The sequence below is a fragment of the Pseudoalteromonas sp. McH1-42 genome, assembly GCF_022347845.1.
GTDB classification, from domain to species: domain Bacteria; phylum Pseudomonadota; class Gammaproteobacteria; order Enterobacterales; family Alteromonadaceae; genus Pseudoalteromonas; species Pseudoalteromonas rubra_D.
This window is the reverse complement of the sequence record NZ_JAKRFU010000002.1, coordinates 57,672-288,357: the sequence shown is the minus strand read 5'-3', so window position 1 is coordinate 288,357 and position 230,686 is coordinate 57,672. Positions and strand designations below refer to the sequence as shown.

Here is a 230,686-nt window from a genome sequence, read left to right as displayed (position 1 = left end):
ATATCAATCAGATATTATTGTACATAATCCAAAAATAACGCTTGGACTGAGAGGCAGAGGTAGCGCGAACGCCCAGTGCACGAAGCACCTTAGTTTTCAGTGTTTTCATAATCAATTCCTTCTAAGTTGTGGTTAGTCAGGCAATATCAATCAGATATTGTTGTACATAATCCATAGGTAACGCTTGGACTGAGAAGGGGATGTTGCGCGAACGCCCAGTGCCCGAAGCACCTTAGTTTTCAGTGTTTTCATAGTCAATTCCTTCTATTTCATTGATTAGATGTTGTTGTAGTGATGCCAGAAATACTTCGCTGAGGTGGATGGTTTTGCACTGCGAACGCCGAGTGCACGTAGTAGCTTAGCTTTAATCGTTTTCATAATTAATTCCTTCTATTGTTTGTTGTTGCGAATAATAAGTCGCATTTCCACAGTATTAACGAATTGTGAATATGTCAAGAATGTTTTTTGAACAAAGGATGGGTTTTGAGTTGAATGACTGGTAACTTGGGATGAGTTTGCAACTTTCACTTTTAATCGATCATACGAATTGGCTTAGTTATCGATACGATCATCCTAGTCTAATAAGTGAGGAGATATTTCTCCCCACTGCGCTGTGTTTTGACGTGTTGGCTGTTAACTTAGCATCGCGGATTGAAAACGACACACACGTTGTAATTGCCATTAATCGTATTGCACTGGTTTTTAAGGGGAGCGTTTTTTAAGGTCTAGATGTCTTTGACCACTTGGAGTAGGTTGACTGCGCCCCTAAAGCGCTGGTTTAAAAGCATGTAGAAACCGGCCCTTAAACTAAGGTTAAAGATATGTAGAGTAAGGTACAAATTTGATATTGAGACTGATTTAACAAGTTGTAGCAATTTGCTTAATTAAATGTTCTATTTTGAAGTCAGAAAATAGGGGTGATAACATCACGCTCGTGTCCTGCTATCGCTGAGCCGTCTACATTCATGTAGGCGAGACGGAAACTTTGCTATTTAGTTGTTCTAAATGAGAAATTTATAACGCCGTTAGCGTCATATTTGCTCCTTTAAATTGAACAGGTATTAAGTGAAATTGGTATTAGCTATTAATTATGGAACTTTGAGCTGTAAAAAGCAGAAAAGCCGCAAAAGTGCGGCTTTTCTTTGGCAAGGGTAACGACAAATTTGGCGTTATTTTACCTCTTTACCCGCAGCTTGCTGATCAGCATGGTAGCTGGAGCGTACGAACGGGCCGCAGGCAGCGTGGCTGAAGCCAATTTCGTCGGCGTATTCTTTCAGCGCATCGAACTCAGCTGGTGGCACATAGCGTTTTACCGGCAGATGGTGCTTAGACGGTGCCAGGTATTGACCAACGGTCAGCATGTCGACGTTGTGCTCACGCAGGTCGCGCAGTACTTCTTCGATTTCTGGCATTTCTTCGCCCAGTCCAACCATCAGGCCTGACTTGGTTTTTACTTCAGGGTGCGCTTCTTTAAAGCGACGTAATAACTCCAGTGACCATTTGTAGTCGGCACCCGGGCGCGCCATTTTGTACAGGCGTGGTGCAGTTTCCAGGTTATGGTTAAACACATCCGGTGGTGTTTCAGTTAGGATTTCCAGTGCGCGGTCCATTCTGCCGCGGAAGTCCGGTACCAGGATCTCAATGGTAATACCCGGATTGTGTTTGCGAATTTCGCGAATACAGTCCGCAAAGTGTTGTGCACCGCCATCACGCAAATCATCCCGGTCAACCGAGGTGATCACCACGTATTTAAGCTTCATGTCTTTGATAGTTAAAGCCAGTTTTTCCGGCTCTGCTGCATCCGGCTTCAGTGGGCGACCATGTGCGACGTCACAGAACGGGCAACGACGGGTACAGATGGCACCCAAGATCATAAAGGTGGCAGTACCGTGGTTAAAACACTCAGACAGGTTAGGGCACGAGGCTTCTTCACAGACGGAGTGCAGGCCATGTTTACGCATTGCCTGTTTAATGCCATCGATACGCTCGCTGGATTTAGGCAGACGGATCTTCAGCCAGTCCGGTTTACGGAGCATTTCATCACGCTCGGTCGGCATTACTTTAACCGGGATCAACGCCATTTTTTCTGCGTCGCGGAGCTTTACCCCTGGCTCAATTTTCACTGGTTTACTCATTCGTTTTCAAACCCCTGGGTGTGTATAACCTGCTCGGCCGCGAGGCGCTTGAGCATATGTTCTACCAGGCCATTGCCCGCTTCGATAAGCGTAGCAGGGCCATTAAGTTGACTGGTTTGCACCATTTCCATGCCGGCATAGCCGCACGGGTTGATGCGTAAAAATGGACTCATATCCATGTTGACGTTTAGCGCCAGACCATGAAACGAGCAACCCCGACGGACCCGCAGTCCCAAAGACGCAATTTTAGCATCATTGACATAGACACCTGGTGCATCTGGCTTGGCATAGGCCTCAATGCCGTGTTCCTGAAGCATGTCTATGATGGTTTCTTCAAGCCAGGTCACCAGCTCGCGTACACCAATTTTTAGCCTGCGCAGATTAAACAGCACATACATCATCTGCTGGCCCGGTCCATGGTAGGTTACCTGACCACCCCGATCGACCTTGACGACAGGAATGTCACCGGGTGCTAACAGGTGCTCGGCTTTGCCAGCCTGGCCCTGAGTAAATACCGACTCGTGCTCAACCAGCCAGATCTCATCCGGGCTGTCATCATCACGGGTGTCGGTAAACGACTGCATTTTTTGCCAGATTGGCTCATAAGCCTGACGGCCCAGTTGACGAACTATGATACTGCGGTTGCTCATATCTCGCTTGCGCCTTATAGCACGTATCTGACGTCTGGCAGCGAGCCTATCTCGGTATAGATTTGCTCAATGTGCTCTTTTGACGTGACAGTGGCAACTAAAGTGACGGATTCGTAGTTGCCTTTGCTGCTAGGTTTGGTCTTTGGCGCATAGTCTCCGGGTGCCAAAGTTTGCATCTTTGCCACAACCTGATCGGTCAGGTTGACGTTCGCCAGACCCATGATCTTGAAGGTAAACGGGCAAGGGAACTCTAAGTACTCGTCAAACTTAGTATTTTTTACAGGTGTTACCACAACGGTATCCTCACTACTTGGCTGGGTCTGAACAGACCCTGGCACACTACATATCTTGGCGGGCATTCTAGCATTTTTGCGGCAAAAAAAAACGCCTCCGGTGGGAGGCGTCCTGGATTATAAACCCACTAAAACCGGGGTTATTGCATGATCTGTAAACGTAAGTAGTCGTAAATCTTGCTGAAGAAGCTGCCTTCTTCCACTTCTTCAAGTGTAACCAGTGGGTACTGAGCGATGTCTTCGCCTTCCAGTTGCAAGAATAAAGTACCGACCTTGCTGCCTTTCGCCAGCGGTGCTTCGAGGGTTTTGTCTAGCTCAAAGTGGGCTTTGAGGTTTTTGCGCTGACCACGTGGAATGGTGATCGGTGTATCTTGAGCTATACCCAGAGAAACCGTTTCTTTGTTACCCATCCAGATACGCTGGTCGGCAAAGCTGTCGCCTGCTTTATAAGGTGTGATGGTTTCGAAGAAGCGGAAACCGTAGTTTAGGAGTTTCTTACTCTCTACTTTACGTGCACGCTCGCTGGCTGTGCCCATGACGACGGCGATGAGACGCATGTCGCCTTTGGTCGCAGAAGTCACCAGGCTGTACCCAGCTTCAGAGGTGTGACCGGTTTTAATCCCGTCGACGTCCAGGCTGGCATCCCACAGTAGCGAGTTACGGTTGTATTGCTTGATACCATTATAGGTGAACGACTTCTCTTTGTAGATGGCGTACTCTTCCGGTACGTCACGGATCAGTGCGGCACCCAGTGTGGCCATATCTCGAGGTGTGGTAAATTGCTCAGTGCTGTCCAAACCATGACTGTTGGCAAAGTGTGAATTGCTCATCCCCAGTTTTTCAGCATGGGCGTTCATCAGATCCGTGAAGGCGCTTTCGCTGCCTGCGATATGTTCGGCCATGGCCACACAGGCATCGTTACCTGATTGGATGATCACGCCATAGTTAAGATCTTTAACGCTGACTTGTTTACCCACTTCGATGAACATCTTAGAAGATTCCGGGAAGTTTTTTGCCCAGGCTTTTTCACTCACAGTGACCATGTCGTCATTGGAGATGTTACCGGCCAATAGCTCAGTACCAATTACATAGCTGGTCATCATTTTGGTCAGACTGGCCGGTGCCAGTTTGGTGTCTGGGTTACCCTCGGCAATGACCTTACCTGTGGTAAAGTCGACCAGGAAATAGCCCTTAGCACTGACCTGAGGTGGCGAAGGCAAGATCTGCGCGCTGGCCGAAAACAGGGTGAACGAACACACGGCACCCACTAAGTGTTTAATAAATTTAGGTTTGAAAACTGTCATTATGCTCGCTTTTTGGTTGTTGATCGGCATGTTTAAAGTCATTACAGAACATTTTAAAGTTCATGTTCTGTGTAAAGCAAGAAGGCGCGATTAAATTCCCCCTGGCGCAATGTCTCTAAGAGTTGTTGCGCCGTGTTATCGTCGGTGATCGGGCCTAATCTTAGCTTGTATAAGTTGTCCTCAAAGGCAATGGGCGTGTCGAGCTGAAATTGCTGCGACAAAGTGCTGGCCAGTGCCTGCACATTTTCGATGTTGCTGGCTGCGGCCACCTGCACATAGGTTAGCCTGGGCGTATCGCGCGCTATGGTAATGGCCTCAATCTTAACCTGTGCTGTACCCTGATGATGAAAGCCCAGCTTGTAGGCTGCTGCATAGGATAAGTCAATCAGGCGGTCCTCGTGAAAAGGTCCACGGTCATTGACGCGTACTACTGCGCTTTTACCATTTTCAACATTGGTGACCCGGACAAAGCTCGGTAACGGCAGCGTTTTGTGTGCAGCCGTCATATCGAACATGTTAAATACTTCACCATTTGAGGTGTAGTAGCCATGAAATTTCCGTCCGTACCAGGATGCGGTGCCTTCAGCCTGATAGCCTTTTTCATCCGACATCGGCGTGTAGCGCTTGCCCAAAACCTCGTAGGGGCGACCTGCGCTGACACTTTTGGCTTCGCTGGTCACTAGCGCATCCTGCATTTCCAGCTCGGTAGGCGCGCGCACGGGGGCTTTGTCCTGTTTCACATGATAGCGACTGCTACAGGCGCTTAATACAACAACAAAACCCAGTAGTGCGGCCTGTTTAAACGTCCTCTTGATCACTTCAATAACATCCTCTTATCTGTGGCTATCGACATGATAATGCCAAACCCGGCCATCAAGGTCACCATGGAGGTGCCACCATAACTGATCAGTGGCAGGGGCACCCCGACGACGGGGAGCAGGCCCGAAACCATGCCGATATTAACAAAAATATATACGAAAAAGGTCAGTGTCAGTGCGCCGGCCAATAATTTACTGAAGGCATCTTGCGCATTCACGGCAACGTACAGTCCGCGGCCAATAATAAACAGGTACAGGCTGAGTAAAATCACCACACCTGTCAGTCCGAATTCTTCACTTAACACGGAAAAAATGAAGTCAGTATGACGCTCCGGCAGAAATTCCAGCTGTGACTGCGTACCTTGCAGCCAGCCCTTGCCCTCAATGCCGCCTGAGCCGATGGCGATTTTTGATTGTATGATGTGATAGCCTGACCCCAGCGGGTCACTTTCAGGGTCTAAAAAGGTCAGTACTCGCTGCTTTTGATAGGCGTGCATACCAAAATGCCACAGGGCAAACCCGCCCGGAATGGCCAGCAGAGCACCGGAGCCGATCAGCTTCCAGCTGAGCCCGCCAAGAAACAGCACAAAAATCCCCGAGCTGGCGATCAGGATAGACGTACCCAGGTCGGGCTGCTCTTTGATCAGCAAAGTCGGCACCAGCACCATGGCAAAGCCAACAATAATATGGATAAAGCGTGGCGGCATATGGTGGCGACCGATATACCAGGCAACCATCATAGGCACAGCGACTTTCATGATTTCGGACGGTTGAAAGCGGGTAATACCCAGATCCAGCCAGCGTTGCGCACCTTTACTACTGACCCCGACAAACAATACCGCTACCAGCATCAACAGGCCTATGGTATACATGGGAAACACCAGCCTTTTTAAAGTGTTGGGAGATAGTTGTGCGACAATGAGCATAGCAGCAAAGGCAGCAAACATACGCTTGCTGTGGCGCACCACCATGTCCATGTCCTGGCCGCTGGCACTGTAGACTATGGTGATACTGCCGAGCATCATCGCCAGCATGGCGAGCAGCAGCGGCAGGTCAATATGCAGCCGTTGCCAGATAGTGCGTTGTTGATTCAACGGGCTCATTGTCCCTCCGTGTCACTTGGGTAGGTGGCAAAATAATAGTCCATCAGGCGCCGGGCTATCGGAGCTGCGATGGCAGAACCACCGCCCTGGTTTTCGACCACAATGGCAACCACAATACGTGGGTCGTTGTAAGGGGCAAAGCCGGTATAAATGGCATTGTCGCGGTGCCTTTCCTGTAGCTTCTCCGCATCGTATTCTTCACCCTGAGCGATACTGACGATTTGCGCCGTGCCTGTTTTACCGGCAGGATCGTAAGTTGCACCTTTAAACGCTTTGTGCGCTGTGCCTGTGGTTTTGTAGACCGTGTTGTGCATCGCCTCCAGGGCAATACGCCAGTGATCAGGGTTCTCTAATACCACGGGGGGTTTCTCATCGATGTACATTTGGGTAACTTCATTATCATGACGGGCAACCTGTGCCAGATGCGGCGGTCTGTGTGCTCCTTTGTTAACCAAAATAGACACTGCGTTGGCGATTTGGATCGGGGTTGCGGTCCAGTAGCCCTGACCGATACCAACCGAAATGGTGTCGCCTGGCCACCAGTTTTCTCTGAAACGCTGACGCTTCCAGTCAGTGGTGGGCATAATGGCAGAGGTCTCTTCATGGATATCTATGCCCGATAAATCACCAAAGCCAAACTGGCTCATAAAGTTACTGATCTTGGTGATCCCCAGCTGGTATGCGGTATGGTAAAAATAGGTGTCACACGATTCTTCAATGGCTTTGTAGACGTCAACGTGGCCATGTCCCCAGCGTTTCCAGTCACGCCAGCGGTGGTCAACATTGGGGATCTGAAAAAAGCCCGGATCCCAGAGTTTAGTTTGTTCTGTGACCAGCCCTTCTTCCAATGCCAGGATGGCCAAATGCGGTTTAACTGTGGATGCGGGTGCATAGCGACCCTGCGTGACTCGGTTGATCAGGGGCCTGTCGGGGTTGAGCAATTCACGATATTTTTTACTGCTGATCCCGTGGACAAATAAGTTAGGGTCGTAGCTGGGGTTAGAGTACATGGCCAGTACGCCGCCATCTTTAGGATCGAGCACAACAATGGCGCCACGTACACCTTCGAGTTCTTTTTGGGCTATTTGCTGCAAACCAATATCCATGGTGAGGACCAGGTCGTCACCGGGTTGTGGCGGTTCCACGCCCAGGGTGCGAATGATACGGCCGCGATTGTTGACTTCGACGCGTTGTGAGCCGACCACGCCATGCAGGCGAGATTCATAGAACTTCTCAATGCCCAGTTTGCCGATATCCCGGGTTGCGCGATAGTTGCTGGCATTACCTTCTGATTCCAGCTCGGCGAGTTCTTTTTTATTCAGTTTGGCGACATACCCCAGCGCGTGCGTGAGAGTATCGCCATAAGGGTAATAGCGTGCCAGCCGGGCCTCAATACTGAAACCGGGAAACTTGTGCTGATTAACGGAAAACGTGGCCACTTCTTGCTCATTCAGACGGCCTTTCAGGATCTGGCTTTTAAAGCGACGATTGTGGCGAATGTCTTTACGAAACTCTTCGACCTGCTGATCGCTGATGTCGATAAGCTTACGTACCTGGGTGAGCGCAGTTTCGAGATCGTCCACGTCTTCGGGAATGACTTCCAGGTTATAAACCGGGCGGTTTTCGGCCAAAATGATGCCGTTGCGGTCGTAGATCAGACCTCGGTTTGGTGCGACCGGGATGACTTTGATGCGGTTATCATTGGAGCGGGTCTGGTAGGTTTCGTGCTCCGTCACCTGCAATTTGTACACGTTGTGTAGCAGGATACCTATCAGAGTAACCACGAAGACAAAGCCAATAAAGGCGCGACGCGCAAACAGGTTTGCTTCTGCGCTGTGATCGCGGATCGTCGGCCTATGATTGAGCATAATGGCGATTATTCCCTGTGGTAAGGATGGTTGTTATTTAAACTCCAGCCTCGATAGAGGCTTTCAGCTACCACAATGCGCACCAGTGGGTGAGGCAGTGTCAGATTGGACAGTGACCATTTTTGCTCCGAGGCGGCGATACATTCCGGCGCTAAGCCTTCTGGTCCGCCAATTAACAAACTGACATCGCGGCCATCAAGCTGCCACTTTTCCATATTGCTGGCAAGCTGGTGCGTGTCCCAGGGCTTACCTGTTACTTCCAGCGTCACGATGCGGTTGCCCTTGGGAATGGCTGCCAGGGTTTTTTCGCCTTCCTGTTGCAAAATGCGCTTGATGTCGGCGTTTTTGCCGCGTTTACCCGCCGAAATCTCGATAAGCTCTAGCGGCATATCCTTGGGGAAGCGCCGCTGGTATTCTTTGAAGCCAGTTTCTACCCAACCAGGCATTTTTGTACCGACTGCGATTAGCTGGATCTTCACATTAACCCCAGAGCTTCTCTAGGTCATAGAAGTCACGTGTCTGGTCTTGCATGACGTGAACAATTACATCGCCCAAATCAACCAGTACCCATTCACCTGTATCCTGACCCTCATGGCCTAGCGGGGTTTCACCGGCATGACGGGCTTCTTTGGCCACATGGTCGGCAATCGACTGCACATGGCGCTTGGAGTTACCAGAGCAAATAACCATGTAATCGGTGACGGAAGAGGTATTTCTTACATCGAGGTGAACGATATCGCGGGCTTTCATGTCGTCGACTTTGTCTAATGCAAAATCTAGTAATTGTTTTGAATCCAAATCTCTGTCTCTTTGCTACAAATAAGCGGCAATTGTAACACGGTTAGCAGGGGGAAACTCAAGTCTGTGACTGAGGTTGTCTATCCATTGCTGTCCGGGTTAGGTGTCGTCGCTACTGCTTAGGTACAATTGATGTGCCTGAATATACTTTAGGACTGCATTATTCAGCCAAGGTTCAACAGCTTGGCGCTGTTTTATCGCATTTCTGATGGTACTGGACGCAGCCTCAAACGGTTGGCCTGGCAAAAAATAACACAGGCCAGCAGGCAGCGTGCTAAGTTGCTCAGGTTCGCTACAGCGCGCTTGTTCAAGGTAAGTCTGCAACGCCGCTGACGGCGCAAAGGCATCGCCCGGGCGCTGATACACCACAAGGTGACATAACGACACGATATCCTGCCAGCGATACCATTTGTCCAGGCTGTTAAACGAGTCCATGCCCATTAAAAACACCATGGCCTGATCTGGATACTCAGCTTTGAGCTCTTCCAGCGTGAGCAAAGAATACGAAGGTGTATCGCGCTCGAGTTCCCTTCGGTCAATGGTGAATCTGGAGTCGTGCGCAGTGGCCAGCTGTAACATGGCCAACCTGTCTTCGGTACTGATAGAAGGACCTTTTTTGTGTACAGGTACGGCGTTGGGGATAAAGCGCAGTTCGGAAAGTGTGAGTACAGCCATGCACTGTGTGGCCATATTGATGTGACCCAGATGCACGGGATCAAAGGTACCGCCGAACACTGCTATCATGCCAGCTCCTCGTAGGGCAGAGAAAAAGGCAGAGACTGGCAAAAGCTCAGGGCAATGTGTGCCAACGCCTGGTAAGGCGCAACCAGAATATTGCGCTTATAAGCGGAATCGAATTCGGCCAGCAGCACGAGCAATTGTTCCAGTTGCGCAGTGTTCAGTCGATCAAGGGCTTGCTGGGTGCTCTGCTGCTGATTTTTCCACACATTGTGTTTTTTGAATGCATCCGGTGTCGGTGTGCCTGCTTGTATTAAGTGTTTAAGGTTGAGCAACAGCTGAGCCTGGTTGTGCAGTGTCCAGGCAATGCTGGCAGGCTCAACATTATCGTGAGCTAATTTATTCAATACTTTGATTAAAGTACGAGGGTTGCCACGTAATAGCCCATCGTTTAGGTCAAAGATGTCAAACTTAGCCTGATTGAGCAGACCGCTGAGCAGTTTTTCCTGATCGATGGGGGCATTTTTATACAACAGAGATAGCTTTTCCAGCTCCTGATGGGTTGCCAGCAGGTTGCCTTCAGTCGCCTGCAGCAGACTGCGTTTGGCATCATTATTGAGGTTCAGCTTGAGCCGCTTGCACTCATCGTCGAGCCAGCGTTGCAGATGGTAGCCGGTGAGGGCATAGCAGGGCACAAACAAACCATGTTTATCCAGTGCTTTAAACCAAGCGCTACGCTGAATATCCTGCGAGGCCTTGGCTCCTTTGAGGATTAAAATCACATCCGAGTTTGGGTTTGCCGCCAGCGCTTTTAAGATGGCTACGGCCTGGGTGGGTGGCTTCTGCTGATTAAGATCGAATTCAATCAGTGTCTGGGCGCTGAACAGTGACATACTGTTGTACTGATTGACCAGCTCCTGCCAGTCAAAACCGGGCAGCAGGCTGAATTTTATCACTTCATCAAAGCCCTGTCGTTTAGCCACCTGGCGTACCGAGGTAACGCACTGGGCTTCCTGGAAAGGCTCTTCACCAAAAATCAGATAAAACGGATGCAGGCCTTGTTTAAGCTGGCCTGCTAATTGATTGGCATAACAACGCATCAGAGTTGAGATAATTCGCGAATAATACGGCGACTGGCAAGCTCTCGTAACTCGCTAAGGATGATTTCACGTTCCTGCGCTTTACCCAGGGCATTGTCCGGATCATCCTGATAGTTGCGGTACAGTTCAAATTCCTGTTCGACAGGTTCAAACCCAGGGCGCGTGAGGCGGTAGCGAACACTATAGGCCAGCTCATATTGTGCGACCTGACCATTTTTGAATAGGCTTAGTGTCTGGCGTTCAAGGGAATCACGATACAGGTGCAACTCTACGGCCTTCTGACCATTACCCAGTTTGGGAGAGGGCAACAGCTCAACCTGGGCGCGTCTCAGAGCCTGTTTCAGGCTTGAGTAAAGCGCTGACTTACTGTCGGTGCCACTCAGATACAGGACCCTGAGGTCATCAGGCAGGTACGAGGCTTTCTTAAGCGCAAAGCCACACCCCGACAGCGCCACACAGGCAAACAACGCCAGCATGAAACCATGCCAGCGCCTTGTCATACTGAATAAAGGGGTATTCAGCAGGGCAGCCATTAGTTGGCTACCACATTGAACAGTTTACCTGGTACGTAGATTTTCTTACGTATGGTTTTACCCTCGGTAAACTTCAGCACGTTTTCATCGGCAAATGCCAGTGCTTCAATTTGCTCCTGGGTTGCGTCTGCCGCCACAGTCAGCTTAGTACGCAGTTTACCATTGACCTGTACTACGATCAGCTTCTCGTCTTCTACGAGGGCTGCGGCGTCAACCTGAGGCCAGCGTGCATCCAGAATATCGCCTTGCTTGCCAAGTTGTTCCCACAGCTCGTGAGACAGGTGAGGTGTGATAGGCGCCAGCATAATGATCATGGCTTCCAGTGCTTCGTTGGCCAGTGCAATGTCCTGGGCGTCTTTTAGAGGCGCTTTGGCCAGCTTATTTGACAGCTCCATGATTGCAGCAATAGCGGTGTTGAAAGTCTGACGGCGCTCAACGTCATCCGTTACTTTAGCAATCGCTTTGTGGATCTCACGACGTAACGTCTTTTGTGCACTGTTCAAGGCGTTCAGATCCAGCTCAGCGGTACCAGCAGCTTTAACGTCTACGGCAAATTTCCAAACCCGGCGCAAGAAGCGATGTGCACCTTCTACACCTGAGTCAGACCATTCCAGCGTCTGCTCTGGTGGTGCCGTGAACATCATAAACAAGCGTACGGTATCGGCACCGTACTGTTTGATAACGATTTGTGGGTCGATACCGTTGTTCTTTGACTTCGACATCTTGCTCATGCCCGCAGAGAATACCGGTTCACCATCGTCTTTGTGCCAGGCTTTCGTGATGCGGCCCTTGTCGTCGGTTTCGGTTTCTACGTCGGTTGGTGAAATCCAGATGTCACCGCCTTTTTCATCTTTGCGGTAGTAAGTTTCAGCCAATACCATGCCCTGACACAGCAGGCGCTCGAATGGCTCACTTGAATTCACCAGACCAAAATCGCGCAATAGTTTGTGGAAGAAGCGCGCATACAAGAGGTGCAGGATAGCGTGCTCAATACCGCCAATGTATTGGTTTACCGGCAGCCAGTAGTTAGCTGCGCCTGGCTCCAGCATGCCTTCGTCGTAACGTGGGCTACAGTAGCGCGCGTAGTACCAGGATGACTCCATAAAGGTGTCAAAGGTATCCGTTTCGTGGAATACCTGCTCACCATTAACGGTGGCTTTGGCCCACTCAGGATCTGATTTAATTGGTGAAGTAACACCGTCCATTACGACGTCTTCCGGCAGTCGCACTGGCAGCATGTCTGCGCTGGCAGCCAGCTCACTGCCATCCGCTTTATTTAGCATTGGAATTGGTGAACCCCAGTAGCGCTGACGGCTTACACCCCAGTCACGCAGACGGAAGTTCACTTTACGCTTACCCGCATTCATACCTTCCAGCTTTTCAGCGATGGCATTGAAGGCTTCTTCAAAATTCAGGCCATCGAACTCACCAGAGTTGATTAACACGCCTTTTTCGGTAAACGCCGCTTCATTTAAATCAGCTTGTAGTTCGCTGTCAGCTGCCGGGGCAATCACTTGTTTGATTTCCAGGCCGTAGGCGCTGGCAAATTCATAATCGCGCTGATCGTGACCTGGTACGGCCATCACGGCACCTGAGCCGTAATCCATCAGAACAAAGTTCGCAACCCAGATAGGCACTTGCTTACCGGTAAGCGGGTGGATAGCGTAGAAACCGGTCGCGATGCCTTTTTTGTCCATGGTGGCCATGTCGGCTTCAGCAACTTTGGTATTTTTGCATTCTTCAACAAACGCAGCGATGTCTGCGTTGTTTTGCGCTGCTTCCTGAGCAATCGGGTGTCCGGCTGCTACAGCAACGTAAGTCACACCCATAAAGGTATCCGGGCGTGTAGTGTAAACAGTGAACTGCTCATCGTTGTCGGCGCGTTTAAAGTCGATTTCCAGACCTTCTGAGCGACCGATCCAGTTGCGCTGCATCGTTTTTACTTGCTCAGGCCAGTGTTCAAGCTGGTCCAAATCGTCCAGTAGTTCTTGCGCGTAGTCGGTGATTTTAATAAACCATTGTGGAATTTCTTTTTGCTCAACGATGGCACCTGAACGCCAGCCGCGACCATCGATAACCTGCTCGTTAGCCAATACGGTTTGGTCAACCGGATCCCAGTTTACGGTTGACATTTTTTTGTAAACCAGGCCCTTTTCGTACAGTTTAGTGAAGAACCATTGCTCCCACTTGTAGTAATCCGGGTGGCAGGTTGCGATTTCACGATCCCAGTCATAACCAAAGCCAAGCAGCTTTAACTGGTTACGCATGTAATCAATGTTTTCGTAGGTCCATTTTGCTGGCGCCGTGTTGTTCTTGATTGCAGCATTTTCCGCAGGCAGGCCGAATGCGTCCCAACCCATAGGTTGCATCACATTTTTGCCCTGGAGTCGTTGGAAACGCGAGACCACATCACCGATGGTGTAGTTACGAACGTGACCCATGTGGAGACGACCACTTGGGTAAGGGAACATGGACAGACAGTAGTATTTTTCTTTTGATTCGTCTTCAACAACTTTGAAGCTGTTATTTTGTTCCCAATGGGACTGAACTTTAGGTTCGATTTCTTGCGGGTTGTATTGCTCTTGCATTGACGTTTCCAGACTTCTTGCAAACTAATTAGAAAATTGCCGATAGCATACCCGAAAAAACGCGCTGATCACAGCGCTTCAAAGCGGATTTATGAGCGCAAATTGGTGCAGTGATGATGATTTGTTTCAGGACTGTGACGTTAGCTGAACTATACTGACTAGTAGACACTGAAAATAGGCTGCGAAATAGCGTGAGTCGGGAGGCAAACATGGCGGATTACAAGCGCTGGCTGGATGACTTTTCATTATGGCTGAAAGACGTTAAAGAGCACGAGCTAAAAAAATTGCTCAGGGAGTTTATGGATGCCCAGGAGGCGGTTAAGCAGCTGTCAAAAGACAAGCTGGCGGATTATCGTTATTTTCTAAAGCGTGACCTGGCGCACCTCAGTGAACACAAAGACCATTACGATGATGTGGCCTGGGAAGAGCTTAAAGCCAGCGTAATGTATGAATTGGCCCAATTGGAAGATCGCACTCAGCTCGAATGGCAAGCATTAGTGCACGACTTTCAACACGATGGCATTTACAAACAAGGGGAATGGATAGCATTGGGGCAATTAGTGTGTAAAAATTGCGGCCATAAAACGAATGTCTATTATGCGTTGGAAATTCCCTCGTGCAGCGAATGTGGGCACGGTGAGTTTGCTCGTAAGGCACTTACCCCTTAATCACAGCCCTGCATGCGAGTGTCGTGCGGCCGGCCAAGAGAAAGAAGTTAGGAATGACGAAAACCATTAAGCCTTTGAGCAGCGAACAGCTGGCTCCCAGTGTGTCTTTGCCACACATCTCCACATGCATGCAAAATCCTTATCCGGATCCCTTACCTTTTATCGGTCAGAATCGGGCGCAAAGTGCGCTGGATTTTGCCTTGGGTATGGAGCTGCCCGGCTACAATGTGTTTGTTATGGGTGAAGCGGCGACGGGTCGATTCACCATGGTGAAAGATAAACTCGAAGCACATTGTAAAACCCGCCCGACTCCCAAAGAGTGGTTGTACGTAAATAACTACGACGACCACAGAGAACCCATTGCCTTGTTTATGCAGGCGGGCGAGAGCAAAGTCCTGGCTGACGACATTGATTCTTTCCTTGACGAAGTTGTGGATACGTTTCCGGCTGCATTTGATAACCCAGGTTATCAGCGTAAGAAAAAGTCGCTCGACAGGGACTTTGATAACAAATACAACGCCGCCCTGAGTGCGGTGGAAGAACTGGCCGCAAAGAAAAGCGTCGCTATGATGGAAGAAAAAGGGGTGGTGAGTTTTGCCCCTGTGGTGGATGGCAAAGCGCTTGATGATGCTGAGTTCATGGCACTGGAGGAGGCGGTTCAGGAACACTTCTTCGATGCCATTGAAAAGCTCGAAGATTGCCTGATTGAGGCTTTGATTGAGTTACCGCGCTGGAAGCGGGAGTCGTCAGAAAAGCTCCGTGAGCTCAAGAAAACTACCATTGAGCTGGCGACTAAGCCTCTGCTGAAGGCACTGGAGCATAAGTATGCCAGCCACATTGGTGTGATCCGCTACCTCAAAGATTTACGCGTAGAAATTGTCGATGCTGTGCTCGACTGGCTCGATGACGATAGTTCGTCAGAAGAGAGCAAAGACGATTTTGATGCCAAAGGCATGCTGAGCGACTTCTTTGCGCCTAATATTCTGGTGGAGTTTAAAGAAGGGCAGGCCGCGCCAGTGGTGTACGAGCCTAACCCGACCTTTGGCAATATCTTTGGCAAAATAGAGTATGCCAACGCCCATGGAACCCTGATCACCAGTTACCGCTCTATTCAGCCGGGTGCGTTACACCGTGCCAACGGTGGTTATCTGATCATGGACGCTGACAAAGTGCTGGCCAACGCACAGGTCTGGGATGGACTCAAACTGTCTTTGAAAACGCACCAGATTAAAAACGACTTGCCCTATCAGGACAGCTCAGTGGGCAGCAGCTTTACCCTTAAACCTCAGCTGATCCCGCTGGATGTGAAGATCATCTTGCTGGGCTCGCGTGATTTGTATTACACCATTGGTGAGTACGACGAAGAGTTCGGAGAATTGTTCCGGGTGCTGGCCGATTTTGACTACTATCTGCCGGACAGTGACCGACTACAATACCAGTTTGTCACTAAGGTGCAGGAGTACTGTGAGCAGACTTTGAAGTGCACACTGACCGGCGAGGCGCTGGCGCGTTTACTGAAGTTTAGTTATCGTCAGGCTGAGCATCAGAATAAGCTGTCAGCGCGGTTTGCGGACGTACTGGAACTGGTGGCAGAGGCAAGCTATTACGCTAAACAGGATGGGCTGAGCGAGATTGATGCGCCACATATCGATGAAGCCATTGTCGGCAAACAGTATCGAACCGGCCAGCTGAGTGAGAATATGCTCAGCGACATTGAAGAGGGGCACACGCTTATCGCTACTGACGGTGAAGCCGTCGGTAAAGTCAACGGTCTGACAGTGCTGCACATTGGCGATACGGCTTTTGGTACCCCAGCGCGTATTACCGCAACTGTATATGCTGGCGCTGATGGCGTGATAGACGTTGAACGTGAAGCAGAGCTGGGCAAGTCTATCCACTCTAAAGGGGTGATGCTATTAACCGGTTATCTGGGTAACAAGTATGCGCAAAGCTTTAGCCTGACGCTCAGTGCCAATATTGCCATTGAACAAAGTTATGGTTTTATTGACGGCGACAGCGCGTCTCTGGCCGAGTTATGTGGCTTACTCTCTGCAATCACTCAGCTGCCTATCGATCAGTCTCTGGCTCTGACAGGGTCGATTAACCAACATGGTGAAGTGCAGGCTGTTGGCGGGGTCAATGAAAAGATCGAAGGCTTCTTTAAGTTGTGCAAAATGCGCGGTCTGACCGGGCGTCAGGGCGTGATCATTCCTCGCTCCAACCTGATCAACCTGGTACTGGATGACGAAGTGCTGGCTGCGGCACAGCAAGGTCGGTTCCATATTTTCGCGGTTGCGACAGTCGACGAGGCATTGTCTTTGCTGATGCAACGAGAAGCAGGAGCGCTGGTGAATGGCCAGTATCCGGATCAAAGCATCAACGCATTGGCACTGGCTCGCCTTGCGCAAATTGCCGACGTGGTTAATGGCGATGACAAAGACGCTGAGAGCGACCCGTCAACTGAACAAGATAAAGATCATTCATAATTTAGGTAGTCACTATGTCAATAACCAATATTGTTCTCGTCCTGGTCATCGTTGTGCTGGGATGGCTTATTTTCAAAAACGGTAAACAGCAAAAGCAGGCGGCGGCAGGGAATCGTATTGAAGCCGCTGAGTTTTTGGCGCAAAACGGCCAAAAGCCGGGGATCACGACCACGCAATCAGGCCTGCAATATGAAGTGATGAGCAAAGGGGATGGGGACGTTCACCCAGGGCCCACCGATAAAGTGACCGTGCATTATCATGGCACTTTACTGGATGGTTCCGTGTTTGACAGCTCAGTGGTGCGCGGAGAGTCAATTAGCTTTGGTCTGAATCAGGTGATAGCAGGCTGGACAGAAGGCGTTCAGTTAATGACGGTGGGTGATAAGTATCGTTTCTTTATCGGACCTGATCTTGGTTATGGTGATAGAGCAGCCGGGAAAATAGCGCCGGGGTCACTGTTGATTTTTGAAGTTGAGTTATTGGGTATTGAGTAACAGAAATTAAAAAAGGCCGTAAAGGCCTTTTTTAATTGGTGATTGTTTACGCCCAGCCGTCGTAGCGCTTACGCCGTGACAACACCAGGGTTAATATGACACCAATCAGAATGCCTGCAATGGCAATACCGCCACCATAGCTCAATAGCATGTGTTGTTCTGTTTGTGCTTTGTTTTTACTTGACTCTACCTGAGCTTCAAGCGCTTTTTCTAACTCAGTGATATTGTTTTTCAGCGCCTCATTATCTTGTTGTAGTTGCAGATTAGCTTGTTCCAGTTGTGGAATTTGGCTCTGTAACGTATTGAGCTCATTGCTGCTATCGCTGAGTGCCAGGTTGGCACTGTCGAGTCGTTGACGCAACCCTGGCTCTGATGTGACGAATTGGCTTTCTACCCATCCTTCGCGTGCTTTGTCATCTCTGATTTGAATAAAGTTGTCTTGCTCTGCATTGAGGATGGTGATCGGGCTTCCGGCTTCAACAGAGCCCAGAATGCGATAATTCTTGCCCGGTCCGGTGTGCATGAATAAGTATAAATCGTCGACAATATAGCCATTATTGTCAGTTGCTGACTGTGCCTCTGTGGGCTCATTTTGCAGCTCGGTTTGCTCCGCCATTGCGCTCAATGAGAGCACAGACAGCAGCAGCGGCAAAGCGATATTTTTCAGCATTTGCAGGCCTTAAATATTGATATCGTTATAAAGTTAACAAAATAGTAGGGATTTCCCGGCGCAAAGGCAAGGGGCAGGTTTTGCAGGAAAAGGGTGAACAGTTGGTTTTCAGCTCAGCTGTGAGGGCGTTCATGGTGAAGATAGGTGTACATGTTTACACCTGTAATTGACGAAACCGGTTGGGATTGGTGGTGATAATGCGCTAATAATTACTAAAAGGTTTGCAAAGTGCGGACCCTTTGTATATTTTGAAGGTTCGAAAATTACATAGGTAAATCACACCCCTGATGGACACTGAGATAGAACTGAAATTTTTGGTTTCAGACAATGAAGTTCCGCTGATCCCAGCCCTTATTACCCAGTTTGCTAAAAAAGTCAGCAACAAGCCCGCTAAAAACCTGAAAAATGCCTACTTTGATACCCCTAGCCGGGAGTTACGTGCATTGGACATAGGCTTACGCACACGCTGCAATGATGACGACTGCGAGCAGACGATCAAACTTGCGGGTGAAGTGGTTGGAGGGTTGCATCAGCGTCCAGAATACAATCTACCCATTCAGGGCAGTCGACCAGATATTCATGCCTTTGACAGCAGTATTTGGCCTATGGGTGTGCAGCTGGAATCAATCGCCAGTAATTTATTCCCGATCTTCAGTACCAACTTTATTCGCCGTACCTGGTTGATTGAGACCGAGGCAGGTAGTGAAATTGAGGTAGTACTGGATAAAGGTGAGATCAGTGCACAGGGGGTCGTTGAGCCAATTTCTGAGCTTGAAATTGAGTTAATTGATGGCGACAGAGATGATTTATTTCTGCTGGCCGATCATTTGTTACAGCATATTGGGCTCAGGCTCGGATTATACTCCAAGGCGGCAAGAGGCTATCGTATCGCCGATGATAAGCCGCTCAAGGCGAATAAAACTCTGGGCGTGATTAAATTGCCTCGTGGTTGCTCACAAGAGCAAGCACTGGTCGCCACCGTAAACCACGGTATTCAGTTTGTTCAGAAACACGAGCAGTGTTATCTCGATGCGCCGAGTCTCAAAACGCTGAAGCGCGTCATTGACGGCGTCAGCCTGATCCGTCATGCATTTTGGTTGTTCGAGGAGTTTGTTGATAAGTCGTCAACGGAATTTTTACGCAAAGAACTCAAGTGGCTATTGTCAGAACTGGGCTGGGTGGAAAATGCTATTCATCTGAAAACCTATACTTCAAAGCGACATGCCTATTTCAAACGGATCTCCAATGCACCTGAGTTGGCTCAGGTCATTGCCGATATGAAAGACGTTCAGCCAACCGTGACTGATATTGAAGATCTGTTCCATTGCTCGCGATACAACCGATTGATCCTGGCACTGACTCGCTGGTTGCTGGACAAATCCTGGCGCAAAAACTGGGATCAAAACGCAATAACAGCTGCGCAAAGTCCGGTCGAGACCTTGGCCAAGCGTGCTTACGACCACGACTGGAACAAGATAACGACGCTTTATCCGGCTGATCGTACCATGACAGTGAAAGAATACCTGGAATGCCGCCAGCCGCTGGAAAACATGCTGCTTAGCGGTCACTGTCTGGGTAAGTTATACGACAAAGAAACCCGTCAGGCGTTTAGAGCGCCTTGGGTTGATATTGTCTATGGTATTTATGAGTTGGAAACGCTGTTTTATCTTCGCCAATTGTGTGAAGGTCAGCCAAATGAGGCATTGCAGGATATCTTGGTCTGGCTGCAGCAAAAGGCTGATTTCCTTGTTAGTGCGATGGAACAAAGTCGTCAGGCTTCGTTAAACAGTGAACCTTACTGGTGATACTCCGCGTTTAGCATGTCTGAGCATGCTGCTGTGGCTAGTCTGCTTTGCGGCTGCTGGTCACAGCGTGCAGAGCCAGACAAGCTGGCAGCCCTGGTATCACTCTTCTTTATTTTCTATCAGTTATCAGAAGCCGCCTGATCATCCTTTGAGGATCCGTGTCACCGGAAAATGGCCTGGCGTCAGTGCAAAATCGGTGATTAACCTGCTACATGATACCACCCGTGTTTCTGAGTGGGTTAAGCATGTCAGCGCCGTCACGATTTTGTCTCGTCCTGCGCCAAATCAGACGCTGGTTTTGACCCACTTTGATTTGCCCTGGCCACTGCGCAAGCGGGATATGGTAACGCATGCCTGCTTATTGCAAAAGTCGCCCGCCAGTTATGTGCTAACGATACGCTCAGCCGCCGAGTATCCGTCTGAACCGGGAATGATCCGCATTCAACCTGTCATAGTGCAATGGGTTCTGACGGAACGAGACGATGGCGTTGAAATAAACTACCAGATCTCGGCAGATATTCAGGGCGATGCGCCGCAGTGGTTTGTCGACAAAGTAGCATTGCGCAACACTCGCGCCTCTTTTAACGCACTATATGCATTACTGCAGGCACAGGCGCACAATGCCAAGGCTTGGGCCATTACGCCCGCAAATACCTGCCCGTTCGAATGATCATCACTGGATCATCGTCTACACTAAAATCAAACTAGCCTGACTTGTTTGTTGTTATGCTCAATATTGATGAAAAAACACTGGCGGAGTTACGCTCCGGTTTTAATCTGCCTGCAAAGCCTGAAGTTCTGGAACACATTCAGAATGAACTCAATAGTGAAGAGCCCGAGCTCAATCGTGTTGCGAACATCATTTCACAAGATGTCGCAACATCGGCCGCGGTGCTAAAAGTGATTAATTCTCCGGCCTATGGGATGTCCAGGACGGTGTCTGACATTAAACAGGCGGTGATGTTTTTGGGGCTCAATAGCATCACACAGATTGTTACTGGCTACTTATTGAAAGAAGCGTTCGACCAGAGTCTTTGTTGTATTTCGTTAGAGCGCTTCTGGGACAATGCCATTGATATTTCTCAGATAGCGATGTTAATTGGCAAGCGGGTACGCGCGAATGTCCCCATTGAGAACTTGCAGTTATTGGGTTTGTTTCATGATGCGGGTATACCGGCTATGGCGATGCGCTATGACAACTACAAAGAGGTCATGACTCGCGCGATACAGCGACCTGAATATACTTTGGCGCACTATGAGGAGGAGTTGTATCCGACCAATCATGCGGTGGTGGGTTATTATCTTGCGAGCTCCTGGAATATTCCCAAATCCATGTGTCAGATAATCTTACGCCACCATGATCCGCAGTACCTGGAAGAAGAGCATGATGAGAGCGAACAACAGGCCTTTGCCATTCTTAAACTGGCAGAAAATCTCGCATTTGAAGGAAAGTACTTTCGCAATTGTGCCGACTGGCATGCATTTAAAGATAAGATAATGATTGTCTTAAATATTCACGATGATGATTATGTGGATATTAAAGAAGATATTGAAGAGTTTCTGATTTCTGGGAATTAATTATTTCAATCCGTAAAACAAAAGGCGCCCTAAGGCGCCTTGTCTGTAAATCTGGGTTTACAATTATAGACCAGCAGCGGCTTTAAGTGCTTCTGCTTTATCTGTTGCTTCCCACGGGAATTCATTACGGCCGAAGTGACCGTATGCCGCAGTTGGCTGATAGATTGGACGTTCAAGGTCCAGCATAGTGATCAAGCCATAAGGACGCAGGTCGAAGTGGTCGCGGATCAATTCGATCAGGCGTGCTTCTTCTAGTTTACCTGTGCCGAAGGTTTCAACACTGATAGACGTTGGCTCAGCAACACCAATTGCGTAAGACACCTGGATTTCACATTTGTCCGCAAGGCCTGCTGCTACAATGTTCTTAGCAACATAACGTGCTGCGTAAGCGGCTGAACGGTCAACTTTTGATGGATCTTTACCTGAGAATGCACCACCACCGTGACGTGCCATACCACCGTATGTATCTACGATGATTTTACGGCCAGTCAGACCACAGTCACCCATTGGGCCACCGATAACGAAACGGCCAGTCGGGTTGATGAAGAACTTGGTCGCTTCAGTGATTAGTTCAGCTGGTAGAACTGGCTTGATGATGGTTTCCATCACTGCTTCAACCAGGTCATCCTGGGAAACTGAATCACAGTGCTGAGTTGACAGGACAACCGCGTCAATACCCACTGCTTTGCCATTTTCATAGGCAAATGTTACCTGTGACTTCGCATCAGGACGCAACCAAGGCAGAGTGCCATCTTTACGCACCTGCGCCTGACGTTGAACCAGACGGTGTGAGTAAGTGATAGGTGCCGGCATTAATACGTCGGTTTCGTTACAGGCATAACCAAACATCAGACCCTGGTCTCCCGCGCCTTGTTCTTCAGGACGAGTACGGTCAACACCCTGGTTGATGTCTGGTGATTGTTTACCAATGGTGTTCAGAATTGCACACGAGTCGGCGTCGAAACCCATATCTGAGTGAGTGTAGCCAATCTCGCGTACCGTTTTACGCGTTAGTTCTTCAATATCAACCCAGGCGCTAGTGGTGATTTCACCACCGACCATCACCATGCCGGTTTTTACGTAAGTTTCACACGCAACACGTGCTTTTGGATCTTGCTCAAGGATTGCATCTAGTACCGCATCAGAGATCTGATCGGCGATTTTATCCGGATGACCCTCAGAAACAGATTCAGAAGTAAATAAATGTTTTGCCATTGTATTTATGCTCACAAATATTGCGCTTCACAAACAACAGGAATAGCGCGAAAAAATCAGAGCGATATATTATCGAAAACGCGCACGGCTGCATAGCTTTTTTACGCCTAGACGTCTAATTTTAAATCTTTGCGAAAAACGCAGTAAAAAAGTCCCCGGTGACGCTAAGAATTCATTGATTTTTAATTGCAGTGGTTACCCTAATAGGTAAGAATGGGGACCAATTTTCTAATCGAGTTACCTGCATTTCGGCGTGTCATGCATTGAATTGCCACACATTAAGGTAAACATGACATCGTCGCCACACGGGTATATTAGGTACAGATTTGCCACTCAAATGACAAAAAAAGTAGGAGACTTCATGCCATCTCGCAAAGAACTTGCAAATGCCATACGCGTTCTGTCCATGGACGCAGTTCAAAAGGCCAAATCCGGTCACCCGGGTGCCCCAATGGGTATGGCCGATATCGCAGAGGTATTGTGGCGCGATTATTTAAAGCACAACCCAAATAACCCTGACTGGGTCGATCGTGACCGCTTTGTATTATCAAATGGCCATGGCTCCATGCTCATTTATTCTCTATTGCATTTGTCTGGTTATGATCTGTCAATTGATGAACTAAAAAACTTCCGCCAAATGCATTCTAAAACACCAGGTCACCCTGAGTATGGTTATGCTCCAGGCATCGAAACAACCACAGGACCACTTGGCCAGGGGATTACCAATGCGGTAGGTATGGCGATTGCTGAAAAGGCTCTGGCGGCACAGTTTAACCGTGATGAATATGACATCGTGAATCACTACACCTATGCTTTCCTGGGCGATGGCTGTTTGATGGAAGGTATTTCTCACGAAGCATGTTCTTTGGCAGGTACTCTGGGCCTGGGCAAGCTCATCGCATTTTGGGATGACAACGGTATTTCTATCGATGGTGAAGTAGAAGGCTGGTTCAGCGACGACACACCTAAGCGCTTTGAAGCGTATGGCTGGCACGTAATTGCAGATGTGGATGGTCATGACAGCGAGGCGATCACCGCTGCCATCGAAGCGGCGCGCGCTGAGTCGGATAAGCCAACCTTAATCTGCTGTAAGACAGTGATTGGTTACGGCTCACCAAACAAGTCGGGCAGCCACGATTGTCATGGTGCCCCTTTGGGTGACGACGAGATCAAAGCGGCACGTGAATTCCTTGGCTGGGAGCACGAAGCGTTTGATATTCCTGAGTCTGTATATGCTAAGTGGGATGCTGCGGCGCACGGCCAGCAAATTCAGAGCGAGTGGCTGGTTAAATTCACTGAGTACCAGATGCATTACCCTGAGTTGGCGGCAGAGTTTGAACGTCGTACTAAAGGCGAGTTACCTGCTGACTGGGCACAGAAAAGTGCAGAGTACATTGCACAGTTACAGGCCAATCCAGCCAATCCGGCAACCCGTAAAGCGTCACAAAATGCATTGAATGCGTTTGGCCCACTGTTACCTGAATTTATGGGTGGTTCTGCGGACCTGGCAGGTTCAAACCTGACGTTATGGGAAGGCTCTAAAGGCCTGACCGCTGATGATGCGTCAGGTAACTACATCTTCTATGGTGTACGTGAATTCGGTATGTCAGCCATCATGAATGGTATCGCACTGCACAAAGGCTTCATTCCTTACGGCGCGACCTTCCTGATGTTTATGGAATACGCGCGTAACGCAGTGCGTATGGCTGCATTGATGAAGCAACCAAGTATTTTCGTTTACACCCACGATTCAATCGGTCTGGGTGAAGATGGCCCGACACACCAGCCGGTAGAGCAGCTTGCGAGCATGCGCATGACACCAAACCTGGTTAACTGGCGTCCGTGCGACCAGGTTGAATCAGCGGTTGCCTGGCAGCAGGCTATCGAACGTAAAGACGGTCCTACGTCACTGGTATTTACCCGTCAGGGGCTTGAGCAACAGGCGCGTAGCGACGAGCAGGTAGCAGCCATTAAGCAAGGTGGTTATGTGCTGAGCTGTGACGGTGAGCCAGAGCTTATCCTGATTGCAACTGGTTCAGAAGTTCAGCTGGCTGTAGAAGCGGCTGCAAAGCTTCGTGACAGTGGCAAGCGCGTACGTGTTGTGTCTATGCCATCTACCGATGCGTTCGATGCACAATCTGCTGAGTATAAAGAGTCAGTATTGCCAGCGGCTGTGACACGTCGTGTTGCGATTGAAGCGGGTATTGAAGACTACTGGTACAAGTATGTAGGCTTGAATGGCGCAGTAGTAGGCATGAGCACTTTTGGTGAGTCAGCGCCGGCTGCTGAGCTGTTTAAGCACTTTGGCTTCACGGTTGAGAATGTTGTTGCTAAGGCGAATGCCTTGTTCAATTAAGCTCAAACGCTAATATTGAAAAAGCCGTTTAAGGAAACTTAAGCGGCTTTTTTGTGCCTGGTGAAAAGGTCTGGATAACGGTTCACATGATGGCTGACAGCCATTTTATCATCTAGAGTGATTGCGTGTCAGGATATGTGACAGTACCCATCCTGGGAGGTGCTAAACAATCTAAGAGTCATTTTGCTGAAAAAATATACACGGGTATTGGGAATATTTTTGTCACCTCTCATGCCTGTGCTCGTAGTCAAGGCGGCCATTCACAGTTATGAGAAAAGCCATGGCTATGGATCAACTTACAATGAAGGTAATCGAGCGTTTTCAATCTTGCGCTTAGGGTGGAGAGTTTACGCTGGGCTGGCTGTACAGCACTGGGCAAAGACCTGTGGTGAGAGATGAAGTCAGCGCGAGAGTGTAACCAATCCATTGGTACAAACGGGTGATAAATAGGCTGCTGTAGTTTAGTCATACTGGTTAACTGATACTGTCATTTCCGGAGTGCTCCTCGTTAATCTATGTAGGTGTCTGAGCCACAGATAACCGCTAATCTATTATTCAAACTTCGCTCACGGCAGGCCTCGCAGGCTTGGGACTTATATTCAGTGCTGAAGAACCGGTTACTTCCAGGTATATTTCTGAGTAACACATTTACTTATGTCGATAGATATGCTGTGAGCAATTTAATCTTGTAGGGAGTGCCCATTGGGAGAGTGAAACAGTGGTCTTACCTTTGTTATATTTAAATTATAAATAAAAGATATATTTTTAATTTATTTCTGTTTTTATTTTGATTGTGATTTTCTGTTAATAATTCCTGCCTTTAACTTTGTTAAATTATTAAATGTGGAAATAGTAATTGAGAACTTGCGCGATAAATGGATAATGCGCTCGAATTTAACGAAAAAGGAGTTGCTTCTCATTATTAAGAAGTAATTATATAAAATAATTATGAAGTTTTTTAAATTTTTATTTTTTCTGTCTGCGTTAGTTAGCAACATGGTTGCTGCCTTCGAACTAAAAACGCATATGTATGTTGGTAAAGAGGTCATCAATGACTTACGTGATCATAAAGTATCAATCCCCCCTTATGGTGACTTTGCTGTAAATAAAGATTTAGCAAGTGCTATTCTGGCAAATCAAAACTTGTACTTACTGGGTACAAATGGTCCCGATGTTTTACCTGACTTTATTGGCGGACAAGTCACTGTTCATGCAGGCACCGGTTGGAATAGTAACCAGTGGTTAACCTATTTGTCGACAAAGCCAGATGGCATATCTTCCTCCGAATGGAGTGCGTTTTATTCAGGGTATTTAAGCCATGCCGCCAGCGATGTGTTTGCCCATACTTATGTTAACTCTTACGCGGGTGATGCGTTTGATCTGGGTGACTCTGATGCATTTGCTGTAGAGATAAGACATAAATTACTAGAAATGTATATTTCTAAGTATCAACCTTACAGCTTACAGGCAAGCAGTGTGCTTAATGTGTCGTCCAATCAAATAAAGGCAATTAAAGAGAAATTGCTGGATAACGATGGTGTGTCAGCTCAATATAAAAAGTCAACGTTTTCAAAACACCTTCAAAGTATGAAAGCATTTGAAGATGAAGCGGCTGAGCAAGCTAAGCCTCTTGGTATTTTAAAACGGACACTAGAGAGTTGGATCAATATCTCGAAGCAGCGACAAAAATATTACAATGATCTGATTGCCGCGTATGAAAAGGGGGGCGCCGAGCGCGAAGAGCAGCAAAGAAATATCTCAAGACTTGAAGAAGAAATAAAAGAACTTAACCGGGGGAACATAGGTAACTATGTGGTATGTGAACTCTTACCATTCTCTCCATCTGCTTTTTGTCCTTCTTTCGATGACCCATTTAGGAATTGTAAGGATGCTGATGAATATCGTAAAGAGCAGGAAAGGAAAGGGTTGTGTTTGTGGAGTGACGATCATGCAAGACGTATAGTTGATGAATTAAAAAAGAAAGAGGACGAGTTAGCACGATTAAAATCTGAACTTAAATCTATCTGGGACAGTAATCCTGAGCTTAAAAAAACAGCTAAGGCGCTGGGTATCAAAGAACTGTCAAAGAATGAAGCTGTACAGGCACTTGCTTTGGTTACGACCGCATTAGCCCTTGGTTATGAGTTAGATGTAAAAGCAATTGCGTTGGATGCCGCCTATTCACAGTTTTTCAAGTATTCAGTAGAAAAAGCAGGTGAAGCATACATTAGCGCTAATATCAGTACGGCAAAACTAATCGCGGATGGTAAAAATTATACAGTTAGTGCTAAGCCAATTACAGAATGGCTGGCTTGTTACGGTCCTATTTATACGGGCGATCCAATAGGAACTGTTACTCCTCACATGTGTGAAGCGGCTAAGAAGCTTAAAAATTTACAAAGCCAATTATCTGAATCTCTAAAAGACCTAGCTAAAGACCATAATGGTTTGGCAAGTATTTACTCTCAGTATAATCAGATAAAAAAGGATATTAACGCGTTATCTGAAAGGATTGGTAAGCATGTCGTTAAAGAAATTCTCAATGACGATCAGGAAAAAATGCTTCGCTGGATTAGCAATCCGCCTTCCGATGATGTGATTAATAATGCTTTCAAAATGGATGGATTAAATAAGAAGCTACTTCTAATTCCAGATGTTTCTGAAAGAATAAAAGGGGACATGCATTTAAAAAATGGGAAATTCAGTCCTCAAGAGTTTGCGCCTGTTTACAACGCAATTCAGCTCTCTAAGTTAGCACTGTTAGGTAAAGGTGAGCTTAATCGTCTCGCCCGTAAAGCTGGGGTTGATATTCGCCATGTTCCAAATAGTAATATTATGCTTGGTTGGATAGCGTCTTTAGACGGTAATCATGCTTGGATGGAAAGATCGCCGAAGTTGCCTAGACAGCATGGTCATGAAGATCAAAAGCGAGACTATGAACGTCAGTATAGCGTGAGGCCATTCTATTTTTGGGGTGCGGAAGCGGCCAGAGATCAAATTTTCTTAAGAATATTTAAGGGTCCGTTGGCGCCCGGTTTAGTTGCGGCAGATACAATTGGTGAGAGCAATATCCTGCCTGATTACTATAAAATAAGAAATTGCCATGAAAGCGCATTTCAGTTGGATCAGACACACTTTGAGCGATGTTTACCCATTGCAGCCTGGTTAATACCAATACTTTCTGTAATAAACTAACCAAAGTAAAAGTGAGGATATAGATCCAGTTAGTGATGGCTATGCCTGACCTGACTGGGTCTATTGCTAGACTTCACCTCGCTTTCACCTCAATGATACTGTCTACATTCAGGTGGTGTAATTCGGAGTCACGAAATTAGTGAGGTGGCTGAATTAGTGTAATCAGACAGCTTTGCAAGTTGTCGCCTCTTTGTGCTTACAGGAATCGCAGAGGCATTTGGGCTGGCAATGACTGCATGGAGCATCTAGACATATCTTATCGCCAGGTTGATAAGATAGACTGCCATATACCAGCCATTTTGTTGTTAAAACCGATAGCCTAAATTAAAGTTTGCAGTAGACTTTGACTGGCTTCTGTTAAACCAATCGGCGTGATGTTGAGTGACCTCAAGCGTACCAAATAGGTTGCGTGTGAAAGTATACTCAAGCGCTAGACTGACACCGTAGTTTTTACCATCACTGTTGATGGGGTCCGTTTTACATTTTGTTTTGCAAGTGCTGGAGTTTGGGATGTAATAACGACCGTCAATGTCGCCGTCCTGATAGAACACGCTACCATATAGCAAAAGCTCCGGGGTCAGGCGATAGCCACTAATCAACGCCACATCGATGGCGTTTTTATCAAATTCCCAGTGAGCGTTATTATACGCGGTACCGCCGATATAATTGCCTGCTTCAACTCCAGAGTCATCACCACTGACATAGCTGATACTCACGGCATGGGAGACATCGCCGCTGCTGGCCTCTTCTCTGCTTTTGCCGTAAAACTGGTATTTCAGACTGTATTTTCCTTCTCCTCCGGCTGCCCAGCCTAATTCGAAACCGTTGCCCAAAGACAGCTCTGCTGCAGCGCGTAAATGCGAATCATCAGTCACGTATTCGGTGGTGTTCAGCGGGATGACATTAAGAGTATCTGTGCTCAAAGACAGACTGAGGTGAAAAGGGGATTTATTTACCTCCGGGCTTGCAAAACGCGCTGTGCTGTTGACAGATTCAGGGCTGGAGTAGCAGCCACCCAGTAAAGTAGAAAGTGCAATTAGAGACAGTGTTTTTTTCATTATTTTTTACTCCGTTAAAAACCGCGTAAGTGTGCAGGATTGTCCCTTAAATTACAACTGTTGACGGAGTGGTTACGATGGGCCTGTATGTCCTGATCAGAAAAGCACCATTTATCTTAAGTAAAAAATGGGTATAAATGTTGTCTTGATTGCAACAGAAAGGCCCGCTCACTGAGCGGGCCTTTGACATTACTCATTAACAGATATCAGACTCTGAACTGGTCAACAGACAGTCTCAGTTCTTCGGCTAGTTTGGCCACTTCTGAGCTTGAAATAGACGTCTGGTTTGCCCCTTCAGCCGTTTGTTCGGCGATGGTCACAATGGATTCAAGACGTTCACTGATCTCCTGAGAGACTTGTTGCTGTTCATTGGCTGCGTTGGCAATTTCTTCACTCACGTCATGTGCACGAGACACGGCGTCCGTGATTGAATTAAGTGCTTCATTGGCCACATCACTTTGGTGAACACAAGATTCCGCTTGTTGCTGGCCTTTCGACATCGCGCTGACGGCTTCTTCTGCACCGCTTTGCAATGATTCGATCATGGCCTGGATCTCCTGTGTCGACTCCTGCGTTTTGCTGGCCAGGGAGCGCACTTCGTCGGCAACAACCGCAAATCCACGACCCTGTTCACCGGCACGTGCTGCTTCGATGGCGGCATTCAGGGCAAGCAGGTTAGTTTGTTCTGCAATACCGCGGATCACATCCAGGATACCACCAATCGCTGAACTGTCCTGATGTAGCTTGTTGATTACTTCAGACACCGCTTCGACTTCATGAGCCAGCTGTTCAATGGTGTGCTTGTTATCCTGAGAAATGCCCTTAACGCGCTCGGCCTCTTTATCGGCATTCTTGATTTCCTGCAATGCCTGATGGGCACTGTTGCTCACGCCATGGGCTGTGCTGCTCATCTCAGTGGTTGCCGTCGCGGCTTGCTCAACCTGAGACTGCTGGCTCTTAATTGCCTGGCTAGACTCAATGGTAATGGCTGAGGTCTCTTCCGAGGCAGCAGCAAGCTGAGTTGAGCGGGATACGATACCAGTGATCAACTCTCGCAAACTGGCTATGAGGCTGTTACAGCTGCGCGCCAGTTCACCAAACTCATCTTTTGCTGAGTCATCCAGTGTCTGGGTCATGTCGCCACGAGCGACGATATTTAAGACGCGATTAACTTCAGACAGTGGCTTAGTAATACGACTGACAGTCAGGTAAGCGATGACGATTGCTAACAAGGCAGCCATGATCATACCAACCCAGGTCCACATATTTGCAGAGGTGACGTCTGCACGTACTTCATCCTGAATATCAAACGCCAGTTGCTTTGATTGTGCAACCAGTTCACCAAGCTGTTTCAGGGCGGTGTTGGTGGTCGCTTCAGCGGTGTCTAACTCTGTACGAGTTGTTTGTCGTGCCGCGATTAGCTGACCGACATTGCCGGAAATGCCGTTAGCACCCTTGAGCTGAGTTAGCAGGTCATCGTAGTATTGTTGTAAGTCGTCTACTAAAGTGCTGTCGAGCTGCGCGACTGTGGTTGTCATTAAAGACATATTGCGCTCCAGCTCTTCCAGTACATAGGCCTGTTCCTTGTCAACGATGTCCAGCGTGTTGCGCTCTTTGATGGTCATCATATCTGTGCTGGTTGTCACCGCAGAACTAAACAGGTTTTCTAATTTTGTTGCTGCCTGATAAGCGCGGCTGTCACTATCCTGTAAGCCGTCTAAATCGAGGATATCCAATACCACTGTCGTGGCATCCTCGGCGGCCATTTCTGTGTCTTCAAGTTGTTGCTTAAGTGTCTTTACCAACATTAGCTCGCGGGCCTTGTTACTCAACAAGTCCTGCACAGAGGTCGAGAATTGGTTGAAGCTTGATTCGACCTGGCGTTTGCTTTGTGCCAGACCTGGGTCTTGATCAACCACAGCACCTAACTCAGAAAAGGTTTTATTGAACGCTTGCTGACGTTCATTGAATTTTGCCTTGAGTGAGTTCAGCTCATCGGGTGATTGCGTAAAGTAACTCCCCTGGGCGAGTTTACTCATCTGAGTGAACTCAATTTGTAACGCAGCACTGCTGTCCAGAGCGGGCAATGAAAGCGAATTAACCAGTCTTGTGGAATTATCTATATTGGCGATCCTTAGCAGCGAGTTTCCTCCGATCATCAACAGGAGTAGAGTGATTATTATAAAACCACCCCAGATACGTTGGCTTACAGTCAAATTCATACGGGTACCATCAAATTAAAGCTGAATGAATGCTTATCGGATTTATTGCGCGATAGTTAAGTATTTTATAGCAGATGTGAATTCAAAATTCAGTAAAATCGGCTGAGAAACAGTTAATTGCTCGAAATTTGCTCATTTGCGTCTAAATCAAGCAGGGTCATCGGTCCTCCCCACACACACCCTGTATCTAAAGCAGTGACATTGGGGACTTTTGTGATCCCTTGCAAGGCTGCCCAGTGCCCAAAAAGGTAACGATTGGCCTCACTTTGGAAGCGTGGATGAGTAAACCAGGGACGTAACTCGCCGGCATCGTCCAGCGTGCCTTTATTGTCAAAATCGAGATGCCACTGCGAAGTCAGGAAGCGCATCCGGGTAAATACATTGACTATGGTATTAAAGCGGCTTTGCTCATCAGTATCCAGTAGCAGACGGGGCTCTTTACCGTACATCGCAGGCAGAAACTGGCTGGCCTCATCGCCTTGATATTTTTGTTGCGCCCAGCGACCTAATGACAGGGCTTGTTCAATCTCCCAATCAGGGTGAATACCTGCATGAGAAATAAAGGTGCGGTAGTTATCAAGATACACGCACAATGGCTGACGGCGCAAAAAGGCCAGATAATTTGGTAATTGAGGGTGCTGGTATAGGGCGTCGAGCTTGTCTTTAGGGTTAGGTGTTTTGCCCAGTAATACATTGCAGATAAGGTGTAAGTCGTGATTGCCAAGGGTAATAGTGACGCAATCCTGGTGGCGAAACACAAAGTCGAGACAGCCGAGTGAATCTGGGCCCCGAGCTACAATATCGCCTACCAGATAGAGGTGATCACGCGCTGGGTTGAAGGCAACTTCCTGCAACAACTGCTTTAACGGTGCAAAGCAGCCTTGCAGATCACCGACCACATAATTGGCCATTAGTGCAGGATATCCGGACGGCTCAGTCTGAATACCTGGATTGGAGCGCGAAATTCAGTGCCAAATTCATTGCGCATCACATAGTAGCCTTCCATTGTGCCAACTGGCGTATCTAACACTGCGCCGCTGGTGTACTGGTAACTTTCTCCTGGACGGATCGTTGGTTGCTCTCCGACTACGCCATCACCTTCGACTTCGGTTTCTTTACCGTTGGCATCGGTGATCAACCAATAGCGGCTTTCCAGCTTGGCATTACACAAGCTGTGGTTTTTAATGGTAATGGTGTAGGCAAAGACATATTTGTCTTTTTCTGGCTGAGATTGGCCTTCAACATAGAAGGCTTCTACAGATACTTTGATCGGTGAGCCGATCTCACTCTTTGTTGTCATAGATCCAGTTTGCTATCTCAATAAATTGCGAAAGGGAAATATTTTCGGCACGTAAACCCGGGTCGATCCCAAGGTCACTCAGTTGCTCGGCAGTCATTAAGTTCGATAAACTGTTGCGCAACGTTTTACGTCTTTGATTAAAGGCTTCAAGACACACTGTGTTCAGCACTTTGGTGCTTTTTGCACTGCGTTGTTGCGCATCTTTGGGGATCAACCTCACGACCGCAGAGTCAACCTTGGGTGCTGGTTTAAAGCACGTGGGAGGGACCTGGATCACCGGAATAGCGTGACAATAGTATTGTGTCATAACACTCAAGCGGCCATAGGCTTTACTGCCTGGTCCAGCTACCATGCGGTTTACCACCTCTTTTTGCAGCATGAAATGCATGTGCTCAACCTGATCTGCAAATTCAAATAAATGAAACAGCAGTGGCGTAGAGACGTTATAAGGTAAGTTACCAAAAATCTTGAGCTTTTCATCGCCTTTCAGGAGCGTAGAAAAGTCAAACTTCATAGCGTCGCCTTGATGTACCGTGAGTTTTGGTCCCATAAAAGGGTGGTGGATCAGGCGCTCTGCCAGATCGCGATCCAGTTCCACAACAGTTAGCTGGTCACTCAGCTCTATCACGGGCTCAGTGATGGCGCCTAAGCCTGGACCTATCTCTACCAGATTGTCTGTAGGCTTGGGATCGATGGCCGTCACAATCTTATCGATGATGTTGCTGTCGTTAAGGAAGTTTTGGCCGAAGCGTTTACGGGCTCGGTGGCCCAAATGTACTTTATCTGTCATGAACTCTGTGTTTTCTTGGTGGCGAGCTTAATTGCTTCGCGGATCGCTAATTCGAAACTACCGACTTCTGCGTTGCCACTGGCGGCAAGATCGAGTGCCGTGCCATGATCAACAGAAGTGCGGATGAAGGGCAATCCGAGTGTAATATTTACCGAATTGCCAAATCCTTTGTATTTTAACACAGGTAAACCCTGATCGTGATACATTGCCAATACGGCATCGGTATTTTCGAGATATTTCGCCTGAAATAGAGTATCTGCGGGCAGCGGGCCAACAAAATGCATACCCTGCGCATTGAGCTCGGTTAACACCGGCTCTATTGTATCAATTTCTTCATTGCCCAAGTGGCCACCTTCACCAGCATGCGGGTTTAGCCCGCATACCAGGACATTTGGCTTTTCAATCCCAAACTTGGTTTGCAAGTCCTGATAAAGAATGTGTGCCACTTTCGTGAGTCGGTCATGGGTAATGGCTTTAGATACGTAAGCAAGCGGAATGTGGGTCGTGACCAGCGCTACACGAAGTCCCTCTGTGGCCAGCATCATAACCACATCGGGGGTGTTGGACTGCTGCGCAAAATATTCAGTGTGACCACTGAAGGAAATACCAGCGCGATTGATAATCCCTTTGTGCACGGGTCCTGTCACGACGGCATCGAATGTGCCGTCCATATTTTTTTCCGAGGCGATACGTAAGGTATCTAAGACGTACTGACCGTTGCGTTCATCCAGCTCACCTGCGGTGACGTCACAGCCACGGTCTACCTGGAGGTAATAAATACTGCCAGGCGGCGCGGCTACGGCTGGTGCATCAGGGTCAAACGGAATGAGCTTAATGGTCGTATTTAGCTCCCTGGCACGCTGTAGCATGATGTCTTTATCCACAACCGCGACCAGCTGTGCAGGCCAGTCGTGTTGTGCAAGTTTGATGACCAAATCAGGCCCTATCCCTGCCGGCTCACCGGGGGTGATTGCGATTCTTAAACTCATCTTAGTTCTTCTATTAGTCGATTACTTCTACGTGCGCCTGCTCGCGCATTTCACGCGTCCACTTAAAGCTCTCTTCTTTAAACTTACGACGAAACAGAAGTTGGTGGGCACGATTTGCTTTCGCTTGCTCTGTTTTATCAGCAACACGCTTATCAAGCAACTGAACGATGTGCCAGCCAAAAGTGCTTCTGAATGGCTCACTGATCTCATTTTGCTCTAGCGACATTAAAGCATCGCGAAATGCAGGTACGTAAGTAGTCGGATCTGTCCAGTCATATTCACCGCCTTTAAGCGCTGAACCAGGATCTTCTGAATGCTCTTTAGCCAGCTCAGCAAAGTCTGCATCGCCATTACGCAGATCTGTCACAAAGCCTGCTAACATATCTCGTGCTTTTTCTTCGCTAAGGATGATCGACGGCTTTATCAGGATATGGCGAGAGCGCATTTCCACCCGCTCAACGACCTGACGTCCGCGGATGTCTTGTACTTTTAGAATATGGAAGCCAGCACCAGAACGCAGTGGGCCGATAATGTCATCTTTTTTCTTGCCTTTTACCGCTTCTGCAAACAGCGTTGGCATTTCGTTGATGCCCATCCAGCCTAGCTGACCACCATCCAGTGCTTTAGCGCCGCTAGATGAAGCGATGGCGATACGCTTAAATTCTCGGCCTTCATTGAGAAATTCGATGACTTTTTCGGCACGTTCACGTGCATCTTCGATGTCTTCCGGGTTCGCTTTGCTGTCAACTTTGATCAGGATGTGGCCGATATCATATTCTTCTGACTGGCCAGTTTGTTGTGCCAAAATTTGTTGTAAATTGGCGATTTCCTGCGGGCTGATATAGATACGGCGATCTACCGCGGCGCGTTGTACTTGCGAGACCATGATTTCAGTACGAATCTCTTCTCGATATGCCTGAAAGCTCTCGCCTGTGGCTTCGATCGAGTTACGTAGATCGGCAATGCTGCCACCTTGATCTTTGGCCATGCTGGCCAGTGTCTGATCAAGCTGAGCATCGGAGATTTCCATACCCATACGTGCAGCCATTTGCTCCATCAGCACCTGATCAATGAGTTTTTCAATGGCCTGGATACGTAGTACGTTATCTGACGGAAGCTCAGTGTTTTGTTGCTCTGCTTGCTCTTTCACGCGGTTAAGGATCTTGTCCACTTCGCTTTTTAGTACCACACCGTCGTTAACCGTTGCGACTACTTTGTCCAGCTGGACACGCTCAGCCCAAACGGGTTGTGCCAGCGTCATACTTAAAATTGGAACTAATAATAGCTTTTTTAAATTCATAAGAGTCTTTGTTGTTAATTATTTAAAAAGAACGGTCTGCGGTAACCAAAGATACCCGAACGTAGTAACTGGCTAGCATCATATCTTGATTTGCTGCCTAACCCTTTTAACACAAAATTGATACCAAAGCTTGTGTCAAAAATTGCGTCATCACGCGAAATCGTTTGGTTAAGGTCAGTTTGTATTTGACGTTTACCTGTTATGCGCACCGCCCAGCAGCATGATTCGTACTGCAAGCCAGCAAATACTTCAACGCTGCGGTTAGCCGTCATATCACGATGATAGCTGGCAACCAGCTGCCAGTTTTCATCTATGGGTAAGCTACTGAACAGACCGATTTGATCAATTTCGTATCCTGAGACATCACTGGCGTAGTGATGGTTCAATTGAACGAGCTTTTTATTGCTGCCTCGATAGTCGAGTGTCATGTGAGACTGGATCAGCTCCTTTTCGTCAGCATCATACTGCAAACCGGCGGAGAAGTACCAACGACGGTGCCAATGCAACATACTTTCAGCTGCAAATAAGGCGTTGTAGTTTTTACTGCCAAACTCCTGGCTGTTTTGTGTCAGTAGGTTGGTTTCCAAAGATTGCTCTGTGGGCTTAGCTGAGTCACTCAGATAGAGGATCTGGCCCATGCTGAAGTTAAAGCGCTCGCTGTTGTTGCTGTCGAACAATCGGGTCGTTGCGCCCAGCGTAAATTGGTTTGCCTGCGCGATAAAGTCGACGCCAGAAAAGCGTTGCTCGCGGAATAAGCCAAAAAAGTCGTCCTGCATTTTTATGGTGTCATACAATGCGATACCGGACTGGTCTTTTCTGGGTGTGTACAAATACTGGATCTGTGGCTCCAGCGTTTGCGTACCTTGTTGCAAAATGAAGTTTGTTGGCCGTTCCAGATTTAACTGGCCATGTAAGCGCAGTTTAGGGAGTGTACGGGAAACTGATTTTTTATATTGAGATTGTGAGAACGCCTCATCTCCGTCCTGTTCATAATAGGTATGCATCAGGCTCAGGTTAGAGGCAAATGACCAGGCATAGGCGTTGTAGTCATAAGACACACTTGGCTCGAAGTGAATTCGGGTTGCGTCTGTGACGGTCAGTTCATCGTTAGTAAAGTGGCTGATTTGGCCTGTGAGTCCCCAATTGAACCCTTGATAGTTTTGCGTCACGTGGTTAACTGTGAGCTGGGGCAACACCGCGTATGACTCAGTGTGGTTACCCAAAACTTCGAAGTTTTGTAGCTTCAGGTCAACGGCCCATTCATCACCTAAATAGCTGAGCTGACCGGTACGGTAGAGCTGAGTGTCCGTTTCATTGGCGTATTGGGAGTCTAAATCTGAAATATAGGCGTCATCACTGACATTGGTGATGTCGACGCTGGCGCGCCAGTTTTCATCAAAATAGCTGTTTTGGGTCCAGTTGACCAAATATCGCTCATCAAGTTGCTTGGCAGAATCGTCCTGTTCCAAAAACTCTATGGCCAGTTGGCCCTGATGATGTTTGGTCAGGTAACGAAATTCCGAAATCAGCTGAGTGCCTTTTTTTGACATGTAGCGTGGTGTGATGGTTGCGTCGTAATTCGGGGCCAAATTTAAATAGTACGGTATTGCAACTCCTAAGCCGCGACGACTGGAGCTGCTAATCGTCGGTGTGAGCACACCGGATTTGCGGCGATCATCTATGGGAAATGTAAAATAGGGTACATAGACAATCGGTGTATCTAGTATTTTGAGGATCGTATGATGCGTTTCACCCCAGCCACTGTCACGATTCATGACAATACTGCTGGCCTCGATTGACCAAAAGGGGGTTTCTCCTGGGCACGTGGTAAAGCTGGAATTGAGCAAATCAACCTGATTGGCGGTGGCATGCAGTTTTTCGGCGCTGCCATGGCCATTTTGTTGGGTCAGCCAATAATCTGCACCGAGCAGGCTGAATTCGTATTCCTGGAGATTGGCAAACATACCGGTACTGTTAACCAGGGTGTACTTATCCTGAAAAACGAGTGGGCCGGTGGCATTGAGTAATCCTTGCTGTTTGTCTATCAGGGCAGCCTGAGCTGACAAGCTCATGATATTGGAGCTAATGACGACATTGCCACTGAATTCAGCACTGTCGACGCCCTGTAATTCAACATTGTCAGACTGAATATCGATAGCGCCACTGGGCAAATCAGCGATGGGTTGCCAGTTTTTAGGCTGAAAGTAGTCTTTACACTGAAGGCCATCAATGTTCGAATTAGCAAAAGTCGCTGTACTGATTAGGGGAAGCACGAAGAGGCCCCAAGCTTTGCTCATTTATCAACCTTGTTTGCCGAAATTCATTTTCAAGCCAGACATGATAAATGAAAAGCGTGTTAATTACAGTAGTTAAGAATAGGAAATAGTAAGAAAAATGACCCCAAGCCTGTCACCAGAGGTTGCGCTAAGAGCGCAGGCCCGCGCGGCCTTTTTGCACAATCATTATCATGCCTTACCGGAGCAGGTAACTGCCCTCGACGGAGACGCCAGTTTTCGTCGTTATTTTCGTGTTACCTACCAGGGCAACTCATCTATTTTGCTCGATGTAGCTCCTGAGATGGGTGACGTCACGGCATTTGTTGAGCTGAACACGATTTTTAGCCAAGGCAAAATAAGAGTACCACAAATTATTGTCGCAGATTGTGCGCTCGGGTTTGTGTTGTTAGAAGATCTCGGCTCTGAGCATCTGGCCGACCGGCTTGCTTCAGCGTCTGAGGTGCAGGGGGACTATGAATCCTTGATTGATATGTTGCCTGACGTGGCCCGTCTGCCAGCCAGTCCACTGATGAAGCCCTATGATGCGGCCTTCATTGACATGGAATTGGAAATATTTAGTGAGTGGTTACTTAATCGCTGGTTGGGTTTCGAGCCCCAGAAGGCCTGGTGCCAACAATGGACTGCGCTAAAGCAGGCGCTGATCAGGAATATGCTGGCACAGATGCAGGTGACCATGCATCGGGATTTTCACAGCCGTAACCTGATGTGGCACAACCAGCAGTGGGTGGTGATAGATTATCAGGATGCAGTCCAGGGCCCGGTAACGTATGACGTAGTATCGTTGCTTAAAGACTGTTATTGCCGATTACCTGAGGCGCAGCTGGCCCATTTGCAACGTTATAGTTTTGAGGTATTGAGCAAAGCCGGCCTGCTGGCACCACACAGTTCTTTTGAGGAATATCAGCAGCAACTGGCGTGGACTGGGTTACAACGTCACCTCAAGGCTGCGGGGATCTTTGCACGTTTATATTTGCGAGATGGCAAGCCAGGTTATTTGCATAACATTCTGCCAACTTTGCAATACATTTACGAGGCCGCAAAGTGTGTCGATACATTTCAATGGCTTGCAACCAGTCTGCAATCCGAGATAATACCCCTGGTACAGGCTAAGCTGGAACAACAAAAATGAAAGCAATGATTTTGGCCGCAGGCCGGGGCAAGCGTATGATGCCGCTGACGGCGACTATGCCAAAGCCCATGCTTGAGGTTGCAGGCAAGCCCTTGCTGGAATACCACATAAAACGGTTGGCAGACGCAGGCATTACCGACATAGTCATTAACCTGGCGTGGCAAGGCGAAAAAATACGTGAATACTTCGCCGATGGCAGTGCATTTGGTGTGTCTATTCAATACAGTGATGAACCTGAAGGGGGGCTGGAAACGGCGGGCGGCATTGTCCGGGCTCTGCCTGCGTTGTGCAATGAAACAGACACCTTCATTGTGATCAACGGCGATATTTTTACCGATTATGCAGTGCATGACTTGTCGCGTTTGCATCTGTTACCTGGTGAGGCCCATCTGGTATTGGTGGAAAACCCACCTCATAATCCGGACGGAGATTTTCCGCTGGCACATCAAAGTACCCATACTCAGGCCTATACGTTTGCGGGTATTGGCTTATATCACAAAGATTTCTTTAACGGAGTGCAGGAACAATTTGTTGCTCTGGGTCCGATGCTCAGGGCGGGTTTGGCACAGGGGAGCGTCTCAACGGAACTTTATCTGGGGCAATGGCACGATATTGGCACGCCTGAGCGGTTAGTTGAGATCAACAACGCAGTGGAGCACACATATGTGGGGTAAGTTGTTGGGGGCTGGTTTTGGCTTTATGTTTGGCAAGTGGCTGGGGGCTATTCTCGGGTTTTATCTGGGTCATTTGTTCGACAAAAGCCTAAAGCAAGATTTTGATAAAGTGGGCGGATTCCAGGGCTTTTTAAATGGTGACGATCTCAGTGAACGCCAGGCGCTGTTTTTCTCCAGCTGCTTTTCTGTCATGGGCCATATTGCAAAGTCAAATGGCAGAGTCAGCGAGGTGCATATTCGCGCGGCAACGGCCTTTATGGATGAAATGGCGTTAACCGGTGATGATCGGCGTGAAGCACAATATGCGTTCAGAGCGGGCAAGGAAGCTGACTTTTCGGTGAAAGATGCGGTGCGGGAAGTCAGAGAAGCTTTTGCCAGGCGTTACGATTTACTGCAATTGTTTTTGGAAATTCAAATTCAGATGGCGTTTTCGGATGGCCATGTGTCTGAGCAGGAACAGGCATTACTGCGCGAAGTGAGCAAGTACCTGGGGATTTCTCAGACTCAGTATAATTTCTTGCTGCGCCGCTATCAGGCCGAGTTTCGTTTTCGTCAGCAGCGCGCGCAATGGCAGTCTCAGCAATCTCAGCAGCGCCAGAGTGGGGGTCAGCAAAGACAACAGCGAGAGTCTGCACGTGAACCTCAGTCATCAGCCGTATCACGCAGCGAAGCGCTTGCGGTATTGGGTCTCAGTGATGGTGCATCGGACAAGGACATCAAACGCGCGTATCGCAAACTGATGGCACAACACCACCCTGACAAGTTGGTGTCTCAGGGTCTGCCTGCGCACATGATGGAAATTGCTAAGCGAAAAAGCCAGAGTATTCAATCAGCGTATGAATTACTGAAACAAAAACGCAGTAGTTAAGTCAGTCTCCAATTCAGACTAGAGCCGGCGCAAAAAACCGGTTAATTCTTTACGCAGTCGTTGATGTTGCAAGGGCTGGTGCTGCTCCCCGAAAAGCTCTCTTTGGCGATAATCAAGTTTGCTGTTACGTCTGGCCCAGCGGCGGCGATCGTCTATGGTTTCCAGAACCAGGGGGCTGTCGAATGTATAAAAGACATCCAGCAAAGCTGGCGCGACGAGTGATAAGCTGGCTGGCAAGTGGCTGTTTCTCTGTGCATTGGCCAGCTGAGCGCTGACGGTGATCAGCGCATCGACCCGAACGCTGGGCAAAGTAGCCAGGTACTCTGCAAACAGGCCAGCACTGTTGCCAAATGCCACAATGGCAATGTGTTCCTGCTGACGCAACGCCAGAGTTTTATAGAGGGCTTCAAAACGGGCAATCAATGCGGCTTTGTAATTATCCAGTGCCAGTTCACTGAGCACCGGGATCGCCGAACTTTTTACTTCATTGGGCTGCGCGTCAATGATGTTCGCTGCAAGGTCACCGTTGCTTGTGAGATCGGGTACCGGCAAGGTATATGTATCGTAGCCATCGTCCGTTAATGCCTGATGCAAGTAACTTAAGCCATTATTGTAAAGCTGGCTTTGTTCCATCCCGGGCAACAAAATAATAATGCCACGTTTTGGTGCGGCCATATACTCTGAGAATAAAACTGAGATTTCCTGCTCTTCATCCTTAATCGTCAGTAGCTTTTCGCTGCTCAGCCAGTAGCGTAGATCGCTGTCAAATTGTGAGGACCTACTCGGCGGGTTCTGTTGCTCTGCGGCCTGAGTTGGTGTTGTCACGACCAGGCTTATCATCAGGCTGACTGTCAGAAAAAACCGGGAATAATTGAGCATGTTTACGCACCTTACCTTGCTAATGCCCTTGTATCGGCAATTTACCGCAAAGCTTGAGGACATTCTGGCTGTCACTATGTGCAGCGTCACAAAATTTCGGTAAACTCGTGCCGAAAAAATCGATGGAGAGTGCTTTGAGCAATAAAACTGACACCAAACGTGATTTTATCTGGTTGTTTTTCAAAGGGGCAGGTATGGGCGCCGCCGACGTAGTACCGGGTGTGTCCGGTGGCACCATTGCGTTTATTACCGGTATTTATGCCCGTCTGCTTGGGGCAATTAAAAGTGTCAATCTGGACGCCATTAAAACACTCAGAAGCAATGGATTAAAGGCCGCGTGGCAACATATAGACGGCACTTTTTTGGTGGTGTTATTTGCGGGCTTGCTGACCAGCGCCGCTTCTTTGGCGAAACTCATTACTTATTTACTTGAGCACCATCAGTTATTTGTTTGGTCGTTCTTTTTTGGCCTGATCATCGCTTCGTTTATTCATGTCGGTAAGCAAGTCTCTCGCTGGGACCTGCCGACCATCAGTGCGTGCTTGGCAGGTGCAGCGATTGCCTATGTGATCACTTCTCTGGCGCCTGCCGAAGCGGTGCCACAGACCTGGTATTATTTTGCCGCTGGTGCAATCGCAATTTGTGCCATGATTTTACCCGGTATTTCCGGTAGCTTTATCTTGTTATTACTGGGAATGTATGGCCATGTACTCAGTGCGGTCAATGAGATGCAGGTGATGTTGATCGCTTTGTTCTTGGGGGGATGTGTGGTTGGTCTAATGGCATTTTCACGTCTGTTGTCATGGTTACTTAGTCGCTTTGAGCAGATCACCTTTGCTTTGCTATGTGGTTTTTTGCTTGGTTCACTGAACTTATTGTGGCCCTGGAAGCAAGTGTTAACCACTTACACTAATTCCAAGGGGATAGAGAAACCGTTAACGCAAGCCAATGTGTTGCCGGGAGAGTTTGCTCGTATTTCTGGCCAAGAACCTTACGTACTGGGTTGCGTTTTATTAGCTGTGGCGGGCCTCGCCCTGATCCTGATGATTGAGCGGATCAGTCGTAAAGACGCCTAGTTGGCACTGAACTGTGGTCAACTGATAAAATTTCATCATCTTATCATAAGGGTGTGTGACACTGTTCATACACCCGTTTTTTGTTGGCTGGCGGGGGAGAGCAACTCTAAGTAAGGCGGTGGGCTTAGACTTGTGTCGAATGCAGATGGAGCGAAAAGTGTGCTATCAAGTAGCCGCGCTCAAGTTAACCACGTTTTAACCCTGTTTCGGACCTGATAACACATGAAAAACTCGCTTTACGTTTTGCTCGCCTTAATTTTTATGCTCTGGCACCCGACAGCGATATCAGCTGCGGCCAACCACGTTGCAACGCCCATCGACCTCACCTCGGCCGCCCTTGGCTGGATCTGCATTGCTATCTTTGTACTGGCTTATATTCTGGTCATGCTAGAAGAGAAGCTTCATATGCGTAAATCCAAACCTGTGCTGGTGGCCGCCGGACTGATCTGGATGCTGATCGGCGGCTACTATGTACTGCATGATATACCTGAGCTGACTGAGCATGCTTTTCGGCATAATTTACTCGAGTTTTCAGAACTGATGTTATTTTTGCTGGTGGCGATGACCTATATCAATGCCATGGAAGAGCGGCGCTTATTTGATGCCTTACGGGTATGGATGGTACGTCGTGGGTTTAACTTCAGAACTTTGTTTTGGCTCAGCGGCTTTCTGGCGTTCGTCATCTCGCCGATAGCGGATAACCTGACGACGGCTTTGTTAATGTGTGCGGTCGCCATGAAAGTAGGTCAGGGTGACAAGGAATTTATTAACCTCAGCTGCATTAATATTGTTGTGGCGGCGAACGCGGGTGGCGCATTCAGCCCGTTCGGTGATATTACCACGCTGATGGTATGGCAGGCCGGTATCGTGCATTTCGCTGAGTTTTTCTCTCTGTTTTTCCCGGCGCTGGCAAATTACCTGGTGCCCGCTTTGATCATGAGCTTGTTCGTAAAGAATAAGAAGCCAGCAGCTAGTGATGAGCACATTGAACTAAAGCGTGGTGCGCGGCGCATCATGGTGTTGTTTTTAGTGACCATTGCTACAGCGGTCTCTTGCCATAGCTTATTACACCTGCCACCGGTTCTGGGTATGATGATGGGGCTAGGGTATTTGCAGTTTTTTGGCTATTTTTTACGGACCACTTTACCCAATTCATTGGACAGAAAACGCGCTGAGGCAGAGCAGGCCGGCGACCAGGAACGTTTGAAGGCGCTGGGCAATGTGGTGCCTTTTGATGTGTTTGCGAAAGTGTCACGCGCCGAGTGGGATACCTTGCTGTTTTTCTACGGTATCGTGATGTGCGTCGGGGGGCTGGGTTTTCTGGGATATCTGAGCCTGATGTCGGAAGTGTTGTATGGAGACTGGTCTGCGACGGCTGCCAATGTGTTCTTAGGTGTGGTTTCGGCCGTAGTCGACAATATTCCGGTGATGTTTGCCGTATTGTCAATGCAGCCTGAGATGTCCCATGGCCAGTGGTTATTGATCACGCTGACTGCCGGGGTTGGCGGCAGTCTGCTTTCTATTGGCTCGGCGGCGGGCGTAGCATTAATGGGACAGGCCAGAGGCTATTATACCTTCTTTGGTCACCTGAAATGGACGCCAGTGATAGCACTGGGCTACGCCGCCAGTATCCTGGTACATTTATGGTTAAACGCCGAGTTATTTACGGTGTTTGACTAAGTACTCGGTGAGTACATCATGCTGTGCCTTAATCCAGCGAGCGTCAACCGGCTTGGCGGTGCTGATTGCATGGGTCAGAGGCACATTGTGTAACGCCGTCCCTTGTTTGCCTATCATAATCCCAGTTCGGTTATCCGTTACGGCATTGACGGCTTCCAGTCCTAGTTCTGTGGCCAGTAGTCGGTCTTCTGGCGCCGGGCTGCCACCGCGCTGGATATGACCAAGTACACAGACTGCGCTTTCGATACCAGCCTGCTCAGCCAATTGTGTTTTGAGGGCCTGAGGTCCGCCAGGCCAGAGGTTTTCAGCCAATACAATCACAAAGCTGTCGTGGTTGTATTGCTGTTGCACCTGGATCTGGTTTATCAGCCGATCCAGTTGTTGTCTGGTGTCGGCAGAATCACAATTTTCGAATGACAGAATCGCCTCAGCGCCGGTTGCCAGTCCGACATGAAAGGCAATATGGCCGCTGTGTCTGCCCATGACTTCGACAATAAAGACACGCTCAAAGGCGTTTGCGGTGTCGCGGATCTTATCTATAGCATGGGTGGCGGTCGTGACCGCGGTGGCAAAACCTATGGTGTTGTCTGTGCCAGCCAGGTCATTGTCTATGGTCCCGGGCAGGCCGATAACCTGACCTTCCCAGTGGGCCTTAATCGCTTCAAGTCCCCTAAACGAGCCATCTCCCCCAATTACGATTAAAGCATCAATCTGGTGCTTTCTGAGTGTATTGACGGCTTGCTTTGGACCTTGTGGCTCGCACATTGCGCGGCAGCGGGCACTTTTTAAAATAGTGCCGCCAAATTGCAGCACATTGGCCACATCCCGATGTGTCAGGGTTTGCCACTCGTCGTTTAACAGGCCGTTGTAGCCATGGAAAAAACCGATGCAGTCATACTGGTTGTGCTGAGCGCTATGCACGATTGCACGGATAGCGGCATTCATCCCGGGCGCATCGCCCCCGCTGGTGAGTATTGCAATTTTGGTCATTCAGTTCCCTGTACTGTGGCTGAGCTATACACCTTGATTAATGTACAGCACAGAGCAGCCACAGTACAAGACAGGGCGCTTTACTTCTGAGTCAGCGACCAGACGGCAATGCTGCCGGAAATTTCATTGCCGACGATCAGCAATGGGGTGTTGGTCGGGCTGTGCTCGGCACTTACAAAGGTCATCCCTTCCGGTGCCAGGTCACCCGAAATGTCAGCCCCTTCTTCCAGACCTCGGTTAATGAGGTAAGTGGTAAAGGTGACATTGAACGGGTTGGTGACATCATAGATCAAAATACTGCCCATGCGCTCCAGTCCGACAAATGCATAGGTACGTTCACCTATCTGGCCCAATGTCAGCGCTTCTGGTTCAGCACCTTTGGCGTCTGAGCGCGTATCGCCTTCGTTGGTGTCTTCATCGTTATTAAACTGTTCACCATGCAACGCGGTGGTGATACGTGCGATTTCGTCTCCAGAGTCGAATACTCGAGCACCACGTTGATCCCAGATAGAGAATGAGCGAGCACCATAAGTGTAGAGTTTTTCGTACTGGCCATCGTTGTCCTGATCGCCCATCACGGTCGACACTTTCAGGCGACCCAGGTCGTCGTTGTCATTGTTGATGTAAGCAAAGTTATCCGCCAATGTCAGGTCTTTGGCTCGGATCTCATCGGTATATGCCAGACAACCATCGTCCTCATCGAAGTCTAGTCCGCCATTAGCGGTACACTCGGCTTCATCGGCAGCTGGGAAGAAGTACTCCCGCCCATCTCCTTCGTTAGCTGTGACGATGAAGTTCGCGCCTTGCCATTGATAGCTAGCGATGGTGTCTGGTTGGTACATGCCATACAAGCCCGGATAGCTACGCAGATTGATGCCGCCATCTTTGTCGGATGCATCCAACGTCCATTTACCCCAGTCTTTGTAACCCAGGCCTTTTATTGTTAGTGAGTTATCACTTAAGTCTACAATGGCCAGTGCATTGTTCTCTTGTAACGAGACATAGGCATAACGATTATCTTTACTGACAGTAACGTACTCGGGTTCAAGATCCATCGCAACACTGGTATTGATTGCCTGCCCTTTGATGGTGCGCCCGGTTGGGTTGGCAAAGACGACGCCCTGGGCTTGTAACTCGGCTTGTTGGTCATTGAAGGCTTCAAACCCTAACAGGACAGCCTGTTCGGCAATCTGACCGTTATTGACTTCTATAATGGCAATGCTGCCTTGTGGGTCAACGCTATAATCGCCTGCTGGCTCGCCTTCATTGGCTACCAAAATTTTGCTGCCATCCTGATTAAATGTCACCATATCAGGCAGGTAACCTACCTCGACTGACTTCAGAAGTTGAGGTGTTTGTGCGGCAATATCGTAGACCAGCACAAATCCGGTTTCACCGGTTTCGCGTGCCATGGCAACGGCGAGTAGGTCACCATGGATCGCCAGGCTGTTTGCATCAGCGGCAACCACATCACTGACAGCAATCGTTTCTGTCACGGTGAGGTTGGTGTTAGTGATTACACCCTGATTGTCTTTGTTGAGCTTGTCGGCATCAAGCTGTGCGGCTGAAATTACGGCGATTTGCGGCCTGTCTCCAGAGCTGTCCAGTGCAAAGATACGCTGACTGGTTGCGTGATAAGCGACGATTTCGGCAGCGCCTTCCGGGCTTGCTACGTTTAAAACGGCACGGCCTACCAATTGTGCTGACAGATCACCCGTCATGCGAGCGCCGGTCTCGCCTTGTGGCCCTTGTGCACCGGTTTCACCTTGTGCGCCAGCGTCTCCTTTATCGCCTTTTTCACCTGCCGTGCCCGCCTGGCCCGTCTCACCTTGCAGGCCTTGCTCACCTGTTTGTCCGTTGTCGCCATCCAGGCTGCAGCCACTGAGTAAGCCCAGTAGCGTTAAAGAGATCAGTGTTTTTTTCATTGTCTTTATTCTAAGTTGAGAAAATCACTGTCATTAAAACAGGGATAATTGACATCAGAATGACAAAGGAGGGGTTTTGATAAAAGGAGAAATAAAATGGCCCTCGCACTTGGTGCGAGGGAAGCCAATGATGACGGTCACTCTAAGATTGAGTGAGGCGATCAAGCTCTGCGCGTTGCGCGCTGGGTAAGTTATCAACAACAATCTGATACGAATCATCAATCATGCGTTTGATTTCTTCTTCCGGGATGCTGCCATCAAGTACGATGGTGTTCCATAATCGTTTATTCATGTGGTAGCCAGGCACTATTGCAGCGTACTTGTCGCGTAACAAAAGTGCTTCATCTGGATCACATTTTAGGTTAAGCCACCAAACTGGCTCACCATTTTCACCCAATTGACCCTCTTTCCCTTCATATAAGGTGGCAAACATCTTGTGCTGCACCTTGTAAACGTCCACGTCCTGTGCAAACGGTTTTGTGATAAAGGTCCCAGGCTTAGCCTGTAAATACTCATGTACGAATTTCTGATCCATCGCCCGTGTCCTTGAAATAACAAATTAAATTAAAACAACATGGGGCTGATTTTAGCAGCTTTTGTGAGATTTCTGTAATTGGGAATAAGTAAAAATTATCAGTCAGTTAAGACCAAATAAGAATATAACTGAATAACCTTATCTAAGCTGCGCAACAATATAAGTATATTTCACCCTACTGAGAAAAATACGTATTAAAACGCACAGAGGTTAACCAGTCCATTTATCTTTACAGTTCCAATTTCAAATCTGCTCAAGGGGGAGTCTCCCCCCGCTCTTTGACTGCTAACCACACCATGACCAAATGACAAATGCCCACTTCATTAAACATTCACGCGCTTCAGGGGAGACAGGAACCTCTCCGGATGCAGTGAAAGTGCAATCAAATTGGCACGCATAAGCTTTCAATCCCGTTCGGCTTAACCTAAGTGTAGGAAAATCAAACAGGATCGCCAGCGAAAGTAAGTTGTGTTCAGACCGGCCCATGATCTGAAGGCATACTTTGCTGCGCTTATTTTTACGTCAGCGCAAATAATACCTTGTTAAAATAATAAGTTAGTAGCTATTTGCGATTTCAGATACTCATTGTTTCGGGTACCTGAGTGAGAAACCAATTGTTTCTGGGGACGTATTAAATTAAATAATGCAATATTTTGCAACAATTTAAGTGTTTTTGCGTGCTTTTTAGACTTATTGTACACTGCGCGGGAAAAAAGTTACCCATTTACTTAACGTGTCGCACAGTTTGACCTGGCGTCCACGTTTGGATCTCAAATACGGAGGCAATGTGTTGGTGTTGTATGCTGTTTTAATGTGTCTGGGTGGATTGCTGATGCTGAATGAGCTTCGCTGTACGGGCGTCACAAGGCGCTCCTGGGTGCTATTAGCTGCGTTTGCAGGACCTATGGTGTGGATCCTGTTTCGTGCGCACTACCGGCTCGCCTGGCTCAAACAGGTGGGACCGCAGTATTGTGTCTTGCGTGCCTGAAGAAACCATTGAAGTGCGCTCACGCGTAATGCGCCATGTCCTTAGTCTGCTCTGGTGTGCGAAAATCTCGTGATTAAGGAAAAAATACCTGCGTAGTCTCTTAAGCCATATGTTTTGGATGAAACCTGTGTTAATAAACCTGGATTGGGCTGAAGGGTCCAACTAGATAGGTTTTGCCGCTGAGAACCATTAATCTGGCCCTGGCGGCCGTTAGTTTACCAGCTGTAGTGTGGGTTTTTCAGACAGCTGCGCGCGCAGGAATTGCTCGAACTCTTCGGCCGAGAGTGGTTTAGCGTAGTAATAGCCCTGAATGGTCTGGCAATTCAGGCGCTGCAACTGAAGCAGCTGCTGTTCCTGCTCAACCCCCTCCGCGACAACGTGCAGACCCAGATTGTGTGCAATCGTGACAATGGAGTCCACCATGTTACAGCCACGCTCTGTGTTCATATCATCTACAAACGCTTTGTCTACTTTGAGGGTGTTCAGTGGGAACTGTTTCAGGTAGGCGAGTGAGGAGTAGCCGGTACCAAAGTCATCCATAGCCAGGTGGATCCCGCGAGAGCTGAGAGAGCGCATAATTGAAATTGCTTCTTGTGGATCATCCATAACAGTGCCCTCTGTAATTTCCAGCTCGAGAAAATAAGATGGAAGTTGATTCTTTTGCAAGATGAGATCTATACGGGCGGTGAGATCGGGTAAGCTAAACTGGCGGGCAGAGAGGTTAACCGCAACTCGGCCGTTGAATAGCCCCATATCAACCCAGCGTTTGACATCTTTACAGGCCTTGTCCAGTACCACTTCACCGATTTCTACAATCTGACCTGTCTCTTCTGCGATGGGAATAAACAAGCCTGGGCTGATCACCCCTTTTTTGGGCGTGATGAAGCGGACCAGGGCTTCCATACCGACTAACGCGCCACTGGCAATGTCCATTTTGGGCTGATAGTAAACGACAAAGTGATCCTCTTTTAAGCCAAATCGCATGAGGTTTTCAATTTGCAGACGTTTAACGGCCTGTTCATTCATTGAGTCGTTGAAGAACAGGTAGTGGTTACCTTTTTGCTTGGCATGGTACATGGCTGTGTCTGCATTTTTCAGCAAAATCTCTGGTGTGCTGCCATCTTCCGGGAATAGCACAATGCCCACAGATGAGGTGATCACCAGTTCGTGGTTAGCCATCTTAAAGGGGGTCGCAATAACAGCCAGAAACTGTTTCGCGGCTTTACTGATGGTGTGAATGTCATTCGTACCTGACATCACCAGGGCAAATTCATCGCCACCCAGGCGGTAAAATGTGTCTTGCTGACGGCACAGTTTATTGAGGCGCATGGCGAGCTTAGCAAGCAGGCTGTCTCCCAGCTGGTGGCCAAGAGAGTCATTAATTTTCTTAAAGTTATCCAGGTCAAAAACCAGCAAAGCATGATCGCGTTTTTGGTCGACGAGTTTTTTTAGATTGGTAAAGAATAGGTTTCGATTGGGCAGGCCCGTAGTGCGGTCTCGATTCGACAAATTGTGCAGTTGTGATTCTGCTTTTTTGCGTTCGGTTAGATCAGAGAATACCACCACGTAATTGGTAATGTGGCCATGGTTATTTTTAATCTCATCAATGGAAATCTCGATTGGCAGCATAGTGCCCGTCTGGTCGTAGAGTTTAAGTTCTTCCTGCCAGTGCTCGCTTTTCCTTAAGGCGGCTTTTATCTGATTGATAAACTGGCCATCATATCCAGGGAGCTTAAACTCGGTATTGATATACTGTTCACGCACACCACCAAAGATTCGAATATAGCTCGGATTCAAGTCAACCAAGCGGAAGGTATGATCATAAATAGCAATAGCGTCGGTCAGAGATTCGACACACTTGGCGAACAGGTTCAGGCGCTCTTCCGTACTTTTAAGGTGGTTAATATCACGGATAGTACCAGTCATCCGCAGTGGGTTAAGGTTTTCATCTTTTTCTATGATTTTGCCTTTGTCCAGCACCCAGTGATACTGCTCGAGGCTGTTTTTGACCCGATAAGTGGCCTCAAAAAAGGCGGTTTTCTCTGCAAAGTGAAGTTTGAGCTGTTTTTCTACCAGCGGGAGATCTTGAGGGTGTATCTGGCTGGCATTGGGGATCAGATGGGTGCCTGGCGTTGTGTCCAACATAAACTTATCGTTTATACGGGTAATTTCACCACTGCGTATGTTCCAGTCCCACAGTGTGTCTCCACTGCCTTCTACGGTGCTTTTGAGGCGTTGCTCTGAATGTCTGAGTGCCCTCAGGGAGTGTTTGGTTCGGCGGTTTAAGATAACCAAGTAGAGCAAAGTGGCGGCTGTGACAAAGCCCACCAAAACGAGCAGTGTCGAAGAATTATTTTGTATAATGCCTGCTGGCAGGGGCGCACTTATTGTCGGCCAGGCCAGAAGTAACAAAACAGATGTAATTGTTTTTATAATTGTTGTTTTCGTCATAAGGCTTAAAGGTTCAATTACATTTGCTAATCTAATCTAAGCCCCAGGCAGAGTCAAAAAGAAAGTCAGAAAAAATCCCTAATTTCGGACCTAAGCGGTATGTCTGCGCGTATTTTGTGCATTGAGACGGCAATTGTGACATGAAAATGTAAGATTGAAGGGAGGTGATCACTTTACTGCAGCTGAAGCCTTGCTCAGTGGCGCGCATTGGCAAAGATGCGCCACTGATATATCGGGGAGTTAATTACACCTAAGTGTGACTTTCGCAAAGTCGTTAGAAATCAGTTTGACTATATACTGTTTCAGATCATCAAACGTGAGCGCCTCAAGTGCTGCAATGAGCTTTTCCTGCATTGAAAAGGCGTGATCGTCAGTGCCAATGGCGATCCACAAACGTTGAGAGCGTAGTCTCAGGTTCTTGTCCTTCTCCGCAATCTGGGCATGCAATGCCGCTTTCACTTGAGTCCATTGGGTGGCTTCATAGCTATCCAGCTGAACAAGTAAATCGGCCAGGTATTGGTGATGACGTTGTAGCAAGGTGGCACTGTCATAGCTGGACGACTGTACATAAAATGCTATGCCGGCGCGGGTATTAAAGGGGGCATAACCTGCACCAACCAGATAACCAAGCTGCTGTTGTGTGCGCAAAGACTCAAAGTAATCTTGACTGACTAACTGATTGAAAGCCATCACTTTGACTTTATCGTCCACGCTGTTAGTGGGTGCCTGAATATACTCGACAAAAGCATGTTCGGCCCCGGACTTCTCAATTTGCACGTGTTGATTTGATGTAACCAGGTTGAGTGGTTTTTTCAGGTCGTCCAGGATTTCGCTGTAGGCAAACAGGGCATGTAGTTGTTTTTGCATATCGAGTGCATGGTCCAGTTGCCAGTTACCGTGCATAAATGCCTTAATATGGATCTCTTTGAAAAAGTTATCCCGAAACAGGCAAAACTCATTAAAGCTGATGTTTTTGAGCGCTTTGGCCAGTTGCTCTGGGGTTGGGTTCCAGGGCATCAGATGGGCACCCAATAAACTGAACAGCTCACTAACAGGCTTACTCTTGTTGTGGTTTTTCCAGTGCCGGATCAATTGTTTTTTATATTCTGCAAAGCGGGTGGCACTGATCGGTTGTTTCAGCAGAGCTTCGACCAGTTGCAGCACCAGTTTGAGCTGGCTGGCAGACAGGCCTGCGGTTTGTAAGGTTAAACCACCCTGGTGGGAGCTGAGGTGATAGCTCAATCCGGCCAGCTCCGCAGCGTAAAATTGCTCTGCGACACTGTCCATAAACAAATCGGCGAACAGCCGGGTCATGGCCATGCTCTTATGGTTCACGACCGAACAAAGGGAATCTATCTCTAAATAAAAATGGCCTTTTGTAACCCGAAAGCGGGTGTCTTGTTTGAACCAAAAGGCAAATCCTGGCCTGTCTGTGAGCAGGGTGGGCGTTTTACGTCCGGGCTCTATGTCATACAGACGGTTTTCAAACGCCAGGTAAGGGTTCGCAGCAGGCAAGCGCATTTCGGGCAGTGGCGTGGTAATGTGTTCGAGTGTTTGTAACCACTCCGTATTGATGCGCTCTACCTGGTAGGGCGTATTGTACCATTGTGCTACCTTGCGGGTGGCATCGTTCTCGCAGGTAATATCAGGGTGGATCAAGATCAGACGCATGTTATGCGGCGATAGCAGTTCCATGAGTTCTTCATGCAGTGCATGATTGAAGGCACTCATACAGTAGTCACCATATAGGGTGTCTTCGTCTTCGTAATGGTGCATATTGATGCTCAGCGCGCTGACCCAGTCGAGTAGTTTGCTAGGCTCCTGATTTTCGAATGCCAACTCAAGTAGGCGCTTTTTGTCTTCATAGAGTGCAGGTAAAGCGCCAATCTGTTCTCGGATCAGACTAATATACTCGAACAGCATTTCTACGATATCTTCGTAGTACTCAATGCCCTCGTCAGTCAGCGCGAAACTGATATTAAAATCTTTAAAATTACTGCCGTCTGCGCCACCGCCCGCGGACAGGGCGTTTATCCAGCCATTTTTCTTTAAAATTGCATAAAGTGAGCCATCTCCTTCATAACCCAACAGGTGTGCCAGAAAGCTCAGGCTTTTGAACTTATACAGTCGCTCTACATCGGGCATGGCAAAGCTGACAATCAACTTTTGCATGTGCTTACGCGGTTCAATGTGGAGTAATAACCCCAGATCTTGCTGGCGATATAAGGGGACTTGAATGGCCGGTTTGGGTATGTTTTGACCGGTTACAGGCGTAAAGTTGCGACGTGCCAGCTCGGCCAGCTCATCTAAAGGGTGCGGCCCGGCTAGCACGAGTGTCATCCATTGTGCCTGGTAATGGGCGGCAAAAAAGGCTTCAATCTCTTGTTTAAACTGACCGCTGTGATCGGCCAGGGTATTGTGATTTCCGACGGAAAACTTGGCAAAAGGGTGGGCCGGATTGACGGTTTCTTTGTGCACCTGAATAATTCGGCGATTATCATCTTTGACCTTCAGATTAAACTCTGAGTCAATGGCGTTGCGTTCGTCCTGTAATGCCTCTTCACTAAACAGTGGTGCATAAAAAAACTCACTGAATCGTTGCAAAGCCTCAGCAAACAATGCCGCACGACAATCAAAAAAGTAGCAACTGTGTTCGGTGCCTGTCCAGGCATTACTTTGTCCACCGGCGTGACTGACAAATTGCGAAAATTCGCCGCGCACAGGAAAGCTCTGAGTACCGAGAAACAACATATGTTCAACAAAGTGTGCCATGCCCTGCCGGCTCTGTGGATCGTCAAAATGGCCGACGTTTATTGCGAGGGAGGCTGCTGCCTTATTACTTGATGTATCTTCGACAAGAAGCACTTTTAGACCATTGTCCAGTGTCAGGTGACGATAATTTCTTTTATCATTATTACTCAGTTTCAATTGTGTGCCGCCGATATATTAGTTAGAGACGTGGCTGCTGTTTCCGGGCTACTGCTGGCAAGCGCCCACCAGGACGGTTGCGATAGCCGGTCACCTCTGAATTAGCCTGTATTTAAACTTAAGGTTTAGGTGCTTTTGTTTTAATATAGCGGACAATTTGGGGCAATAGCTACTGCTTGCTTCTAATTTTCTTGCCAACTTTCGGAGTGCTATGAAAACAATTCTGATCATGCGCCATGGCGAAGCGGGCCCTATGCAGGCCAACGATGCGGCCAGAATTCTGACTTCACGCGGGCACGCTCAGGCTGCTGAAATGGGTCAATGGTTAGCTGAACATTATCCGCCACAGGCTGTACTAGTGAGTCCCTATATCAGGGCGCAACAGACGGCTCAGGCTGTCCTGCAAAGCAACCCTGTATCATTCGAAGAGACATGCCAGGATGTTGTGCCCAGTGGCAATGCCGCTGTTGCGATCGATTATCTCGAAACCTTAATCAGTATGCATGACACCTTAGACACCTGGTTAGTTGTTGCGCATATGCCGATAGTCAGTTATTTGGTCGATCAATTGGTGCCGGGTGAAATGCCGATCTTTGCAACGGCTGCCGTTGCGGTGATCCAGTATGACCCAGAGACGCTAAAAAGCGAATTGGTTAAGCTCGCCACACCGACTACCTGAATTGAGACCGATTTTAGGATAAGTTGGCCCGGTGCGGTCTAATGTCCTCCTTTTCACTACGATGCTTTAATACAATAGCATCGCTTTCATGACACCGGTTACCATCTATGGGCGGATGGTTTTCGGTGCTACCTTATTGTTTGTCATAAAATGCGCAACACCACATGTGTCTGGTTGGTGTTGCTGTGCAATCCAAAAAAGTAATGTGCTTGTGTGCAGATCTTGTGATTAGAGAGTATCTATTCGCGGTATGAAGAGCTGGCTGTTGATAAGAGCGAGATAGTGACACCTGTATTTCAATTCGGTAAATCCTTTTCCTGCCATCATATAGGCAAGAGTTTGGTAAGGACAATTGTCCTTATATTGAGGCTTTTTGTTGCGAAAAGTTGTTAACTCTTAGCTAACTTTCACGATATTTACAAAAATGTGGAAAATTTATATGCATAATTGCAGCAATTTGAAAATTTGCTGCTATAATTACGGCCGTCTCGTTCAGCCTCATATAGTCGTTTTGCACTCTCGCTAGTGAGGTCCGCGCTGCTTGTCATTTGCGCGTAAAATTGAGCGAACCAGCCATTGTGATACGGCGCCCAAATCAAAACCGTTGAACTTAAGAGTGCATACAAAAGGTTAAATCCAAACATGAAAGCAATGAAAAGATCTACGTTAGCAACTTTAATCAATGCGACGTTGTTCTCTGCTGTAGCAGGTACTTCATTCACTACGCTTGCAGAAGAAGCGCAAGCCAAAAGTAATCAACTGGAAGTGATCCAAATCACCGCGCGTAAGCGTGTTGAGAACGCACAAGAAGTGCCAGTTTCTGTGTCTGCTTTGCAAGGCGATAACTTGGACGCATACAGCTCAGCTGGTATGGATATCCGCTTTATGAATGCGAAGATCCCGAGCCTGTCGGTTGAATCTTCATTCGGACGTACATTCCCACGCTTTTATGTTCGTGGTCTGGGTAACACCGACTTCGACCTGAACGCGTCTCAGCCGGTATCTCTGGTTGTTGACGAAGTTGTTCAGGAAAACCCTATTCTTAAAGGCTTCCCTGTATTTGATATCGAGCGCATCGAAGTGCTGCGTGGCCCTCAGGGAACCCTGTTCGGTCGTAACACCCCAGCCGGTCTGGTTAAGTTCGACAGCGTTAAACCAAGCCAAGAATTCGATGGGTATGCCGCGGTTTCATACGGCAGCAACAGCTCAATTGACTTTGAAGGTGCAGCCGGAACAGGTTTAACTGACAAAATTTCTACACGTGTATCTTTATTGGTACAAGATAAGCCGGACTACATTGATGTAAAAGCACCTGGATTCGAGAAAGAAGATTCACTGGGTGGCTACAATGAAAAAGCGGCACGTGTACAGTTCTTATATGAAGGTGATGACTTCACCGGTTTGCTGAATTACCACGTACGTGATTTGGAAGGTCGCCCGATCCCGTTCCGTGCGAACCTGATTGAAAAAGGTTCGAACAACATTAACCCATTGTACGATAACGATGTGGTGTATCAGGATGCCGCGTCTCGTGCTACTCAACAAGTAGACACACAGGGTCTGAGCCTGAAGCTGGAATGGGACCTTAAAGAGCACACCATTACTTCAATCACCGGCTGGGAAAGCGCTGAGATCTACTCGCGTGCAGACGTTGATGGTGGATACGGTGGCTGGACTGACTCGACAACAGGTGCACCTGTTCCTCAGGGTCCGGGCATTATTTTCTTCCAGGCAGAAACAGCTGATGCAATCCCTGACCATGACCAGTATACGCAAGAACTGCGCCTTTCAAGCAACTTCTCTGGAGACTTCAACTATCAGGTTGGTTTGTTCCTATTCGAAGAAGACTTAACGATAGAAAGCTTCAACTTTGATACGTCTCAGTTCGATGAGTCAACGGGCAACTATGGCTTGCAAACTGGCTATGTAGTACAAAATCAGGAAACATCAGCATGGGCGCTATTTGGCTCGTTTGATTATACTGTTTCTGAACAACTGGATGTTACGCTTGGCTTACGTTATTCAGATGATGAAAAAGACTTTATGGCGAAGCGCACCTCAGACAACCTGCAACTAGGTGCTAACCCGAGTGACAGCCATGTGAGCTGGGACTTGAGTGCTACTTATAAGCTGACTGATGACGTTAACCTGTTTGGTCGTCTTGCCAACGGTTTCCGTGCACCGAGTGTACAAGGCCGTATCTTGTTTGGTAATGAAGTAACAGTCGCAGAATCTGAAACAGTGAACTCAATTGAGTTTGGTGTTAAGTCAGACGTTTTGGATGGCCAGGGTCGTGTTAACGCAACTGTATTCTATTTCCAGATGGACGACCAACAACTGACGGCAGTGGGCGGTGGCGCTAACTTCAACCGTCTGATCAACGCTGACAAAACCACGGGTTATGGCTTTGAGGTAGACAGTGAGTGGGTGCTGACAGATGAACTGAATGCAACCTTCAATGTGAGCTATAACAAAACTGAGATTGATGATCCAGACCTGGCGGTTGCCGTATGCGGTCAGTGTACTGTGACAGATCCAACTTACATGGTTGAAGGCGCATTTGGTCCAGAAGCGCGTGCAAGATTGGATGGCAATAGCTTACCTCATGCACCAGAATGGATCTCTAACGCGACATTGCGTTACACCACAGAACTGGAAAACGGTGAGTTCTTTGTATACACAGACCTGTCATACCGCAGTGAAATTGACTTCTTCCTGTATGAGTCAGTAGAGTTCACCGGAGAAGCACTATTTGAAGCTGGTGTGCGTGCGGGTTACGCGTGGAACTCGGGCGACAACGACTATGAAGTTTCTGCCTTCGTACGTAACCTGTTTGATGAGCAGGTGGTTATCGGTGGTGTAGACTTTAACAACAACACAGGTATGCTGAACGAAGAGCGCTTTGTGGGTGCTGAGTTCAAAGTGAAATTCTTTTAATTTCACCTTAATTTAAAGTGAAAACCCGTGGATGGTCACCATCCACGGGTTTTTTTATTAATACTGTCATGCAAGCAGACCTCAGTACTGGTAAAGTACTCGGGTAAATACAGAATTTTAGAGGAAGAAACTATGTCCGCATTTTGGAATTATCGCGTTATCTATTGTGAAGCAAATAAAGATGCGCCAGAGCAGTATCAGGTACATGCGGTTGAGTACAATGAGAATGGCAAAGCGGTCAACTGGTCTGAAACGGGTGAGTCACCTTATGGTCAGAGCATTGATGATCTTAAAGCCGATTTTACCCGTTTGCAGACGGCATTTGATAAGCCTGTTTTGAAAGTGGTACGTAAACCGCGTGGTTATGAGCTGGTAGAAAAAGACAGCGGTGAACCTGCACACGCAGAGCCACCTGCCAAAGCCTAATAACATTATACTTATAAAGAAGGAGCGATGATGAGTTTAAAGGCAATCTTGTTTGATTTTGATGGGACGCTGGTGGATTCTGAAGCGCTCCATTATCACAGCTGGTTGCGTGTGCTGGCACCGTTTGGTGTTGAGTATAGCGAGCTGGCTTTTTGTGATGAATTTTCTGGCGTACCCACGCTAAAAACTGCTGAAATACTCCTTGAACGTCACAAACTGCCCAGCACAGCGCAGGCGTTATGCGACGATAAAAACCGCTTTTTTGTTGACACCGCAGCGACTATGCAGCCAAAGCTCATGCCTTATGCAGACGAGATCTTAAGTTATGCGTCAGCGCACTGTAAGTTAGCGCTGGTGACGGGGAGTACCCGCGCCGAAGCGATACCGGTCTTGAATCATTATGGATTGGCGCATTTCTTCGAGTGTATTGTCACTAAAGATGACGTGGTTCAGCCAAAACCACACCCTGAGCCATACCTGCAGGCACTGTCCGCATTGCAGATTGAGCCAGAAAACGCCATTGCGCTGGAAGACAGTACAACCGGGCTGAGCTCAGGTAGCGCCGCAGGCTTGCAGGTAATGGTGATCCCCAATGAGCATTCAGCAAAGCAGGACTTTTCTCAGGCTGCCTGGCAAGTGCAATCGCTGCGCTCGGCGCAAGATGTTATTGAGGGGCTGCTCGCAAAAGGTTAGTACTACCAATTTGCGACTGGCGATTTCCTGACGCCGCGCTAAGCTCTGAGGAAGGATATCTTAACTCTGCCTACAAGGAGCGTAGCGATGAACATTCAACTGACAGGTTGGCTGTTGGCCTGCCTGTGTTATCTGCAAATAGCCTGTGCAAGTCCGGGCCCCAGTGTGCAATTGGCCAAAGTGTATCAGGCACAGCAGCCGGTCTCCCATTATCTGGTAAGTGAAAAGTTTGATGGCGTCAGAGCGGTATGGAATGGTCAGCAGCTGCTTACCCGCACGGGTCAGGTGATCCATGCGCCCGCCTGGTTCACCTCTGAATTGCCAGATATGGCACTGGACGGAGAGCTGTGGGCTGGCTATCAGAACTTTGAATTTGTCAGTGCGGTGGTGCGGCGTCATGAGGCATCCGAGCAGGACTGGCGGCAGATCCACTATCTGATCTTTGATGCGCCCAGCGTGGCTGTGCCCTTTGTACAGCGGTATGACGTCTATTCTCAGCTTATCGATCAGCTGGTACAGCCCCATGTCCGCGCAGTACCTCAGTATCGGTTTACAACCAAGGCTGAACTGGATGAATTTTTTGAGCAGGTATTGGCTCGCGGTGGCGAAGGGGTCATGCTTCATGAACGTCAGGCACTGCACCAGGCTGGCCGTAGTTCGGCCATTTTGAAGTACAAGCCTTATTTCGACGCCGAAGCTGAGGTCTTGGCACATTTGCCCGGTAAGGGTAAATATCAGGGCATGATGGGCGCAATCCGGGTTAAAACGCCACTGGGCATTGTCTTTAAAATAGGCTCGGGGTTCACGGATGACCAGCGTCGCGAGCCTCCCCCAATTGGCAGTCAGGTGACCTACCGATATCAGGGAGTCACAAAATTTGGTAAACCACGATTTGCCCGCTTTTTGCGTGTCAGGCAATCACTTTAAGGATTGTGTGATAGACGCACGCTGAGACTTTTACTTGCCACTTTGCTGTGATACAGTGCGCGACCTTTTTATGGTTGTGAGGTGACAAATGATAGCAGGATTTGATTACGGTAGTTCTAATTGCGCAATCGGTGTAATGCGCGAAGGCGATGTCACACTGGTGCCTCTGGAACAGGGCAAACCTTATCTGCCGTCAACTCTGTACGCGTTACACAACAGCCTGGTGAGTGAGTATGTCGCGCACAATCTGGCAGGCTCTGCATTTGCTACGGACTACCAGGCAGCGCGTAAGCCTTTGTTAGGCAGTGCAGCTATGGCACGGCGTGAGCTTGACCTGGCACCTGACGAGCAAGGGGTGTTTGTCGGCCAGCAAGCCATAGAAGAATACATCGCGTTTCCTGAAGAAGGGTACTTCGTGAAGTCGCCCAAGTCTTTTTTTGGTGCGGTTGGTCTGAAACCAGCTCAGCTGGCATTTTTCGAAGACATTGCAACGACCATGATCATGGAGCTAAAAAGCCGTGCTGAGCGTCATCTGGAGCAGCTGCTCAGCCAAACGGTCATTGGTCGGCCAGTCAACTTCCAGGCCATTGGGGGTGAGGACAGCAACCGCCAGGCGATTGATATTTTGACGACCGCCGCGAAGCGTGCCGGGTTTAAAGACGTGGCCTTTTTATATGAGCCGTTGGCAGCGGGCATTGATTATGAGTCCCGCCTTACCCAGGATCAGAAAGTGCTGGTGGTGGATATTGGCGGTGGTACCAGTGACTGCTCTTTTGTGCAGATGGGACCGGGCTTTCGTGCTAAGGCGGATCGCAGTGATGACTTTCTGGCCCATACCGGTAAGCGAATAGGTGGGAATGATCTCGATATCGCACTGGCATTTCATACCTTGATGCCAGTATGTGGGCTGGGCAGTCAGTTTACATCTGGCCTGCCTTTACCCAACCCCTTGTTCTGGCAGGCATGTAAAATTAATGATATTCAGATGCAAAGTGACTTCTACAGTGCGCAAATGGCGCGCGAGCTGAGCGGTATGCTGAGAGATGTCTGTGAGCCGGAAAAACTCGAGCGATTGTTGAAGATCCAGCGCAGCAAGATGACGCATCAATTCGTGCGCCAGGGCGAGCTGGCAAAAATTGCGCTGTCTGATCAGAATTCACATACGGCAATACTGGACTTTCTGGATAGCGAGCTGAGCGTCGATATTAGTGCGCAGACTATGGCTGAGTCGGTGGCAAGCTGTCTTGAGCAAGCCGCGGTGCTGGCTGAGCAGGCAATAGCTGAGGCAGGCACGCGTCCCGATGTGATTTATCTGACAGGCGGGAGCGCCCAGTCTCCACTGTTAAAATTGGCACTACAGCAACGCTTGGGCGATATCCCTATGGTCAATGGCGATAATTTTGGTAGTGTTACCGCCGGTCTGACCAAGTGGGCGAGTCAATTATACCGCTAGTGTATTGGGTGCTATAGCGCCATACGATGCGCCAGATACTGCTCATAATCGGGGAGTTGGCGCTCAATCGGAGTGGTCATCATCATGGATGACAACAACATATCTGCGGTGGTCTCATTACAGGCTACCGGAATATTCCACACTGCCGCAAGCCTCAACAGCGCTTTGACATCCGGATCATGCGGCTGTGACGCAAGCGGATCCCAGAAGAAAATCAACATGTGAATTTCGTTCTCAGCGATTTTAGCACCGAGTTGCTGGTCGCCTCCCATGGGGCCGCTGAGTAACTTAGTGACTTCCAACCCAGAGGTTTTTTCAATGAGGTGACCGGTTGTTCCTGTTGCATAGAGTTGGTGCATAGCAAGCTTATCCAGGTGCCCTTGACACCAGCTGACCATAGCCTGTTTTTTGCCATCATGCGCGACCAGTGCGATGCGTTTTTTAGCCGGAATGACCTGCGACTTGGTATCCATACTTACCTCATAATAATAAGTTAATTGCCAGTGCGACGAAGATAAAGGCTGAAATCCTGTCTATCCAAATCGGTGCACTGGGATGAGCGCGAAAATAGCCGGCGATTTTATCGCCGCTGTAAACATACACACAATCAATGGGAAAGGCCAGAATTGGATAGAGTAACCCGAACATGGCAAGCTGCACTGTGGTAGACGTTGTCAGGCTTTGATCCACAAATTGAGGAATGAAGGCAATAAAGAATAATGCCACTTTGGGGTTGAGCACTTCTGTCATCATAGCCTGAAACATGACATTTTGTTGCTTCTTATTGCTGACATGGGGCTTTTCTTCGTCGTTGTTCTCTGGCCGAGACAGAGTGTCTTTGAAAGTGCGTACGCCCAGGTAGGCAAGGTAGGCCGCACCCAGGTATTGCACTGTGGTATAGGCGGTTTCTGAGGCCTTAAGGATAGCCGACAAACCAATCACTGCAAACAGTGTGTGGACCACTCCACCCAGCGCAAAGCCAAAAGCACTTTGCATTCCGGCTGTGCGGCCGTTGGTAAAGGTCTGAGCCATTAAAAAGGCATTGGAAGGGCCTGGGGCAATGGCAATAATAAAGCTGGCAAATAAAAAAGAGGCGAGTAATTCCGGGTTTAGCATGACGGGCTCTGTTCAACATAATTGCACTTAGTGTAACCAGCTTAAATAAAAAAACCTATAAAAAATGCGGGCATACGCCCGCATAAAAATTGGTTATTAATTGGTTGGGGGATACCAACCAGGCTCAGTGCAGCGAGATAGATGGGCACGCAGGGTGCCTGTGTGTCTCGTCATAACACCAGTAGGTCAGTATCAGAACACAACAGTCTGAGTTGCAGAGCAAGCTGATGTGCTGTTTTGCTCGCAAACCTGATAAGTGTAGCTACCGCCACCTTTACCACTGATGCTATCTGTGTAGCTATTATCGTTGCTGGTTGTGACAATCTTGCTACCATTTCGGAAAATATCGACCTGCGAGGTAGAAGCGCCTTGCCAGTTTAGGTCAACGTATTTATTGCCTTTTGATTTGTATCCTGAGGCGCTGAGCTGCAGGTCGCCGCCATTACCGCCACCGGCACAGCCATTGGCAGTCAGGTAAGCATCTGCGTCTGCTGCTTTAACAATGCCATAGCCAAAGTACACGTCTTTACCAGCCGCACCACTATCTTGTGCCGTTGCTTTGAGCGCTGCACGAATTTCCTGGCCAGTACACTCAGGGTGGTTTGACCAAACTAGGGCTGCAATACCAGATACAGCCGGCGTTGCCATTGATGTGCCGCTCATCAGGCCATAATCTGAAGTACCAATCACAATGTTTGCGTTAGTGGCGGCTAACAGAGCTGCACGGTCCTCCTGTGCTGCACCAATTGCCGGGATGCTGGTGGTATTGGTATCGCCCAGCGTACCGTAGAGCATACCCGCTTCATTGTTGATAATAACTGCACCGACACCGCCTGAGTTTTCACAGTTGGCGACTTTGTCATGGAAAGAAATATTGCCCCGATCGATTAGGCACACTTTGCCATTTGCCGAGCTGTCGGTCGCTTCTGCTGTGCCCATGAAATATACTGACGAAGAAACGCTGCCACTGTTTTCCATCGCAGATGAAGCAAACGCTGCACCATCAACGCTCAGGCTCGACGATGTTGCAAGACCTGCAGGGTACGTAGACAGAGTGTCAACGCCACCGGCGGTGACTTCAACGCAGATAGTTTCATCTTGACCAGCATTTTTACCTTTGCCACTTTGACAGCTTGGGAACTGAGAAAAATCCGCAATGTTATTATCAGCGTCATTTGCACCTACCATCATGACTGACGGGTAGCCAGCAGGGTAGGAGCGGACATTGTTACCATCGTTACCAGCTGCCGCAACGACCAGGCCGCCAGCATTATTAAAACTTTCGAAAGCATTTTCTTCGGTGCTGTTTGCACCACCACCACCCAGGCTCATGCTGATGATATTGGCACCCGCCTGACTACACAAGTTTGCTGCGTGTGCCAGATCTGAGGAATAACCCCAGCCTTCCGCATTGAACACTTTAATGATGTGCATATCCACACCCGGTGCCATACCAATCACACCAATGTTATTGTCGGCAGCGCCCACGGTTCCTGCCACGTGGGTGCCATGCGGGCCGCCATGCTCATACCAGTTGCCAGTTCCTGAGTCATTATCTCCTGTGATGTTGCCCCAGATGAAATCCGGGTTGGACATATCCAGACCTGAGTCGATGACGCAGACTTTCATGCCAGCATTGGCATCAAAGGTCACCTGATTTGCCTGCGACTGATAATAGGCATAAGGGGCAACCTGCTGTTGCATTGGGTCGCCTGCATCGTCGTTATACAAACCCATTAGTTGACGCTTTTGGTCCACTTCTATCAATTTGATATGCGGGTTGTTAAGCAGCCCCTTAACTTCACTGAGCTCTTTGCCGCTAAATGTGGCGGCGAGGAAGCCATCACCGTCTATATGCAGCTGTGCGCCCACCTTCTGTGCTAGTGCTTTGACTATGCCCTTTTTATTGTTATCAACCTGGATGATGAATCTGTCTTCGGTCGCCTGAGCTGTTGCTGTGGCACATAAACCTGCAAGTAGGAGTGACGTCGTAAACTTGTTGAATTTCATTATTATTATCTCTTGGTTTTAATTATTTTAACTTGGTTACATTGCTAACCATTGGTTAACGCTTATTAAGATAGACGTAATATTGCGCTAACGTAAAGAGAAATTATCCACGCTGTTGGAATTTATAGGAATGAATTATTCTTTATTTATAATTAAATAATATTAGCGGAAGTCTGGATATTTAGAATTTTTTATTCTTTTATAATAATGAAAATTGGTATCATTATCTATTTTGTGCCTAATATGAGGATAATGATACCAGGTTCGCGGGGTATTGATCAGGTAGGGTTATGCAAATTATCTTTGCAACGACTGAACAGTAAACATAAGAAAGGCAGTCCGATGAGCATATGCATGGCTAGCTGCTCCGGAGCGGGTAACGCCAGTGGCTGGCTGATCATCGCTAATAGCCCGGCGCCACTCATTTGCATAACTCCGATCAGCGCGGAAGCTGTCCCGGCCTGATTGGCAAAAGGAGCCAGGGCATTGCCAGCGGCAGCCCCCAGCGTAAAGGCAAAACCGATAGAGGCGATATACATAGGTAACAGATACGCCAGCGGGTGAGTTTGCGGTGTGATTAACAACAAGATCCCGCCAAGGGTAAATAAACTCAGGCCAAATCTCAGTGCCTGCTGCGAGTTACGTTTAATGAAGTGGGGCGCAGTAAAACTGGCTGCAATACTAATCGCGGCGTTGATGGTAAACCACATGGTAAATTCCTCAACGGGACGATTAAGCCCGGTCATGATCCAGCCCGGAGCGCCGACGACAAAGACCAACATTGCTGCCATGCACACCATAGTAATGCTGGCGTTGAACATAAACTGGGGACTACTCAGCATGGGATGGAAGCGGCGAAAATCAAGTAAATGGCCAGAGTAGACGGTGGTGTCGGGTTTCGTTTCTCGGTACAGTGTCAGTACCAATACCAGGCCAACTGCGGCAAAGCCCGTCAGAAAAGTAAAGTTACTGCGCCAGCCAAACTCTATGGTCAGCCAGGCACCCAGAATAGGGGCCAGTGCCGGAATAAAGCAGACAATGCCGTTAAGGTAGGTGATCATCTGGCCACTGCCTTTGTGGCCGAAACTATCCCGTACAATTGCGAAGGCGCTGACAAAGGTGGCACAAGCCCCCAAGCCCTGCAATACACGAGCAAGCATGATCCAGTGCCATTCATCCAGCAAGGTGGCCAGCAACGCCCCAATGCCGAATAACAGAATGCCGGACAAAGCAACCGGGCGTCTGCCATATTTGTCGGCAAGCGGACCGGCAAGTAGCTGTCCAAGGCCCACTGCCAACATATAGATACCCACTGTTTGCTGAATGCGGGCCTCGCTGACGGCCAGGTCTTGTTGCATATTGACGAATGCGGGTAAGTACAGGTCGATCCCCAGTGGACAAAACACCACTAGTAGAGCGAGTATAAAAATCAATAGTTTGCTGGTTTTTTGCTGCATGCTGTCTCCTTATGGCGGGTATTGTAGGGATCCTAAGAAAAAAAGACAGGACAAAGCGCCGGAACAAGAAATTTTTTATTGCTATGCCCGGATGGCATTAAAATACGCTATGTAAATGGTAGCCAGGAAAGTGTGAGTGGAACCGTGTTGGTCATGTTGTTTGCTGAAGTAAGGGCAAGTAAGAAGGAAAAATACGGTAATAGAATATTAGTCCGTTTGCTGCGTCTGACGCATTTTTGGTTAAGTTAAGAGGTTTGAGTGCGGCAGTAGCACTGCCGCGATTTAATTAGCACCAGCAAGTGTGGTCGCTTTTGCCACTTAGACGATCACAAATGTGCCCGGTTGGGAGGCATGCTCTCGGTGGTGAGCTCTCACCGGCGCCGCCAATTTGAGGTGTGGCTTGATTGTCCAGCAGCATAGTGTTGTCTAGATGTTTTAGTTGTTTCTTTTTAAGTGCTAGTTTCATATTCATATCCTGTTGAATTATTTTTGTTTTAACAATGGGTCAATTAAAAACTACCTGAAATAAATTTTGTTTGTCAACTGCTTTTTTGTAGTGCACAAAGCATGCTTACGCTGACGCCTTTGTGTTATGTATGGCGTGGTAATTTGCAGTAGGCCGCACAAATGCTCTGGGCAGAGTTTTTGACTTCGTTTGCAAAAACAAGTGTATTCGCGGTGCAAATGCGTTCTTCTGTGTTGTCTATCTCATTGCCACGAGGGCGTCTGCCACCTGCGACATTTGCTGTCATCAGTACGGGCAGATGCGCAGTGTCCTTAGAGAGCATTTTGATTTGGTTTTTATTCTTTTCCTGTTGTTATCCGCGCTGGGTAGGTGGGGGTTTAGTCAGGCTATGGGTGTCTGAAACCAGAATGCTCTGCCAATGTCGCCTCGGAGCCGGGCTGCCGGATTGCTGTGGTTCGCCGAATCGGGCAAAGAAAACGGGTAATTCTGACTGGCTTAGACTGGCAGCTAAAGCTTGCCTGGCAGTATCGTGTTGCACAAGCACACTGATTGGGTGCAGAGCCCATCCCCACTGTTGTAGTTTAAGCCATAAAGCACCCAATCCTAAGCCCGCACGAAAAAGCGCTTCATCGCCTTCTTTACTCATATTTAGCGACAGGTAGTGCGGCCCGGCTTCAACCAGTTCAGCAAGACCTTGAGCCATTTTGGTTGGCAATCTGAGCAATTTGTTCAGGCCACTCAGGTAAGGGTGAAAGGCGACTTTAAAAAAGGTTTTGAAACCGCCAGAAACCGGCCCAAACAGATTGTGCAGGTAAAAGCCGTCCTCGTACTGGCGTTTTTCATCAAAGCGAATATAGCTGTAAGTTTCGCGCCATGCGGCTTTGTTAGCAAAGTCCAGTCCGGCATAAGTTTGCGTCAGGTCGGACAGCGCTTTGCCATGCGTCTGTTGGTAATAAATCCCAAGCGTCACCGGGTAAGGTTTGAGCACCGTGCTTAGCTCGTTACGCTGCTGCTCACTGAGCGGTGTGTTACGGTACGCTGAACGTACGGTATGGCGTTGTTGGAGCTGCTCAGACAAAGTTGCAAATGCGGTTGCCTGGTGCGCCTGCTCCGGTCCCGGCATAAAACGGATGAGCGCTCTGTCTTCGCCCGCCAATACTTGTTGCTCTTGCTCATCGCACCAGCGCCAGTGCAGCTGATACCCGCGCAGGCATATCAGCTGCTCAAGAAAGTGGAAGAAAATACCACAGCTGAGCAGCATTTCCCGCTCTAATGACGGCAGACCGGTGAGTTTACGGCGGTTGTCTATGGCCAGGTAGCCACAGTGTATTACGGGGTCGAAGTGAACGGCCCAGGGCTGGCAGTTGTGTGAAGACGGGGCGAGTCGTGCCAGTGCGACAGCCTCTGCCAGTGTCTGTTCAAATGCAGTGTGTGTCATGATGGTTTTCCATTGTGTAATGAGAGTATGGGGACGACCTCCTGGTCGCTCGCAATACAGACGGCACAGCAAAAATAGAGTGTTTGCCAGAGCCAGTAGCTGGCAGGTGCCAGCGTGTCATTTTTGCTTGTTATGCGTCCGTATGAGGTGGCACCTTGGCTTGCATATTGCTGGATGTGGATAGTACGCAAATCAAATGGCAGGCCCCGGCCATGGGATTTGAGATAGGCCTCGCACAAAGACCATCGCGTGGTTTGGGTGATTATGTCGGCCAACACCGCGTTATGGTGAAACAGACGCTGCTGGTTGGTGACAGAAAAGCGGCGATAAACCTGAATGTCGATACCAAGAGGAGCGGGGGCAGTGGCGACAGCATACCAATTATGGCTGTGGCTAGTAGACACAGGCTGAGCAGGCTTTCCCTGCCCCTGGTCGCCATAAGGTTGCCCGTACTTTGTATGATTGAGCCTGACTGAGGGGTTGGCGCAGGCCCTTTGTAGTGCGAAATTGGCCAGTGCCCGGCACTGCTGCTTGACGGCAAGTCCCAGGCTCAGACGAGCGCGGGCGGATAATAAAGCGTCGGTATACTGCCTGATGTACAAAATGGGCGAGATAAGTGTCTTTCCCTCAGGCGTAATACAGTGCTCAGTGATCACTGCTGATAACCCTGTGCGATACGCTCGCCTTTAAACTCCTCGACGACTTCGGCCATCTCGTCAAAGCGACTGACCAGACTTTGGAACAGCGGGGTGGTCATATCTTGCTCAAACGCCTGCTCGGATTCTAAGTAGATGGTTTCTACAAAGTGGAACGGGGCATCTGCCTCGGCGGACGCTTCAAACACCGCGAAGGCTTTGACTGAATCAAGCTGTTCGCAGGCCTTGTAGTCCGTGGTTTCGACCCAGTCGCGAAAGGCGCCCAGGTGCTGAATGTGCTTAAGGCGAATTTTGTGTACGATAAGTTTCATAATGATTCCTGTGAATGAGCGTGTATTAAAGTCAGGTGATAATTGATGCCGCCGGTCCCAAAGGCATTGATAGCACCAATGCGCTGTTGGGTGTCCAGCAAGGGCCAGGGTTGCGCCTGTTGTGGCACCTCAGCCGGAATGTTCTCGAATGGCAATGCATCATTGAGCTCCCCCAGAATTGGGGTCGGTGGCATGCAGCCATGTTCCAGTGCTGCGAGCATTTTTGCCAGGCTAATGGCGCCGGCACCGGCAAAACAGTGGCCAAAGTTATATTTTCCAGACCCCAGATAGAGGGGGGACATGTGTTCACGACGATAGGCTGCACAGAGTGATTCCAGCTCAGCCTGGTCGCCGAGCGTGGTGCCAGTGCCATGGGTTTCAAGATATTGTACTTGTTCCGGGTTGACCGATGCCAGTTGTAAGGTTTTATACATGGCCAGTGCCTGCCCTTGTGGGTCGGGCGCGGTCATAGAGCGACTGTCGCAGGAACCTGAAATGGCATCAACATGGGCAATGGCATTGGGTGCGTCCGATTTAGCCTGCAGGACAAACAGACCACCGCCATCCCCAGGGGTGAAGCCATCGGCCCCCTTAGCAAAAGGCCGAATGCGGGTAGCTGAGAGCATCATCTGTGCGCCGCACAGCACCAGATCTCGCTCTAATGTGGCAGTTTCAATCCCGGCCAGCACAATGCCGTCATAGCGCCCGGATTGCAGCCCTCTGACAGCATTGTGCAGTGCGGCCATAGAACTGGCACAGGCCGCCTCAATGGCGATACAGTCGGCATGTGGGATCTTCAGATGCTCCGCCAACAACCGGGCACCCCCTAATCCTGTTGCGCCATACCAGCTCCAGCGATTGATTGGCGGTGGCGTGGGTTGAGGTAAATGTGTCGGGGCTGCTGGTAACTGATCCCACAGTGCACACGCGCCTAATTGACGATCGGCATTCAGAGACAGGTTACATGCCAGGATCACTGCCGGGCGTTTGAATTCCCCAATCTTGACAGACTCTGTGGCGTTCAACAGCCGCAGTTGGGACACATCTAGGCGCGCTTTTTTGGCCGGCATCATAGGTTTATTCAGGACCTGGTCGCACGGATTATGGCTGTCAAAGCTCATTGCTTGGTCTATGTAGGTGCTCAGTTTCTGAGGGGTTGCCCTGACAAATGCCGATGCATTGAGTTGCTGTGCGGATTGCGATCGCAACAGGTCATCCCCATTGGCCAATGTTTGCCAGAAATGGGCTTTGTCGTCACCCAGTGCAGTGATGGGGCAATATTGAGTGATTGCCACCTGGTCGTCACTCGCGTCGGTGTCTTCGTGTGATACAGCCTTATTTATTTGCCAGTGTGGTCCAAAAGTTGCGGCGCTGGCACAGTGAGTTTCCTGGCCCAGGTGCATTTCAAGTAACTGATAAAAGACCTGACTTGCACCGGCGAAATAGCGCGTGGCTTCCTGCTCTGTGGCTGTGGTGGTGATAGTCCCTAGCTGCATCAGTACCGGCCAGCCTTGTTGTTCGGCCGTGGTCACAGGGCAGACCACCAGAGAGATGGCACCTTCGAGCCAGGGTTGCTGAGTTGAAATGCCCTGATGATGGAGAATTTCAGCTTGTGGCTGGTGGTGAAAGCATTGAATACTGGTGAGGACAGCGAGCTGGCTGTCTGCATAGCGAAAGTTGTCCTGCGCTGCCTGTAACAGACGCAAACCGCCAAGATCACCGCCATCCAGGGTCTGGCATTTCCCTCGTGTGTGGGCAAAATGTGCTATCCGGGCGGGTATGGTTGAGGCCATTTCTCCAACCCGATCGTGAGAGGTGGCCCCAAAGGTACCTGCCAGCGCCTGCTTGTACTCATCGATGCGCATTTGCGCACTGTCAGTATCAGCCAATTGTTCACTCAAAGTCCGCAATGCAGTTACTTTGGTGGCATTACGATAAGCCGCGTCACTGGCCATATGTGTTGCACAGAGTTGATCGCAATGATCGCGCAGCGTTTCACTGAGGGTCAGCTGGCTCAGCGCTTCTTCAGCAGCAAGCAGTGCCATTCGGGTTTCGCGACTGACCGCCTTGCGAAACAAGGGGGGAATAGAAAACTTCTTGTAATCAAAGCTATCGGTGTGCACTTGCCCACCTCTGAGTGGCTCAGCAGCGACCGACCAGCCAAACGGATGAGTAAACTGACTCGGATTGAGTGTCCCCTGTTTTGCCAGGTGAGCAAAGTTCATGCCGTTGGGCAAAGCACAGCCGATCCCGACTATGGCTAAAGGGGAAGTAGGGGGTCTGCTCATAATACGCCTCTCATAATTACATCAGCTCAGCCAGTTGTTTACGGTCAACTTTGCCATTGGCATTGAGTGGTAGCTGTGCTGTGACTATCACTTTGTGTGGCAACATATAGGCTGGCAGTTGCTGTTTTAAAAATTGCTTTAATGCCAGTAGCGAGGGTTTTTCTGCACCATCTTTGAGAACGATCACGGCAATAAGCTGATGCTGCTGTTCGCCCAGCGAGAGATGTAATGCAGCTTGATCTATGGCCGGGTGCCGATGCAGCAGGGATTCGATTTCGCCTAGCTCAACCCGATAACCGTTCAGCTTAACCATATCGTCGATGCGGCCACGATAGATGAGCCCCGCCTCGGTCAGTTCAACCAGGTCGCCGGTCGCATGACAGTTTTGTTGGTGTAGTGCTGTGGCTCTGGGCAGGTCCACATTGGCATAACCGGGTGTAACACAGCGTCCGCCAATAATGAGCTCGCCACATTGGCCCAGGCTTTCAGTCAGTGGTGTCCTCTTTCCTGTATCATCTTCCAGCCAGCCTTGTAATTCGGGTAGCAAGGACCCGATAGGCAGATGACGCAGCCCGTCCAGCTGGGGGCGGTTAACTTGCCAGGCTACGCAAACATTGGTTTCGGTCGGGCCGTACCAGTTATGCAGCGCGGTACCGGCGGGCAGGCAAGTGATCAAGCGTTGCAATGCCGCCACGGCAAATGGTTCACCAGCAAAAATGACCTGCTTCAGGGTCGCGGTGCAATGACTGTTCAGTTCTCCACTGCGTACCATCATAGACAGGATTGAAGGCACACTGTACCAGATACTCACCTGATGCTTCTTGATCCCGCTGATCAGGGCCAGGGGATCTTTTTGTTCCTGTTCAGTGATCAACCACACACAGGCACCGGCGCGCACGGTGGCAAAGAGGTCGAAAGTACTTAAGTCAAAGGCAAAGCTGGCATGGTTGGCCAGGATGTCTTCGTTGTCAATGCAAGTTGCGTGCGCCGCCCAGTCAATGAAAAAGTCCAACATGTCATGACTGATCTGTACCCCTTTGGGCGTGCCAGTTGAGCCCGAGGTATAAAGGACAGCGGCAAGTGTGGTATCCCGGTGCTGACGCAAACGTGACATGTAAGCGCTCAGGTCTTGCTCGTAGTCGCTGCTATGGCTCAGGCTATCGAGTGTATTCAGCCAATCCTGGTCGAGTACCAATGCAGGTTTTGCTGCAGAGATAATACGTTCAACCCGGGCTTCAGGCTGGCTGTAGTCAATGGGAATATAATGGTTTCCACTGAGCCAGCAGGCGTAAATGGCGGCAACGGTGTCAGGATGCTTTGGCAGGTTTAACAACACTGGTGCCCGATCCAGTCCCAATGCGCACAATGCATTGGCTATCTGGCAGGCGCGTGCAGCGAGTTGGGCATAATCCCAATGCTGATCGGCACAGATCAGCGCCGTTTTATGCGGGGTCTGCTGAGCATGGCTCAGCAGGTTCAGTGCAAAACGGGCTGATGACGGAATTTTCGTCATACTCAGGCCTCCGCCAGTCCCGCTTTAACATCCTGATTGAGTGGGACGCCTACTTCCAGCGCGCCTTCAACCAAAATACGATAGGCCTCATCCAGGTCGGCCTGAGTGTGTTCGCTGGTGATGCTTAGACGCAATCGTGCGTCGCCAACTGCCACACCCGGGAAGACCACGGTCTGACAGTACAGGCCTCGGGCACGTACAGCACGGCCAAGCGCCAGGGTTTTAGCATCATCACCAACAACCACAGGCACAATGGCAGAATCGGAGTTTTCCAGATCAAAGCCTGCCTGTAATAACAGATTGCGGAAGTAATAAATATTGTCCCACAGCTTGGTCAGACGCTCTGGCTCGCGCAACATCACATCGATTGAGGCAATCACACCAGCTGCAACATGGGCTGGAATGGTTGCGGCAAAGACATAAGAGTTAGAATAGAAGCGCAGGAATTCCACCACATCAGCATCACCACAGACAAATCCGCCGAGACCGGACAAGGCTTTACTCATGGTACCTAACTCCAGATCAACTTCGCCTTTCATATTGAAATGCTCTGTGGTACCGGAACCGGTTTTACCCAGTACGCCAGTGGAGTGGGCATCATCAACCAGCACGCGTGCGCCATAACGCTTAGCAAGCTTAGTCAGACGCGGCAAGTCGACGATATCACCGTGCATACTGAAGACGCCATCGGTGACGATCAGCTTGCCACCGGGATGGTCGGCATATTTGGCCAGCGATTTTTCCAGGCTGTTCAGCGAGTGATTGTAAATTTTGCGCTGGGCACCTGCCAGTTTACAGCCATCGGTGATACTCATATGGTTAATGGCATCGGTAAAGATCAGGTCATGTTTAGAGGTCAGTGCAGAAATACAGCCCAGGTTAGCCGAGTAACCTGAAGGGTAAACGATGCAGGCTTCACGGCCTTTTAGCTTGGCCAGCTTACGTTCCAGCTCTAGATGTAGCACGTTACTGCCTGCAATGATCCGACAACCGGTATTGGTTGCGCCATATTGGGCAGCGGCGTCCTGGATCGCCTGGATCACTTCCGGATGATTCGACAGACCCAGATAACTGTTGGAGCCAAACATCAGAAATTCGCGACTGGTGCCAGTGACTTCATCGAACATAACGGCGCGATTTTTACAGGGCGTTTCCAGCGGCATACCGTACCAGTAAAGTTGCTGCGCTTTTTTCTTGTCGTAAAAGGATTTGAACTCATGGGCCTTGTGAAACAGATCGCCGTGCTGGATCCCGACAAAGTCGCGCATGGTGCGGTTATCGCCATCATCACTGTAGATTTGATGTTGCACGTCGTCACTGCGGGTCGCAGGGTTGAGCAGTTCGTCAATTAAGGGGTTTTTGGTGACCAGCTCATCGGCCCACTGTGTGCCTTTTTCTTCAACCAGTAGCTTAGCAAAAGCCTGTTCCAGTTCCGCCAGGGTTTTACAACTCGGGATGCTCAGGTTGTCTCTCAGTCCCAGTGCTTTTAGCAGCTCGCCCTGTGCTGAAACCACGGTGACTGAATCTATCCCCAGGTCACTTTCAATCTCGGCATCCATACTCAGCTCCGTGGCATTGTAGCCACTGAAACTGGCAAACACAGCAATCACTTGTTCACGCAACCAGCTGTGTGCATTTTGCTTACCATCACTGCTTCCTGTTGTTTTGGTTTCACTGAGGTGAAATTCCTGTGCGGCGATTTGCTTAACCGCGTCAGCGATACAGTGAATGTTCTGAATGGACAGGGGGTTTTTGAGTTGCAACTGCTTGGTCAATGCCGCGGTGACTTCGGCCAGCGCAATAGAATCTATCCCGAAGTCGTTCTCCAGGTGGCTGGTCAGATCCAGAGTATTAGCAGGGTACTCAGTCAGTTCAGTAAAGGTCTTCAGAACTTCCTGTTGCAGAGTTTCCATAATATCCGGGTTTACTTTTGGGTTTGTGGCACTCATATCAAGCCTCCTTATGCTTGCTCTGTTTGAAGGCGTTCAACCAGGGTGACCATGGCATCGACTGACGCAAAGTTGCCTGGGTGGATCTCCTGCATACCTATGTTTAACTGGGTTTCTTGTTTGAGGTAATCGACCAGGTCAAAAATGGCCGCCGAATCAACGATATTCAGCTCAAACAAGGGGGTCTGCGACTCAAGGCCGTCTTGCTCGCCGTCGAGAAACTGTTCGGCGATATGCTCTAGTAATTTAGTGACTAACATCCTGCTACTCCTTCTGTTCGTGTCTGATCAGGCTTTTTCGCCGACAATCAGGGTCCGTGGCCCGGGGATCTCTAGAATACGGGCATTGCTGAATCCGGCTTCATGGAAACGCGCCAGATATTCTTCACTGCTGCTTTCAATACCGCCGTCGGTGGATACCAGCATGTTTAATGACAGCAAAGCGGTAAACTCTGGGCCTGACTTGTCATCATTCAACGGGGTTTCTGACGCAATAAAGCGGCCACCGGCAGGCATGGCGTTATAGATATTTTTGAGGATGGTGACCTGGGTTTCTGGCGCATAGTCATGCAACATCCAGCCAAGGTGGATGAGATCATAGTTGCCAATTGGCAGGTTGCCGGCGATCACGTCGCCTTCGACCACCTCAATGCGGTCGCCGTAGCCTTGCTCACCCAGCTTATCTCGTAAAAAAGCCGACGCCTGCGGCAGTTCACAGATCGCCAGCGACACGCCCGGGTGTGCATTGGCTACGGCAATGGGTAAGGTGCCAATGCCACTGCCAATATCTAAAAAGGAGTGGTGTTGCGAGAAATCATAGTCTTTAACAAAGCCTTCGATGAACGGTGCGGCAAATTTACCCAAAAACTCCTGAAAATCAGCAACGTCATCCGGGTTTTGATACAAGATGTCGAACCAGCTGCGGTTGTCACCAAAGACGGCTTCACGCTGATTGGTGTCACTCTTCACGGCGCTGCTTAGCTCGCCCCACAGCGGATACAGGAAGGTGTCGATATGACGACCCAGCCAGCCCAGCCACATGGGTTCATCACTTAATAAAAAGGTATGGTGTTGTGCTGGTAATTGATACAGGTCATCTTGTTTGGTGAGATACCCCATGGCATGCAGGGCAATCAGCATTTGCTCCGTTGAGCGTAGCGGCGCGTCGATTTTGTCGGCCAGTTGCGCAGCGCTCAGGTCGGTGTCGCGAAAATGGTCAAACAGTTTGAGTGATAATGCAGCGGTTACCGCTTTGGCCTGAAAGAAGCCCATCATATGGTTAACGACATCTTGTTTGTTGAGAGTCATAAGTAATCCTTATCAATCATGTATTACGTTTAGGGTCGGGCCTGCTCGGCTGCGCGACCCGTTTTCCTTAGTCTAAAAAGGTCGAAAGTTCTTCGCAGACACTGGCGAAGGCGCTGACGAAGCGGTCAATCTCGGGTTTGCTGATCACCAATGGCGGCTGGATCCGTATCACTGTTGAACTGTTGGCAGTAACAAAGGTGAGGATCTGATGATCCAGGCAGAACTTAGTGACAAACTTCAGGCAGAACATTTCTCCCAGTGTTTGTTCCATGCGTGTCATGGCAGCTTGCAGATGCTCCCGCACCGGGTCGGGTAAGAATTTCCAGGTGCTATGCCAGTCACCCGGCAGACGGGTGGCAAACTCTCTGGCAGAAGCCGCAACAGCGCCGTCAAAGGTCTGTTCAAACTGGATCCCCAGCATCAGACCCTGACCCCGAATTTCGGCGATAAAGGGGTACTGGTCGGCGATGGTTTGTAGTTCAGATTTAAAATAGCTGCCCAGCTCATCAGCACGGGCTGCCAAATCTTGCGCGACTATCTCTCGCAGTGCCGTGAGTGCGGCGACAGAAGCCAGGTTACCGCCGCCAAAGGTGGAGGTATGGACTAAGAAGCGATCTGAGGTACCGTAGGCACGCTGCCAGACATCGCTGCGACACAAAGTGGCGCCAATGGGCAGTAAACCACCGGACAGTGACTTGGACAGCATCAGCACGTCAGGCTCAATGCCTTCCCACTCACAGGCAAAGAGTTTGCCGGTGCGGGCCAGGCCAGTCTGGATCTCATCGACCATCAGTAAGGTACCGGTATCGCGACAGATCTGTTGCACTGCGCTCAGGTATCCGGCTGGTGGCACGTGGACACCGCCTTCCCCCTGAATGGGCTCCAGCATCAATGCACCCACATCGTCTCTTTGCAGTGCTTCGCGTAAAGCGTCGAGGTCGGCAAAGGGCACTTCGACCATGGCCTGGATCAGCGGCTGGAAGTATTTACGGTGTTTTTCCCGTCCTGTGATAGATAAGGCACCGAGCGTTTTACCATGGTAGCTGTTTTTCAGATAAGCAATGCCAGGCTTGCCGGTGGCGGCTTTGGCCAGTTTAATGGCTGCTTCTACGGCTTCTGTGCCTGAGTTACTGAAAAACACGCGTCCCATCTCGCCGGGGGCCAGGTGACAGAGGACCTCAGCCAGTTTGGCGGTGTGCTCCGGCACGGAGATATACTGAATGAAGTTGGGACCTTGCTCATCCAGGAAGGTTTTGACTGCCTGGCTAACAGCGCTGGGGTTGTGACCCAGGTTAAGGCAGCCGTAGCCCGCGACCATATCGAGATAGCCTGTACCGTCGTTATCGTAGAGCATGGTGCCTTGTGCCTTGCGGAACACATTGTCGCAGCGTTGTTGTTTCAAAAATTCCACCATCATTGGATTAATGAACTGATGGTGGCGGTCCAGCGTGTCTTCTTTAGCTGGATCCTGGGCAATGATGTTGTCGATAAAGGTCAGACGCTGACTGGTGTCGCCCTTGTCGATGGCATAGATGTCCTGATGATAATAGCGCTTCAGGTTGGTGACGTGCTGGCGGTCGATACGTTCTCCAAATGAGGCAAGCGGATAGGCATAAAAACCATGTTTTTCAGCCAGCTCACCAATTTCAAGCACTTTGACCGGCTCCAGGTAACGGCCCAGAGAGTAATTCTCCCGGCGCTGCTCCAGGGCCAGGACAATGGTCTCGGCCATACACCCATTGAGCTGCTGTTTAATGGTGACATTCAGTGATTCGCCTCCCAATTTGACCGCATCGGTGGCTGTGACACAGCCGCCATCGATGATTAAAATATCGTCACGGGCAGGGCGGGCTTCCACATTGACGTCGCGTGGCAGTGCCACATCGATGAAAATGGAACCAGGTTGTAGCTTGGCCACATCAATCACGCCACCGGCTGAGGTGGCACCGGCAAATAGTTTGCACTCGTCGTACAGGTCGTCCGGGTTGCCAGTCAGGGAAACCCGCTGGTGATACTGCTCGGGCAGGTGACTGAGCATTTCCGCTTTGTCTTTGTGACCGGCGCGGTGCAGCAGTTTCAGGTTAAAGCCCTCTGCGAGCAGTAACCGGCTGAGTGCCAGGCAAATGGAACCCGGATAGCCCACGATAGCGACGGTTTCTTTTTCCGGATTGATGTCCAACCACTCTTTAATTTGCATCAGGGCTTTGTAGCCGGCATAGGTGGTCAGTGAATTCCCTGAGGTGATGGGAATGGGGGATTTGGCGGCTGTGGCTTCTCCACGACGACCAACTATCGAGGTAAATCCACCCAGGCCAACTAATTCAGCACCGTCGGCGACAAACTCTTCTACGCCCGCAACGACACGCTCAGCAATGGCTCTGGGATCGGCTATCATCTCCTCAGCGACCAGTGGCATGTATTTGATCATGCCCTCACAGGTTGCGCCGCTGGCGGACGTGATTTTGGCAAAGTTCATAAAGGGAACCAGGTTTGCTTTGCCCCACAGTTCGCGGTTATAGCCAGTGTGCTGATCTTGGGTGTTACGTTGTAGTAGATCGAGCATCTTGACGTAACGTTTCAGGCCGACTGACGTCGGGTGGGCGATAAATCCAAACTTCATGAGTTAACTTCCTGTGCTGGTGGCGTATCAGAATCTGTGTTGTGCATAACGGGATCGGCACTGTCGCGTTGCCAGCCTTTGGCTGTGGCCAGAGAAATACCATCCCCTTCATTGTTGTGGCCGAGGACCACAGAGAACAGGGTCAGGCGTTTTTGTGCCGTGAGCGCTGTGCGAACGGCGGTTTCGTCGAACTGGGTCAGGGTTTGCGCAGAAATATCAAAGTCGCCAATTTGTTGTTCAAATTGTGACTGCGCCAGGTTAACCAGGCGCATCTGGCGCGAGGTGCGATTAAACAGGATCCGCTCCTGATAGGTGTTAATGACTGACAGGCCACCATTGCAGAAATAAAACACACTGATGCTCTTATCGAGTAGCTGTGGGTGGGTCAGAATATTGTCGATAAATGCCGGGAGGATATCCGGCACTATGCCTTTGGCCCCGTCGCCGATAAAGGCAATGACATTGGTTGGGCTGGTGTAAGCCAGATAACCGCTGGCGAGCAGGGCATCGCCCATCAATGCTCGGCCATACCAGCCGGAAAAGCCGCGACGTGTTTTTGCCACATTGCGCACCGCAGAAATGCCACAGCGGCCAACATCGTACACTCCGGTGTAGTCATAGTCCTCGTGCTCGATTAAGTCTTCTATCACGCGGTTAAGCTGACAGAAGAAATAGTTAGGCGACATGGGCAGACTGGGCAGTTTACTGAGTACATCAGATTGCGTATCCGGGTAAGCCATGATCTTAGCCATACGCCTGGCACGTAATGACTCACTGACATTCAGGTGCTTTTTGACCGCCTGCAGAAAATCGCGACAGCGCATGTGTAAATGAAGGTCAGCAAAGGGTGACAGATGGCTTTGTTCTTGGGTTAGCTGGACCAGATGAACCTTACGTTCAAGGCGACCATCGGAAAATGGTGTGGCTATCTGTGCGACACGGCTTTTGAGCATAAACAAACACTGTTCATCGGTGCTGTTAAGCTTGTCATTGGTATGAAAATAGTTGTAAACCCTTGGGGTGTAACCATAAATAGCCAGGGTGCCGAGATAATTGTCGTTGCGCTTACCCTGATAGTATTTAGGGGCTGTGCCTGGGTGGGCGAGGCTGTCTACCAGTGCAATACCTGCTTGCTGGGCAATTTCATGGATCAGGGCATACTCGTCATCACTGACGGGGCCGAGTTGCCAGACCAATTTTTCAGGCCCGTGATTGATGAGGTCGATGGCCTGACGGAGTTCCTCTGTCATGATTTCAACAGGCTCATCGCTGGGGCTGGCTGGCAAGGCCTCAAGTGCTGGCAGGTCTAGCTCTATTGAAGATTCCAGCACATTTTGCGTTGCCAGGATCACCACTGGTCCCTGACCCTGGTGATAGAGACGATATACCTCAGCCAGATTTTCACCGATCTGCTCGATTTCATCCATATATACATAGGGAATGCGCTTAGCAGCCAATACATCGCGCATATCTTCGCTGGCCGTGATGGTGCCCTGAAAGCTATACCATTGACTCAGGCGATTTTCTGCAACGACGATGATCCCCTGCGCGGCGGTTTCTTTCAGATTCGCCAGGGTGCCTTTGAATTCGTCCATCATGCCAGAGGTGACGACCGCCAAAAATGGCATGCGGTAGAGTTGCCAGTTCGCCATGGCACCACAGGCAATTGCATGTTCATTTGGACCACGTAGCACCAGTGCGCCTTGTTGTTCGGCGTGGCGGTCCAGGTGACCGATCAAATTAGATACGACGGAGCCGGTATAATAAGACATCAGCCAGTGTTCTGGTGCTGTACGGGCAAAGAAGTTGATGAGCTGGTCGCCCAGGGTATTGTGTAGCGCCAGCGAGCCGACAGGCTTGACCCGCCGATTGGCATAGTTCATTTCGAAAAAATCCATCCACAGACGCAATAGTTCGGTCTGGAATGTCGCCGGATCGGTACTGCGCACTATCTCTCTATATTGCTGAGGGAGGTAGCTGTAGGGCGTTCGCAGTGAGCGAATAAAGGTGACGGTCGAGAAGCTGGTATAAAAAGCAGGAATGCCGATTTTCTGCATCGCCCGGTAAAAGGCATCCAGGTCCCGGTCTATCTGATCTATGCTGTCGTCCTGAAACCCCATTGAGGTTTGATCATAAAACAGCATGCCGACCTGAAAATCGGGCTGCTCATTGAGCGCATTACTGTGAATGACTTTTCCGGTCGCTTCAGCCAGGCTGGCACATTGGATCACCTGGATATTGATGGCTTTCTTTTGTCCCTTTAAAAAGTGGATGGCTTTGTCTCTCACTTCGTCATACAGCGAGCAAGGTACTAAAGACGGGTTTTTCAACGCCAGCTCTGATTGAATATGTACTCGGTTAAAGACGTACTCCCGAATGTCGCTGAGTACACTTAACCCGGTATGGAAGAATTGCTCATCTCGGGTTACGACAATCACACCCACGGTGATGGTATCCTGCTTTGCACCACTGCGCTGTGTCTCGGCTTGCCAAATATGCTCAAAGCCGGATGCGCTCGACTGAGTGCTTAATCCTGTAATGCTTGTCATAATTTATTCCTTCTGCTGCCTGCTAAAACTCGGTTCGTCATAAAAAACTGCACGCAACGACCCGCAACGGCGGCAGCACGCTACTTGCCGTTGTATTGTTAAGTTGATTGTTGAGATGCGGGCCTGTGGCCCGCGATGGATTAGATTATTCTCGCTGAATGATCACTGTGCCCTGATCTCCATCGAGGATCAGCGTGTCGCCGCTTTTAATCGCCTGGGTTGCACTGTGTAAGTTCACGACAGCCGGGATGCCAAATTCACGTGCCACAATACAGCTGTGAGATAGTGTGGACCCGATGTCCGTGACAACTCCGCTGGCGAGTGCAAATAAAGGCGTCCAGCTGGCATCGGTAAAGCGTGCGACCAAAATTTCTCCAGGCTCCAGTTCACCAGCCTGTGCTTGCAGATCGGTAATAACCCGTGCCTTGGCGACTATCTTGCCGGGGCTGGCGGCCAGGCCACTCATTGAATCGCTGTGTGTTTGTGCCGTGCTCTTCATTTTTGGCGTATATGGGCCAATGATTGCCATTGGTGGCTCTTCAGCATGCAAGTTGAACAAGTGACTGTGGCGATTGGCATTGAGCAGGGATTCGCTGAACGCTTCAGCGGCCCCCATGCGTCCGGCGACATAATCACGCAGGCGGTTGAAATCGATATAAGGCAAGTCGGCTACTTTCGCCAGATTGTCTCGCTCCAGGCGCGACAGCACTTCAAGAATGATGCAGCGATAAAACCAGGTCTCTGTAATAAAAGTAGGGCGAGTCGCTTCACGGCGCTCTGCCATCACCCCATATAGTTTGATAATGGTCTTAAGTTTAAAGCGCGCACCGGCGGGTAAAGCCTTAAAGAGTTGCTCGCTGTCGGCTTCGCGCAAGCTTTCGGTCTCTTTGAGCTTTTTCTCCAGATCGACCGGGTGTTTCAGGTACATTTTCATGACCTGTAACAAGTAACTGGGATCGTCACGCCAGCGTGGAATGCTCAATTCAAACTCCTGACGGCCACGGGCGCCAAATTCGAGCAAAAAGGCTTCAAATGGCCCCTGCCAGAATGGTTGTCCCAGCGGATGCGCGGGGAGGATGCTTACCAGTTCTTCAGCCTCAAAACGTTCAAACACGGCTTTTAGCTCAGGATTACTCTGAACCTGTTCGACAAGATCCAGGATCCCCCGTGTCACTTCTATGGTTCGCAGGTTGTTCATGGAGGCTTTAATGCGATTTTGCAGCCCCTCGCCTTGATCTTTGAAGTGTTCTTCACAGGTCTCAGCCAGTGCATCGTACAGCGCAAACGACTGTAAAAAGAAAGGCATGTAAGCGGCGCAGGAGTCCAAAAAGTAGGTGTCGATTCGGGTCAGCTCTTTGTCCAGCTCACTGAGTGACATACTGGGCAAATCCAGCGCCAAAAAGCGCTTCGTTTCGCTTTCGCGCAGTGCAATCATGTCATCCACGATTTTACCGGCATTGCGCATATTGTGAACTTGCTGTTTTAACCAGTGCCAGGCACTTTTCGCATAATCCCAGCCCTCTACACCTGGCCCGTAAGGGTTACGGTAGTTGCTGAAATCGATATCTGACGTCGCATAGCGGGTGGTGAACTTCATCTCATCCCGGGTGGGGGGACACTGGCGCAGCATGTGTGCGGAGCCGGAGATATTCAGATACACCTGACCCTGAATATAGCCCATATAAACTTGCCAGTCGCTGATGTCAGCCAGGCCCATGGTTTTGATGGCCGGGCCATGAATGTGCTTCTGATAGAACTCACAAAATGACAGGCCGAGTGGGGTCATGAGTCCAGTGACGATTTCACCGGTGTCCATACGAGAAAAAAATGCCCCCTCTTTAATACGTTGATCCTGCTCCCAGGGGTTCGCATAAATGGGTTCTGCTTTACTGGCCTGAGTGGTGACCGGGCGAGCCTGGAGTAGCCAGATCTTGTCATCCTTCAGGGCCCACTCGATGTCCAGTTCGGTCTGATAGAGTGCCTGTGCCTGCTTAGCCAAAGTGAGCAACTGTGCGAGCTGAGCTTCGTTCAGGCTGGCTGACTGCTGTTGCGCCTCTGGCGTACTTAGCAAGGTAACCTGGCCTTGTGCGTTGCGCTGACAATATTGAGGCTTAACGCGGATCTCTTGTTGCAGCAGCTCACCGCTGTCTTTGTCGAGGATAAAGCTGTCGGTACTTACTTGCCCGGATACCACACCTTCACCCAGGCCCCAGCAGCTATCTATGACCACTTTATTGGTGTCGCCACTGAGCGGGTCCTGAGTGAACATGACGCCGGCAGCATCAGCATCCACCATAGTTTGTAACACCACGGCAATGGCGGTATCCGCAGCACTGCTGTTGCGATATCCGGCAGCACGTTCTGCCCACAATGAAGCCCAGCATGCGCGAACTTTTTCCATCACACTGTCGTTACCCTGCACATGCAGGTAAGTTTCGTACTGACCAGCAAAACTCTGGCTCTGGCCATCTTCGTCGAGGGCCGACGAACGAACGGCTATTTGTGCATTGTCGCCCAGTCCCTGATAGGCTGATGCAATGGCAGTACGTAACTGCTCAGGAATATCGGCACTGAGGATAGTATCTCGCACCTTATCCAGCTCAGGCGCACTGAGCAAGTCATCCGGCAATGCGGTGTTAACAAAGGTTTGATAGGCCTCTGCAGTGATGCAAAAAGCAGGTGGGACGGGCAGGCCTGCACGGATCAGATGATTCAGTGAGTGGCCTTTGCCGCCTAGGTGACCTAATTCCAGTTGTTCGTTGCCACTGAGGGCGACGACGAGTGATTGGCTCATTATACCGTCTCCTTATTACGCGAAATGGCGGTTGTATCCGTATGTTGTAATGCGCGTTTAATTTGTGTTGCAGCCTGTTTGCCGGCAAAGATGGCACTTTCAAGGTTACCTATCCCAACGCTGTCCTGATTGGCAAAGTGCACGCTAAAATGTGGTTGTGAGGCACTTTGAAATAGGCCGCTGGCCTGTTGCCCAATGACCGAAGTGACCAAGGCGTCAGGCCAGTACCAGATCTGAATGTCTTCAACGATGCGCGGGTCAACACCGATATTATTTAACATCAGTGAGATTTCGCGGTAGGTCTGCTGCTGCAATCCGGTAAAGTCGTTTTCTGCTGTGCGCCCTTGTCGTTCTTCGCGTGTCGTTGGTTTGAGCAAGGTCAGCACGCCGCCTTCGCTGCGGCTATCGCTGTCCATCCAGTTAGCGACCAGGCAGGTACCAGCTTTACACCAGGCGTACGGTTTCTCTGGGCGGTCGGGTTCAATCAGGTAACCGCCAAAGGAATGGCTGAGCACCGGGCGTGATAACAGTGCATTGGCGAGATAATAATCTTCGTGACGAATGGCTTTGATGGCCTTGATCTGGGTTTCTGGTAGCGTTGGGAGCCAATCTGTCACGTGATGCTTGGGCGCGGCCCAAATCAGCTTTTTGGCTTTGACCGAGATATTATGGTGCTGTACTTTGGCGGTCAGTTGCACGCTCGCTTCGGTATTGTCCAGATTGGTCAGTACCACATCGCTCAATAGTGTGATGTTCGTTTGTTTGTGCAGGTGGGCAACCAAAGCTTCGCTGATATGGCCATTACCGCCTGGTAGGGTGACTAAATTGCCACGCAGATAACCAACGAGAAAGTGCAGGCCTACGTAGGCCGAAACTTCATGGATATCCAGACACTCGACTCTGAGCGTGGTTGTTACCGCATTTTCAACCAGCTTGCCGAGCTTACGAGGTGGTTGTAAATGCGCTGGGAATGATGCAGTTTTTTCCGGCTCGAACAGATAACTGTATAAAGATAGGCTGTCCAGCTGCACCATTTCTTCTTTGCTCCAGCCAGTTTGTTCATGCCAGGGCACGTGTGGGAAGCGATCTGTAGTGGCAGCAAATTCGTCAAGAAACTGATACAGGTCAGCGAAGATGGGATCGCCCAGTTGCTTGGCGGCAACAACATAAGGCTTTCCAATCAAGGCGTTCAGCAGTAGCTGGCCTGTTAACCCCCAAACTGATGGTTTAAGCAGGTAGCTGGGAAATTTTATAAAGCCTAAAGTGATCTCATTGAGACACTTGAGCAGTAGAACTGTATCGAAGAAAACTAACGTATCTTCGGCATTGGTTTTAAATTTATTTTGCAGGTCCAGTTTAGTCAGCAGCTGATCCATATCTGAGCCTGGCACGGGCTGTTGGAAACACACCCCGGCAATCGGATGCGATAGTGAGCGATGACTGTTACAGCGCGCATTACCGCCGAAGGTGGGGCTTTTCTCCAGTACCAGTACACGCTCTGTGGTAAATTCGCTGGCGGCGGTCAGGCCTGAGACACCAGCACCTATGATGATCACGTCATACTCATCTGCCAGCTTCGGTTTGTCGGGTGACTTTGCTTGCGCTTTGGGTTTGGCAAAATCCTGGCTGGCAAATACACGTTTAGTAGCAGTACGGCGAAATTGCTGACGTAACATCGCCAGTGCTGCGATGATAAAAATGGCATCCAGCGGGATCACTTGTGGCTGAGAGCGATGCAGTAAGGTGATGAAGACTGCCATCATGACAAGCTGGCCGTAGATCACAAAGCGCGTCCAGCGTGGATTGAGCCATAACACCAGACCTGAGCCAAATAGTGCGATTGCGACAATTACATTGGTGATATCACCATGCTGGGCTAACAGATTACTGATCCCAGCATACCAGGTGCCCTGATTGGCTGCGGCTGCTTGGCGCAGAATGTCGGGGACATTTTCTAATTGTGGAAATGCTTTGGCCAGTCCGGCCAGCATATAGAGTACTGCAAAGATCCGTTGAACTAGCATGTTCAGGCTCCTCTTAAGCCAAGTTTTCGGGCGATGATCTCGCGTTGAATATCATTGGTGCCGGAGAAAATACGGCTGGGCAACGTATCCAGGAGCACCTGGACAATGCCCATATCCGCATCGATTGCAGCGCCACCAAAAGTGGCAATGGCATCCAGTGAAGACTGGACGGCGTAGTCCGAAATCAACAGCTTGCTCATAGCAATGTCAATCTCAGCATCTTGTCCCTGGTCGTATTTCCACCCTGCGCGATAGAGCATCAGGCGACACTGCTCAAGGCGCAGTTTGATATCAATAATACGGTTAGAAACCGACTGAAAATGACCGATTTTTTTACCAAACTGCTTGCGCTCAGTGGCATAGTTCAGCGTGCTCTCAAGTAACCTGTCCAGGGCACCAACAAACAGTGCAAACAGACAGCCTTTTTCCCAGATCATAGAGTCATGAAAGATAGCGCCGCCAGCTCCTTCAAAACCGATGCGTTGTGATTCGTTGACAAACACGTTGTCAAAAAACACATCCCCCATCGGGCAACTGGCCAGACAGTCTTTAGATTGACTGGCACCAGTTGACAGCCCAGGCGTGTCCTTGGGAATGATGAAAGCGGACACCCCCATAAAACCGTGGTCGGGATTGGTTCGTGCGTAGGCCACGAACACGTCGGCAACAGGCGCATTGGTGATGTAGGTTTTCTGGCCATTAAGCCGGTAGCCACCCGCTTCTTTGACGGCAGTCGTTTTCATACTGTAGATATCTGAGCCAGCACCAGGTTCGGTAGCCGCATTGGCTGCGATCAATTTTCCCGCAACCAGTGGTTCAAGAAAGTCCCGCTTCAATTGGTCACTAGCGAAACGTGCGAGGGGCATCACGCAGGCAAACAGATGAGCACACAGGGAGAATGATAAACCGAGATCGCGGCTGCCTTTGCCCAGTGCCTCTACCATTAACATGGTGTTGAGTGCCCCCAGATCTGCACCGCCATAGGTTTCGTCTACTGCCAGCCCGGTGAAGCCAAATTGGGCAGCCTGCAGCCAAAGCTCAGGTGCGAAGTGATGATTGCGCTGACGCTGGTGCGCATCCTTGTCGAGCACCTCTGAAGCAAAGCGAAGCGCGGAATCGTATAACTCGGTTTGATAGTCGGAAAGCTGAAAATCCATAATATTGCACTTTGAGTTGGTTGAAATACTGCTTTTGCATTAAACGCTATTATGGAGACTTGTTAATGTACCTGTCAATCCTGTTAACTTGTGTTTTTTAAATGTTTTATTTAAGTTTTAATTTTGTGGTTCACATTTTCTACATGGTTTTATGGTAAATGCTTCAACAATATGTTTTTTAAGGTTATTTTCTTTTATTGTTATATGTATTTATAACAGGGGCAGAACCAGGTTGTAAACTTTTATTGTTAAATTGTTGTTTGTTTTGTACTTTTTTAACTGTGGCGCGATTAGAGAAACGAGTAAAATTTGTTCAGCAGGGCTATTCTGGGTTTTGAGTTTGTATAAAGGTGGCAGGCTGACTTTTTGCCACTGTGATTGGCGAGATAGCCGACAGACAATAATTTTTGGATATCAGCCATTGACTTTGGTATCTGGCATGATAAAAAGGTTGTTCATTAATAAATAAGAATAAATTCATGACTCTTATCACCGTATCTACATCGCTTACTACCTGGCTGAATAATTTGGCCTGTGTGTGGCGTGTTGTTTGCGGTTTGTAGGAGTCACTTACTAACCGCGGCAGTATCAGCGGTTAGTCATCATTGTGTATTTCCAGCCTCTTATACTGCCCCGATTTGGGGAGTTCATTATGCCAGTTCAGGCATCTTACATTCTGGTTATCATCATCTGGTCCACAACGCCGTTGGGCATTGTGATCAGCAGCGCGGGAATGTCACCAACGCTGAGTGTTTTCTTGCGCATGGCCATCGCTCTGGTGTTGTGTTTTATCATCGTATTGATTGGTCGTTACCGGGTTCCCGTATCCAGGCAGGCCTGGGCATTATATAGCTATTCAAGTTTAGGTATTTTTGGCGGTATGTTATTGAGTTACCTTGCCGCACAAACCGTACCATCGGGTGTGATCTCCTTGATATTTGGTCTTGCGCCTGTGTTATCTGGTTTGCTGGCACAGCGATTACTGAGGGAGGCCAGTTTTAGTATCATCAAGTGGCTGGGATTAGCTCTGTCTATGGTTGGTTTGTACCTGGTCTGTATGTCACAACTCAATGAGTTGGCTCTGGCACCTCAAGGTTTGATGTATGTACTTGGGGCCGTGAGCTGTTTTAGTCTCAGTGGTGTGATGATAAAACGCGTGCAACTGTCGATCCATCCACTGGCTTCTACCTTTGGTGCATTGCTACTGGTAACACCTATGTTTGGTTTGGTGTGGTGGTTCAGCGATGGTCAACTGAATGTGCAAAGCTGGCAAGTCAGCTCCGTTTTGGCCACTGTGTATCTCAGTGTCTTTGGCTCTTTGGTTGGGTTTATTGCTTATTTTCACGTGCTGCAGAAACTTCAAGCCAGCACAGTTGCGTTGACTACGTTAATCACTCCGGGGTTTGCCATGCTGTTAGGTGCCTGGATCAACAATGAACAGATCACACTGACCTTACTGGTCGGGGCATCAGTGATTATGGTAAGTCTGGCAGTATTTCAGTTTGGTGAAAGCGGCTGGGCAAGCCTGACCAATAAGCTAAAAAGGCAAATGTTATAAATCGTTACATTGGAGTACTGATCCGAGGTTGGGAACATGTTAAGCTTGTTGAACTAACAAAAGGGACATGTCGTTGATCAGATGGTCATGTGCTCCCTGTAATGTGACAATTATTATAATTATAAAGCTGAAGGACGATGAAGTTAACATTCCAAGATTTTGAGTTTGACTGCCAGAACCTGGCATTGTCAAAACAAGGCCGAAAAATAAGTATAAAAGAAAAGCCAGCCATGTTGCTGGGGTTGTTTTTGTCTGACCCTCAGAAGATCTATAGCAAAGCTGAGATCCTTGAGCATGTATGGCCAGGCAGAACGGTCACTGAGCAAGTAGTGTTCCAGAATATTGGCCACTTGCGAGCGCTGTTTGGTGATGACGCGATTAAGACTTTCTCCAAAAAGGGTTATCAGTGGCAACTGCCTGTACAGCCATCCGAGCCCGTTGAAGCACAACTCGAGGCCGAGCAAAAGCCAGCTCAACCTGTGACTGAACCGAGCGCTGCAAGCGCTGAACAGCTTTCAGAAGACGTGCAGAGTTTACCCTGGAAATGGTTGGCGCCTTTGGCAGTTTTGATTGTCGGGATAGGTGTTGTTGCGCTGATGGTTTAAGCGTAAGTTTATACTTTTACCTTGATTATCAGCGCTGTATGGCTGCGTTTTAAGCTAGCCGGGCGATGATGGGTTGCTGTTGTCACGCTGGTGTGGCCACACCCTAGTGTAGGGCTTGTGAAGTCAAGTGCAGACAACTCGTCTTCAATGATGTATTGGTTGTTAATGTTGTATTAATTTTTTACTCCTTATATTGATGTTTAAACCGGATGTTCAGCAATTTATTGTGATTATCAGGTCAAAAAGGCCCGGTCATAGCAATAAGATTAGGTTATTTTTGAATTGAAGGAACATCACTAAGGAGCGCATTTGACAACCATCGCCTACCATCATGACTCAAGAACCATCTGCACTGACAGCCTTACCTCGACCAGCCAAACTATTGTGTCCTGGGCAACACGCAAGTGCCATCGCGTAGACGATGGCTATGTGTTTGCATCAGGCAACTGCGCCGAAATTGAACATTTGCTGGCTCACTGGCACGCTAATCAGTTTGATAAAATCACTTGCACCTTCTTTTTTGTTGATGATGAGGGGGCTGTATTCTTTGGCGAAATTCGCCATGGCCGCCGTTTTCTGGAGCCCTTGTCTTTAAACTGGGCAATTGGCAGTGGGGCCAACTGGGCAATCGCTGCGATGGACTTTGGCCGCTCTGCATTTGAGGCCGTGGAATACGCCTGCCTGCGTGACAAATCCAGTGGTGGGACTGTCATGACTTACCGTCATGATGAGAGATCACTTTGGCTACACACGCCGATAACGTCTAATTCATCCTTGATAGTGAACTCACTGGCACCTGGTAATAACTGGCGATAAGCGTGAGGCGATGCTGGTTACCTGGCATCCCTTCCATGTTTGGACCACTCAGGTGAGCCATCACTTTATTCAGGTTGTCATTGTTTACCCCATTTAATGTGCGCAGGGCCTCGCATAACGCCAGCCAGGCAGTCAGTTCGTGCTGAGGGAGTTCGTGGGAGAGTGGGTTGAAACTCAAATAAACTTCCAGTGCATTGAATCCCTGATGATTGCGTACAATTAATGCTTCGGCCAAAGATTCATTGCGCTCAAAAAGGAGCAGTGAGCGGATGTAATTAAATGGGGGAAGCGGGTTTGCAGGATTGGCAAACAGGCAGTGCAAAAATGTATTGCCTTGATGATTTGTTGCGTTAAATGCACTTGCAGCCTGCAGCGCTGGCATAAAAAAGTCGACTCGCTCTGTGGTATTGATCCCCGCAATCACTCCTGTCGGCAGGCCATGTTGGCTGATACAGTGGGCGGTGATATTTTGGTAATGTTCATAGTTTGATGTGTGATTGCTGGCTGCTTCAAAGCAGTGCCTGAGCTGAGCCGTGCGTTGCGTATCAGTGGCTTGTTCATAGCAGTGTTTTATGCGCGCCAGATTGTGACTATGTATCGCCTGGATCATGTCTGTCACCGCCACAGTGGTATCTTGAGATGTGTGCGCTTTGTTAGTGTACTTTGCCATAAATATTACCTTTACCAACAGAGTGTTCAGTATGCCACATACTCATCGTCTGTATAGATATGACAGTGACATAGTTTGCCTGCTACACCTTTTGCTATCCCACATGAGACGCAAAATAGTCGATGACGAGTTAAAAATAAACGGTACAATGGATAAATTAATCATACAGGAATGATTTTAATGAAGGATCTGACTCAGGGGAAAATCGTTACCCACCTTATTACTATGGCCGTTCCGATGGCGATTGGCATGTTTATCCAGACGCTGTATTTTCTGGTTGACCTGTATTTTGTTGGGGCGTTGGGGGCAACTGCGCTGGCAGGCGTGAGTAATGCGGGCAGTGTGTTCTTTTTTATCATGGCCCTGACTCAGGTTCTAAACATTGGGTGTGGCACTTTAGTGGCTCATGCGGTTGGCAAAAAGGACCGTGTTGAGGCAAACGCATTATTCCATCAGAGTATGTTAATTGCCGGATTTTGCACCGTGGCGTTTGCCTTGCTTGGCTATGTATTTGGGCACATTTTTTTCGAGTTTATGACGCCTGACACCGCGACTCGCCAAGCAGCAACAGAATACTTTTACTGGTTTCTGCCCGCTTTATTACTGCAGTTTGGGCTCACCGTCACGGCAGCTGCACTGCGCGGAGCGGGAGTTGTTAAGCCCGTTATGTTGATTTCGATGCTGGCGGTGGTCCTGAATATTATTTTGTCGCCCATTTTGATATCCGGTTGGGGGACGGGCAATGCCCTGGGTGTGACAGGGGCAGGACTGGCCAGTTCTCTGTCTGCGTTCGCTGCTATGGTGATGACACTGTGGTACTTCATCAGTAAAGTCGATTATCTGAGTCTGCCGAATAAAGCATTGCGCCCTAATCGCAAACGGATCCTTCAGGTAATTAATCTGGGATTACCGTCAGGCGGCGAGTTTTTACTTACTTTCATGTACATGTCAGTGATTTACTGGGCACTTAGTCAGTTTGCCGCGAGCGCTCAGGCTGGATTTGGGTTGGGTGTCCGGATCATGCAAGTGCTTTTTTTACCCGTTATGGCCGTTGCATTTGCAGCCCCTGCAATTGCCGCCCAAAACTATGCTGCTGGTAAATATGACCGGGTACAGCAAACCTACCGCTATACCAGTATACTGACATGCGTGCTGATGACCATACTCACGCTTGCATGCCTGGTTAATGCAAGCTGGTTTTTTGCTCCATTCAGTGATGAACCTCAGGTCATATTGGTTGCCGCGACGTTTTTAGGATATGTGTGTTTGAACTTTGTCCCAGCAGGTTACACCTTTACAGCCTCGGGTATGTTTCAGGCGCTGGGTAATACTTGGCCGGCGTTATACAGCACCGCCAGTCGATTTGTGTTGTTTGCGGTGCCCGTTGTCTGGCTGGCAGGGCAGCACGACTTTGAGATTGAGCAGATCTGGGTATTTTCTGTAACGACTGTATATTGTCAGGCTGTCATCAGCTATCTGCTACTGCGTCGAGAAATGAACAAAAAATTGGTGCTGAACGAAGCCGAGTTAATGCCACCACCTGTGCGTAGCTGATCGCGCAAACATCTCATATATGAATGCCGTGCACAGGCATTAGTATAAACACCTCTGCTTGGACTATCCTTAAAGTGCAGTCAATGAATTGATGGTCACCGAGGCTCAGGAGACAGGTATGCATAAAGGTGAGGTGGATTACGGAGAGCGACATCCAAAAGTGATAATGATTTGTGATGATGCGCACGAAATGGTGGGTGTTTGCAAGGTTATCAGTTCTCAGGTTACAGCGTTTAGAACCTTGGAGGGGACCCAAGACGCATATAAAGTAATCCAATCGGGTAAGCCGCCTGTGCTTATTTTTGCTATGTTGCACGTTAAGGCAAGCATCGAGTCATACAGTGCTTTGGCGCGCAGGGGTTTGCTAGATTACCCGCATAAGAGTATCTTGTTATGCGAAAATAAAGAATCGGGGGTCGCTTTTCGGTGCTGCATCAAAGACATATTTAATGATTACTTTGTTTTTAAACCTATGTATGAAAATTATCGGCTCAGGATGATCTTACATAATATGTTGCAGCAAGCCGAAGACACGCAGCAGATCACTGAACTAAAAGAAGAGCACTTCGGCCGAATTGATAACGGGTTGAAACAATTGATTGATCAGGCGGCTAACTACCGGGTTAACACTGAACAGTCTTTTCTGCAAGCCAGAGCATCATTAAACGAAGCGCAAGAAGAAGACGAAATAAAAGCGCAAATGTTGCAGCAGTTAAAAGAAAAACACGTCTTACCTTTACTGGACATGTTGCAGCAACAGTTGATCAAAGACATTCAACAGATCACTCAGCAACTTAATGACAGTCATTTTACCCTCAATGAACTTGTTGACATGTTCAGTGGCTCACAGGCGTCGGCATTTACGTCTGTTCTGGACCACGGTGGTGCGCACAAAGAAGCGCTAGAACACGCCGAGCAGGCGCACATTGAGCATGAGGTACGTGAGCCTGATGCACACGAGTCCATAGCACCGTCTCATGTGTCGGGGAATCATCATGATGAACACTCAGAGCACGATCACGCCTTTGATGCTGCGCAGGTGTCTCAGCCCGTGATGCCCAAGGATAAACGGATTATGATAGTTGAAGACAATGAAATCTATCGAGAAATGATCTCAGGCATACTTCGTGAGCAGGGTTTTTCGGTGGATGGCATGGAAAACGGGCTAGCCGCGATCAAAGAGCTAAGAAAGCATCGCTATGATATGATTTTCATGGACTTATTTATGCCGGGTCTAGATGGTTACAATACCACAAAGAATGTCCGGGCTATCGAACATTGCCATGGCATACCCATTGTGGCGCTCACCAGTAATCGCAACAAAGATCTGATCAGGAAATGGGCCTCTTTAGGCCTAGGTGGCTATATTGTGAAGCCATCAACAAAGCGCAGTATTCTGGATGCGGTAAATAAGTTGTTAGGCACGGAGTGTGCGTAATACCAATTTCACTTAATACCCGCTCTATTTGAAGGAGTAAATATGACGCTTACGGCGTTATAAATTTCTCATTTAGAAAAAATAAATAGCAAAATCCGCCTGATTATCGAGCCTATTTCCTCGCCTCAAAATAGAACACTTAATGAAGCAAATTAGTATAATACTCTGTCAGGTTTCAAATGTTGAGTTGTGTAATTGAGTTCAATTAATTAACGCGTTAAGGGCTTTGACTTCCTGCGCTATATTGATCAACAGCGAGCGACAATGTTGACGATCAGCTGACAGGGCTGCCTCTTCTAGCTGAGCCAGATATTCACTGCACCGCTCTGCGCCTATGGCCCGGGCGGACGTTTTAAGAAAGTGCGCATGTTCTTTTAGTTCTGAATATGCTGCGTTGCTGTAGGCGCTTAAAAATAGCTTGCAACTGGACTCTGCCTGAGTGACAAAATCGCGTTGAAATTTTGCTATGGTGGGCAGGTCCTCGCCGATTAAGTCTATCAGCGTTTGTTGATTCAGTCTGGTTAGGTGTGTGTTGTTACTTTCCATACCATTTCTCTATGACGGTTTTAAAACGTTCGAGCTGAACGGGTTTGCCAATACAATCATTAATGCCGTACAAGTGGCAGTTTTCTAATTCATTTTTAACCGCTGCGCCAGTCACTGCCACAATTGGAATGGCCTTGAGCGCCAATTGCTTTTCGGTTTGGCGAATACGCTTCGCCATTTCATATCCATCAACGATAGGCATGTGGCAGTCGGTGAGGATCAATTTGTACTCTTTCTGACGCCAGCTTTCGAATCCTTGCTGGCCGTTTTCTGCGAGTGTGCAGGTGTAGCCAAGCTTCGCCAGCTGTTTCACCATCAGGTTTTGATTAAAAGTGTTATCTTCAACCAGCAAAATTCCAGGGCGAAGGTCAGCTACCGCACCAGTTTCGTCAGTACCTGAGCATGAACTGTTGGGAATTGATGACTGGGGAACACTCGAGACAGGTTGTTTATCTGCTAAATAGGTGAGTAAATGCATCGCCTGGCGTGTGATGCCATAGCGGGTTGCCAGGTCGATATTCAGAAATGTTGCATCGGGTAGCAAGTGTTTCAGTTGTTCGGTAAAACTTGTTTGGTGGCAGATTAATACCCGATGCGTTTTAAGTGTTTCCTGATAGTTACATAATTCCGCAAGGTCCTGTTCTGACTTAATAAAGCAGCACACCAGTGCCTTGTCCGGTATAGGAGAAGGAAGCTGTTCTAAGTCCACCTGGTGCATGTGTACCGCTAGCCTTTCTAGTACTGAATATGGGTATGATTCTGGCGGATTATGGTGATCTGGCGTGACATAAATGTCCTGGAATAAAGCGGTGTCACAGTGATGTGAGAATCGGTGGATTGGAATACTGACTCTGAAAATACTGCCGCGATCCACTTTGCTTTTTAGTCCTATTCGCCCACCCATCAAGTTGATTATGTTTCTTGAAATGGCGAGCCCTAAACCCGTTCCACCATATACCCGAGTGGTTGATTTATCGGCTTGGGTAAAGGGGTGAAAGAGCTTTCTCTGGGTTTTTTCATCAATACCGATACCATTGTCTTTCACTAAAATAGAGAGCTCGCCCTGACTGTGACTTTGGAGCTGCCAATCTACTTCAATGACGACATTACCACTGCCTTTGGCTGGGGGACCACTGAACTTAATGGCGTTGCTGAGCAGGTTAAAGAGTACCTGACGGATCCGGTTTTCGTCGCAATAAAGCATTGTGGGAAGCTGCTGTGATTCAACGACTTTGAGACTGACATGGCGTTTTTCGGCATTGGAGGCAAAGGTCAGCAGTACGTTATGCAGCGTTTTTGAAATATCAAACTCCCTGAACTCTAATTCTAACTTGCCCGCTTCAATCTTGTTGATATCCAGAATATCGTTCAGAATGTCGACTAGATTCTTTGCTGAGACGGATGCGGTTTCGAGCAGCTCCATCTCTTCAGGATCATGCTTTTGCAGTGAGAGCAGCTCTAGTGAGCCGATGATGGCATTCATCGGTGTTCTTAGCTCATGGCTCATCATCGCCAAAAAGTCAGACTTTGCACGGCTTGCGCGCTCGGCTTTAGTGACAGCACATTTCAGATCTGACGTGCGGGCTTTGACGCGGGTTTCTAACTCGGCATTTAATTTGGATAGCTCCATGTTGGCACGATATACTTCGGATTGATCGACGCAGACACCATCAAGGCGATAGTTGTTACCATAATCATCCTGTGCAACCACGCCTTTAGCGAATATGTGCAGTTCCTCGTTACTGGGCAGGATAGCCCGAAATACCTGTTCAAAATCATCGCCGCTTTCAAGGGCTTCTTTGAGTCCATTTGAGACTCGCTCCCGGTCTTTCGGATGAATGCGTTCAAGCCACTTCTCATAGCGGCCGGTATCCTGTGCAGCCAAATCAAAGATACTACTGGTTTGCGGGTCCCAGTCCCAATACCACTGAGCGCTTTTTCTGAGCACACTCCAGGTGCCGACCTTGCCAGCTTCCAGGGCAATACGACGGCTTTCATGGGCGCTGTTAAGGTGGATGAGCATCTGTTTTTCCTGAGTGCATTCACGCAAGGTACCAAACAAGCTCAGATGATCACCGCAGCCATGGCGCTGGTCGCCACTGAGTTCAAACCAGTGTGGCACAGCGTCTATTAATACACGAAATTCAAATTTTAGCCGGACGTTAGACTGAATATGCTCCTCAATGAAACTCAGTGCCAGTGGACGGTCATCTTCATAAATCAAATTGGTAAAATCATGCCAGTCGGTTAAGGATGGGCAGTGTAGGAGTGTGCAAAAAGTCTGAGAAAAGTAAGGACGTGCGAAGGTGGTATCAACCTGCCAGACCCCTATATCACCACATTGTAGTGCCAGTTCAGCCAGTTCACCGAGTTGTGGCAGGTGGTGATGGCTAATAGGATTAATAATCAGGCAGGTATCAGCGCTGAGGTGGTTACTGACAGTAATATTGAGCCGCATGCCCGAGGGTAAGATGGCCAGCGCAGTGCTACCAGCTGTCTGGCTGAGAAAGTCACTGTCTGCTTCGCCACGTTCTGCAATTTGGCACAGATCAAAAAAGCAGACAGGTTGCGCTTTATGATTGCTCAATTGCAGGAGTGTTTCTGTAGCCTCATTGAAATCAATTACTTGCCATTGGCTATTTACGGTAAGTATCGCGAGATCCAAACTCTGGATATCCATTTCTTTTCCCTGCCTGACTTTGCCTAACTTTATTATTGTTCAATTTGCGACGATTGGGGAAAAATCGACTCAGATAATGCGTTTAACTGTTACTGACCGTGTTCGGGGTATCTGGCGTACGCCATGTTAATAAAATGCCGCATAGGGAGTGGGCTTTATGATGTCTGTGCCCTGATATTGGCCCCCGCATCCGGAGGCCAATGCTTACTTGGCTCAGAACTTGTTGGCAGGTGGCCACTGTGAGTTCGCGATTTCGTCTTCCCCGACGGCGCTGTTAGCTTCAACGCTGATAGAGTGAGGTGTATCTGTTTTAGGAATGGATACTTCTACAACATAGTTGTTGTGTGTATCGGTCCTGATCTCCTCCATCACAGCCATCAACTCACTCAGGGTATTCACTCGCCGTCCTTCACCACCAAAAGCCTGGGTAATATTGGCGATTTTCCAGGCTGGTAAGTCATTGTAGCTGTAGACAGTGTCGAGTAGCTTGTCCTGATAATCAACAGGCGGCGTTCTGAACGGGTTAGGGTTGACCAGGTATTGCTCGATACCATAAATACCGTTTGCCAAAACAAACACAACGGTGTTTTGTCCATAAGCATGTTGGTCAGCAACGGCCTGGCAGGTTTCATGAAAAGCGCCATCACCAACGACAACAACCGAACGTTTATCCGGAAAGGCACATTTAATTCCCGTGCCGGCAGGTACAGAGTAGCCGATGGACAGCCAGGCTGCCTGAGCAACAAAGCCATCTTGTGCTGGTATTTTTACACTCTGTGCGCCAATTAGCGGGAAGCCGGCATCGACGACCAGAACATCATCTTCATCAAGCCATTGACTGAGGGTAGCAAAGAAGCTGTCATAGCCCAGTTGGGCATCCGCTGTTGCGCGCTTCATAAGCGGTTGTTGCATACGTAACCCTCTTAAACTGGCAGGTTGTTGCTTTGCCAGTGCAGTGAACTCCTCAATCAGACACTGTAAGTAATCTTCAAGGGTCGCAGAGGCGTAGTAGTTGGCACCAACATATACCCCTCCTTGCGCAGCGAGCACAGTGCGGTTGCTGCGAATATCCTGATTGCCAGTATCTTTGCCTGTCGTCCAGGCTCCAACACCAACTAAAACTCCGTCGTCTCCAACCAGGGAGTCTACTTCGGAGGGACTCATAGTGACACAGCCTTCAAACCACGGGTGGGTTTCAGCAATAACCGATTTGCTTAAGGCTGAGGTGACAAAGTGAATATGTCCTTCGGGCACCGTATGACTGCGATTGATCACTTCAAGCAATTCCAAAAAGGTATTTTGCAGGCCAAAACGTTGCAGCTCTACGCCTGCCCAAAAAATACTTTTTGGCTGGCTAAGCATCAGCTCTACTGTCGCTTTAGCTGCTTGCTGTGCTTCGCTGACGGTGACGCTGGCTGGATTATTCAGTGCAAGAGGCTGACCAGGTTTGATGCACTCTGCCCGCCAGACATCCTCACTGACTTCGAAATACACGGGTCGGCGCTCTGACAGCAGAGCCGCCAGGGCTGAGTCAATCTGATAAGGCGCCTGATTGGCATTGGTGATACGTTCAGCCGCGACGGTGATTGGTCTGAACATGTGAATATCGACAAATTCATAACCGGTCGTGTGTGAGTAGAGCAGTCCGGCATTCTTTGAGATCTGATCTTCTTTGTTGGTAGGGGCGCCGTTGATCAGGATCACCGGTACTTGTTCAACGAAAGATCCGGCGATGGTGTTGAGCAGGCTGAATGCGCCTACACTGTAAGTAACGTACAAGGCACTTGGGCCTTTTAATCGGGCATATGCATCGGCAGCAAATCCGGCACAAATCTCATTGGCATTGCCGTTAATTCTAATTGGTGAGTGGCTGTCAGCCAGTATGGTGTCGAGTAAAGCCGCGGTGTAGTTACCGGCGACACCAAACATTTGATCGACGCCAATTTCTTCCAGTCGTGCTTTGAAATAGTCCGCGACTGTAAAATGGTGCGTTATTTGAGTCATTGATTCTCTCCAGAGCAAGCTTGGCAGGTTGTCTCCTGCCAGTAGGTAGTGAGGGCACCCGAAACAGGTGCCCAAAGCAGGATCACTTAAGGTCGAAGTAACTGAGGTTCACACCCAGTACGTTTTCAACCTCTGATGGCTTCTCAATCGGGGCGCTGCCTGCTGAGAAGTTTGGCTCAATATAGTGATTAATAAGCTTGCTGGCGTTTTCCTCATAGGCAACTTTAATGGCTTCAGATGAGCTGATGTGTGTCGTTTGCTCATACACTTCGCTTAGCGGCTGGAGTCCAAATCCTTGCTTGAGTGCGAGATCGGTAGAGCGCAATGCACCTTCTACCCAACCCTGGTAGTCAGAAAAGGCTTCACCACAAGTAAATAAGTTTGGCAGGGGCTCGGTGAGTTCAGCCATCACTTGCTTGTCATCAGCACCCACCGCCCATTGGTGTACACCAAAGCCAAATTGTTGACTTGGTGGCACATCAAAACGGACACTGCCTTGCCAGATCCGCGCACTGGTCAGGATTGGTTCTGGCACATAGTGTGTATTGAAAATGTCTTTGAAGAAACGAGTGGCTTGTTCAACCACAGCGGTTGATGCAGGATAGATATCACCCGGGACGTCAGTGACATAGTCGTCCTGATGTGGGTGGTGATAGGTCTCTCCAATATTTTGCAGTGCGCTCCAGAAATTAATGTTCAGGTAGTCACAATATATCGTCAATGCAGCGGGGCGCTCGTATTTTTCACTGCTAATGTGATCCAGTTTAGCCTGGGTGCTTTGTGAAGGTTCGGTTTTACGCTCCTGATACATCAGGGCCGCGACCAACTCTTCATTTACAGCATAAAATGGGTATACCGAACCTGTCGGTAGATCGGCAAAGTTGGGTCCAAATTCGACGGCCGGACGTCCGGTGGTGCCGCGTCCCCACCAGGCAGTGTCGTAATAGAGGTTAATCTTCAACAGTGGCTGGTTTGAGGTGGATTGCAAAGTGTTCCATAATTGTTCTGAGCGCTCTTTATCCAGCGTGTTAAACGCGTTAGAGCGAACAAAAAGCTTCTCAAGTGCTAATCTGGGCAGGGCAAGAATGACTTTTTCGGCAGTGACTTTGCCTTTGTGGCTGCGTCCGCTGTCGTCTGTGTGAAGGTAGTGCAGTTCGTAGTGATTGTTCTCTTCTACAAAAGAGATCTCTTCAATACTGGTTTGCAAGTGAATGTTGTCGGTGCCTATTTTATCGACGAGTGAATTTGGCAGTGTGCTGAATCCGTCTTTAAAGGTTTTAAATTGCACACCTGCCGGAAAATCTTCCAGTAGCTGATAGGCCACCCCGGCATTCATCTGTGACAGAAAAGTGCCATTGAAGCCAAGTACACGGTACAGCATGTTTATGCATTCCTGAGAGTAACCCATGGCCGTGTAAAGGTCCCATAACGTCCATTCATTGAGCGTTTTGCCTTGCCATTGGCATTCCAGTCGGAATGCCTGCCAGAATTCCGGGCCCCTTACTTCTGGGCGGGCCTTAAACTGAGGATTAGCCTGAAGGATTCGGTTGAAGACCACATTGACAATGTCCTTAGGATTAACGCCTTGCTCAGACGGTGCCAGATTGTAAAGTTCAGACCAAATTTGATAGTTATCTTGTGCTGCGGTGTTAACGCTGAAGCTTTTACCGCGGAAAAATAATCGGTTATCGCCGCCGCTGTTCATGGGAAAGGGCACTATCTGATCCTGGAGGTCCAGGTTAAGGAACAGCGCCATCAAGTCATCCATGCCATCGAATAAAAATCGCATGCCACCTTGTTCTTCTTTTACTGTAATCGTGGGGGGCGTATCACTGCGTTGATTTTTGAATTGAATTAAATCTGAATCCAGTCGACCGCCGGTGCGATTAGATCGCTCAAAGATTGCCAGGTTGTCACAGCCTGATTCATTTTGTAGCCGCCATGCACTGTATAATCCGGCCATACCAGCCCCTACAATGGCCACTTTCAGATGCTTAGGGAGGCTTTTGTCGCTGATCTCATTGCCAAAAGAATAATGCGTCATAGTAGTTCCTTAATTCGTTATTTACCGTTTTTTGTCACAAACGACGGCAACAATCTTTACGACGACTTCTGTTCAGTTGTGTGGGCTTGTTATCGCTGTCTTTTGGTGAAGGCCTGACAGGCACGAGTCAAAAATAGAGAGCAGCCTTATTACAATGCTGACACCAAAAAGACATAATCCACATAAAATGTAGCACAGGGGTTAATTTTTATGTGGTTTGTGTCCAAAAAATCACAGTAATTACACTAGGTCGCTGAATATAAAACAGTTAAATTTGTCACCTCACTAGCCCTATCCACTATGTCTGCTTTTAGGGGACTTGAGCCCGTTAAAGAAATATTGCACACTCATGACGGGAACACCGTGCTGTCCGGTGCCAGAACTGTTTTTGCAAGAGAAGGAACGATGCGTTATCTGCTCAACCAGGTTGAAATAGACTTACTTAAAGGCACCGCAACCACACACGAAGCATCGCACGATATTCGTGCTAAGACGTTGGCAGTGCTGAAAATATTGATCCAACATTCAGAACAGGTGGTGACCAAAACACAGCTGCTGGAAACTGTCTGGCAGGGCGTGGTGGTTCAGGAACAAGTGTTGGTTCAGTCTATCCGCGAACTGCGTGAAATTCTGGGCGCAGATTGCATCAAAACACATCCCAGAATTGGTTATCAACTGGCTGTGGCGCCAATTCCCATTCAGGAGTCTAAAGTGACCGACAAGTGGCGTTTTGCTGTGGTGTCAGTCGTGCTTATGCTTATCATCAGCGGGTTGTGGCTAAATGGGATGCGCGCAGTCAATCAGCCTGAGACGCGATATCCAACCATTGCGTTTCTGCCGGTAGAGAATGCCATGCTCGACGATGTGCATGCTGCTGTGCCTTTGCATGGTCTTGCCTATTTAAGTGAACATACTCAGGCAGAAGGGGGGTTGCCCGTCGTTGCGGCAGAGCATGTGTTAACAACATTATCTCACAGCCCCTGGTATTCTAACGATACTGCGAAGATCCGAATATCCCGACGCCAGGATGTGTTGCAACTCCAGGAGCGATTGGGGGCGGATTTACTGGTCGAAACCCGCCTCAGTGGCTTTCCACAAGATATGCAGTTGCAATACACGCTGCACTTTAATCGCGGGGCTGAACAAGGGGTGGTCTTTGCGTCAGAGCCTGAACTGGCCTACCAGGCATTGATAGCACGGCTCACGACGCGATACGGCGAACATGATCAGAGGTTGGACATACAAAGCAATCTGGATTTCAGCAATGAGGCCTTTGCCCGGGGCTTGCAGATGTATTTATTGCGTAAATATCAGGAAGCGATTGCTTTGTTGCGCTCTGCCTTGCGTTACGCTGCTGATCCCTTGACGGTCAGGCGTTACCTTGCCGCAAGTCTGGCAAATAATGGCGACGTAGCGGCAGCGCTGTCCCTGTTGCAGCAAAATATTGTGGCAACCGGCGATGACGTCGTGACTGAGCGAGAGCGCATGCGTGCCAATCTTATGATGGGTTATTTGCTCATTAACTGGCCTCAGCAAACAGATCGTGAGCAGGAACTGATCAGGGCGGAAAAGTATATAGCGACTGCGCGTGAGCAGGCCAGTGATAATTCGGATCATTTGTTTATTGCTTACGCGCTGGAAGAGCTGGGTAAGATAAAACGCATTCAGGGTCGCTATAGCGAGGCTTCTCGTTTATTGCATTCAGCGCTGAGCTATCATCAACGCTTTGATGCGATTTATGGCCAGACCAATGCATTGATTGAGCTGGCCCGGATTGCAACTGAGCAGGGAGAGCATCAGGAAGCAACGCGTTTATTTGCACAGGCACACCAGGTGGCTGAGGCCAGTAACGCCGTTCCTAACCAGATTTGGATCTGGCTGGCACAGGCTGATTTGCTGCGCCAGGCTCGTCAGGTTGAGCAGGCAAATCAGCTTGCATTACGTGCCAAAGCCTTGGCTAAAAATGCAGATGATCCGGTACTGATTGAGCGGGTTGAGGCCTGGTTTGCCAAAGCGCCAATTTACACGGTTAACTAAAGGCACAGTGCCGCGCTTTTACAGGCTGCAATAGTCATCATACCCAGAGGATGGCACGGTATCTTTGTGGCGCACATTCTGTTTGCGTAATTGCTCAACCTGCTTGCCGACCTCATTGACTGCGACAATCTTATCTTTGACGAAGTAAACCCAGTCGACATCTTGATAGTACTGACGCATTTCGTTGGAATTGACGATTTTATTGGGGTCAAACCACTGGTTAAAGTTTATCGACATCGCCACTTCCGGGTATACGTCGCTGCCATGCTCCGCGTACAGTTTGCCGTTAATATAGTATTTCAGCGTATTGTTGCCAACTTGCAACACCAGCGTGTTCCAGCCTTCCAATGGGTTGATGTCGTAGTCATAGGCGTTAACCTTGGTCCAGGGCGTGAGCTGAAACGTCTCCCAGGAGGTTGCGAACAAGGCGTGGCGGTCGGTGCCCCATCCTCCATTTGGCAGGTACTCAAAATCCATTTCACTGTAGTTCTTGTCCATGGGGGCAGCCAGTGGGCTGATCGCATAAAAAGTCTGGATCACCCCGTCACCGTCTGGTCCATATTGGGGTCTATCGGTAAAAAAGACCCGTGCGGCATATGTCCCTTCAAGGTATTTTCGTTTATGGCATACCTGTACATGGCGGGTATTTTCGGCACTGCCATCGGTTTTTGAGGTTAAGCGCATGACCTGGTTATCCGGATTATGTGGATCAGCATGAAAGCTCACCCCTTCATGCCACCAGGTGGCATTTTTTATGCCGGGATGGCCGACATCTGAGCGCAGTTGCCATCCATTATCTTGTGCTTGCTCAAAACGCGTATAAGTGAAATCGTCAAACATGATTTGGACCGGCTGAGCACCCAGAGGTTGGCTGGTACAGGCAATCAGCATACTGGCACCTAAGACTGAAAAAGAAAAAAAGACGGGGTTTTTCATCGCGTATTCCTTGTTGTTATTGGACAGCACCAGCGTTGACCGAAACAACAGGATATACCAGTTAAAAACGCTTAAATTGATAAAAGTGCGCTTATTAAAAAATATTAAATTTTTGATTTTATTAGATTGAATTTAAAAATGAGCCTTAGCTCTTCCTTAAGCAGGCTCATTGGGCTAGTAAGCTGTGTTAATTTTGTACCTCAACTTCCTGACCATCGGTCAGTCGCTCTGCGCCGCGTACCGCAACTCTGTCTCCTGCGATAAGCTGATGGCTTGGCTTAGGGGTAATGGCCACGCGCTGGCCCTGACCCTGGCCGACTGTCACGGGGATTTGTGTTGCCGTGTTACTGGCATCAATTTTGACCACATGAATACCTTGTTTTCGCAAGATCAGTGCATCACGATTAACTAATAATGCCCGGTTACTGGCTGCCAGTGGCACTGATACATCTACCAGTTGTCCGACTGCCCAGTGTTGCTGGTTCTCTGACTCTCCCGGCTGGTCGAGCATTGCACGCACTTCAAAGGTTTGCGAGCGCGGATCGGTGGCAGGGATCACGGCACTGACCTGCGCGGTTGTGGTTTGCGGGGCATCCAGATTGCCGGCACTAACAGGTAAGGATTGGCCTGTGCGCACGTAGCTCAGGTATTTCACGGGCACATACAAGCGCGCTTCAAGCTGGTGGATGTCTACCAGGTTCAGTAATTCATCAGCCCGGCTGACGTCTCGCCCGGCACGATGGTAACGTTTGCTAATGATGCCTGAGAATGGGGCTGTTACCGTTGCCCGGTTGAGTTGATCTTCAATCACCCTGAGCTCAACTTGCGCCAGTGCGATATCTGAGAGCACCAAATCATGGGCATTTTGTACTTTGTCTACCTGACTGGCTGCAGCACTGCTGGTTTTAGCCAGTTCAGTCAGGCGTGCGAGTTCTTGTTTCTGAAATCGTAAATTCACTCGAGCGCGTTTGAGCATCTCTAGCTGGCGTGCTTTTTCAAGCTCAAGTGGCAGGGTATCCATACGCACCAGAACATCACCTTGCGCAACCTCCAAACCGGGCTCTGCAACGTAGTGTAATCGGCCTGACACACCAGCCGTGATGATCATATCACGCTTACCATGTAAGGTTCCATTGACGGCCAGCTGACTGGTAAGCTGGCCCTGAGATACAGGCTCAACTGTCACGGGCTGGGCTGCATTAACCAGCTGACTGAAGCTGACGGCACTGGCTACAAGGGCGGTGACTAAAGCGCGTTTATATTGACTTGCAAACATAGTGGGCTCCTACTGATTCGCGACCAAATTTAACTGAGGTTTGTCGTTATTGTTATTGACCTTGGGGGTTGGTTTCTTATCTGAGCCAAGTTGTAACAGACTGGGCATCAGGACCAGCGTAAACAAGGCACTGATGGCCATGCCACCAACGATAACCGTGGCAAGGCCACGATAAATCTCTGACCCAACGCCGGGCATCAACATCAGTGGTAACATGCCGAATAGACTGGTCAGCGTACTGAGATAGACAGGTCGGGCGCGCATCAGCACTGCCTGCTCGACGGCATCGCGGCGACTCAAGCCCTGCGCTTGTGCATGACGGGTCTGGTCAACCAGCAAAATAGCGTTGTTGACCACCAGGCCGAGCAAGATGATAAAGCCGATCATGGTGAGTAAGTCTAAAGACTGGAAAGCAAACAGGTTGAGCACATAGAGTGCGACAACACCACCGGCAATGGCCAGTGGCATCACGAGCAGCACCAATGCACTGTCCCGGACTGATTTAAATAATGCGGTCATCAATAAAAATAGAATAAACAGAGCGAGGAAAAAGTTGAGGGTCATTTCTTCTATGGCGCTGTTCATTTTTTGGGCATTTCCGCCAAGGATAACACCTGCCGTTTCTGGCAACTGTGCTTTGATTTTGGGCATCACTTGCTCGGTCAGGATAGCCTGTGCTTGTTGCAGGCTCATCTCTGCTGGTGGAGTAACTATGATGCTGACTGTGCGACGGCCATTGATCCTTTGAAGTTGGCTGGGTCCTACAGTACGGGTGACCTGCGCAAGCTCGCCTAGTGTCTGGATCCCGGCATCTGGCGTAAACAAAGGTAAGGCTTTGAGTTCTTCTGGTGTTTGCCACGACTGGCCACGTAAAATAACGTTCATTCGTTCATTACCGTTAAAGTACTCATTGATAAATAGCCCACCGGTAAACGCTTGTACTGCCTGCGAGACATCCTGACGAGTCAGTCCCGCCTGCGTAATTCGACGGTCATTGGGGTGGAGTCTGAGCTCTGGCTCTGCCATATCCAGACGAGGCTGTGGGCGAGCTGTGGCATCAGGCATTGCTGTTTTTACTGCTTGTAGCGCAACTTCTGCCCCGGCAACCAGGTCGTCCATATTTGGCCCGGTGAGTTCAATATTGATATCGCGACCGTCACCGCCATTAGCGATGTTAATCATAGACCCCCTGAAAAAGAACACCTGAGTATCCGGCAGGTCGACAAAGATTTCTTCCCGGGCTACTTGCATCAACTCCTCAACGCGCTGCGGATCTGCGGAGTAAATAAAACCACCGGCATTGGCGCCAAAAATGTAAAAGTTGAAGTCTTTTATTCCAGGTTGTTTGTCGCCATGATAGTAAGGCATCAGTCGTGCTCTGACACGTTTTAGCAGCTCTTCTTCCATGTAGGCCATATTGCCACCTGGCGGCGTGATCAGGTTGAAGAAAAAGCCATCTGTTGGGGCCCGCGGCATAAAGTCGGTTTTTGGTAACATAGTCAATGTGACGAGTACGGAGCCGCCGAGTAAAGCACAAACCCAGCTGAGTTGTTTCAACTTGCTGTTGGTCAGATGCATGATAAGGGCGGTGAGTTTGTGCCAATAGTGTTTGTAAGGGTCGATTTGCGTTTTGCTATCAGGTAAATAACGGTTGGCGACCGGAATAATGGTCAGGGCACATAACAATGAAGCAACAACGGCGATGGAAAGGGTCAATGCCAGATCGGAAAATAACTGCCCTTCAATACCCGCCATGAACAAGATGGGTAGAAAGATGGCGACGCTGGTCGCCGTTGAGGCAAACAGTGCACCGGCAACTTGTCCTGCACCACGCAAAGCCGCCTTATAGTCGTCGAACCCGTTGGACTTTAGACGCGCGATATTCTCCTGCACTATGATGGCTGCATCCAGTACGAGCCCGACAGCAAAGGCCAGACCTGCCAGAGAAATCACATTCAGACTGCGCTCGAACGCATTGAGTGCTAAAAAGGCGACCATTAAAGAGACTGGGATCGTCGCTGCGATGATCAGTGTGGTTTTTATCCCTCTAAAGAACAGCCAGAGAATGGCAAGGGATAACAGTACGCCTAGCCCTAGATTGCTTTTTACCAAGAGTAGCGCATTTCGAATATGGATTGAGGCATCGTAGCTGAGCTCAATCGCAATGCCTGCTTCTGGCAGTGGACCTGCATTTAGTTCGGCTATCGCCTGGTTGATACCGTCAAGTAGGGCCACTGTGTTGGCACCATTAGCCCGGGAGACGGTGATATAATAGGCCGGTTTGCCGTTACGGCCACTCATCGCCCGTCGGTCGGAGTATGTTTCGGCAACGGTGGCGATATCACCCAGGTAAATGGGGCGATCCTGAGAATAGCCAATACGCATTTGCAGCATATCTTGGAGATCGTACTGACCGGTAAAGCGCACTGTATATTGACGTCGCCCAACATCGGCCAGACCCCCTGAGGTATCTCTGGAGCTGGCCAGAGTTTGTCGGATCTGACCTAAAGTGAGCCCCAAAGCAGCCGCTTTATGAGGGTCAAACGTGATACGAAGCTCTTTTGGCCTTTCACTGGCAAGGTTGACTCGGGCAACCCCCGGAATGCTTGCGAGGCGTGGCTCGATGAGCTCTTCAATGGTTTTTTGGTATTGTGCCATATCCAGGTCTAAACCATCACCTTTGAAGTGTAGCGGGGTGACGAGCAAAGAAGCGGCATTTGGTCCGGCAGGACCACCATTACCACCAGCACTGACAACCGGGTCTATGGCATCTAATGGTAGTGGCGGCGCCTGATTTAGGTTGGTTAGTACATCCAGCATTGCTTGCTGCATGTCAGTTCCGACGGCAAAGGTTAAGGAGATAAAGCCGTTGCCGCGATTGATGGTGGTGTTTACCTCCAGCGCGCCTGGCGTATTTTTAACTGCGTTTTCCAGTGGTTCTATGATCACTGATTCGATTTCTTCGGGAGCCGCTTCCCGCCAGCCAGAAAATATGGTTATTTGTGGTTGTTCTATATCCGGCGTAAGTTGGATCGGTAACTTAAAAATACTGAGAATACCAAACAGTATTAGCAGCACCAGGATCACGACGACAGCAGCGGGGTTTTTCAGTGAATTGCGTGTCAGGTTCATAACAACGTCCAAGTGTTGAGCTTCACTGTGCAGTTTAATGAAATGACAAAAAACTGCTAGCGTTAGGTAAGCTGGAGTTTTTGAATTTCACGACAAATAGCAACATATTAGCGGTGGTTGACCAAGCTGTAATACCTTGTAACGATTTCATCGATTTAGACACATTTCAAACCACCACATCCGGGTAGGCTCTGGGTTTTTTTAAACGGAGTTCAGATGAAGCATACTTCGTTCTGTGAGCGTGAAACTGTACTGAATGAGTCATTGATTTCCTAATCCAGATCAGAAAATGTCATGAAAAAATCTGTGAATTGACTACTTTTTGACAATAATTTCCGGTAAGCTTCGCGCGCATTCCTAGGTACAATCCTAATTTAGTATGGGATAGACCGAACGGACCAAGATGAATTGAGCTTAGAAGGAGAGTTGAGATGTTTGTTGCGTTGAAGTGGGATCACCAAATAGGGGCCCATTTTGTTTCCTGGATTGTCGTTGAGTGTTCGGCCGTAAGAGAAAAATTTGGCTTGCCTCAGGCCCTGCCACCGCGTCGTGATGTCGCCTATTTTGTCGACCCTGCCACTGCTGAGGAAGACGCAAAAGCATTCGCTGACTATAAAAACGGTGTAACCGGTATTGAAACCAGTGGCGATTACGCGCCCTATCTGTCTGATCACCATGGTTTCTGCCACTACAGCTGGGATCACACTTATCTGGAAGAGTTGGTCAAACATGCGGTATTGTATTGGGAAGATGGTAAGCACGCCCGGCCAGAGCCGGTACGCGATGATATCGCCTATTTTGCCTGCCCTAAAGACTCAGAGGCAGACAGTCGCTTTTTCGCCCAGTATAAACTACAAACTTCCGCTGAGACACTCGCGAAATCAGCCTAGTGGTGTGGCCCACCTTTGCCGTGGGCCAGATGCTCAGGTTACTGAGCCGCTAAAACGTCAGCCGTGCTATAGGTCGGATAGCCTGAAGGCTTGAATCGATTGAGGTTAGTCAGAAAGCGGCTGTCTTTTACCGGTAAAGTTGCTGAGCCGTAGTCATATTGGTTTAGCTTGTCACGCAAACCCTGATTGTCTATGCCATCTCCCGACATGGTATACCAACTGACGATATTTGGTGTCACAAAGCGGTTGTAACCGTTCTCAGCCACCTCATTCGATTTGGCGAAACGAAATGCATGGGTCAGAATGCCATCTTTGTGGTAGACAATTTTCAGATGGCCGTTTTCGAAAGGTAATTCATTGGCTGGTTTAGTATATAGGTCACCATGGGCGCTGTAGCTGCCATGGGTTACCTGACCATCTTTAGTCCATACCGCTGCATATTCCCAGTCATGGCGGTGCCCACCGCCGAAGTATGGGAATACCTGATCCTTTTTGAAATACATGGCATAGAAGTGACCACAGAAACGCCCCTGGTCGGTTTCTTTACAGGCATGGCGATGAACCGTGTTTGAGGTGTTTAAGAATTGGCTGTCACGGCAATTGCCGCCCAGGCTGCCTGAGGTTTTTAACCCAGCATTTTGCTGTCCGCTGCGGCTGATCCCAGCACTGGGCAAGCACCCGTCACCATCAAAATCAAATACAGGTTCGGTCCCATTGATTGCATAGCCAGAAGGTAAGGCTTGATCGAGTGCCGCAAAGTCATTTGCCAGCGCCCCGCCGCTCAGCAGGCTGGATGTGACCAGAGTGAGTGCACGTAAGTTTAGTGTTGTCATGTTTGTTCCTTACATCATAAATTGTCGTCATTGTGAGACGACAATATGACACAAGGGTAAATGTGATGTGAAGTTTTTTTGTTTTTTAGAGTAAGTTGTCTGTATCCAGCTTTTTGGCAAAATCTGCCTGAACGATTTCCAGTGCGGCGAGTACCTGCTCTGCCGGGACATTATTTTCTTCCAGCAACATGATCAGATCGACGGCCAGTTTAATGTGCTCAGGTGCGTGTTCTAAGGTGTTTTGGGTCATGGCTGAAATTGTTTCTTTTTCGAAATTTGTGAAAGCGCATAATCAACGGCGTCCTTAACGCGTGCTTCCATCTCGGTTCTTTCGTCTGTCGGCAGATAAAATTCCATGTCTACATCGAAGCGAATATAGCGGGCAGGTAACCGGTTTAACGCGGTACAACACAGGTCAGCCATGACATCTTCATCATACTTGTGGTCAAGGCCGCGTTCCTCAATATTTTCGAGCACAATTTTTTCGTAATAATTGTGCAAATCATCATGAAGTTTCATTGTCATGCTCCATTTTGAAGTTATTGTAATTGTACAACATAAACCACCTCAGTGGTTAATGCTAGCGGCAATTTTTAACGGCTGGTGCATAAGCATATGGGGTGTTATGTTTGGGACTGGGAGGCTACAAAACGTTCTGGCCAGACCTGCTGCAATGCGATAAAGAGCTGCATATGCACATCGACCAAACGGCTAACCGCACGTTGATAACCGCCGCCAAGTGCTGCCATCAAAGGAATCCCCAGCTGCCTGGCATGGCGTAGTACTTGAGTATCCCTTGCCAGCACGCCGTCAAGGCTAACCGCTAAGTGCCCAAGTTCATCCAAGCGATATATATCTGCCCCAGCATTGTAAAGGATGATGTCTGGCTGATGGAGTCGGGTGCAAAGCGACAGGGCGTCGTTGAGTGTTGCCAGATAGATGGCATCTGAGCAATCCACAGGCAAGGCAAAGTCGTAGTCGGATTGACGTTTCAGCTTGGGAAAGTTCTGCTCACAATGCAGCGAGCACGTGATTATTTGTGTATCGTTAGCAAGAATCTCAGCACTGCCGTCACCCTGGTGTACATCGCAATCCAGCACTAACACTGTATCGACCTGTCCGGTTTGAATGAGATATTTGGCAGCAATCGCCAAATCGTTGAAAATACAAAAACCGGCAGCCCGGTCGCTAAAAGCATGATGATAACCACCGCTCAGGTTGGCTGCAAAGCCATCGCGGAGTGCTTGTTGAGCAGCTTCTAATGCTGCTCCCACAGAGCGTAAAGTGCGTTCCACTAATTGCTCTGACCAGGGAAACCCCATTCGTTTGACTGCGCCGTCGGGTAAGGTACCACTGAGAAACGCTGTGACATACTCGGGGTCATGACATAACGTGATTTGTGCAGGTGAGGCGACTAAGTTAGGTTGTGTCAGCCAGCTAGCACAAGGAGTTTGTAACAGTTGTTGATAGAGCAGGCGATATTTCTCAATCGGAAACCTGTGCTTTGGGGGCAATGAGAGCGCACTGTAGCTGGGGTGATAAAACAACATAACGGCACCACCCAGATCAGGAGCGATTCTGCTTTTCTTGTAGCTGAATCTTATCCTCGGTCGCACTGATGGCTTTTCGGCACCGTCCAAGTCGACCATGCAGGGCAAGGATTTCTTTGTTTAGCTGGCTTGCCTGCTCGGGCGAGGCTTTAATCAGTTGGTCCTGACGCAGTGAGATCATTTCTTGCAGTCGTCGCTCGAATTCATGATTTTGAGACAACTCCTGATAGAGTTCATGAGAAGGTTGCATGATCTTTCTCACAGCCTGGCGGTACACTTTTGCTTTTTTATGTGGCCGAAAGCGGTTTTCCTTGGCCCAGACTGGGGTTGATTTAAGCACTTTAATAATGGCTTCAATTTGTTCGCCAATGTGCTCCACCGCATATTGTAAAGCATGACGCTGCGATTGTGGGGGCAAGTTTACGAGCGCCTCTTTCACTTCGTCTACATAGTCACCGAGCTTCAGGCTTTTACTACGAAACACATGGCTGTCAAACAAGCTGGGCTGCGACTGAATATAGCGGTTCTTATCAAACCACTTAGCTTTATCAAACTGCTCAGCATGATGTTGCAACTCGTTAACGCGTTGTCTGAGTTTCTCTAGTGGTTGACTCATACCATGTATGCCTCAAATATCAACTTAGCGGTCAACACGATCACCACAGCATTAAACAAGGGTTTAATCAGTCGGCTGCCAAATTTTATCGCTGAATGTGCACCAAGCCAGGCGCCCAGCATCAGAAATGTGCCCATGGTCAGTCCCAGCAGAAAATTGACATGGCCCAATGCGACAAATGTGATCAGGGAAATGAAGTTCGAGACAAAGTTCATCGAACGTGCCAGGCCACAATTAAGTAATAGACTCATTTTGTATAGCATGTCATTAGATGCAGTCCAAAAAGTGCCGGTGCCGGGCCCTGCGAGACCATCGAAAAAGCCCAGAGACAAGCCTTGTAGCCACTGTTTGACTTTCAGCACACCGGTTTTTTTCGGTAAATCGATGGAGTCGCTGTGACTCATTTTGCCAAACAGGCTGTACAAAGCAACCAGCAATATGATGACCGGAATGAGCTTATTGAGAAATTCGATGCTCAGTGAATCAACCAGTAAAGTGCCCAGTGCAGCACCAATGGCCGTGGCCAATACGGAGGCGGCCCAAAACCTTGGGTTGAAGAGGTTTTGTTTGTAATAGGTGAAGCTGGCGGTTAACGAGCCGAAGCTGGCTGCCAATTTGTTGGTGCCCAGTGCCATGTGAGGTGGCAGGCCTGCGGTGAGTAAGGCAGGTACTGTGAGCATGCCGCCACCACCGGCAATCGCATCAATAAAACCAGCGGCTAGTGCAACTGTACATAGTAACGCCCAGGTAGCTGGGTCTAAAGCAAATTCGAGCATGGATTAGTCTATTTGTTTCGCAAAGGGTGGCAGCGTATCCAGCATCGCCTTGCCGTATCGTTTAGTAACCAGGCGTCTGTCAAGTATGGTGATGCGGCCAGAATCCGTTTCTTTGCGCAGCAGTCTACCACAGCTTTGGACTAATTTCTTGGCAGCATCCGGCACAGTGATAGATAAAAACGGGTTGCCGCCCTTTGACTGAATAAATTCAGCCTGCGCTTCTTCAACCGGAGAGGTTGGCACGGCAAAGGGGATTTTAGTGATCACCAGGTTTTCGAGATATTTGCCTGGCAAATCGAGTCCTTCTGACAGGCTTTGAGTACCAAATAAAATACTGCCCGCGCCCAGGTCGATAGCTGCCTGATGACGCTTTAATAGTTCTTCCCGTGATAGTTCGCCTTGTACCAGGATCTGCCAGTCTTGTTTTCGCAGCTTAGCTACCACGTGATCCATCTGCCAGTAGGAAGCAAACAGCACCAGATTGGCTTTCTTCTTGTCCAGGAAATCAGGCAGAGCCTCGGCCAGATAGTCGCTAAACGCTTTATCGGTGGGATCGGTTTTAGTTTGGGGAATATGCAGCTGCGCCTGTTTGGCATAATCAAATGGTGAGTCGGCTTTGATGTATTTGACGCCGGGCTCATTACTAAGCCCACTTTCGCGCGCGAAGTGATCAAAGTTGCCCATGGCACTGAGGGTTGCAGAACACAGCACGGCTCCGGCGCACTCACGCCAGAGGTGATCTTTGAGGTAAAATCCAACTTCTATCGGGCAGTCGCACAATAGATAGTCATGGTGATGTTTGTAATCGAGACGTTTGATCCAGCGAGCATGAGGAGTGCCTTCGCCTTTTGTTGCGTAGCTGAACCACAGCTTGTTGAGCTGCTCCAGACGATTAATATACTGGCCGCTTTCGGCCAAGATGGGATCGGCAATGAACCCCTGTACATCTCCGTCATTCACATCCAGTGTTAGCGCATCATGCATCTTGCTCAGTGCCCGAAGTGCATCCTGAGTTGCATCGGCAATGTTTTTGGCCCGTTCTTTGAGTTGCTCTGGCACTTCACCATGTAAGAAGCGGTGCGTGTCATCATCATTATAGCTGTAGTCAGATTGATCCAGCATGTCTCTGACCTGACGTAACACCTTATTGGCGTCATTGGCGGCATCGTTAAGTTTAAAGTTCTGTCCGATGGCTTTTTGAGAGACCACGACATTGGCCATTTTGCCGCTGAATTTGAGTAGCTTATCGAGCCATTCTATGGTGCCTTTAATGGTTGCGGCAGCCGATGAAAAGTCGCGGGTAATATGCGGCAAATGGTGGGCTTCATCAATGACGTAAAAGGTATCTTCGGGATCGCTTAAAATTGTACCGCCTCCGAGTTCCAGATCAGCCAGTAACAAGGCGTGATTGATCACCAATACATCCATTTGGGCAATTTTTTGTCTAGCAAGGTGAAAAGGGCACAGATTATGAGATTTCAATTGTCGTTGGCAGGCATGCTTATCACAGGCAATGAGGTTCCAGACTTTGTCGGGAATGGTATCTGCCCAACTATCTCTGTCTCCCTGCCAGCGTTTATCCTGATAGGCTTTCGCCAGTTCCTGTAAACAGCGTTGTTCCATGGCAGATAGAGGTGTACTGGTGGTGGGCATCAGGGACATTTGTGTTTCTTCGCCGCTCACGGCAGCCAGTAGTTTTTGTACACAGATGTAGCGCTGGCGCCCTTTAACCAGGTCAAATTTGAAGTCGAGCCCGGAGTGCTCTCTAAAAAAAGGCAGCTCTTTATTCAGCAACTGCTCCTGCAGCGCTACCGTTGCAGTCGAGATGATCAGCTTTTTCTTTTTTGCCAATGCCATGGGAAGTGCGCCCAAGCAGTAAGCCAGCGATTTACCTGTGCCGGTTCCTGCTTCAATGACGCAAACACGCTGAGACTTGTGGTAGTCGCCTCCCAGCGTTTTAGCGATTTCTGCGACCAGATAATTTTGCCCGGCGCGAGGGCGATAGCCTTCCAGTTGTTCAGCAATGTTGGTGTGTGCCTGGCGGATGGTTTTTTTTAAAGAATCTGACAGCATGTAGGATCGCTTAAGCAAAAAAGTATGGATATAATTACAGGTATTCTATTCTAGGCGGGGATCCCCTTTGGCACAAGCGGTATATCAGGGCTTTATCCTTTCACGGCAGCAAATCCACCTTAACAATCGGTTGCACCTCTGTTACTGGCTGAAATCTACCGAAGGCTTGTTAAAGGTGATCACCGAAGCACAACAAGCGGTGCTGTTTCTTCGCACAGAGGAGGCTGAAAAGGCGCAAACTCTCCTGGCAGGCCAAGTCCAGGGGGTGGAGTTCCGACCGCTTGCACTTAAGCACTTTGACCAATCCGCTGTGACGGGCCTCTATTGTCGTACATTGAGCAGCTACTACCAATGCAAGGAACACCTGGGCTCTCAGGTTACCTTATATGAAGCAGACATTCGCCATGCGGATCGTTATCTGATGGAGCGTTTTATACGTGGTGGTGCCTGGGTATCTGGTCATGCAGTAAACAAAGCCGGCTATATTGAGATCCAGCAAGCTCGGCTGAAGCCGGCACCGCATTATGTCCCAGAGTTGTCTATGTTGTCGCTGGATATAGAATGTAGTGGAGAAGGGGTGTTGTTTTCAGTTGGGCTGGTGACGCAAACGCAGCGGCGCGTCATCATGATTGGAGATCCCCAGAAAAGTGATGTGGATGTCCGCTGGGTTGATGATGAATTGGCTCTGTTGCAGGCCTTAGTCGAGGAAATCAACCGCCTTGATCCAGACGTGATCATTGGCTGGAACGTGATTGAGTTCGACTGTGTAGTACTTCATGAGCGCTCAGAAGCATTGGGTATCTCATTGAGTATTGGCCGGGATGGCTCCCCGATACAGGTATCCAAAGGGAATTTTACCCGCGTGCTGGTAGCAGGTCGGGTGGTGCTGGATGGCATAGATACGATGAAAAATGCCACCTACCATTTTGAAACGTTTAAGCTGAGCTACGTGGCCCAGCAGGTACTTGGGGAAAGCAAGTTACTCAATCAGGATGACAGGCTGGAAGAGATCATCCGCCTGTTCCATCATGATAAGCCTGCGCTTGCAGCCTATAACCTGCAAGATTGCGTGTTGGTATGGGACATTTTTACTCAGTTGTCTTTGCTTGAATTCGCAATTGCCCGGACTCAGTTAACTGGCCTTGAGCTGGAACGTATGGGTGGCTCCGTAGCTGCATTTACAAACTTGTATCTGCCACTATTACATCGCAGCGGTTATATCGCGCCCAATTTGGGTGAGCATGGCCTGACATTCGACAGTCCCGGAGGGTACGTGATGGATTCGCGGCCAGGGTTATATCAAAATGTGCTGGTGCTGGACTTTAAAAGCCTTTACCCCTCAATTATACGTACGTTCCATATCGATCCTATGGGACTCATCGAAGGGCTCAACTCTCCTGACAATGCAATTAGCGGGTTCAATGAAGGTACTTTTTCCAGAACCTATCATCATTTACCTAAGCTGGTAGCCCAGTTGGCACAAGCCCGACAGGAAGCCAAAGATCGTGGCGAAAAAATGCTGCAACAGGCCATCAAGATCATTATGAATAGCTTGTATGGGGTGCTGGGGTCTCGAGGTTGCCGATTCTATGATCCGCGTTTGTCTAGCTCCATCACCCTGCGTGGTCACGAAATTATGCAGACCACACGTCGCTGGATTGAAGAAATGGGCTACGAGGTGATCTACGGTGATACAGATTCAACCTTTGTATGCGTACCAGAGTCTTTGTCTCCTGCGCTGTGCCAGCAGCTCGGTGAGCGCCTGATGAAAGAGATTAATCAGCGCTGGACGCAGCAGGTTGACAGCCAGTTTAGTTTACCCAGTTATCTGGAAATTGAGTTTGAAACCCACTATAGCCCGTTCTTTATGCCGACCATCCGAGGTCAGGAAACGGGATCCAAAAAGCGTTATGTCGGTCAGATCCAAACCGAGCGGGGGGCTGAGTTGGTGTTCAAAGGGTTGGAGACGGTGCGCAGTGACTGGACTGAGATTGCCAAAGAGTATCAGCAGGCGGTGATCCGGGCCTTATTTGATAATGAAAATGTGGTTGCGGTAACGGAGCAATACATCGCATTGATCAACAGCGGTCAGGTTGATAATAAGTTGGTCTACAAAAAACGCCTGGGCAAACCGCTGAATGCCTATGTTAAAAATATTCCGCCTCATGTCAGGGCTGCGAAAGAAGCTCACAGTCGTGGGTCTGCGAGCAACCTGGGTAAGGGGAGTCAGGTTGCCTACTATATAAGTACAACAGGTCCAAGGCTGATACAGGGGGTGTTATCTAACCCGGATTACAGCCACTATATAGAAAAACAGATTTTACCCATTTACCAGATGCTACCGGATGTTGACCTGGATGCCATTACCTTAAATGGTCAGCGAACGCTGGATTGGTCCTCAGATTTGTAATAGCGTGCAAGCGGTTTTTTAGCTGCTTGTAAGCAAATTTTTTTTTCCGTTTATTTGACGCTCATCACAGAAAAGCAAGTGAAACAAAGCTTTATTTGAATGTAAATACATACTAACAAAATTGGTAATGGTTTGTTTGGGTGTTATTTTTCGCATAAAAAAACAGCAAACAAACCAAATTTAAAAATATTTTTTTTAACTAAAATGCGACTTGCATTTCTTTCCTGATATTGGTCCTTGTGTTCTTTGTGTACAGTCTTCATGTGAATTCAATTAAAAAATACATTTATTTTGAAGTGAGTAGTAATTAACTTTAAAGCCCTGTTAAAAGCTTGGGTTTTCCTTGTTCTATTGGTGTGCCTGTCTGTTAAGTTTGGGCGGTTTGACGCTTAACACAGGTCGCGATTAGTATCCGTCGCGAAAATTCAGAGACTGCTGAAATTTACTCGGCAAGCTCGTTATAAATACCAACAATACTCATGCTTACCGCCACGTGTAAGCCCAGGGAGAAAACACATGTTGAACACTAAAGTAACTAAGGCCGTGCGTTTAGCACTGGCATTTGGTGCTGCGTCTACGGCTGTGATCGCACAGTCTGCAACCGCTCAGGAAGGTGCCGAAAAAGTAGAACGCATTGAAATCACAGGCTCGCGTATCAAGCGTGTCGACATGGAAGGTGCAAGCCCGGTTGAAGTAATCTCTACCGCTGAATTCGAAGGCCAGGGCCGTGTCTCTGTTGCCGAAGCACTTCAAAGCGTGACGTCTAATAGCTTTGGCTCTATTATCCCAAGCTCAGGTAACAGTGCACAGTCACAATCAACTGTGAGCCTGCTGGGTGCTGGTGCTGGTCGTACTCTGGTACTGATCGACGGTAAGCGTATGGGTAGCTCTCCTTCACTGAACGGTGGTGGTGCCAACTTGAGCTCAATCCCGATGGCAGCGGTAGAGCGTATTGAAATTCTGAAAGATGGCGCTTCAGCTATCTATGGTTCTGACGCCATTGCGGGTGTTATCAACGTTATCCTGAAAAAAGACTTCGAAGGGGTGTCTTTCGATATTCAGGTAGGACGTCCTGAAGCAGAAGGGGCTGACTCTAAGCAAATGTCAATGGCATTTGGTGTAAGCTCTGACAAAGGTAACATTACTTTTGTATACGATCATCAACAGCGTAACCCTATTTTTGACCGTGACCGCAGCTATACTGCCGCGTCAATGGAAGATAAAAACAAAGATGGCCTGATCTCTATTTATGATGAAACTGTCGGCATCAGCTATTCTGGCGCGACTGTTAAAGGTCCTAACGGCATGCTTGCATCTCCAAAGTGTGACGAGCTAACCAAGAATGTAGACGGCTTCGTAGGCGTACTTGATCAAGGTAGTGCATTAGGCGGTGTTGGCGGTGGCCAGGTTTGTGGTTATGCATATGCTGACGTTTCTGCCAACATGGCGTCGACTAAACGTGACTCGGCGATGGCGAGCATTACCTATGAACTCACTGATGACCTGGAGCTTTTCGGTCGTGCAATGTTCAGCCGTAACGATTCTTTTGGTCGTTATGCACCAGCAGCTGCAAACTGGAATGATATGGCAGCAGACAATGAACATAACCCTACTGGCGAAGTAACTAAAGGCTATTTCCGTTGGTATCAACTGGGTAACCGTGACGGTGAAGTAACGGATTACCAGCAAGATTACACTTTAGGCCTTAAAGGTGCCTTCGGTGATACGGCTGAGTGGGAAGTTTCTTACCACAAAGCACGCCTGGACTATCGCGATGTTGGCCGTTTTTATCTGAGCAAAGCGGGTCTGTCTCACAATACACTAAATGATATTGCGCTTGATTCAGAGCAAGGTATCGCCAACATGCGTGCCACAACTTACACAGAAAACCAAAGTGAACTAGATCACGTGTTTGCCGGTATCGGTTTTGAGTTTGGTGAGCTGGAAGGCGGTGCTATTGCCCACTATGTGGGTGGTGAATATTTCGATATGACGCTGAATTCTCGTTATGATGCACAAAACGAAGCTGGCTTGATTGGTGGTAGCGCTGGTAGTTCAGGTGCGGGTGAGCGTGATGTAACAGCCGTGTTCTATGAAGTGGCTTTCCCTATCCTTGATAACCTGACACTGAGCGCAGCATACCGTTATGATGACTATAGTGACTTTGGTGGTGAAGGTAACCCAAGCGTGAAGCTTGACTACCGTCCAATTGACGACTTGCTACTTCGTGCTTCTTACTCAGAAGGTTTCCGTGCACCATCTCTTAAAGAGCTAAATGCAGCTGATTCAACAGGCTTCCCGAAAGCAACTGACTATGTATTCTGTGATCAGCAAGGTATTGCTGCATCTGATTGTACTGAAGCAAGCTATGAAGAGCTACGTCAGGGCAATAAAGAGCTGGGTCCAGAAGAATCAAGCTACATGAACCTGGGTGTTGTTTACTCTGGCTTTGAAAATGTATCTATTAAAGTAGATTACTTCGAGCTTGAAGTAGAAAACTTGATTAGCCTTATTGAGGTTCAGGACTTAGTTGACCTACAGTCCGCAGGTGCATATGACGCACTGGTTGCTGAAAGACCAGCAGTTAAACTGGTTCGTAATGCTGACGGCTCAATCGATAAAGGTTACACACAGTATTCAAACGGTGCATTCATGTCGCGTAAAGGTTTCGACATTGATGTATCTTACAAGCTAGATACCGCATATGGTGACTTCAAATTCAGAAATGTAACAACACTTCTGACAGAAGTTGGTGAAGATATTTACTTCAGTGGTCCAACAATCAATGCGAAGAAGGCACCAGAGCAGCCAGAGCTTCGTTCTCAGTTCACTGTGAACTATGCTGTTGATAACTACTCTGTTAACTGGACGACAGATCTGATCGACAACACGTATCAAACTGAGACTAAGCAGCGTCTTGATTCTGGTCAACATGTAGTAGAATACTCAGGAACTCTGCCTACTTATGTAACACATAACCTGAACATCAAATACTTCAGCGACGGTTACGGTACATTTACACTGGGTGCACGTAACCTGTTCGATAAAGGTGTAGTGTACAATAACAATGGTTTCTACGTAGATTACCCTCTGTATAACGCAGGTCACATTGGTCGTGAAATCTTCGGTGGATACCGCATCAGCTTCTAATTTACAGCTGAACTAATTCAGTAAAAAGCCCCGTCAGGGGCTTTTTTTTTGCCACCTTCTTAAGTCAATTACGAGTCTGGTATTCTGCCCCTTACTTTCGTGAACATTTCTCGTTCGCATCTTCTTTGGTTATAAAGCGGCCTGTGACAGGCGGATAAGTGCTCTCTGTTTACTCCAAATCTGCCATTTTTAATACTTGTGTGACGGGTTGGAAAAATTGTACCCATTTCACACATTTCGTTCACAAACCCATGTTTAATATGTGCTTATCTGTGTATTTAAGATCATCAAATAATATAAAAAATGTTAAATTGGGTCGTTCCCCGCTCAGGTAATTGCAAAAAACACATCAGACTATGTTGACCTAGTGTCTAGTTGTTGTTTAAGATGCATCACTAAGTTACCGTTTTGGTAAAAATACAAAGCGTTTGTTAACGCAAAAAATAAATATAACCATCTTGTATGGTCCAGGGAGAATCCAATGTTAAATAACAAAGTAACAAAAGCGGTTCGCTTAGCGATCGCGTTTGGTGCTGTGTCAGCAACTGCGTTCGCAGCCAATGCTGAACAAGGCGAAGAGAAAATCGAAAAGATTGAAGTAACCGGTTCTGCTATCAAGCGTACAGACCTGGAAGGTGCTTTGCCTATCGATGTAATCGACGCTTCTGATATCGCAAAATCTGGTGTTACTAGTGTACCAGACCTAATTGCTAACCTGCCTGCGATGCAGGGTTTCACAGCTGCTGGTGAGTCAGTAGGTGGTGGTGGTGGTGGTATTCAAACTGCGTCACTTCGTAACCTTGGTGCTGAATACACGCTGGTTCTGGTTAACGGTCGCCGTATGGCTTCTTCGGATTCAGGTTCGAGCATCGACATCAACTCAATTCCACTATCTGCGATCAAGCGTGTAGAAATCCTGAAAGATGGTGCTTCTGCACTATATGGTTCTGATGCTATCGCGGGTGTTGTTAACTTCATTCTGAAAGATGACGTTCAAGCGACTACTGTAAGCGCTCGTTATGACAAGCCTTCAGATACGTCTAGCTCAAACTTCTCTATCACAACAGGTTTCGGTGACCTGGACAGTGATGGCTTCAATGTTATGGTGAGCTACAGCCGCGATGAGCAGGACAACCTACGTTCAGTTGACCGTGACTTCGCAAAAACAGGTTTCGTTGAGTTTGAGCACGCTGGTCAGGACCTAGTTGCGATCGCTGGTTCTTCAAACGCAATCCCAGGTAATGCATACGTCAAATACTATCAGCGCGATGATGCTGGTGCATATGTATTGGATGACAACGGTAACCGTAAAACATCAACGTACTCTTTGAACCCGTACAAAGAAGTGAACGGTTCATGTCACACAACAAGTGCACCTTCTGGTAACGCGTGTCAATTTGACTACACCAGCACGCTAGAAATTCAACCAGAAAGTACTCGTGACAACTTGTTCCTACAAGCGATTGCAGCCATTAACGACGATATGGAAGCATATGTAACTGCGTCTGCATCTAAGTTTGAAATGATTACGCGTATCGCTCCGTACCCAACTGGTGGTTTCTCTCTTGATGAAAATAGCCAGTTTGTACAAGACAACGTAATTACGCACCTGCCTGACGCTGTTAAAGCTGATATGGTTGAAGGTGGTGTGTCAGCACGCTGGCGTGTACTTCCAGGTGGTAACCGTACTGATGAGTGGACTGCAACTACGTCACACATCGTTGCTGGTCTGCGTGGTGAATTTAACGAATGGTCTTACGACTTCGCCATCACTAGCTCAGGCGCTGAGCGTGAGCAGGTTCGTCTTACTGGTTATCCGTTAGAGAAAGAGTTCATGGAGCTGGTCACGTCTGGTCAGATTAACATCTTTGATGCTCCAGAAAACCTTTCTGACGAGCAAAACCAGATGGTAGCAAACACCATGTTTAATGGCCTTTGGGATACCACTGACACTGATTTGTTCGCAATTGAAGGTAAGACTTCAGGCGCAATCGCTGAGCTGGATGCTGGTACTGTTTATTTAGGTGTTGGTTTCGACTATCGCAAGTCAAGCTATTCACTGACCAATGGTGCGGGTCAAAATGCTGAGATTGTTCTGTTTGAAGCTGCTGGTACTGAGTTTGACCTTGAGCGTGACAGCTACGGTGCATTTGCAGAAGTAATCGTGCCAGTACTGGAAAACTTAGAAGTAACAGGTTCACTACGTTACGATGAAATTGGTGAAATCACTGATTCAAAACGCACTGGCAACCAGACTGTTAACGACAGTGCTGACGATACAACTTATAAAATAAGTCTTTCTTACCGCCCAACTGACGAGTTGCTACTACGTGCAAGCTACGGTACTGGCTTTAAGGCTGCGACCATGCGTCAAATCGCGGCACCTCGTCTTGAGTTTGGTGTAACTGCATCACCGTACGATTGTCCGACTGGCTTGGCTCCTGAAAAGGCGCAATACTGTCACCAGGATAAACTGCAATATGATGTATACCGTGAAGGTGAAAAAGACCTTCAGCCTGAAACATCTAAGCAGTACACGTTCGGTTTTGTATGGGCTGGTGACACAGGTACAAGCTTTGGTGTTGACTATTGGAACATCAAGATGGAGAACGAAGTTCGCCGTCTGACTCAGAACCAAATCTTCGCCGATCCGGTAACTTACGATGAGCTGTTCACAACTAAAGTTGACAGAGGTACGGGCGATACCGTTCTTGCTATCATCCAGCCTGCGCGTAACGTTGGTGAGTCTCGCACTTCAGGTATCGACTGGCATGTTGATTTCACAACCAACTTCTCGTTTGGTGAGCTGAAGTCTAGCCTGATGGGTACATACCTAATCGAAGATGAGAGTCTGCGTGTAGGTACTACAGATACTTGGGATACTAGCCTTGGTAAAGTAGGTACAGATGAAGAAGTGGCTTTCCGCAACATCATTAACTTCAACAACACGTTCACACATGGTGACTTCACGCACAGCCTGAATCTTAAAGCGCGTAGCGGTTACACAGATGCAAGCGCAGACGTGAGCTTCTATGTTGCTAAGGCTGATGATTGGGATTCAGCGGTAGACGGTAGTGTTATCCAGAAACACATCCCTGTTTACATGACTTTCGACTATCGTCTTGCTTACGCTTGGGGCGACAATGCAAACATTGCATTCGGTATTAAGAACCTGTTTGACAAAGAGCCTCCGTTCACTCTGAACGCATCAGCTGGTCACCAGGTTGGCTACGACCCGCGTTATGCTGACCCGTATGGTCGTACTTTCTACCTACAAGCAGATTACACATTCTAATTCTGCCTGACTAAGTAGACACAACAAAAAAGCCCCTGCTAATTGCAGGGGCTTTTTTGTTGCAAATAATCGCAATTATACTTATTGTGTTTTTTGCAACAATGTTTGATTTACAAAGTGCTTACGCTCAGTCAAGTTCCACCCCGTTCGGTTCTAGTCATTCACTTTTAGATGCGTCGTCTTAAAACCATCTGTGCGATTAAAAAAACGTCAAATTAACATGTAACAAGGCTCTAAAATCACTACAGATATGAGTCAGATAATTTAATCCCTATAACCCTTTGTTTTTAATGTGTTTTTTTGTTTCTTTTTTGGGTTTTTTGTTTCCGTTTTAAAAAAGGTTGTTGACCTTTTGTTTTTCATGCGATTAGTATGTTTCACCAATATGGCTAAAAGTGTACGCACTTGTTACCCATATAAAATCAAGAAAATACATAAAAACAATGCTTTAAAAGATTTATTTAAAGCCAGGGAGAAAACAAATGTTAAATAGCAAGATCTCGAAAGCGGTCCGCTTAGCACTGATGTACGGTGCAGTATCTGCTACAGCTTTTGCAGTAAATGCAGAAGAATCAGAAGAGAAAATCGAGAAAATCGAAGTAACAGGTTCAAGCATCAAAGGCACAGACCTTGCGGGTGCACTTCCTGTTGATATCATCTCTGCAGAAGATATTAAAAACACTGGTGTTACTAATGTTGGTGACCTGGTTGCACAAATCCCATCGATGCAGGGTTTCACAACTCCAACTTCTTCAGTTGGTGGCGGCGGTACTGGTCAGGCTACAGCATCACTACGTGGTATTGGTGAAGACTACACACTAGTACTTCTAAATGGTCGTCGTCTTGCACCTCTTGACTCAGGCAACGCGGTTGACTTAAACTCTATCCCTCTTGCTGCTATCGAGCGTGTTGAAGTTCTAACTGATGGTGCATCAGCACTATACGGTTCGGATGCGATCGCTGGTGTAATTAACTTTATCCTTAAAGATCAGGCTGATGAGTCTACAGTATCAGCACGTATGGACCGTCCAAAAGACGGCGCAGAGTCTTACAACCTGAGCTTCACAACTGGCTTTGGTGACTTCGACAGAGATGGTTTCAGCTTAGTAGCTTCACTTAGCCATGAAAAATCTGAAACGCTTCGCTCTAAAGATCGTGATTTTGCTAAAACAGGTTTCCTTGAGTTTGAAGTAGATGGCAACTCTTACTTCCAGCTGAATGGTTCTGGTAACGCGATCCCTGCAATTGCGCACGTTTTCATTGGTGAGCGTGATGAAGAAGGTCGTCCAATTAACGGCGCTTACACTAAAAGCTTCAGCCCGTACTATGCCGAAAATGGTTCTTGTGCACCAGACACAGCAGCCTCTCCATTTGGTAATGCTGGCGGTGTAGACTGTGTTTTCGACTTCACAAGCACACTAGAGATCTACCCTGAGACAGAGCGTACAGCTTTCATCCTACAAGGTGATTTTGCAATCACTGACGATATCCAAGCGTTCTCAACTCTTTCTTATACCGACTTCACAATGACGTCACGTATTGCTCCAAACCCAACAGGTCAGTTGAACCTGGGTGCGATTAATGGTGACTCAGCAAACAGCGTACTTTACACAAAATACGTTGAAAAGCACCTGACAGAAGAAGAAAAAGCTAATGCATCAGAGTTCCGTGCTGCATGGCGTGCTCTACCAGGTGGTAACCGTACCAACCAATACGATAACACTGCTATCAATGTTATCTTAGGCCTTGAAGGTACGGTATTGAACGATATCGACTTCAACACTGCTGTTGTTTACTCGAAGAACGAGCGTGAAGATCACGTTAAAAACGGTTACTACAACCGTTCTACTTTTGCACCGACAATCGCTGGTGGTTCTATTGACGTATTTGCCACGGCAGAAGAATTTGCTGGTGACCAGGCGTCAAAAGATGCAATCGAGAGCGTTCAGTGGCGTGGTCTTTGGGATACCGTAGAAACAGAAATGTTGTCTTTCGATATTCGTGCGTCTCAGCCGCTGTTTGAATTGCCTGCAGGTGAAGTGTATGTAGGTTACGGTATCGACTACCGTGAAAACAGCTATGCACTTATCCTGACCGAAGCACAGATCAATCGTGAATCAAATGCACCAGCAAACGATACAGGTTATGACCTGGAGCGTAGTCAGTACGGTGCGTTCACCGAATTCCAGGTACCAATTCTGGAAGACTTGAGTGCAAACCTGGCACTACGTTACGACAGCATCGGTAAAGTTAAGAATAACGATCCTTCAGACACGCAAACATATGAGTCTAACAGCGATACTACGTACAAGCTGAGCTTGCGTTATAACGCGACCGATAACCTGGTTCTGCGTGGTTCATACGGTACTGGCTTCAAAGTTGCGTCTCTTCGTAGCTACGCTCAACCATTGGCTTACAATGGTGTAACCGGTGCAAGCTATACGTGTCCAAATCTGGGTGATGCAAACCGTGAAGCGTTCTGTCCTACAGGTAGTACACAGTATCAAGCATTCCTGAAAGGTAACCCAACTCTGGCACCTGAAGAGTCAACGCAATCGTCAATCGGTTTTGTTTACTCGCCTACGTCAGATACAACGATTCAGTTGGACTACTGGAGCATTGAAATCGAAGGTAAGGTAGAAGCACCTGACTTTGACTACATGTTCGAAAATGTTAATCTGTTTAACGATAGCTTCCAGATCCACACTAGTACAGCGGATGACACTCAGAGACTTCTGTCGGTTGAGCGTGAGTACTTGAACCTGGGTAAAACAGAAACGTCAGGTATTGACTGGAAATTCGAATTTAACAATGAGCTGAGCTTTGGTCAGTTGAAGACGACACTTCAGGGCACTCATATCATTGACTCACAGTACACAGCGCCGGGTGTTGTACCTTATGAGTGGGAATCTAGCCTTGGTAAGTATGGTACTGACGAAGAAGTTGTATTCCGCAACGTTGCTCAGATCCAAAATACTCTGACACATGGTGATTTCTCACACTCTCTTCGTATTAGCTACAAGTCTAGCTATTCAGATGACCGCGTAGAAGTTGTTCGTGGTACTATTGCTAATCCAGTGATGGAAACTGTGTACAACGAAGAAGGTGTAGGTTCACAAGCATTTGTGACAGAGCATGTACAGTTGAAGATTCCTTCATATGTTAAGACAGACTACAAGATCGATTACTTCGGTTTTGAAAACACTGTTATTACATTCGGTATCAACAACCTGTTTGACAGAGAGCCACCTTTCTCACTGGGTGATCCAGAAGGTCACGTAGTAGGCTACGAAGGTCGTTACTATGACCAGCTACTACGTACATACTACCTGAGCGTAGATTACAGCTTCTAAGTAGTATAGAGATAAAAAAGGCCGCTTTTGCGGCCTTTTTTTATTGCTAGTTTTTATCCCCTGCTTGCAAGGGTGGTGATTATTTCTCGCGTTATTTACCTGAATGTATTTATGTCGGATAGCCTTTATTCCTAATAATAAGAAAGTATTGCTAGCTTATAACTCTTTTCGTATTTATATCGGTTTATTTTTATTTGGTTTATTTTGATTTATATGGGTTTATTTAATTATTTAATGGCTTTTAAATCTATGTTGTTTTTGTGTTTATAATGGTCTTGAAGGTTATAAATTATATTTATTAAATTTCCAACGCTAATAGTTAATGCTTGGTTTAACGGTATACATATGGGGGGTTGCGAAAAAAACGCTTATCATGTAATGAAAGTCATCAAAAAACATTAATATATTAATAACCTTCACATGGTTTGACTTTTTTGGGTACTTGTTATATACCTTGTAATGAAATTATAAAAGATTGCTTAAAGCAAGGAGAAGTCATGAAAACCAAAGCACTAATTCTCGTTTCTACATTGGGTTTACTTTTGACAGGGTGTAATAGTACCAGCAGCTCGAAAGACGACGGCAGTCAGGCAAATAACGGGTATCGTTGTAAGCAAGTACGTTCTCTGGGGTCAAATATTCCCAAAACAAGTTGTTCAACCGCCAAGCAAAGAACAGAAGCTCGTAAGAATGCACAAGATGCAATGCGAGAAAATCAGCGTGGCTTAACAAATAACCGACAGTAGTAACGCAGTAATTCCCAGCACATATACAGGCTTACGCAGTTTATAAGTCTGTATATGTATTAAAAGCCGGTGCTGATGAAGCACATTTTTTAAGTAACCTTATACCACTAGTTAAATTAGCTCGCCATAAAACTTTCCTCGGCTACCTTACATCCACTACCTTACTGGCCTTTTTATAGCGAATTTTAAATCCTGCCCAGGCAGGAAGCTCCCAGCGTTTCGGGGCGTCTTTACGATTACCCTGTATATACTCGAGTACAATGCGCTTGGCGGTAAAGCTGTAGGTGACTGCCATCGTCAGTTCAGGCAAGGTGATTCTCAGTGGGTATTTCTCAATAAAGGGGTCGATTATCCAGGCCTCTATGGGTAAATAAAATAAATCCTGTGCTTCAATTAATTCAAGGTCATCCTGTGTTTCAACGCCTAAATCCATGAGGGTTTGTGTTAGCCACTGGGTTGTATTCGGGAGTATCGGTAATTCACTTTGTTCATACTGGTGGTAAAGGTGTTGGTAGTCCAGCATCATACTTACTTGTTGCCAGACACCATCAAAAAGCAGCGCTTGCTCGATTAATTTAACACACGCGGGGATCAGGTGTGGTCCTTCAGCAAGCTGCTGTTGCCGCGACAATACTGTCCCGGCGTAGTTATGCGTCAGTTCAGCCCATATTTTGCCGTCTTCCAGGTATGCGCCTTCAAGCCTGGCGTCTGTTGATGCATATTGGGAGACCAAGGTGCGCGAAATAGGGGCAGCGAGAGTCGCCAGCGTGGTTGCCTGCTTTACGCCTTTTCCTGCTAGCGCATAGGTATCAAGCACCAGGATAGCTTCACTCGTGTCACAAATACGAGATTCTTTTGCCGGTACCACTTCGCTGTGGCCATTACCAAAACCACCGCGACGGTTATCCTTTTTAATAAACAACCAGTCCGGGCGGACAGATGCAATGGCGCTAAGTAGCGCATTTCGGTCATAACTGGCGGCTTTATCTAGCGGTGGTAACGCAAAGGCGTCTCTGAGTTGCTGGCTGAATAGCCGAGCTTCACGAATGGCCTCGTCCTCAATCAGCACGCCAGGGGCTTTTCCGCGCAGTAATGCAATGACCAGCTCCAGGTCGCAATTGTGGGGCAGTGCCTTACTGAGTGCCTCAAGTTGCTCCGTTGACCCCGGCAGCCGGTATACGCGCGCCGGTACCGACATAACGGCCACAGCATCAATCATCGCCTGACGTAGACGGTTATCCGGCATACAGGTGATGAGATGGCCCAATTCGACATCGACGGGCAAAGGGTAGAGCTGTCTGCCAAGTTCAGTTGCACGGCTATGTTCGTCTAGCGCACCTATTTTCCTGAGCAGGTCGAGTGCGCGTTGCCCGGAGCTTGCAGGCAGCGGGTCAATAAAGTTGAGTGTGTCTATGCCATCAGTGGCACAGCCAGCAGCCAATACCAGCTCAGTGAGGGCCTCTCTGTGTATTTCTGGCGGGGTAGTGTCTATTAACGGCGCATATTGCCCATACAGGCGCAGACAGAGCCCTTCCTGGGTGCGTCCGGCCCTGCCCAGACGTTGTTTTGCAGAATCTCTGCCGATTGTATCCAGGCCCAGTACTGTTTTACCATTTCTTAAGTGGGTGCGTCGCTCCAGACCTGAATCGATCACGCAGGTAATATTGGGTATGGTCAGTGAGGTTTCTGCCACATTAGTGGCCAGAATGATTCGTTGTTGTGGTTGCTGTTGTAAAGCTCGGTGCTGATCATCTGGTGCACAGCCACTGAATAACGGGACTATCAGCGCATCAAGTGATTTACACTGCGCAGCACACTGTACGATTTCTCCTTTACCAGGGAGGAACACCAGGATGTCGCCATTGGTATATTGCAGGGCATAATCACATGCAGCCTTAACTCTTTCACTCAGGTCGTCTTTACTTGGCATAGCGCGCATATCTTTGGCAAGAAAGCGCTCTTCAACGTCGAACATCTTGCCTGTGGAAGTCAGTAAGGGAGCATCCAGGTAACGCACCAGTCGCTGTGTTGACAAAGTGGCAGAGGTGACTATCAGATGATGCGCAGCTTGCTGTTTCAACAAGGCAAGTAACAGGTCCATATCCCAGCGTCGCTCATGGAATTCGTCCAGCATGATAGTGTCAAAGTCGGTCAACTTATTTTCAAAGTACCAGCGTAACGCCACACCAGGTGTGACAAATACGATTTGCGAGTTATCACTAAACACGCCTTCGAAACGAATGGCATACCCGACTTGTTCACCGAGCTTGCAACCTTGTTGCCGGGCGACATACTCAGCCAGTGAAGTGCAGGCTATGCGACGTGGTTGGATCACCAGGACCCGACCTTGCCGGGTGGCCCAGACGGGGAGCTGCGTTGATTTCCCCGAGCCAGTGGCGGCGGCAACAATTACGTTGCCAGCGGTTAAATGGTCACAAAATTGGGCTTTAATCTGTTCGATGGGCAAGGACATACGGACTTGATACTGTTAGATATTTTTTAAAGTGTCGAGGATTTTAACAAATCTCGCTTGAAAAGACTGCCCGTGGTGCGCATCTCTGAATAAAATATCAACGCGTAATAATCAATGACAGAAATCAGTTTACTCGTCGCTCTGGTGGTATTTTGTATCATTTACTGGCGACTCGACGATATCAAGCGCGCTTACTGGCAGCGTAAATATAGCACGCAAACTTTGAATGAGCTGGACAGGCAGGTGCTGCTGCGATATATGCCAATTTATCGCAATATGACCGATCATGATCGGGCTCGGCTGGAGCGGCACATCGTGTGGTTTTTAGGAGAAAAGCGGCTGCTTGGTCGAGATGGATTGAAAACCAATCGGGCTATGGCGCTGATCATCGCGGCTGATGCCTGCCTGCTGGTACTTAATCAACGCTGGCCGCTGTATCCCAATGTGAAAGAGATCTTGTTGTACCCCAGCAGTTATTATGCCGGACAGAATAATCGTGACAGTGCGGGGCTGGTGAGCTTTCATACCGTGGTGCGTCAGGGCGAGTCCTGGCCTGGTGGCACGCTGGTCTTGAGCTGGCACGATGTGCTTGAGGGTAACCGCTTACCTGAAGATGGTCATAATTTGGTGTTTCATGAATTTGCGCATCAGCTCGATCAACAGACAGGCCAGACAAATGGCACACCCCGGTTACCAAAAGGGATGAGTTACAAAAAGTGGGGAGAGGTATTATCGCGGGCGTATCAGCAGTTAAAAACGCAATTGGCTTACCACATGCCACATGTCGTACACGAGTATGGGGCAACCAATGAAGCGGAGTTCTTTGCGGTGATAACTGAAACGTTTATTGAAAAGCCTTTACAACTAAAGCAGGAAAATCCGGAGTTATTCTATTTGCTGAGTGACTACTACCGCTTTGATCCGCGCGATTGGATCAAGTAATGGTGCGCGTCATCTGGTTGAGGTGTATCAAGGCTCAGGCATAAAAAAACCGCTTCAGCTGAAGCGGTTTTTCATCTAAATCAGATTATGAAAAGCTGATCTCACCACGCTCTTTGCGTCTGTTATCACGCTTGTCACCACGCGGGTCTTTGAAGCTGCGCTTGCGATCGCCACGACCTTCGTTGCGGCCTTCAAAGCGACGCTCATCACGACCGCCTGAACGACGTTCGCCACCGCGACGCTCACCACCATTGCCCTGATCGGCCGGGTGTGTGCTCTTGCTCATCTTCATTGGGCGCTGACAGATGTAAACGCTCTGGAAGTGAGACAGAGTATCTGCTGGCATATCCTGAGGCAGCTGCACTGTGCTGTGCTCATCAAACAAACGGATTTCACCGATAAACTTGCTTGAGATATCTGCTTCGTTTGCGATCGCACCAACGATGTTCTTGACCTGTACGCCATGCTCACGACCTACTTCGATACGATAGGTATCCATAGGACCGGTGTTGCGACGTGCATTGCCTTTACGTTCGCCACGCTCACCACGACGTTCGCGGTTACCGTCACGATTACCATCGCGCTCACGACGTTCGCGTTGTACCTGGATCTCTTGCACTTTCAGTGGAGACTGCTGCTGTGCCAGACACAGTAGTGCAGCGGACAACTCTGTTTGAGTTAGCTCTAGCTTTTCAGCCATGCCTTGTGCCACTTCACTGAAGAACTCAATGTCTTTGTGATCAAGCGCCAGGCTTAGCTTGCCTTGTAGTGCTTCAATGCGCTTTTGCTCAACAACTTTCGCGTTAGGTAGTTCCACTTGCTCGATGTCTGAGCGAGTGTGGCGCATGATGTTACGTAGCAGATAACGCTCATTACCTTTAACAAACAGGATAGCTTTACCTTTACGACCAGCACGACCTGTACGGCCGATGCGGTGAACATAGGCTTCGCTGTCTTGCGGGATATCATAGTTGATAACCAGGCTCAGTCGATCTACGTCCAGACCACGTGCCGCAACGTCAGTTGCGATAACGATGTCTAACAGACCGCTTTTCAGACGCTCTACTGTGCGCTCACGGGCTTGCTGGTTCATGTCACCATTAAGTGGTGCCGCAGAGAAACCTTCGCGCTCAAGTAGTTCAGCTAGCTGAACAGTATCGTTACGAGTACGCACAAACACGATAGACGCATCGTAATCTTCCGCTTCTAAGAAACGTACGATGGCTTTGTTTTTATGCGTCGTTGCACGCCAGTAAACTTGCTCAATAGTGTCAACAGTCGAGTTACGTGGTGTGATTTTTACTTGTTCTGCGTTATCTAAATACTTAGAACAAATAGATTGGATCTGCTTTGGCATAGTTGCAGAGAACAAACAGGTTTGCTTCTCTACGGGGGTTTTTTCCATGATGCTTTCAACATCATCGATAAAGCCCATGCGTAGCATTTCATCAGCTTCGTCCAGCACTAAGGCTTTCAGATCCGACAAATCAATGGTCTTACGGTTAATATGGTCAATCAAACGACCCGGTGTTGCCACAATGATTTGTGCGCCACGGCGTAGTGCGCTTAGTTGCACGCCATAGCTTTGTCCGCCATACAGAGCCAATACTTCAACACCTTTGGTGTATTTAGCGTATTGGTTGAAGGCTTCAGCGACCTGTAAAGCCAGTTCGCGTGTTGGAGTCAATACTAATATCTGTGGTTGCTTAACGGATGCGTCAACATTGTTTAATAGCGGCAACGCGAACGCCGCCGTTTTGCCCGTACCCGTCTGCGCTAGTCCCAGCACGTCCTTTCTTTCTAGCAATAACGGTATACATTGAGCCTGGATCTCAGAAGGTGATTGATATCCCAGCTCTTCGACTGCCTTCAAAATTGCAGGAGAAAGATCTAAAGATTCAAACGTGACTGGTTCTGACATTAATGCGCCTCAACAAGTTAAAAGAGGCGGCATTGTACAGCAAAGAAAAAACAATTGCTTGCATAAATTGGCACTAATTTTGTAGGTGTTTGATATTGGTCAAAAAATAAACTTATTTATTTTTTTGCTCGTTAAATTGACAGGTAAGTGGCTATTTTTAGGAGGAAATCATGCCTGAATGGCGACTTTAAAGGTGATTCAGGCACAGATAGAGGGGGGCTGTGTTACTGATACAGACCCAGGTTTTCTTTGGCATAGGCTTCAAACTCGGTAAATCCGCCAATATGGCTTTGGTCAACAAAAATTTGTGGTACCGTCGGGCAAGGCTTGCCAGCGGACTTTTCCAGATCGGCCTTGCTTACGCCTTCTTTAATGATGTCAATGTAGCGAAATTTAAAATCGTCACGCTCATTCGTCAGACGTTCGGCCAAGTCTTTAGCTCGGACACAGTATGGGCAGCCTTCACGGCCAAAAATTACAGTAAACATCGGTTTCTCCATATCATTTTGTTTGATAATCAGTATATCGGCCTGTGTACAAAATGAAACCGCCAAAAACCGATGGCTGTGATTGAGAAAACCGATGATGCCTCAGGAGCGATACACGGTTTTAATTAGGTGGTAACCAAACTTGGTCTTGACCGGACCGTGCACCTCATACAGTGGTTTTTTAAAGACCACATCATCGAATGCTTTCACCATGTCGCCTTTATTGAACTCGCCTAAATCACCGCCACGTTTTTTCGATGGACATAATGAATGTTGTTTGGCCAGTTTGTTAAAATCGCCGCCTTTGGCAAGTTTGGCTTTAATAGCCAGGCACTCTTTTTCGGTTTTAACTAAAATGTGGTAAGCGCAGGCTTTTGGCATGGATAGGATCTCCGGACAATCAAAGGCGCAGATCATGCAAGGACAAGGCCGAAAACGCAAGTCTCATTTGTCTGCGTCCGGCCTTTTCAGGGGAATCGCTTAGAAAGTCATGCTAAACCCAATAGAAGGGCGGATAGAAAAATCGTCTTCCTCTTCTTCTATATACAGGTCGTTAACGGATTTGACTCTGTCGTAATCCAGGTCGATATAGGCAATGTTCTCCTGGCCATAGGCATTCATGAGTTCAAAGATCAGCTTGCCATCGTTGCCGAATATCTCGGTTTTACGTTCAAAGCGAATATCCAGGCGGTGATACACTTTGAACCGCTCTGAGAAGGGCTCGCCATACACAGGTAAGAAACGGCCATCGTGGTCGGGATTTTCTCTGACGCCGACAATAGGGGTATAAGCCTGGCCGCTGCGTGCGGTAAAGTTAAAACCACCTTGCCACTTCTCATTGATCTCATAGTGGAATACCGCATTAAACACCAGCGGCGTATCGGCGAAATAGTCGCGGGTGATATTCTGGCTGAGATCGGTGCGCTCACTTTTGGCATAACTCAATGCTACCCAGCCATACCAGTTATCGGTTTTATTCTTGTTGATCAGCAGGTCTACACCATAGGCACGTCCTTCAACGTCATTGCTATACAAATCAGCTGCATTGGGACCGTCGTCGATGGCAAGCGGCAGATCATCCATGGTCTTATAATAACCCTCAATTGACCAGCTCCACTCATTCTCCAGTTGCTGACTGAAGCCCAGCGTATAGTGATCTGACACCTGAGATTTCAGCTTGGGGTTACCAATTTCTGGCAAAATGTACTCCACATTCTGCATGCGATTGTAGCGACCCGCCTTGGCACTGATGGTGCTGTTTTCCGTCACGTAGTAACTGATTGCGAGACGAGGTGAGGTGAAGGTTTCATCCGTGTATTTGTTGTGTTGGCTCTGCACGCCCAGCTCTGTCTGCCAGTCATCGCTCAGTTGCCAGATATGCGCCAGACCAACAAATCCACTGTCGATATCTATGGTGCGCTTGCCGCTGATCCGCTCACCTTTTTTAAGATCGCAATCGGGATCCAGCTCAGTACACAAGTACTGGAAGGTGTCGTAGCTATATTCTGTTTCGTTATCAAAGTAAGCAGCATCTAAAACAAGCTGATGAGCTGGGTTGATACGGTAGTTCAGACGAGCCTTGTAGGTGTACTGTTTCTCCGATTCTTCTTCAAAATAACCGTTGGAAATGGTCGCACGGCGGCCATACTCTAGCCGGCCTGAGTGGTCGAGCGCACCAACACCAACACGTAGATGAAACTTGTCATTGTAGTGGTCCCACAATACGTTCTGGCTATTGAACTCCCTGATAAAGCGCGCATCGCCCTGGAACTCCGGTGTTTTTTGCGCTAGTTCAGAACGTTCATTGAAGCCTGCGGCCGCCGAGTCTTCCGCACCGGTAAAATTAAAAGTTAGTGTATTGTTGGCATTGATGTCCCACAGGAATTTACCCTGATAATCATGGTCATCCGGTGCATCATTGATGGTGACGCCGGTAGGCTCGCCATCTTCATCTTCGAGTTCTTCGCCCTCTTCAAAGAATAAGGGCAGGGTACTTTTTCGCCCTGATACATAGAAAGCCGTACTGTCGCTGAGCTGGCCTTCCACAAACACGCCAGCGTTGAACATGGTCAGGTCCAGCGTAGTGGTGATTGGCTGATATTTGGGATTGCGTAGCGTTACGTCAAAGACTGCGCCCGTTGCATTACTGTAGCTGCTGCCGTAGCCCGCAGAGTAAAGTTGGAAATCCTGAATGATATAGCGGTTAAATATCGAGCTGCCAAAATCATGGAAAATATAGCCCGCAGGCATAAAGTCCACTTCGAACATATTATCACTGGGGCTTGAGCCACGCACGGCGGGTTCACTCATCGAGCCGCCAGCAGCAACCACGCCCGGTAGTGCATACACTGCCCGCAGCGGGTCGCCCATAGCCCCCGGCATTTCGATGAGCTTTTCTGTGTCTTCTGTGATTTCAGAGGTGATTGAGCTGCGTTTATAATGCACTTCAATGTGTTCCATGTCTGTGCTGGTGTTTGCTTGTGCCTGCAGTGCCATGCAAAGCATGATAGGCGACAGTGCAAACGGTTTGTTGAGTGACGAGCGCGTCATGGTAGTCCCTTGTTGAATCTAAGCTGAATAAGAATAGGGACTAGTGTATGAGAATAAATCGTACCTTTGTTTTACCTAAGGGTAAGAAATTGTCGATTACCCCTACACTTTCTTACACTTAGCTTCGTAGTTTGAGAATGTCAGAGTCTGGCACGTATTCCCAGCTCACTGGAGTAACCGACAGAGCGCTCGACTACTTTCAGGTCATCAGATAACACATAATAGGTGGGGTAGGCCTTAACCTTATAATCGGAAGCAGTATGACTGTTGCCGAGCAGAACAGGCATGCTCAGTGATAAATCTTCAACAAAGCTGCTGACCGCATCTGGATTGTCAAAATCCAGCGCAATGGCGACGGCGTTGATTTTACCTTGTTCATGTAATTTGTTGAGGTTGGGCATACTGTAGCGGCAAATACTGCACCAGGGGGCGAAAAAGTACACTACAGATTGTTGCCCTTGCAGAGACTTGATAGTGACTCGCTGGGTGGGTTTCTCGAGTAGAGGCAAAGAGAAATAAGGAGCAGGGGCTTTGCCATCGTCAGCCAGCATGCCCAGTTCCTGGTAGGCAGTGATAGTCAAAAAAACAATGGCAAAAATAATGAGTTGTAGAATTGTTTTTATCATGCGCGCTCGCAAATTTTAATCTCCGAGCGCGAGTATAAATAAAAAAACAGCAACAACACAATCAGTCGTAGATATTCTCTCCCAGATATCGTTTGGCTTTTTGTGGCTTGATCCGGGTCAGATCAACCAGTACCAAACCATCGATACAGTTGTTAAAGTCGGGATCTATGCTGAAGCTCAGGAAGTTCACCCCATCAGGTTCGCATAACTCGGTGTATTGCTTAAATAAAGTCGGAACCTGGGCGCCCATATTGGCCATGATATGCTTGAGCTCTGCAAAGTCCTCTTTAGTGTCATTGCCACAAAATAGCTGAGCAAAGTCTTGTTGCTGCGAAGGTGTAAATTTAAATTCGTTTTTAGGGGTTGCCAGAGATGCCAGGTTGGAGAAGTAATGCTGATAGTGGTAAATCAGCATGGCTTTAGCCTTGTCTGGCAATGCATTGGATAAACTAACCGCGCCAAAAAGGTAGCGATGTTGTGGGTAGCGTTTTACAAAAGCGCCAATCCCGTACCAGAGGTAATCCAGGCTCTTGCGCCCCCAGTATTTTGGTTGTACGAAACTGCGTCCCAATTCAAGACCATGCTCGAAGTAAGGTTGCATGTGCTCAGAATAATTAAACAAACTAGTAGTGTATAAGCCTTCCGCGCCCTGTGCGTTGATGACGGTTTGCGCACTGGCCAGTCGGTAAGCACCGACCAGCTCAAGATGTTTCGCATCCCACAACACTAAATGTTGGTAATACATATCGTATTTGTCGATATCGCGGCGCTTACCACTGCCTTCTCCCACAGCACGAAAGGCTATTTCTCTGAGTCGTCCCAGTTCGCGAAAAATGGGCGAACTCCCCTGATATTGATAAAGGTAGATTTGCATGCCATCCTGGGTTTCACCGAGTCGCTCACACGTTTCAATTGCTTGTTTCAGCTCCTTTTTACATTCAGGCACGGCAATGGGAGACTGGGTTTTCAGTGGTAAAGACTTTTTCGAAGCCAGCCGGTACAGCTGTTTTCGGATCAGCGCGACGATTTCTTTATCTTTGAGGTTCTCCAGCAAATAGGAAGCCGGCGGAATGCTGGCGCCAATCTCAAATTCCAGCGATTTTTGACGTTGTTTAAACATCTCCTTGACCAGCAACAGGCTGGCTAAGGGCTTGTAGATCATTGACGTCCCGTAAAACAGCGGACTGTTTTTCGCTTTAATGAAAATAGGCAGAATAGGGCAGTTCGCTTTTTTGGCCATGCGCAAAAAGCCTGAATTCCACTTACAATCTTTGATACCGGTTGGTCCAAGCCGGGACACCTCTCCGGCAGGAAAAATCAGCAAGGCACCCTCTTGTTTGAGGTGGTGATGAATATTGGCCAGCTCCTGCTTGCGGCTCGCGCCAGACAGATTGTCCACCGGCAATAGCAAGGAATGCATGGGCGTGAGGGACATCAACATTCTGTTGGCGACGACTTTCAGATCAGGGCGTACCTGAGCCAATACCTTGATCAGTGCCAGTGCGTCCAGTGAGCCGATGGGGTGATTGGCGACTATCACCACACTGCCTTCGCTGGGGATATGCTCGATTTGTTTGGGCTTAAAACGGGCATCGAAATCCAACTCTTCCAGCACCTGCTCAACAAATTCAATCCCTTGCAGGTGTGGGTAGGTGTCAGCAAATGCCACAAATTCTTGTTCATGGAGCAGGTAGCCCAGGCCTTTCTTTACCAAGCCTTTTACTTTAGGTGAGTTCTCTAATTGAGGCAGGTTTGCTTCAATGACCTTGTCAACACTGATCATATATTCATTCTCAAGTTCTATAACCGCTTTTCGTCAAGATTAAAAACTCTCTGTGACAAACAAGTTGCAACTGTATGTCAGTTTGATGGCCGTCGCGTAAGTACACGTGTAGGCAAGAATTTTGATACAGTGGCGCAAGGCAAAAATAGAACAAGGGGGAGCACATGGCATTATTAGTCTGTGTAACGGGCAGAGACAACAGTAAATTGTTAGCAGGGTTACGAGAAAGTCTGCCAGATACTGATATCAGAGAGTGGCCACAATCGGGAGATTTGGCTGAGATTGAATTTGTGTTGGCCTGGAATGCGCCTGAGTCTTTATGGCAAAAGCTGCCTAATTTAAAAGTGGTGCAGTCATTTGGCGCGGGTGTAGATGGAATACCGCTAGCTGCATTGCCATCAGGGGTTCAGGTGTGTCGAATAGTAGACCCTGCGCTTGCGGACGATATGGCAGAATATGTGCTGGGACATGTGCTTGCTCACAAGCTGCGATTGAGACAATATTATCAACAACAACACCACCAACTCTGGCGTCCTAAGCGTGCCTGTAGCGGGAGTCGTGTGGGTATACTGGGACTTGGACAGCTTGGTCAAGTGGCCGCTACTAAGCTGAGCCAAAATGGCTTTGAGGTACTGGGCTGGTCACGGAGTGAAAAAAAGATACCGGGTATTACTACGTTTTGCGGGCAGGCGCAGCTGACTCGATTTGCCTCTCAGTGTGATTACCTTATCTGCTTGCTGCCTCTGACGGCGCAAACACACGGTATTTTAAATAAAACGCTGTTTGAGGCGATGCCAACGCATGGCGTACTGATTAACGTTGCCAGAGGCGCGCACCTCAATGAAACCGATCTGCTCCATGCGCTGGATACTGAGCAAATTGCAGCGGCTACGCTGGATGTTTTTGCATCAGAGCCGGTCGAACCAGAACATGCGTTTTGGCATCATTCGAAAATCACAATGACACCTCATGTGGCCGCGTTGACCAGTCTGAAAACGGCCATGGCCCAGATAGTTTCTAACATGCAAGCGATGCAACTGGGCAGGCCTTTATCACATTGTGTGGATATTAGTCTGGGTTATTGATCTACATATCAATTATTGTGTAACCCGGAGCATGACGCGCTTCATTTTCCGGGTCATTGAGTGCTGGATTGACGTGATACAAAATACTGTATAAAAAAACATCTTGTGACATCTGATTACATTCAGTAAGTTATGAAAAAATAATAATAAAGAGTCGCTTTTCATGAATGGTAATCAAGGTGGCGTTAAGCTCTCCGTTGTTTTATTCACAGTTATTATATTGGGTGTCATGGCGTGGTTTAATCAGGCCAATGCTGATTCCCCTCAGGCGACCCACCAGAATAATGAAGAAACAGTAATCACGACTTCTGAAAGCTAGCAAAAGATGGCAGTGCTGGCTGCTATCATCGTTTTGCATGCTTTTCTCGGTTCTCTACTTTTTTCTCTTCGCTCTTTTTCAGGAGCACATAAGTCGCACCATTTCCCCCATGGCAACTCAGCGCAGAATGAAAGGCGAGTATTTGCGGCATTTCCTGTAGCCATTTATTACAATAGCTTTTCAGAATGGCCGGAAAGGGTTTACTTTTCAGACCAATCCCGTGTCGTATCAACAGAACTCGAATGCTGCGTTGGTGGCAGTCGATGATGAAATCAAAGAGCGACTTCCTGGCTTCACGAAAAGGTTTGCCGTGTAGATCCAGAGTTGCGTCAATTTGATACTTACCCAACCTGAGATTTTTGAATACACCTTGTTGCACCCCATCTTTTTTGTAACTAAGCAGGTCATGGGGATCAAGCAAGTCTACATACTCAGTGGAGAGAAAATTAGGATCGAAGTCTTGTTCCTGCTCAGCGGCTTCCCGACGTGCTAGCTGCGCCAGTGTAGGCTCGTTTTGTTGACGCCTGAGCTCCGCTTTTTTGTCTTGTGCTAAGGGGACGACGTCCCCCATTGAGGCGAGAAAAAGTTCTTCATCTGTCATGGCCATACTGCGTCTCCAAAACCAATGGGTGTGGCCAGATTGTAGCGCAGGCTCAGAAATTAGAAAATATCTTTAAGCCTCGTTGCTCAGTTTACGTCCTGCCGTCAAAATGATGCGGCAGGACTGCCTACACTAAGGCGTATTATACTGCTCGTGGGTAAAGAGCTTAAACAGATAAAATGAATTAATCAGAATCAAACCCAGGTTTGAGATCACCGACGTGTTCATCAGATCGAGGCTGAACAAAATAAACAGGATGCTACAGGTCGCCAATGCCGCGCCACGCAGCAAGGTTTTATGGTTAATAAAAAAGGCACCAAATCCTAGCACTAGCAGTAATAAATTAAGTAGCCAGTCAAATTCGTTCGGCATGATCGTCAAAGTACTCCAGGTTGTTCAATAAAGGGGCGCCATTATGCGCCCCAACCTCAGTCTCTTCAAACGAGTATTTTTATATTTTTCGGATTAGTTTTTCTAATCAAAAATTAGCCTCATTACGGCAGAGATAAAACCTTGCTGTTCGATGATTTGGTATTTCTGACAAGAATCCGGGTCGCGCTCATCCTGGCACAAGTAAAGCGTGTTTCGTTCTAAGGCCGGCCGGATGTGCAGGTTCGAGTCAAACAAAATAGGGTCTATCCCTGGTAAACCGGGCCAATAGACACTTTGCGCGACCAGTCCGAGCTTTTCATAGGTGATAAGTTTAGGCTTGGGGAAAACAATAATGAGGAGCAAGACCACGGCGGCGATAATCCAGCGAGTTTTGTTTGGTTTGGCTTCTTCTTGTTGTGCAGCGGCAAGTTGTGCTTGTTGTTGAAGTTGCTGTTGTTGTAATGCTCTTTGTTGTTGAGGTGATAAGCGTTTTTTTTGTGTCGGTCGTTTGTTCTTGGACCTGGCATCTACCTGATTGAGCAATGCCTGTTTTTTTGGTCTTTGTGCCATGCTTTGCTATAGCCTTTTGTTTGCAGGACTCTATAATAGTTCTATGCTAATAATAGCGCATTTCAATTGACTAGCCCACGGGAAAGGATATGGAACAACAAATCTCTATATTAATTGTTGATGACGTAGGCACTGTTCGCAGTTTCTTGCATCAGACTCTGATGCACTTGGGCATCGATAACGTAAAAGAAGCGTCAACGGCGAAACAGTGTATTGCTGCATGCGAAGAGCAGCACTTCGATATCGTGTTTTTGGATATCGAACTTCCTGATGGAGATGGCAAAGAGCTGATCGCTGAGCTGGCTGAAATTAACCCGGATATTAATGTGGTTATGGTGTCGGCACACTCAACGGTTGATAACGTTAAGGATGCGATTGAACGGGGAGCCAAGGGGTTTGTGGTTAAACCATTTTCACCCAAGAAAATAGCCGCAATGTTGAAAAAGTTCTATCCCAAACTCGAGTTAGCCTAACTTATGTTGAAATCAGGGTGGCGTGTATTATTCACCCTGTGATACCACCGTGGGTAGTTTTGGCAGTCCGGCGACTGCTATGTGTTTTTGCCCACTTCAGGGCTAACTCTCAGGCATAAAAAAACCGACTTACGTCGGCTTTTTCATATCCAAATCCACAATTATAGTGCTTTGATTTTAGCAGCTAGGCGGCTCTTGTGACGAGCAGCTTTGTTTTTGTGGATAAGACCTTTAGTTGCGTAACGGTCCAGGATAGGTGTAGCAACAGCGAAAGCTTGCTGTGCAGCTTCTTTGTCACCAGCTTCAATTGCAGCGATTACTTTTTTGAAGTAAGTACGCATCATTGAACGACGGCTTGCGTTGTGCTGACGACGTTTTTCGCTAGTGATAGCGCGTTTTTTTGCAGACTTGATGTTAGCCAAGGTATGCTCCTAACAATCTTAAAATAAGCTTAGTTTAAAGGCCGAGGAATATGCCCTTTTTATTCTTTAAAGTCAATAAAAATTCCCCTCGGCTGATCAATTTGTTTGCATATCGTGCTTGTCCCTAGCCCCTCGCAGCCATAAGCGGCTAGTTGGGTTGCACGATAGCGAGTCTGAAACTATTGGGGTAATCACAATCTCAGATCTTATACCAAGTTAGCGCCTATCTGGGCACACCGCTTGGCACACTGCCGACATTGTAGCAAATCCCCCACCACTCTACTAGAGTGTTTGTGTTGTTCCTTTATGGCGGGCTCGCGTTGAGGGGAACTTGTTAGATGTATATCTATACCCATCTGAGTGGCGTTTACTTAGCTATGTCTAACTGGTGGGTGAGTATTTATCTGGACTGGCTTATGGCATAATTCCGCGCAAATAATACTGTGAGGAAATCGAGTGGCGAAGGGGTTATTTAAATCGGGCATGATAGTGAGTGCGATGACCATGATATCCCGTGTGATGGGGCTGGTCAGAGACGCGGTAGTGGCAAACTTGCTCGGAGCAGGGCTTGCCGCAGATGTGTTTTTATTTGCAAATCGCATCCCGAACTTTATGCGTCGCCTTTTTGCCGAGGGAGCTTTTGCTCAGGCATTTGTGCCAGTACTCGCTGAGATAAAAGAGCAACATGGGGATGACAAGGTTCGGCTGTTTGTTGCACAAGCCGCAGGGACCTTGGGTACCATTCTCATGCTGGTGACTTTGATTGGCGTCATCGGTTCACCTGTCATAGCCGGGCTGTTCGGGACAAGCTGGTTTATTGACTGGTGGCAGGGCGGTGAAAATGCAGAAAAGTTTGTGCTGGCCAGTGCCTTGTTAAAGCTGACTTTTCCATATCTGTTCTTTATCTCTTTGGTTGCACTGAGTGGCGCAGTACTGAATGTGTATAACCGCTTCTCTGTGGCGGCATTCACACCTGTGTTATTGAATATCTCTATCATTGGCAGTGCACTTTTGCTCCACGACCAGTTTGAGCAGGGTGCATATGCTTTGGCCATCGGTGTGTTTCTGGGCGGGCTGGTGCAATTTTTATTTCAACTGCCCTTTCTGGCCCGCCTCGGCATGTTGTCAAGGCCCACATTTGCCTGGCATGCACCTGAGGTAGTAAAAGTTCGTAAGCTGATGCTCCCGGCTATGTTTGGGGTATCTGTCAGTCAGATCAATCTACTGCTTGATACTATTATTGCTGCGGCATTGGCAACCGGGTCTATCGCCTGGTTGTATTATGCTGACAGGCTAATTGAGTTTCCACTTGGATTGTTCGGCATTGGTATTGCTACTGTGATTTTACCTGCATTGTCTAAGCTCCATGCAAAAGATAGTATTCAGGAATTTCAGCAAACACTGGACTGGGGTGTTCGATTCGTACTGTTTCTGGGGATCCCTGCGATGGCCGGTTTGATACTCATCAGTCCGATCATTATCTCTGTTTTGTTTGGTCATGGCGCGTTTGTTGAGAGCGAGCAGGACAACATTGGTGCTGTAAGCGGCGCCGTTACGGCCTATTCGGTTGGTCTGGTCAGTTTCATGTTAATTAAAGTTCTGGCCCCCGGTTTTTTTGCCCGCCAGGATACGAAAACTCCCGTAAAAATCGGTATCATTGCGATGTCACTCAACATGCTGTTTAACCTGATGCTTGCGCCTTTTATTGGCTATCTCGGCTTAGCACTGGCAACGGCATTATCAGCCACCTGTAATGCCGCGTTGCTATATCGATACCTCAATCAGGCTGGGGTATATCGAGTATCAGGCTTTACCCTGAGATTTGCTGCTAAATGTCTGCTCGCAAGTGTCGTGATGTCGGGTGTCTTACTGTGGCTGGATAAAGTGTTGCCATGGCAGGGGCGAGCATTCATGGAGCAAATCGGTATATTGGGTCTACAATTGATGGCCGCAATACTGACTTACTTCGTTGTTATGTACCTTACAGGGGTTCGACTGAGTACGATTAGGGATAGTTCTGCCGTTCCTGCAAGCACTGCGTAGGCATTATTCGCATTTGCCGGGAACTTGGGTATAATCGGGCTTTTATACTGCTTTAGTAATCACAGGTGTTAGTTGTATGCAATTGATCAGAGGGATCCATAATATTCGACCCCACCACTATGGCTGTGTGTTGACGATAGGAAACTTTGATGGCGTACATTTGGGGCACACCGAAGTGCTAAAAGGCCTGGTGGAAGATGCTCGGGTACATAACCTGCCAAGTACGGTTATGCTGTTTGAGCCACAACCACAAGAGTTTTTTGCCAAACAGCAAGCGCCAGCGCGGTTGACCCGATTGAGAGATAAGCTCGCATTATTGGCGGACATTGGTATTGAACGTGTGATTTGTGTCAGTTTTAATGCGCGATTTGCTAACTTTCAGGCCGAAGAGTTTGTCCGTGAAGTGCTAAGCGCAAAATTGGGTGTCAGAGCCCTGACCGTTGGTGATGACTTCCGCTTTGGCAAAGGCCGGGTCGGGGACTTTTCGATGTTGCAGCGACTGGGTCGTGAGTTGAACATGAAAGTGACGGACACGCAGAGCTTCAGACAAAGGAATAGCCGGGTCAGTAGCACTCTGATCCGTGCTGCACTGGCTGAAGGCGATGTTGGACTGGCCCATGAAATGCTAGGCCACACTTATGCGATTTCAGGGCGGGTGATCCATGGCTGGAAAAAAGGCCGTGAGTTGGGGTTTAAAACCGCCAATGTAGCGCTTAAACGCCAGGTTAGCCCTGTTCAGGGCGTGTTTGCAGTGCGTGTCAGGGTGCATGACATTGTTTACTGTGGTGTTGCCAACGTTGGTACAAAGCCCACCTTGAATGGTAAGCGAGCCTTACTAGAGGTACATATTTTCAACTTTGACCAGGAAATTTATGGTCAATTCATAAAAGTGGAGCTGCTTCATAAGCTCCGTGATGAACAAAAATTTGAGTCATTGCAGCAGTTAACTGAGCAAATTGCTCAGGACGTCATTGCTGCAAAACACTTTTTTCAATAATTTTAAGTAGCCGATACGGAAAGTAAAGTAAATGAGCGACTACAAGCATACGTTAAATCTACCGGAAACTGAGTTTCCAATGCGTGGCAATTTGGCACAACGCGAGCCCAAAATGCTTAAAAAATGGTACGAGCAAGACCTGTATGGTCAGATCCGCAATGCCAAAAAAGGCAAAAAGCCATTTATTTTGCATGATGGCCCTCCTTACGCCAATGGTAATATTCACTTAGGTCACTCTGTAAATAAAATTCTTAAAGATATTATTATTAAGTCAAAGACACTTTCCGACTTCGATGCACCATACGTGCCGGGCTGGGACTGTCACGGGCTACCGATTGAGCTACAAGTTGAGAAAAAAGTTGGTAAGCCAGGTAAAAAAGTATCTGTTGCTGAGTTTCGTGAAAAGTGTCGTGACTACGCGCGTAAACAAGTAGACGGACAAAAGACAGACTTTAAACGTCTGGGCGTTTTGGGTGACTGGGATCGCCCTTACCTGACAATGAACTTTGATTTCGAAGCTAATGCACTGCGTGTGTTAGGTCGCATCATTAAAAATGGTCATCTGCACAAAGGGGCTAAGCCTGTTCATTGGTGTACAGACTGTGGCTCGGCTTTGGCAGAAGCGGAAGTAGAGTATCAGGACAAACAATCTCCTGCGATTGATGTTAAGTTCGATTTTGTCGATGAACAGGCGTTAGTAAGCGCGTTTGCATTGGATGACGAACATCAGGGTAGCGGTGCTGTCAGCACTGTGATCTGGACAACGACTCCTTGGACCCTGCCTGCCAACCGCGCAGTGGCTGTTCATGGCGGACTTGAGTACGCGTTGGTACAAATCGAAGATGAAGGCCAAGAGCAACGTATGGTTTTGGGCTCAGAGCTGGTTAAAGATGCGATGGACCGGTTTGGGTTTAATCGTTATCACGTGCTGGGCTATGCCAAAGGCGCGGTGCTTGAAAACCTGCGTGTAGCGCATCCTTTCTATGACTTTGACGTACCAGTCATCCTGGGTGAACACGTAACAACTGATTCAGGTACTGGTATTGTTCACACCGCACCTGGCCATGGCCCAGAGGATTTTGCAGCAGGTCAGGCTTATGATCTGGAAGTGGCAAATCCGGTGGGGGCAAATGGTGTATTCCTACCAGATACGCCAGTGTTCGCCGGTCAGCATGTGTTTAAAGCAAATGATGCCATTATTGAGCATTTAAAAGAAAAAGGTGCTTTGGTTCATCATCATGCTATGACTCACAGTTACCCACACTGCTGGCGTCACAAAACGCCGATTATCTTCCGTGCGACACCACAATGGTTCGTTAGCATGGATCAGGCGAACTTGCGCCAGGATTCTATGGCAGAAATTAGCAAAACTCAGTGGATCCCTGAGTGGGGTGAAAACCGTATTGCAAACATGGTTGAAGGACGCCCGGACTGGTGTATCTCTCGTCAGCGTACTTGGGGTGTACCAATCGCTTTGTTTGTTGACAAAGATACAGGTGCACTGCACCCGCACACCGAGACCTTGATTGAAGAAGTCGCTAAGCTGGTTGAACAAAAAGGCATTCAAGCCTGGTATGACCTTGAGCCTGCAACTTTGCTTAACGAGGCTGATGCGCAACAGTATGTCAAAGTACAGGATACGCTGGACGTGTGGTTCGATTCAGGCGTAACTCATGCCTGTGTTGTAGATGCGCGCGAAGAGCTGAGTGGTCCAGCTGATCTTTATCTGGAAGGATCGGATCAGCACCGTGGTTGGTTCATGTCGTCGATGATGACTTCCGTGGCCATCAATGGCCATGCACCTTACCGTCAGGTTCTGACACATGGCTTCACTGTGGACGAGAAAGGCCACAAAATGTCAAAGTCGCTGGGTAACGTGATTTCACCTCAGGACATCATGAATAAGCTGGGTGCAGATATTCTTCGTCTGTGGGTCGCTTCAACTGATTACACGGCTGAAATGACTGTTTCAGATCAGATTTTCAAGCGTGCCGCAGACCGTTATCGTCGTATCCGTAACACCAGTCGTTACCTGCTGTCGAACCTGAGCGGTTTTAACCCTGCAACGGACTTGGTGGCTGTTGAAGATATGATTGAGCTGGACCGCTGGATTGTTAGCCGTGCAGCGCAATTACAGCAGGAGATAGTAGAGGCGTACGATAACTATCAAATGCTGGTTGTAACACAGAAACTCATGAATTTCTGTACCGGAGAACTCGGTTCTTTCTATCTTGACGTGATTAAAGACCGTCAGTACACCGCTAAGAGTGACAGCCATGCGCGTCGTTCTTGTCAAAGTGCGCTATATCATATTGCGGAAGCCATGACACGCTGGATGGCACCTATCATGAGCTTTACTGCTCAGGAAATCTGGGAAGTATTGCCAGGTGAGCGTGGTGAGTTTGTCTTTACTGATGTCTGGTACGATGGCCTGACACAGGTGAGCGAAGGTCAACTGAGTAATGATTTCTGGCAAGAGCTATTGGCCGTTCGCGATGAAGTGAACAAGGTGCTGGAAAGTGCGCGTAAAGAAGAGATCATCGGCGCGACCTTACAGGCGGAAGTAACACTTTACACTGGGGGTGACCTGGCTGAGAAACTGCAAACCCTGCAAGACGAATTGCGATTTGTGTTGCTAACGTCTAAAGCTCAGGTGGAAGTGGTGAATGCTAAGCCAGAAGGCGCAGTTTCAACGGAGATTGACGGTTTGTTTATCTCAGTGACGGCAACACAGGCACCTAAGTGTGACCGTTGTTGGCACCATTGTGAGGATGTAGGTCAGCACGATGCGCATCCTGAGTTGTGTGGCCGTTGTGTGACCAATGTTGACGGCGCTGGTGAACAGCGTCAGTTCGCTTAACCTAGGAGTATTACATGACCAAATCGACCGAGCGTAGTGGTCTGGTGTGGTTGTGGCTGAGTCTACTGCTTTTTGCAGTAGACTTCGGCACGAAAGCACTGGTAGTCGAAAATATGCGACTCTATGAGTCTATTGAGTTGCTGCCATTTTTTAATTTTACCTATATGCACAACTATGGCGCAGCGTTCAGCTTTTTAAGTGAGGCGGGCGGTTGGCAACGTTGGTTCTTGAGTGCAATTGCCGTGGCCATCAGTGGCTTGCTCGTGTATTGGTTGAAGAAGTTACCTGCCAATAACTGGTTATTGTGTAGTGCATATGCGCTCGTTTTGTCTGGTGCTTTAGGTAACCTGTATGACCGGGTTACTTTAGGCTATGTGGTTGACTTTTTACACTTTTATTATCAAGACTGGCATTACCCGGCATTTAATGTGGCAGATATGGCCATTGTTGGCGGTGCTGGTTTATTGTTATTTGACGCCATTTTTGGTGACAACGCGGATACGCAGGAGAAAAAGGCATGAGCGAGCAGCTAATAGGCCCACAATCTGAAGTTTTATTTCATTTTTCGATAAAACTGGCTGACGGATCTGCAGCGGACTCAACGAAAGTACATGATAAGCCTGCAAAGCTCTTTATGGGCGATGGCAGCCTGACGGAGAACTTTGAGAAGTGCTTATTAGGACTGCAAGCGGGCGACAGCAAATCGTTCGAGCTTGAGCCACAAGATGCCTTTGGGATGCCAAATCCGGATAATATCTATTATGTTGACCGCAGTAAGTTTGGTGCTGATACGCCTGCGGAAGTAGGCAGTATTATTGCGTTTACTCAGCCTGATGGCACTGAGCTTCCTGGCCTGGTACGTGAAGTTGCCGGTGATTCAGTGACAGTCGACTTTAACCACCCACTGGCCGGGCAAAAGGTGACCTTTGAAGTCGATATTTTAGAGGTAAAAAACTAATGGAGATCTTACTCGCCAATCCGCGTGGCTTTTGTGCCGGGGTTGATCGCGCTATTAGTATTGTTGAGCGTGCACTCGATATCTTTGAAAAACCGATTTATGTTCGTCATGAAGTTGTACACAACAAGTATGTGGTTGACGGATTGCGCGCTCGTGGGGCGGTATTTGTGGAAGAGCTGGACCAGGTGCCTGACGACAGTATTGTGATCTTTAGTGCGCATGGCGTGTCACAGCAGGTGCGACAGGAAGCCAAACGTCGTGAACTGAAAGTATTTGATGCAACATGTCCTCTGGTCACCAAAGTACATATGGAAGTCACACGTGCAAGCCGAAAAGGCACTGAATGTATCCTCATCGGTCATCATGGGCACCCGGAAGTAGAAGGCACTATGGGCCAATACAATAACTCGGCGGGCGGGATTTACCTGGTTGAAACTCCAGAAGACGTTGCAACGCTTGAGGTGAAAGATCCCAGTAACCTGTTTTACTGCAGTCAGACGACCTTGTCAGTGGATGATACCTCAGATGTGATTGAAGCACTGCGTGAGAAATTTCCACAGATCCATGGTCCCCGCAAAGATGATATTTGCTATGCCACACAAAATCGTCAGGATGCAGTGAGAGATTTGGCTAACAAGGTCGACTTGCTACTTGTGGTCGGCGCGAAGAACAGCTCCAACTCCAATCGATTACGTGAGCTGGCAGACAAAATGGGCACCCGGGCCTTTTTGATTGACGACGATCAGTGTCTGGAAGCAAGTTGGTTTGAAGGAGTTGGCAAAGTTGGTGTTACCGCTGGCGCATCTGCACCTGAAGTGTTGGTACAGCAAGTGATTGCTCGCCTTAAAGCGCTGGGTGGACAAACCGTCGTGGAAAACCCTGGGCAGGAAGAAAACGTGGTTTTCGCTGTTCCTGTAGAGCTTAGGTAATATTCCCAGACCATGGATAAGTCAGAGGCGATTGGCCTGGGACTGTTAAAAGCCATGGTATCTGAGCGAGGTGTGTTGGCTATGCTGATCGCCTCGCAGTCCCTTTCTTTTATTTATACACTCGCCGATTATGATGATTTCTGGCTGACCCTGGGCTTGGTGAGTTTATTCACCCACAGTAATGCCTTATTGTCTTTGGCCATCATTTCACTTATTAGTGTTTTAAATGTGTCTAAACCACAGCACAATGGGGTGCTTGAGCTGAGCATCGTCTTTGTGGTTTTCATCAGTGTCTGTATAGGGCTGAGTATTGGGATCCAGTTTACCCCTTTAACTTCTCACGTTGCTGTAGACTGGGGACCGGTGTTTAGCCATAGCGCAATTTGCTGCTTTGTGGTGGTAATCCTGTTGTATTTTATGTCTATCTATATTGATAATGTGAATGCACTTGAATTGGCCGCTCGAGCAGAAATTGACGCGTTACATGCCAGGATCAGGCCGCACTTTTTGCACAATACTCTAAACACCCTTGCAGAGTTGACGCACGAGAATGCTGAGGACGCAGAAAAAGCAGCATTATTGTTGGCACGCCTGATGCGCGTATCACTGGCAGAAAAAAAGTGGCACACCATTGCGGATGAAGTGGCTCTAACGAAAGACTATCTCAGCCTGGAGCGCTTTCGCTTTGAGCAAAGGCTGCAGGTACAGTGGATAATTGACGATGCTTTATTGGCTGTGCCGATCCCGACATTGACGCTCCAGCCACTGGTCGAAAATGCTGTGTTGCACGGCATTGAGAAACGCGTTGAGGGTGGCGTTATTACTATCCAAATTGAGCAGGTTCGCGATACGTTTTCATTACGTGTCACCAATCCATTGCCTCATTCTACCCATCATTCCAATGGCAATGGGATTGCAACTAAAAACATAGATAAACGGCTTTCGCTGTATTATCAACGTCGGGCTAGTTTGAGGATTGCACAAGATAATGATAAATTCGTAGCAACCATCCTTTTACCAGACACCGGAGCTTATGAATTATCTGATTTTGGATGATGAGCCGATCGCCAGACGGCGGTTACGGCGCTTGATGTCGGAGTTTGAACATTTTGATTGCGTGGCGGAGGCCGCAGATGGCACGCAGGCAATAGAGTTATGCGAACGCACCGCGCCAGAATTGGTGTTTCTGGATATCGCGATGCCTGGTATTGATGGGCTCGAGGTTGCTGGTGTACTCAGACAGCAAATGCCAGACTGTAAAATCGTTTTTGTGACAGCCTTTGCCGAACACGCTTTGCAGGCATTTGATTTGCTGGCTGAGGGCTATTTGGTTAAGCCTATAGACAAAGAGCGTTTGGCTGCTTTACTGGAACATATTTACGGTGAACAAATGCAGCGCTTGCAATACCAGGTTGGTCATGACACGCGTTGGGTCGCCGTATCTGATATTTTAGTTGCCAGGAGTGACGAGCGCTACACACACATTTATTTCAAGGACGGTGAAGCGCTCATCGATATTCCTTTAAAGAAGCTGTTGGCCACTTATCCGCGGCATTTTGTGCAGGTGCACAGAAACACCCTGGTAAAAAAACAGGCTGTGCTGAGCCTGGAATCTGTTGATGGTGGTCACAGAGTCAGGCTGGATGGCTTTGCTGAGCCCATTACTGTGAGCCGACGTGCTGCCGCCAACTTTAAATCGCTATTCTGACCATTAAACCCGACTGATTGACCGTTGAGCCCACGATCAGGTTCATGACGAAGTGATTCATTATACTATGTAGTGGAGCAAACTGACTTTGAAAAATGATGGCAAACACTGTGTGTATTAACACAAATCGCGGCTTTACTCTTTTAGAATCGCTTATCGCGTTTATGGTGCTGAGCTTTGGTCTGCTTGGGGCTGTGGCACTGCAAGCGAAAGCGAAGCAAGCCAGTTTTGATTCGATGCAACGCGCTGCAGCAGTCGCCCTGGCTGGTGATATTATGCAGCGCATCCGCAGTAACGATACCCTCAATCTTGGTAATCAGTACCAACAAGTGTTTAGTAGCACAGCAACCGTGAACGGTAATAATCGCTGTTTCAGCAGTATATGTTCGAATGCTGAAATTGCAGCAATGGATCTGGAGCAATGGATCATGGCAATCCAGGCTAAAGAAAATACCGGCTCGCTCGATGACACAACAGTGTGCATCACCACCGCGGTAGTTGCGGGTTCTCAGGGCCGAGGGTTCAATGTAACTGTGAGTGTGGCTTGGGCTGGCCGCCAGGCATTTGAAATGAATGCGACTAATCAGGCCATCAATTGTGGTGAAAATAATGATTATCGCCGAGTAGTGAGCATTAATAGCTATATTTTGGTGAGGGATTGAGATGATACGGTCCGGTTTCACCCTAGTCGAGTTACTGATCTCCATGTTTATTGGTGCGCTTTTGCTCGGCGGCGTCATCACTGCTTATGTTAGCATGAAAGTCACCACCCGAGATACCATGGCCATCGGCGAACTTCAGGAAGTCGGGCGCTTAACCCTGACTTTACTGCGACGTGACTTGGAGCAGGTAGGGTTCTGGGGCACATTTTATGACAAGGGCCTGACGACAGCCAATTCAGTGAGCCCAGCAAATCCAAGCAATGACTGCTTTGGTGGTCTGAATAATGGTAGTTTCCCGAATGCGGTGCAAACCAACTTTCGTTCTATTTACGCCGAAAAGACCAGTGGTGCCGCTTTGAGTTGCATCTCAGGTGCCAAAAACAACACCGAAGTATTGCAACTTAAGTTTCTTGAAGGGCGACAAATTACAGACGATAACGACGTAGAAAGTAATCGTTACTACTTTATCGCCCAACAGGAACAGGGCACATTTGTGGCAGGGAATAGCTATGGCGGGCGGCCGACTAATAACTCGACTTTGTGGCCATACAGTCACCATGCTTATTATATCGAAGAGCAACCTATTCGGATTAATAGCCAAACCATTACCACTCCAATTTTAATGCGCCGGCGTTTAACTGTGGGTGGTGGCATGACGACTGAGGCCGTGATAGAGGGGGTTGAAGATATTCGCTATCTGTTTGGGTTAGATACCAATGGTGATAGTCGTGTAGATACGTATCGCAGTACTCAGGATATGACGGCCGGTGATTGGGAACGCTCAGGTGGGATATTAACAGTGCAAATCATTGCACTGGTTCGGGTATTGGAAGCCGATGCGGGTCTGGAGTTAAAAAGTCAAACCTATACGCTTGGTAACGATCCGGACAGGCGTACTCTGACCTTTAATGATAACTATCGGCGTACGGTGTTTTCGACCACCATCCAGCTGTACAACATGGGGATCTCGACATGGTAATGGCACACAAACAGCGCGGCATGGTGTTGATCGTTTCTATGGTACTGATTGTGGCAGTAATGAGCGTTGCCGTGACACTAATGAGCAGCAGTACCATAGATATTAAAGTGACAAACGCAGCTCAGGAACGAGAAGCCGCGGAGGCCTTACTGATGGGCGAAGTGCAGCGGATCATCTCTCAGGAGAAAGCACGTGTAAATGAAAGCGTGTTTCAGTCACGTAATGGTGAGTTCACAAACGACGACGGTCAAATGGTGCGAAGAAGCATCCACATAGACGAAGAGCTTGAACTAGAGAGTATGCAGGCAAACCTCAACAGTGGTCAGTTATTACTAGAATGTCCACGTGTTTTTAATTTTACCGAGGGCCTCAGCTGTGTCATTACCGAAGTGGAAAGCAGTGTTCAGTATGGCGATCAATCTCGACATCAGGTGACTGTGGTGATTGGCGTTGCGCAGGAAGTCATTGGTAACCTGGGGAATCAATAATGTGGTATAGAATCATACTGGTCCTGAGTGGTTTACTGGTATTCAGCACACAGGCAGAAGACATAGAGTTATTTGTAAAGCACGATATTTCGAATTCAGAAAAATCCCGGGTACTGGTGATCTTTGATACTTCGGGCAGTATGGCGTGGGATGTTAAAGATGGCCAGCGATGCTACGAGTATCGTAGGGGTCGGTTTCGCAGTATCAACTGCTTTGATTCATCACAAACCAGCAAACGTTGTTATAAGGTACGTAATGGTTGGTATCGGGAATCAAACTGTGGTGATAGCCGTTTAAAGGTTGCACAGGATGCCATTACCAAGCTAGTGGAAGAAAACGACGACTTTGATATTGGTCTGATGCGGCTCTATTCCAGCTCAGGTGGGTATGTTCTGAATGGGCTAGGGGCTAGTCAGGCTGCTTTGAATAGTAAAATAGCCAGTTTGCCCGCCAGTGGTAATACACCGCTTTCAGAGACTTTATGGGAAGCATACCTCTATTTGACAGGCAAAAAAGTTTTATATGGCCAGAACAAGAGTGATCGGGATCGCAGCATTGAAAGCAATGGGGTGTATATTTCGCCGTTTAAGCCGGACCCGCTTGCCCCTAAACGCTGTGATACCTCCACTAATATTATCCTGATGACGGATGGTGACCCCACGAGTGACTCGGCGCGTAACACAGATATCTACAATAAATATGTGTCCACATTTGGCTCTGCGCCGAGCAGAGTATCTAATAACTATCTGAATTCACTGGCTAAGGTGATGAGAGGCACGCCTGAAACTCAGGTCGATCTTTACCCTAACACACCTCAGGAACAAGATTTTGCCCGTACCTATACCATCGGATTTGGTACCGGTATGTCGGATGCGGGTATCACCTTATTGAAGCAAACCGCTTTGGATGGTGGGGGCGAGTATAAACATGCAAATACAGCGTCTCAGTTGTCAGAGGCATTAAAGTCTACCATCACTAATATTCGTGAAAAAAGCGATAGTTTTTCGTCACCTTCGGTGTCGACCAGCAGTTCAGATCTGAGCCGCAGTGGTGATTCAATCTATTACACCATGTTTTACCCGGAAACCCATACCCGTTGGCGCGGCAACCTGAAAAAGCTCAAAGTAAAAGGTTCGGTGATACATGGCATGGGCAGCAGTAGTCATGCTATCAATGAAGAGGGCACCATCGCTGACAATGTGACGACTTACTGGTCTCAGCCTGGCTCCAAAGACGGCGCTAAGGTCGGCGAGGGCGGTGTTAATTATCAGCTCTCCAGACAGACAACCCGCAAAATCTACTCAGATTATGGCAAAGGCACCTTAATGTCGTTTGACTATGCTACTGCATTAATTGCTGCGGGCGGGGATTTGTCGAAACTCAGTACCTTATTTTCCGTGGACAATGCAGGTGTTGTGCCTAATGTGATTAGCTGGGCCAGAGGTATTGATGTTAATGATGAAAATAGCAATAACTCGAGACAGGATAGACGCGAAACCATTTTTGGCGATCCGCTGCATTCCAGGCCGGTAACCATAGATTATGGCAATGGCGACCTGCGCGTGATTGTGGGAACCAATGCTGGCTTTTTACACATGTTTAAGGACAACGGGGAGACAGTGAATGAAAGCTGGGCTTTTGTGCCTGGGTCTTTGCTGGATGTTCTCAAACCGCAAATGGACAGACAGGACGACACTAAGCTCTATGGGGTCGATGGCCCCATTACCGTTTATTTTTGGGATAAAGACGATAATGGCAAGGTCGGTAGCGGTGAGCGTGTTTGGCTGATAGTAGGCTTACGTCGTGGGGGTAACGAATATTATGGGTTTGATATTACCTCCCCGGACAGCCCCCGACTGCTATGGGGCGGCCCTATCCGCGGTGGTGTGGCACCCTATGCACAATTGGCACAAAGCTGGTCTAAGCCTCAGATCACTTTCATCAAAGCTAAACCTGATATGCCAGTCATGATATTTGGTGCCGGTTATGACACCAATAAAGACAATGCTTTGTTTTCAAATGACAGTATAGGCCGCGGCATTTACATTGTTGACATTGAAACCGGAAAGCCGTTTTGGAGTTTAACAGCAGAGAATGGCTTTAAGGGCAAACACAGTATTGCTTCTGATCTGAGCACGGTTGACTCTGACTATGACGGGTATACGGATCGTATTTATGCCACGGATACCGGAGGCGGTGTGTGGCGATTTGACCTGCCTGGTACCAACCCAAACGACAGAGATAACCCTTGGACGCATTTTCAGTTGGCCAATCTGAGCGGTGGCACTGATAACAACAAACGACGCTTTTTCTATCGTCCCGTTGTGGCGCGTACCTATTTTTCTAAGGTATCAACCGAAACAGTGAACGGGCAGACTATCACCATACGCCGGGATATTCCTTACGAGGGCCTGTTAATTGGCAGTGGTAACCGGGCTAAGCCTACGTCAACTTCAGTGCAGGATTTTCTGTATATGGTTCGGGATGAAAATACTAAAACCCGCTCCTTTGATAATGAAACGGCACCGGCTGTAATTCGGTCCTCAGACTTACTGAATGTGACGAGTGATCCATTTTATTCTCGTCTAAACGATTTTGATCGCTTTGTCGAAAAAGAGGTTGAACTTGGCTCCGCCAAGGGGTGGAAGTTGAAACTGGGCGACGGAGAAAAGTCTATGGCAGCTGCCACGGTCGTTGCAGGCGTGGCCTATTACACGACTTTTACACCGGCCAGTGTTGAGGTGAATGAATGTTCGATTACCGCGGGTAAAGGTAGATTGTATGTTTTGCATTTAAACTATGGCATGCAGATGCTAGATCAGCGCAGCTATCAAACCACCGCTGAAGTGCCGGATACACCCAGAGTACATTACAGTGAACATGCCAATGAAGACGGCAGTACCACGATTAAAGCTCAGTTGATCAGCCCAGTCGTTGTTGTTGATGGAGGCTCTGGAGGTGGCTCTGGTGGCGGTTCTGGCGGCGGTTCTGGTTCGGACGTGGTCGATGGTAAAGTGACATTAAAAGAGCCATCTGCTGCAGCGCCATACGAAAAAGCAGATGGCTCTACCGGGGGCGTACAAGCAGAGAATGAAGTAGAAATCAAAATGCAAACGCGGTTATTGTACATATACAAAAAAGAAGAGCATGATGAAAAGAACTAGTCGCACTGTGCTGGGGTTTACCCTGGTTGAGATGATGATCACCATCGCTATTTTGGGGATCCTGGCCAGTATCGCATACCCCAGTTATTCAGAGTATGTAAGGCGAGCGGCCAGGGCGGAGGCTGCGGCAACTTTGCTCGACGCTGCCAATAAGCAAGAGCAGTATTTTGTCGATAATCGCGAGTATGCCAGTTCTCTGGCTGCACTGGGATTACCCACAACAACTGAAAACGATTACTTTTCGCTGGAAATTGTACTGGGCAATGACCTTAACACTTTTGTGATCAGGGCGTCTGCAACCGGAGGGCCGCTTGCAAATGACCCTGAATGCACAACACTCACGATAAATAATCTTAATGTCCGTGGCAGCACAGGCACGTTCACTGCCGATCGGTGTTGGGGTCGTTAGACCCAGCGTGTCAAGGTGGGCGCTTGCACAACCGCTGTGAATGAGCGCTGGTAGCCTTGTGTATTTAAATACATTTATTGGTCTCTCTGAGTCGGCTTCTGCCTACCACACTGACTGATAGCGCGAGTCCAATAGGCGCACCTGAGAGCCTTTGTGTGCAATACACAAAGGTACCATTGCCAAACCCTTTTAACGTGCCTGTGTGCTTAAATGTGATAGCCGCCCTCGGATAATCGAGGGTGTCAGTGCCACGGATCCCTGAGAGCACCATCAGTTTCACGTCTTTTTTGTCAAAAGCCGCGCGTTCATGTCGGTCTGTGAATACTGTTAACTCCTGATGCCAAAGGTGCGTACATCGGTTATTAACCAAGGGGCAAATGGTGACAGGCAACTGGTGAGTCACTGCGTGCAGTCGTGTTAAAGTCAGATGCCTGTCTAGCGTTATTAGCGCTTGCTTAGCTCTGTCCAGTTCGGTAATAGAGTGTACAGCCGGGGCTGCGAGTAGTAAAAGCACGCCAAAAAGCGCAATACAAATGAGTAGTTCAAATAGGGTAAATCCGCGTATATTCCATAATGTCATGAGCATGCATCCGTGCATCAGCCATAGTGTCAGCCTAGTCTTCGCGGCTTGAACTGCAAGGCTTATGAATAAATATCACGTCGCTGATCAGTCCCGTTATCTGGTGACGGGTTCGTTAACGGGCGCAACTCACTGTTTAATAGGCATAGTGGTGAGCGTTCGAGTTACAAATAGTTTAGTTGCAAGTGAGGGTTGTGTCACCGCGATACAGTGCTGAACCAACGACACTTACCTCAAGCTGCTGATTAGGAAAGTCCGTGGCAGCTGGGCAATAAATAAAGCTGCTTGCCTGGAGCATGGCGGTGCGACCACTCGAATCGAAACGCAAGCTGGACGCCGGGAATGTCAGGCCATCATTACTGGGAACCTGCTCCATAACACGTAGCAAGTCATCGGTGCCTGTATTGTAGGTGCCGTTATTGTTTCTATCGAGAAAAACGGTAACGCGGTTGGCTTGCCAATTGTCCTGACAGACAAAACTACTGTTAGTCTCAACCAAGGTTGCGGTGGCCGGACACAGGATGATGATCTCATCTGTCGCGGTTGCTTGCGCTCGGGCAAAGGTCACTGTGCGTTTTAATTCTCTCAGATAGGACTCTGCGCGGGTTGAGGTAGTCAGGCTGCCGCTGAATGAAAAGGCCAGCGTGGCCAGTACACCTAAAATAGCAATAGTGATAACTAACTCAAACAGTGTAAAGCCAGTATTTTTTTTCATGGTATACAGCCAAAGACAAGAATAACTACTACCTAATATAGTGCGTCTTTTTGTTTATTTATTCAATCGCTTTGTTTGCCTTGTTTTGTGGGATTGTCTAAAATCGACGCATTACCAAAGGGATAACAATCAACCATGAAAAAGATAGAAGCCATCATTAAACCATTTAAGCTGGATGACGTTCGCGAGGCGCTGTCCGACATAGGTATTACCGGCATGACCGTGTGTGAAGTCAAGGGGTTTGGCCGCCAAAAAGGGCACACTGAGCTGTATCGTGGCGCAGAGTATATGGTCGACTTTTTGCCAAAGGTGAAGCTGGATATTGTGCTTGCTGAAGAAGACGTAGATCGGGCTATCGACGTTATTTTGAAAACGGCGCAAACCGGTAAGATTGGTGACGGTAAGATCTTTGTCACTGAAGTTGAGCGGGTTGTCCGTATTCGCACCGGAGAAGAAGACGAAGAAGCAATCTAATCTCCGGATGCTTATTGGCAGAATAAAAAAACGCCGGATGCTTGGTGCAATCCGGCGTTGTTGTATTAAGTGCAGGTGTTTTAGCGCTGTTGATTTAACTCTTTCGCTTTGCGCGCGTTGTCGCTAAGTTCATCAAGGCCCAACATGGCGTAACTCTTTTCCATCATTTCAAGCGCTGGCACCAGATAACTGCTCTGTGAGAAGTGCTCAACCACATATTTTCCTCGATTGGCTGCTGCCAGGTAGGCTTCTCGCTCAAAATAATAGTTGGCCACTTTTAGCTCATAACGGGCCATTTTGTTGAGCAACCATGCCAGGCGTTTTTTGGCTTCAGGCACATAGGCGCTTTGCGGGTAGTTTTTGACCAGAGTTGATAAGTCTTGAAAAGCAACGCGAGTACGGTTCGGGTCGCGGTCTGCGCGATCGATACCGAAATATTCCTGAAAGCCGTTCTCATCTGCTTTAATGTTAATTAATCCTCGCATGTAATACATGTAATCGAGGTTTTTATGATTGGGGTTCAGGCGCAAAAAGCGGTCAACTGTCGCGAGTGCCTGCTCGGTGTTGCCGGTTTGATAAAAAGCATAGACCAGGTCCATTTGTACTTGATGAGAGTATGGCCCAAACGGGTAACGGGAGTTAATGGCGCTTAAGAGCTCGATGGCACGTGCGTACAGGCCTGAGTCGAGTGTTTGCTTGGCGTCTTCGTACAATGCCTGCACAGATTTATTTGGTACGCGTTCTATTTCTTCTTGTTCTGGGGCGGATGAGCAAGCGGCTAATCCTAATACAGATGCGCTCAGTACGATTGCAAAAGCGCGTTTTCCCAACGTCTTTATCATTTTATTTTACTACCTTCGTTATCAGGCTAGGCCAAGTCGGCAAAACCGAGTAAACTATGCATTTATGCGATTCTAACCCAGTCGAGCATGGCTTGCACTGGTATTTTAGGTAAAGTTACACATGTCTGAGCAAATTTCTCTACAAGCCGATGTGCCAGTGGAACTGGGCGGTAAACGTCTAGACCAGATTTTGGCGCAATTGTTCCCCGATTTTTCACGTTCTCGAATAAAAACCTGGATCCTTGATGAAAAAGTCACCGTCAATGGTGACGTACTGGCGATCCCTAAGGAAAAGTTGCTGGGCGGTGAAGTCGTTGCGGTGGAAACGCAGATTGAGGCAGAGCGGGAATACGAAGCGCAGGACATCGCGTTGGACATCGTTTATGAAGATGATGACATCCTGGTTATTAATAAGCCGATGGGCCTGGTGGTGCACCCCGGTGCGGGTAACCCAAATGGTACTGTACTGAATGCGTTGTTACATCACCACCCAGAGATCATCAATGTGCCGCGTGCGGGTATTGTCCACCGTCTTGATAAAGACACCACAGGATTAATGGTGGTGGCCAAAACTATAGTGGCGCAAACCCACTTGGTGAAAAACCTGCAGGCACGTGAAAACTTTACCCGTGAATATGAAGCCATCTGTAACGGCACCATGACTGCCGGTGGGATGATAGAGAAGCCTATTGGTCGTCACGCGACAAAGCGTACGCACATGGCTATCCATGAAATGGGTAAGCCTGCGATTACCCATTACCGGGTGGCCGAAAAGTTTCGTGCGCACACCCGCTTGCGTTTACGCCTTGAAACGGGTCGTACGCACCAGATCCGTGTTCACATGGCGTATCTTAAGCACCCGCTGATTGGTGATCAGCTTTACGGCGGTCGTCCTTGCCCACCACGCAATGCGTCTCCGGAATTCCTTGACACCTTGCGTGGCTTTAAGCGCCAGGCACTGCACGCCGTCAAGCTGCGCATAGCGCACCCGGTGAGCGGCGAAATCATGACCTGGGAAGCACCTATCCCGGAAGATATGCAGCAACTGACTGCTGCATTGCGTGAAGACTTTAAGCTTAATCCACAGATAGATTACTAATATATGCTGCGCCCGGATTGGCCATTAAAAGAGGTTGTCGGCGCCTTGTCGACAACGCGTCAGGGGGGCGTTTCGGCGGCCCCTTTTGATGGTTTCAATCTGGCTTGTCATGTTGGAGACGATCCGCACGCTGTTGCACACAACAGAGCACAGTTGCAGGCTCAGGTCCCGGTGCCTATCGTATGGCTTGAGCAGGTACACGGCAATACCGTGATCCTGGCAGATGATCAATACGATATCACTCATACGCCGCAGGCAGATGCAATCTTTACCCGCTCTGGTCAAATTGCTTTGGCAATTATGACTGCCGACTGTCTGCCTGTGCTGCTGGCCAGCGACGATGGCCAGGAGGTCGCCGCGGTCCATTGCGGCTGGCGCCCTTTGGCGGCGGATATTCTTGCCGAGACAATAGCACTCTTCAGCGCACCTAGGTCCCGAATACATGCCTGGTTAGGTCCGGCAATTGGCCCTCGGGCTTTTGAAGTGGGCGAAGAAGTGCAAGAGCAGTTTGTTGCCCGACAGCAGGCGCATTTGAGTGCCTTTAAAGCACAAGCAAATGGTCGCTATCTGGCTGATATTTATACTCTGGCAACACAGCAATTGACGCAGCTTGGCGTGCAATCCGTATCTGTGCATGCGCAATGTACAGTGTCCAACCCTGAACAGTTCTTTTCTTATCGTCGTGATGGTCAGTGTGGTCGCATGGCCAGTTTGATTTGGCGCAAATAATTGTCATCTGCACCTTGATCAAACTCCCTCTGATACCCATTTTATAGATAACTAAGTTATTTATAAGGTTATTTCGTGTATGCGAATTGATAGATTTACCAGTAAATTTCAAGCGGCGCTGTCTGATGCGCAGTCTCTCGCATTAGGTCGTGACCATCAGTTTATTGAACCTGTACACTTAATGTACGCCTTGTTGCAACAAACGGGTTCCAGTGTCCGGGCGCTGTTTGCACAGGCTGGCGTGAGCGCAGATGAACTCAACACTAAACTCTCTCAGGCTATTGAGAAATTGTTCAAGGTAGAAGGGGTCGGTGGCGACGTACAGCTGTCGAATAACCTTATCTCATTAATTAATCTATGTGATAAATATGCTCAAAAGCGCAAGGACAAGTACATCTCCAGTGAGTTGTTTGTGTTTGCTGCATGCGAAGACAAAGGGCCACTGGGTGAGATTTTTCGTTCACTGAACATCACTCAGGAAAAAATTGAAAAGGCCATCAAGGCCATTCGGGGCGGACAGAAAGTGGATGACCCGAATGCGGAAGATACTCGTCAGGCCCTGGAAAAGTACACCATAGATCTCACTGAGCGTGCCGAGCAGGGTAAGCTTGACCCGGTGATTGGTCGTGATGATGAGATCCGCCGCACGGTACAGGTATTACAGCGCCGCACCAAAAATAACCCTGTGTTGATCGGGGAGCCAGGTGTCGGTAAAACCGCGATCGTTGAAGGTCTGGCCCAACGTATTATCAATGGTGAGGTGCCTGAGGGACTCAAAGACAAGCGTGTATTGTCCCTGGACCTGGGGGCACTGGTTGCCGGCGCTAAGTATCGCGGTGAGTTTGAAGAGCGCCTTAAGTCGGTTCTTAATGAGCTGGGCAAAGAAGAAGGCCGGGTGATCCTGTTTATTGACGAGATCCATACCATGGTAGGGGCAGGTAAAACCGATGGTGCCATGGATGCGGGCAATATGCTTAAACCCGCACTGGCAAGGGGTGAGTTGCACTGTGTCGGTGCTACAACGCTGGATGAGTATCGTCAGTATATTGAAAAAGACGCCGCATTGGAGCGCCGTTTCCAGAAAGTGTTTGTCGCAGAGCCCAGCGTGGAAGACACCATTGCTATTTTACGTGGCTTAAAAGAACGTTATGAACTGCATCACTCTGTGGATATTACCGATCCTGCGATTGTGGCCGCTGCGCAGTTGTCGCATCGTTACATCAGTGACAGACAACTGCCAGATAAAGCGATTGACTTGATTGATGAAGCTGGCTCGTCAATTCGCTTGCAGATTGATTCTAAGCCAGAACAACTGGATAAGCTGGAGCGTCGTATTATCCAGTTAAAATTAGAAGACAATGCGCTGGCGAAAGAAAAAGACGAAGCCAGTCAGAAGCGACGAAGTGAAATGCAGGCACTGATCCAGCAGCTCGAAACGGAGTACCGTGAGCTGGATGAAGTCTGGAATGCGGAAAAAGCGTCGTTGCAGGGCACGCAGGTGATTAAAGCTGAACTTGAGCAAGCAAGGCTTGACCTGGAGGTCGCACGTCGTGCCAGTGATTTACAACGTATGTCAGAGCTCCAGTATGGTCGTATTCCTGAATTAGAGCGTAAACTTGACCTGGCATCTCAGGCAGAAATGCAGGAAATGAGCCTGCTGAAAAACCAAGTCGGAGAAGATGAAATTGCAGAAATTTTATCGCGCTGGACTGGCATTCCGGTGGCTAAGATGCTTCAGGGAGAGCGCGATAAGTTATTGCAGATGGAAGATGAACTACATAAAAAGGTCATTGGTCAGGATGAAGCCGTGAGCGCAGTAGCCAATGCCATTCGCCGCTCTCGTGCGGGTCTGGCCGATCCGAATCGACCGATTGGGTCATTCTTATTCCTGGGCCCAACCGGGGTAGGTAAGACTGAGCTGACCAAAGCGCTGGCAGGCTTTATGTTTGATACCGAAGATGCCATGGTGCGCATTGATATGTCAGAGTTCATGGAAAAACACTCAGTCGCACGGCTGGTGGGGGCACCCCCAGGATATGTCGGATATGAAGAGGGCGGTTATCTGACCGAAGCGGTTCGCCGTCGACCTTACTCTGTGATATTGCTTGATGAAGTGGAGAAGGCGCACCCGGATGTCTTTAACATTTTGCTTCAGGTGCTGGACGATGGGCGTTTGACGGATGGTCAGGGCCGCACCGTTGATTTTAAAAATGCTGTGATTATTATGACCTCTAATCTGGGCTCAGATGTGATCCAGGAGCAGGCTGGCAGCAATGATTATGCAACGCTGAAACAGCGTGTTATGGATGTACTGGTTACTCAGTTCAGGCCTGAGTTTATAAACCGGATTGATGAAACTGTGGTGTTCCACCCGTTGATTAATGAACATATCAAGCAAATTGCAGATATTCAGCTGGCGAAATTGCGTCAACGTTTGCATGAAAAAGGGTTTGGTTTTGAACTGACTGATGCCGCACTGGATAAAATAGCAGCCAGTGGCTTTGACCCTGTATACGGTGCGCGCCCCCTCAAACGGGCAGTGCAGCACTATATTGAGAATCCGCTGGCACAGCAGTTATTACAAGGGGACTTTGACGCTGGCGACGTGATTAAAGTGGATGTAAATGCAGACGACATTGTATTTACGCGTTAAGGATCACGCAACGGGCAGCGCCGAGCTGCCCGTCCTTTTCCTAATTTCAACGTGCTGAGGTTGGGGCTTTTCCTGCTATATGTTAGAGTATCTTATCAGCACCTAAACCTGCATTTTCCATGGAAAAGTACTTTCGCCAGTATGGCATCTTTCAATTTGGTGGCTGCACTGAACTGTGCGCTCAGGAGCTGCCGCTGACATCACCTGATAATCAGCAGGTGCTAATCAAAGTTATTTCAACGTCTGTTAATCCTATCGATATCAAAACACGCAGTGGTCTGGGCTATGTAGCAGCCGGAAAACCTGCCGACGCCTTCTTACCCTTAGGCTACGATGTGCTGGGTGAAGTTGTGCAGGTTGGCGACGATGTGACCGACTTGCACCTCGGTGATCGGGTAATAGGTATGGTTGGCTTCGCCACACACCCTGGTTGTTATGCAACCTATACTTATGCCAAAGCCAGTGAGTTAATTAAGGTTAATCAGAAAGCGGATGCGAGTTTGGCCGGTCTGTGTTTGGCAGGGCTGACTGCATGGCAGGCTCTGGCCGAATTCGAACCTGACGGCCGGCCTGTGTATGTCAATGCTGCAACAGGCGGTGTTGGTCATATTGTGTTGCAAGTCGCCAAGTTGCGCGGCTTCGAGGCTATTGCGGTGAGCCGTCGTATTGAGCATGCGCTGTTTGCAGCGTTGGATATACATGCCATCACGCCTACGGATTATTTGGCACAGCCCCGCAAAGGGATCCTGATAGATCTGGTAGGGGGAGAGTTTGGCCAGCGTATGACTAAAAACCTGCAGGTGGGCTCTGAATTAGTCACTGTGCCAACAGTCACCAAAGATCAGGTATTAGAAACTGCCCGGGCGCAACAGGTTTCAGGGCGCGGAATACTGGTTGAAGCAAATCAGGCGCAACTGACCCGGTTGTATGATGCAGAACAAGCTGGCCAGATAAAGGTGGTGGTTGATCAGAGTTTTGAATTACATGACATTCAGCAGGCACATGAGTACGTGGAACAGGGTATTCATTGTGGCAAAGTGATCATCACCGCTTGAGTATTCGTAATTTGCCCCAATTGACAGTAGCATTGTGTATTACTGAGCACCGGGCTTCGAGGTATTAGTTTTTGAACAAATTAAATTTACAAGGCAAGTTAAAAGCGCTTGCGACACCGGCACATCTGAAGTCTTTGCGTGGTATTAAGCGCGGGATTGAACGGGAAGCGCTGAGAATTAAGTCATCCGGAGAGATAGCAAAGACACCCCACCCAAAGGGCGCTGGTCATGCTTTGACCCACGGTGCAATCACAACTGATTTTTCCGAGTCTTTATTAGAATTCATAACGCCGGTGAGTGAATCTCCCGAAGAAACACTCGCTCAGTTAAAAGATCTGCAAAAGTATACCCTAAGCCATATGGGCGATGAACTGTTATGGCCAATGAGCATGCCATGCTACATCAAACAAGAAGACGACATCGTATTGGCTCAGTTTGGCCAGTCTAATATTGGCCGAATGAAAACTCTATACCGGGAAGGTCTTAAAAATCGTTACGGAAGTATGATGCAGGCCATTGCGGGTGTGCATTTCAATATTTCCTTTCCGGATAGCCTATGGCAGAGCTTGCAACAGTTAGAAGGCGATTCAGGTTCTTTGCAGGATTTCATCTCGGCCCAATACCTCGGCCTGATCCGTAATTTTAAGCGTGAGTTATGGCTTATTAGCTATTTATTTGGCGCGTCACCAGCTTTATGCAGCTCGTTTTTGCAAGGGAAAAACAGCCAATTGCCTTTCAAGGAGTTGGGACAAGGTACATTGTATCTGGAACACGGCACGGCGCTGAGGCTCGGCGATTTGGGCTACACCAACAGTGCGCAGTCCTCGCTGCGTGTTACTTATAATAGTCTGGACGAGTATATTACCGGTCTGCAAAAAGCGATCCGTTGTCGCTCAGATTTATATGATCATATCCCGGATTATCAGCATGAAACGCCTAAACAGCTTAATAAGAATATTCTGCAGATTGAGAACGAATTCTACTCACCTATCCGACCAAAACGTAACGGCCGCTCCGGTGAAACGCCAACTCAGGCATTAAGCCGCGGGGGGATCGAATACGTTGAGATCCGAGCGCTGGATGTGAATCCATTCAGCGAAACGGGCATAGACCTTGACCAGATCCTATTCCTGGATGTCTTCCTCAGTTACTGTTTACTTCAAGATTCTCCTGCGTTGAGCTGGGACGAGCAGCAAACTTGTGACGCAAACTTACAACAAGTGATTAATGAAGGGCGAAATCCGCAGGTCATGTTACAGCGAAATGGTGAAGCATGCTCGCTACAGCAATGGGGTGAGGATATTTTTGCACAATTGAGCGCAGTGGCCGCTTTAATGGATGAAGCGCATGGTTCACAGCGCTATGCCCCGGTGATTGCTAAGTTGCATACCTGGGTAGCCCAGCCAGAACTGACGTTCTCAGGCCGTATTATTGCGAGTCTGGTTGAGCAGGATCAGGACAGCGGTGAACTTGCGTTGTCGCTGGCAAAGCGATACAAGCATAGCCATGCAGCGGATGACTATCAGACCTTTGGGGCTGACAAGCTGGATACCATGAGTGCGCAGTCATTTTTAGATGAACAAGACGTAGTTACCGCCGATAGCGTGTCGTTTAATGCGTTTTTGCGGGATTATTTTTCTAGGGCATAAAAAAACGCAGCCGAGAGGCTGCGTAAATAAATTTCAGGGATGAAACAATGCTAAACTGCTGCATTCAGAGAGTAAGACCGGCACAATTTAGAAAAGTTCAACGAGTTCATAAAAAAATGAGAAAAAAAATAATTTTATTACCTTTGTTGGCTGCACTAACCGGCTGTGCGACGGCACCTCCGAAGCAGCCGAATGATATTTGTAAGATTTTTGAGGAAAAAGACGACTGGTATTTTGATGCAAAAGACGCACAAGAAAAGTGGGGATCGCCCAAACATGTGTTGATGAGCATGATGTATCAGGAAAGCTCCTTCAGACATGATGCTGCACCGCCAATGGAATACTTTCTATGGGTGATCCCCATCGGTCGTGCCAGCAGTGCTTATGGCTATTCTCAAGCAAAAACACTCACCTGGAGCGACTATATTCGTGAAACCGGCAACTCAGGTGCAGATCGCGACGACTTTGAGGACGCCATCGACTTCATGGGCTGGTTTGTTTATAAAACGCATAAAATTAATGGCGTTTCCAAGTGGGACGCTTATGCACAGTATCTCAACTATCACGAAGGGTGGGGTGGTTATCGCCGTGGCACTTACAAAAAGAAAAAGTGGCTGATGCAAGTGGCGAATAAAGTGAAGCATCGGGCTTCGCGGTATGGCGCTCAGCTCAAGCGCTGCGAAGCAGACTTAGATAAGAACTGGTTTGAACGCTTGTTTTCTTAACATGCGTTTTCCTAGTAATCAAAAATAGGACATAAAAAAAGCCGCTATTGCGGCTTTTTTTATTATTCAGCGATGACAGATTTACTTTTCTTTTGGGGATAAACCTTGACCACCTTGATCATGTTTTCCTTAATCTCGACCACTTCCATTGGGTAGCCTGCTATCTTCAGACCAAGCTGAGTCTGAGGAATATCTTCAAGGTGTTCAACAATCAGACCGCTGAGTGTTTTAGGCCCCTCTGTTGGCAAATGCCAGTGCATTTCTTTATTGAGGTCACGCACATTGGCACCACCGTCAACCACGACCGAGCCATCGTTCTGTACATCGACTTCGTCACTTGGGGCAGGTGTTTTAGTTGTGGTAAAGTCACCCACAACCTCTTCGAGAATGTCTTCCAGTGTCACCAGGCCCTGAATGTCACCATACTCGTCAACCACCAGACCGATACGCTCTTTATTTTGCTGAAACTTCAAAAGTTGAGTATTCAGTGAGGTACTTTCCGGGATGTAGTAGATTTCTCGTACAGCACGCAACAGCGACGGTTTATCAAACTGCTCTTTGGTCAATAAGCGTAATGCATCACGTGAGTGAATAAAGCCAACGGCATCATCAATTTGGTCCCGATATAGCAGCACCCGAGTGTGTTGCGCATTGGTCAGCTGTTTAGAAATGTCTTTCCAGTCGTCATTGATGTCGATGGCATTGATCTCACTGCGTGGGATCATAATGTCTTCAACCGTAACGTGATCTAAGTCCAGAATAGAAGTCATCATGTCCTGGTGATTGGTTGGCAACATGGCACCGGACTCATTTAATACTGTTTTGAGTTCTTCTTTACTCAGACTGTGTTCTTCTATTTGCTCCGGCGATACGCCAATGAGCTTCAACATACCATTGGTGATCCAGTTCACTGTAACAACCACAGGGAAGAGTATTTTTAGCAGAATTTTCAGAATCACAGAGCTTGGGAATGCGATTTTCTCTGGGTATAGCGCTGCCAGCGTTTTAGGCGTGACTTCAGCGAAGATCAAGATAACCAGGGTCAATGCAAAGGTGGCAACAACAATACCAGCGTCGCCCAGCAGGCGCATACCCAATACAGTGGCAACCGCAGAAGCAGCGATGTTAACAAGGTTATTACCGATCAGGATCAGACCAATTAAGCGGTCTGGGCGCTTCAGAAGTTCGTCTACGCGCTGTGCCGACTTGTGTTTTTCTTTTACCAAATGGCGCAGTCGGTAGCGGTTAATAGACATGATCCCGGTTTCCGAACTGGAAAAATAACCCGAGAGCAGAACAAGCACGCCAAGAATAATAAACAAGGCGCTGGTTGATATGTCGTCCAACAGAGGATCCCTTTTTTGCTTACGAAGGAGTATTAAGCGTTAGCCAGAATTCAGAGTCAAGTCAAAAAGCATGAACTTAAGTTAAAACTTAGATTAAAACTTACCTAAGATCACTTCTTGAACAAATCGACTGCCGAAATAGGCCAACGTAACGATACCGGAGGCGCCTAATACTGCGAACACCACTGATTTACCCCGCCAGCCAAACTGATGATGGCCAATGGTGACAGCACTGAACATACACCAGGCGATGAGTGACAGTACGGTTTTGTGTAAAAACTCTTTAGCAAACATGCCTTCAAGGAACACAAAGCCAGATAACAGCGCCAGGGTTAACAGTGCAGTACCAACAGTAAGCAGCTGATAAAGTTGCGATTCAACCTGCATTAATGGTGGCAGGTGGCTGTGCATGATAGCCAAATCCTTTTCTTTCAGGCGACGGTCAATGAAATAAAACTGCACAGCGTATAGCGTGGCGATGATGAGTACACAATATGCAAGAAGTGACAGAGAAATATGAACCACCAAGCCAATGTCGACTTCCAGTGACTTCATTACAATGTGGTGGGGCACAAACAAACTGGCAACGAGGAGTATCGCCGCGAACCCATAGACAACGGGCAGTAATAAAGTGGCTGGGAACTTTAAGGAGACAGTTGTTACTGATACCACAATGACCCAGCAGGTGAGCAGAGCAACATTGATGGTACTGAGGTCTTGTCCATCCTGCGTAAACACGGAGTTTACCAGTACCAGCATGTGGCTGAGGATCGCCACTGTGCTGAAGATAATGGTCAGCTTTTGGCTAGGGCCTTCTTTATGAAATAGGCGCGACAATACATGCCCTGTGGCAAGTACATAAAACAGACTGGCAAACAACGATAAACTGATGATCAACATGAATGGCTTTCTACTTACATGCTCCTTTTGTAGGCTATTGTATTTTAAGCTCGGGTTCTTGCATAGGGGCAGGGAAAAAGTTTCTTAACTGACTTGAATACTGTATTAGTGACGCGCATATCAGTATAATGCTGGGCAATTACGACATACTGGAAGCGATAAATGTTTGAGAACCTCCAAGAACGCTTAGGAAAAACGCTTAAAAACATCAGCGGCCGTGGCCGACTAACCGAAGATAATATTAAAGAAACGCTCCGTGAAGTGCGTATGGCACTGCTTGAAGCGGACGTAGCTTTGCCTGTGGTCAGAGACTTTGTGAAGCAGGTTAAAGAACGTGCGGTTGGTGTTGAAGTGACTAAGAGCCTTAGCCCAGGCCAGGTTTTCATCAAGATCGTTCGTGAAGAACTCGAAAAAGCCATGGGTGAAGCCAACGAGGAGCTTAACCTGGCTGCGCAGCCGCCTGCAGTCGTCATGATGGCTGGCCTGCAGGGTGCGGGTAAAACAACCAGTGTGGGTAAACTGGCTAAATTTTTAAAAGAGCGCAAGAAAAAATCTGTACTGGTAGTCAGTGCTGACGTATACCGCCCTGCGGCAATCAAGCAGCTTGAAACGCTGGCCCAGGAAGTAGAGGTTGAATTTTTCCCCAGTGATATTTCACAAAAGCCGGTGGACATCGCGACCAACGCTATTTCACATGCAAAGAAAAAATTCATTGACGTGGTGCTGGTGGATACCGCTGGTCGTTTGCACGTCGACAATGAGATGATGGGTGAGATCAAAGATCTTCACGCAGCTATCTCTCCTATCGAAACCCTGTTTGTCGTGGACTCCATGACGGGTCAGGATGCCGCAAATACAGCAAAGGCATTCGACGAAGCTTTGCCACTGACAGGTGTGATCCTGACTAAGACAGATGGTGATGCGCGCGGCGGTGCGGCTTTATCGATTCGTCATATCACAGGCAAACCCATAAAGTTCATTGGTGTGGGTGAACGTACGGATGCGCTGGAGCCATTCCACCCGGATCGTGTTGCGTCACGTATTCTAGGCATGGGCGATGTGCTGTCTTTGATTGAAGAAGTTGAATCTAAGGTTGATAAAGACAAAGCAGCTAAAGTTGCTGAGAAAGTCTTTAAAGGCGATGGCTTCACGCTCGAAGATTTTGCTGAGCAACTGCGCCAGATGAAAAACATGGGTGGTATGATGTCGATGCTGGATAAACTACCTGGTATGTCTAACTTACCAGACGCCGTGAAGGGTCAGGTGAATGACAAGACCTTTAATCAGATGGAAGCGATTATTAATTCTATGACACCACATGAGCGTGCACGCCCGGAAGTGATCAAAGGTTCACGTAAGAAGCGGATTGCGGCTGGTTCAGGTACTCAGGTTCAGGATATCAACAAGTTGCTAAAGCAGTTTACCCAGATGCAGAAAATGATGAAAAAGATGAAGGGTAAGGGCGGCATGATGAAAATGATGAAGAATATGAAAGGCATGATGCCACCAGGCATGTTCGGTGGCGGCGGTCCGAAGTTTTAATTCAGACTCAAACTGAGAAAAGGACAGGCTGATTCAAATCACTCTGTCCTTTTTTAATGCTTATACCAATTTCACTTAATACTTGGTCTATTTGAAGAAGCAAATAGGACGCTAACAGCGTTAAAAATTTTTCATTTAGAACAACTAAATAGCAAAATTTTCACCTTGTTATCGACCCTATTTTCTCGCCTCAAAATAGACCACTTAATTAAGCAAATTGGTATTAGCTTTCTACGGCTTCATCAAATTGTGCGCGGGCGGCTTTGGTAAGGCGTACCAGCGCTTTACGCACTGCCGTAGCGTCTTCACAACGCGCTTCGAAGGGGACGTAATAAGGCTTGTCATTGGCTCTTAAATAGCAGCCTTCATTGAGGATCGTCGTCATAGTCACCTCTGCGGCATCAACATTATGCACCAACTTGAGGATCAACTGATTGGCATCCTGATGGTCGTCATTCATATGCTTGACCATATGTGCTTCACTGGCCAGATCCCAATTCGCAGCTGGCTGTGTCCATTCGTTTGCTTCTAACCAGAAAATCTGCCCAAAGCCTGCGATATAGCGCACGCGTTTAATTTCCATACGCCATAATTTGAAGTCATGTGCTTGCCGGTAGCTGATGGCTTCAGGAAAGTGACGCTCATAGCGCAGTAGTAGATCGGCTGCTTCCTCATCCGGTACCGGGGCGGCGTCGCCGACAATAGTGACACGGGCATGTTCATTTTGATCGCCACTTTGTGCAGCATCAAAAATTGTCGCGCAAACTCTGCTGTCTTCTGTCAGGTTGCGCGAGTGCTGTGCAATGCCTGCGATGTAAAAAACCAGCCGACCCTCATCGTCACTCATAAACGGTGTGACCGAGCCAAACGGGTAGCCCGCCAGATTTTTAGAGAGTGTCGACATGACACAGACGGTAGAATGTCTGAGTAGCTGGCGCGCTTCAAAAACAGCTTGTTCACGCATTGGGAGCTCCTGTTAGCGGTTCTGAGAATATCATAGGTATATTATATCCGGGATGCAGGTTAATCTGCATGCCTGTTTGGTAAATGGGTTGTAATACATCCAGCCTGAGTACGTCTTGTGGTGTGCCGTCACTGCGGATCTGGCCTTGATCTAACAAGAGTATCCGGTCAGCATACAACGAAGCCAGGTTTAAATCATGCAATACCGCAATCACGGTATTGCCCTGCTGGGCAAAGCGTTGGGCGGTACTCAGCACCCGGTGTTGATGGTGTAAATCGAGTGCGGAAGTGGGCTCATCCAGCAGCATCAGCTTGTTACGGGTGGCCGGGTCATGCGCATTCAGTTGCGCCAGACAGCGGGCAAATTGGGCACGTTGAAATTCGCCACCGGACAATTGGGTAACGTCGCGTCCGGCGAGCTCTTCTAGTGCCAGTTGTTTGATGAGTTCATCAACGACTCGAGCCTGTTCAGCTGTGCTTTCCTGATAAGGGTAGCGGCCCATGGCGATAAGCTCGGTGGTATTAAAAGCAAAATTGACCCGGTTATGCTGCAATAACACGGCGCGTTCTGTGGCCAGTGTGAATGCGTCGTGTTTGTTGAGTGGTTCGCCATGCCATAAGATCGCACCCTGGTAGGGGATATCATCACAAATTGCACTGAGCAAAGTCGATTTTCCGGCACCATTCTCACCCAATAGCACGATGAACTGGCCAGCTTCAAGTGTCAGCGACAAGTCTGTTAGTACCAGTTTGCCAGCACGGGTGACAGTCAGATTACGACATTCAAGCATGGCTACCTCGCTTTTGTTGTATCAGTAAATAGACAAAAAACGGACTGCCAAACAGGGCGGTGATCACACCAATCGGCAGCTCTGAAGGTGCAACAACCAGGCGTGCCAGCCAGTCTGCGATGAGTAATACTACGCAGCCCAGTAACATGCTCAAAGGCAGCATACGCCGCAGATCTGGGCCGACCAGCAGGCGTGCCAGGTGAGGTACCAGCAAACCAATAAAGCCAATCATGCCGGACATAGCAACGGCGCCACCAACGCCCAGCGCAACCAGAAAAATCACCTCGTTTTTTAACCGACGGACATTAACACCCAGGTGTCTTGCATCCCGCTCTCCCAGCATCAGGGCATTGATCTGCTCGCGTCGCATGAACAGCATCACGACGCAAATAAGGATGAGGGGAGCACCATATTGCATGGCAGACCAGCTTGCTCCCGCCAGAGCACCCATCTGCCAGTATGTCATCAGGCGCAAAGACGTGTCATCGGCAAAAAAACTGAACAATCCTATCAGGGCCATGGCAACGGCATTGATTGCCACCCCGGCCAGCAGTAATACTGTGATCTGGATCTGACCATTATGACTGGCTATACGATACAACAAAGAAGTGATAGCCAGGGCGCCCAGAAAGGCAGCCGGTGCGACCATTGTTTCGTTGATAAAAGCAACCTTGGGTGACAGTGCAATGACTGCTATGGCTGCAACAGCCGCACCGCCTGTGACTCCCATCAAACTCGGATCTGCCAGGGGATTGCGACATAACGCCTGACTGGCTGCACCACTACAGGCCAGGACACATCCTACCAGCAGCGCCAGCAGTAACCTTGGCAGACGGATTTGGGTAACGACGGTCATGTGTATTTCACTGATCCCTTGTATTGCCGAGTCAGGGAGGAAGACCGCCAGCGGGATGCGCCAGTCCCAGCCAACCGGTCCACTACTGAGAGACAGCCAGGCCAGTGCAATGAGTGTAGCGCTGCATAACCACAGCCAGACAGTGTGATGACGCGCAGTTAAAATCGCAAAAGTCTGACTCATAGTGCTGAGTGATCACGGTATGTAGCAAGCTGTGCAATCGCCTCAGGCAGGCGAGTCGTCATTCCCATCGACATCAGTGAGTCCATGACCAGCAGTTTGCATTGCTGTGCGGCCGGTAACAAGGCCAGCGCACTTTGCTGACAAAATTGTTCGGGTCCACCGAGGCTGTAGACAACATGACTGGGTGCAACCAGAAAATCAGGGGCGCTGACCAGCATAGCCTCACGATTAAAGGGCTTATATCCGGGTGCTGTTGCCAGATTACGTATCCCTGTATAGCCAAATAAGAGGTCGGGTACTGTTTCTGGGCCAGCTACAGTCACGCCGCGATCGCCGGCAGATAAGATAAACAGGGCACTGAGTGAGGTGGCAGGTGCTTTGACTGGTAAGGTTTTTTTGAGGCCGGTGATCAGCTGTTGTGCCTGACTTTGGCGGTTCAGATCTCGGCCAAGCTGACCTATCAGGTTGAACAGTTCGTTGATAGTTTTCGGTTTGTCATACAGGTTCAGCTGTACCCCGGTACTGCGTAACTGTGTTAATACTTCGGGTCGGCCACTGCCTTCCAATGCCAGGATCAGTCCGGGGTGCTGTGACAGCACGCCCTCAGCGGCCAGATCCCGGTAATAACCAACTTTAGGTAATTTAGTTGCATCAATTGGTGACGTGCTGGAGGTGTCAACAGCCACGACATTTCCTCCGGCACCCAGAGCAAATACGATGTCTGTCAATGAACCGCCAGCGACGACGATCCGTTGCGCAGCAAGCAGTGGCTGACTGATTGCCAGTATTAAGGTTAAGAATACAAGTTTACGCATTATTTATCCCGTTAAGTTCAATGGTTTTAAGCGAAAGTATCGCCTAAGTCACACTTTCTTAATGCCAGGGCGAGCGCTGATAAAGAGGTCGCTCCCCCACGAGGGGTTGATTCTACTGAATGAATTAAAATAAATCCATATAAATATAAAAATGAAAACCATTATCATTTGCAATTAAGTTATAGGGACATTATAGTGCACAGCAAAATAGTTCTGATCAATTCTCTGAATGAGGTTTCTATGACTCTAAAGCACAGCAGTATTGCGCTTGGTATAGTGGCGGCGCTTCTTGGTACAACCGATGCAAAGGCCGATGAATTTGAAAAGTCCGCTGAGGTTATTGTTGTTAGTGGTTCGCGGATCGCGCAAAAGCTATCGGATGTGACAGGCAGCGTCAGCGTGGTGACAGAGCAGGCCATGGAACAGGAAGCCAGTATTGACCTGGCAACAGCGCTTCGCTACCAGACAGGTATGAGCACGCAAGGCAGTGCGGGCAATGCGCAGGCGATTACTGTACGCGGGATTGGCGGTAACCGGGTCGTGTATATTAAAGATGGCCGTCGTCTAAATGATGCATACCAAGGGGGGCAGGGGCTGTTGATTGGGCGTGGCTATCTGGATGTAGAAGGTGTCAGACAAATTGAAATCGCCAAAGGGGCTGCCTCTTCATTATATGGCTCTGACGCACTGGGTGGCATTGTTGTCATATCCACTAAGTCGCCCACTGACTACCTGGCAGGCAGCACCCGTTATGCGCACCTCAGCGCTGGCTTTCATGGTGCCAGTGACGAGCAGAGTCTCAGTGGTGTATTCGCAACACGTTTGGGTGAGCATGCGATTTCAGCCCAACTAACCCGCCGTGAGGGCGAGCAGACACAAAACTATGACGAATCTCTTCCGAACTACGACTACACTGCGACTGCTGCGGTGCTCAAAGGTGAGCTCGCGTTGGATACACAGTCCAGTTTATTGGTCACGCTGGACTACTATAAACAGGAAACCGCTCAGGTGCTGGCAGTAAAACGCAATGAAACGGCAGAGGTTAATGATAGTCTGGCGGTGTCGGCGCTGTATAAAAGCAGTGCAGCAACTAAGCTGTTCGATAATCTTGAAGCGCAGGTTTACCTTAGTGATTATGAACAAACAAGTGATCAAGTCCGCTCAGGTGCAGATCGCGCCGGACCGTATGTGGATAACAATGACTACCGGTTTGAGCAAACCATTATTGGCACCCGCCTGGTACTCGATAAGCAGCTTAACCTGAGCAATGTACAGCATCAGCTGGTGTATGGCTTCGATGTTGATCGTTATGAAACGCAGCGCCCTCGTTATAAATCACGGCGCACGTTGCAAGGTGACCTGGTGAAAGATCGCGAAGCGCAAAAAGCTTTTCCAGGTGCAGATACAACGCTGCTGGGGATATTTGTACAGGATAATGTGGCGTTGATCCCCGATACACTGACGGTGAATGCCGGGCTGCGTCTCGATAGCTACCGGATGACGCCAAAAGACAACGTACTATACACAGAAGGCGCATTTGAAAAAATCAATGCAACTGCGTTGTCACCTAAGCTTGGGGCTGTGTACAGCATCACAGAGCATCTGAATCTGGTCGGTCAATATGCGAGAGGGTTTAAGATCCCACCACATGACCAGGCTTATCAGAGTCACGGCGTTGAGCCATTTTATCAAATCATGCCTAATTCAGACCTGGATCCAGAATATAGTGATAGCCTGGAGCTCGGCCTAAAAGGGCACTTTGATAACAGCCAGTTTTCAGTGGCTGTATTTCACTCGACTTTCGATGATTTTATTGCCAATCAGCTGATCCGCACTGAGCCCACCTTTATTCCAAACGTCAGTAAACAGGTATTCCAGTATCGAAATATTGAAGAAGTTAGAATCAAAGGGGTTGAAGCCAGCATGACACTGTGGCTGGATGATCAGATTGCCTTAGACAGTGGCCTGACTTATCTGCATGGGAAAAACGCACAAACCGATGAGTATATAGAGTCTTTGAGCCCGCTCAACGGGTTCGTTAAAGCGCGGTATGAATCTGAGGACTGGTCGGTGACCACCGCGCTGCGCGCTGCCAGTAACATGGACAAAGTGCCTTCCGATGCGAACATTAAAACATCAGGTTGGGCGACTGTAGATGTGTTTGCTGACTATCAATGGCACAACTGGAAAGTGAATATGGGTGTGTTTAACTTGCTGGACAAAGAATATGTGCAGTACGAGCGTGTCGCGGGCAGTGCCTTAGACACGGACTTGTCTCAGTACACCATGCCAGGGCGATATCTGGCGGCTAAAGTGAAAGTGACCTTCTGATACGCTTCTGACATCTTAACACTATATAGAAGGGTCTTTGTGTTTAAAACCCTTCTATATGTCGGGCTTGCAGTCTCATGCTGGTTTAAGTAGTGAGGTTAGCGCTATAAATACATCCTCACCAACGCATTAGTTCCAGCCAATTGCACGGCGTCTTCATCATTTGGTAATAAAATGGATTTCACACTTGCAATGCGTGAAAAAAGACGTACAATTCCCCAGCTTCCCAAAGTGGGAAGCAAATCTTATTAATGAAAACAGTCAATCTATGTAGAGGACGGTATGGTAACTATTCGTTTGCAACGTGGCGGCGCTAAAAAGCGTCCATTCTATCAAATCGTGGTTGCGGATAGCCGTTTCTCGCGTGACGGTCGTTTCATCGAGAAAGTAGGTTTCTTTAACCCAATCGCTGCTGGTCAAGAAGAAAAACTTCGTCTAGACCTTGCCCGTGTTGATCACTGGGTAGGTCAAGGCGCTGGTCTTTCTGATCGCGTAGCTAAACTGGTTAAAGACGCTCGTAAAGCGGCTTAATAGGCGTAAGTGTAACCATGAGTCAAGAAAAAACCTCGACAATCGTTGTTGGTAAACTTGGTGCTCCTTATGGCATCAAAGGTTGGCTTAAGGTGCATTCATTTACTGATGATCCCCAAGGGATCTTCGATTTCAGCCCATGGTTGATAGGTCAACAAGGTAAATGGCAAACCCTTGAAGTGAGCGACTGGCGTCGACACAGCAAGGGCTTTATCGCTAAGTTTGCGAACATCAACGACAGAGACGAAGCAATGGCATTGACCAATGCAGAAATCTCGGTAGATGTAGAGCAGCTTCCCGAATTACCAGAAGGGGAGTTTTATTGGCGAGATCTCATCGGTATGACTGTCGTTACGACAAAAGGGTATAACCTGGGTCATGTTGATGACTTGATGGAGACAGGGTCAAATGACGTTTTGGTTGTGAAAGCAAACAAAAAAGATGCATTTGGTCAGTCTGAGCGCTTAATCCCATTCCTGACAGATTCTGTTGTGATTGAGGTTAAGCACGAAGAACGAGAAATTACTGTAGACTGGGATCCGGCATTTTAATGAGTGAACAGCAAAAACTATGGGTTGGGGTGATTTCACTCTTTCCTGAAATGTTTGACGCGGTAACTCAGCAAGGTGTGACCGGTCGGGCCGTTAAAAACGGTTTGATCGACTTTCACTGCTGGAACCCGAGAGACTATGCGCTAGATAAGCACAGAACCGTTGATGATCGACCTTATGGTGGTGGTCCGGGGATGTTGATGATGGTCGAGCCTCTCAAGCAAGCTATCCTTGACGCCAAACAGGCGGCGGGGGAGGGCGCTAAAGTAATTTATATGTCTCCACAAGGGCGGAAGTTAGATCAACAAGGTGCGGCCGAGCTGGCTCAATCCGAAAAGTTGATTTTAGTCGCTGGTCGCTACGAAGGTATAGACGAGCGGATCATCGAGTCGTATGTCGACGAAGAATGGTCCATCGGGGATTTTATATTAAGTGGGGGTGAACTGCCTGCCATGACATTGATCGACGCAGTTGCGCGATTGGTGCCAGGTGTGCTGGGACACAACCAGTCTGCAGAACAAGATTCGTTTTCAGACGGCTTATTAGATTGTCCACACTATACTCGGCCAGAAACGTTGGATGGAAAACAGGTGCCTGCTGTATTACTCAGTGGAAACCACCAAGCGATAGCCGAGTGGCGCTTAAAGCAGTCACTGGGTAGAACTTGGTTACGCCGTCCAGACTTGTTGCGTAACCTAGCTCTGACTGAGGAGCAAGTACGTTTGCTTGCTGAATTTCAGCAAGAACATGAAGCTTGTGGCTAGAAGACAGTTACTCCTAGGAATGTGAGAAATAAAATGGCAAAAGTAAACCAAAATATTATTAAAGCGCTTGAAGAAGAGCAGCTTAAAAAAGACGTACCTGCGTTCGGCGCTGGTGACACAGTTGTTGTTCAGGTACGCGTTAAAGAAGGTGACAAAGAGCGTCTACAGGCCTTTGAAGGTGTTGTAATCGCTAAGCGTAATCGTGGTCTTCACTCTGCATTCACAGTTCGTAAAATCTCGAACGGTGAAGGTGTAGAGCGTGTATTCCAAACGCACAGCCCTCTTGTCAGCAGCATTGCAGTGAAGCGTCGTGGTGCAGTTCGCCGCGCGAAACTTTACTATCTGCGTGAGCGTTCTGGTAAGTCTGCACGTATTAAAGAAAAACTTAACTAATACGTCGCATTTACCAATGCTTAAAAACGGGCCACTCTTTGAGTGGCCCGTTTTGGTTTTTGTATCCTATAATTCCAATCTGCTTTCTAATCATCCTGCTTCCTGTTAGACTGGCTGTATCTTTTAGTTTACTGAAGTAAATAATAGTTTACGGTATGGGAATGAGTCAAACATCTGAACTATCCTTGCTCAGGGAAAAAATTGACGCGTGTGACAGCGCGTTAGTTGACCTGCTCGCGCAGCGGCGTGAGCTCACTGAACAGGTAGGGAAAATTAAACAAGCCTCCGGGGCACCACTGCATGTACCGCAACGGGAAGCAAGCCTGATTGAGGCACGGCGAGCACAGGCTGAGCGCAAAGGGGTAAACCCGGATCTGGTTGAAGACATTTTGCGCCGTATGATGCGTGAGGCTTATGAAAATCAGCAAAGTGAATTGGCATGTGCAGCGCCGCAATTATCCCCTGTGGTGATTGTTGGTGGCGCAGGTGCTATGGGCCAACTTTTTGCTCGCCAGTTGCAACGCTCTGGGTACGAAGTACGGGTGCTTGATAAGGCACAGCAGGCCGATCAAGCAAGCATCCTTGCAGACGCCAGATTGGTATTGTTGAGTGTCCCCATCAATGCCTTAGAGCAAGTGATCCAGGACCTGCCAGCACTGCCTGATGAGTGTATACTCGCTGACATTACATCGGTTAAACAAGCCCCGCTACAGGCAATGATGAAAAAGCATCCCGGACCTGTGGTCGGATTACACCCGATGTTTGGACCAGATATTTCACACTGGGTTAAACAAACTGTTGTGGTGTGCGACGGGCGTGGGAATGAAGTTTACCAGGGACTGCTTGATCAATTACAGATCTGGGGCTGTCATTTGGCCAATATGGCTGCTAAAAAACACGATCAGGCAATGCAGATTATTCAGGTTATGCGCCACCTGACTACTTTTGTATATGGTCAGTTTTTGGCCCGGCAATGCCATACCCTGGAAGAACTGAGAAGCTGCTCATCACCAATTTACCAGTTAGAACTCATGATGGTCGGGCGCTTGTTCGCGCAATCAGGGGAACTCTATACCGATATTATGCTGGCCCAGTTTGATGAGGTCGAAGGGTTGCTTGCGAGCTATCAGGATACGTTTGAGCAAACCCTAACCAGGTTGCAGGCTGGGGACAAAGCCGCCTTAATGGCCGCTTTTGAAGAAGCGAAGGGTTATTTCTCGGACAGTGCCCAAACCTTTTTGCGCCAAAGCCGTGGTTTGCTCAATAAGGCCAACGACGCCAAGGTCATTTCATAATTGCCTCATATCAGAGCGAGGCAGACCTCGCTCTGAATACCTATACTTATTTCACTTAATACTAGGTCTATTTGAAGGAGCAAATAGGGCGCTAACAGCGTTAAAAATGTCTCATTTAGAACCTTTACTAAGGTATGAGTTCGCAAATTTTCGCCTTGCCTATAATGGACGTAGGTGCCTCAGCGATAGCAGGACGCGGGAGCGATGTTATCGCCCCTTTTTTCTCGCCTCAAAATAGCATACTTAATTAAGCAGATTGGTATTATACCACTTCAACAGCCTGCAAAGATTCGCTTTGATAGCAGCCGAGAATGCGCACGAACTGAGTATGCTCTTTTAGCGACTCCAGAGCACTTTGAACCAGCTTATCGGCGACATTGGCCTGCAGGTCAACGTAAAAGACTTCCTCCCAGGGGTTACCTGGTACCGGACGTGATTCCAGCTTAGTCATATTAATGTTGTGCTCTTTGAAAACCATCAAGGCATCGGCTAGCGAGCCGACTTTTTGTTTGGTTGCCATGATCAGGCTGGTTTTGGTCGGGATCTGTGTCGATACTTGCAGTGGCTGGCGTGCAACGACAATAAAACGGCTATGATTTTCAGCCTGGTTCGCGAGGCCTGTTTTGAGCACTTCCAGGCCAAATCCTTTCCCGGCCTGTGCTGAGCCAATGGCTGCACTATTCGGGGTATCGGCTGCCAGTTTTAGCGCACTGGACGTGGAATCACACGCTTCTTGTGTCAGGTCGCCAAGCCCTTCCAGGAAGCGACTACATTGTGCGAAGGGTTGGTGATGAGCAAAGATCTTGTTGATGTCTTTGAGCGTTGTGCCTTCTTGCGCCAGTAAACAATGTTCCACACTGTGCGTCACCTCGCCAATAATGGAAACCTGAGCGTGCTGGAGCAAATCAAAGACCTCATTGATACTGCCAGAGCTAGTGTTTTCAATGGGTAAAATACCGTAATCAGCCTGACCTTTTTCTACAGACTGAGTGATATCTAAAAATGTCTGGCATCCCAGTTCGATCAGGGTACCTGGACGGCGGCTAAAATATTTATGACAGGCAAGCTGGCTGTATGATCCTTGTCCGCCGAGATAAGCTACTTTATGTGTATCGCTCAACGACTCTGGGTTCAGGCTCTTTTGTAGCATCGCTTGCTGGTTTAATACTGAATCTTCCAGGATAACCTGAAAAACATTATTAATATAAAAAGGGTCCAGACCAAGAGATTTACCATAGTTGATGAGCTTTTCAAGTAGCGCAAGCTCACGGGCTTCGTCGCGGATCGGTTTGTTATTGGTTATCTTATATTCCAATACGCTATGGCTTAGTCTGCGGCGTTTTGCCAGCAGAATAAGCAGCTCAGAGTCAATTTCGTTGATGTCTTTACGCAGAGCATCCAAAGTATTTTGTGTCATAGGTCCTCACTCCCATTTTGCCAAAAAAAAGCCTCCCAGTGTGGGAGGCTTAGCTATCTGAACTTTACACGCAAACAGTTAAGCCTCTTCACCTAAAGAAGCTAAAAAAGAAAAAATAGTTGCGTGTTGTTAAAGTCATAAATCTGTCTAAATTTTGGTGCTTAATTTAATTAACGCTATTATTAGCACAGATCATTTTCATTATACAAGCCCGAATTGAGACATATCTGGCAAAGTGTTTGGCGAGGGTACTCATGATCTGGTATATTCTGCGCACTTATCATGAAAAAACTATAACTAGCTAAAAGGTTTATCGTGGGCTATCGACGACCTGTGTCTCGCTTTGGTTTTAACTCGCTCAGTGTCAAACTTCCGGTGTTAACTGCCGCTGTTTGTTTGATTGCCGGGGCAATTGCTGCTGCTCTAATGTTGAAAACCGAAGAAAAGCAGCTTGTTTATGAAGAATTTCATGAGTTGAGAGTGCAAAGTGAACAAACCCTGATGCACTTCTCTGAGTTTCTGACACTAAAGAAAAAGCTGGCTCAGCAAGCCAATATGGTGGTCAGTAGATCCTTGTTTTCAGAGCAAGCCGGACAAACTTCATCAGAACAGCAGGTGCAAATAAATCGACACGATGAGCGCATCAATAGTATTGCGGCTAACGGTATTTCTGCGGCCTACTTACCAGCCAAAAACTTGAACGAAAAGACTCAGGCATTACTTACCGAATCAGAGTTCGTCTGGAACTCTTTGTCACCTTTGCTATTGCAAGACTTTTTCAACTTTTATCTTCATACCACTGATGACTTTGTGCGGATTTCACCACCAAATTCTCTGCTAGTAGACGGCAAAGGAAACAGTCATTTCAGTATTCATGCGTTGCCACTGTTGCGCGAAGAGCTTAACCCCACTCGTCAGGCACTTTGGTCTGGGATCCATTATGACGAAGTCTGGAGTAAGTGGGTCGTGAGTGTGCTAGTGCCATTGTATGTTGACGACGTTTATCGAGGGTTTACCGGGAGTGATTTGGAGCTCGACGTATTACTGAGGCGACTCCCGAAAGTCACTGAAGAGTCTGCATACATTGTGTTTGATAAGCAGGGGCGGGTGTTATCTGCACCCAATATGGGCATCATTGCACATAATAATCGACTGGCAGACAAAGCTGCTTTACCTGCTGCTTTTCAGGAAATGATAGAAAATACGTTGCGCGTTAACTTACCTAGTCTGCAAAGTGAATTTGGGTATCAGCAGGAGTCTTATTTAGCGAACGTTGTTCACCTGACCGAGCTGGATTGGTATATCGGTTATTACAAAAAACGGGACTCGGCTTTGTTTGCATTGCATGATCTGAAGTGGAAGTTCTCTGGTTTGTTTATCATCTATGGGCTGTTTGTTTCTCTGTTGTTGCATCAGGTGATCTATCATTTGATCCTCAGGCGCATTAATCAATCTGTGGATACTCTGGTGTCGTTTGGCAAAGGTCAGCTTAATCACCCAGAATTGCCAGATGCTAATGATGAGCTGGGGATGCTAAACGCCTCAATCAATGATATGAGCGGTGAAACCCGTAAATTGATCCATGGGCTTAATACTCGTGTGTCGGAGAGAGAGTCCGCACAAAAGCAAGCGAACCGACTTGGTAAGGCCGTAGAGTTCTCGGGCACAGGGGTGTTAATTACTAATGACAGATTCAAGATTGAATATGTCAATCCCAAAATGCTGGAGATGACTGGCTTTAATGAAGCGCATTTCATTGGTGCGCCTTTGCTCGGCATTGTTTCGAAAGAGATGGCGATTATTGTCGATGACATAGACTTTGACCTTCGCAGTCGTAACTACTGGCGTGGTGATACACTGCTGCAAGGCGTTTCTGATGAACAGATCTGGGTGAGTCTGAGTATTTCTCCAATCAGAGAAGAGAATGGACGTATTTCCAGCTATGTGGCGTCGGCTCAGGATATTTCCTTTGTTAAAGAGAGCCAGCGGAAAATGGAAGAGCTGGCCTATTTTGATACCCTGACTGGTCTGGCAAATCGTACTTTTTTCCGTATGCAGCTGCGTAAGTCGATGGCACTGGCTGAGCGCGGGCATTATGCCTTTGCACTGTTTTATTTTGATCTCGACGAATTTAAGCGCATTAATGATACGCTGGGTCATGATGCCGGAGACCGGTTACTGGTTGAAGTGGCGGACAGGCTAAAACAGAGGTTGCGTGCGGAAGACACGATTGCACGCCTGGGTGGTGACGAGTTTGCTGTTCTGCTCAGCGGGATTGAGAGTCGCGAAAATGCGATGGACGTAGCACATACCATTCAGCGAACATTGGCGAAACCAATCCGGCTTGGCAATAATGAAGTGATTGTCAGTGCCAGTATTGGCATAACATTGGCTCCTTTTGATAGCAAAGAAGAAGAGCAGTTGCTGAAACACGCAGATTTGGCGATGTATGAAGCCAAAGCGAAAGGGCGAAATACATTCCATTTTTACTCGCAGGAGTTGGATGCGGCGGCCAACGAACGTTTGTATATCGAAAACGAGCTGCGCCAGGCCATTAAGGAAGGACAGTTCAGTCTGCGCTACCAACCCCAGATTGACAGCATTACAGAGCAAGTGGTCGGCTACGAAGCACTGGTGCGCTGGTATCATCCTGAAAAAGGGTTCATTGCACCGACAAAGTTTATACCCATCGCTGAGGCAACCGGTATGATAGTAGAGCTTGGCGCTTGGGTATTGCGTGAGGCTTGCCAGTTTTCGGCCAGGTTACGCCGCAGTGGCCGCACCGCAGATATTTCAATCAACCTGTCAGCTCGTCAGTTTAAAGATGCTGAGCTGATTGATAACATTGCAATGACATTAAAAGAGACTGGTCTGTCACCTCAGATGCTGCACCTGGAGCTCACGGAGAGTATGCTAATGGGAGACGTTGAAGCGGCAATCGAGCAGCTCCTGGAAATGAAAAAACTCGGTGTGTCTTTGTCCATTGACGATTTTGGCACTGGCTACTCTTCACTGAGTTATTTAAAACGCTTTCCGGTTGACGTACTCAAAGTAGATCGGTCCTTTGTTAAGGACATCCCTGAGGACTCTAATGACATGGAAATCACTGCGGCTATCATCGCGATGGCGCAAAAGCTCAGCATGAAAGTGATTGCAGAAGGAGTAGAAACTCAGGAGCAAGTGGCTTTTTTACAAAGAAACAATTGTTTTATCGTGCAAGGTTATTACTACAGCGCACCTTTGACCGAACATGAAATCTTAATGCAAAGTCAGCATCCGGATATTGGTCAGGGTAAACAGGCGCACTAGAGGATTGATCTGCGAAGTCGGCTCGGGGCGGACTTCGCACTGCGCCGAGGTTAGCCGCCGGCTATTTTAACCTTAAAGCCCTGCGCTTCTAACAAGGTTTTAAGCTTGTCGCGGTCATCTCCCTGGATCTCAATGATGTTGTCTTTGAGTGCACCGCCCTGGCCCATTTTACTTTTCAGGGTTTTTGCTAATTTTTTCAGGTCGTGTTCGGCAGGGTCGATACCCACAACCAGCATTACGCCTTTTCCTTTGCGGCCTTTTGTCTGTCGCTCTATTCGCACCGCGCCGTCTTTAAATAATTTCACTTCTGGTTCTTGCTGGCTTTCGGTATGTTTGATCCGGCCAGACTCGGTGGAGTACACCAAACGACTTTCTGACATTTTGCCTCTCCTGTATCAATCTTAATACCCTTATGGTAACAAAAAGCAGTATGAAGCGAGATAATTTTTTGGCTAATTTCACTTATCGGTTTATATTTAAAACAACATCATGGATACCAAAATTTAACCAAAGTAGGAGCTTGCGATGAGCCTGAGCAAAAATGCTTCAGCGGATGGAAAAACTCTAACGATTCAAATCAAAGGGAAATTTGATTTCAACTTGGTCCAGTCTTTTCGTCAGGCCTATGCCGACGTAGGTAATCAAACGGAGAAAGTGGTCGTTGATCTTCGCGACACTGACTACATGGATAGCTCCGCATTAGGTATGTTGCTCAACATGAAGAAGACTCTGGGTGATTCGGTATCTAGTATACAGATCAGTAATTGCAGACCCCAGCTGAAGAAAATCTTACAAATTTCACGCTTCGATAAAAAATTTGATATTGACTAATTCACGAGGGATTCGTGCATGTTAATTTTGGTTGTGGATGACCAGCCACTCAATTGTCGATTGCTACAAACCATGCTTGAGCACCAACACTACGACGTGCTGGTAGCGAATAATGGTCAGGAAGCGTTGAATTTGCTCTATGAGCACGATGTGGATATTGTTTTGTTGGACGTAATGATGCCAGTAATGGATGGCTTCGAGACCGCGCCCAAGATTAAAGAGTATGCAGGTGATGTATACTTGCCTGTGATATTCATCACCGCGCTGGAAGATCACGCCAGTTTTGAAAAGTGCCTTCATGTTGGAGGAGATGACTTCATACATAAACCGTTCGACAGAATTGTACTGTCTGCCAAGATCCGTGCGCATGCCAGAACGAGAAAGCTCAGTAAAGAAGCCCATGAGCAAAAGAAACAGCTAGAGTACCACTACAATCAAATCGAACGAGAACACGAAATCGTCGAGCATATTTTCCGTAATGCTTTGTCTGGGCAGCAAGATTTTGCGGATTTATGTGACTATCACCTGTCACCTGCCTCAATGTTTAACGGCGATATGTTCCTGATGGCAAAAAGCCCGATTGGTGGCTTTTACTGCTTGTTAGGTGATTTTACCGGACACGGCCTGGCTGCAGCAGTGGGGGCGTTGCCTGCATCTAAGATTTTTTACACTATGGTGCAAAAAGGGATGGCGGTGAATGATATTGCAGCAGAGCTTAATAGTTCATTGAATACGCTGCTACCCGGTCATATGTTTTGCGCTGCCGCTATTATAGAAATCAGCAGTTCCGGGAGAAACCTGTCTGCCTGGTTAGGTGGATTTCCGGACATCTATCTGATAGATGGTCAGGGGCAAGTACTTAAAACCATCGAGTCACAGCACATGTCTCTTGGGATACTCGACGAGGATGAGTTTGAGCGTAATACGCTGCACTTTGAAGTGGATGTGGGCACCCGTATTGTGATGGCAACGGATGGTATTATTGAAAGTGAGGCCCCGGATGGTGAATTATTTGGTGAGCAGCGTCTGATCAATGTACTGAGTTGCAAAGTTGATATCTCGACGAAGGATATTATTCAGCAAGTGCGCGAGTACAGTGGGCATAAAGAGCAGCAGGATGATTTGAGCATCGCAATTATTAACTGTCTGCCTGATACTTCCACGGAAGCCCTACCTCCAGAGTATTCAACTCTACCATTTAACATTAGTATTTCGCTGAATGCGCAACAGATGAGATATACCGATCCGGTTCTGGAGTTAGTAGATATCTTGTCGCAAGTAGAAGGTCTGCACGCGCACAGGTCAAATGTGTTCTTATTACTCTCTGAGGCATACAACAATTCGCTCGACCATGGTGTATTGGGATTGAAATCGGATTTGAAAAATCAGGACGATGGCTTTATTGAATATTATCAGCAAAGAGCAATAGCACTGGAAAGTCTCAAAGATGCGCTGATCATCATCAATGTGCGCTTCTGTCCGGAGGAGTTTTGCCTGGTTTTCAATATCTGTGACTCGGGAAATGGTTTCGATCACAGTTCAACGGCACTGCATCAATCGCAACAGGAGCATGGCAGGGGCGTCGAGTTACTTTCTGAGATTGCAAAAAGTGTGACGTATAATCAGGTCGGTAACGAGGTGGAGTTGGTTTATTCGCTTCGATGATATGATTTTGCCCTGTTGCTTCTCTTAATGAAAATAAAAAATTCTCATAACACGCTGGCATACCCCATTCGTCCATGTTAAATTTGATGGATATTTAGATGTTTGGATGGCCAAATGATTTCTACCTATCTTTCTCACTGTAATTTATCAATCAGCGAAGCCGCAGTGGCGGGTCAGCTCTCAGAGCTGGATGCATACCTTGATACCCATAGCCTTAGTGCAATATGGTCATACCAAATCCCTGAACTTGGCGAGGGGGGCAGTTGTAGCCTATTTGGTAATTTGCAGGAAGCGCCCTTCTTACTGACGGATTATGTTAGCCGTAACAATGAAAGCGAACAGCAGTTATCGCGTTTACAGACCATTGCTGGATACGTCAAAACTGCCACAGGGGTGGATTGGTTTGGGATTTATCAGGCGCGGTCGGCTGAAGGAATACAGCAGTTGTTAAAGCTGGCTTATTATGGTGCACCCAGTCGTCCTCTGTTTCCGATTACCGAGACGTTTGCTGCTACATCAAACAACATTCAGACGTATTTGTCTGAGCAGGCACGTGTGATCAATAACATCCCTGATTATGTGGCTCAGGGAGGCGAGTATTATACCTGCGACCCTAAAGTACAAGCAGAGGTGTGTTTGCCGCTGTTAAATCAACAGGGTGAGTGTCTGGGGATTATTGATGCAGAAGCTTTTGAGCAGGAGTGCTTCGATGAATACAAGCTGGCAGTTTTAGTTGCCGCTTGTCTTCGCTCGATTGAGTATCTTCCAAGCTAAGCGGGCTCGTCTTCGCGACAACTTATGTTAATATGAGCTCAGAGTTAACCCCGTGACAAACGAGTTAGAAAATCTCGTTTACGTTAATTAGGAAAAGAGAGAACCATGTTTTCAGAACTAAAACCACTTCCGACGGATCCAATCCTGGGCCTGATGGCCGCCTATAAAAAAGATACTAACCCAAATAAGATTGACCTAGGGGTTGGGGTGTATAAAGACGAACAGGGTCATACCCCGGTTCTGAAGGCGGTAAAAAAGGCTGAAGCGTTTCGTCTGGAAAATGAAACAACTAAATCTTACATTGGTTTAGCGGGTAACCTGGATTACTGCGACAAGATGGAAAAGTTGTTGCTCGGTAATGAACACCCGGCCTTACTGGCGAATCGTATCAGAACAGCTCAGGCGCCAGGTGGTACAGGTGCTTTACGTGTTGCTGCTGAATTTATTAAGCGTTGCAATGCAGATGCTACGGTATGGGTGACAAATCCAACTTGGGCAAACCACATTGGCTTGTTTGAAGCCGCTGGTCTGACAGTTAAAGAATACCCGTACTACGACTATGAAAACAAAGGCCTGCTGTTCGATGAAATGATTGAAGCGCTAAAGCAGGTACCAAAAGGTGACATCGTGTTACTTCACGCATGCTGTCATAACCCAAGTGGTATGGATTTAAACGCAGAGCAATGGCAAGTCGTTGCTGAGTTAGCAAAAGATGTGGGCTTTACACCACTTGTTGACATTGCGTATCAGGGCTTTGGAAGCGGCCTGGAAGAAGATGCTCAGGGTCTGCGTCTGCTAGCTGCTACGGTCGACGAGATGCTGATCTGTTCTTCTTGCTCTAAGAACTTTGGTCTTTACCGTGAACGCATCGGAGCATGCTCATTCGTTGCTAAGGATACGGCTGTGGCAGACGTGGCCAACTCCGTGTTACTCAGCGTTGTACGTAGCATCTACTCAATGCCTCCTGCACACGGTGCGGACATTGTGAACACTATTCTGGGTAGCGAGGAGCTGACTCAGGAGTGGCATCAGGAGCTGGCTGAAATGCGTGACCGTATTAATGGCCTGCGTAGCCTGCTTAAAGACAATCTGAATGCCAAAGATGCGGGACAGGACTTCTCTTTCATTGAAAGTCAGAATGGAATGTTCTCATTCCTGGGTATAAATAAGGCACAAATCGACAGATTACGTGAGGAATATTCAATTTATATTGTTGGTTCCAGCCGCGTAAACGTTGCTGGTGTGAGCAAAGAGAATATCGATTACTTTGCGGATGCCGTTGCTGCTGTTCTGAAATAAGCGTGTTTCTATTAAAAAGCCAGCTCTTTTATAAGAGCTGGCTTTTTTGTAAGTTTGGTCAAAGACATTAGGCTTGTTTGATGGCCGTAACCTTATCATCATCCCCTTTTTTGTTAGCGGATTTCTCTTCAGTGTCTTTCTTTGTTGACACTTTACCCCCTTTTAAGATGGCCATAAAATCGTCTTTTTGTTTGGCAATTTCCAGTGCAAGCGACTCAACCTGTTGCTCACTGAGTGGAACATCTACTTTTTCTAACATGCCTTCAAGCGCTTCTGCAACATCCAGCATTTTATCATAAGCATCAGCCTCTTTTTTGCTGGTAAATGTCATACGCTCTACTCCATTTCTTTCTACCACATACTTAACGATAACCGCCATGATCACTCTCCACGAACACTGTTTTTATGTACAGTAACTTGTCTTGTCAATAATTACAACTGATAAAGTGCTGTTATGTACCGATATAGCTGATCCAAGTGCAATAGCTCAACACAGTAAGCACTTATCTTATGTAGGCTTTATTAATAAAAACAAACAGATATTGCTAACCTGTTTGTTCTCAATGAATGAGGCCAGGTTGCTATTAGCATAGTTTGTAAAAATTAGCATAACAGAGTGAGATGAAAAATAAGCAACAAGAAAAGCAGACATAATTTTGACATATTTATCTGTATTTACTTTATTTTAACTGTGTGTGTACATTGTGATGCATACACGACGACATGGACATTTTAATTGAGGGATCTCACGATGAATATCAAAACACTCTTAGCGACATTGGCGTTATCTGCCGCACTTCCTATTATGGCTCAACCAGAGCAAACATCTGCAGCAACTCAGCAAGTTGCTGATGCTACGGTGAATGTAAACCGTGCCAGCACCGAAGAGTTAACCCGTTTACCTGGTATTGGCATGAAAAAAGCACAGGCGATTGTCCGCTCACGCGAAGAAGCAGGGGACTTTCAGGATATGGACGCATTATTACGGGTGAATGGCATAGGTGTGAACATCCTTGCCAAACTCAAAGGCAAGGTGACATTTTAGCGTTGTTCCAGATTAGTCTGGTCATCTCCAGGAGCAGCTTTGGCTGCTCTTTTTATTATTTTTTGGGGTAAATTTCCTGATTATTTATTTGTGCTTTGGTGATTTGTTGCTCAAGTTGTGATTTGAAATAGTCACGCTCTGATTCAGGTAAATACCTCAGATGCAGATCATAAAAACGCGATGTTTGGTACAGGTGCTGCAGTGCGACGTTGACAACTTTAAGGAACTCCCGGGTTTCGGGGGTGTCAGAGCAGGCAATGTGGCCAAGAACAAATGATGGATTGTTTGCTATCTCGATACTGTGTACTTGCTCAAGCGTCAGCTTGCTCGCATAGCGTTGAATTGTTGTCGGGTAAGTCAGAATAAAACTCACCCGCCCTCGTTCGAACATGGTGATGGTTGCCTTATAACTGTCACCGCCGGGACGTCTGATTAGCTGAGCTTTATCAACCCTGGCCAGTTGTGTATCCAGATAATCGCCATACGAGCGCTGTGCCTCCGTGAGCAAGGTCGTTCTGGGGTGTGCCTTGAGAAGGGCAATGAGATCAGTTAGTTGTCCTTGTTCGTTGAGAAAAGGCGCAAGTTCAATATTTAATGGTAAAAAGTACAGCCTGTGGCTGGGGTAAAGATGTACGGGTAAACTGAATAAATACTGTTTTGCTCGCTGCCGTGTTTTTATCCGGTTTAGGGCGCAAAAGGGCAGGTTGCTTTGTAGTAATTGATCGATGCGTGTACCCGGAGCTAGTAGCAAAGGCGGGCGGAAATAAGAGGGGGAAGTTTTTAAGATGTAATTTAGCACCAGGTTGTTTGAGTCTGTAGAAATATCGAGAGGCTGCTGTGAAAACACCATCTCGATGTCGAGTGGGTCATCACTAAGTAGCTGGATCTGAGCACTTGCTGAAAATGCAATCCAGGTATGTAAAACCACCATGCTCATGAGTAAAACAGACTGCGTGATTGTCATCATAATGTACATCTTTAAAACTGGTAAGACAGGGAGAGACCCCACTCTCTGGGAGGGGCCAGGTAATGCTCGGACACACCGAAGACCTCGGTAAAGTCATTGCCGCCAATTAACACGCGTTTATCCGTGAGGTTGCGAACAAACAGCGCAACTTCCATTTGTGCTGTGATAGCGTGACTGATCCGCGCGTTTAAAAGAGCAAAGCTGCCTTGCGCCCCAAGCTCAGTATTATATACATCGTTATACGTTTTGCTTCGAAAGCCCCAGTTGAGTGACACCTTAACTGGTTGCTGTTGTGCAATCGGCCAGTGGTAACGTAATCCCAATGCTGCAGTCCAACGCGGTGAGCGCATTAATGTGCTGTCTGTTGTTACCTGTGTGGCTGTACCGACTGAATCAAATTGTGCATCTGTGTATGATAGGTTACCTGAAAGGTGCCAGTCGTGTGCAGGTATAGCCTCAAAGCTGGCTTCAATGCCCCGAATACTGGTCTCTCCGACATTGTCGATAAAGATCTCAAGGCCGGCGTCTGTCGATTGGCCACCCCGTAGCTGCATGGCTTTGTGCTGCATATCAAAAGCTGCGACGCTGAGTTGAAGAGTATCTGCTAGCAATTTGGTCTTATAGCCCAGCTCATAAGCCGTCAGGTATTCGGGGTCAAATGGTTGAGCTGAGGTGGGTGAATTCGGAATGCCGTTAAATCCACCTGATTTAAACCCCCGTGATGCACTCAAATAGACGAAGTGTTTGTCGTTAAAGTGATACTCTAATCCGCCTTGCGGAGAAAACACTCGCCAGCTTCGTTCAATAGGGCCGCCGTTTTTTTGCCCCTGTGTTTGCTGCGTTCTGTCTATCAAAATGACCCCGGCATTGTCTGCGTCACTCTGAACCTGTTGCATCTTATCTTCGAACGTAAGCCGCCCACCAAGATGAAAAGCCCAGTGACGCGTCAGTGCGTATTTGGCATGGGTGTATATTGCGGTACTTTTAATATCCACTTCATTGTCAAAACCACTGTCTATGTCCAGGCCAATGTTGAGCGGGTTACCAGGCCCGCCTATGCTGGTGGGGTTATTCAGTGGTGAGCCATCTAATGGTCCTGGTACATTTTCCAGTGCCTGATATAACCCACCGATAAAGACCAGGTCGGTCAGATGATTGATGTGTTCATCAAAATGGAATAAGCCGACTAACCAACTGAGTTGATCGTTCAGGGCACTGCCGCTGATATTCAGTTCCTGGCTGAACTGAAACTGACGCTGAAAATCCTGCGTATCGCCAATGACAGCCGGGTTATTGTCAAAATCGCGACCATAGGTTGCGTAAAACTCCCGATAGGCCGTCAAGGACTTTATTTGCCACTGTTGTGGGGTTTGCCATTCGACAGAGAGCAAAGCACCGGATTGATCTAGTGTGTTAAAGTTTGTGCCGCGCGAAGCGCTTTGGTGTGCTGAACCGAAGATCTGTAGCGGCGGGTAAGGATCAGCAACGCCACTTTGTGTGACTAAGTCGTTGTATAGCACTAGCAAGTCGGCTTGGTCGTTTTTAGCTGCAAGGATAGATGGGGCGGAGCCTGAATTGATCCTGCGCTGATCCACAGATAATTGAGTCGTTAATTCAGGCGTCACCTGGTAGCGGAACTTGGCGCTGACCGCCCACTCATCTTGCCCACCTTCAAATTCGCCATTGTCACGCCTGACAAAACCATCCCGATTGAGGTGAGTGAATGTCAAACGGCTACTGAGTGAGTCGTTGAGTTCAAGGTTAGCGCGCATACGTACATCTCGGCGCTCAAAAGCGCCCAGCGTGATTTCGCCATCTGCAAAAGTATCTGCGATGGGGTCGTGTGTGTAGATAGTGACAGCGCCGCCTATGGTGTTTTTACCGAAAATAGCGCCCTGAGGGCCTCGTAGTACTTCTATCTGACGTACATCATACAGGTCAAAAATTCCCCCTGGGGAGCGTGCATAGTAAACCCCATCGAGATAAAGCCCCACACTGGGATCGACGGTGGGAAGCGGGTCAACCTGACCAATGCCACGGATGGTAATGTTGGCACAGTGTGTACAGCCAGAGTTTTCGCCGACCGTGGTGATATCTATATTGGGAATAAAATAAGCGGCTTCTAGCAAAGTATTGACGTTGCGTTCGCGCAGAAATTGTTCAGACATGACGGAAATAGAGACGGGTATAGCCAGTGCATCCTCTTTGACTTTTCGTGCCTCAACGGTTACTTCCATCAGCTCATCAATAGACAAAGCAAATACATCGTTGTCACTATCGGGCTGTGTATCGGCCCAGGATATTGAGCTAAACAGCACACAACTTGCGCACAAGTGCGCGATGCTGGGGAGTCTATTGTTCATTCAGTACCTTATTAATGACAATTATTCCTACTCCCTGGAGAATAATCCAGCTCTAATGACCCTATCTATCGGATCGTTGCCATTGAGTATAGCAGCTAAATTGTGGCTCGCAGGGCTGGTGTATAAACTCAACTAGGCAGAAGAATGTCGGCAGAGTGCTCAGTAAATTTCAATAATATGATGGAGTGTGTCGAATGCATTAATTTGTAACATTTGTATGTTTTTTGCACTTGTTGCTACTAGGGTACTTGTGATTTTATGGTCATGAAACAATCACCCAGAAGGAAGCTAAACTATGAAACTACAATTAAGAACCTGCAAGCTAAAGCGTCTAAATGAACAACATAAAGTACTAGACCAGGCTAACACACCTCAGATTGGGGGCGGATATACGACTAAGCCCTGGACGGTCTGGTGTGAAGAGTTAAGCAAAGGACCTGATTGCCGCGCATAGTGCCAGAGGCTGACGAGTAGTGAAGTGGTGCGGTGCACCACTTTTTTAGGGGTGTGTTTTACGAAACTCTGCAATCGCGTGGTGCAAATGAGGCCGGGCGAACTGTATTTCCAGTGGTACGGTGAGCAGAGGGTATGCCAATCCACAAACAAGTAGCACAGGTAACAGTAGCCAGCCCTCTATAAACGCCAGTGCCATAAACAGTGGCGTCAGTAGCAAAAGCTTGGCGATATTAAGCAAAATCTTGTGCGATGCCGACAGCTGGGCCAAAGCCAGTGCTTTGATACGTTGTTTATCGCGCAGTGCAAAGTCATTTAATTCGGCAAGTTTACTGAGTCTGAAAACCATTTACTTCTCATCTTTTAGCAATAAATACGGCGGCAAAGGCGATGAAACAGAGGCTGTAAAGTGCAAATATGACTTCCATCCAGCCTGGCATCGACAGACCCGCGAAAAACCAGTCTATATTACCACAATCGCCGGTTGCAGCGAAGAAGGCCGGGAGCCATTCATGCAGCGGCATAAAGCTTGGGAAATTAGGCACAAAGTCACAGGTAAAAGCAAAAGGATCTGTGGTGGTTTGCATACTAATGTGCTCTTTTGCCAGTAGCCAGCCCCAAATGGCCGACACGCCCCAGCAGATCATCGCAATGAGTCTCACAGGCAGGCTCGTCGGAGCAGCCAGTCCAATCAAACCAGCAGCGACAATACCCAGTGTGGCTGTACGCTGATAAATACACATGATGCAGGGTTCAAGACCCATCCCATACTGGAAATACAGGGCGATAGCTTCGAGCACAAAAGCAGAAAAAAACAATAAGCCCCAGGCTAGCCGGGTGCGAGAAAATTCAGCAAGTTTGTTTAACATAAGTGTTCCTTTTTTTGCCCATTATTATGGCTTTGTCAATGCATCCGGGCAACTGGTTTCAGACTAGTCGTGCAGTTTGACTGCTGAATGTAATATTAGTTTCAGGGACAGGCGTGTTTCAGAGGTCAAATGTGGTATCTTTTGTGGCATCAAATAGTAAAGGAAAAATAAGCAATGCAGTCAGTTGTGCGGGTCGGTGTAGCCGTGGTGATTAAACGCCGGGGGCAAATTTTACTGGGTGAACGCATTGGGGCACATGGCGCCCATACCTGGGCTACGCCTGGCGGTCATCTTGAAGTGGGAGAGAGTATAGAGCAGTGTGCGCGACGTGAAGTACTGGAAGAAACCGGGCTTGAACTGACCCGGGTCACGCGGTTGGATTACACTAATGATGTGTTTGAGAGCGAAGGGAAGCACTACATCACCTTATTTATGTTGGGGGAGTGCTTAGAGGGTGAAGCTCAGTTACTGGAACCTGAAAAATGTCTGCAGTGGCGATGGTTTTCACCCGATACTTTGCCACAGCCCTTGTTTTTATCTTTGCAGAATCTATTGGCTCAAAACCCCTCTGGGCTGAGCTAAAACGCTGAGAGACAGGTGTCATTTCAAGATCTCATTTTGGCAAGTAGCGCGACAACCTGCCTGTTATTTGCGTTTTTATTGTTGTCTTTGGAGCACAAACTACGCAAAAGCAGTCGTTATCTGTTGAGCTATTTTGCGTTAATTGGACTGGTACAGCTGGTGGATATTGCCAGTGGTACGAGTGACACCTTGCACCTTTTTATCGTGCCAATGGCACTGATGCTGGGTCCGCTTTTTTATCTATACGTGGGTTCTCAGACCCCTAATCAGACTGCTAGTCAGCGGCAGCGGTGTTTACTCTTCTTGCCTGCAGGCTTATTTTTGTTGCACATTGTGCTGGTTAAAACGGCAGTCCTTACAGCGCCGCTAATAGCGCATAAAACAGCTTTGCTCGTGCTAGCGCCAGCGGAACTAGTCTATGTCATTGCTGCTTATTTCAGGCTAAAGCAAACATCACAACTACTCCGCCAGGCACCTGGCGCCCCTGAGCCTGTCAAACTCAGCTGGCTTCACTCTTTGTGTTATCTCAATATGCTGATCTTGGTGTTTGAAATTATCTATCATATTTCACACTCAACCGGAGCGTTATCAGTGGCGCATAGCAGAGTGTTCATCAATACCGCGTTGCAGTTGTTTTTACTTCTGATAGCCTGGCATGTGATCCGTTCACCTGAGGTTATCTACACCGAACAGCAACGTTTGGCAGTACGCAAAAAATATCAGAAGTCGGGATTGACGCCAGCGCTGTCAGCTTATTATGGGCGTAAGCTGGATACTTTGATGAATGATGAGCAACTATTTCTGGACAGTGAGCTCACCTTAAGCACATTGGCTGAGCGAGTTGGACTCAATCAGCACAATCTGTCGCAGCTATTAAATGAACATGTTGGCAGTCGCTATCATGATTATATTAATGGGTGTCGTGTCAGGCATGCCGCAGAGTTGCTCACAACCACAGACTGTTCGGTGGAAGAGGTTGCGTATCGCTCAGGGTTTGGTACCCGGGCTGCATTTTATGCGGCATTTAAAAAGCACTATCAGCTTACTCCCGCAAAATGGCGTACTCAGTCTCAGCGACCTGACAGGTTGCGCCAGAGTAATTCAACGGGTCCAGATGAATAGTGTTTTAGCCATCGTTTTGACCCGTATAATTGAATAGCCCAGATGACTATGATGGTCAAAACAGCATCTGACATCCTGGTAGTAGCAAAAAAGCCTAGTCCGTAAAACCACAAGGTGCACATCAGGCTTTGCAGTAAATAATTACTCAAAGCCATACGGCCTACCTGAGCGATATAATCTAGCCAGGGTTTCAGCCACGCTCGTTTACTGATATACGCCAGTAAAGCCATATAGCCGCATGCAGTGAGTACGGATCCCCAGTAATTCCAGAGTGTATTTTTGAAAAAGTACTCCGGGAATTGCCAGTGCTGGTGCTGGTTAAGCCACAGCCCGGTGAAAGATAAAACCATGCCAGCAGGGGTCGCAAGCAGCGCCATATTGCGATAGCAGCGACAAGACAAGTGACCCGATATAAACCCGAATCGATAGAGCGCAAGGCCAATTAGCATCAAACCCGATACTCGAAATACTCCCCAGGCAGGAAAAGTCGAGAGGTGAAACTCGGCGGCTAGCTGCGCACGCATGCTGACTTGCTCTGACCAACCTGAAGTGAAAGCGTCCAGTTCGGCCTGATTGACGAGTACGGAATGGGCAAAGTGTTGTGCAACGACTTCGGACAAAACCGGGTCTGGCAGGTGTTTGAGTGCATTAAATGTCATCAGGTTGTTGGCACTACCAGCAGCCAGTATCAGTAATCCAAACAGCAGCGTTAACAAAGCAGGCACGCGGACAAATAACATGGGGAGTAGGCCACACAGAGCATAATAGACCAGAATGTCACCATGCCAGATCAGGTAGGCATGGATCAGACCAATGAGCAGCAGAACGGCCAATCGTTTCAGGTAGTAGCCATAGGGTGATTTGCCCACGGCCAGTTGTTTATCGCAAATAAGGGCAGTACTGGCCCCAAACAGCATGGAAAAAATAGCCATAAATTTCTGATCGGCGAAAAGGTACTGTGTCTGCCACCAGAGATGTCCACTGATAGATTGGTCTGTGTGTGCCAGGGGGGAGAAATAAGCGGCATAGGGTTCAGAGAAAAGACGAATATTCATCAACAGAATACCGAGGACGGCGGTGCCCCTGGTGACGTCGAGTAAAGTTTGTCTGGGTGGGTTCATTGTAATGCTCAGCTAAATTTAAATTATGCCGAACGCTAACATGTTCAGATCGTCGGCTTGCTTAATCTGACCGGAATTGACATCAATGTACACTGAAAATATGCAAGTGAAACATTTAACTGTCTGATATTGTTAGTTATAAGTTCTGATTGGCCATAGCATTTAAAAAAGCGGTTAAAGCTTACTTTTTTGTGGTTTTAGGCGCTTTCCGGCCAGTTTCATGAGTCGCTGAAAAGTCGGACAGGCCAGATGATTAGGCGCCGGGCAGTGCGCAGCATGGTGAAGGCTGTCTCGAATGGCTTGCATAGAGGCAATTTGTTTATCCAGCTCTGCGGTTTTTTGGCGCAGCAGGGCGCGGTCTATGTCTACCCCCTTGGGCAGCAGCATCTGGCCGATTTCATCCAGAGATAAACCGACATAGCGACCTAGGTTTATGAGTGCGAGCTTCTCCAGCACTGTGGCGTCGTAATAGCGGCGCAGCCCGCGTCGACCAGCGCTGTGGATCAGGCCTTTTTGTTCGTAATACCTGAGCGTGGAAGGTTTTAGCCCGGAGGCTTTGGCGACATCGGCAATATCCATGTGTTTCTCTTTGATCTGAAATCGAAGGCAAAGTGTGCTTATCAGTACTTGACCTAAAGTCGACTTTAAGTTGTAGCATGGTTTATATCACTTGACGAGAGGAGACCGTGATGAATTTTGATCCTATGTGGGATGTTCGCTTTGCTGCATCTGATTATGCTTATGGCACAGAGCCGAATGACTTTTTAAAGGCGAGAGTAAAGCAGCTTAGAGGCAAACGTATATTGAGCCTGGCAGAAGGAGAGGGGCGTAATGCAGTATATCTGGCAAAGCTGGGTTTTGAGGTAACGGCTGTTGATGCCTCAATTAAAGGAATAGAGAAAGCGCGGCAGCTGGCAGAGGCGATGAATGTGCGGGTCCAGTTTATTCATGCTGATTTGGCTGAGTTTGAACTGGGTACAGAGCAATGGGATAGTATAGTGTCGATATTTGCACCGTTTGCGAGGCCTGTGCGCGCGCAACTACATTTGCGTGTGATAAGAGCGCTTAAACCCAATGGGGTATTTTTAACGGAAGCTTATGCACCTGAACAGATCCGGTTAGGGACGGGGGGTGGAAATGATGTGGAAACCATGCTGAGTGCGACCCAGCTAGCTGAAGAATTACCTGGGCTGGACTGGGCGTACCTTGAACAATTAGAGCGCCCGGTCGTAGAAGGACAATATCATACTGGGCAGGCTGCTGTGGTTCAGGGGATTGGCGTTAAACCTTAATGTACCGGTAAAAAAGTATGGCGACTTGGCCAGGTGTGTTCCTTTATTCGTGCTTTTTCTTCATGATGTTATTTGAGGTTGCACCGTGGTACAGATATGCCTTGTTAGTTCTAAATCATCTGGTACAATCAGTGGATTATTGAGTTGCAGAAGCCTGTCGGTGTGCTACGCACAGAACCACAGGCTTGTCGACGTACTTTATGTTGTCAAAAGTGGTGTTAAATGAGAATCTTTAAAGCCAAGAGCCCAGCAGGTTTTGCTGAGGAGTATATTGTCGAGTCAATTTGGAATGGCGAATTTCCTCCCGGCTCCATTTTACCAGCCGAACGTGAGCTGTCAGAGCTTATTGGTGTCACTCGCACCACCTTGCGTGAAGTATTGCAGCGTCTGGCGCGTGATGGCTGGCTGACTATCCAGCATGGTAAACCAACGCGGGTAAACAATTTCTGGGAAACGTCAGGACTGAATATTCTTGAGACACTTGCGCGGCTGGATGAAGACAAAGTGCCCGAGTTGACCGATCAGTTGCTGTCTGCACGTACCAACATCAGTGCTATCTATACTCGTGCGGCCATTAAGTTCAACCCTCAATCTGTGGTCGACATTTTGTCTAAGCATGCTGAAGTTGCAGATACAGCAGAAGCGTTTGCTGAATATGACTACCGGGTTCATCATCAACTAGCTAGTGCCGGCAACAATAAAATTTACGTGTTGATCCTTAACGGATTTAAAGGGCTCTATTCAAAGATTGGTTGTCATTACTTCTCAGATCCGCGCACCCGCGAACTTGCTCGTGAGTTTTATGCTGATTTGACAGCGCTGGCAGAAAAAGGCGAGCACGACGGCGCGATTACACTGATGCGTCGATACGGTCATCGCTCAGGTGAAATTTGGCAGCAGCTACGTGGCGACATGCCTGATGACATCATGGATTAAGGGTTAACAAACCTATATGAAGAAGCACCGCAGGGTGCTTTTTTTGTGTGCCCGAAAAATAGCAGTGGTGATGGTTAATCATTGTGCCATCAATTTATTAGATGGCTGCTATCGGATAATTCGATTGTATCCTTTTGAAGGAACAGCATAAACTGAGCGCCAAATAATACCAATTGGTATAAGGGTTGTTTTTTTATAAAACGCCTCAATAATAAGTGACAATTCACAGTGATACAGAAAAACATTGCCTTACTGGCCATGTTGCTCTGTGTGAGTGTGGAACTTTGGAACTCAAACTAACTATTTGGAGATAACAATGGGTGTATTAGTAGGCCGCAAGGCACCTGACTTTACAGCAGCAGCAGTTTTAGGTAACGGTGAAATCGTAGATGGTTACAATCTACATGAGCGTATTAAAGGTAAAAAAGCGGTTATTTTCTTTTACCCACTAGACTTCACTTTCGTTTGTCCTTCTGAGCTAATCGCATTTGACAAGCGTTACGAAGAATTCCAAAAGCGTGGTGTTGAAGTGATCGGTGTTTCAATCGATTCTCAATTCTCTCACAACGCATGGCGTAACACCCCTGTAAACGAAGGCGGTATTGGTCCGGTTAAGTATGACCTGGTTGCTGACGTGAAGCACGAAATCTGTCAGGCATATGATGTTGAGCACCCAGAAGCTGGCGTTGCTTTCCGTGGTTCATTCCTGATCGATTCTGAAGGTAATGTACGTCACCAGGTAGTAAACGATCTGCCTCTGGGCCGTAACATCGACGAAATGCTGCGCATGGTTGACGCGCTGGCGTTCCACGAAGAGCACGGTGAAGTATGTCCAGCTGGCTGGACTGAAGGCAAAAAAGGTATGGACGCAAGCCCTGAAGGTGTTGCTAAGTTCCTTTCTGAAAACGAAGGCGACCTGTAAGCTCGACTTTGTTGTTCTGAAAAAAACCCGCTTTGTGCGGGTTTTTTTATACCCCGATTTTGCCTTGTCATGATGCACGTCCTATCGACCATTTGTGATTGAGACGTTTGATTAACTCAACTGAGCCATACGCCAGCATTAAACTGATAACTGGCGTGACCAGCAGGCTAAATAGTGTCATTTCATTCAGCATCTTACTGTTCCTTGCCTGATGTTTGTTGTGCTTCTTCTTGCTCTGGCGTGAATGATTTAATCAATGCAGCTTTGGTGCTTTCTTTCAGTTCAACCAGATTTGCTTTGATGGTCTGGCTGATGTGAGACTTCATTTCAGTGAGTATTTCCTGAGTTGCAGAAGTAGTTCCGCTATTGATAGCTGACATTGCGCTGACGCTGGCTACAGTCGTAGCATTGACGCTTGCTGTTACACTGGTATTGCCTGCTGCGATGGCGCTCGTGCTCAAACCAAATGTCAGGATAAGAATGCTAAGTTGGGTTGCAGTTTTCATTGTCTGGTTCCTTTTGCGTTAGTTACGATGACTTTACTGTGTTAGTCGTTCTAACTATTACAAAGGTTGTGCCAGCTTAAAGAAAATTTATAAATGTATGAAATTTAATGTTTTTTATATTTTTTGAGTTGCTGGTCAAAATCTGGATTGAGACTTTTGACCAGTCTGGATGGTGGTTTTAACCAATAAATGGTTAACTTTGCTCAAGTAGCTGATAGATCAGTTGTTTCACGACCTGAGGTTCGAATGGCTTATCGCATAAGGCGTTTACACCAGATTGCGCAATATTAGCCAGATGCGTTTCATTGGCCTCAGAGGACACCATGAGAATTGGCACGTGATTATGCTCATTGGAATTTCGAATGGCTTCAGCCAGCTCCTGACCGTTCACTTCTGGCATATTGAAGTCGGTAATGATCAGATCAAACATGGTGTCTTCTAATACTGTGAGTGCTTCGGCCCCATGCTCCGCTTCACTGATCCGAGTTGCGCCCAGGTTGTTCAGCACCCGACGGATGTGATTGCGCGCCAGACGTGAGTCGTCTACGACCAGGATCCGCAACTCCTGAATATCATACAAGTCCAGCTCCAGCTCTTCTGGAGAGAGAATATCCAGTGTCGCGTTGATGGCTTTGCCCAGGTGCGTTTTGTTGAAAGGTTTCGGCAAAATGGCAACCACACCAGATTGTTTGAACGCTTCCAGCTGCACTCTGCGTGTCTCACTGGATACCAACATAAAAGGCAGTTGGTGATCAGCCAGTTCAGTATGGATGTGCTGCAATAAGGTGAGTGCTTCGCCGTCAGGCAGATACAGTGCACTGATCACCAGATCGGGCTTGCTGTTATTCAGACTCTCGATGGCGGCAGCAAGTGTGTCCACGCTCTCGATATTGCGGATCCCTTCTTCCTGAAGTTCGTTACTGATGATCCGTCTTTGTGTCTGGGACGGCTCCAGAAGTAGGATGCTCAGATCTGAGCTTAAAAGTTCATTCATGGTATGACAGCAAATGTTGAAAATAAATAGTCAGATTACCTAGCAATATAACGTATTTGCAACCGTGCCGCTAGCTTGGTGAGCAGAGTGTTAAAAGGTTTTATACGACAATGTGATGGGTGAGACGATAAGTGAAGTCGCGGTGTTTGCCTCAGGGGTCAACCCTGATAAAGACTGCAGGGCGAGGCGACTTTGACTGCACACGCCCAGTTTGGTACTAACGACGAAACTCCATATTTTGTGGCAGATCGACCAGGATCAGGACAGCACCTTTGCCACCATATTCTAATGGGGCCTGATGGATTGCTAATATATCCGGGTGTTGCACCAGATATTGCGGCACTTTGTGCTTTAACACGCGTTCGCCAATGCCATGTACAACACAGGCACAAGCGACATGCTGTTTTTTGCAGGCGTGGATCAACGCAGCCAGCTCATCTTTGGCCGTTTCTTTGTTCATACCATGCATGTCGAGGATCAGCTCAGGCGCGTAATCACCGCGGCGCAGTTGCTTGGCGAGGTACTTGTCCGCACCCGGGCGAACATAATTGACGGTGCCATGAGTGTCTATGTCCGGAACATATTCGTCTGAAAAATAGAACTCAGCCTGATGCTGCTTTTTTTGCTCGGCGATCACTTCACCTTTAAAGCGCGTCTGACGTCTGGCTTGTTGCACGGTATCTTGTTTGAACTGACTGGTACCTGATATTGCCTCACGGAACAAGGCGAAATCATCTTCTGGCAGTTGTGAGTTTGGTTTATCTGTGTTCATAGTACTATTTTAAAGAAAAAAAGCGTAAAAACCTAGCGTAAAAACCGTTACAATGCCGCCATGCATTTAGTAGTGAGAGCAACTCATGAGCGACTCTGTTATTTCTCAGGCGATGGCTGAAGAAGCCTATCAGGATTTAGTCACCATTCAGGATTGGTTACGCTGGACTGCCAGCCAGTTTGCGGGCAATGGCGTGTTTTTTGGTCATGGCACCGATAACCCGTGGGATGAGGCGGTCAGCCTGGTTCTGCCATTGCTCAACTTGCCCGTTGATGCGCCGAAAGAGTTAATTAGCGCGCGTCTGACACATAGCGAGAAAGTCAGGCTGGTAGAATATCTCAGATTGCGCATCGATGAGCGTATTCCGGTTGCTTACCTGACCAATCAGGCCTGGTTCGCAGGACTGCCTTTTTATGTGGATGAGCGTGTGTTAGTGCCCCGTTCGCCTTTTGCAGAGCTGATCGAAGCGCAGTTCACGCCCTGGTTAAAGTCACCGGAAAAAGTCACCCGTATATTAGATATGTGTACTGGATCGGGGTGTATTGCTATCGCATTGGCCAAGGCCTTTGAGCAGGCTCAGGTGGATGCGGTTGATATTTCTTTCGATGCCCTGGCAGTGGCCGAAATGAACATTCATGACCATCAGGCACAGGAGCAGGTGTTTGCGATTCAGTCCGATGTGTTTAGCGGTGTACCTGGGCAGCAATATGATCTGATCGTAGCAAACCCGCCCTATGTTGATGCGGAAGATATGGCGGACCTCCCGGATGAGTTCCACCATGAACCAGAACTCGGTCTGGCTTCGGGTGAAGACGGTCTGGACGTCACCCGGACTTTGTTGCAAGAGGCCGCCGGACACCTTACCGATGAGGGCTTGTTATTTGTCGAGGTGGGTAATTCTATGGTACATATGGAAGCGCTTTATCCAGGCGCGCCATTTACCTGGCTGGAATTTGAACGCGGTGGACTGGGCGTGTTTGTGATCAGTAAAAAACAGTTACTGGATTACTTTAACGACTAAGTGTTTTCCTGTAGGCAGGGAAGCGCGATGGTGTTTTTTTGGAATGAGGAAAATCAATGGCAGGCAACAGCATAGGCCAATTATTTAAGGTAACCACTTTTGGTGAAAGCCATGGTCTCGCCCTGGGTGGTGTGGTAGACGGTGTCCCGGCGGGACTTGAATTGAATGAAGCCGATCTTCAGGTGGATTTGGACAGGCGCAAACCCGGACAAAGCCGCTATACGACTCAGCGTCGAGAGGGGGATGAAATTAAAATCCTCTCAGGGGTGTTTGAAGGTAAAACGACAGGTACCAGTATCGGTTTGTTAATCGAGAATACCGATCAGCGCTCCAAAGACTACAGCAAAATCAAAGACGTTTTCCGTCCTGGTCACGGTGATTACAGTTATTGGCATAAATACGGACACCGCGACTATCGTGGTGGCGGACGCTCGTCGGCCAGAGAAACAGCCATTCGCGTTGCGGCTGGTGGCATTGCTAAAAAATACCTTAAGCAGGTGCACGGTGTTGAGATCCATGCCTGTCTGTCCCAGCTCGGGCCTATTAAAGCTGAGCAGTTTGACTGGCAACAGGTTGAGCAGAACCCCTTTTTCTTTCCCGATGTAACCAAACTGGACGCACTGGACGAATATATGCGGGATCTGAAAAAGCAAGGCGATTCGGTTGGCGCCAAAGTCAAAGTGGTGGCAAAAGGGGTTCCGGTTGGCTTAGGCGAGCCGGTATTCGACAGACTGGATGCTGAACTGGCGCACTCTCTGATGAGCATCAATGCCGTAAAAGGCGTTGAGATCGGTGACGGCTTTGAGGTGGTTGAGCAAAAGGGCTCAGAGCACCGCGACGAGCTAACGCCAGAAGGGTTTACCAGTAATCATGCTGGTGGTGTACTGGCGGGTATCTCGACAGGCCAGGATATCATTGCTTCCATCGCACTTAAACCGACTTCCAGTATTACTATCCCGGGTCAGAGTATCAATACGCAAAATGAGTCGGTAGAGATGATCACCAAAGGACGTCATGATCCGTGTGTCGGGATCCGGGCAATACCGATTGCAGAAGCCATGATGGCGATCACTTTAATGGATCATTTACTCAGACAACGTGGTCAGAATCCACATGTTGAGTTATCCCATGGTCCTATTCCTGCGCAGCGCACGTAACGGCGCTCAGGAGAAAAAAGCCAGCGCAATGCCGCTGGCTTTTTTGGTTAGCTTACCGCTTCAAGAAAACGACGTTCTACTTCCTGCCAGTTAACCACCTTGTAAAAAGCCTCAATATACTCAGGTCGACGGTTTTGATATTTGAGATAGTAGGCATGCTCCCACACATCGAGCCCTAACACAGGCGTCAGACCGTCCATAAATGGACTGTCCTGATTGAGTGAGCTGGTGACCTGCAGGCGCTTTTGCTCATCGACGACCAGCCAGGCCCAGCCGCTTCCAAAACGACTTACCGCAGCCTGGGTAAATTGCGTTTTAAATGTGTCGTAATCGCCAAAGTGCTTATCAATGGCTGCGGACAGTTCTCCCTGATGCAGCTGCCCACCTTGTGGCGACATGACTTCCCAGAATAAAGAGTGATTGTTGTGGCCACCGACGTGATCGCGCACTGCGCCACGCAATGTTTCCGGGAGATCTTTGATATTGGTTAATAATTCGATGGTGGATTGACCTTCAAACTCACTGCCTTCAAGCGCAGCATTGGCTTTGTTGACATAGGTCTGGTGATGCAGGGTGTGATGGATCTCCATGGTTTTACTATCAATATGCGGCTCTAACGCATCATAGGCATAAGGTAATGCGGGCAGTGTAAATGCCATACTTCTCTCCTTTAAATTAATGATAATGGTGTGCTGATTGGGGAGTATTGAGTGCCTGAGTGGCCCAGCTGACCAGGTTTTTATAGGCTTTATGGGTGGTAATAAAGTGCATTAACTCAGTTCGTGTTCGCATACAATGGCGCATTGCAATTAATCCAACTTGCGGGTTGGCATGGTCACATAACTGGACCATACGTTGATGGACGCTAACGAGCTGCTCACACGCTTTGTGCGGTAACCCCAGTGCCAGGTAGCAATCAGCCAGGTTGTGTGAGGCGACAATCAGCGCCGGGCAACAATGCATCAGTGCATCTTCCTGAAGCTGCTGATCGTACTGGTGAGTAAAGTGGGCAATTAAATTGCTCACCAGATACAGTGCGCTCTGATAATGGTCTCTTGCGCTGTAGAATGATTGACCTTCAAAAGCACAGTTACCTGCGGTGATGGCTTTTTGCCAGGGGGCTAGCGCGTGCTCTAACTGCTCAGCCGCGCTATTCAACGTTGGATTAGTTTGCAGCATAAGGACTCCTCGTCAAGGGTTACCGGATATGAACCACTCAAGTGTTACATTTTGAGTATAAAAACATAAACAGAAATGATTGTCATTTATATTTGAAATTAATTGAATATATAGTGTGTATTACTGAGTCTTAGAAAGTGTGCGTGTTGAGAAGCTGGGAAGCTAACGGTGGAGTAAGGCCGGAAAATAAGCGCGTGGAGGACACGCGCTTATTTGTTAAGGTTTTAATGCCAGTACGGCATCAATATCGGCAGCATTGTGGCGCTCTCTGAGCTGCTCCCATGGCTCACCGAAGGTACGGTTGACGATCCTGCCTCGTTGTACGGCAGGACGTGCATCCAGTTGTTTTGCCCAGCGTACAACATGCTCATATTGGTGAACCTGCAAAAACTCACCGGCGTCGTACATTCTGCCTAGTGCCAGACTGCCATACCAGGGCCAGATGGCAATGTCGGCAATGCTGTATTGCTCACCGGCCACATAGGTATTTTTTGCCAAGTGTTTATCCAGTACATCAAGCTGACGTTTTGCTTCCATGGCAAAGCGATTGATGGGGTATTCTTGCTTTTCATCGGCATAGGCATAGAAGTGACCAAACCCGCCACCAACAAAGGGCGCTGAGCCTTGTGCCCAAAATAGCCAGTTAAAGGTGTTTATTCTGCCTGTACCTGATGCGGGCAAAAGCTGTTCAAATTTCTCGGCCAGGTAAACGAGGATGGAAGCAGATTCAAATACATTGAATTCATTTTCGCCGCTTTTATCGACCAAAGCAGGAATTTTCGAGTTCGGGTTGACGCCTACAAAGCCTGAAGAAAACTGCATACCCTCACCAATGTGGATCATGTGTGCATCATATTCGGCCTCACTGATCCCAAGCGCCAGCAGCTCTTCCAGCATAATGGTGACTTTTTGCCCGTTGGGTGTGCCCATCGAATAGAGTTGCAGTGGGTGTGTACCAACAGGCAGTGCTTGCTCATGGCGGGCACCTGATTCCGGGCTATTGATATTGGCCCATTTGTTGTCGCTGTTGGGCTGGTGTGTCCACACTTTTGGTGGGGTATACGTGTTGTTACTCATAAGTTCTCCTTGATTCAAATCGGGGGGTAACAGATTAACTCCACCTTAACGTTAATTTTACCGAACTGCCAGTAGCAAAGAGTCTTAAATTGGCTTCAATATACGGTGGAATGAGGGTAACGAGCGGGAACCGCCGTTACCCCGTTATGGAACGTTTATTGTCCCTGATTCATTTCTGTGAGTTTATTGCCCACAGGCACAGAGAAGTTATAACCATCAAATTTGTCCCAGTTAATTGACCAGGTCATCACACCGCCAAAAGCGGTATAAGGCTGGCTGGGCGTAATCGTACCGCATTGCGTACCTTTGGTCAGACAGTCCAGTGCCGCAATGATATTGGCAATAGGTGCCTGGCCTGAGTTGGCCGATTGCGGACCTGAGGGTAGCCCAATGGCAACCTGATCGTCTCTCAGTGGCATAAAGCGACTGCCATCGGCAAGATCAAATCCTTCAATTAACATTTTTGCGTGGGCGACCATCATGTTGACTGAGCCTTCTGGTGCGCTGCCTGGCTCGTATGGGTTAGGCAGTCCACCGTTGTTGTAGAGCTGAACATGTAGCAAATCCAGCGTGTCTCTGAGTTCGTTGATCAATGGAATGTATGCACCCCAAATACCGGAGTAGGCTATCATGCCCCCATGTACATAGGGGTGTTCTGGTGCCATGGTTAAGACCATGTCTCCGCCCATATTCTGCTCTATCTGTTTAATTGCCCGGGGTAAACGAGCCTGTATCTGAGAGCCGTGTAACAGGTTTGAGCCACTTTCAAGGTCAATATCCAGGCCATCAAATCCCCATTCCTGAATAATGGCCGTGAGGCTGCTGACAAAATTGGCTTCATCAGCATCTGTGTTCAGCGTAATGGTGCCTTCAGCGCCACCCAGGCTGAGCACAAAAATTTTGCCCTGCGCCTGTAGTGCCTGCATATCGGTTTTGAATTTAGCGGGATCGATGGGTGGGCAGTTAGAGCGGATGTCCTTTTCAAAGGGCTTGAAGTGAACCGTACCATTAGAAGAGCGGTCGTTTTCTGCAAAGGCAATGTCGATGATGTCCCAGGCATCGGAGATCTGATCCAATGGAATAGGGCAGCCAGCCGGATTAACAAAGTTATGCCAGTAGCCGATGAGTTTATGGGTTTTGCCAACCGGCGGCGTAATGACAGTGACAGTGGCCGCTGGGCTGCTTGCTGTATCTCCCGATGTGCTGGTCGCGGTTGCATAGATACTGTGTTGTCCAACGGTTGCTGGCGCGTAGTTAAACTCATAAGGTGCCTGGGTATCACTGCCAACTTTTACCCCGTTGGCATAAAAATCGACCATCGAGATCTGACCGCTGAGCGCCTGAGCGTTGGCTTTGATAGAAATGGTATTACCCAATACATATTGAGTACCCGAAGTTGGGGCGGTTAAATCAACGACCAGTGGCTGATCGGTAACCGTGACCTGGATAGTTTGTTGGCTCTGGTTGCTCTCGTTGTCGGTTGCAACAGCACTGAGTGTAACTGGCCCGGTGTTACCTGGCGTCCACTCAACAGTCAGCGCATCTTGCGCGGTGCTGCCAAGTAAGGTTTGATCAGCAAATAACTCTAATTGCGAGATAGTCCCGTCTGCATCGGTGGCACTGACGGCTATCTGTGTCGGCTGGTTGCGCAGCAAAGTGGCATTATCGTTAGGCTGACTAAAGCTAATTTCGGGCGCGATTGCACAGATCCCCAAATCGCTCCAGGCGTCCTGCCAGTGTTGACCTGTGCCGGGCTCGTAGGCCCATGCAGCACTGGAGCTGCACCAGCCAGCGATATCGCAGCGGTATTTGCGATTATTATGTGCCACCAGCTCACCACTTTGATAGCTTTGGCCAGCTCGATAAGTGCTCAGGCCTGCACAGCCGCCTGAGCTTGCAGCACTCACCTGAATGGTCACACTGGCTTCAGCGGTGGCGCCTTTGTCGTCTTGTGCAATGACTCTGAGCTGTTTGTTGCCGGGGCTCACGGTCACAAAATCATGGCGAAAAGGTGGGGTATTGAGCGTTGTAAGACGCTGAGCATCTCGCCACATTTCGACCTGCACAACCTGGCCATCGGTGTCAGTGGCCTGCACCGCAAGGCTAACGGTATCGCCAACTTTAAATGCTTGGCTGTTTGTCGGTGTATCAATGGTCAGAGCGGGGGGAACATTACCGCTGTCATCCCGCACTGTGATGTCAGCCGTTGCGGGTATACTCAGGTTCCCTTTGGCGTCTGCTGCCACTGCGCTCACAGTGTGCATACCCAGCTGTGCAGACCAGGTAAGCTGATAAGGAGGCTGGCTGAGTATACCGACACTGATGTCGTTAACAAAAAACTCAACCTGGGCGAGATCGCCATCCTGATCACTGGCATTTGCAGCAAAAACAGCGCTGTCATTTTTGTTCAGCACAGCGCCATCCTGGGGGCTTACTAGGGTAACCACCGGGGCGTTGCCGCTGATGCACTGGCCAAGTTGTCGCCATACGTCAAAGGTATCTGAATTGTTCGCGGGTCGCTCATTTTGATTGAACCATTTTGCTTCATAAGCTTGAGCCTGAGCACGCACTTGATCGCCTTTGCGGTACACCGTTGAACTGGACCATTCGGCGAGCGCGCTGCAGTCATAGTTGGCAGTATCGGCCTGAGCCCAGCTGTGTGCTGCAATCATTTGCAGGCCTGCGGCACAGCATATCTTCATTAACTTTCTTGTGTTCATAGATCACTCCGTTTTACATGTTGTATGTTTTGTAGACAAAACATTGACAGCATAGAGTGAAAAACAACCAGGATCAATCTGCGGACGTATGCTTCTCTTTGATTGTGACAACTCGTTGTGGAAACGGGATTTCTATGTTGGCGGTCTGGATTGCGGCATAAATGGCACCGTTGATAGTCAATTTATGCTCGATGATTTGAGTGGTCGGCACCCAGTAACGGTAGCTGATCAGGACGGCACTGTCGCCAAATGCTTCAATGCCAACCTGAGCTTGTGGGGTGTCTGCGACCGCTTCATGGTCCGTCAAAATACCATTTATAATCGTAATTGCTTGCTCGGCGTTGGCGCTATAAGCGATGCCAATTTCTCCTTTCACCAGCGAGTGAGCGAAAGAGTTTTGCATAATTTCACCAATGATGTGCTTATTGGGGATGGTGATTTCGACCTTTTCCTCATTGACCAAAATGGTATGACCCAGCTCAATGCTTTTTACCTGACCACACACGCCTTTAACAGCTATAGTATCGCCCACCACAAACGGTCGGGTCGCAATGATGGCTAATCCTGAGCCGTAGTTAGATAACATGCCCTGAACTGCCAGGCCAGCCCCCAGTGAAGCCGCACCGATTGCGGCAACAAACGGGGTCACACTGATCCCTATTTTACCCAGCGCAATGATAGTGAACATAATAATGAGCAGCACTTTGACTACGTTGCTGATGAAGTTTGTCAGTGTCACATCAATATTGTGTTTGAGCATCAGGCGTTCAGTAGCTTTAGCCAGCTTTTTAGCCAGCCATAGACCGAATAGTAAGATCACCAGAGCACCAACTAATTGCATACTGTATGTCACCAGGTAGTCTCGGATCAGCACGTAGTAGTGTTCAATTTGTGCAATTTCTTGTTCTATCATGCTGTGCTCCTGCCTTGTCGTTATGATATGTGTGAGCGCTTATCGGTTGATGACATTGGGGTTTCTTTTAGTTTAGCTGATTATGCCCTGTAACAGCGTAAAAAGCACTGGCACCCAGCTCGCTGTGATCACGGCGCTGATTATCATTGCTGCGGAGGCAAAAGCTCCGGCGGCAGGGTGATATTCCATTGCCGCGGCTGTCCCGATTGCATGACAGGTCACACCGAGTGCTACGCCTTTGGCCTGCGGTTGTGTTACGCCGGCTAAAGTGAGCAGTGCTAAGCCAAATACGCCACCCAGCACACCAATGAGGATCACCATGATGGCGGCAACCCCGGGAATGCCGCTCAGTGTGTCCGTCACAATCAACGTGATTGGAGTAGTGACTGACAAAGCCATTAATGACGCCATGAGGGGTTCAGGTGCCGCAAACCATTGACAAAGCATGAAGGCGGTTATTGTTGCACAAGAGATCCCCAAAAAGCTGCTGAGGCTAATGAGTATCAGATACGGTCTTATCGCGTGGAGCTGCTGATAGAGCGGTACGGCAAGGGCAACTACGGCTATCTCCAGAAAGAAACTGATTGGTGTCGTCGCGTTACGGTAGTCAATATAATCAATGTTGCTAAGCAGCAGAGCGGCGCTGATAAGCACAATACAGAGCAGCACGGGGTTGAGCATGGGTGAGCGCCAGCGATGATTGACGCGTCGCATGATGGCAAATAAGACCAGCGTGATTGTGCAGCCCATTAGCATATTAATCATAAAATCTGCCCTGGCTGGCCAGTTTGCCTGCTAGTAATAAGCCCAGTGTGGGTACCAGGATGAGCACACTTATCAACAGCCAGGCATATTGGCTGAATATTGCCAGATAGTTTATCAACCCAACACCCGCAGGTATAAAAAACAGGGCCATATACTTTAAAATAGGGTTGCAAGATGGAAGTAAATACTCACTCCTTAAAAGGCCGCCTTGCAATAGTCCAAATAAGAGCAAAAGCCCCAGCAAAGGGGCGGGCAAGCTTAGTGCAAAGGTTGCTGTGATGAGTCTGGCAGCCCAGAGGCATCCAATCAGAATAGCCAGGGATGCAATAAATCTAAGAGCAATCATCATAATAGACACGTTTGTGATTAAGCCTTGCGTTATTTTGGGTGTAATCGGTGTGACGCACAATGCGACCTTATTACCATTTGCCTCTTGGACGATAGGGCCTGGCTTGTTCCGTTTGGCGGCCATTGTGCATCGCAATACGGGTGTTTTTCGACAGTAGCAGCTTAATCTGATACCAGGTTTCCAGCCACAATAGTTTACGCCTGGGCGGGTGGTACGCATCATTGTATAGATGTTTGATAGCAGCCAGCGCATCCGGTGATATGTGCGCCAGTTGAGCGAGCCGCTGTTTTATCGTGTCCAGCGGATCGTCGCTGATTTGCGTTATGAGTCCCAGCTCATAAGCTGTGTTGGCATCAATACGTTGTGGATTGGAAGCCAGCCAGAGCGCCTGATCATGACGTATAATACCGGGCAGCATTATACTGGTACTCATGTCCGGGCACAGTCCCCAGCGTGCTTCCATAATGGCGAACTGAGCATCGGGTGACACAATGCGATAGTCTGCCCCCAGTGCAATGTGTAAACCCCCACCCAGGCAATTACCACGGACTAATGCAAAAACAGGCACGGGTAGGGCGCGCCAGCCCAGCGCAACGCGCTGTACCAGATTCGCATTACCTGGCAGCCATTTACTCAGTAGTGAGACGATGTTGCGGGGCTTTTTCATGACCGCACTGACATCCAGGCCAGCGCAAAAATGCGCACCCTGTCCCTGGATCACAACAGCGCGCAATTGACGATCTCGTTTGAGTGTGTGGATGATGTTATCCAGTTGCCTGAACATCTCAAAGGATAACGCGTTTTGTTTTTCAGGCCGGGCGAGGGTGACCCAGGCGATGCCGTCAATTGTCTCTAACTGGACCATATCTCTTTCCTTTTGCTGCGTACTCTTATTCTTTTCGTTTTGCAGAGCTAGCATAGAGTATTTACTTTAATGGTGCCACTGTTGTCCTGGATACTCTGAATAGGTCAATTTACTGTTTTCATGCATTTGGGCGACATTTTTGTTAAAACTAACTAAAAGCCGTAGCCTTGTAAATTTGCAATTTGCTACTATACCCCTCAATTTTGACAGACGAGGTGATGTAATGTCTGCACGTTTAAGTTCTATCGAAGAAGCAACGCAACAAGCCTATGATATTTTCCTTGAGCTGGCCGGTGATAACCTGACAGCTGAAGACGTTGAGTTGTTCGACAGCCAAAGTGAAGAATTTGGCTTTATTGAAGACAGTGTACCGGATGACAGCTGGCATACTTTGGTTGCTTATGACCAGGAGGCAGAAGCTGAGCACTTCATTCAGGTGAGTGTTGGCCTGGAGGAAACGCAAGGCGATGTCATTTTTGCCAAAATTCTGATCAGTCGGGACCTGGATGCGCCTTTTTGTCACATTGTCTGGAAGCAGTAAGAGAAATCAGTGCAGTGAAACACGCCACCTTTTTCCTTGTCTGTGCTGGGCTATTGCTTAGTGCTGAAGCTTTGGCCGTCGATCCGTTTGAAGACTTCCATAAATATGGAGAATTGTCGGAAGAAGAAATCCACGCACTTCATGAAGGAGAGTTTTTGTACGGTGACGTTGAGTTTGGTGTTTTGCTCAATCGAGGGAATACCAGTAATACCGCGTTTAAACTTAAGAGTAATCTCTATCAGGATTTTAAATACTGGCGTAACCAGTTTAAGTTTGATGGCGCTTATCGTCGCGAGGTTGACCCAGACACGAACATAGAAGATGAAACGGCATCCCGTTATTTCATTTCCGCACAGGGTAACTATAAAATAGGGCAGAAGAATACGTCTTTGTTTCTGTACGGCGACTATGAACTGGATAAGTTTAATGGTCGAGAATACACCACAACTCTTGTTACCGGTTATGGTAAGCGTGTTTTCGAAGGGCGCAAAAACACCGTTGATTTAGATATTGGTCCGGGTCTGTCTATGTACAGGCGAGACGATGAAACTGAGTTAGAGCCTGATCAGGAAAGAGTTGAGCGTGGTCACCTGTTGCGCGCTGCATTACAGTGGGAGCGCACCGTTTCTAAACGCACGCGATTTAATCAGGACATCAGTTATGAAAGATCCATGTCGGGTCTGGGCGCACGTATTTTTTCAGAAACAGCGTTGATCAGTCAGGTCATGGGCGGTGTTTCTATGAAAGTTGCTTATACCTACCGCTATCATTCTCAGCCTGAAGAAGGCAAAGAAAAAGTGGATAGCGAAATAGGTGTGACACTCGTTTATAGTTTTAATTAAGGTATGTAGGTGCATGTATAAAAAGACGCAATGGTCTTGGATAATTTGGGCATTTCTGGGCTGGTTTGCCACTTTTGTTGCCATGGCAATCTATTTGTTGGGCCACAATGCACTGCTTTATGGGTTCATTGGTATTTTGCTACTGATTGGTTACTTGTTCTACGGACTTACCGTACAGGTAGATAAAGCGCAGCAGACCGTGAGCTGGTGGTTTGGTCCCGGCATACTCAAGAAATCGGTTAAGGTTACTGAGTTGCAGTCATTCGCGCCCGTGACTAATTCGTTTCGCCATGGCATTGGTGTCAAGATCACGCATGATGGCTGGGTGTATGCTGCGCATGGCTTCAAAGCCATTGAGTTTGTGCTTGAGGATGGCTCACAGTACCGTATTGGTACTAACGACCAGGAAGGCGTGCTTGCAGCGCTTGAGGAGATCAAAAAAAGCGCCAAATAGGCGCTTTTTTAGTGTGTTGGTGCGTGAGTGCTAGTGCGCACACCCGCCCTCGCTGTGGACGTGACCATGCGCCAACTCTTCCGCTGTTGCTTCACGAACTTCCAGAATTTCCACATCAAAGTTTAACGTGATACCGGCAAGAGGATGGTTGCCATCAACAATGACATCGTCGCCTTCAATGCCAATCACGATCACCGTTTGTTCACCGTCGTCTGTGGTGGCACGAAACTGCATGCCGACCTCTACTTCCATGTCCTCGAACATGCTTTTTGGCACAGCCTGCATTAAATTATCGTGACGTTCGCCATAGCCATTTTGTGGCTCAACAGACACGCTGAGTTTGTCTCCAGCCTGTTTGCTCATCAGTGCCTCTTCCAGGCCTGAAATCAAATAACCCGTACCCACGATAAACTCAAGCGGTTCATCATCAAAGGTGTTGTCTATGCTGTTGTCATCATTGTCCAACACAGCGTAGTGCATTTTTACAACGGTATTCGGGGCAATTTTCATAATCTTTCCGCTTAATTATCTTCTAAAGAGTAGGGAAGAGGCTGAATTTTCAGCTCAACTCCCGGGTGCGTTTTGCAACGCAAAACTGCTGAGTCAGTCAGGTCGTTGGCCATCACTACCAGCGCATAATAGTCTTGACTGACGCTGTCGTAGGCCTGATGGATCACTTTGCCTGCCCGACGCCAGTTGTCCCCTTCCAGTTGGACCTCAAGTTCTGATTCCTGTGGATGCGCGCTGGCCTGGCCCTTTACAATATAAAGAGCACGTTTATTTTTGCCCAAATAACGCATCCGGGCCACCGTCTCCTGACCAGTATAGCAGCCTTTCTTAAAGCTGATCGCGCCCAGCGCTTGTAGATTTACCATCTGAGGTACGTATTCATCGACACTGGTTTCACCGAGTTGTGGTTCTCCAGCCAAAATTGTGGCACTGTCAAACGGGGTGGGGTCAGTGTGCAGTGCAACACCTTGTGGTAATGTGTAGCCATGTTCGACAATCAGCAACAGGCGCTGGCCATCTAGTTTCAGCGCTTTGTTATTATCACCAAATGTACAGGCGTTGGATTCTTGAGCAAAGGTGAGCCCTAACAGGTCGCACGTTTGGCACATGTCATCAGTCAGTATACCAAGCACCTGATGGTGCGTTATTTCAATATCAACCTTGGCGAACACACCATATTTTTTGAGCTCCCGACAGGAAGCGTCGGTCTCAGCCTGAGATCCGAGTAGCAGATAGGCATCGTTTAATTTACTAAGCCTGAGGGTTGCCCACAATTTACCTTTCGGGCTGCAATGCCCGGCCCAAAGGAAGTTATCATCCGTCAGCAGATTAAGATCCTGGGTGACCTGGCCATGCAGGTAACTTAACTTATCGGCGCCGCTTACAGAGATCAATTGTAAACTAAGAGGATATGCATTTGCTTGTGCCATCTTATTGATCCTTGTTGAAGAATTTACCTAATATTACCGCAAATCTTGCGACTGAGATAGGCGCGAAGGGCGCGATTATTGTTTCTTCACACAGTTAACGCGCACCGCAGGATACGTTATAATCACTGTGACACAATAAAATTTAAGGGTATGTGGAAATTATGGCTGAGTTGTATTCAAAGGCTCGTACAAAATGGGCATGTCGCCGTGGCATGCTGGAGTTGGATATTTTGCTGGAGCCTTTCGTTGATGAAGCGTACGACCAGTTATCTGAACAAGATAAGTTGGTGTTTCAACGTTTACTGGAAGTAGAAGACCCCGATTTATTTGCCTGGTTTATGGGCCATGAAGCCTGTCCATATCCGGAGCTGGACACTATGGTAAAGTTTGTTCTTGACCGGGTCCGCGCTTAGTTTTTATTTCCAGCAAAACACACCTGACCACAAAGTAATTGTGGTCTTTTTTTGTTGCCTATTGGCTGTTTTGGTTATTGTGACGCCAACACTTTGGTGGTGGCATTTGGCAACATGTTTTCTGGGGTATCGCTTTGCCAGGCATACGATGAAACACTATTTCGTACTGTCAGGCCAACTGGGGATATTACCAGAACAAGGCACACTCATCGTTTCTGCCGAGCAGCAGCGTTGGCAGGGACAACTCAAGTCTGTGCGTCTATACTTTCACTGTTCGTTGCTGTTGACCGTTCAGACAGATAAAGGTACCCGGCATATCGGAATTATGCGTCACGCTATGCAGGAAGAATACTGGCGACAATTATGTCGCCAGGTGTTTTTGATGGTGTGAGGTGTTACCAAGCGAAGTGGCTCAGCCTACGGGTATCAATTGGACTCAGACTCGCGTTTTGCCTCTTCTGAGGTCAGGATAGTTGGTTCTGTGGTCTCAGCACTGTCTGGGAAGTCCAGCGTATAGTGCAACCCTCGGCTTTCCTTTCTGGCCAGCGCACTGCGAATGATCAGCTCAGCCACCTGAACCAAATTACGCAATTCGAGCAGGTTATTGCTGACCCTGAAGTGAGAATAATACTCCTGAATCTCTTGCTGTAATAATTCAACCCGACGAAGTGCTCGCTCCAGTCGCTTAGTTGAACGAACAATGCCTACATAGTCCCACATAAATAGTCTGAGCTCATGCCAGTTATGGGTGATCACGACTTCTTCATCTGAATCACTGACCTGACTTTCATCCCATTCCGGCAATTCGGGTGGCTCTGGCTGAATGTCTATTTTAGCGAGTATGTCTTTGGCTGCGGCATGGGCAAATACAATACACTCAAGCAACGAGTTACTTGCCATGCGGTTGGCACCGTGAAGCCCGGTATAGGCTACTTCGCCGATGGCGTATAAATTGCTGATGTCGGTCAGGCCGTTAAAGTCTGTCATGACTCCGCCACAGGTGTAATGTGCCGCCGGGACGACCGGGATCGGTTCTTTGGTAATATCCAGACCGACGCTCAAACATTTAGCATAAATAGTCGGGAAGTGCTCTATGATAAAGTCTTTGTCTTTGTGAGAGATATCCAGATAGACGCAATTGGCACCCAGGCGCTTCATCTCGTAGTCGATAGCGCGAGCGACAACATCACGTGGTGCTAACTCTTCCCGATCATCAAAATCAGGCATAAAGCGAGTGCCATCAGGGCGTCTCAGCAGAGCGCCTTCTCCACGCATTGCTTCTGTGATCAGAAAATTCTGCAGCTCAGGGTGGTACAGGCTGGTTGGGTGAAACTGATTGAATTCCATGTTTGCTACACGGCAGCCGGCGCGCCACGCCATGGCGATACCATCCCCACTGGATACGTCCGGGTTAGAAGTATAAAGATACACTTTGCTCGCGCCACCGGTTGCCAGAGCAACAAATTTGGCAGTGACCGTTTCGACTCGGTTGGCACGGCGGTTAAAGACGTATAAGCCATGAACGACTTTTTGATCTGAGGTGCCCTGAGTGATCAAGTCGATTGCGTTGTATTGTTCCAGTAACAGAATATTTGGATGTTCCTGAACTCGCTCAATCAAAGTAGATTGTACTGCTTTGCCGGTAGCATCAGCGGCGTGTAGTATACGGCGGTGACTGTGTCCCCCTTCTCGGGTGAGGTGGAAACGCTCCCGTCCTTTACTATCAAATTCCATATCAAATGGCACGCCTTGCTCAATTAACCACTTGAGGCATTGCTTGGCATTGGAAGCCGTGTAATGCACTGCTTCTCTGTCACAGAGGCCTGCACCAGCGGCCAGAGTGTCATCAACGTGTGATTCTATGCTGTCATTCTTCTTATCAAAGACCGCAGCTATGCCACCTTGTGCGTAGAGGGTTGAACCTTCACGCAACTCGCCTTTACTGAGCACAGTGACGCGGCATGTATTTGCAAGCGATAAGGCCAGACTTAATCCGGCTGCGCCGCTGCCGACGATAATGACATCTGTTTGGTGTTGAACTTGTTCTTTCATGTTAGTGGGTCTTAGCTAATTAAACCTGTTATTCTGCGTGTTTTGATAATTCTGCTATGCTTAGCCCAGTAAGGCTGCTAGCTGACATATTCAACACCGAATACGTTTATGACGTGACAATACGGGGTATTTTAAAAAAAATATCAAAAAAACAGAACTTTTTATTCAGCACTTAGTCAGAGTAGCTGTAAAAGATGGCAACAATGCGCGACAATGTGTGTGAAAAACAAGTAATAACAAAGAGGAGTACCGGCTCGAATGAGCGAGCAGGATTTAGATTTAGAGATAGTTCGGCGTGTTCAGCAAGGAGATAAAAATGCGTTCAATTTGTTGGTTGCCAAATATCAGAACAAAGTTGCAGCATTGATCTCGCGCTACGTATCCAATTCGGGCGATGTGGCCGATGTAGCACAAGAGGCCTTCATTAAGGCGTATCGGGCTTTACCCAATTTTCGGGGTGACAGCGCATTCTACACTTGGCTGTACCGAATTGCGGTTAATTGCTCGAAGAACTATCTGGTGGCACAGGGGCGTAAGCCGCCTGCCAATGATGTTGATGCTGAGGAAGCAGAGTTTTATGACGGAGCAGAGCAATTAAGGTCTAATGCTTCTCCGGAGAGCTTATTGCTAAGTGATGAGATCAAAGCGGTAATTTTCAGAACCATTGAATCGCTACCCGATGATCTCAAAACCGCGATCACGCTACGCGAGATCGAGGGCATGAGCTATGAAGAAATCGCCGTTGTGATGGATTGTCCGGTAGGCACTGTCAGATCGAGGATTTTTCGAGCACGTGAGGCCATTGACAATAATATTAACCCACTCATAGGTAATAGTAGATGACGCAATCAAACTTTAATGTCAAAGACGGGCAAGTAACATCCAGTATTTTTGATGCCGAGCAGGCACTGGATAACGCCAGTCAGGCACAGTTCGATGCAGATAAGTTTGCCCGTTACGCGCTGATAGGTGATGCGATGCGTAGCCAGCAAAATCAGGCACCTTGTATAGATATCACAGCCAGCATGGCTGATGCGCTGGCAGATGAGGTTACTTATGGCGAACAGGCTCCACAACAAGAGCCGCAAAAAGTACGTCAGGAAGATAATGTCGTTGCGTTGTCTAATTGGCGTAAGCCTCTTGCACAAGTAGCGATTGCAGCGAGTGTTTCTTTAGTTGCCGTTTTGGGCGTCAGTAATTATACACCACAGGAACAAGCCAACGGTGATTTTCCTGTGTTACAATCGACCCCAGTCACCGGGTCTGTGTCGCCAGTGAGCCTCTCGTCCGAACCTGCGCTGGAAAGTGCAGAAAAAGGCTTAAGAGAGTTACAACAGCAACGTATTGGTGCACTGGTACTAGAGCATCAGCGCCAGTCCAGAATGGCACATGCATTGGCTCAACAAGCACAGGAAGAAAAAGAGGAACAAGAAAAGTAGATGAAGTGGCTTGCGTTACTACTGGGAGTGGGTCTGAGTGCCCAGGTTGTTGCCAGCGATATCATTAATGCAAAACAGCTGCTCACAGATATGTCTTCTGCTATTCAGGAGCGTAACTTTGATGCATCATTTGTGGTGGTAAAAGGCAAAGGTATGGAACCTTACCGCTGGCTCCATGGTAAAGTGGAAGACAGCGAACTGGAAATTCTTAGCCGACAAAATGGTGCTGGCCTTGAAGTGGTGCGGGTTGATAATAAAGTCACTTACTTTGAACCACAAACCCAACCTTATTCTATCGAAACGGACGCCATTGCGGGTCCTATTCCTGAAATTTTGTTTGGCGAGATAGGCAGCCTGTCAAACAGCTACGATTTTGTACTTGGCGGTAAAGAGCGTATCGCCGACAGGGCCGCACAGCTCGTTCGTCTGGTTTCTAAAGATGAACATAAATACAACTATTGGTTGTGGATCGATATTCAGTCTGCGTTGTTGCTTAAAGCTGCGTATGTGACACAGCAGGGTGAAGTGCTGGAGCAATTACAGCTCACTCATATCAGTGTAACGGAACAACCTGCACAGCCTTTGATAGAGTTAAGTAGCAAAGATTTCCCAATGCCGCTGGCTTCTCTGGCAGAGACAGAAAATACCCAAAAACTGCAAAATAATTGGCGTATAGGTTGGTTGCCTGAAGGCTTTAAACTGCTCAAGTCAGACCGACATAAGCTTGATTTAAATAACGAACTGGCCGATTACTTTTTGTTTTCTGACGGGCTTGTTGAATTTTCTGTGTTTGTGCAGAGGCCTTTGTCGGGACAAAGAGCCAGCGGTGCGCTCAGCTCTGGTGCAACCACGGTTTATGTTCACAACTCTGGTGCGTTTGATGTGTCCGTAGTTGGGAAGATCCCCACTATGACGGCCAAAGCAATTGCAGAGTCGGTAACGCGACCGTTATGATAGAACAAACACTCACGGTGTCACGTGTCGAGCCTGGTACCGTTTGGCTTGTTGCAGAGGAAAAACCAGCGTGTGCGGGTTGCAACGGTAAATGCGGCTCACAGATTTTTAGTAAGCTGTTTGGTAGCCATAAAAAAGCCTTACCCATTGCCTGTGAGGAGCCAGTTCAGGTTGGACAAAAAATGACCCTGACATTGGATGACAGCAAAGTGGTCGAAAATGCTCTCTGGGTGTATCTGTTACCGCTGGCAATGGCGTTTGCTGCCATGTTTATCACACATCTTTTTTTGCAGGCTGGTGAGCTTTGGCAAATACTGGCCACCGTAATGGGTGGACTCGTTGGCTTTCAAATCGCAAAACAGCGCACAAAAGCACTGCGTCACGACATCAAAGTGATAAAAATTTATCCAATTAGCCTTCCCCTAACGCAAATAGATGGTGATTGCGCCAAATAAATTGTAAAATCGGCGTTTAATCTCTATTTGTGAAAAACAGAAGTTTAGAATCCAGTATATGAAGCACATCCGTAACTTTTCAATTATTGCCCACATCGATCACGGGAAATCGACCCTTTCGGACCGCTTAATCCAGGTATGCGGCGGCTTAACAGATCGCGAGATGCAGCAGCAGGTGCTGGATTCGATGGACCTTGAGCGAGAGCGTGGGATCACCATTAAAGCGCAGAGCGTAACGCTAAACTACAAGGCCAATGACGGCGAGACGTATCAGCTCAACTTTATCGATACACCGGGACACGTAGACTTCAGTTACGAAGTATCCCGTTCGCTGGCTGCCTGTGAAGGCGCCTTGTTGGTTGTTGATGCCGGTCAGGGTGTTGAAGCCCAGACTCTGGCTAACTGTTATACCGCGATTGAAATGGACCTAGAAGTGCTGCCGGTGTTGAATAAAATCGACTTGCCGCAGGCTGATCCATTGCGCGTTGCTGAAGAGATTGAAGAAATCGTCGGTATTGAAGCGCTAGAAGCGGTGCAGTGTAGTGCTAAAACAGGTATCGGTATCGATGAGGTACTGGAAATGATCGTGCGCGACGTGCCGCCACCCGAGGGTGAGCCAGAGCAACCTCTGCAGGCATTGATCATAGACTCCTGGTTTGACTCTTACCAGGGCGTAGTGTCATTGGTACGTATTAAGCACGGTGAGTTACGCCGTGGTGACAAGATTAAGATTATGTCGACAGATCAGACGCACATTGCTGATAAAGTCGGTATTTTCACACCAAAACAAACAGAAACGGGTGTCCTGAAAACGGGTGAAGTAGGCTTTGTGATTGCCGGTATTAAAGACATCCATGGTGCTCCGGTGGGGGATACAATTACCCTAACTAAGGAACCAGCTGAGGAGCGTTTGCCTGGCTTTAAGCGGGTTAAACCTCAGGTCTATGCGGGTATGTTCCCTATTTCGTCTGATGACTATGAAAACTTCCGTGATGCACTGAATAAGCTGAGCCTGAATGACGCATCTTTGTTCTTCGAGCCAGAGAACTCAACTGCACTGGGTTTTGGTTTCCGTTGTGGCTTCCTTGGCATGCTTCACATGGAGATTATTCAGGAACGTCTGGAACGTGAATATGACATGGACCTCATCACGACGGCACCAACGGTTGTATACGAAGTGGAAACGAAAGATGGGGTGATCCAGATTGATAACCCATCAGACTTGCCTCCGGTGAATGACATCATCGAAATTCGCGAGCCGATTGTAGAAGCGAATATTCTGGTGCCGCAGGAATACCTGGGTAACGTCATTACTCTGTGTGTTGAAAAGCGTGGCGTACAGACCAAAATGAGCTACCACGGTAAGCAGGTTGCCGTGACGTATGAATTGCCAATGGCTGAAGTGGTCATGGACTTCTTTGATAAGCTTAAGTCGACCAGCCGAGGGTTTGCTTCTCTTGACTACAACTTTAAGCGTTTCCAGACGTCGGACATGGTCCGTGTGGACATTCTGATCAACGGTGATCGGGTTGATGCCCTGGCGATTATTGCACACCGTGAGAATTCTCAAGGTCGTGGACGCCAGTTGGCAGACGCATTGCGTGAGCTGATCCCGCGTCAGATGTTTGATATTGCTATCCAGGCTGCAATCGGCAACCATGTGATTGCGCGAACCACTGTGAAACAGTTACGTAAAAACGTCATCGCGAAGTGTTATGGTGGTGATGTCAGTCGTAAGAAGAAACTACTGCAAAAGCAAAAAGAAGGTAAGAAACGCATGAAGCAGCTGGGCAATGTTGAAGTGCCACAGGATGCTTTCCTCGCGATTCTTAAAGTAGGTAAGTAACAGGAATTATTATGGCAGGTTATTTTTCAGTATTTTTGGTGTTATTGACGCTCGGTTCGGGCTTGATTTGGTTAATCGATCACTTGTTGTATGCGCCCAAGCGTAAAGAGCGAATCGCATTAGCTCAAGGCGCGTCTGAGCAGCCGCTCGATGAAGAAACAATTGAGCAGATAGCACCAGTGCCTGCCATCACTGAAAGCGCCAAATCAATCTTTCCTATGATTGCGGCGATAACAGTGTTCCGCTCATTTATTTTTGAACCCTTCCAGATCCCGTCTGGCTCTATGATGCCGACACTGTTGGATGGTGATTTTATCCTGGTGCAAAAGTACGCGTATGGCATTAAAGATCCGGTCTGGCGCAGCCAATTGGTTGAAATAGATGACCCTCAGCGAGGTGATATCGCGGTGTTTAAATTCCCACTGGATGAGCGCATTGACTTTATCAAGCGTATTATTGGCTTGCCGGGCGATCGCATTGTGTACCGTGATCGTCAGTTATACATCAAGCCTCAGTGTGACGATGGTGAACAACAACGAGATGGCCTGGCGTGTGGTGAATTTAACAAGATCAATTTGGACATTGTTAATCGCGACGAATTTAAACAAGGCGCAATGCAAATGGTTCGTTTGACCGAAAGTTTGCCTAACGTGACGCACGACGTATTAGTCACGCCACAATTGCCAGAGCTGACAGAGCGTTATTATCAACAACCAGGCACGCGTCGTGACGAATGGGTAGTCCCTGAGGGGAGCTATTTTGCGATGGGTGATAACCGCAATAACAGTCAGGACAGCCGTATGTGGGGGTTTGTACCTAAAGAGAACCTGGTTGGTAAAGCGGTATTTATTTGGATGAGTTTTGATTTTGAAAATGGCCAGGACAGCGTTTTGCCTTCCTGGGTTCCAACAGGAGTTCGGTTTGAACGCCTAGGTAATATTCAGTAGCATGAAAAAAAACGTCACAGAATTATATAAGAAAATCGGTTACGAATTCACAGATCAAAGCCTGCTTGAGCAGGCTATGACACATCGTAGCCATAAGGGTCAGCATAACGAACGTCTGGAGTTTTTGGGCGATTCGATTTTAAGCTTTGTTATTGCAAATGCGCTGTATAAGCAGTTTCCAAAAGCGCGAGAAGGCGATCTTAGCCGGATGCGTTCAACGCTTGTGCGAGGGCAAACGCTGGCAGAGTTTGGTGTTGAGTTTGGACTGGGTGATTACCTCAGATTGGGTCCGGGTGAGTTGAAAAGCGGTGGTTATCGTCGAGAGTCAACCCTGGCAGACGCAGTTGAAGCGATTATTGGCGCGGTGTTTTTAGACTCAGACATCGAGACCTGTAAGACGTTGGTATTAAAGTGGTATGACTCGCGTTTGGCGGCAATCTCTCCAGGACATAACCAAAAAGATCCGAAAACTTTGTTGCAGGAATACCTGCAAGCACGCAAGTTACCGCTACCCGGTTATACTGTAATTGACACTAAGGGACAAGCGCACAATCAAACCTTTACGGTTGAATGCATTGTGGAAGGGATGGAAAGTATTATCTCAGTAGGCAGCTCTCGTCGTAAGGCTGAGCAAAAGGCCGCTGAAAAAGCACTAAAGATTTTAAAGAATGACTCCTAATACCCATTGTGGCATGGTCGCGATTGTCGGGCGACCCAACGTTGGTAAATCGACGTTATTAAACAAGCTGGTTGAACAAAAAGTCAGTATCACTTCGCGTAAACCGCAAACTACCCGACATCGCATCATGGGGATCCACACTGAGGATAACTATCAGGCGGTGTACGTTGATACCCCAGGCCTGCATAGCGAAGAAAAGCGTGCCATTAACCGTCTGATGAACCGAGCGGCGTCGAGCTCGATTGGTGACGTTGAGCTGGTGATTTTTGTTGTTGAAGGCACCTTGTGGACCAAAGACGATGAAATGGTGCTGAGCAAAGTTAAAGCCAGCGGCCGACCGGTTTTGGTGGTGATCAATAAAAGCGATCAGGTTAAAGACAAAAGTGAAGCTTTGATGCCGCACTTGCAATGGTTATCTGAGCAAGGTGACTTTGTGGGCATCATTCCAATTTCGGCTAAGCAAAATCGCAATGTCGATATGGTTAAAGCTGAAGTACACAAGCATTTGCCTGCATGCGAGTTTTTCTTCCCGGATGATTATGTCACGGATCGCTCAATGCGATTTTTGGCTGCTGAAATTGTGCGTGAGAAACTAATGCGCTTTATGGGTGATGAACTGCCGTATTCGGTCACGGTTGAAATTGAGCAGTTTAAATGGCTTGATAATGGCGTATGGCAGATCAACGCACTTATTCTGGTGGAGCGTGAGTCGCAAAAGCGCATGGTGATTGGCAACAAGGGTGAAAAGCTCAAAGTCATTGGCCGTGAAGCACGTCGCGATCTGGAAGAAATGCTGGATAACAAAGTGTTCCTCGAGTGCTGGGTAAAAGTGAAGTCTGGCTGGGCAGATGATGAGAGGGCACTGCGTAGTCTTGGCTACGGGGAAGACTAATTGAACAATGACTTTCGACAGGCTTATTTGCTGCATCGCCGACCGCATAGCGACTCTCAGGTGATGCTCAATATGCTGGTCGAAGGGGTGGGTCAGCTGATGATGCTGGCCCGTATTAAAGGGCGTCAGGCGCTCAGACATAATGCACATCTCCAACCCTTCAGCCTGTTACTGGTTCGCTACAGCGGCCGACACGATTTAAAATACCTTAACGACATTGAGCTACATGCTCAGCCTATGGCTTTAAAAGGGCAGGTATTGTATTGTGGTTTCTACCTCAATGAACTCAGTGCACGGGTAATTCCGGTTAATGAACCACTGGAGTCGATATTCTCACTCTACCATCAGCATTTAGTACAGCTTCATAGCCTCGTCGATAGTGCCAATAAGCACCAATTTGAACTGACATTGCGTAGCTTTGAGTTTCAGTTACTGGAGCAACTGGGGTTCGGGGTTGAATTTGATTGTGATGCCGATGGCGAGGCAATTAGTGAGACTGCCTACTATCAATATACCCGAGAGCTGGGATTTATCAGAACAGATGACAGACACATCGGCTTTTTGGGCCGGGTGCTTCAACAGATCGCTCAGCATGACTTTACTGATGATCAAGTCAGGCGTCAGGCGAAGGGCTTAAGCAGATATTTACTCAGGCCGTTACTTGGCCATAAACCGCTGAAAAGTAGAGAGCTATTTCAACCAAGGTAATAACAATGAAAGAAATATTATTGGGCGTAAACGTCGATCATATTGCCACATTGCGCCAGGCGAGGGGCACCAGCTATCCGGATCCGGCTCACGCTGCGGCAGTTGCTGAACATGCCGGTGCAGATGGGATCACCATCCATTTACGTGAAGACCGTCGTCATATCCAGGATAGGGATGTGTATGTAATGGCGAAGACCATTCAGACACGCATGAATCTGGAAATTGCAGTGACAGATGAAATGCTGGATATCGCCTGTGAGGTCAAGCCTGCTTATGTTTGTCTGGTGCCGGAAAAGCGTGAAGAGCTGACCACTGAGGGCGGTCTTGATGTGATAGCCAATAAAGAAAAAGTAGCTCAGGCCGTTGAGCGCCTTGCTGATACGGGTATCAAGGTGTCTTTGTTTATTGATGCTGATCCTAAGCAAATTGATGCTGCTAAAGAGACGGGGGCGCCTTATATCGAAATTCACACCGGTGCTTATGCTGATGCAGAATCAGATGCTGAAATGCAGGCTGAGCTGGAGCGGATCCGCACTGGCGTAAAATATGCGCATGGCCTGGGCATTGTTGTTAACGCGGGTCATGGTCTGCATTATCACAATGTGAAGCCCATTGCTGAAATGCCGGAAATCTATGAGCTCAACATTGGTCATGCGATTATTGCCAGAGCAGCCATTGATGGATTAGAAAAAGCCGTCAGAGATATGAAGCGCTTGATGCTGGATGCTCGCAGCTAATACCAATTTCACTTAATACCTGTTCAATTTGAAGGAGCAAATAGGACGCTAACGGCGTTAAAAATTTCTTATTTAGAACAACTAAATAGCAAAATTTTTGCCTTGTTATCGACACTATTTTCTCGCCTCAAAATGGAACACTGAATTAAGCAAATTGGCATAATATGATGCGAAAGGATCTAAAAAGGGGCTGAATTCAGCCCCTTTTTCTTTACTGTGCTGCCAGATAGTCGATGACGACCTGGTGATGCTCTTTGGTCTTAAATTTGTTGAACACGTGTTTAACGGTGCCATCCTGCCCGATCAGGAAGCTGATGCGGTGGATACCGTCGTATTCTTTGCCCATGAACTTTTTCAGTCCCCAAACGCCGAATGCATCAGCGATGGCATGATCTTCATCAGACAACAAATCAAAGTTCAGTTCTTTTTTGGTCTCGAAATTTTTTAACTTCTTAACCGGATCTGGGCTGATCCCAACGGCTACCGTATTATACTGTGCTAGCTGAGCCTTGTGATCTCTGAGTTGTTCAGCCTGAACAGTGCAGCCTGGTGTTAGTGCCTTTGGATAGAAATACACCAGCACCTGGTTTGATTCCAGAAGTGTGCTGAGTGCAATACTGTCACCATCTTGATTTTGTAAAGTAAACTGCGGTGCCTGAGCGCCTGCTTGTAGCGTATTCATAGGATGCTCCTTAACGAATGCGTCGAAAAATATAATCCAGATCTAGTGAGTTTGAGAGATGCTCGAACTGTATTTTAAATGCGTCGGCATCGACTTCAATGGGAATATTGACTTCGATTTCACAGCGCATATGTAATGCGTCACTTTCTTCGTATGTATCAGACTTCAAAGAACAAATACTGATGTTTTGTTCAGCAAAAAAGCGCGTCACTTTGCTTAGCGTCCCGGGGGCGTCGAGCCCTTTATATTCCAGGGTGTAACCGGCACTGAATTCGTTTTGCTGATGGCTGGCGGTGCGCTTCATCATTGTCAGTAAGCCCAGCTCCATCCCTTTTGTCGGTAAGGTATGCTCAACCCGACTGATTGCCGCCATGTCGCCTGATAACAACATAATGAAAGTAAATTCGTTACCGAGTATCGCTATTCGGCTATCGATGATGTTGCAATTACATTCACTGACCAGCATAGTCAGTTCACTGACAATCCCTGAGCGATCTTCGCCGATTGCGGTCAAAACCAGTTGTTGGTTGGTAAATGTGGTCATT

The 230,686-nt window shown here is 48.2% G+C and carries 198 protein-coding genes; 92 read left to right on the top strand and 106 right to left on the bottom strand.

Annotated elements, in window-relative coordinates:
• Positions 1 to 1,169: 1,169 nt before the first annotated feature.
• The 13 genes from lipA to leuS all read right to left on the bottom strand — a co-directional run bounded on the left by lipA (position 1,170) and on the right by leuS (position 13,868).
• A complete protein-coding gene (gene lipA, locus MHN31_RS03260; RefSeq protein ID WP_010382649.1) occupies positions 1,170 to 2,135 on the bottom strand; it encodes a lipoyl synthase in 966 nt (321 codons plus the stop codon).
• Complete coding sequence (lipB, locus tag MHN31_RS03255; RefSeq protein ID WP_239443437.1) at positions 2,132 to 2,785, bottom strand: lipoyl(octanoyl) transferase LipB; 654 nt, start codon at positions 2,783 to 2,785, stop codon at positions 2,132 to 2,134. Before lipB ends, lipA begins: the two co-directional genes overlap by 4 nt.
• Positions 2,786 to 2,799: 14 nt before the next feature.
• A complete protein-coding gene (ybeD, locus tag MHN31_RS03250; RefSeq protein ID WP_040644649.1) occupies positions 2,800 to 3,078 on the bottom strand; it encodes a DUF493 family protein YbeD in 279 nt (92 codons plus the stop codon).
• Positions 3,079 to 3,218: 140 nt separating this feature from the next.
• Complete coding sequence (locus MHN31_RS03245) at positions 3,219 to 4,382, bottom strand: serine hydrolase (protein WP_125559848.1); 1,164 nt, start codon at positions 4,380 to 4,382, stop codon at positions 3,219 to 3,221.
• 53 nt (positions 4,383 to 4,435) lie between these two features.
• Positions 4,436 to 5,200 (bottom strand): septal ring lytic transglycosylase RlpA family protein, encoded by a 765-nt coding sequence (locus MHN31_RS03240; protein WP_125559851.1) that lies wholly within the window; start codon positions 5,198 to 5,200, stop codon positions 4,436 to 4,438.
• Positions 5,197 to 6,303: a rod shape-determining protein RodA gene (rodA, locus tag MHN31_RS03235; RefSeq protein WP_239443436.1), complete on the bottom strand. Its 1,107-nt coding sequence runs from the start codon at positions 6,301 to 6,303 to the stop codon at positions 5,197 to 5,199. Before rodA ends, MHN31_RS03240 begins: the two co-directional genes overlap by 4 nt.
• On the bottom strand, positions 6,300 to 8,171 hold the full coding sequence (gene mrdA / locus MHN31_RS03230; protein ID WP_194866918.1) for a penicillin-binding protein 2: 1,872 nt from the start codon (positions 8,169 to 8,171) through the stop codon (positions 6,300 to 6,302). Before mrdA ends, rodA begins: the two co-directional genes overlap by 4 nt.
• Positions 8,172 to 8,179: 8 nt before the next feature.
• Entirely contained in the window at positions 8,180 to 8,650 is a 471-nt protein-coding gene (rlmH, locus tag MHN31_RS03225) for a 23S rRNA (pseudouridine(1915)-N(3))-methyltransferase RlmH (protein WP_010382641.1), read from the bottom strand.
• Between the two features lies 1 nt (position 8,651).
• Positions 8,652 to 8,969 (bottom strand): ribosome silencing factor, encoded by a 318-nt coding sequence (gene rsfS / locus MHN31_RS03220; protein ID WP_010382639.1) that lies wholly within the window; start codon positions 8,967 to 8,969, stop codon positions 8,652 to 8,654.
• Positions 8,970 to 9,068: 99 nt separating this feature from the next.
• On the bottom strand, positions 9,069 to 9,713 hold the full coding sequence (gene nadD, locus MHN31_RS03215) for a nicotinate-nucleotide adenylyltransferase (protein ID WP_239443435.1): 645 nt from the start codon (positions 9,711 to 9,713) through the stop codon (positions 9,069 to 9,071).
• Positions 9,710 to 10,747, bottom strand: coding sequence for a DNA polymerase III subunit delta (holA, locus tag MHN31_RS03210; protein WP_239443434.1), 1,038 nt, complete (start codon positions 10,745 to 10,747; stop codon positions 9,710 to 9,712). The genes nadD and holA overlap by 4 nt, the downstream gene beginning before the upstream one ends.
• The gene (gene lptE / locus MHN31_RS03205; protein WP_125560231.1) at positions 10,747 to 11,247 is read right to left on the bottom strand and encodes an LPS assembly lipoprotein LptE; all 501 of its coding nucleotides are present in this window, start codon (positions 11,245 to 11,247) and stop codon (positions 10,747 to 10,749) included. The genes holA and lptE overlap by 1 nt, the downstream gene beginning before the upstream one ends.
• A gap of 32 nt (positions 11,248 to 11,279) precedes the next feature.
• A complete protein-coding gene (gene leuS / locus MHN31_RS03200) occupies positions 11,280 to 13,868 on the bottom strand; it encodes a leucine--tRNA ligase (RefSeq protein WP_194866915.1) in 2,589 nt (862 codons plus the stop codon).
• A 209-nt stretch (positions 13,869 to 14,077) separates the two neighbouring features.
• Here leuS and MHN31_RS03195 point away from each other — a divergent pair, with 209 nt between their 5' ends.
• From MHN31_RS03195 to MHN31_RS03185, 3 genes are read left to right on the top strand one after another with little or no spacing between them, the layout of a single operon-like run.
• Positions 14,078 to 14,536: a zinc ribbon-containing protein gene (locus MHN31_RS03195; RefSeq protein WP_239443433.1), complete on the top strand. Its 459-nt coding sequence runs from the start codon at positions 14,078 to 14,080 to the stop codon at positions 14,534 to 14,536.
• Positions 14,537 to 14,589: 53 nt separating this feature from the next.
• Complete coding sequence (locus tag MHN31_RS03190; protein WP_138537673.1) at positions 14,590 to 17,022, top strand: AAA family ATPase; 2,433 nt, start codon at positions 14,590 to 14,592, stop codon at positions 17,020 to 17,022.
• Between the two features lie 14 nt (positions 17,023 to 17,036).
• Positions 17,037 to 17,516, top strand: coding sequence for an FKBP-type peptidyl-prolyl cis-trans isomerase (locus MHN31_RS03185; protein WP_125559866.1), 480 nt, complete (start codon positions 17,037 to 17,039; stop codon positions 17,514 to 17,516).
• Positions 17,517 to 17,562: 46 nt separating this feature from the next.
• On the opposite strand, the gene MHN31_RS03180 is transcribed toward MHN31_RS03185, so the two are convergent.
• Complete coding sequence (locus tag MHN31_RS03180) at positions 17,563 to 18,186, bottom strand: TIGR04211 family SH3 domain-containing protein (protein ID WP_125559868.1); 624 nt, start codon at positions 18,184 to 18,186, stop codon at positions 17,563 to 17,565.
• 287 nt (positions 18,187 to 18,473) lie between these two features.
• Here MHN31_RS03180 and MHN31_RS03175 point away from each other — a divergent pair, with 287 nt between their 5' ends.
• Genes MHN31_RS03175 through MHN31_RS03165 form a run of 3 tightly spaced genes read left to right on the top strand, consistent with a single transcriptional unit; the run spans position 18,474 to position 21,569 of the window.
• Positions 18,474 to 19,991, top strand: coding sequence for a CYTH and CHAD domain-containing protein (locus tag MHN31_RS03175; protein ID WP_125559870.1), 1,518 nt, complete (start codon positions 18,474 to 18,476; stop codon positions 19,989 to 19,991).
• Between the two features lie 25 nt (positions 19,992 to 20,016).
• Positions 20,017 to 20,661 (top strand): START domain-containing protein, encoded by a 645-nt coding sequence (locus MHN31_RS03170; RefSeq protein WP_239443432.1) that lies wholly within the window; start codon positions 20,017 to 20,019, stop codon positions 20,659 to 20,661.
• A gap of 56 nt (positions 20,662 to 20,717) precedes the next feature.
• On the top strand, positions 20,718 to 21,569 hold the full coding sequence (locus tag MHN31_RS03165) for an HDOD domain-containing protein (RefSeq protein ID WP_010382627.1): 852 nt from the start codon (positions 20,718 to 20,720) through the stop codon (positions 21,567 to 21,569).
• A 63-nt stretch (positions 21,570 to 21,632) separates the two neighbouring features.
• On the opposite strand, the gene metK is transcribed toward MHN31_RS03165, so the two are convergent.
• Positions 21,633 to 22,784 carry a methionine adenosyltransferase gene (gene metK / locus MHN31_RS03160; protein WP_010382626.1) on the bottom strand — a complete coding sequence of 384 codons (1,152 nt, stop codon included), beginning with the start codon at positions 22,782 to 22,784 and terminating at the stop codon, positions 21,633 to 21,635.
• Positions 22,785 to 23,145: 361 nt separating this feature from the next.
• Between metK and tkt the strand changes: the two genes are divergently transcribed.
• Positions 23,146 to 25,140 (top strand): transketolase, encoded by a 1,995-nt coding sequence (gene tkt / locus MHN31_RS03155; protein WP_125559874.1) that lies wholly within the window; start codon positions 23,146 to 23,148, stop codon positions 25,138 to 25,140.
• A gap of 948 nt (positions 25,141 to 26,088) precedes the next feature.
• Positions 26,089 to 28,335, top strand: coding sequence for a hypothetical protein (locus MHN31_RS03150; RefSeq protein WP_125559878.1), 2,247 nt, complete (start codon positions 26,089 to 26,091; stop codon positions 28,333 to 28,335).
• A gap of 305 nt (positions 28,336 to 28,640) precedes the next feature.
• Here MHN31_RS03150 and MHN31_RS03145 read toward each other — a convergent pair whose 3' ends face one another.
• The 8 genes from MHN31_RS03145 to lptD form a co-directional block, all read right to left on the bottom strand.
• Entirely contained in the window at positions 28,641 to 29,393 is a 753-nt protein-coding gene (locus tag MHN31_RS03145) for a hypothetical protein (protein ID WP_125559880.1), read from the bottom strand.
• A 206-nt stretch (positions 29,394 to 29,599) separates the two neighbouring features.
• Positions 29,600 to 31,615 (bottom strand): methyl-accepting chemotaxis protein, encoded by a 2,016-nt coding sequence (locus MHN31_RS03140; RefSeq protein ID WP_125559882.1) that lies wholly within the window; start codon positions 31,613 to 31,615, stop codon positions 29,600 to 29,602.
• Between the two features lie 113 nt (positions 31,616 to 31,728).
• A complete protein-coding gene (locus MHN31_RS03135; RefSeq protein ID WP_125559884.1) occupies positions 31,729 to 32,526 on the bottom strand; it encodes a symmetrical bis(5'-nucleosyl)-tetraphosphatase in 798 nt (265 codons plus the stop codon).
• Complete coding sequence (gene apaG, locus MHN31_RS03130) at positions 32,526 to 32,915, bottom strand: Co2+/Mg2+ efflux protein ApaG (protein WP_010382612.1); 390 nt, start codon at positions 32,913 to 32,915, stop codon at positions 32,526 to 32,528. The genes MHN31_RS03135 and apaG overlap by 1 nt, the downstream gene beginning before the upstream one ends.
• Positions 32,899 to 33,705, bottom strand: coding sequence for a 16S rRNA (adenine(1518)-N(6)/adenine(1519)-N(6))-dimethyltransferase RsmA (gene rsmA / locus MHN31_RS03125; RefSeq protein ID WP_125559886.1), 807 nt, complete (start codon positions 33,703 to 33,705; stop codon positions 32,899 to 32,901). Before rsmA ends, apaG begins: the two co-directional genes overlap by 17 nt.
• Entirely contained in the window at positions 33,702 to 34,694 is a 993-nt protein-coding gene (gene pdxA / locus MHN31_RS03120) for a 4-hydroxythreonine-4-phosphate dehydrogenase PdxA (protein ID WP_125559888.1), read from the bottom strand. Before pdxA ends, rsmA begins: the two co-directional genes overlap by 4 nt.
• 13 nt (positions 34,695 to 34,707) lie before the next feature.
• Entirely contained in the window at positions 34,708 to 35,994 is a 1,287-nt protein-coding gene (gene surA, locus MHN31_RS03115; protein ID WP_239443431.1) for a peptidylprolyl isomerase SurA, read from the bottom strand.
• 14 nt (positions 35,995 to 36,008) lie between these two features.
• Complete coding sequence (lptD, locus tag MHN31_RS03110) at positions 36,009 to 38,291, bottom strand: LPS assembly protein LptD (RefSeq protein ID WP_125559892.1); 2,283 nt, start codon at positions 38,289 to 38,291, stop codon at positions 36,009 to 36,011.
• A gap of 97 nt (positions 38,292 to 38,388) precedes the next feature.
• On the opposite strand from lptD, the gene MHN31_RS03105 reads away from it, so the two are divergent.
• Genes MHN31_RS03105 through djlA form a run of 3 tightly spaced genes read left to right on the top strand, consistent with a single transcriptional unit; the run spans position 38,389 to position 40,962 of the window.
• Positions 38,389 to 39,420, top strand: coding sequence for a phosphotransferase (locus MHN31_RS03105; protein WP_239443430.1), 1,032 nt, complete (start codon positions 38,389 to 38,391; stop codon positions 39,418 to 39,420).
• On the top strand, positions 39,417 to 40,094 hold the full coding sequence (gene murU, locus MHN31_RS03100; protein ID WP_239443429.1) for an N-acetylmuramate alpha-1-phosphate uridylyltransferase MurU: 678 nt from the start codon (positions 39,417 to 39,419) through the stop codon (positions 40,092 to 40,094). The genes MHN31_RS03105 and murU overlap by 4 nt, the downstream gene beginning before the upstream one ends.
• A complete protein-coding gene (djlA, locus tag MHN31_RS03095) occupies positions 40,084 to 40,962 on the top strand; it encodes a co-chaperone DjlA (protein ID WP_275446726.1) in 879 nt (292 codons plus the stop codon). The genes murU and djlA overlap by 11 nt, the downstream gene beginning before the upstream one ends.
• An 18-nt stretch (positions 40,963 to 40,980) precedes the next feature.
• Here djlA and MHN31_RS03090 read toward each other — a convergent pair whose 3' ends face one another.
• The gene (locus MHN31_RS03090; protein ID WP_239443428.1) at positions 40,981 to 41,841 is read right to left on the bottom strand and encodes a DUF3530 family protein; all 861 of its coding nucleotides are present in this window, start codon (positions 41,839 to 41,841) and stop codon (positions 40,981 to 40,983) included.
• Between the two features lie 122 nt (positions 41,842 to 41,963).
• On the opposite strand from MHN31_RS03090, the gene MHN31_RS03085 reads away from it, so the two are divergent.
• On the top strand, positions 41,964 to 42,917 hold the full coding sequence (locus MHN31_RS03085; protein ID WP_239443453.1) for a DUF368 domain-containing protein: 954 nt from the start codon (positions 41,964 to 41,966) through the stop codon (positions 42,915 to 42,917).
• A 222-nt stretch (positions 42,918 to 43,139) separates the two neighbouring features.
• The gene (gene nhaD / locus MHN31_RS03080; RefSeq protein WP_206074193.1) at positions 43,140 to 44,597 is read left to right on the top strand and encodes a sodium:proton antiporter NhaD; all 1,458 of its coding nucleotides are present in this window, start codon (positions 43,140 to 43,142) and stop codon (positions 44,595 to 44,597) included.
• Here the strand turns inward: nhaD and MHN31_RS03075 are convergent.
• The 3 genes from MHN31_RS03075 to MHN31_RS03065 all read right to left on the bottom strand — a co-directional run bounded on the left by MHN31_RS03075 (position 44,577) and on the right by MHN31_RS03065 (position 48,047).
• The gene (locus MHN31_RS03075; protein ID WP_239443427.1) at positions 44,577 to 45,587 is read right to left on the bottom strand and encodes an ATP-dependent 6-phosphofructokinase; all 1,011 of its coding nucleotides are present in this window, start codon (positions 45,585 to 45,587) and stop codon (positions 44,577 to 44,579) included. The genes nhaD and MHN31_RS03075 overlap by 21 nt on opposite strands.
• An 80-nt stretch (positions 45,588 to 45,667) precedes the next feature.
• On the bottom strand, positions 45,668 to 47,512 hold the full coding sequence (locus MHN31_RS03070; RefSeq protein WP_239443426.1) for a choice-of-anchor I family protein: 1,845 nt from the start codon (positions 47,510 to 47,512) through the stop codon (positions 45,668 to 45,670).
• Positions 47,513 to 47,654: 142 nt separating this feature from the next.
• The gene (locus MHN31_RS03065) at positions 47,655 to 48,047 is read right to left on the bottom strand and encodes an MmcQ/YjbR family DNA-binding protein (RefSeq protein WP_049865405.1); all 393 of its coding nucleotides are present in this window, start codon (positions 48,045 to 48,047) and stop codon (positions 47,655 to 47,657) included.
• A 763-nt stretch (positions 48,048 to 48,810) separates the two neighbouring features.
• On the opposite strand from MHN31_RS03065, the gene MHN31_RS03060 reads away from it, so the two are divergent.
• Positions 48,811 to 49,035, top strand: a complete 225-nt coding sequence (locus MHN31_RS03060) for a hypothetical protein (protein WP_138537659.1) — start codon at positions 48,811 to 48,813, stop codon at positions 49,033 to 49,035.
• A 210-nt stretch (positions 49,036 to 49,245) separates the two neighbouring features.
• Here the strand turns inward: MHN31_RS03060 and MHN31_RS03055 are convergent, their stop codons facing one another.
• Positions 49,246 to 51,486, bottom strand: a complete 2,241-nt coding sequence (locus tag MHN31_RS03055) for an EAL domain-containing protein (protein WP_239443425.1) — start codon at positions 51,484 to 51,486, stop codon at positions 49,246 to 49,248.
• A gap of 240 nt (positions 51,487 to 51,726) precedes the next feature.
• Entirely contained in the window at positions 51,727 to 54,414 is a 2,688-nt protein-coding gene (locus MHN31_RS03050; protein ID WP_239443424.1) for an insulinase family protein, read from the bottom strand.
• A 211-nt stretch (positions 54,415 to 54,625) separates the two neighbouring features.
• Here MHN31_RS03050 and sixA point away from each other — a divergent pair, with 211 nt between their 5' ends.
• From sixA to yegD, 6 genes are all read left to right on the top strand, one after another.
• Positions 54,626 to 55,093: a phosphohistidine phosphatase SixA gene (gene sixA, locus MHN31_RS03045; protein WP_239443423.1), complete on the top strand. Its 468-nt coding sequence runs from the start codon at positions 54,626 to 54,628 to the stop codon at positions 55,091 to 55,093.
• Between the two features lie 642 nt (positions 55,094 to 55,735).
• Positions 55,736 to 58,030, top strand: coding sequence for a TonB-dependent receptor (locus MHN31_RS03040; protein ID WP_239443422.1), 2,295 nt, complete (start codon positions 55,736 to 55,738; stop codon positions 58,028 to 58,030).
• A gap of 132 nt (positions 58,031 to 58,162) precedes the next feature.
• Positions 58,163 to 58,456 carry a hypothetical protein gene (locus MHN31_RS03035; protein ID WP_010382584.1) on the top strand — a complete coding sequence of 98 codons (294 nt, stop codon included), beginning with the start codon at positions 58,163 to 58,165 and terminating at the stop codon, positions 58,454 to 58,456.
• Between the two features lie 30 nt (positions 58,457 to 58,486).
• Positions 58,487 to 59,149 carry an HAD family phosphatase gene (locus tag MHN31_RS03030; RefSeq protein WP_239443421.1) on the top strand — a complete coding sequence of 221 codons (663 nt, stop codon included), beginning with the start codon at positions 58,487 to 58,489 and terminating at the stop codon, positions 59,147 to 59,149.
• Between the two features lie 87 nt (positions 59,150 to 59,236).
• Complete coding sequence (locus tag MHN31_RS03025; protein ID WP_239443420.1) at positions 59,237 to 60,076, top strand: DNA ligase; 840 nt, start codon at positions 59,237 to 59,239, stop codon at positions 60,074 to 60,076.
• Positions 60,077 to 60,164: 88 nt separating this feature from the next.
• Entirely contained in the window at positions 60,165 to 61,529 is a 1,365-nt protein-coding gene (yegD, locus tag MHN31_RS03020) for a molecular chaperone (RefSeq protein ID WP_239443419.1), read from the top strand.
• An 11-nt stretch (positions 61,530 to 61,540) separates the two neighbouring features.
• Here yegD and MHN31_RS03015 read toward each other — a convergent pair whose 3' ends face one another.
• From MHN31_RS03015 to MHN31_RS02935, 17 genes are all read right to left on the bottom strand, one after another.
• Positions 61,541 to 62,002 carry a methylglyoxal synthase gene (locus MHN31_RS03015; RefSeq protein WP_125559923.1) on the bottom strand — a complete coding sequence of 154 codons (462 nt, stop codon included), beginning with the start codon at positions 62,000 to 62,002 and terminating at the stop codon, positions 61,541 to 61,543.
• Between the two features lie 7 nt (positions 62,003 to 62,009).
• Positions 62,010 to 62,645 carry a LysE family translocator gene (locus MHN31_RS03010; RefSeq protein ID WP_049865688.1) on the bottom strand — a complete coding sequence of 212 codons (636 nt, stop codon included), beginning with the start codon at positions 62,643 to 62,645 and terminating at the stop codon, positions 62,010 to 62,012.
• A gap of 192 nt (positions 62,646 to 62,837) precedes the next feature.
• Entirely contained in the window at positions 62,838 to 64,655 is a 1,818-nt protein-coding gene (locus MHN31_RS03005) for a S8 family serine peptidase (protein ID WP_239443418.1), read from the bottom strand.
• A gap of 278 nt (positions 64,656 to 64,933) precedes the next feature.
• Positions 64,934 to 66,112, bottom strand: coding sequence for a multidrug effflux MFS transporter (locus MHN31_RS03000; RefSeq protein ID WP_239443417.1), 1,179 nt, complete (start codon positions 66,110 to 66,112; stop codon positions 64,934 to 64,936).
• Positions 66,113 to 66,930: 818 nt separating this feature from the next.
• Positions 66,931 to 68,016, bottom strand: coding sequence for a hypothetical protein (locus MHN31_RS02995; RefSeq protein ID WP_239443416.1), 1,086 nt, complete (start codon positions 68,014 to 68,016; stop codon positions 66,931 to 66,933).
• Positions 68,013 to 68,672, bottom strand: coding sequence for a 4'-phosphopantetheinyl transferase superfamily protein (locus tag MHN31_RS02990; RefSeq protein ID WP_239443415.1), 660 nt, complete (start codon positions 68,670 to 68,672; stop codon positions 68,013 to 68,015). The genes MHN31_RS02995 and MHN31_RS02990 overlap by 4 nt, the downstream gene beginning before the upstream one ends.
• Entirely contained in the window at positions 68,669 to 68,983 is a 315-nt protein-coding gene (locus tag MHN31_RS02985; RefSeq protein WP_010382568.1) for a RedY, read from the bottom strand. Before MHN31_RS02985 ends, MHN31_RS02990 begins: the two co-directional genes overlap by 4 nt.
• On the bottom strand, positions 68,980 to 71,271 hold the full coding sequence (locus MHN31_RS02980; RefSeq protein WP_239443414.1) for a polyketide synthase: 2,292 nt from the start codon (positions 71,269 to 71,271) through the stop codon (positions 68,980 to 68,982). Before MHN31_RS02980 ends, MHN31_RS02985 begins: the two co-directional genes overlap by 4 nt.
• A gap of 16 nt (positions 71,272 to 71,287) precedes the next feature.
• Positions 71,288 to 72,784: an AMP-binding protein gene (locus tag MHN31_RS02975; protein ID WP_239443413.1), complete on the bottom strand. Its 1,497-nt coding sequence runs from the start codon at positions 72,782 to 72,784 to the stop codon at positions 71,288 to 71,290.
• 2 nt (positions 72,785 to 72,786) lie between these two features.
• On the bottom strand, positions 72,787 to 74,733 hold the full coding sequence (locus tag MHN31_RS02970; protein WP_239443412.1) for an aminotransferase class I/II-fold pyridoxal phosphate-dependent enzyme: 1,947 nt from the start codon (positions 74,731 to 74,733) through the stop codon (positions 72,787 to 72,789).
• Positions 74,734 to 74,744: 11 nt separating this feature from the next.
• On the bottom strand, positions 74,745 to 74,993 hold the full coding sequence (locus MHN31_RS02965) for a hypothetical protein (RefSeq protein WP_049866001.1): 249 nt from the start codon (positions 74,991 to 74,993) through the stop codon (positions 74,745 to 74,747).
• Between the two features lie 27 nt (positions 74,994 to 75,020).
• Entirely contained in the window at positions 75,021 to 76,040 is a 1,020-nt protein-coding gene (locus MHN31_RS02960) for an acetylserotonin O-methyltransferase (protein WP_239443411.1), read from the bottom strand.
• A gap of 67 nt (positions 76,041 to 76,107) precedes the next feature.
• Positions 76,108 to 78,660 carry an aminotransferase class III-fold pyridoxal phosphate-dependent enzyme gene (locus MHN31_RS02955; protein WP_239443410.1) on the bottom strand — a complete coding sequence of 851 codons (2,553 nt, stop codon included), beginning with the start codon at positions 78,658 to 78,660 and terminating at the stop codon, positions 76,108 to 76,110.
• Positions 78,657 to 81,209: a biosynthesis protein PigD gene (locus MHN31_RS02950; RefSeq protein WP_239443409.1), complete on the bottom strand. Its 2,553-nt coding sequence runs from the start codon at positions 81,207 to 81,209 to the stop codon at positions 78,657 to 78,659. Before MHN31_RS02950 ends, MHN31_RS02955 begins: the two co-directional genes overlap by 4 nt.
• Before the next feature lie 145 nt (positions 81,210 to 81,354).
• Entirely contained in the window at positions 81,355 to 84,003 is a 2,649-nt protein-coding gene (locus MHN31_RS02945) for a PEP/pyruvate-binding domain-containing protein (protein WP_239443408.1), read from the bottom strand.
• The gene (locus MHN31_RS02940) at positions 84,003 to 86,027 is read right to left on the bottom strand and encodes a DUF6041 domain-containing protein (protein ID WP_239443407.1); all 2,025 of its coding nucleotides are present in this window, start codon (positions 86,025 to 86,027) and stop codon (positions 84,003 to 84,005) included. Before MHN31_RS02940 ends, MHN31_RS02945 begins: the two co-directional genes overlap by 1 nt.
• 2 nt (positions 86,028 to 86,029) lie before the next feature.
• Entirely contained in the window at positions 86,030 to 87,184 is a 1,155-nt protein-coding gene (locus MHN31_RS02935; RefSeq protein WP_125559952.1) for an acyl-CoA dehydrogenase family protein, read from the bottom strand.
• 652 nt (positions 87,185 to 87,836) lie between these two features.
• Here MHN31_RS02935 and MHN31_RS02930 point away from each other — a divergent pair.
• The 3 genes from MHN31_RS02930 (at position 87,837) to MHN31_RS02920 (ending at position 90,163) form a co-directional block, all read left to right on the top strand.
• Complete coding sequence (locus tag MHN31_RS02930) at positions 87,837 to 88,742, top strand: DMT family transporter (protein WP_138537639.1); 906 nt, start codon at positions 87,837 to 87,839, stop codon at positions 88,740 to 88,742.
• 137 nt (positions 88,743 to 88,879) lie between these two features.
• Positions 88,880 to 89,347: a winged helix-turn-helix domain-containing protein gene (locus tag MHN31_RS02925; RefSeq protein WP_138537638.1), complete on the top strand. Its 468-nt coding sequence runs from the start codon at positions 88,880 to 88,882 to the stop codon at positions 89,345 to 89,347.
• A 309-nt stretch (positions 89,348 to 89,656) separates the two neighbouring features.
• On the top strand, positions 89,657 to 90,163 hold the full coding sequence (locus tag MHN31_RS02920; protein ID WP_125559958.1) for a proteasome subunit alpha: 507 nt from the start codon (positions 89,657 to 89,659) through the stop codon (positions 90,161 to 90,163).
• On the opposite strand, the gene MHN31_RS02915 is transcribed toward MHN31_RS02920, so the two are convergent.
• On the bottom strand, positions 90,111 to 90,833 hold the full coding sequence (locus tag MHN31_RS02915) for a hypothetical protein (protein ID WP_239443406.1): 723 nt from the start codon (positions 90,831 to 90,833) through the stop codon (positions 90,111 to 90,113). The genes MHN31_RS02920 and MHN31_RS02915 overlap by 53 nt on opposite strands.
• Positions 90,834 to 91,013: 180 nt before the next feature.
• On the opposite strand from MHN31_RS02915, the gene MHN31_RS02910 reads away from it, so the two are divergent.
• Both MHN31_RS02910 and MHN31_RS02905 read left to right on the top strand, forming a co-directional pair.
• Positions 91,014 to 92,387: an MATE family efflux transporter gene (locus tag MHN31_RS02910; protein WP_239443405.1), complete on the top strand. Its 1,374-nt coding sequence runs from the start codon at positions 91,014 to 91,016 to the stop codon at positions 92,385 to 92,387.
• Positions 92,388 to 92,505: 118 nt separating this feature from the next.
• Complete coding sequence (locus MHN31_RS02905; protein ID WP_239443404.1) at positions 92,506 to 93,825, top strand: response regulator; 1,320 nt, start codon at positions 92,506 to 92,508, stop codon at positions 93,823 to 93,825.
• A 201-nt stretch (positions 93,826 to 94,026) separates the two neighbouring features.
• Here the strand turns inward: MHN31_RS02905 and MHN31_RS02900 are convergent, their stop codons facing one another.
• The 4 genes from MHN31_RS02900 to MHN31_RS02885 all read right to left on the bottom strand — a co-directional run bounded on the left by MHN31_RS02900 (position 94,027) and on the right by MHN31_RS02885 (position 101,099).
• Positions 94,027 to 94,371, bottom strand: a complete 345-nt coding sequence (locus MHN31_RS02900) for an Hpt domain-containing protein (RefSeq protein ID WP_125559964.1) — start codon at positions 94,369 to 94,371, stop codon at positions 94,027 to 94,029.
• On the bottom strand, positions 94,361 to 97,051 hold the full coding sequence (locus MHN31_RS02895) for a PAS domain-containing hybrid sensor histidine kinase/response regulator (RefSeq protein ID WP_239443403.1): 2,691 nt from the start codon (positions 97,049 to 97,051) through the stop codon (positions 94,361 to 94,363). Before MHN31_RS02895 ends, MHN31_RS02900 begins: the two co-directional genes overlap by 11 nt.
• Before the next feature lie 213 nt (positions 97,052 to 97,264).
• Positions 97,265 to 99,055, bottom strand: coding sequence for a thiamine pyrophosphate-binding protein (locus tag MHN31_RS02890; protein ID WP_239443402.1), 1,791 nt, complete (start codon positions 99,053 to 99,055; stop codon positions 97,265 to 97,267).
• Positions 99,056 to 99,137: 82 nt separating this feature from the next.
• Complete coding sequence (locus MHN31_RS02885) at positions 99,138 to 101,099, bottom strand: FAD-dependent L-amino acid oxidase (RefSeq protein ID WP_239443401.1); 1,962 nt, start codon at positions 101,097 to 101,099, stop codon at positions 99,138 to 99,140.
• A 405-nt stretch (positions 101,100 to 101,504) separates the two neighbouring features.
• Here MHN31_RS02885 and MHN31_RS02880 point away from each other — a divergent pair, with 405 nt between their 5' ends.
• Positions 101,505 to 103,136: a winged helix-turn-helix domain-containing protein gene (locus MHN31_RS02880; protein WP_239443400.1), complete on the top strand. Its 1,632-nt coding sequence runs from the start codon at positions 101,505 to 101,507 to the stop codon at positions 103,134 to 103,136.
• Between the two features lie 18 nt (positions 103,137 to 103,154).
• Here the strand turns inward: MHN31_RS02880 and MHN31_RS02875 are convergent, their stop codons facing one another.
• The 3 genes from MHN31_RS02875 to MHN31_RS02865 all read right to left on the bottom strand — a co-directional run bounded on the left by MHN31_RS02875 (position 103,155) and on the right by MHN31_RS02865 (position 108,480).
• Positions 103,155 to 104,072 carry a glycoside hydrolase family 16 protein gene (locus MHN31_RS02875; protein ID WP_125559975.1) on the bottom strand — a complete coding sequence of 306 codons (918 nt, stop codon included), beginning with the start codon at positions 104,070 to 104,072 and terminating at the stop codon, positions 103,155 to 103,157.
• Positions 104,073 to 104,259: 187 nt separating this feature from the next.
• Positions 104,260 to 105,348 (bottom strand): efflux RND transporter periplasmic adaptor subunit, encoded by a 1,089-nt coding sequence (locus MHN31_RS02870; protein ID WP_239443399.1) that lies wholly within the window; start codon positions 105,346 to 105,348, stop codon positions 104,260 to 104,262.
• A gap of 9 nt (positions 105,349 to 105,357) precedes the next feature.
• On the bottom strand, positions 105,358 to 108,480 hold the full coding sequence (locus MHN31_RS02865; RefSeq protein ID WP_239443398.1) for an efflux RND transporter permease subunit: 3,123 nt from the start codon (positions 108,478 to 108,480) through the stop codon (positions 105,358 to 105,360).
• 431 nt (positions 108,481 to 108,911) lie between these two features.
• On the opposite strand from MHN31_RS02865, the gene MHN31_RS02860 reads away from it, so the two are divergent.
• On the top strand, positions 108,912 to 109,370 hold the full coding sequence (locus tag MHN31_RS02860; RefSeq protein WP_125559981.1) for a hypothetical protein: 459 nt from the start codon (positions 108,912 to 108,914) through the stop codon (positions 109,368 to 109,370).
• Positions 109,371 to 109,408: 38 nt separating this feature from the next.
• Here the strand turns inward: MHN31_RS02860 and MHN31_RS02855 are convergent, their stop codons facing one another.
• The 7 genes from MHN31_RS02855 to dinG form a co-directional block, all read right to left on the bottom strand.
• On the bottom strand, positions 109,409 to 110,203 hold the full coding sequence (locus MHN31_RS02855) for an NPP1 family protein (RefSeq protein WP_239443397.1): 795 nt from the start codon (positions 110,201 to 110,203) through the stop codon (positions 109,409 to 109,411).
• 85 nt (positions 110,204 to 110,288) lie between these two features.
• A complete protein-coding gene (locus MHN31_RS02850) occupies positions 110,289 to 110,453 on the bottom strand; it encodes a YbaM family protein (RefSeq protein ID WP_010382528.1) in 165 nt (54 codons plus the stop codon).
• Positions 110,450 to 110,722: a late competence development ComFB family protein gene (locus MHN31_RS02845; RefSeq protein WP_125559987.1), complete on the bottom strand. Its 273-nt coding sequence runs from the start codon at positions 110,720 to 110,722 to the stop codon at positions 110,450 to 110,452. The genes MHN31_RS02850 and MHN31_RS02845 overlap by 4 nt, the downstream gene beginning before the upstream one ends.
• A 104-nt stretch (positions 110,723 to 110,826) precedes the next feature.
• Positions 110,827 to 111,753, bottom strand: coding sequence for a histone deacetylase (locus MHN31_RS02840; protein ID WP_138537625.1), 927 nt, complete (start codon positions 111,751 to 111,753; stop codon positions 110,827 to 110,829).
• A 16-nt stretch (positions 111,754 to 111,769) separates the two neighbouring features.
• Positions 111,770 to 112,369 (bottom strand): primosomal replication protein, encoded by a 600-nt coding sequence (locus tag MHN31_RS02835; RefSeq protein WP_125559991.1) that lies wholly within the window; start codon positions 112,367 to 112,369, stop codon positions 111,770 to 111,772.
• Positions 112,366 to 113,145 (bottom strand): TSUP family transporter, encoded by a 780-nt coding sequence (locus MHN31_RS02830; protein WP_194866880.1) that lies wholly within the window; start codon positions 113,143 to 113,145, stop codon positions 112,366 to 112,368. Before MHN31_RS02830 ends, MHN31_RS02835 begins: the two co-directional genes overlap by 4 nt.
• Positions 113,146 to 113,148: 3 nt before the next feature.
• On the bottom strand, positions 113,149 to 115,218 hold the full coding sequence (dinG, locus tag MHN31_RS02825) for an ATP-dependent DNA helicase DinG (protein ID WP_239443396.1): 2,070 nt from the start codon (positions 115,216 to 115,218) through the stop codon (positions 113,149 to 113,151).
• A gap of 67 nt (positions 115,219 to 115,285) precedes the next feature.
• Here dinG and MHN31_RS02820 point away from each other — a divergent pair, with 67 nt between their 5' ends.
• From MHN31_RS02820 to MHN31_RS02800, 5 genes are all read left to right on the top strand, one after another.
• Complete coding sequence (locus tag MHN31_RS02820) at positions 115,286 to 117,628, top strand: DNA polymerase II (protein WP_239443395.1); 2,343 nt, start codon at positions 115,286 to 115,288, stop codon at positions 117,626 to 117,628.
• A 516-nt stretch (positions 117,629 to 118,144) separates the two neighbouring features.
• Positions 118,145 to 120,778, top strand: a complete 2,634-nt coding sequence (locus tag MHN31_RS02815) for a TonB-dependent receptor (RefSeq protein WP_239443394.1) — start codon at positions 118,145 to 118,147, stop codon at positions 120,776 to 120,778.
• Positions 120,779 to 121,259: 481 nt separating this feature from the next.
• Positions 121,260 to 124,073, top strand: a complete 2,814-nt coding sequence (locus MHN31_RS02810; protein WP_239443393.1) for a TonB-dependent receptor — start codon at positions 121,260 to 121,262, stop codon at positions 124,071 to 124,073.
• Between the two features lie 482 nt (positions 124,074 to 124,555).
• Complete coding sequence (locus MHN31_RS02805; protein ID WP_138537619.1) at positions 124,556 to 127,426, top strand: TonB-dependent receptor; 2,871 nt, start codon at positions 124,556 to 124,558, stop codon at positions 127,424 to 127,426.
• Positions 127,427 to 127,923: 497 nt separating this feature from the next.
• On the top strand, positions 127,924 to 128,172 hold the full coding sequence (locus MHN31_RS02800) for a hypothetical protein (RefSeq protein WP_125560003.1): 249 nt from the start codon (positions 127,924 to 127,926) through the stop codon (positions 128,170 to 128,172).
• 142 nt (positions 128,173 to 128,314) lie between these two features.
• On the opposite strand, the gene MHN31_RS02795 is transcribed toward MHN31_RS02800, so the two are convergent.
• On the bottom strand, positions 128,315 to 130,645 hold the full coding sequence (locus MHN31_RS02795) for a helicase-related protein (protein ID WP_239443392.1): 2,331 nt from the start codon (positions 130,643 to 130,645) through the stop codon (positions 128,315 to 128,317).
• A 114-nt stretch (positions 130,646 to 130,759) separates the two neighbouring features.
• Here MHN31_RS02795 and MHN31_RS02790 point away from each other — a divergent pair, with 114 nt between their 5' ends.
• Positions 130,760 to 131,587: a M90 family metallopeptidase gene (locus MHN31_RS02790; RefSeq protein WP_138537617.1), complete on the top strand. Its 828-nt coding sequence runs from the start codon at positions 130,760 to 130,762 to the stop codon at positions 131,585 to 131,587.
• Between the two features lie 85 nt (positions 131,588 to 131,672).
• Here MHN31_RS02790 and MHN31_RS02785 read toward each other — a convergent pair whose 3' ends face one another.
• The 6 genes from MHN31_RS02785 to MHN31_RS02760 form a co-directional block, all read right to left on the bottom strand.
• Positions 131,673 to 133,508: a DEAD/DEAH box helicase gene (locus tag MHN31_RS02785; protein WP_138537616.1), complete on the bottom strand. Its 1,836-nt coding sequence runs from the start codon at positions 133,506 to 133,508 to the stop codon at positions 131,673 to 131,675.
• A gap of 224 nt (positions 133,509 to 133,732) precedes the next feature.
• Entirely contained in the window at positions 133,733 to 133,996 is a 264-nt protein-coding gene (locus tag MHN31_RS02780) for a GrxA family glutaredoxin (RefSeq protein WP_049866370.1), read from the bottom strand.
• A gap of 102 nt (positions 133,997 to 134,098) precedes the next feature.
• Positions 134,099 to 134,377: a peptidylprolyl isomerase gene (locus MHN31_RS02775; protein WP_010382504.1), complete on the bottom strand. Its 279-nt coding sequence runs from the start codon at positions 134,375 to 134,377 to the stop codon at positions 134,099 to 134,101.
• Positions 134,378 to 134,476: 99 nt separating this feature from the next.
• Positions 134,477 to 136,546: a TonB-dependent receptor gene (locus MHN31_RS02770; RefSeq protein WP_239443391.1), complete on the bottom strand. Its 2,070-nt coding sequence runs from the start codon at positions 136,544 to 136,546 to the stop codon at positions 134,477 to 134,479.
• Positions 136,547 to 136,686: 140 nt separating this feature from the next.
• A complete protein-coding gene (locus MHN31_RS02765; RefSeq protein WP_239443390.1) occupies positions 136,687 to 137,172 on the bottom strand; it encodes a TlpA disulfide reductase family protein in 486 nt (161 codons plus the stop codon).
• A 61-nt stretch (positions 137,173 to 137,233) separates the two neighbouring features.
• Complete coding sequence (locus MHN31_RS02760) at positions 137,234 to 138,955, bottom strand: lysophospholipid acyltransferase family protein (protein ID WP_239443389.1); 1,722 nt, start codon at positions 138,953 to 138,955, stop codon at positions 137,234 to 137,236.
• 164 nt (positions 138,956 to 139,119) lie between these two features.
• Between MHN31_RS02760 and MHN31_RS02755 the strand changes: the two genes are divergently transcribed.
• A complete protein-coding gene (locus MHN31_RS02755) occupies positions 139,120 to 140,040 on the top strand; it encodes a glyoxylate/hydroxypyruvate reductase A (protein WP_194866870.1) in 921 nt (306 codons plus the stop codon).
• A gap of 163 nt (positions 140,041 to 140,203) precedes the next feature.
• Positions 140,204 to 140,359 carry a hypothetical protein gene (locus MHN31_RS02750; RefSeq protein WP_164517523.1) on the top strand — a complete coding sequence of 52 codons (156 nt, stop codon included), beginning with the start codon at positions 140,204 to 140,206 and terminating at the stop codon, positions 140,357 to 140,359.
• Positions 140,360 to 140,384: 25 nt separating this feature from the next.
• Here the strand turns inward: MHN31_RS02750 and smrA are convergent, their stop codons facing one another.
• The 3 genes from smrA to MHN31_RS02735 all read right to left on the bottom strand — a co-directional run bounded on the left by smrA (position 140,385) and on the right by MHN31_RS02735 (position 141,902).
• Positions 140,385 to 140,966, bottom strand: coding sequence for a DNA endonuclease SmrA (gene smrA / locus MHN31_RS02745; RefSeq protein ID WP_125560019.1), 582 nt, complete (start codon positions 140,964 to 140,966; stop codon positions 140,385 to 140,387).
• Positions 140,967 to 141,092: 126 nt separating this feature from the next.
• Complete coding sequence (locus MHN31_RS02740; RefSeq protein ID WP_010382493.1) at positions 141,093 to 141,332, bottom strand: hypothetical protein; 240 nt, start codon at positions 141,330 to 141,332, stop codon at positions 141,093 to 141,095.
• A 102-nt stretch (positions 141,333 to 141,434) separates the two neighbouring features.
• Positions 141,435 to 141,902 (bottom strand): hypothetical protein, encoded by a 468-nt coding sequence (locus tag MHN31_RS02735; RefSeq protein ID WP_239443388.1) that lies wholly within the window; start codon positions 141,900 to 141,902, stop codon positions 141,435 to 141,437.
• A gap of 89 nt (positions 141,903 to 141,991) precedes the next feature.
• Here MHN31_RS02735 and MHN31_RS02730 point away from each other — a divergent pair, with 89 nt between their 5' ends.
• Positions 141,992 to 142,375 carry a response regulator gene (locus MHN31_RS02730; protein WP_049864014.1) on the top strand — a complete coding sequence of 128 codons (384 nt, stop codon included), beginning with the start codon at positions 141,992 to 141,994 and terminating at the stop codon, positions 142,373 to 142,375.
• A 161-nt stretch (positions 142,376 to 142,536) separates the two neighbouring features.
• Here the strand turns inward: MHN31_RS02730 and rpsT are convergent, their stop codons facing one another.
• On the bottom strand, positions 142,537 to 142,797 hold the full coding sequence (rpsT, locus tag MHN31_RS02725; protein ID WP_010382487.1) for a 30S ribosomal protein S20: 261 nt from the start codon (positions 142,795 to 142,797) through the stop codon (positions 142,537 to 142,539).
• Between the two features lie 456 nt (positions 142,798 to 143,253).
• On the opposite strand from rpsT, the gene murJ reads away from it, so the two are divergent.
• From murJ to MHN31_RS02660, 13 genes are all read left to right on the top strand, one after another.
• Positions 143,254 to 144,840 carry a murein biosynthesis integral membrane protein MurJ gene (gene murJ, locus MHN31_RS02720; protein ID WP_323744714.1) on the top strand — a complete coding sequence of 529 codons (1,587 nt, stop codon included), beginning with the start codon at positions 143,254 to 143,256 and terminating at the stop codon, positions 144,838 to 144,840.
• A 76-nt stretch (positions 144,841 to 144,916) separates the two neighbouring features.
• Complete coding sequence (gene ribF / locus MHN31_RS02715; RefSeq protein ID WP_125560023.1) at positions 144,917 to 145,837, top strand: bifunctional riboflavin kinase/FAD synthetase; 921 nt, start codon at positions 144,917 to 144,919, stop codon at positions 145,835 to 145,837.
• A 31-nt stretch (positions 145,838 to 145,868) separates the two neighbouring features.
• Positions 145,869 to 148,697, top strand: a complete 2,829-nt coding sequence (ileS, locus tag MHN31_RS02710; RefSeq protein ID WP_138537614.1) for an isoleucine--tRNA ligase — start codon at positions 145,869 to 145,871, stop codon at positions 148,695 to 148,697.
• 14 nt (positions 148,698 to 148,711) lie between these two features.
• A complete protein-coding gene (lspA, locus tag MHN31_RS02705) occupies positions 148,712 to 149,218 on the top strand; it encodes a signal peptidase II (RefSeq protein WP_125560027.1) in 507 nt (168 codons plus the stop codon).
• Positions 149,215 to 149,655: an FKBP-type peptidyl-prolyl cis-trans isomerase gene (fkpB, locus tag MHN31_RS02700; protein ID WP_010382474.1), complete on the top strand. Its 441-nt coding sequence runs from the start codon at positions 149,215 to 149,217 to the stop codon at positions 149,653 to 149,655. Before lspA ends, fkpB begins: the two co-directional genes overlap by 4 nt.
• On the top strand, positions 149,655 to 150,584 hold the full coding sequence (ispH, locus tag MHN31_RS02695) for a 4-hydroxy-3-methylbut-2-enyl diphosphate reductase (protein WP_125560029.1): 930 nt from the start codon (positions 149,655 to 149,657) through the stop codon (positions 150,582 to 150,584). The genes fkpB and ispH overlap by 1 nt, the downstream gene beginning before the upstream one ends.
• 12 nt (positions 150,585 to 150,596) lie before the next feature.
• Entirely contained in the window at positions 150,597 to 151,640 is a 1,044-nt protein-coding gene (locus MHN31_RS02690; protein WP_138537613.1) for a histidine kinase, read from the top strand.
• Positions 151,618 to 152,292 (top strand): LytTR family DNA-binding domain-containing protein, encoded by a 675-nt coding sequence (locus tag MHN31_RS02685; RefSeq protein ID WP_125560034.1) that lies wholly within the window; start codon positions 151,618 to 151,620, stop codon positions 152,290 to 152,292. The genes MHN31_RS02690 and MHN31_RS02685 overlap by 23 nt, the downstream gene beginning before the upstream one ends.
• A gap of 95 nt (positions 152,293 to 152,387) precedes the next feature.
• Positions 152,388 to 152,954, top strand: a complete 567-nt coding sequence (gene pilV, locus MHN31_RS02680; protein ID WP_125560036.1) for a type IV pilus modification protein PilV — start codon at positions 152,388 to 152,390, stop codon at positions 152,952 to 152,954.
• 1 nt (position 152,955) lies between these two features.
• On the top strand, positions 152,956 to 153,933 hold the full coding sequence (locus tag MHN31_RS02675) for a PilW family protein (RefSeq protein WP_171045028.1): 978 nt from the start codon (positions 152,956 to 152,958) through the stop codon (positions 153,931 to 153,933).
• The gene (locus MHN31_RS02670; protein ID WP_125560040.1) at positions 153,927 to 154,421 is read left to right on the top strand and encodes a pilus assembly protein PilX; all 495 of its coding nucleotides are present in this window, start codon (positions 153,927 to 153,929) and stop codon (positions 154,419 to 154,421) included. The genes MHN31_RS02675 and MHN31_RS02670 overlap by 7 nt, the downstream gene beginning before the upstream one ends.
• Entirely contained in the window at positions 154,421 to 157,585 is a 3,165-nt protein-coding gene (locus tag MHN31_RS02665; protein WP_239443387.1) for a PilC/PilY family type IV pilus protein, read from the top strand. Before MHN31_RS02670 ends, MHN31_RS02665 begins: the two co-directional genes overlap by 1 nt.
• Positions 157,572 to 157,994 carry a type IV pilin protein gene (locus tag MHN31_RS02660; protein ID WP_194866940.1) on the top strand — a complete coding sequence of 141 codons (423 nt, stop codon included), beginning with the start codon at positions 157,572 to 157,574 and terminating at the stop codon, positions 157,992 to 157,994. The genes MHN31_RS02665 and MHN31_RS02660 overlap by 14 nt, the downstream gene beginning before the upstream one ends.
• A 64-nt stretch (positions 157,995 to 158,058) precedes the next feature.
• Here MHN31_RS02660 and MHN31_RS02655 read toward each other — a convergent pair whose 3' ends face one another.
• Together MHN31_RS02655 and MHN31_RS02650 are read right to left on the bottom strand one after the other, a co-directional pair.
• Positions 158,059 to 158,574, bottom strand: a complete 516-nt coding sequence (locus MHN31_RS02655; RefSeq protein ID WP_239443386.1) for a GspH/FimT family pseudopilin — start codon at positions 158,572 to 158,574, stop codon at positions 158,059 to 158,061.
• 175 nt (positions 158,575 to 158,749) lie between these two features.
• A complete protein-coding gene (locus MHN31_RS02650; protein WP_125560046.1) occupies positions 158,750 to 159,289 on the bottom strand; it encodes a GspH/FimT family pseudopilin in 540 nt (179 codons plus the stop codon).
• Positions 159,290 to 159,424: 135 nt separating this feature from the next.
• Here MHN31_RS02650 and glnB point away from each other — a divergent pair, with 135 nt between their 5' ends.
• Positions 159,425 to 159,763 (top strand): nitrogen regulatory protein P-II, encoded by a 339-nt coding sequence (gene glnB / locus MHN31_RS02645; protein ID WP_010382451.1) that lies wholly within the window; start codon positions 159,425 to 159,427, stop codon positions 159,761 to 159,763.
• A gap of 80 nt (positions 159,764 to 159,843) precedes the next feature.
• Here the strand turns inward: glnB and MHN31_RS02640 are convergent, their stop codons facing one another.
• Positions 159,844 to 160,605 (bottom strand): outer membrane protein assembly factor BamD, encoded by a 762-nt coding sequence (locus tag MHN31_RS02640; protein WP_010382449.1) that lies wholly within the window; start codon positions 160,603 to 160,605, stop codon positions 159,844 to 159,846.
• Positions 160,606 to 160,726: 121 nt separating this feature from the next.
• Between MHN31_RS02640 and rluD the strand changes: the two genes are divergently transcribed.
• The 6 genes from rluD to MHN31_RS02610 all read left to right on the top strand — a co-directional run bounded on the left by rluD (position 160,727) and on the right by MHN31_RS02610 (position 168,515).
• Positions 160,727 to 161,704: a 23S rRNA pseudouridine(1911/1915/1917) synthase RluD gene (rluD, locus tag MHN31_RS02635; RefSeq protein ID WP_010382447.1), complete on the top strand. Its 978-nt coding sequence runs from the start codon at positions 160,727 to 160,729 to the stop codon at positions 161,702 to 161,704.
• Positions 161,705 to 161,707: 3 nt separating this feature from the next.
• Entirely contained in the window at positions 161,708 to 162,433 is a 726-nt protein-coding gene (gene pgeF, locus MHN31_RS02630; RefSeq protein ID WP_239443385.1) for a peptidoglycan editing factor PgeF, read from the top strand.
• A gap of 79 nt (positions 162,434 to 162,512) precedes the next feature.
• Entirely contained in the window at positions 162,513 to 165,086 is a 2,574-nt protein-coding gene (gene clpB / locus MHN31_RS02625) for an ATP-dependent chaperone ClpB (protein ID WP_125560050.1), read from the top strand.
• A gap of 119 nt (positions 165,087 to 165,205) precedes the next feature.
• The gene (locus MHN31_RS02620) at positions 165,206 to 166,141 is read left to right on the top strand and encodes an NADP-dependent oxidoreductase (RefSeq protein ID WP_239443384.1); all 936 of its coding nucleotides are present in this window, start codon (positions 165,206 to 165,208) and stop codon (positions 166,139 to 166,141) included.
• 71 nt (positions 166,142 to 166,212) lie between these two features.
• The gene (gene gshA, locus MHN31_RS02615; protein ID WP_239443383.1) at positions 166,213 to 167,790 is read left to right on the top strand and encodes a glutamate--cysteine ligase; all 1,578 of its coding nucleotides are present in this window, start codon (positions 166,213 to 166,215) and stop codon (positions 167,788 to 167,790) included.
• A 116-nt stretch (positions 167,791 to 167,906) separates the two neighbouring features.
• Positions 167,907 to 168,515 (top strand): hypothetical protein, encoded by a 609-nt coding sequence (locus MHN31_RS02610; RefSeq protein ID WP_010382435.1) that lies wholly within the window; start codon positions 167,907 to 167,909, stop codon positions 168,513 to 168,515.
• A gap of 62 nt (positions 168,516 to 168,577) precedes the next feature.
• On the opposite strand, the gene MHN31_RS02605 is transcribed toward MHN31_RS02610, so the two are convergent.
• Positions 168,578 to 169,861, bottom strand: coding sequence for a CNNM domain-containing protein (locus tag MHN31_RS02605; RefSeq protein WP_125560056.1), 1,284 nt, complete (start codon positions 169,859 to 169,861; stop codon positions 168,578 to 168,580).
• Between the two features lie 93 nt (positions 169,862 to 169,954).
• Entirely contained in the window at positions 169,955 to 170,761 is an 807-nt protein-coding gene (ccsA, locus tag MHN31_RS02600) for a cytochrome c biogenesis protein CcsA (protein WP_010382431.1), read from the bottom strand.
• Between the two features lie 162 nt (positions 170,762 to 170,923).
• On the opposite strand from ccsA, the gene ffh reads away from it, so the two are divergent.
• Positions 170,924 to 172,303, top strand: coding sequence for a signal recognition particle protein (gene ffh, locus MHN31_RS02595; protein ID WP_138537603.1), 1,380 nt, complete (start codon positions 170,924 to 170,926; stop codon positions 172,301 to 172,303).
• Positions 172,304 to 172,526: 223 nt separating this feature from the next.
• On the opposite strand, the gene MHN31_RS02590 is transcribed toward ffh, so the two are convergent.
• From MHN31_RS02590 to MHN31_RS02575, 4 genes are read right to left on the bottom strand one after another with little or no spacing between them, the layout of a single operon-like run.
• Positions 172,527 to 173,267: a DUF2470 domain-containing protein gene (locus MHN31_RS02590; protein ID WP_239443382.1), complete on the bottom strand. Its 741-nt coding sequence runs from the start codon at positions 173,265 to 173,267 to the stop codon at positions 172,527 to 172,529.
• The gene (locus MHN31_RS02585) at positions 173,260 to 174,057 is read right to left on the bottom strand and encodes a heme ABC transporter ATP-binding protein (RefSeq protein WP_194866863.1); all 798 of its coding nucleotides are present in this window, start codon (positions 174,055 to 174,057) and stop codon (positions 173,260 to 173,262) included. The genes MHN31_RS02590 and MHN31_RS02585 overlap by 8 nt, the downstream gene beginning before the upstream one ends.
• Entirely contained in the window at positions 174,050 to 175,096 is a 1,047-nt protein-coding gene (locus tag MHN31_RS02580) for an iron ABC transporter permease (protein ID WP_194866862.1), read from the bottom strand. The genes MHN31_RS02585 and MHN31_RS02580 overlap by 8 nt, the downstream gene beginning before the upstream one ends.
• The gene (locus MHN31_RS02575; protein WP_239443381.1) at positions 175,093 to 175,911 is read right to left on the bottom strand and encodes an ABC transporter substrate-binding protein; all 819 of its coding nucleotides are present in this window, start codon (positions 175,909 to 175,911) and stop codon (positions 175,093 to 175,095) included. The genes MHN31_RS02580 and MHN31_RS02575 overlap by 4 nt, the downstream gene beginning before the upstream one ends.
• A 240-nt stretch (positions 175,912 to 176,151) precedes the next feature.
• On the opposite strand from MHN31_RS02575, the gene MHN31_RS02570 reads away from it, so the two are divergent.
• The 6 genes from MHN31_RS02570 (at position 176,152) to tyrA (ending at position 181,776) form a co-directional block, all read left to right on the top strand.
• Entirely contained in the window at positions 176,152 to 178,242 is a 2,091-nt protein-coding gene (locus MHN31_RS02570) for a TonB-dependent hemoglobin/transferrin/lactoferrin family receptor (protein WP_239443380.1), read from the top strand.
• Positions 178,243 to 178,524: 282 nt separating this feature from the next.
• The gene (gene rpsP / locus MHN31_RS02565; protein WP_010382415.1) at positions 178,525 to 178,773 is read left to right on the top strand and encodes a 30S ribosomal protein S16; all 249 of its coding nucleotides are present in this window, start codon (positions 178,525 to 178,527) and stop codon (positions 178,771 to 178,773) included.
• A gap of 17 nt (positions 178,774 to 178,790) precedes the next feature.
• Positions 178,791 to 179,324: a ribosome maturation factor RimM gene (gene rimM / locus MHN31_RS02560; RefSeq protein WP_046006658.1), complete on the top strand. Its 534-nt coding sequence runs from the start codon at positions 178,791 to 178,793 to the stop codon at positions 179,322 to 179,324.
• Positions 179,324 to 180,088, top strand: coding sequence for a tRNA (guanosine(37)-N1)-methyltransferase TrmD (gene trmD / locus MHN31_RS02555; RefSeq protein WP_010382409.1), 765 nt, complete (start codon positions 179,324 to 179,326; stop codon positions 180,086 to 180,088). Before rimM ends, trmD begins: the two co-directional genes overlap by 1 nt.
• 33 nt (positions 180,089 to 180,121) lie before the next feature.
• Positions 180,122 to 180,481: a 50S ribosomal protein L19 gene (gene rplS / locus MHN31_RS02550; RefSeq protein WP_125560072.1), complete on the top strand. Its 360-nt coding sequence runs from the start codon at positions 180,122 to 180,124 to the stop codon at positions 180,479 to 180,481.
• A 161-nt stretch (positions 180,482 to 180,642) separates the two neighbouring features.
• On the top strand, positions 180,643 to 181,776 hold the full coding sequence (gene tyrA, locus MHN31_RS02545; RefSeq protein WP_239443379.1) for a bifunctional chorismate mutase/prephenate dehydrogenase: 1,134 nt from the start codon (positions 180,643 to 180,645) through the stop codon (positions 181,774 to 181,776).
• A 262-nt stretch (positions 181,777 to 182,038) separates the two neighbouring features.
• On the opposite strand, the gene MHN31_RS02540 is transcribed toward tyrA, so the two are convergent.
• The gene (locus tag MHN31_RS02540) at positions 182,039 to 183,193 is read right to left on the bottom strand and encodes a chorismate mutase (protein ID WP_239443378.1); all 1,155 of its coding nucleotides are present in this window, start codon (positions 183,191 to 183,193) and stop codon (positions 182,039 to 182,041) included.
• 315 nt (positions 183,194 to 183,508) lie between these two features.
• On the opposite strand from MHN31_RS02540, the gene MHN31_RS02535 reads away from it, so the two are divergent.
• Positions 183,509 to 186,502, top strand: coding sequence for an EAL domain-containing protein (locus MHN31_RS02535; protein ID WP_194866858.1), 2,994 nt, complete (start codon positions 183,509 to 183,511; stop codon positions 186,500 to 186,502).
• Positions 186,503 to 186,552: 50 nt separating this feature from the next.
• On the opposite strand, the gene MHN31_RS02530 is transcribed toward MHN31_RS02535, so the two are convergent.
• On the bottom strand, positions 186,553 to 186,882 hold the full coding sequence (locus MHN31_RS02530; protein ID WP_125560080.1) for a stress response translation initiation inhibitor YciH: 330 nt from the start codon (positions 186,880 to 186,882) through the stop codon (positions 186,553 to 186,555).
• Between the two features lie 145 nt (positions 186,883 to 187,027).
• Here MHN31_RS02530 and MHN31_RS02525 point away from each other — a divergent pair, with 145 nt between their 5' ends.
• The 4 genes from MHN31_RS02525 (at position 187,028) to MHN31_RS02510 (ending at position 191,071) form a co-directional block, all read left to right on the top strand.
• Positions 187,028 to 187,333: an STAS domain-containing protein gene (locus MHN31_RS02525; protein ID WP_010382395.1), complete on the top strand. Its 306-nt coding sequence runs from the start codon at positions 187,028 to 187,030 to the stop codon at positions 187,331 to 187,333.
• A gap of 18 nt (positions 187,334 to 187,351) precedes the next feature.
• Positions 187,352 to 188,998, top strand: coding sequence for a fused response regulator/phosphatase (locus MHN31_RS02520; RefSeq protein WP_239443377.1), 1,647 nt, complete (start codon positions 187,352 to 187,354; stop codon positions 188,996 to 188,998).
• A 114-nt stretch (positions 188,999 to 189,112) separates the two neighbouring features.
• Positions 189,113 to 189,772, top strand: a complete 660-nt coding sequence (locus MHN31_RS02515) for a GAF domain-containing protein (RefSeq protein ID WP_239443376.1) — start codon at positions 189,113 to 189,115, stop codon at positions 189,770 to 189,772.
• Positions 189,773 to 189,877: 105 nt separating this feature from the next.
• The gene (locus MHN31_RS02510) at positions 189,878 to 191,071 is read left to right on the top strand and encodes an amino acid aminotransferase (protein ID WP_125560086.1); all 1,194 of its coding nucleotides are present in this window, start codon (positions 189,878 to 189,880) and stop codon (positions 191,069 to 191,071) included.
• Between the two features lie 67 nt (positions 191,072 to 191,138).
• Here the strand turns inward: MHN31_RS02510 and MHN31_RS02505 are convergent, their stop codons facing one another.
• The gene (locus MHN31_RS02505) at positions 191,139 to 191,450 is read right to left on the bottom strand and encodes a YebG family protein (RefSeq protein WP_239443375.1); all 312 of its coding nucleotides are present in this window, start codon (positions 191,448 to 191,450) and stop codon (positions 191,139 to 191,141) included.
• A gap of 372 nt (positions 191,451 to 191,822) precedes the next feature.
• On the opposite strand from MHN31_RS02505, the gene MHN31_RS02500 reads away from it, so the two are divergent.
• Complete coding sequence (locus MHN31_RS02500; RefSeq protein ID WP_239443374.1) at positions 191,823 to 192,116, top strand: ComEA family DNA-binding protein; 294 nt, start codon at positions 191,823 to 191,825, stop codon at positions 192,114 to 192,116.
• 55 nt (positions 192,117 to 192,171) lie between these two features.
• Here MHN31_RS02500 and MHN31_RS02495 read toward each other — a convergent pair whose 3' ends face one another.
• Both MHN31_RS02495 and MHN31_RS02490 read right to left on the bottom strand, forming a co-directional pair.
• Positions 192,172 to 193,083, bottom strand: coding sequence for a hypothetical protein (locus MHN31_RS02495; protein ID WP_125560088.1), 912 nt, complete (start codon positions 193,081 to 193,083; stop codon positions 192,172 to 192,174).
• Positions 193,084 to 193,094: 11 nt separating this feature from the next.
• The gene (locus MHN31_RS02490; protein WP_125560090.1) at positions 193,095 to 195,446 is read right to left on the bottom strand and encodes a TonB-dependent receptor; all 2,352 of its coding nucleotides are present in this window, start codon (positions 195,444 to 195,446) and stop codon (positions 193,095 to 193,097) included.
• A gap of 295 nt (positions 195,447 to 195,741) precedes the next feature.
• Between MHN31_RS02490 and MHN31_RS02485 the strand changes: the two genes are divergently transcribed.
• Complete coding sequence (locus tag MHN31_RS02485; RefSeq protein ID WP_239443373.1) at positions 195,742 to 195,900, top strand: hypothetical protein; 159 nt, start codon at positions 195,742 to 195,744, stop codon at positions 195,898 to 195,900.
• 45 nt (positions 195,901 to 195,945) lie between these two features.
• On the opposite strand, the gene MHN31_RS02480 is transcribed toward MHN31_RS02485, so the two are convergent.
• Together MHN31_RS02480 and dsbB are read right to left on the bottom strand one after the other, a co-directional pair.
• Positions 195,946 to 196,248 (bottom strand): hypothetical protein, encoded by a 303-nt coding sequence (locus MHN31_RS02480; protein ID WP_138537579.1) that lies wholly within the window; start codon positions 196,246 to 196,248, stop codon positions 195,946 to 195,948.
• A gap of 7 nt (positions 196,249 to 196,255) precedes the next feature.
• Entirely contained in the window at positions 196,256 to 196,768 is a 513-nt protein-coding gene (gene dsbB, locus MHN31_RS02475; protein WP_125560093.1) for a disulfide bond formation protein DsbB, read from the bottom strand.
• Positions 196,769 to 196,942: 174 nt separating this feature from the next.
• On the opposite strand from dsbB, the gene MHN31_RS02470 reads away from it, so the two are divergent.
• Positions 196,943 to 197,350, top strand: coding sequence for an NUDIX hydrolase (locus tag MHN31_RS02470; protein WP_125560095.1), 408 nt, complete (start codon positions 196,943 to 196,945; stop codon positions 197,348 to 197,350).
• A 15-nt stretch (positions 197,351 to 197,365) separates the two neighbouring features.
• Complete coding sequence (locus tag MHN31_RS24340) at positions 197,366 to 198,472, top strand: AraC family transcriptional regulator (protein WP_239443372.1); 1,107 nt, start codon at positions 197,366 to 197,368, stop codon at positions 198,470 to 198,472.
• Here MHN31_RS24340 and MHN31_RS02460 read toward each other — a convergent pair.
• Complete coding sequence (locus MHN31_RS02460) at positions 198,421 to 199,593, bottom strand: DUF418 domain-containing protein (protein ID WP_239443371.1); 1,173 nt, start codon at positions 199,591 to 199,593, stop codon at positions 198,421 to 198,423. The two genes, MHN31_RS24340 and MHN31_RS02460, sit on opposite strands and share 52 nt — an antisense overlap.
• A gap of 174 nt (positions 199,594 to 199,767) precedes the next feature.
• On the bottom strand, positions 199,768 to 200,172 hold the full coding sequence (locus MHN31_RS02455) for a helix-turn-helix domain-containing protein (RefSeq protein WP_239443370.1): 405 nt from the start codon (positions 200,170 to 200,172) through the stop codon (positions 199,768 to 199,770).
• Between the two features lie 110 nt (positions 200,173 to 200,282).
• Between MHN31_RS02455 and MHN31_RS02450 the strand changes: the two genes are divergently transcribed.
• The 3 genes from MHN31_RS02450 (at position 200,283) to MHN31_RS02440 (ending at position 202,743) form a co-directional block, all read left to right on the top strand.
• Complete coding sequence (locus MHN31_RS02450; RefSeq protein ID WP_239443369.1) at positions 200,283 to 200,885, top strand: class I SAM-dependent methyltransferase; 603 nt, start codon at positions 200,283 to 200,285, stop codon at positions 200,883 to 200,885.
• 222 nt (positions 200,886 to 201,107) lie between these two features.
• Complete coding sequence (gene fadR, locus MHN31_RS02445; protein ID WP_125560101.1) at positions 201,108 to 201,821, top strand: fatty acid metabolism transcriptional regulator FadR; 714 nt, start codon at positions 201,108 to 201,110, stop codon at positions 201,819 to 201,821.
• A gap of 316 nt (positions 201,822 to 202,137) precedes the next feature.
• Positions 202,138 to 202,743, top strand: a complete 606-nt coding sequence (locus tag MHN31_RS02440; protein ID WP_010382361.1) for a peroxiredoxin C — start codon at positions 202,138 to 202,140, stop codon at positions 202,741 to 202,743.
• Positions 202,744 to 202,810: 67 nt separating this feature from the next.
• Here the strand turns inward: MHN31_RS02440 and MHN31_RS24155 are convergent, their stop codons facing one another.
• From MHN31_RS24155 to smrB, 4 genes are all read right to left on the bottom strand, one after another.
• Entirely contained in the window at positions 202,811 to 202,936 is a 126-nt protein-coding gene (locus MHN31_RS24155) for a hypothetical protein (protein WP_257721229.1), read from the bottom strand.
• A 1-nt stretch (position 202,937) separates the two neighbouring features.
• Complete coding sequence (locus MHN31_RS02435; RefSeq protein WP_010382360.1) at positions 202,938 to 203,249, bottom strand: hypothetical protein; 312 nt, start codon at positions 203,247 to 203,249, stop codon at positions 202,938 to 202,940.
• Positions 203,250 to 203,442: 193 nt separating this feature from the next.
• Positions 203,443 to 204,243, bottom strand: coding sequence for a response regulator (locus tag MHN31_RS02430; RefSeq protein WP_125560103.1), 801 nt, complete (start codon positions 204,241 to 204,243; stop codon positions 203,443 to 203,445).
• Between the two features lie 217 nt (positions 204,244 to 204,460).
• Entirely contained in the window at positions 204,461 to 205,015 is a 555-nt protein-coding gene (gene smrB / locus MHN31_RS02425; RefSeq protein WP_125560105.1) for an endonuclease SmrB, read from the bottom strand.
• 85 nt (positions 205,016 to 205,100) lie between these two features.
• Here smrB and prmB point away from each other — a divergent pair, with 85 nt between their 5' ends.
• Together prmB and aroC are read left to right on the top strand one after the other, a co-directional pair.
• On the top strand, positions 205,101 to 206,036 hold the full coding sequence (prmB, locus tag MHN31_RS02420; RefSeq protein WP_239443368.1) for a 50S ribosomal protein L3 N(5)-glutamine methyltransferase: 936 nt from the start codon (positions 205,101 to 205,103) through the stop codon (positions 206,034 to 206,036).
• Positions 206,037 to 206,092: 56 nt separating this feature from the next.
• A complete protein-coding gene (gene aroC / locus MHN31_RS02415; RefSeq protein ID WP_138537563.1) occupies positions 206,093 to 207,193 on the top strand; it encodes a chorismate synthase in 1,101 nt (366 codons plus the stop codon).
• Between the two features lie 47 nt (positions 207,194 to 207,240).
• On the opposite strand, the gene MHN31_RS02410 is transcribed toward aroC, so the two are convergent.
• From MHN31_RS02410 to MHN31_RS02380, 7 genes are all read right to left on the bottom strand, one after another.
• The gene (locus tag MHN31_RS02410; RefSeq protein ID WP_239443367.1) at positions 207,241 to 207,852 is read right to left on the bottom strand and encodes a superoxide dismutase; all 612 of its coding nucleotides are present in this window, start codon (positions 207,850 to 207,852) and stop codon (positions 207,241 to 207,243) included.
• A 16-nt stretch (positions 207,853 to 207,868) separates the two neighbouring features.
• Positions 207,869 to 208,372, bottom strand: coding sequence for a hypothetical protein (locus tag MHN31_RS02405; protein WP_125560111.1), 504 nt, complete (start codon positions 208,370 to 208,372; stop codon positions 207,869 to 207,871).
• A gap of 216 nt (positions 208,373 to 208,588) precedes the next feature.
• Positions 208,589 to 209,449, bottom strand: a complete 861-nt coding sequence (gene yghU, locus MHN31_RS02400) for a glutathione-dependent disulfide-bond oxidoreductase (protein WP_239443366.1) — start codon at positions 209,447 to 209,449, stop codon at positions 208,589 to 208,591.
• Between the two features lie 155 nt (positions 209,450 to 209,604).
• Entirely contained in the window at positions 209,605 to 212,169 is a 2,565-nt protein-coding gene (locus MHN31_RS02395) for an Ig-like domain-containing protein (RefSeq protein ID WP_239443365.1), read from the bottom strand.
• A gap of 73 nt (positions 212,170 to 212,242) precedes the next feature.
• A complete protein-coding gene (locus MHN31_RS02390) occupies positions 212,243 to 213,082 on the bottom strand; it encodes a mechanosensitive ion channel family protein (RefSeq protein WP_239443364.1) in 840 nt (279 codons plus the stop codon).
• A gap of 72 nt (positions 213,083 to 213,154) precedes the next feature.
• On the bottom strand, positions 213,155 to 213,847 hold the full coding sequence (locus MHN31_RS02385; RefSeq protein ID WP_125560116.1) for an LrgB family protein: 693 nt from the start codon (positions 213,845 to 213,847) through the stop codon (positions 213,155 to 213,157).
• 419 nt (positions 213,848 to 214,266) lie between these two features.
• Positions 214,267 to 215,061 carry a crotonase/enoyl-CoA hydratase family protein gene (locus MHN31_RS02380; RefSeq protein WP_239443363.1) on the bottom strand — a complete coding sequence of 265 codons (795 nt, stop codon included), beginning with the start codon at positions 215,059 to 215,061 and terminating at the stop codon, positions 214,267 to 214,269.
• A 223-nt stretch (positions 215,062 to 215,284) separates the two neighbouring features.
• On the opposite strand from MHN31_RS02380, the gene MHN31_RS02375 reads away from it, so the two are divergent.
• Genes MHN31_RS02375 through MHN31_RS02365 form a run of 3 tightly spaced genes read left to right on the top strand, consistent with a single transcriptional unit; the run spans position 215,285 to position 216,898 of the window.
• A complete protein-coding gene (locus tag MHN31_RS02375) occupies positions 215,285 to 215,602 on the top strand; it encodes a DUF440 family protein (RefSeq protein ID WP_239443362.1) in 318 nt (105 codons plus the stop codon).
• 14 nt (positions 215,603 to 215,616) lie between these two features.
• Positions 215,617 to 216,444, top strand: a complete 828-nt coding sequence (locus MHN31_RS02370) for a DUF481 domain-containing protein (protein WP_125560250.1) — start codon at positions 215,617 to 215,619, stop codon at positions 216,442 to 216,444.
• Between the two features lie 13 nt (positions 216,445 to 216,457).
• Positions 216,458 to 216,898, top strand: a complete 441-nt coding sequence (locus MHN31_RS02365) for a hypothetical protein (protein ID WP_125560124.1) — start codon at positions 216,458 to 216,460, stop codon at positions 216,896 to 216,898.
• 30 nt (positions 216,899 to 216,928) lie between these two features.
• Here MHN31_RS02365 and MHN31_RS02360 read toward each other — a convergent pair whose 3' ends face one another.
• Together MHN31_RS02360 and MHN31_RS02355 are read right to left on the bottom strand one after the other, a co-directional pair.
• Entirely contained in the window at positions 216,929 to 217,408 is a 480-nt protein-coding gene (locus tag MHN31_RS02360; RefSeq protein WP_239443361.1) for a peptidylprolyl isomerase, read from the bottom strand.
• A gap of 11 nt (positions 217,409 to 217,419) precedes the next feature.
• Positions 217,420 to 218,337: a transcriptional regulator gene (locus MHN31_RS02355; protein WP_239443360.1), complete on the bottom strand. Its 918-nt coding sequence runs from the start codon at positions 218,335 to 218,337 to the stop codon at positions 217,420 to 217,422.
• 161 nt (positions 218,338 to 218,498) lie between these two features.
• Here MHN31_RS02355 and MHN31_RS02350 point away from each other — a divergent pair, with 161 nt between their 5' ends.
• Together MHN31_RS02350 and MHN31_RS02345 are read left to right on the top strand one after the other, a co-directional pair.
• Positions 218,499 to 218,750 (top strand): succinate dehydrogenase assembly factor 2, encoded by a 252-nt coding sequence (locus tag MHN31_RS02350; RefSeq protein ID WP_010382320.1) that lies wholly within the window; start codon positions 218,499 to 218,501, stop codon positions 218,748 to 218,750.
• A 40-nt stretch (positions 218,751 to 218,790) separates the two neighbouring features.
• The gene (locus tag MHN31_RS02345) at positions 218,791 to 219,141 is read left to right on the top strand and encodes a protein YgfX (RefSeq protein ID WP_323744717.1); all 351 of its coding nucleotides are present in this window, start codon (positions 218,791 to 218,793) and stop codon (positions 219,139 to 219,141) included.
• A gap of 35 nt (positions 219,142 to 219,176) precedes the next feature.
• On the opposite strand, the gene nadB is transcribed toward MHN31_RS02345, so the two are convergent.
• Positions 219,177 to 220,802 carry an L-aspartate oxidase gene (gene nadB / locus MHN31_RS02340; protein WP_125560132.1) on the bottom strand — a complete coding sequence of 542 codons (1,626 nt, stop codon included), beginning with the start codon at positions 220,800 to 220,802 and terminating at the stop codon, positions 219,177 to 219,179.
• A 258-nt stretch (positions 220,803 to 221,060) separates the two neighbouring features.
• On the opposite strand from nadB, the gene rpoE reads away from it, so the two are divergent.
• The 10 genes from rpoE to pdxJ are packed head-to-tail and all read left to right on the top strand — an operon-like array spanning position 221,061 to position 229,459.
• Positions 221,061 to 221,645 carry an RNA polymerase sigma factor RpoE gene (gene rpoE / locus MHN31_RS02335; RefSeq protein ID WP_046006775.1) on the top strand — a complete coding sequence of 195 codons (585 nt, stop codon included), beginning with the start codon at positions 221,061 to 221,063 and terminating at the stop codon, positions 221,643 to 221,645.
• Positions 221,642 to 222,241, top strand: a complete 600-nt coding sequence (locus tag MHN31_RS02330; RefSeq protein WP_239443359.1) for an anti sigma-E factor RseA C-terminal domain-containing protein — start codon at positions 221,642 to 221,644, stop codon at positions 222,239 to 222,241. The genes rpoE and MHN31_RS02330 overlap by 4 nt, the downstream gene beginning before the upstream one ends.
• A complete protein-coding gene (locus MHN31_RS02325; RefSeq protein ID WP_125560137.1) occupies positions 222,242 to 223,195 on the top strand; it encodes a MucB/RseB C-terminal domain-containing protein in 954 nt (317 codons plus the stop codon).
• On the top strand, positions 223,192 to 223,650 hold the full coding sequence (locus tag MHN31_RS02320) for a SoxR reducing system RseC family protein (protein ID WP_125560139.1): 459 nt from the start codon (positions 223,192 to 223,194) through the stop codon (positions 223,648 to 223,650). The genes MHN31_RS02325 and MHN31_RS02320 overlap by 4 nt, the downstream gene beginning before the upstream one ends.
• A 58-nt stretch (positions 223,651 to 223,708) precedes the next feature.
• A complete protein-coding gene (lepA, locus tag MHN31_RS02315; protein WP_010382307.1) occupies positions 223,709 to 225,496 on the top strand; it encodes a translation elongation factor 4 in 1,788 nt (595 codons plus the stop codon).
• Between the two features lie 11 nt (positions 225,497 to 225,507).
• Entirely contained in the window at positions 225,508 to 226,443 is a 936-nt protein-coding gene (gene lepB / locus MHN31_RS02310) for a signal peptidase I (protein WP_138537545.1), read from the top strand.
• A 1-nt stretch (position 226,444) separates the two neighbouring features.
• On the top strand, positions 226,445 to 227,122 hold the full coding sequence (rnc, locus tag MHN31_RS02305; RefSeq protein ID WP_010382304.1) for a ribonuclease III: 678 nt from the start codon (positions 226,445 to 226,447) through the stop codon (positions 227,120 to 227,122).
• Positions 227,112 to 228,014: a GTPase Era gene (gene era, locus MHN31_RS02300; protein ID WP_049864276.1), complete on the top strand. Its 903-nt coding sequence runs from the start codon at positions 227,112 to 227,114 to the stop codon at positions 228,012 to 228,014. Before rnc ends, era begins: the two co-directional genes overlap by 11 nt.
• Positions 228,015 to 228,722, top strand: coding sequence for a DNA repair protein RecO (recO, locus tag MHN31_RS02295; RefSeq protein WP_125560143.1), 708 nt, complete (start codon positions 228,015 to 228,017; stop codon positions 228,720 to 228,722).
• 5 nt (positions 228,723 to 228,727) lie between these two features.
• The gene (gene pdxJ / locus MHN31_RS02290) at positions 228,728 to 229,459 is read left to right on the top strand and encodes a pyridoxine 5'-phosphate synthase (protein ID WP_194866840.1); all 732 of its coding nucleotides are present in this window, start codon (positions 228,728 to 228,730) and stop codon (positions 229,457 to 229,459) included.
• A gap of 211 nt (positions 229,460 to 229,670) precedes the next feature.
• On the opposite strand, the gene bcp is transcribed toward pdxJ, so the two are convergent.
• Positions 229,671 to 230,141 carry a thioredoxin-dependent thiol peroxidase gene (bcp, locus tag MHN31_RS02285; protein ID WP_125560147.1) on the bottom strand — a complete coding sequence of 157 codons (471 nt, stop codon included), beginning with the start codon at positions 230,139 to 230,141 and terminating at the stop codon, positions 229,671 to 229,673.
• 10 nt (positions 230,142 to 230,151) lie between these two features.
• Positions 230,152 to 230,685 (bottom strand): ACT domain-containing protein, encoded by a 534-nt coding sequence (locus MHN31_RS02280; protein WP_010382295.1) that lies wholly within the window; start codon positions 230,683 to 230,685, stop codon positions 230,152 to 230,154.
• Position 230,686 lies beyond the last annotated feature (1 nt).

What these genes read in the sequence shown, in the direction of transcription:
- lipA (WP_010382649.1), bottom strand. Translation starts at nt 2,135, where the DNA reads ATGAGTAAACCAGTGAAAATTGAGCCAGGGGTAAAGCTCCGCGACGCA.
- lipB (WP_239443437.1), bottom strand. Translation starts at nt 2,785, where the DNA reads ATGAGCAACCGCAGTATCATAGTTCGTCAACTGGGCCGTCAGGCTTAT.
- MHN31_RS03245 (WP_125559848.1), bottom strand. Translation starts at nt 4,382, where the DNA reads ATGACAGTTTTCAAACCTAAATTTATTAAACACTTAGTGGGTGCCGTG.
- rodA (WP_239443436.1), bottom strand. Translation starts at nt 6,303, where the DNA reads ATGAGCCCGTTGAATCAACAACGCACTATCTGGCAACGGCTGCATATT.
- mrdA (WP_194866918.1), bottom strand. Translation starts at nt 8,171, where the DNA reads ATGCTCAATCATAGGCCGACGATCCGCGATCACAGCGCAGAAGCAAAC.
- nadD (WP_239443435.1), bottom strand. Translation starts at nt 9,713, where the DNA reads ATGATAGCAGTGTTCGGCGGTACCTTTGATCCCGTGCATCTGGGTCAC.
- holA (WP_239443434.1), bottom strand. Translation starts at nt 10,747, where the DNA reads ATGCGTTGTTATGCCAATCAATTAGCAGGCCAGCTTAAACAAGGCCTG.
- lptE (WP_125560231.1), bottom strand. Translation starts at nt 11,247, where the DNA reads ATGACAAGGCGCTGGCATGGTTTCATGCTGGCGTTGTTTGCCTGTGTG.
- leuS (WP_194866915.1), bottom strand. Translation starts at nt 13,868, where the DNA reads ATGCAAGAGCAATACAACCCGCAAGAAATCGAACCTAAAGTTCAGTCC.
- MHN31_RS03195 (WP_239443433.1), top strand. Translation starts at nt 14,078, where the DNA reads ATGGCGGATTACAAGCGCTGGCTGGATGACTTTTCATTATGGCTGAAA.
- MHN31_RS03190 (WP_138537673.1), top strand. Translation starts at nt 14,590, where the DNA reads ATGACGAAAACCATTAAGCCTTTGAGCAGCGAACAGCTGGCTCCCAGT.
- MHN31_RS03185 (WP_125559866.1), top strand. Translation starts at nt 17,037, where the DNA reads ATGTCAATAACCAATATTGTTCTCGTCCTGGTCATCGTTGTGCTGGGA.
- MHN31_RS03180 (WP_125559868.1), bottom strand. Translation starts at nt 18,186, where the DNA reads ATGCTGAAAAATATCGCTTTGCCGCTGCTGCTGTCTGTGCTCTCATTG.
- MHN31_RS03175 (WP_125559870.1), top strand. Translation starts at nt 18,474, where the DNA reads ATGGACACTGAGATAGAACTGAAATTTTTGGTTTCAGACAATGAAGTT.
- MHN31_RS03170 (WP_239443432.1), top strand. Translation starts at nt 20,017, where the DNA reads ATGCTGCTGTGGCTAGTCTGCTTTGCGGCTGCTGGTCACAGCGTGCAG.
- MHN31_RS03165 (WP_010382627.1), top strand. Translation starts at nt 20,718, where the DNA reads ATGCTCAATATTGATGAAAAAACACTGGCGGAGTTACGCTCCGGTTTT.
- metK (WP_010382626.1), bottom strand. Translation starts at nt 22,784, where the DNA reads ATGGCAAAACATTTATTTACTTCTGAATCTGTTTCTGAGGGTCATCCG.
- tkt (WP_125559874.1), top strand. Translation starts at nt 23,146, where the DNA reads ATGCCATCTCGCAAAGAACTTGCAAATGCCATACGCGTTCTGTCCATG.
- MHN31_RS03150 (WP_125559878.1), top strand. Translation starts at nt 26,089, where the DNA reads ATGAAGTTTTTTAAATTTTTATTTTTTCTGTCTGCGTTAGTTAGCAAC.
- MHN31_RS03145 (WP_125559880.1), bottom strand. Translation starts at nt 29,393, where the DNA reads ATGAAAAAAACACTGTCTCTAATTGCACTTTCTACTTTACTGGGTGGC.
- MHN31_RS03140 (WP_125559882.1), bottom strand. Translation starts at nt 31,615, where the DNA reads ATGAATTTGACTGTAAGCCAACGTATCTGGGGTGGTTTTATAATAATC.
- MHN31_RS03135 (WP_125559884.1), bottom strand. Translation starts at nt 32,526, where the DNA reads ATGGCCAATTATGTGGTCGGTGATCTGCAAGGCTGCTTTGCACCGTTA.
- apaG (WP_010382612.1), bottom strand. Translation starts at nt 32,915, where the DNA reads ATGACAACAAAGAGTGAGATCGGCTCACCGATCAAAGTATCTGTAGAA.
- rsmA (WP_125559886.1), bottom strand. Translation starts at nt 33,705, where the DNA reads ATGACAGATAAAGTACATTTGGGCCACCGAGCCCGTAAACGCTTCGGC.
- pdxA (WP_125559888.1), bottom strand. Translation starts at nt 34,694, where the DNA reads ATGAGTTTAAGAATCGCAATCACCCCCGGTGAGCCGGCAGGGATAGGG.
- surA (WP_239443431.1), bottom strand. Translation starts at nt 35,994, where the DNA reads ATGAATTTAAAAAAGCTATTATTAGTTCCAATTTTAAGTATGACGCTG.
- lptD (WP_125559892.1), bottom strand. Translation starts at nt 38,291, where the DNA reads ATGAGCAAAGCTTGGGGCCTCTTCGTGCTTCCCCTAATCAGTACAGCG.
- MHN31_RS03105 (WP_239443430.1), top strand. Translation starts at nt 38,389, where the DNA reads ATGACCCCAAGCCTGTCACCAGAGGTTGCGCTAAGAGCGCAGGCCCGC.
- murU (WP_239443429.1), top strand. Translation starts at nt 39,417, where the DNA reads ATGAAAGCAATGATTTTGGCCGCAGGCCGGGGCAAGCGTATGATGCCG.
- djlA (WP_275446726.1), top strand. Translation starts at nt 40,084, where the DNA reads ATGTGGGGTAAGTTGTTGGGGGCTGGTTTTGGCTTTATGTTTGGCAAG.
- MHN31_RS03090 (WP_239443428.1), bottom strand. Translation starts at nt 41,841, where the DNA reads ATGCTCAATTATTCCCGGTTTTTTCTGACAGTCAGCCTGATGATAAGC.
- MHN31_RS03085 (WP_239443453.1), top strand. Translation starts at nt 41,964, where the DNA reads ATGGAGAGTGCTTTGAGCAATAAAACTGACACCAAACGTGATTTTATC.
- nhaD (WP_206074193.1), top strand. Translation starts at nt 43,140, where the DNA reads ATGAAAAACTCGCTTTACGTTTTGCTCGCCTTAATTTTTATGCTCTGG.
- MHN31_RS03075 (WP_239443427.1), bottom strand. Translation starts at nt 45,587, where the DNA reads ATGACCAAAATTGCAATACTCACCAGCGGGGGCGATGCGCCCGGGATG.
- MHN31_RS03070 (WP_239443426.1), bottom strand. Translation starts at nt 47,512, where the DNA reads ATGAAAAAAACACTGATCTCTTTAACGCTACTGGGCTTACTCAGTGGC.
- MHN31_RS03065 (WP_049865405.1), bottom strand. Translation starts at nt 48,047, where the DNA reads ATGGATCAGAAATTCGTACATGAGTATTTACAGGCTAAGCCTGGGACC.
- MHN31_RS03055 (WP_239443425.1), bottom strand. Translation starts at nt 51,486, where the DNA reads ATGACGAAAACAACAATTATAAAAACAATTACATCTGTTTTGTTACTT.
- sixA (WP_239443423.1), top strand. Translation starts at nt 54,626, where the DNA reads ATGAAAACAATTCTGATCATGCGCCATGGCGAAGCGGGCCCTATGCAG.
- MHN31_RS03040 (WP_239443422.1), top strand. Translation starts at nt 55,736, where the DNA reads ATGAAAGCAATGAAAAGATCTACGTTAGCAACTTTAATCAATGCGACG.
- MHN31_RS03035 (WP_010382584.1), top strand. Translation starts at nt 58,163, where the DNA reads ATGTCCGCATTTTGGAATTATCGCGTTATCTATTGTGAAGCAAATAAA.
- MHN31_RS03030 (WP_239443421.1), top strand. Translation starts at nt 58,487, where the DNA reads ATGAGTTTAAAGGCAATCTTGTTTGATTTTGATGGGACGCTGGTGGAT.
- MHN31_RS03025 (WP_239443420.1), top strand. Translation starts at nt 59,237, where the DNA reads ATGAACATTCAACTGACAGGTTGGCTGTTGGCCTGCCTGTGTTATCTG.
- yegD (WP_239443419.1), top strand. Translation starts at nt 60,165, where the DNA reads ATGATAGCAGGATTTGATTACGGTAGTTCTAATTGCGCAATCGGTGTA.
- MHN31_RS03015 (WP_125559923.1), bottom strand. Translation starts at nt 62,002, where the DNA reads ATGGATACCAAGTCGCAGGTCATTCCGGCTAAAAAACGCATCGCACTG.
- MHN31_RS03010 (WP_049865688.1), bottom strand. Translation starts at nt 62,645, where the DNA reads ATGCTAAACCCGGAATTACTCGCCTCTTTTTTATTTGCCAGCTTTATT.
- MHN31_RS03005 (WP_239443418.1), bottom strand. Translation starts at nt 64,655, where the DNA reads ATGAAATTCAACAAGTTTACGACGTCACTCCTACTTGCAGGTTTATGT.
- MHN31_RS03000 (WP_239443417.1), bottom strand. Translation starts at nt 66,112, where the DNA reads ATGCAGCAAAAAACCAGCAAACTATTGATTTTTATACTCGCTCTACTA.
- MHN31_RS02995 (WP_239443416.1), bottom strand. Translation starts at nt 68,016, where the DNA reads ATGACACACACTGCATTTGAACAGACACTGGCAGAGGCTGTCGCACTG.
- MHN31_RS02985 (WP_010382568.1), bottom strand. Translation starts at nt 68,983, where the DNA reads ATGAAACTTATCGTACACAAAATTCGCCTTAAGCACATTCAGCACCTG.
- MHN31_RS02980 (WP_239443414.1), bottom strand. Translation starts at nt 71,271, where the DNA reads ATGAGCAGACCCCCTACTTCCCCTTTAGCCATAGTCGGGATCGGCTGT.
- MHN31_RS02975 (WP_239443413.1), bottom strand. Translation starts at nt 72,784, where the DNA reads ATGACGAAAATTCCGTCATCAGCCCGTTTTGCACTGAACCTGCTGAGC.
- MHN31_RS02970 (WP_239443412.1), bottom strand. Translation starts at nt 74,733, where the DNA reads ATGAGTGCCACAAACCCAAAAGTAAACCCGGATATTATGGAAACTCTG.
- MHN31_RS02965 (WP_049866001.1), bottom strand. Translation starts at nt 74,993, where the DNA reads ATGTTAGTCACTAAATTACTAGAGCATATCGCCGAACAGTTTCTCGAC.
- MHN31_RS02960 (WP_239443411.1), bottom strand. Translation starts at nt 76,040, where the DNA reads ATGACTCTCAACAAACAAGATGTCGTTAACCATATGATGGGCTTCTTT.
- MHN31_RS02955 (WP_239443410.1), bottom strand. Translation starts at nt 78,660, where the DNA reads ATGAAGTTTGGATTTATCGCCCACCCGACGTCAGTCGGCCTGAAACGT.
- MHN31_RS02950 (WP_239443409.1), bottom strand. Translation starts at nt 81,209, where the DNA reads ATGACAAGCATTACAGGATTAAGCACTCAGTCGAGCGCATCCGGCTTT.
- MHN31_RS02945 (WP_239443408.1), bottom strand. Translation starts at nt 84,003, where the DNA reads ATGAGCCAATCACTCGTCGTCGCCCTCAGTGGCAACGAACAACTGGAA.
- MHN31_RS02940 (WP_239443407.1), bottom strand. Translation starts at nt 86,027, where the DNA reads ATGCTAGTTCAACGGATCTTTGCAGTACTCTATATGCTGGCCGGACTG.
- MHN31_RS02935 (WP_125559952.1), bottom strand. Translation starts at nt 87,184, where the DNA reads ATGGATTTTCAGCTTTCCGACTATCAAACCGAGTTATACGATTCCGCG.
- MHN31_RS02930 (WP_138537639.1), top strand. Translation starts at nt 87,837, where the DNA reads ATGCCAGTTCAGGCATCTTACATTCTGGTTATCATCATCTGGTCCACA.
- MHN31_RS02925 (WP_138537638.1), top strand. Translation starts at nt 88,880, where the DNA reads ATGAAGTTAACATTCCAAGATTTTGAGTTTGACTGCCAGAACCTGGCA.
- MHN31_RS02915 (WP_239443406.1), bottom strand. Translation starts at nt 90,833, where the DNA reads ATGGCAAAGTACACTAACAAAGCGCACACATCTCAAGATACCACTGTG.
- MHN31_RS02910 (WP_239443405.1), top strand. Translation starts at nt 91,014, where the DNA reads ATGAAGGATCTGACTCAGGGGAAAATCGTTACCCACCTTATTACTATG.
- MHN31_RS02905 (WP_239443404.1), top strand. Translation starts at nt 92,506, where the DNA reads ATGCATAAAGGTGAGGTGGATTACGGAGAGCGACATCCAAAAGTGATA.
- MHN31_RS02900 (WP_125559964.1), bottom strand. Translation starts at nt 94,371, where the DNA reads ATGGAAAGTAACAACACACACCTAACCAGACTGAATCAACAAACGCTG.
- MHN31_RS02895 (WP_239443403.1), bottom strand. Translation starts at nt 97,051, where the DNA reads ATGGATATCCAGAGTTTGGATCTCGCGATACTTACCGTAAATAGCCAA.
- MHN31_RS02890 (WP_239443402.1), bottom strand. Translation starts at nt 99,055, where the DNA reads ATGACTCAAATAACGCACCATTTTACAGTCGCGGACTATTTCAAAGCA.
- MHN31_RS02885 (WP_239443401.1), bottom strand. Translation starts at nt 101,099, where the DNA reads ATGACGCATTATTCTTTTGGCAATGAGATCAGCGACAAAAGCCTCCCT.
- MHN31_RS02880 (WP_239443400.1), top strand. Translation starts at nt 101,505, where the DNA reads ATGCGTTATCTGCTCAACCAGGTTGAAATAGACTTACTTAAAGGCACC.
- MHN31_RS02875 (WP_125559975.1), bottom strand. Translation starts at nt 104,072, where the DNA reads ATGAAAAACCCCGTCTTTTTTTCTTTTTCAGTCTTAGGTGCCAGTATG.
- MHN31_RS02870 (WP_239443399.1), bottom strand. Translation starts at nt 105,348, where the DNA reads ATGTTTGCAAGTCAATATAAACGCGCTTTAGTCACCGCCCTTGTAGCC.
- MHN31_RS02865 (WP_239443398.1), bottom strand. Translation starts at nt 108,480, where the DNA reads ATGAACCTGACACGCAATTCACTGAAAAACCCCGCTGCTGTCGTCGTG.
- MHN31_RS02860 (WP_125559981.1), top strand. Translation starts at nt 108,912, where the DNA reads ATGTTTGTTGCGTTGAAGTGGGATCACCAAATAGGGGCCCATTTTGTT.
- MHN31_RS02855 (WP_239443397.1), bottom strand. Translation starts at nt 110,203, where the DNA reads ATGACAACACTAAACTTACGTGCACTCACTCTGGTCACATCCAGCCTG.
- MHN31_RS02850 (WP_010382528.1), bottom strand. Translation starts at nt 110,453, where the DNA reads ATGACCCAAAACACCTTAGAACACGCACCTGAGCACATTAAACTGGCC.
- MHN31_RS02845 (WP_125559987.1), bottom strand. Translation starts at nt 110,722, where the DNA reads ATGAAACTTCATGATGATTTGCACAATTATTACGAAAAAATTGTGCTC.
- MHN31_RS02840 (WP_138537625.1), bottom strand. Translation starts at nt 111,753, where the DNA reads ATGTTGTTTTATCACCCCAGCTACAGTGCGCTCTCATTGCCCCCAAAG.
- MHN31_RS02835 (WP_125559991.1), bottom strand. Translation starts at nt 112,369, where the DNA reads ATGAGTCAACCACTAGAGAAACTCAGACAACGCGTTAACGAGTTGCAA.
- MHN31_RS02830 (WP_194866880.1), bottom strand. Translation starts at nt 113,145, where the DNA reads ATGCTCGAATTTGCTTTAGACCCAGCTACCTGGGCGTTACTATGTACA.
- dinG (WP_239443396.1), bottom strand. Translation starts at nt 115,218, where the DNA reads ATGCTGTCAGATTCTTTAAAAAAAACCATCCGCCAGGCACACACCAAC.
- MHN31_RS02815 (WP_239443394.1), top strand. Translation starts at nt 118,145, where the DNA reads ATGTTGAACACTAAAGTAACTAAGGCCGTGCGTTTAGCACTGGCATTT.
- MHN31_RS02810 (WP_239443393.1), top strand. Translation starts at nt 121,260, where the DNA reads ATGTTAAATAACAAAGTAACAAAAGCGGTTCGCTTAGCGATCGCGTTT.
- MHN31_RS02805 (WP_138537619.1), top strand. Translation starts at nt 124,556, where the DNA reads ATGTTAAATAGCAAGATCTCGAAAGCGGTCCGCTTAGCACTGATGTAC.
- MHN31_RS02800 (WP_125560003.1), top strand. Translation starts at nt 127,924, where the DNA reads ATGAAAACCAAAGCACTAATTCTCGTTTCTACATTGGGTTTACTTTTG.
- MHN31_RS02795 (WP_239443392.1), bottom strand. Translation starts at nt 130,645, where the DNA reads ATGTCCTTGCCCATCGAACAGATTAAAGCCCAATTTTGTGACCATTTA.
- MHN31_RS02790 (WP_138537617.1), top strand. Translation starts at nt 130,760, where the DNA reads ATGACAGAAATCAGTTTACTCGTCGCTCTGGTGGTATTTTGTATCATT.
- MHN31_RS02785 (WP_138537616.1), bottom strand. Translation starts at nt 133,508, where the DNA reads ATGTCAGAACCAGTCACGTTTGAATCTTTAGATCTTTCTCCTGCAATT.
- MHN31_RS02780 (WP_049866370.1), bottom strand. Translation starts at nt 133,996, where the DNA reads ATGTTTACTGTAATTTTTGGCCGTGAAGGCTGCCCATACTGTGTCCGA.
- MHN31_RS02775 (WP_010382504.1), bottom strand. Translation starts at nt 134,377, where the DNA reads ATGCCAAAAGCCTGCGCTTACCACATTTTAGTTAAAACCGAAAAAGAG.
- MHN31_RS02770 (WP_239443391.1), bottom strand. Translation starts at nt 136,546, where the DNA reads ATGACGCGCTCGTCACTCAACAAACCGTTTGCACTGTCGCCTATCATG.
- MHN31_RS02765 (WP_239443390.1), bottom strand. Translation starts at nt 137,172, where the DNA reads ATGATAAAAACAATTCTACAACTCATTATTTTTGCCATTGTTTTTTTG.
- MHN31_RS02760 (WP_239443389.1), bottom strand. Translation starts at nt 138,955, where the DNA reads ATGATCAGTGTTGACAAGGTCATTGAAGCAAACCTGCCTCAATTAGAG.
- MHN31_RS02755 (WP_194866870.1), top strand. Translation starts at nt 139,120, where the DNA reads ATGGCATTATTAGTCTGTGTAACGGGCAGAGACAACAGTAAATTGTTA.
- MHN31_RS02750 (WP_164517523.1), top strand. Translation starts at nt 140,204, where the DNA reads ATGAATGGTAATCAAGGTGGCGTTAAGCTCTCCGTTGTTTTATTCACA.
- smrA (WP_125560019.1), bottom strand. Translation starts at nt 140,966, where the DNA reads ATGGCCATGACAGATGAAGAACTTTTTCTCGCCTCAATGGGGGACGTC.
- MHN31_RS02740 (WP_010382493.1), bottom strand. Translation starts at nt 141,332, where the DNA reads ATGCCGAACGAATTTGACTGGCTACTTAATTTATTACTGCTAGTGCTA.
- MHN31_RS02735 (WP_239443388.1), bottom strand. Translation starts at nt 141,902, where the DNA reads ATGGCACAAAGACCAAAAAAACAGGCATTGCTCAATCAGGTAGATGCC.
- MHN31_RS02730 (WP_049864014.1), top strand. Translation starts at nt 141,992, where the DNA reads ATGGAACAACAAATCTCTATATTAATTGTTGATGACGTAGGCACTGTT.
- ribF (WP_125560023.1), top strand. Translation starts at nt 144,917, where the DNA reads ATGCAATTGATCAGAGGGATCCATAATATTCGACCCCACCACTATGGC.
- ileS (WP_138537614.1), top strand. Translation starts at nt 145,869, where the DNA reads ATGAGCGACTACAAGCATACGTTAAATCTACCGGAAACTGAGTTTCCA.
- lspA (WP_125560027.1), top strand. Translation starts at nt 148,712, where the DNA reads ATGACCAAATCGACCGAGCGTAGTGGTCTGGTGTGGTTGTGGCTGAGT.
- fkpB (WP_010382474.1), top strand. Translation starts at nt 149,215, where the DNA reads ATGAGCGAGCAGCTAATAGGCCCACAATCTGAAGTTTTATTTCATTTT.
- ispH (WP_125560029.1), top strand. Translation starts at nt 149,655, where the DNA reads ATGGAGATCTTACTCGCCAATCCGCGTGGCTTTTGTGCCGGGGTTGAT.
- MHN31_RS02690 (WP_138537613.1), top strand. Translation starts at nt 150,597, where the DNA reads ATGGATAAGTCAGAGGCGATTGGCCTGGGACTGTTAAAAGCCATGGTA.
- MHN31_RS02685 (WP_125560034.1), top strand. Translation starts at nt 151,618, where the DNA reads ATGAATTATCTGATTTTGGATGATGAGCCGATCGCCAGACGGCGGTTA.
- pilV (WP_125560036.1), top strand. Translation starts at nt 152,388, where the DNA reads ATGATGGCAAACACTGTGTGTATTAACACAAATCGCGGCTTTACTCTT.
- MHN31_RS02675 (WP_171045028.1), top strand. Translation starts at nt 152,956, where the DNA reads ATGATACGGTCCGGTTTCACCCTAGTCGAGTTACTGATCTCCATGTTT.
- MHN31_RS02670 (WP_125560040.1), top strand. Translation starts at nt 153,927, where the DNA reads ATGGTAATGGCACACAAACAGCGCGGCATGGTGTTGATCGTTTCTATG.
- MHN31_RS02665 (WP_239443387.1), top strand. Translation starts at nt 154,421, where the DNA reads ATGTGGTATAGAATCATACTGGTCCTGAGTGGTTTACTGGTATTCAGC.
- MHN31_RS02660 (WP_194866940.1), top strand. Translation starts at nt 157,572, where the DNA reads ATGAAAAGAACTAGTCGCACTGTGCTGGGGTTTACCCTGGTTGAGATG.
- MHN31_RS02655 (WP_239443386.1), bottom strand. Translation starts at nt 158,574, where the DNA reads ATGACATTATGGAATATACGCGGATTTACCCTATTTGAACTACTCATT.
- MHN31_RS02650 (WP_125560046.1), bottom strand. Translation starts at nt 159,289, where the DNA reads ATGAAAAAAAATACTGGCTTTACACTGTTTGAGTTAGTTATCACTATT.
- glnB (WP_010382451.1), top strand. Translation starts at nt 159,425, where the DNA reads ATGAAAAAGATAGAAGCCATCATTAAACCATTTAAGCTGGATGACGTT.
- MHN31_RS02640 (WP_010382449.1), bottom strand. Translation starts at nt 160,605, where the DNA reads ATGATAAAGACGTTGGGAAAACGCGCTTTTGCAATCGTACTGAGCGCA.
- rluD (WP_010382447.1), top strand. Translation starts at nt 160,727, where the DNA reads ATGTCTGAGCAAATTTCTCTACAAGCCGATGTGCCAGTGGAACTGGGC.
- pgeF (WP_239443385.1), top strand. Translation starts at nt 161,708, where the DNA reads ATGCTGCGCCCGGATTGGCCATTAAAAGAGGTTGTCGGCGCCTTGTCG.
- clpB (WP_125560050.1), top strand. Translation starts at nt 162,513, where the DNA reads ATGCGAATTGATAGATTTACCAGTAAATTTCAAGCGGCGCTGTCTGAT.
- MHN31_RS02620 (WP_239443384.1), top strand. Translation starts at nt 165,206, where the DNA reads ATGGAAAAGTACTTTCGCCAGTATGGCATCTTTCAATTTGGTGGCTGC.
- MHN31_RS02610 (WP_010382435.1), top strand. Translation starts at nt 167,907, where the DNA reads ATGAGAAAAAAAATAATTTTATTACCTTTGTTGGCTGCACTAACCGGC.
- ccsA (WP_010382431.1), bottom strand. Translation starts at nt 170,761, where the DNA reads ATGTTGATCATCAGTTTATCGTTGTTTGCCAGTCTGTTTTATGTACTT.
- ffh (WP_138537603.1), top strand. Translation starts at nt 170,924, where the DNA reads ATGTTTGAGAACCTCCAAGAACGCTTAGGAAAAACGCTTAAAAACATC.
- MHN31_RS02590 (WP_239443382.1), bottom strand. Translation starts at nt 173,267, where the DNA reads ATGCGTGAACAAGCTGTTTTTGAAGCGCGCCAGCTACTCAGACATTCT.
- MHN31_RS02585 (WP_194866863.1), bottom strand. Translation starts at nt 174,057, where the DNA reads ATGCTTGAATGTCGTAATCTGACTGTCACCCGTGCTGGCAAACTGGTA.
- MHN31_RS02580 (WP_194866862.1), bottom strand. Translation starts at nt 175,096, where the DNA reads ATGAGTCAGACTTTTGCGATTTTAACTGCGCGTCATCACACTGTCTGG.
- MHN31_RS02575 (WP_239443381.1), bottom strand. Translation starts at nt 175,911, where the DNA reads ATGCGTAAACTTGTATTCTTAACCTTAATACTGGCAATCAGTCAGCCA.
- MHN31_RS02570 (WP_239443380.1), top strand. Translation starts at nt 176,152, where the DNA reads ATGACTCTAAAGCACAGCAGTATTGCGCTTGGTATAGTGGCGGCGCTT.
- rpsP (WP_010382415.1), top strand. Translation starts at nt 178,525, where the DNA reads ATGGTAACTATTCGTTTGCAACGTGGCGGCGCTAAAAAGCGTCCATTC.
- rimM (WP_046006658.1), top strand. Translation starts at nt 178,791, where the DNA reads ATGAGTCAAGAAAAAACCTCGACAATCGTTGTTGGTAAACTTGGTGCT.
- trmD (WP_010382409.1), top strand. Translation starts at nt 179,324, where the DNA reads ATGAGTGAACAGCAAAAACTATGGGTTGGGGTGATTTCACTCTTTCCT.
- rplS (WP_125560072.1), top strand. Translation starts at nt 180,122, where the DNA reads ATGGCAAAAGTAAACCAAAATATTATTAAAGCGCTTGAAGAAGAGCAG.
- tyrA (WP_239443379.1), top strand. Translation starts at nt 180,643, where the DNA reads ATGAGTCAAACATCTGAACTATCCTTGCTCAGGGAAAAAATTGACGCG.
- MHN31_RS02540 (WP_239443378.1), bottom strand. Translation starts at nt 183,193, where the DNA reads ATGACACAAAATACTTTGGATGCTCTGCGTAAAGACATCAACGAAATT.
- MHN31_RS02530 (WP_125560080.1), bottom strand. Translation starts at nt 186,882, where the DNA reads ATGTCAGAAAGTCGTTTGGTGTACTCCACCGAGTCTGGCCGGATCAAA.
- MHN31_RS02525 (WP_010382395.1), top strand. Translation starts at nt 187,028, where the DNA reads ATGAGCCTGAGCAAAAATGCTTCAGCGGATGGAAAAACTCTAACGATT.
- MHN31_RS02520 (WP_239443377.1), top strand. Translation starts at nt 187,352, where the DNA reads ATGTTAATTTTGGTTGTGGATGACCAGCCACTCAATTGTCGATTGCTA.
- MHN31_RS02515 (WP_239443376.1), top strand. Translation starts at nt 189,113, where the DNA reads ATGATTTCTACCTATCTTTCTCACTGTAATTTATCAATCAGCGAAGCC.
- MHN31_RS02510 (WP_125560086.1), top strand. Translation starts at nt 189,878, where the DNA reads ATGTTTTCAGAACTAAAACCACTTCCGACGGATCCAATCCTGGGCCTG.
- MHN31_RS02505 (WP_239443375.1), bottom strand. Translation starts at nt 191,450, where the DNA reads ATGGCGGTTATCGTTAAGTATGTGGTAGAAAGAAATGGAGTAGAGCGT.
- MHN31_RS02500 (WP_239443374.1), top strand. Translation starts at nt 191,823, where the DNA reads ATGAATATCAAAACACTCTTAGCGACATTGGCGTTATCTGCCGCACTT.
- MHN31_RS02495 (WP_125560088.1), bottom strand. Translation starts at nt 193,083, where the DNA reads ATGATGACAATCACGCAGTCTGTTTTACTCATGAGCATGGTGGTTTTA.
- MHN31_RS02490 (WP_125560090.1), bottom strand. Translation starts at nt 195,446, where the DNA reads ATGAACAATAGACTCCCCAGCATCGCGCACTTGTGCGCAAGTTGTGTG.
- MHN31_RS02485 (WP_239443373.1), top strand. Translation starts at nt 195,742, where the DNA reads ATGAAACTACAATTAAGAACCTGCAAGCTAAAGCGTCTAAATGAACAA.
- MHN31_RS02480 (WP_138537579.1), bottom strand. Translation starts at nt 196,248, where the DNA reads ATGGTTTTCAGACTCAGTAAACTTGCCGAATTAAATGACTTTGCACTG.
- dsbB (WP_125560093.1), bottom strand. Translation starts at nt 196,768, where the DNA reads ATGTTAAACAAACTTGCTGAATTTTCTCGCACCCGGCTAGCCTGGGGC.
- MHN31_RS02470 (WP_125560095.1), top strand. Translation starts at nt 196,943, where the DNA reads ATGCAGTCAGTTGTGCGGGTCGGTGTAGCCGTGGTGATTAAACGCCGG.
- MHN31_RS02460 (WP_239443371.1), bottom strand. Translation starts at nt 199,593, where the DNA reads ATGAACCCACCCAGACAAACTTTACTCGACGTCACCAGGGGCACCGCC.
- MHN31_RS02455 (WP_239443370.1), bottom strand. Translation starts at nt 200,172, where the DNA reads ATGGATATTGCCGATGTCGCCAAAGCCTCCGGGCTAAAACCTTCCACG.
- MHN31_RS02450 (WP_239443369.1), top strand. Translation starts at nt 200,283, where the DNA reads ATGAATTTTGATCCTATGTGGGATGTTCGCTTTGCTGCATCTGATTAT.
- fadR (WP_125560101.1), top strand. Translation starts at nt 201,108, where the DNA reads ATGAGAATCTTTAAAGCCAAGAGCCCAGCAGGTTTTGCTGAGGAGTAT.
- MHN31_RS02440 (WP_010382361.1), top strand. Translation starts at nt 202,138, where the DNA reads ATGGGTGTATTAGTAGGCCGCAAGGCACCTGACTTTACAGCAGCAGCA.
- MHN31_RS24155 (WP_257721229.1), bottom strand. Translation starts at nt 202,936, where the DNA reads ATGCTGAATGAAATGACACTATTTAGCCTGCTGGTCACGCCAGTTATC.
- MHN31_RS02435 (WP_010382360.1), bottom strand. Translation starts at nt 203,249, where the DNA reads ATGAAAACTGCAACCCAACTTAGCATTCTTATCCTGACATTTGGTTTG.
- MHN31_RS02430 (WP_125560103.1), bottom strand. Translation starts at nt 204,243, where the DNA reads ATGAATGAACTTTTAAGCTCAGATCTGAGCATCCTACTTCTGGAGCCG.
- smrB (WP_125560105.1), bottom strand. Translation starts at nt 205,015, where the DNA reads ATGAACACAGATAAACCAAACTCACAACTGCCAGAAGATGATTTCGCC.
- prmB (WP_239443368.1), top strand. Translation starts at nt 205,101, where the DNA reads ATGAGCGACTCTGTTATTTCTCAGGCGATGGCTGAAGAAGCCTATCAG.
- aroC (WP_138537563.1), top strand. Translation starts at nt 206,093, where the DNA reads ATGGCAGGCAACAGCATAGGCCAATTATTTAAGGTAACCACTTTTGGT.
- MHN31_RS02410 (WP_239443367.1), bottom strand. Translation starts at nt 207,852, where the DNA reads ATGGCATTTACACTGCCCGCATTACCTTATGCCTATGATGCGTTAGAG.
- MHN31_RS02405 (WP_125560111.1), bottom strand. Translation starts at nt 208,372, where the DNA reads ATGCTGCAAACTAATCCAACGTTGAATAGCGCGGCTGAGCAGTTAGAG.
- yghU (WP_239443366.1), bottom strand. Translation starts at nt 209,449, where the DNA reads ATGAGTAACAACACGTATACCCCACCAAAAGTGTGGACACACCAGCCC.
- MHN31_RS02395 (WP_239443365.1), bottom strand. Translation starts at nt 212,169, where the DNA reads ATGAACACAAGAAAGTTAATGAAGATATGCTGTGCCGCAGGCCTGCAA.
- MHN31_RS02390 (WP_239443364.1), bottom strand. Translation starts at nt 213,082, where the DNA reads ATGATAGAACAAGAAATTGCACAAATTGAACACTACTACGTGCTGATC.
- MHN31_RS02385 (WP_125560116.1), bottom strand. Translation starts at nt 213,847, where the DNA reads ATGATTAATATGCTAATGGGCTGCACAATCACGCTGGTCTTATTTGCC.
- MHN31_RS02380 (WP_239443363.1), bottom strand. Translation starts at nt 215,061, where the DNA reads ATGGTCCAGTTAGAGACAATTGACGGCATCGCCTGGGTCACCCTCGCC.
- MHN31_RS02375 (WP_239443362.1), top strand. Translation starts at nt 215,285, where the DNA reads ATGTCTGCACGTTTAAGTTCTATCGAAGAAGCAACGCAACAAGCCTAT.
- MHN31_RS02365 (WP_125560124.1), top strand. Translation starts at nt 216,458, where the DNA reads ATGTATAAAAAGACGCAATGGTCTTGGATAATTTGGGCATTTCTGGGC.
- MHN31_RS02360 (WP_239443361.1), bottom strand. Translation starts at nt 217,408, where the DNA reads ATGAAAATTGCCCCGAATACCGTTGTAAAAATGCACTACGCTGTGTTG.
- MHN31_RS02355 (WP_239443360.1), bottom strand. Translation starts at nt 218,337, where the DNA reads ATGGCACAAGCAAATGCATATCCTCTTAGTTTACAATTGATCTCTGTA.
- MHN31_RS02350 (WP_010382320.1), top strand. Translation starts at nt 218,499, where the DNA reads ATGGCTGAGTTGTATTCAAAGGCTCGTACAAAATGGGCATGTCGCCGT.
- nadB (WP_125560132.1), bottom strand. Translation starts at nt 220,802, where the DNA reads ATGAAAGAACAAGTTCAACACCAAACAGATGTCATTATCGTCGGCAGC.
- rpoE (WP_046006775.1), top strand. Translation starts at nt 221,061, where the DNA reads ATGAGCGAGCAGGATTTAGATTTAGAGATAGTTCGGCGTGTTCAGCAA.
- MHN31_RS02330 (WP_239443359.1), top strand. Translation starts at nt 221,642, where the DNA reads ATGACGCAATCAAACTTTAATGTCAAAGACGGGCAAGTAACATCCAGT.
- MHN31_RS02325 (WP_125560137.1), top strand. Translation starts at nt 222,242, where the DNA reads ATGAAGTGGCTTGCGTTACTACTGGGAGTGGGTCTGAGTGCCCAGGTT.
- MHN31_RS02320 (WP_125560139.1), top strand. Translation starts at nt 223,192, where the DNA reads ATGATAGAACAAACACTCACGGTGTCACGTGTCGAGCCTGGTACCGTT.
- lepA (WP_010382307.1), top strand. Translation starts at nt 223,709, where the DNA reads ATGAAGCACATCCGTAACTTTTCAATTATTGCCCACATCGATCACGGG.
- lepB (WP_138537545.1), top strand. Translation starts at nt 225,508, where the DNA reads ATGGCAGGTTATTTTTCAGTATTTTTGGTGTTATTGACGCTCGGTTCG.
- rnc (WP_010382304.1), top strand. Translation starts at nt 226,445, where the DNA reads ATGAAAAAAAACGTCACAGAATTATATAAGAAAATCGGTTACGAATTC.
- era (WP_049864276.1), top strand. Translation starts at nt 227,112, where the DNA reads ATGACTCCTAATACCCATTGTGGCATGGTCGCGATTGTCGGGCGACCC.
- pdxJ (WP_194866840.1), top strand. Translation starts at nt 228,728, where the DNA reads ATGAAAGAAATATTATTGGGCGTAAACGTCGATCATATTGCCACATTG.
- bcp (WP_125560147.1), bottom strand. Translation starts at nt 230,141, where the DNA reads ATGAATACGCTACAAGCAGGCGCTCAGGCACCGCAGTTTACTTTACAA.
- MHN31_RS02280 (WP_010382295.1), bottom strand. Translation starts at nt 230,685, where the DNA reads ATGACCACATTTACCAACCAACAACTGGTTTTGACCGCAATCGGCGAA.